Annotated in this window: 192 protein-coding genes, 1 tRNA gene, 5 pseudogenes and 1 riboswitch (2 of these 199 cut by a window edge); of the genes and pseudogenes, 108 read left to right on the top strand and 90 right to left on the bottom strand. The window is 70.4% G+C overall.

Annotated elements, in window-relative coordinates; genetic code table 11:
• The 3 genes in view from JHW41_RS21540 to JHW41_RS21530 are tightly spaced (at most 20 nt apart) and all read left to right on the top strand, a layout consistent with a single transcriptional unit that may run on beyond the window.
• A protein-coding gene (locus tag JHW41_RS21540; RefSeq protein ID WP_250446786.1) for an isopeptide-forming domain-containing fimbrial protein crosses the window boundary here: on the top strand, positions 1-10039 show its 3' portion. It extends 1967 nt beyond the left edge of the window; only the last 10039 of its 12006 coding nucleotides appear in the window; its start codon lies beyond the left edge, outside the window; the stop codon is at positions 10037-10039.
• Entirely contained in the window at positions 10036-13827 is a 3792-nt protein-coding gene (locus JHW41_RS21535; protein ID WP_250446769.1) for a hypothetical protein, read from the top strand. Before JHW41_RS21540 ends, JHW41_RS21535 begins: the two co-directional genes overlap by 4 nt.
• Positions 13828-13847: 20 nt before the next feature.
• Positions 13848-14345: a hypothetical protein gene (locus tag JHW41_RS21530; protein ID WP_250446766.1), complete on the top strand. Its 498-nt coding sequence runs from the start codon at positions 13848-13850 to the stop codon at positions 14343-14345.
• Here JHW41_RS21530 and JHW41_RS21525 read toward each other — a convergent pair.
• Entirely contained in the window at positions 14300-17461 is a 3162-nt protein-coding gene (locus JHW41_RS21525) for a M16 family metallopeptidase (protein ID WP_250446763.1), read from the bottom strand. The two genes, JHW41_RS21530 and JHW41_RS21525, sit on opposite strands and share 46 nt — an antisense overlap.
• A gap of 217 nt (positions 17462-17678) precedes the next feature.
• Between JHW41_RS21525 and JHW41_RS21520 the strand changes: the two genes are divergently transcribed.
• From JHW41_RS21520 to JHW41_RS21500, 5 genes are all read left to right on the top strand, one after another.
• Positions 17679-18866, top strand: coding sequence for a cystathionine beta-lyase (locus JHW41_RS21520; protein WP_250446760.1), 1188 nt, complete (start codon positions 17679-17681; stop codon positions 18864-18866).
• 172 nt (positions 18867-19038) lie between these two features.
• Positions 19039-19257: a hypothetical protein gene (locus JHW41_RS21515; RefSeq protein WP_057946173.1), complete on the top strand. Its 219-nt coding sequence runs from the start codon at positions 19039-19041 to the stop codon at positions 19255-19257.
• 510 nt (positions 19258-19767) lie between these two features.
• Positions 19768-19980, top strand: coding sequence for a ribbon-helix-helix protein, CopG family (locus JHW41_RS21510; RefSeq protein ID WP_057946174.1), 213 nt, complete (start codon positions 19768-19770; stop codon positions 19978-19980).
• Positions 19981-20259: 279 nt separating this feature from the next.
• Positions 20260-20991 (top strand): response regulator, encoded by a 732-nt coding sequence (locus tag JHW41_RS21505; RefSeq protein WP_250446742.1) that lies wholly within the window; start codon positions 20260-20262, stop codon positions 20989-20991.
• Complete coding sequence (locus JHW41_RS21500) at positions 20988-23000, top strand: PAS domain S-box protein (protein ID WP_250446739.1); 2013 nt, start codon at positions 20988-20990, stop codon at positions 22998-23000. Before JHW41_RS21505 ends, JHW41_RS21500 begins: the two co-directional genes overlap by 4 nt.
• A gap of 149 nt (positions 23001-23149) precedes the next feature.
• On the opposite strand, the gene JHW41_RS21495 is transcribed toward JHW41_RS21500, so the two are convergent.
• The gene (locus JHW41_RS21495; RefSeq protein ID WP_250446736.1) at positions 23150-23911 is read right to left on the bottom strand and encodes a helix-turn-helix domain-containing protein; all 762 of its coding nucleotides are present in this window, start codon (positions 23909-23911) and stop codon (positions 23150-23152) included.
• 202 nt (positions 23912-24113) lie between these two features.
• On the opposite strand from JHW41_RS21495, the gene JHW41_RS21490 reads away from it, so the two are divergent.
• Positions 24114-24956, top strand: coding sequence for a hypothetical protein (locus JHW41_RS21490; RefSeq protein ID WP_250446717.1), 843 nt, complete (start codon positions 24114-24116; stop codon positions 24954-24956).
• A 456-nt stretch (positions 24957-25412) separates the two neighbouring features.
• On the opposite strand, the gene JHW41_RS21485 is transcribed toward JHW41_RS21490, so the two are convergent.
• Entirely contained in the window at positions 25413-26249 is an 837-nt protein-coding gene (locus tag JHW41_RS21485) for a universal stress protein (RefSeq protein WP_250446698.1), read from the bottom strand.
• 350 nt (positions 26250-26599) lie between these two features.
• Here JHW41_RS21485 and cydP point away from each other — a divergent pair, with 350 nt between their 5' ends.
• Genes cydP through JHW41_RS21460 form a run of 5 tightly spaced genes read left to right on the top strand, consistent with a single transcriptional unit; the run spans position 26600 to position 29945 of the window.
• Positions 26600-26806: a cytochrome oxidase putative small subunit CydP gene (gene cydP, locus JHW41_RS21480; RefSeq protein ID WP_078996585.1), complete on the top strand. Its 207-nt coding sequence runs from the start codon at positions 26600-26602 to the stop codon at positions 26804-26806.
• 5 nt (positions 26807-26811) lie between these two features.
• Entirely contained in the window at positions 26812-28374 is a 1563-nt protein-coding gene (locus JHW41_RS21475) for a cytochrome ubiquinol oxidase subunit I (protein WP_078996586.1), read from the top strand.
• A gap of 10 nt (positions 28375-28384) precedes the next feature.
• A complete protein-coding gene (cydB, locus tag JHW41_RS21470) occupies positions 28385-29518 on the top strand; it encodes a cytochrome d ubiquinol oxidase subunit II (RefSeq protein ID WP_250446695.1) in 1134 nt (377 codons plus the stop codon).
• The gene (gene cydX / locus JHW41_RS21465; protein WP_078996588.1) at positions 29518-29643 is read left to right on the top strand and encodes a cytochrome bd-I oxidase subunit CydX; all 126 of its coding nucleotides are present in this window, start codon (positions 29518-29520) and stop codon (positions 29641-29643) included. The genes cydB and cydX overlap by 1 nt, the downstream gene beginning before the upstream one ends.
• Complete coding sequence (locus JHW41_RS21460; RefSeq protein ID WP_250446678.1) at positions 29643-29945, top strand: cyd operon YbgE family protein; 303 nt, start codon at positions 29643-29645, stop codon at positions 29943-29945. Before cydX ends, JHW41_RS21460 begins: the two co-directional genes overlap by 1 nt.
• 4 nt (positions 29946-29949) lie before the next feature.
• Here the strand turns inward: JHW41_RS21460 and JHW41_RS21455 are convergent, their stop codons facing one another.
• Positions 29950-30573, bottom strand: coding sequence for a LysE family translocator (locus tag JHW41_RS21455; RefSeq protein WP_250446676.1), 624 nt, complete (start codon positions 30571-30573; stop codon positions 29950-29952).
• 344 nt (positions 30574-30917) lie between these two features.
• On the opposite strand from JHW41_RS21455, the gene JHW41_RS21450 reads away from it, so the two are divergent.
• The 4 genes from JHW41_RS21450 to JHW41_RS21435 all read left to right on the top strand — a co-directional run bounded on the left by JHW41_RS21450 (position 30918) and on the right by JHW41_RS21435 (position 35056).
• Positions 30918-32666: a serine hydrolase gene (locus tag JHW41_RS21450; RefSeq protein WP_250446659.1), complete on the top strand. Its 1749-nt coding sequence runs from the start codon at positions 30918-30920 to the stop codon at positions 32664-32666.
• Complete coding sequence (locus JHW41_RS21445; RefSeq protein ID WP_250446656.1) at positions 32650-33894, top strand: sensor histidine kinase; 1245 nt, start codon at positions 32650-32652, stop codon at positions 33892-33894. The genes JHW41_RS21450 and JHW41_RS21445 overlap by 17 nt, the downstream gene beginning before the upstream one ends.
• Complete coding sequence (locus tag JHW41_RS21440; RefSeq protein WP_250446653.1) at positions 33891-34652, top strand: LytR/AlgR family response regulator transcription factor; 762 nt, start codon at positions 33891-33893, stop codon at positions 34650-34652. The genes JHW41_RS21445 and JHW41_RS21440 overlap by 4 nt, the downstream gene beginning before the upstream one ends.
• Before the next feature lie 239 nt (positions 34653-34891).
• A complete protein-coding gene (locus JHW41_RS21435; RefSeq protein ID WP_078996594.1) occupies positions 34892-35056 on the top strand; it encodes a DUF1328 domain-containing protein in 165 nt (54 codons plus the stop codon).
• A 125-nt stretch (positions 35057-35181) separates the two neighbouring features.
• On the opposite strand, the gene JHW41_RS21430 is transcribed toward JHW41_RS21435, so the two are convergent.
• Positions 35182-36132, bottom strand: coding sequence for a LysR family transcriptional regulator (locus JHW41_RS21430; protein ID WP_250446649.1), 951 nt, complete (start codon positions 36130-36132; stop codon positions 35182-35184).
• Positions 36133-36276: 144 nt separating this feature from the next.
• Between JHW41_RS21430 and pcaD the strand changes: the two genes are divergently transcribed.
• The 5 genes from pcaD to JHW41_RS21405 all read left to right on the top strand — a co-directional run bounded on the left by pcaD (position 36277) and on the right by JHW41_RS21405 (position 39395).
• Positions 36277-37119: a 3-oxoadipate enol-lactonase gene (gene pcaD / locus JHW41_RS21425; RefSeq protein WP_250446646.1), complete on the top strand. Its 843-nt coding sequence runs from the start codon at positions 36277-36279 to the stop codon at positions 37117-37119.
• 91 nt (positions 37120-37210) lie between these two features.
• Positions 37211-37462, top strand: a complete 252-nt coding sequence (locus tag JHW41_RS21420) for a hypothetical protein (RefSeq protein ID WP_057946189.1) — start codon at positions 37211-37213, stop codon at positions 37460-37462.
• A 212-nt stretch (positions 37463-37674) separates the two neighbouring features.
• Positions 37675-38931 (top strand): D-amino acid dehydrogenase, encoded by a 1257-nt coding sequence (locus JHW41_RS21415; protein ID WP_250451167.1) that lies wholly within the window; start codon positions 37675-37677, stop codon positions 38929-38931.
• Between the two features lie 36 nt (positions 38932-38967).
• Positions 38968-39183 carry a hypothetical protein gene (locus tag JHW41_RS21410; RefSeq protein ID WP_250446630.1) on the top strand — a complete coding sequence of 72 codons (216 nt, stop codon included), beginning with the start codon at positions 38968-38970 and terminating at the stop codon, positions 39181-39183.
• Positions 39180-39395, top strand: a complete 216-nt coding sequence (locus JHW41_RS21405; protein WP_250446627.1) for a hypothetical protein — start codon at positions 39180-39182, stop codon at positions 39393-39395. Before JHW41_RS21410 ends, JHW41_RS21405 begins: the two co-directional genes overlap by 4 nt.
• On the opposite strand, the gene JHW41_RS21400 is transcribed toward JHW41_RS21405, so the two are convergent.
• A complete protein-coding gene (locus JHW41_RS21400) occupies positions 39359-40042 on the bottom strand; it encodes an arylesterase (protein WP_250446624.1) in 684 nt (227 codons plus the stop codon). The two genes, JHW41_RS21405 and JHW41_RS21400, sit on opposite strands and share 37 nt — an antisense overlap.
• Before the next feature lie 140 nt (positions 40043-40182).
• Here JHW41_RS21400 and JHW41_RS21395 point away from each other — a divergent pair, with 140 nt between their 5' ends.
• Both JHW41_RS21395 and JHW41_RS21390 read left to right on the top strand, forming a co-directional pair.
• The gene (locus JHW41_RS21395; protein WP_231783943.1) at positions 40183-40947 is read left to right on the top strand and encodes an ABC transporter ATP-binding protein; all 765 of its coding nucleotides are present in this window, start codon (positions 40183-40185) and stop codon (positions 40945-40947) included.
• Position 40948: 1 nt separating this feature from the next.
• On the top strand, positions 40949-43453 hold the full coding sequence (locus tag JHW41_RS21390; protein ID WP_250446620.1) for an ABC transporter permease: 2505 nt from the start codon (positions 40949-40951) through the stop codon (positions 43451-43453).
• A 154-nt stretch (positions 43454-43607) separates the two neighbouring features.
• On the opposite strand, the gene JHW41_RS21385 is transcribed toward JHW41_RS21390, so the two are convergent.
• Positions 43608-43865 carry a hypothetical protein gene (locus JHW41_RS21385; RefSeq protein ID WP_078996601.1) on the bottom strand — a complete coding sequence of 86 codons (258 nt, stop codon included), beginning with the start codon at positions 43863-43865 and terminating at the stop codon, positions 43608-43610.
• Between JHW41_RS21385 and JHW41_RS27615 the strand changes: the two are divergent.
• Positions 43804-43995 (top strand): annotated as a pseudogene (locus JHW41_RS27615) (DUF6053 domain-containing protein); the annotation flags it as partial. The gene JHW41_RS21385 and the pseudogene JHW41_RS27615 sit on opposite strands and share 62 nt — an antisense overlap.
• Before the next feature lie 56 nt (positions 43996-44051).
• On the opposite strand, the gene JHW41_RS21380 reads toward JHW41_RS27615, so the two are convergent.
• Positions 44052-44828: a hypothetical protein gene (locus tag JHW41_RS21380; protein ID WP_250446599.1), complete on the bottom strand. Its 777-nt coding sequence runs from the start codon at positions 44826-44828 to the stop codon at positions 44052-44054.
• Between the two features lie 91 nt (positions 44829-44919).
• On the opposite strand from JHW41_RS21380, the gene JHW41_RS21375 reads away from it, so the two are divergent.
• From JHW41_RS21375 to JHW41_RS21365, 3 genes are all read left to right on the top strand, one after another.
• A complete protein-coding gene (locus JHW41_RS21375) occupies positions 44920-45972 on the top strand; it encodes a class I SAM-dependent methyltransferase (RefSeq protein ID WP_250446596.1) in 1053 nt (350 codons plus the stop codon).
• Positions 45969-46670 (top strand): pseudouridine synthase, encoded by a 702-nt coding sequence (locus JHW41_RS21370; RefSeq protein WP_250446580.1) that lies wholly within the window; start codon positions 45969-45971, stop codon positions 46668-46670. The genes JHW41_RS21375 and JHW41_RS21370 overlap by 4 nt, the downstream gene beginning before the upstream one ends.
• A 61-nt stretch (positions 46671-46731) precedes the next feature.
• Positions 46732-47379, top strand: a complete 648-nt coding sequence (locus JHW41_RS21365; RefSeq protein WP_250451166.1) for an HAD family hydrolase — start codon at positions 46732-46734, stop codon at positions 47377-47379.
• A 95-nt stretch (positions 47380-47474) separates the two neighbouring features.
• Here the strand turns inward: JHW41_RS21365 and JHW41_RS21360 are convergent, their stop codons facing one another.
• The 4 genes from JHW41_RS21360 to JHW41_RS21345 form a co-directional block, all read right to left on the bottom strand.
• Positions 47475-48905 carry a hypothetical protein gene (locus tag JHW41_RS21360; protein ID WP_250446577.1) on the bottom strand — a complete coding sequence of 477 codons (1431 nt, stop codon included), beginning with the start codon at positions 48903-48905 and terminating at the stop codon, positions 47475-47477.
• Positions 48898-49575 carry a hypothetical protein gene (locus JHW41_RS21355; RefSeq protein ID WP_250446557.1) on the bottom strand — a complete coding sequence of 226 codons (678 nt, stop codon included), beginning with the start codon at positions 49573-49575 and terminating at the stop codon, positions 48898-48900. Before JHW41_RS21355 ends, JHW41_RS21360 begins: the two co-directional genes overlap by 8 nt.
• Positions 49576-50185: 610 nt before the next feature.
• Positions 50186-50743 (bottom strand): DUF1415 domain-containing protein, encoded by a 558-nt coding sequence (locus JHW41_RS21350; protein WP_078996607.1) that lies wholly within the window; start codon positions 50741-50743, stop codon positions 50186-50188.
• 9 nt (positions 50744-50752) lie between these two features.
• The gene (locus tag JHW41_RS21345) at positions 50753-51235 is read right to left on the bottom strand and encodes a YajQ family cyclic di-GMP-binding protein (protein WP_057946199.1); all 483 of its coding nucleotides are present in this window, start codon (positions 51233-51235) and stop codon (positions 50753-50755) included.
• 220 nt (positions 51236-51455) lie between these two features.
• Between JHW41_RS21345 and JHW41_RS21340 the strand changes: the two genes are divergently transcribed.
• From JHW41_RS21340 to JHW41_RS21325, 4 genes are all read left to right on the top strand, one after another.
• Positions 51456-52511: an NAD(P)-dependent alcohol dehydrogenase gene (locus tag JHW41_RS21340; RefSeq protein ID WP_078996608.1), complete on the top strand. Its 1056-nt coding sequence runs from the start codon at positions 51456-51458 to the stop codon at positions 52509-52511.
• 60 nt (positions 52512-52571) lie between these two features.
• The gene (locus JHW41_RS21335; protein WP_250446554.1) at positions 52572-53117 is read left to right on the top strand and encodes a DUF1453 domain-containing protein; all 546 of its coding nucleotides are present in this window, start codon (positions 52572-52574) and stop codon (positions 53115-53117) included.
• Between the two features lie 138 nt (positions 53118-53255).
• Positions 53256-54140, top strand: a complete 885-nt coding sequence (locus JHW41_RS21330; RefSeq protein WP_250446551.1) for a DMT family transporter — start codon at positions 53256-53258, stop codon at positions 54138-54140.
• A gap of 98 nt (positions 54141-54238) precedes the next feature.
• On the top strand, positions 54239-55039 hold the full coding sequence (locus tag JHW41_RS21325) for a VOC family protein (protein WP_138884648.1): 801 nt from the start codon (positions 54239-54241) through the stop codon (positions 55037-55039).
• Between the two features lie 245 nt (positions 55040-55284).
• On the opposite strand, the gene JHW41_RS21320 is transcribed toward JHW41_RS21325, so the two are convergent.
• Positions 55285-55917, bottom strand: coding sequence for an OmpW/AlkL family protein (locus JHW41_RS21320; RefSeq protein WP_250446548.1), 633 nt, complete (start codon positions 55915-55917; stop codon positions 55285-55287).
• 258 nt (positions 55918-56175) lie between these two features.
• Positions 56176-56397: a hypothetical protein gene (locus tag JHW41_RS21315; protein ID WP_250446545.1), complete on the bottom strand. Its 222-nt coding sequence runs from the start codon at positions 56395-56397 to the stop codon at positions 56176-56178.
• 181 nt (positions 56398-56578) lie between these two features.
• Here JHW41_RS21315 and JHW41_RS21310 point away from each other — a divergent pair, with 181 nt between their 5' ends.
• The 5 genes from JHW41_RS21310 (at position 56579) to JHW41_RS21290 (ending at position 62665) form a co-directional block, all read left to right on the top strand.
• On the top strand, positions 56579-57361 hold the full coding sequence (locus tag JHW41_RS21310; protein ID WP_250446527.1) for a DUF2884 family protein: 783 nt from the start codon (positions 56579-56581) through the stop codon (positions 57359-57361).
• Between the two features lie 218 nt (positions 57362-57579).
• A complete protein-coding gene (locus tag JHW41_RS21305; protein WP_250446510.1) occupies positions 57580-58992 on the top strand; it encodes a dihydrolipoyllysine-residue acetyltransferase in 1413 nt (470 codons plus the stop codon).
• 128 nt (positions 58993-59120) lie between these two features.
• Entirely contained in the window at positions 59121-59804 is a 684-nt protein-coding gene (locus JHW41_RS21300) for a hypothetical protein (protein ID WP_250446507.1), read from the top strand.
• Between the two features lie 151 nt (positions 59805-59955).
• Entirely contained in the window at positions 59956-61776 is a 1821-nt protein-coding gene (lpdA, locus tag JHW41_RS21295) for a dihydrolipoyl dehydrogenase (protein WP_250446504.1), read from the top strand.
• Positions 61733-62665, top strand: a complete 933-nt coding sequence (locus JHW41_RS21290; protein WP_250446501.1) for a hypothetical protein — start codon at positions 61733-61735, stop codon at positions 62663-62665. Before lpdA ends, JHW41_RS21290 begins: the two co-directional genes overlap by 44 nt.
• Positions 62666-62755: 90 nt before the next feature.
• On the opposite strand, the gene JHW41_RS21285 is transcribed toward JHW41_RS21290, so the two are convergent.
• Positions 62756-63562: a hypothetical protein gene (locus JHW41_RS21285; RefSeq protein WP_057946210.1), complete on the bottom strand. Its 807-nt coding sequence runs from the start codon at positions 63560-63562 to the stop codon at positions 62756-62758.
• 309 nt (positions 63563-63871) lie between these two features.
• A complete protein-coding gene (locus JHW41_RS21280) occupies positions 63872-64090 on the bottom strand; it encodes a DUF2061 domain-containing protein (RefSeq protein WP_057946211.1) in 219 nt (72 codons plus the stop codon).
• A gap of 321 nt (positions 64091-64411) precedes the next feature.
• On the opposite strand from JHW41_RS21280, the gene JHW41_RS21275 reads away from it, so the two are divergent.
• From JHW41_RS21275 to JHW41_RS21235, 9 genes are all read left to right on the top strand, one after another.
• Positions 64412-64780 (top strand): hypothetical protein, encoded by a 369-nt coding sequence (locus JHW41_RS21275; protein ID WP_231783944.1) that lies wholly within the window; start codon positions 64412-64414, stop codon positions 64778-64780.
• Positions 64781-64789: 9 nt separating this feature from the next.
• A complete protein-coding gene (atpB, locus tag JHW41_RS21270; RefSeq protein ID WP_057949941.1) occupies positions 64790-65620 on the top strand; it encodes a F0F1 ATP synthase subunit A in 831 nt (276 codons plus the stop codon).
• A gap of 77 nt (positions 65621-65697) precedes the next feature.
• On the top strand, positions 65698-65979 hold the full coding sequence (atpE, locus tag JHW41_RS21265) for a F0F1 ATP synthase subunit C (RefSeq protein WP_057946213.1): 282 nt from the start codon (positions 65698-65700) through the stop codon (positions 65977-65979).
• 87 nt (positions 65980-66066) lie between these two features.
• Entirely contained in the window at positions 66067-66537 is a 471-nt protein-coding gene (locus tag JHW41_RS21260) for a F0F1 ATP synthase subunit B (protein WP_057946214.1), read from the top strand.
• A gap of 17 nt (positions 66538-66554) precedes the next feature.
• Positions 66555-67082 (top strand): F0F1 ATP synthase subunit delta, encoded by a 528-nt coding sequence (locus JHW41_RS21255; protein ID WP_057946215.1) that lies wholly within the window; start codon positions 66555-66557, stop codon positions 67080-67082.
• 123 nt (positions 67083-67205) lie between these two features.
• Positions 67206-68756: a F0F1 ATP synthase subunit alpha gene (gene atpA / locus JHW41_RS21250; protein ID WP_057946216.1), complete on the top strand. Its 1551-nt coding sequence runs from the start codon at positions 67206-67208 to the stop codon at positions 68754-68756.
• Positions 68757-68841: 85 nt separating this feature from the next.
• Entirely contained in the window at positions 68842-69705 is an 864-nt protein-coding gene (gene atpG, locus JHW41_RS21245) for a F0F1 ATP synthase subunit gamma (protein ID WP_057946217.1), read from the top strand.
• Positions 69706-69774: 69 nt separating this feature from the next.
• Complete coding sequence (gene atpD / locus JHW41_RS21240; RefSeq protein ID WP_057946218.1) at positions 69775-71211, top strand: F0F1 ATP synthase subunit beta; 1437 nt, start codon at positions 69775-69777, stop codon at positions 71209-71211.
• Between the two features lie 138 nt (positions 71212-71349).
• A complete protein-coding gene (locus JHW41_RS21235; protein WP_057946219.1) occupies positions 71350-71775 on the top strand; it encodes a F0F1 ATP synthase subunit epsilon in 426 nt (141 codons plus the stop codon).
• 119 nt (positions 71776-71894) lie between these two features.
• On the opposite strand, the gene JHW41_RS21230 is transcribed toward JHW41_RS21235, so the two are convergent.
• Complete coding sequence (locus JHW41_RS21230; RefSeq protein ID WP_250446499.1) at positions 71895-72278, bottom strand: GtrA family protein; 384 nt, start codon at positions 72276-72278, stop codon at positions 71895-71897.
• Positions 72279-72713: 435 nt separating this feature from the next.
• Between JHW41_RS21230 and glmU the strand changes: the two genes are divergently transcribed.
• Positions 72714-74084 carry a bifunctional UDP-N-acetylglucosamine diphosphorylase/glucosamine-1-phosphate N-acetyltransferase GlmU gene (gene glmU, locus JHW41_RS21225; protein ID WP_057946221.1) on the top strand — a complete coding sequence of 457 codons (1371 nt, stop codon included), beginning with the start codon at positions 72714-72716 and terminating at the stop codon, positions 74082-74084.
• Between the two features lie 258 nt (positions 74085-74342).
• On the opposite strand, the gene JHW41_RS21220 is transcribed toward glmU, so the two are convergent.
• The 8 genes from JHW41_RS21220 to JHW41_RS21185 all read right to left on the bottom strand — a co-directional run bounded on the left by JHW41_RS21220 (position 74343) and on the right by JHW41_RS21185 (position 84370).
• Entirely contained in the window at positions 74343-75647 is a 1305-nt protein-coding gene (locus JHW41_RS21220; protein ID WP_343226567.1) for a sensor histidine kinase, read from the bottom strand.
• 11 nt (positions 75648-75658) lie between these two features.
• Positions 75659-77023, bottom strand: coding sequence for a sigma-54-dependent transcriptional regulator (locus JHW41_RS21215; protein WP_123649751.1), 1365 nt, complete (start codon positions 77021-77023; stop codon positions 75659-75661).
• 259 nt (positions 77024-77282) lie between these two features.
• The gene (locus tag JHW41_RS21210) at positions 77283-79136 is read right to left on the bottom strand and encodes a DUF885 domain-containing protein (RefSeq protein WP_250446496.1); all 1854 of its coding nucleotides are present in this window, start codon (positions 79134-79136) and stop codon (positions 77283-77285) included.
• Between the two features lie 241 nt (positions 79137-79377).
• A complete protein-coding gene (locus JHW41_RS21205; protein WP_057946225.1) occupies positions 79378-80604 on the bottom strand; it encodes an ABC transporter permease in 1227 nt (408 codons plus the stop codon).
• A gap of 7 nt (positions 80605-80611) precedes the next feature.
• The gene (locus tag JHW41_RS21200) at positions 80612-81940 is read right to left on the bottom strand and encodes an ABC transporter permease (RefSeq protein ID WP_057946226.1); all 1329 of its coding nucleotides are present in this window, start codon (positions 81938-81940) and stop codon (positions 80612-80614) included.
• A 10-nt stretch (positions 81941-81950) separates the two neighbouring features.
• Positions 81951-82673, bottom strand: a complete 723-nt coding sequence (locus tag JHW41_RS21195) for an ABC transporter ATP-binding protein (protein ID WP_057946227.1) — start codon at positions 82671-82673, stop codon at positions 81951-81953.
• A gap of 201 nt (positions 82674-82874) precedes the next feature.
• Complete coding sequence (locus JHW41_RS21190; protein WP_057946228.1) at positions 82875-83084, bottom strand: hypothetical protein; 210 nt, start codon at positions 83082-83084, stop codon at positions 82875-82877.
• A gap of 2 nt (positions 83085-83086) precedes the next feature.
• Positions 83087-84370: an efflux RND transporter periplasmic adaptor subunit gene (locus tag JHW41_RS21185; RefSeq protein WP_250446493.1), complete on the bottom strand. Its 1284-nt coding sequence runs from the start codon at positions 84368-84370 to the stop codon at positions 83087-83089.
• Positions 84371-84555: 185 nt separating this feature from the next.
• Here JHW41_RS21185 and glmS point away from each other — a divergent pair, with 185 nt between their 5' ends.
• Together glmS and JHW41_RS21175 are read left to right on the top strand one after the other, a co-directional pair.
• On the top strand, positions 84556-86388 hold the full coding sequence (glmS, locus tag JHW41_RS21180; protein WP_250446490.1) for a glutamine--fructose-6-phosphate transaminase (isomerizing): 1833 nt from the start codon (positions 84556-84558) through the stop codon (positions 86386-86388).
• A gap of 463 nt (positions 86389-86851) precedes the next feature.
• A complete protein-coding gene (locus tag JHW41_RS21175) occupies positions 86852-87706 on the top strand; it encodes an NmrA family NAD(P)-binding protein (protein WP_250446487.1) in 855 nt (284 codons plus the stop codon).
• A 19-nt stretch (positions 87707-87725) separates the two neighbouring features.
• Here the strand turns inward: JHW41_RS21175 and JHW41_RS21170 are convergent, their stop codons facing one another.
• The 3 genes from JHW41_RS21170 to JHW41_RS21160 form a co-directional block, all read right to left on the bottom strand.
• Positions 87726-89174, bottom strand: a complete 1449-nt coding sequence (locus JHW41_RS21170; protein ID WP_250446484.1) for a T6SS phospholipase effector Tle1-like catalytic domain-containing protein — start codon at positions 89172-89174, stop codon at positions 87726-87728.
• An 84-nt stretch (positions 89175-89258) separates the two neighbouring features.
• Positions 89259-89660 (bottom strand): hypothetical protein, encoded by a 402-nt coding sequence (locus JHW41_RS21165; RefSeq protein WP_078999274.1) that lies wholly within the window; start codon positions 89658-89660, stop codon positions 89259-89261.
• Positions 89661-89674: 14 nt separating this feature from the next.
• Positions 89675-90562, bottom strand: coding sequence for a hypothetical protein (locus tag JHW41_RS21160; protein ID WP_057946234.1), 888 nt, complete (start codon positions 90560-90562; stop codon positions 89675-89677).
• 340 nt (positions 90563-90902) lie between these two features.
• Here JHW41_RS21160 and JHW41_RS21155 point away from each other — a divergent pair, with 340 nt between their 5' ends.
• From JHW41_RS21155 to JHW41_RS21120, 8 genes are all read left to right on the top strand, one after another.
• Entirely contained in the window at positions 90903-93389 is a 2487-nt protein-coding gene (locus JHW41_RS21155; RefSeq protein WP_250446482.1) for a hypothetical protein, read from the top strand.
• A gap of 1 nt (position 93390) precedes the next feature.
• Positions 93391-95211, top strand: a complete 1821-nt coding sequence (locus tag JHW41_RS21150; RefSeq protein WP_250446479.1) for a hypothetical protein — start codon at positions 93391-93393, stop codon at positions 95209-95211.
• Positions 95212-95242: 31 nt separating this feature from the next.
• The gene (locus JHW41_RS21145) at positions 95243-95944 is read left to right on the top strand and encodes a hypothetical protein (RefSeq protein WP_250446476.1); all 702 of its coding nucleotides are present in this window, start codon (positions 95243-95245) and stop codon (positions 95942-95944) included.
• Between the two features lie 493 nt (positions 95945-96437).
• Positions 96438-98594 (top strand): hypothetical protein, encoded by a 2157-nt coding sequence (locus JHW41_RS21140; protein ID WP_250446473.1) that lies wholly within the window; start codon positions 96438-96440, stop codon positions 98592-98594.
• 87 nt (positions 98595-98681) lie between these two features.
• On the top strand, positions 98682-100961 hold the full coding sequence (locus tag JHW41_RS21135) for a hypothetical protein (protein WP_250446470.1): 2280 nt from the start codon (positions 98682-98684) through the stop codon (positions 100959-100961).
• A 248-nt stretch (positions 100962-101209) separates the two neighbouring features.
• A complete protein-coding gene (locus tag JHW41_RS21130; protein ID WP_250446467.1) occupies positions 101210-104566 on the top strand; it encodes a hypothetical protein in 3357 nt (1118 codons plus the stop codon).
• Between the two features lie 60 nt (positions 104567-104626).
• The gene (locus JHW41_RS21125) at positions 104627-105547 is read left to right on the top strand and encodes a hypothetical protein (RefSeq protein WP_250446464.1); all 921 of its coding nucleotides are present in this window, start codon (positions 104627-104629) and stop codon (positions 105545-105547) included.
• Positions 105544-106458 (top strand): hypothetical protein, encoded by a 915-nt coding sequence (locus tag JHW41_RS21120; RefSeq protein WP_250446461.1) that lies wholly within the window; start codon positions 105544-105546, stop codon positions 106456-106458. Before JHW41_RS21125 ends, JHW41_RS21120 begins: the two co-directional genes overlap by 4 nt.
• Before the next feature lie 298 nt (positions 106459-106756).
• Here the strand turns inward: JHW41_RS21120 and btuB are convergent, their stop codons facing one another.
• From btuB to JHW41_RS21105, 3 genes are all read right to left on the bottom strand, one after another.
• Positions 106757-108607, bottom strand: a complete 1851-nt coding sequence (gene btuB, locus JHW41_RS21115) for a TonB-dependent vitamin B12 receptor (RefSeq protein WP_078999297.1) — start codon at positions 108605-108607, stop codon at positions 106757-106759.
• A gap of 137 nt (positions 108608-108744) precedes the next feature.
• A riboswitch (cobalamin riboswitch) is annotated at positions 108745-108977 on the bottom strand.
• A 191-nt stretch (positions 108978-109168) separates the two neighbouring features.
• Entirely contained in the window at positions 109169-109636 is a 468-nt protein-coding gene (locus JHW41_RS21110; RefSeq protein WP_250446430.1) for a TfoX/Sxy family protein, read from the bottom strand.
• The gene (locus JHW41_RS21105) at positions 109633-110115 is read right to left on the bottom strand and encodes a GAF domain-containing protein (protein ID WP_250446412.1); all 483 of its coding nucleotides are present in this window, start codon (positions 110113-110115) and stop codon (positions 109633-109635) included. The genes JHW41_RS21110 and JHW41_RS21105 overlap by 4 nt, the downstream gene beginning before the upstream one ends.
• A gap of 163 nt (positions 110116-110278) precedes the next feature.
• Here JHW41_RS21105 and bioD point away from each other — a divergent pair, with 163 nt between their 5' ends.
• On the top strand, positions 110279-110965 hold the full coding sequence (gene bioD, locus JHW41_RS21100) for a dethiobiotin synthase (protein WP_250446409.1): 687 nt from the start codon (positions 110279-110281) through the stop codon (positions 110963-110965).
• Positions 110966-111200: 235 nt separating this feature from the next.
• Here the strand turns inward: bioD and JHW41_RS21095 are convergent, their stop codons facing one another.
• From JHW41_RS21095 to JHW41_RS21085, 3 genes are all read right to left on the bottom strand, one after another.
• Positions 111201-111611, bottom strand: coding sequence for a phasin family protein (locus tag JHW41_RS21095; protein WP_250446407.1), 411 nt, complete (start codon positions 111609-111611; stop codon positions 111201-111203).
• Between the two features lie 313 nt (positions 111612-111924).
• Complete coding sequence (gene queD / locus JHW41_RS21090; RefSeq protein ID WP_057949942.1) at positions 111925-112281, bottom strand: 6-carboxytetrahydropterin synthase QueD; 357 nt, start codon at positions 112279-112281, stop codon at positions 111925-111927.
• Between the two features lie 170 nt (positions 112282-112451).
• A tRNA-Met gene (locus JHW41_RS21085) sits at positions 112452-112528 on the bottom strand.
• 125 nt (positions 112529-112653) lie between these two features.
• Here JHW41_RS21085 and JHW41_RS21080 point away from each other — a divergent pair.
• The 3 genes from JHW41_RS21080 to bfr all read left to right on the top strand — a co-directional run bounded on the left by JHW41_RS21080 (position 112654) and on the right by bfr (position 114345).
• The gene (locus JHW41_RS21080) at positions 112654-113280 is read left to right on the top strand and encodes an RNA pyrophosphohydrolase (RefSeq protein ID WP_057946248.1); all 627 of its coding nucleotides are present in this window, start codon (positions 112654-112656) and stop codon (positions 113278-113280) included.
• Positions 113281-113410: 130 nt separating this feature from the next.
• On the top strand, positions 113411-113614 hold the full coding sequence (locus JHW41_RS21075) for a (2Fe-2S)-binding protein (RefSeq protein ID WP_057949943.1): 204 nt from the start codon (positions 113411-113413) through the stop codon (positions 113612-113614).
• A 254-nt stretch (positions 113615-113868) separates the two neighbouring features.
• Positions 113869-114345, top strand: a complete 477-nt coding sequence (gene bfr, locus JHW41_RS21070; RefSeq protein WP_057946249.1) for a bacterioferritin — start codon at positions 113869-113871, stop codon at positions 114343-114345.
• A gap of 395 nt (positions 114346-114740) precedes the next feature.
• On the opposite strand, the gene JHW41_RS21065 is transcribed toward bfr, so the two are convergent.
• Positions 114741-115334 (bottom strand): DUF4126 domain-containing protein, encoded by a 594-nt coding sequence (locus JHW41_RS21065; RefSeq protein WP_250446404.1) that lies wholly within the window; start codon positions 115332-115334, stop codon positions 114741-114743.
• Positions 115335-115404: 70 nt separating this feature from the next.
• On the opposite strand from JHW41_RS21065, the gene JHW41_RS21060 reads away from it, so the two are divergent.
• From JHW41_RS21060 to JHW41_RS21020, 9 genes are all read left to right on the top strand, one after another.
• A complete protein-coding gene (locus JHW41_RS21060) occupies positions 115405-116142 on the top strand; it encodes a DUF6776 family protein (RefSeq protein ID WP_057946251.1) in 738 nt (245 codons plus the stop codon).
• Positions 116143-116145: 3 nt separating this feature from the next.
• Positions 116146-116589, top strand: a complete 444-nt coding sequence (locus tag JHW41_RS21055; protein ID WP_057946252.1) for a bactofilin family protein — start codon at positions 116146-116148, stop codon at positions 116587-116589.
• A 32-nt stretch (positions 116590-116621) separates the two neighbouring features.
• Complete coding sequence (locus JHW41_RS21050) at positions 116622-117404, top strand: DUF6776 family protein (RefSeq protein ID WP_057946253.1); 783 nt, start codon at positions 116622-116624, stop codon at positions 117402-117404.
• A gap of 338 nt (positions 117405-117742) precedes the next feature.
• Positions 117743-118117, top strand: a complete 375-nt coding sequence (erpA, locus tag JHW41_RS21045) for an iron-sulfur cluster insertion protein ErpA (protein WP_057946254.1) — start codon at positions 117743-117745, stop codon at positions 118115-118117.
• A 31-nt stretch (positions 118118-118148) separates the two neighbouring features.
• Positions 118149-119093: an NAD(+) diphosphatase gene (gene nudC / locus JHW41_RS21040; RefSeq protein ID WP_250451165.1), complete on the top strand. Its 945-nt coding sequence runs from the start codon at positions 118149-118151 to the stop codon at positions 119091-119093.
• Positions 119094-119301: 208 nt separating this feature from the next.
• Positions 119302-120216: a regulatory signaling modulator protein AmpE gene (locus JHW41_RS21035; RefSeq protein ID WP_078999308.1), complete on the top strand. Its 915-nt coding sequence runs from the start codon at positions 119302-119304 to the stop codon at positions 120214-120216.
• A 452-nt stretch (positions 120217-120668) separates the two neighbouring features.
• Positions 120669-121424: an RNA polymerase sigma factor gene (locus JHW41_RS21030; protein ID WP_331456597.1), complete on the top strand. Its 756-nt coding sequence runs from the start codon at positions 120669-120671 to the stop codon at positions 121422-121424.
• Positions 121421-122437: a FecR family protein gene (locus tag JHW41_RS21025; protein WP_078999311.1), complete on the top strand. Its 1017-nt coding sequence runs from the start codon at positions 121421-121423 to the stop codon at positions 122435-122437. Before JHW41_RS21030 ends, JHW41_RS21025 begins: the two co-directional genes overlap by 4 nt.
• Positions 122438-122529: 92 nt before the next feature.
• Positions 122530-125394: a TonB-dependent receptor gene (locus JHW41_RS21020; RefSeq protein WP_250446387.1), complete on the top strand. Its 2865-nt coding sequence runs from the start codon at positions 122530-122532 to the stop codon at positions 125392-125394.
• Between the two features lie 84 nt (positions 125395-125478).
• Here the strand turns inward: JHW41_RS21020 and JHW41_RS21015 are convergent, their stop codons facing one another.
• From JHW41_RS21015 to JHW41_RS21005, 3 genes are all read right to left on the bottom strand, one after another.
• Positions 125479-125898, bottom strand: a complete 420-nt coding sequence (locus tag JHW41_RS21015; RefSeq protein WP_057946258.1) for a DUF2752 domain-containing protein — start codon at positions 125896-125898, stop codon at positions 125479-125481.
• A 30-nt stretch (positions 125899-125928) separates the two neighbouring features.
• On the bottom strand, positions 125929-126261 hold the full coding sequence (locus JHW41_RS21010; RefSeq protein ID WP_057946259.1) for a CD225/dispanin family protein: 333 nt from the start codon (positions 126259-126261) through the stop codon (positions 125929-125931).
• Positions 126262-126359: 98 nt separating this feature from the next.
• Positions 126360-128243: an MFS transporter gene (locus JHW41_RS21005; RefSeq protein ID WP_250446384.1), complete on the bottom strand. Its 1884-nt coding sequence runs from the start codon at positions 128241-128243 to the stop codon at positions 126360-126362.
• A 501-nt stretch (positions 128244-128744) separates the two neighbouring features.
• Here JHW41_RS21005 and JHW41_RS21000 point away from each other — a divergent pair.
• Positions 128745-129800 carry an alpha/beta fold hydrolase gene (locus JHW41_RS21000; protein WP_250446381.1) on the top strand — a complete coding sequence of 352 codons (1056 nt, stop codon included), beginning with the start codon at positions 128745-128747 and terminating at the stop codon, positions 129798-129800.
• A 143-nt stretch (positions 129801-129943) separates the two neighbouring features.
• Here the strand turns inward: JHW41_RS21000 and JHW41_RS20995 are convergent, their stop codons facing one another.
• Positions 129944-130543, bottom strand: coding sequence for a mechanosensitive ion channel family protein (locus JHW41_RS20995; protein ID WP_231784010.1), 600 nt, complete (start codon positions 130541-130543; stop codon positions 129944-129946).
• A 190-nt stretch (positions 130544-130733) separates the two neighbouring features.
• Between JHW41_RS20995 and JHW41_RS20990 the strand changes: the two genes are divergently transcribed.
• Both JHW41_RS20990 and JHW41_RS20985 read left to right on the top strand, forming a co-directional pair.
• Positions 130734-131078: a nucleotide pyrophosphohydrolase gene (locus JHW41_RS20990; protein WP_250446379.1), complete on the top strand. Its 345-nt coding sequence runs from the start codon at positions 130734-130736 to the stop codon at positions 131076-131078.
• A gap of 43 nt (positions 131079-131121) precedes the next feature.
• Positions 131122-133548: a DNA/RNA helicase domain-containing protein gene (locus tag JHW41_RS20985; protein ID WP_250446377.1), complete on the top strand. Its 2427-nt coding sequence runs from the start codon at positions 131122-131124 to the stop codon at positions 133546-133548.
• Between the two features lie 154 nt (positions 133549-133702).
• Here JHW41_RS20985 and JHW41_RS20980 read toward each other — a convergent pair whose 3' ends face one another.
• Together JHW41_RS20980 and JHW41_RS20975 are read right to left on the bottom strand one after the other, a co-directional pair.
• Positions 133703-134329, bottom strand: coding sequence for a DUF1345 domain-containing protein (locus JHW41_RS20980; RefSeq protein ID WP_250446374.1), 627 nt, complete (start codon positions 134327-134329; stop codon positions 133703-133705).
• Between the two features lie 12 nt (positions 134330-134341).
• On the bottom strand, positions 134342-134605 hold the full coding sequence (locus JHW41_RS20975; protein WP_250446372.1) for a hypothetical protein: 264 nt from the start codon (positions 134603-134605) through the stop codon (positions 134342-134344).
• A 38-nt stretch (positions 134606-134643) separates the two neighbouring features.
• Here JHW41_RS20975 and cls point away from each other — a divergent pair, with 38 nt between their 5' ends.
• Complete coding sequence (cls, locus tag JHW41_RS20970) at positions 134644-136137, top strand: cardiolipin synthase (RefSeq protein WP_250446369.1); 1494 nt, start codon at positions 134644-134646, stop codon at positions 136135-136137.
• A gap of 12 nt (positions 136138-136149) precedes the next feature.
• On the opposite strand, the gene JHW41_RS20965 is transcribed toward cls, so the two are convergent.
• Both JHW41_RS20965 and JHW41_RS20960 read right to left on the bottom strand, forming a co-directional pair.
• The gene (locus JHW41_RS20965; RefSeq protein ID WP_250446366.1) at positions 136150-136587 is read right to left on the bottom strand and encodes a hypothetical protein; all 438 of its coding nucleotides are present in this window, start codon (positions 136585-136587) and stop codon (positions 136150-136152) included.
• 103 nt (positions 136588-136690) lie between these two features.
• Positions 136691-137131, bottom strand: a complete 441-nt coding sequence (locus JHW41_RS20960) for a hypothetical protein (protein WP_250446350.1) — start codon at positions 137129-137131, stop codon at positions 136691-136693.
• Between the two features lie 246 nt (positions 137132-137377).
• Between JHW41_RS20960 and JHW41_RS20955 the strand changes: the two genes are divergently transcribed.
• Positions 137378-137653, top strand: coding sequence for a hypothetical protein (locus JHW41_RS20955; protein ID WP_250446346.1), 276 nt, complete (start codon positions 137378-137380; stop codon positions 137651-137653).
• Positions 137654-137799: 146 nt separating this feature from the next.
• On the opposite strand, the gene purD is transcribed toward JHW41_RS20955, so the two are convergent.
• Positions 137800-139095 (bottom strand): phosphoribosylamine--glycine ligase, encoded by a 1296-nt coding sequence (gene purD / locus JHW41_RS20950; protein WP_250446343.1) that lies wholly within the window; start codon positions 139093-139095, stop codon positions 137800-137802.
• Positions 139096-139228: 133 nt separating this feature from the next.
• Between purD and JHW41_RS20945 the strand changes: the two genes are divergently transcribed.
• Positions 139229-140686 carry an alanine/glycine:cation symporter family protein gene (locus JHW41_RS20945; protein WP_250446338.1) on the top strand — a complete coding sequence of 486 codons (1458 nt, stop codon included), beginning with the start codon at positions 139229-139231 and terminating at the stop codon, positions 140684-140686.
• Between the two features lie 296 nt (positions 140687-140982).
• On the opposite strand, the gene JHW41_RS20940 is transcribed toward JHW41_RS20945, so the two are convergent.
• The gene (locus JHW41_RS20940) at positions 140983-141693 is read right to left on the bottom strand and encodes a hypothetical protein (protein ID WP_250446335.1); all 711 of its coding nucleotides are present in this window, start codon (positions 141691-141693) and stop codon (positions 140983-140985) included.
• A 48-nt stretch (positions 141694-141741) separates the two neighbouring features.
• Positions 141742-143346: a bifunctional phosphoribosylaminoimidazolecarboxamide formyltransferase/IMP cyclohydrolase gene (purH, locus tag JHW41_RS20935; RefSeq protein ID WP_250446334.1), complete on the bottom strand. Its 1605-nt coding sequence runs from the start codon at positions 143344-143346 to the stop codon at positions 141742-141744.
• Between the two features lie 275 nt (positions 143347-143621).
• Between purH and JHW41_RS20930 the strand changes: the two genes are divergently transcribed.
• Genes JHW41_RS20930 through JHW41_RS20895 form a run of 8 tightly spaced genes read left to right on the top strand, consistent with a single transcriptional unit; the run spans position 143622 to position 151665 of the window.
• The gene (locus tag JHW41_RS20930) at positions 143622-144269 is read left to right on the top strand and encodes a CDP-alcohol phosphatidyltransferase family protein (RefSeq protein WP_078999769.1); all 648 of its coding nucleotides are present in this window, start codon (positions 143622-143624) and stop codon (positions 144267-144269) included.
• Entirely contained in the window at positions 144266-146053 is a 1788-nt protein-coding gene (locus tag JHW41_RS20925; protein WP_250446329.1) for a bifunctional alpha/beta hydrolase/class I SAM-dependent methyltransferase, read from the top strand. Before JHW41_RS20930 ends, JHW41_RS20925 begins: the two co-directional genes overlap by 4 nt.
• Positions 146050-147414, top strand: a complete 1365-nt coding sequence (locus JHW41_RS20920; protein ID WP_250446327.1) for a phosphatase PAP2/dual specificity phosphatase family protein — start codon at positions 146050-146052, stop codon at positions 147412-147414. Before JHW41_RS20925 ends, JHW41_RS20920 begins: the two co-directional genes overlap by 4 nt.
• Complete coding sequence (locus tag JHW41_RS20915) at positions 147411-147851, top strand: hypothetical protein (RefSeq protein ID WP_250446324.1); 441 nt, start codon at positions 147411-147413, stop codon at positions 147849-147851. The genes JHW41_RS20920 and JHW41_RS20915 overlap by 4 nt, the downstream gene beginning before the upstream one ends.
• Positions 147852-147892: 41 nt before the next feature.
• Entirely contained in the window at positions 147893-149386 is a 1494-nt protein-coding gene (locus JHW41_RS26025) for a TIGR04222 domain-containing membrane protein (RefSeq protein WP_284499506.1), read from the top strand.
• A 13-nt stretch (positions 149387-149399) separates the two neighbouring features.
• On the top strand, positions 149400-150062 hold the full coding sequence (locus JHW41_RS20905; protein ID WP_057946276.1) for a CDP-alcohol phosphatidyltransferase family protein: 663 nt from the start codon (positions 149400-149402) through the stop codon (positions 150060-150062).
• Positions 150059-150691: a lysophospholipid acyltransferase family protein gene (locus JHW41_RS20900; protein WP_250446323.1), complete on the top strand. Its 633-nt coding sequence runs from the start codon at positions 150059-150061 to the stop codon at positions 150689-150691. Before JHW41_RS20905 ends, JHW41_RS20900 begins: the two co-directional genes overlap by 4 nt.
• A gap of 14 nt (positions 150692-150705) precedes the next feature.
• Entirely contained in the window at positions 150706-151665 is a 960-nt protein-coding gene (locus JHW41_RS20895; protein ID WP_231783946.1) for a phosphatidate cytidylyltransferase, read from the top strand.
• Positions 151666-151929: 264 nt separating this feature from the next.
• Here JHW41_RS20895 and JHW41_RS20890 read toward each other — a convergent pair whose 3' ends face one another.
• The 4 genes from JHW41_RS20890 to prmA form a co-directional block, all read right to left on the bottom strand.
• Positions 151930-152688 (bottom strand): hypothetical protein, encoded by a 759-nt coding sequence (locus tag JHW41_RS20890; protein WP_250446320.1) that lies wholly within the window; start codon positions 152686-152688, stop codon positions 151930-151932.
• A 46-nt stretch (positions 152689-152734) separates the two neighbouring features.
• Positions 152735-153007, bottom strand: coding sequence for a DNA-binding transcriptional regulator Fis (fis, locus tag JHW41_RS20885; protein ID WP_057946280.1), 273 nt, complete (start codon positions 153005-153007; stop codon positions 152735-152737).
• A 121-nt stretch (positions 153008-153128) separates the two neighbouring features.
• Entirely contained in the window at positions 153129-154286 is a 1158-nt protein-coding gene (locus JHW41_RS20880) for a DUF3426 domain-containing protein (RefSeq protein WP_250446317.1), read from the bottom strand.
• Between the two features lie 28 nt (positions 154287-154314).
• Positions 154315-155235 carry a 50S ribosomal protein L11 methyltransferase gene (gene prmA / locus JHW41_RS20875; RefSeq protein ID WP_057949946.1) on the bottom strand — a complete coding sequence of 307 codons (921 nt, stop codon included), beginning with the start codon at positions 155233-155235 and terminating at the stop codon, positions 154315-154317.
• A 186-nt stretch (positions 155236-155421) separates the two neighbouring features.
• Here prmA and JHW41_RS20870 point away from each other — a divergent pair, with 186 nt between their 5' ends.
• The 4 genes from JHW41_RS20870 to JHW41_RS20855 all read left to right on the top strand — a co-directional run bounded on the left by JHW41_RS20870 (position 155422) and on the right by JHW41_RS20855 (position 160042).
• Complete coding sequence (locus JHW41_RS20870; RefSeq protein ID WP_250446314.1) at positions 155422-156381, top strand: hypothetical protein; 960 nt, start codon at positions 155422-155424, stop codon at positions 156379-156381.
• Between the two features lie 239 nt (positions 156382-156620).
• Complete coding sequence (locus JHW41_RS20865; protein WP_250446310.1) at positions 156621-157589, top strand: hypothetical protein; 969 nt, start codon at positions 156621-156623, stop codon at positions 157587-157589.
• Positions 157586-158065, top strand: coding sequence for a hypothetical protein (locus JHW41_RS20860; protein ID WP_428995413.1), 480 nt, complete (start codon positions 157586-157588; stop codon positions 158063-158065). The genes JHW41_RS20865 and JHW41_RS20860 overlap by 4 nt, the downstream gene beginning before the upstream one ends.
• 915 nt (positions 158066-158980) lie before the next feature.
• The gene (locus JHW41_RS20855) at positions 158981-160042 is read left to right on the top strand and encodes an IS30 family transposase (RefSeq protein WP_057945874.1); all 1062 of its coding nucleotides are present in this window, start codon (positions 158981-158983) and stop codon (positions 160040-160042) included.
• A gap of 386 nt (positions 160043-160428) precedes the next feature.
• On the opposite strand, the gene accC is transcribed toward JHW41_RS20855, so the two are convergent.
• From accC to aroQ, 3 genes are all read right to left on the bottom strand, one after another.
• Positions 160429-161796, bottom strand: coding sequence for an acetyl-CoA carboxylase biotin carboxylase subunit (gene accC, locus JHW41_RS20850; protein ID WP_057946284.1), 1368 nt, complete (start codon positions 161794-161796; stop codon positions 160429-160431).
• 106 nt (positions 161797-161902) lie between these two features.
• Positions 161903-162388: an acetyl-CoA carboxylase biotin carboxyl carrier protein gene (gene accB, locus JHW41_RS20845; protein WP_057946285.1), complete on the bottom strand. Its 486-nt coding sequence runs from the start codon at positions 162386-162388 to the stop codon at positions 161903-161905.
• Positions 162389-162455: 67 nt separating this feature from the next.
• The gene (gene aroQ / locus JHW41_RS20840; protein ID WP_057946286.1) at positions 162456-162896 is read right to left on the bottom strand and encodes a type II 3-dehydroquinate dehydratase; all 441 of its coding nucleotides are present in this window, start codon (positions 162894-162896) and stop codon (positions 162456-162458) included.
• A gap of 409 nt (positions 162897-163305) precedes the next feature.
• Between aroQ and JHW41_RS27610 the strand changes: the two are divergent.
• A pseudogene (locus JHW41_RS27610) lies at positions 163306-163359 on the top strand (hypothetical protein); the annotation flags it as partial.
• On the opposite strand, the pseudogene JHW41_RS27605 reads toward JHW41_RS27610, so the two are convergent.
• Positions 163341-163388, bottom strand: a pseudogene (locus tag JHW41_RS27605) (DUF6053 domain-containing protein); the annotation flags it as partial. The pseudogenes JHW41_RS27610 and JHW41_RS27605 sit on opposite strands and share 19 nt — an antisense overlap.
• Between JHW41_RS27605 and JHW41_RS27600 the strand changes: the two are divergent.
• A pseudogene (locus tag JHW41_RS27600) lies at positions 163373-163477 on the top strand (DUF6053 domain-containing protein); the annotation flags it as partial. The pseudogenes JHW41_RS27605 and JHW41_RS27600 overlap by 16 nt on opposite strands.
• On the opposite strand, the gene JHW41_RS27595 reads toward JHW41_RS27600, so the two are convergent.
• The 5 genes from JHW41_RS27595 to JHW41_RS20815 all read right to left on the bottom strand — a co-directional run bounded on the left by JHW41_RS27595 (position 163436) and on the right by JHW41_RS20815 (position 167949).
• Positions 163436-163579, bottom strand: coding sequence for a hypothetical protein (locus tag JHW41_RS27595; RefSeq protein ID WP_428995589.1), 144 nt, complete (start codon positions 163577-163579; stop codon positions 163436-163438). The pseudogene JHW41_RS27600 and the gene JHW41_RS27595 sit on opposite strands and share 42 nt — an antisense overlap.
• A 46-nt stretch (positions 163580-163625) precedes the next feature.
• Positions 163626-164225, bottom strand: a complete 600-nt coding sequence (locus JHW41_RS20835) for a TlpA disulfide reductase family protein (protein ID WP_078998478.1) — start codon at positions 164223-164225, stop codon at positions 163626-163628.
• Positions 164226-164228: 3 nt separating this feature from the next.
• On the bottom strand, positions 164229-166871 hold the full coding sequence (gene dsbD, locus JHW41_RS26020) for a protein-disulfide reductase DsbD (RefSeq protein WP_284499505.1): 2643 nt from the start codon (positions 166869-166871) through the stop codon (positions 164229-164231).
• Positions 166868-167200, bottom strand: coding sequence for a divalent-cation tolerance protein CutA (cutA, locus tag JHW41_RS20820; protein WP_250446307.1), 333 nt, complete (start codon positions 167198-167200; stop codon positions 166868-166870). Before cutA ends, dsbD begins: the two co-directional genes overlap by 4 nt.
• 92 nt (positions 167201-167292) lie before the next feature.
• Positions 167293-167949 carry an SH3 domain-containing protein gene (locus JHW41_RS20815; RefSeq protein ID WP_250446290.1) on the bottom strand — a complete coding sequence of 219 codons (657 nt, stop codon included), beginning with the start codon at positions 167947-167949 and terminating at the stop codon, positions 167293-167295.
• 180 nt (positions 167950-168129) lie between these two features.
• Here JHW41_RS20815 and JHW41_RS20810 point away from each other — a divergent pair, with 180 nt between their 5' ends.
• Positions 168130-169584, top strand: coding sequence for a virulence factor family protein (locus tag JHW41_RS20810; protein WP_250446273.1), 1455 nt, complete (start codon positions 168130-168132; stop codon positions 169582-169584).
• 50 nt (positions 169585-169634) lie between these two features.
• Here the strand turns inward: JHW41_RS20810 and mprF are convergent.
• Positions 169635-172214, bottom strand: a pseudogene (mprF, locus tag JHW41_RS20805) (bifunctional lysylphosphatidylglycerol flippase/synthetase MprF); the annotation flags it as partial.
• 120 nt (positions 172215-172334) lie between these two features.
• Entirely contained in the window at positions 172335-173300 is a 966-nt protein-coding gene (locus tag JHW41_RS20800) for a LysR family transcriptional regulator (protein WP_250446255.1), read from the bottom strand.
• A 100-nt stretch (positions 173301-173400) separates the two neighbouring features.
• Between JHW41_RS20800 and JHW41_RS20795 the strand changes: the two genes are divergently transcribed.
• Entirely contained in the window at positions 173401-174411 is a 1011-nt protein-coding gene (locus tag JHW41_RS20795; protein ID WP_250446252.1) for a zinc-dependent alcohol dehydrogenase family protein, read from the top strand.
• 244 nt (positions 174412-174655) lie between these two features.
• On the opposite strand, the gene JHW41_RS20790 is transcribed toward JHW41_RS20795, so the two are convergent.
• The 4 genes from JHW41_RS20790 to JHW41_RS20775 form a co-directional block, all read right to left on the bottom strand.
• Positions 174656-176368 carry an endonuclease gene (locus JHW41_RS20790; RefSeq protein WP_250451157.1) on the bottom strand — a complete coding sequence of 571 codons (1713 nt, stop codon included), beginning with the start codon at positions 176366-176368 and terminating at the stop codon, positions 174656-174658.
• A gap of 327 nt (positions 176369-176695) precedes the next feature.
• Complete coding sequence (locus tag JHW41_RS20785) at positions 176696-177106, bottom strand: helix-turn-helix transcriptional regulator (RefSeq protein ID WP_057946293.1); 411 nt, start codon at positions 177104-177106, stop codon at positions 176696-176698.
• A gap of 503 nt (positions 177107-177609) precedes the next feature.
• Positions 177610-177981: a cupin domain-containing protein gene (locus JHW41_RS20780; protein WP_057946294.1), complete on the bottom strand. Its 372-nt coding sequence runs from the start codon at positions 177979-177981 to the stop codon at positions 177610-177612.
• Positions 177982-178280: 299 nt separating this feature from the next.
• Complete coding sequence (locus JHW41_RS20775; RefSeq protein ID WP_057946295.1) at positions 178281-178559, bottom strand: hypothetical protein; 279 nt, start codon at positions 178557-178559, stop codon at positions 178281-178283.
• A 189-nt stretch (positions 178560-178748) separates the two neighbouring features.
• Here JHW41_RS20775 and JHW41_RS20770 point away from each other — a divergent pair, with 189 nt between their 5' ends.
• The 4 genes from JHW41_RS20770 to groL all read left to right on the top strand — a co-directional run bounded on the left by JHW41_RS20770 (position 178749) and on the right by groL (position 182002).
• A complete protein-coding gene (locus JHW41_RS20770) occupies positions 178749-179564 on the top strand; it encodes an AraC family transcriptional regulator (RefSeq protein ID WP_250446249.1) in 816 nt (271 codons plus the stop codon).
• Positions 179548-179706 carry a DUF6053 domain-containing protein gene (locus JHW41_RS27590; protein ID WP_428995412.1) on the top strand — a complete coding sequence of 53 codons (159 nt, stop codon included), beginning with the start codon at positions 179548-179550 and terminating at the stop codon, positions 179704-179706. Before JHW41_RS20770 ends, JHW41_RS27590 begins: the two co-directional genes overlap by 17 nt.
• A 247-nt stretch (positions 179707-179953) precedes the next feature.
• Entirely contained in the window at positions 179954-180241 is a 288-nt protein-coding gene (locus JHW41_RS20765; RefSeq protein WP_057946296.1) for a co-chaperone GroES, read from the top strand.
• Positions 180242-180361: 120 nt separating this feature from the next.
• On the top strand, positions 180362-182002 hold the full coding sequence (gene groL, locus JHW41_RS20760) for a chaperonin GroEL (RefSeq protein ID WP_078998496.1): 1641 nt from the start codon (positions 180362-180364) through the stop codon (positions 182000-182002).
• A 97-nt stretch (positions 182003-182099) separates the two neighbouring features.
• Here the strand turns inward: groL and JHW41_RS20755 are convergent, their stop codons facing one another.
• Positions 182100-182462 carry a hypothetical protein gene (locus JHW41_RS20755; RefSeq protein ID WP_078998498.1) on the bottom strand — a complete coding sequence of 121 codons (363 nt, stop codon included), beginning with the start codon at positions 182460-182462 and terminating at the stop codon, positions 182100-182102.
• A 215-nt stretch (positions 182463-182677) separates the two neighbouring features.
• On the opposite strand from JHW41_RS20755, the gene JHW41_RS20750 reads away from it, so the two are divergent.
• Complete coding sequence (locus tag JHW41_RS20750) at positions 182678-184786, top strand: esterase/lipase family protein (protein WP_250446235.1); 2109 nt, start codon at positions 182678-182680, stop codon at positions 184784-184786.
• 24 nt (positions 184787-184810) lie between these two features.
• Here the strand turns inward: JHW41_RS20750 and JHW41_RS20745 are convergent, their stop codons facing one another.
• From JHW41_RS20745 to JHW41_RS20735, 3 genes are all read right to left on the bottom strand, one after another.
• Complete coding sequence (locus JHW41_RS20745; RefSeq protein WP_250446232.1) at positions 184811-185176, bottom strand: hypothetical protein; 366 nt, start codon at positions 185174-185176, stop codon at positions 184811-184813.
• A gap of 23 nt (positions 185177-185199) precedes the next feature.
• On the bottom strand, positions 185200-185685 hold the full coding sequence (locus tag JHW41_RS20740) for a hypothetical protein (RefSeq protein ID WP_250446230.1): 486 nt from the start codon (positions 185683-185685) through the stop codon (positions 185200-185202).
• Positions 185686-185961: 276 nt separating this feature from the next.
• Entirely contained in the window at positions 185962-187920 is a 1959-nt protein-coding gene (locus JHW41_RS20735) for a multicopper oxidase family protein (RefSeq protein WP_250446227.1), read from the bottom strand.
• A 1271-nt stretch (positions 187921-189191) separates the two neighbouring features.
• On the opposite strand from JHW41_RS20735, the gene glnE reads away from it, so the two are divergent.
• Positions 189192-192026, top strand: coding sequence for a bifunctional [glutamate--ammonia ligase]-adenylyl-L-tyrosine phosphorylase/[glutamate--ammonia-ligase] adenylyltransferase (gene glnE, locus JHW41_RS20730; protein WP_250446208.1), 2835 nt, complete (start codon positions 189192-189194; stop codon positions 192024-192026).
• Between the two features lie 249 nt (positions 192027-192275).
• On the opposite strand, the gene JHW41_RS20725 is transcribed toward glnE, so the two are convergent.
• Positions 192276-193202: a mitochondrial fission ELM1 family protein gene (locus JHW41_RS20725; RefSeq protein WP_250446176.1), complete on the bottom strand. Its 927-nt coding sequence runs from the start codon at positions 193200-193202 to the stop codon at positions 192276-192278.
• A gap of 162 nt (positions 193203-193364) precedes the next feature.
• On the opposite strand from JHW41_RS20725, the gene JHW41_RS20720 reads away from it, so the two are divergent.
• The 6 genes from JHW41_RS20720 to JHW41_RS20695 all read left to right on the top strand — a co-directional run bounded on the left by JHW41_RS20720 (position 193365) and on the right by JHW41_RS20695 (position 198517).
• Positions 193365-193952, top strand: a complete 588-nt coding sequence (locus JHW41_RS20720; RefSeq protein WP_250446173.1) for a malonic semialdehyde reductase — start codon at positions 193365-193367, stop codon at positions 193950-193952.
• A 134-nt stretch (positions 193953-194086) separates the two neighbouring features.
• A complete protein-coding gene (locus tag JHW41_RS20715) occupies positions 194087-194665 on the top strand; it encodes a YceI family protein (protein WP_123649673.1) in 579 nt (192 codons plus the stop codon).
• A gap of 95 nt (positions 194666-194760) precedes the next feature.
• Positions 194761-195504 (top strand): pirin family protein, encoded by a 744-nt coding sequence (locus JHW41_RS20710; RefSeq protein WP_250446159.1) that lies wholly within the window; start codon positions 194761-194763, stop codon positions 195502-195504.
• 293 nt (positions 195505-195797) lie between these two features.
• Positions 195798-195998 (top strand): zinc-finger domain-containing protein, encoded by a 201-nt coding sequence (locus JHW41_RS20705; protein ID WP_057946305.1) that lies wholly within the window; start codon positions 195798-195800, stop codon positions 195996-195998.
• A 34-nt stretch (positions 195999-196032) separates the two neighbouring features.
• On the top strand, positions 196033-197148 hold the full coding sequence (locus tag JHW41_RS20700; RefSeq protein ID WP_078996768.1) for a glycosyltransferase family 4 protein: 1116 nt from the start codon (positions 196033-196035) through the stop codon (positions 197146-197148).
• A complete protein-coding gene (locus JHW41_RS20695) occupies positions 197141-198517 on the top strand; it encodes an O-antigen ligase family protein (RefSeq protein WP_428995411.1) in 1377 nt (458 codons plus the stop codon). The genes JHW41_RS20700 and JHW41_RS20695 overlap by 8 nt, the downstream gene beginning before the upstream one ends.
• A 71-nt stretch (positions 198518-198588) precedes the next feature.
• Here JHW41_RS20695 and lpxL read toward each other — a convergent pair whose 3' ends face one another.
• Complete coding sequence (lpxL, locus tag JHW41_RS20690; RefSeq protein WP_250446142.1) at positions 198589-199518, bottom strand: LpxL/LpxP family Kdo(2)-lipid IV(A) lauroyl/palmitoleoyl acyltransferase; 930 nt, start codon at positions 199516-199518, stop codon at positions 198589-198591.
• Between the two features lie 596 nt (positions 199519-200114).
• Here lpxL and waaA point away from each other — a divergent pair.
• Positions 200115-201410, top strand: a complete 1296-nt coding sequence (waaA, locus tag JHW41_RS20685; RefSeq protein WP_057946308.1) for a lipid IV(A) 3-deoxy-D-manno-octulosonic acid transferase — start codon at positions 200115-200117, stop codon at positions 201408-201410.
• Between the two features lie 420 nt (positions 201411-201830).
• On the opposite strand, the gene JHW41_RS20680 is transcribed toward waaA, so the two are convergent.
• From JHW41_RS20680 to JHW41_RS20660, 5 genes are all read right to left on the bottom strand, one after another.
• Positions 201831-202163, bottom strand: a complete 333-nt coding sequence (locus JHW41_RS20680) for a hypothetical protein (RefSeq protein WP_250446139.1) — start codon at positions 202161-202163, stop codon at positions 201831-201833.
• A gap of 369 nt (positions 202164-202532) precedes the next feature.
• Entirely contained in the window at positions 202533-202808 is a 276-nt protein-coding gene (locus JHW41_RS20675) for a hypothetical protein (protein WP_250446136.1), read from the bottom strand.
• Between the two features lie 281 nt (positions 202809-203089).
• Positions 203090-204517, bottom strand: a complete 1428-nt coding sequence (locus tag JHW41_RS20670; RefSeq protein WP_057946311.1) for a TolC family outer membrane protein — start codon at positions 204515-204517, stop codon at positions 203090-203092.
• Positions 204518-204605: 88 nt separating this feature from the next.
• Positions 204606-205274 (bottom strand): protein-L-isoaspartate O-methyltransferase family protein, encoded by a 669-nt coding sequence (locus tag JHW41_RS20665; RefSeq protein WP_057946312.1) that lies wholly within the window; start codon positions 205272-205274, stop codon positions 204606-204608.
• 173 nt (positions 205275-205447) lie between these two features.
• Positions 205448-206131, bottom strand: a complete 684-nt coding sequence (locus JHW41_RS20660; RefSeq protein ID WP_078996772.1) for a TetR/AcrR family transcriptional regulator — start codon at positions 206129-206131, stop codon at positions 205448-205450.
• A gap of 77 nt (positions 206132-206208) precedes the next feature.
• Between JHW41_RS20660 and JHW41_RS20655 the strand changes: the two genes are divergently transcribed.
• A complete protein-coding gene (locus JHW41_RS20655; protein ID WP_250446134.1) occupies positions 206209-207378 on the top strand; it encodes an efflux RND transporter periplasmic adaptor subunit in 1170 nt (389 codons plus the stop codon).
• A gap of 116 nt (positions 207379-207494) precedes the next feature.
• A complete protein-coding gene (locus tag JHW41_RS20650) occupies positions 207495-210659 on the top strand; it encodes an efflux RND transporter permease subunit (protein ID WP_250446131.1) in 3165 nt (1054 codons plus the stop codon).
• A gap of 292 nt (positions 210660-210951) precedes the next feature.
• Here JHW41_RS20650 and glpK read toward each other — a convergent pair whose 3' ends face one another.
• The 14 genes from glpK to JHW41_RS20580 form a co-directional block, all read right to left on the bottom strand.
• Positions 210952-212457 carry a glycerol kinase GlpK gene (glpK, locus tag JHW41_RS20645; RefSeq protein WP_250446128.1) on the bottom strand — a complete coding sequence of 502 codons (1506 nt, stop codon included), beginning with the start codon at positions 212455-212457 and terminating at the stop codon, positions 210952-210954.
• A 126-nt stretch (positions 212458-212583) separates the two neighbouring features.
• A complete protein-coding gene (locus JHW41_RS20640) occupies positions 212584-213303 on the bottom strand; it encodes an MIP/aquaporin family protein (RefSeq protein WP_250446111.1) in 720 nt (239 codons plus the stop codon).
• Positions 213304-213497: 194 nt separating this feature from the next.
• Positions 213498-215003, bottom strand: coding sequence for a glycerol-3-phosphate dehydrogenase (glpD, locus tag JHW41_RS20635; protein WP_250446108.1), 1506 nt, complete (start codon positions 215001-215003; stop codon positions 213498-213500).
• Positions 215000-215260: a hypothetical protein gene (locus JHW41_RS20630; protein ID WP_250446105.1), complete on the bottom strand. Its 261-nt coding sequence runs from the start codon at positions 215258-215260 to the stop codon at positions 215000-215002. Before JHW41_RS20630 ends, glpD begins: the two co-directional genes overlap by 4 nt.
• Positions 215261-215329: 69 nt before the next feature.
• The gene (gene leuB / locus JHW41_RS20625) at positions 215330-216418 is read right to left on the bottom strand and encodes a 3-isopropylmalate dehydrogenase (protein WP_250446103.1); all 1089 of its coding nucleotides are present in this window, start codon (positions 216416-216418) and stop codon (positions 215330-215332) included.
• On the bottom strand, positions 216408-217028 hold the full coding sequence (gene leuD, locus JHW41_RS20620; RefSeq protein WP_250446099.1) for a 3-isopropylmalate dehydratase small subunit: 621 nt from the start codon (positions 217026-217028) through the stop codon (positions 216408-216410). The genes leuB and leuD overlap by 11 nt, the downstream gene beginning before the upstream one ends.
• Positions 217028-218458, bottom strand: a complete 1431-nt coding sequence (leuC, locus tag JHW41_RS20615) for a 3-isopropylmalate dehydratase large subunit (protein WP_250446096.1) — start codon at positions 218456-218458, stop codon at positions 217028-217030. The genes leuD and leuC overlap by 1 nt, the downstream gene beginning before the upstream one ends.
• 144 nt (positions 218459-218602) lie before the next feature.
• Positions 218603-220219 carry a 2-isopropylmalate synthase gene (locus JHW41_RS20610; protein ID WP_250446093.1) on the bottom strand — a complete coding sequence of 539 codons (1617 nt, stop codon included), beginning with the start codon at positions 220217-220219 and terminating at the stop codon, positions 218603-218605.
• Positions 220216-221364 (bottom strand): threonine dehydratase, encoded by a 1149-nt coding sequence (locus JHW41_RS20605; RefSeq protein WP_250446090.1) that lies wholly within the window; start codon positions 221362-221364, stop codon positions 220216-220218. The genes JHW41_RS20610 and JHW41_RS20605 overlap by 4 nt, the downstream gene beginning before the upstream one ends.
• 2 nt (positions 221365-221366) lie before the next feature.
• A complete protein-coding gene (locus JHW41_RS20600) occupies positions 221367-222398 on the bottom strand; it encodes an aminotransferase class IV (RefSeq protein WP_250446087.1) in 1032 nt (343 codons plus the stop codon).
• Entirely contained in the window at positions 222389-222625 is a 237-nt protein-coding gene (locus JHW41_RS20595; protein WP_057946323.1) for an ACT domain-containing protein, read from the bottom strand. Before JHW41_RS20595 ends, JHW41_RS20600 begins: the two co-directional genes overlap by 10 nt.
• Complete coding sequence (gene ilvG / locus JHW41_RS20590; protein ID WP_250446084.1) at positions 222609-224357, bottom strand: acetolactate synthase 2 catalytic subunit; 1749 nt, start codon at positions 224355-224357, stop codon at positions 222609-222611. Before ilvG ends, JHW41_RS20595 begins: the two co-directional genes overlap by 17 nt.
• Complete coding sequence (gene ilvC / locus JHW41_RS20585) at positions 224357-225391, bottom strand: ketol-acid reductoisomerase (RefSeq protein ID WP_250446059.1); 1035 nt, start codon at positions 225389-225391, stop codon at positions 224357-224359. The genes ilvG and ilvC overlap by 1 nt, the downstream gene beginning before the upstream one ends.
• 53 nt (positions 225392-225444) lie before the next feature.
• Positions 225445-227004, bottom strand: partial view of a dihydroxy-acid dehydratase gene (locus JHW41_RS20580; protein ID WP_250446057.1) — the 3' portion only. 183 nt of this gene lie beyond the right edge of the window; the window shows 1560 of its 1743 coding nt (coding positions 184-1743); its start codon lies off the right edge, out of view — the gene reads right to left on this strand; its stop codon occupies positions 225445-225447.

The following is a 227004-nucleotide window of genomic DNA, read 5'->3' as shown; positions in this document are numbered from 1 at the left end:
CAACAGCGTCGCAGGCACGGGCGGCGGCGATCCGGACCCGGAGTGCACCAACTGCACGACCACGCACCCGGTGGCCTTGCCGGTCATCACCAGCAGCAAGTCGTCGACGCCGGCGACGGGCACGACGGTGAACTCGGGCGACACGATCACCTACACCCTGTCGACGACGATCACGACCGCGGCGCTGACCCAGGTCTACACCCTGACCGACACCTTGTCGGGCGATCAGACCTTCGGCAGCGTGACCAATGCCGGTGCGTACACCTGTAATGCTGGCGGTCCGCTTTCGTGCACGCTGCCGGCGGGTACGACTCCGGGCACCTACACGCTGACCTACACGACCACGGTCGACGACGACGCGTCGGGCACCGTGGGCAACAGCGTCGCAGGCACGGGCGGCGGCGACCCGGACCCGGAGTGCACGAACTGCACGACGACGCATCCGGTGGCCCTGCCGGTCATCACCAGCAGCAAGTCGTCGACCCCGGCGACGGGCACGACGGTGAATCCGGGCGACACGATCACCTACACCCTGTCGACGACGATCACGACCGCGGCGCTGACCCAGGTCTATACGCTGACCGACACCCTGTCGGGCCAGCAGACGTTCGGCAGCGTCACCAATGCCGGTGCGTACACCTGCACGGGCACCGGCCCGGTGGTGTGCACCCTGCCGGCGGGTACGGTCCCGGGCACGTACACGCTGACCTACACGACGACGGTTGATGCCGATGCGTCGGGCACGGTCGGTAACAGCGTGACCGGTACCGGCGGCGGCGACCCGGATCCGGAGTGCACGAACTGCACGACCACGCATCCGGTGGCCCTGCCGGTCATCACCAGCAGCAAGTCGTCGACGCCGGCGACGGGCACGACGGTGAACCCGGGCGACACGATCACCTATACCCTGTCGACGACGATCGCGACGGCGGCGCTGACTCAGGTCTACACCCTGACCGACACCTTGTCGGGCGATCAGACCTTCGGCAGCGTGACCAATGCCGGTGCGTACACTTGCAATGCCGGTGGTCCGCTTTCGTGCACGCTGCCGGCGGGTACGGCTCCTGGCACCTACACGCTGACCTACACGACCACGGTCGACGACGACGCGTCGGGCACCGTGGGCAACAGCGTCGCGGGCACCGGTGGCGGCGACCCGGACCCGGAGTGCACGAACTGCACGACGACGCATCCGGTGGCCCTGCCGGTCATCACCAGCAGCAAGTCGTCGACGCCGGCGACGGGCACGACGGTGAATCCGGGTGAGACGATCACCTACACCCTGTCGACGACGATCGCGACCGCGGCGCTGACCCAGGTCTACACCCTGACCGACACCTTGTCGGGCGATCAGACGTTCGGTTCGGTGACCAACGCGGGTGCGTACACCTGCACGGGCACCGGCCCGGTGGTGTGCACGCTGCCGGCGGGCACCGCCCCGGGCACCTACACGCTGACCTACACGACCACGGTCGACGCCGATGCGTCGGGCACGGTCGGCAACAGCGTCGCGGGCACGGGCGGCGGCGATCCGGACCCGGAGTGCAGCAACTGCACGACCACGCATCCGGTGGCCCTGCCGGTCATCACCAGCAGCAAGTCGTCGACCCCGGCGACGGGCACGACGGTGAATCCGGGCGATACGATCACCTACACCCTGTCGACGACGATCACGACCGCGGCGCTGACCCAGGTCTACACCCTGACGGATACCCTGTCGGGCGATCAGACCTTTGGTTCGGTGACCAATGCGGGCGCGTACACCTGCACGGGCACCGGCCCGGTGGTGTGCACGCTGCCGGCGGGTACGGTCCCGGGCACGTACACGCTGACCTACACGACGACGGTTGATGCCGATGCGTCGGGCACGGTCGGTAACAGCGTGACCGGTACCGGCGGCGGCGACCCGGATCCGGAGTGCACGAACTGCACGACGACGCACCCGGTGGCCCTGCCGGTCATCACCAGCAGCAAGTCGTCGACCCCGGCGACGGGCACGACGGTGAATCCGGGCGATACGATCACCTACACCCTGTCGACGACGATCACGACCGCGGCGCTGACCCAGGTCTACACCCTGACGGATACCCTGTCGGGCGATCAGACCTTCGGTTCGGTGACCAATGCCGGTGCGTACACCTGCACGGGCACTGGCCTGGTGGTGTGCACGCTGCCGGCGGGTACGGCTCCGGGCACCTACACCCTGACCTATACGACGACGGTCGATGCCGACGCGTCGGGCACCGTGGGCAACAGCGTCGCAGGCACGGGCGGCGGCGATCCAGACCCGGAGTGCACCAACTGCACGACGACTCATCCGGTCGCCCTACCGGTCATCACCAGCAGCAAGTCGTCGACCCCGGCGACGGGCACGACGGTGAATCCGGGCGACACGATCACCTACACCCTGTCGACCACGATCGCGACGGCGGCCCTGACCCAGGTCTACACCCTGACGGATACCCTGTCGGGCGATCAGACCTTTGGTTCGGTCACCAACGCGGGCGCGTACACCTGTACGGGCACCGGCCCGGTGGTGTGCACGCTGCCGGCGGGTACGGTCCCGGGTACGTACACGCTGACCTACACGACGACGGTCGACGCCGACGCGTCGGGCACCGTGGGCAATAGCGTTGCCGGCACCGGTGGCGGCGATCCGGATCCGGAGTGCACGAACTGCACGACGACGCATCCGGTGGCCCTGCCGGTCATCACCAGCAGCAAGTCGTCGACGCCGGCGACGGGCACGACGGTGAACCCCGGCGAGACGATCACCTACACCCTGTCGACGACGATCGCGACGGCGGCGCTGACCCAGGTCTACACCCTGACCGACACCCTGTCGGGCGATCAGACCTTCGGTTCGGTGACCAATGCGGGCGCGTACACCTGCACGGGCACGCTTTCGTGCACCTTGCCGGCGGGCACCGCGCCGGGCACCTACACGTTGACCTACACGACCACGGTCGATGCCGACGCGTCGGGCACGGTCGGCAACAGCGTGACCGGCACCGGTGGCGGCGATCCGGATCCGGAGTGCACGAACTGCACGACCACGCACCCGGTGGCCTTGCCGGTCATCACCAGCAGCAAGTCGTCGACGCCGGCGACGGGCACGACGGTGAACCCGGGCGACACGATCACCTACACCCTGTCGACCACGATCACGACCGCGGCGCTGACCCAGGTCTACACCCTGACCGACACCTTGTCGGGCGATCAGACCTTCGGCAGCGTGACCAATACCGGTGCGTACACTTGCAATGCCGGTGGTCCGCTTTCGTGCACGCTGCCGGCGGGTACGGCTCCTGGCACCTACACGCTGACCTATACGACGACGGTCGACGCCGACGCGTCGGGCACCGTGGGTAACAGCGTCGCGGGCACGGGCGGCGGCGATCCGGACCCGGAGTGCAGCAACTGCACGACCACGCATCCGGTCGCCTTGCCGGTCATCACCAGCAGCAAGTCGTCGACCCCGGCGACGGGCACGACGGTGAATCCGGGCGAGACGATCACCTATACCCTGTCGACGACGATCGCGACGGCGGCGCTGACTCAGGTCTACACCCTGACCGACACCTTGTCGGGCGATCAGACCTTCGGCAGCGTGACCAATGCCGGTGCGTACACTTGCAATGCCGGTGGTCCGCTTTCGTGCACGCTGCCGGCGGGTACGGCTCCTGGCACCTACACGCTGACCTACACGACCACGGTCGACGACGACGCGTCGGGCACCGTGGGCAACAGCGTCGCGGGCACCGGTGGCGGCGACCCGGACCCGGAGTGCACGAACTGCACGACGACGCATCCGGTGGCCCTGCCGGTCATCACCAGCAGCAAGTCGTCGACCCCGGCGACGGGCACGACGGTGAATCCGGGCGACACGATCACCTACACCCTGTCGACGACGATCACGACCGCGGCGCTGACCCAGGTCTATACGCTGACCGACACCCTGTCGGGCCAGCAGACGTTCGGCAGCGTCACCAATGCCGGTGCGTACACCTGCACGGGCACCGGCCCGGTGGTGTGCACCCTGCCGGCGGGTACGGTCCCGGGCACGTACACGCTGACCTACACGACGACGGTTGATGCCGATGCGTCGGGCACGGTCGGTAACAGCGTGACCGGTACCGGCGGCGGCGACCCGGATCCGGAGTGCACGAACTGCACGACCACGCATCCGGTGGCCCTGCCGGTCATCACCAGCAGCAAGTCGTCGACGCCGGCGACGGGCACGACGGTGAACCCGGGCGACACGATCACCTATACCCTGTCGACGACGATCGCGACGGCGGCGCTGACTCAGGTCTACACCCTGACCGACACCTTGTCGGGCGATCAGACCTTCGGCAGCGTGACCAATGCCGGTGCGTACACTTGCAATGCCGGTGGTCCGCTTTCGTGCACGCTGCCGGCGGGTACGGCTCCTGGCACCTACACGCTGACCTACACGACCACGGTCGACGACGACGCGTCGGGCACCGTGGGCAACAGCGTCGCGGGCACCGGTGGCGGCGACCCGGACCCGGAGTGCACGAACTGCACGACGACGCATCCGGTGGCCCTGCCGGTCATCACCAGCAGCAAGTCGTCGACGCCGGCGACGGGCACGACGGTGAATCCGGGTGAGACGATCACCTACACCCTGTCGACGACGATCGCGACCGCGGCGCTGACCCAGGTCTACACCCTGACCGACACCTTGTCGGGCGATCAGACGTTCGGTTCGGTGACCAACGCGGGTGCGTACACCTGCACGGGCACCGGCCCGGTGGTGTGCACGCTGCCGGCGGGCACCGCCCCGGGCACCTACACGCTGACCTACACGACCACGGTCGACGCCGATGCGTCGGGCACGGTCGGCAACAGCGTCGCGGGCACGGGCGGCGGCGATCCGGACCCGGAGTGCAGCAACTGCACGACCACGCATCCGGTGGCCCTGCCGGTCATCACCAGCAGCAAGTCGTCGACCCCGGCGACGGGCACGACGGTGAACCCGGGCGACACGATCACCTATACCCTGTCGACGACGATCGCGACGGCGGCGCTGACTCAGGTCTACACCCTGACCGACACCTTGTCGGGCGATCAGACCTTCGGCAGCGTGACCAATGCCGGTGCGTACACTTGCAATGCCGGTGGTCCGCTTTCGTGCACGCTGCCGGCGGGTACGGCTCCTGGCACCTACACGCTGACCTACACGACCACGGTCGACGACGACGCGTCGGGCACCGTGGGCAACAGCGTCGCGGGCACCGGTGGCGGCGACCCGGACCCGGAGTGCACGAACTGCACGACGACGCATCCGGTGGCCCTGCCGGTCATCACCAGCAGCAAGTCGTCGACGCCGGCGACGGGCACGACGGTGAACCCGGGCGACACGATCACCTACACCCTGTCGACGACGATCGCGACCGCGGCGCTGACCCAGGTCTACACCCTGACCGACACCTTGTCGGGCGATCAGACGTTCGGTTCGGTGACCAACGCGGGTGCGTACACCTGCACGGGCACCGGCCCGGTGGTGTGCACGCTGCCGGCGGGCACCGCCCCGGGCACCTACACGCTGACCTACACGACCACGGTCGACGCCGATGCGTCGGGCACCGTTGGCAACAGCGTGGCCGGCACCGGTGGCGGCGATCCGGATCCGGAGTGCACGAACTGCACGACGACGCATCCGGTGGCCCTGCCGGTCATCACCAGCAGCAAGTCGTCGACCCCGGCGACGGGCACGACGGTGAATCCGGGCGACACGATCACCTATACCCTGTCGACGACGATCGCGACGGCGGCGCTGACTCAGGTCTACACCCTGACCGACACCTTGTCGGGCGATCAGACCTTCGGCAGCGTGACCAATGCCGGTGCGTACACTTGCAATGCCGGTGGTCCGCTTTCGTGCACGCTGCCGGCCGGCACCGCGCCGGGCACCTACACGCTGACCTACACGACCACGGTCAACGCCGATGCGTCGGGCACCGTCGGTAACAGCGTGACCGGCACGGGCGGCGGCGATCCGGATCCGGAGTGCACGAACTGCACGACCACGCACCCGGTGGCCTTGCCGGTCATCACCAGCAGCAAGTCGTCGACCCCGGCGACGGGCACGACGGTGAACCCGGGCGATACGATCACCTACACCCTGTCGACGACGATCACGACCGCGGCGCTGACCCAGGTCTATACCCTGACCGACACCCTGTCGGGCGATCAGACCTTTGGTTCGGTGACCAATGCCGGTGCGTACACCTGCACGGGCACCGGCCCGGTGGTGTGCACGCTGCCGGCGGGTACGGTCCCGGGCACTTACACGCTGACCTACACGACCACGGTCGATGCCGACGCGTCGGGTACCGTCGGCAACAGCGTGACCGGCACCGGCGGCGGCGACCCGGATCCGGAGTGCACGAACTGCACGACCACGCATCCGGTCGCCCTGCCGGTCATCACCAGCAGCAAGTCGTCGACGCCGGCGACGGGCACGACGGTGAATCCGGGCGAGACGATCACCTACACCCTGTCGACGACGATCACGACGGCGGCGTTGACCCAGGTCTATACCCTGACCGACACGCTGTCGGGCGATCAGACGTTCGGCAGCGTGACCAATGCCGGTGCGTACACCTGTAATGTCGGCGGTCCGCTTTCGTGCACGCTGCCGGCGGGTACGGCTCCTGGCACCTACACGCTGACCTACACGACCACGGTCGACGCCGATGCGTCGGGCACGGTCGGTAACAGCGTCGCGGGTACCGGCGGCGGCGATCCAGACCCGGAGTGCACCAACTGCACGACCACGCACAACGTGTCCCTGCCGGAGATCGCAAGCAGCAAGTCGTCGAACCCGGCCACGGGCACGACGGTGAATCCGGGCGACACGGTCACCTACACCCTGTCGACCACGATCGCGACCGCGGTGCTGACCGAGGTCTACACCCTGACCGACACCTTGTCGGGCCAGCAGACGTTCGTCAGCGTGACCAATGCCGGTGCGTACACCTGCACGGGCACGGGTCCGCTGGTGTGCACGCTGCCGGCCGGTACGGCGCCGGGCACGTACACGCTGACCTACACGGCCACGATCAATGCCAATGCCGCGGGCACCACGGTCGGCAACAACGTGACCGGCACCGGCGGCGGCGATCCGACGCCGAGTTGCGCGCCCTGCGCCACGACCCATCCGGTGCAGGCGAATGCCGATCTGCGTTCGGAGAAGGTCCTGGCCGGCAACGCCGATGAAGACGGCAGCGGCACGGTGACCGCGGGCGACACGCTGACCTACACGGTCACGGTCACCAACACCGGCAACGTGGCGCTGACCAACCTCACGGTGACCGACAACAAGATCGCGCCGAACACGACCACCTGCGCCACCGTCGAGCCGGGCCAGACCTGTGTGCTCACCGGTACCTACTCGGTCACCCAGGCCGACGCCAACGCCGGCATCGTGCGCAACGCCGCGATCGTCACGGCCGAAACGCCGCCGGGCGTGCCGTCGCCTTGCACCGCCGGCGCCAGCGATCCGAAGTGCAATCCGAAGCTCGACGTGCCGGTGATCCAGGCCCCGGGCCTGAAGTCGGTGAAGACGATGGACCGCAACGCCGACGAGGACGGCAACGGCCAGGTCAGCGTGGGCGACACCCTGACTTACTCCATCACCGTCACCAACACCGGCAACGTGACCTTGACCGACGTGGTCGTCGCCGACGCCAAGATCGCGCCGAACACGATTACCTGCGCGAGCGTCGATCCGGGCCGCACCTGCGTGCTGACCGGTACCTACACGGTCGTCCAGGCCGACGTGGACGCCGCCGGCGTGGTCAACACCGCGACGGTGAGCACTTCCACGCCGAACGTTTGCCCGGCCGGTTCCACCGAGGCGGTCTGCAAGCCGACCGTCACCGTGCCGATCCAGGCGCAGCCGGCCGTGGCCATCGTCAAGGTCGCGACCCTGAGCGTCGACAACGCGACCAAGGGCGTCGGCAACGCCAACGACGTCATCAGCTACGCGGTGCGCATCACCAACACCGGCAACATCACCCTGCACGACATGGGCACCCGCGACGTTCTGGAGAACTACGCGCCGACCGAACTGCGTTGCGGCACCACCACGCTCGTTCCGGGCGCCAGCACCGACTGCGAGGTCTATACCCACACCATCACCCGCGAGGAAGCCAACGCCGGCGGCACCCTGGACAACGTGGTCACGGTCACCGCGCGCTACGGCAGCGTGGGCGGCGGCGGCCAGACCTCGGGCACCGCCACCGCCACCGGCACCGCGATCATGGCGGTCGAACCTGAGCAGGCCAGCGATCTGGTAGTCAGCAAGGAAGCGCGTCCGCAGCGGGTCAAGATCGGCGACCTGGTGCGCTACACGGTGACCGTCAGGAACGTCGGCGAAACCGACGCGATCGACGCGACCCTGGTCGACACGCCGCCGGCCGGCTTCAGCTTGGTCGAAGGCAGCCTGCAGGTCGCCGACCGCGACGGCCAGGGCCGCCTGATCGGCAACTCCCCGGTCAGCGTCGACGGCCTCGACATCCAGGCCGGCCAGTCGGCGACCGTGGTCTACCTGCTGCGCGTCGGCGCATCGGTGCGGCCGGGCAGCCACGTCAACAGCGCCTACGCCGAGGACGGCGGCAAGCGTTCCAACATCGCTACGGCGACGGTGGAACTGGTGTCCGATCCGCTGCTCGACGAATCGCTGCTGCTCGGCACCGTGTTCGACGACCGCGACGAGGACCGCTGGCAGGATCCGGCCGACCTGAGCGAGCTGCGCGTGCAGGGCGGCTTCGCCCCGGGCGCCTACATCGCCAACTCGACCACGGTCGATCGCGGCGACGGCGCCAGGCCGGAACCGGATGCGAGCTCGCCGATGCTGCACGGGATCGCCCTGGGCAAGATCGCCGGCCGCCAGTCCGACGCCGACCCGGTCGCCGCGCACACCGTGACGATCAGCCAGTTGCTGCGCGAGCCGAGCTTCACCGACGACTTCGTGCTGACCAACGCGCAGGGCGTCACCGTGCGCATGGACGCGGCCGGCAACACCCGGGTCGAGCGTTCCGGCGATGCCGGCAAGGGCCTCACCGGCGCCGATCCCAAGGTCGAACGCCGCGTGGCGCAGGCCGAGGGCGGTTATCGCGTGGACTACATCGTGAGCAACCACGGCGTCGACGAACGCGGCATTCCGGGCGTGCGCCTGGCGTCGGTCGAGGGCCTATTGATCGAGACCGACCAGTTCGGCCGCTATCACCTGGAAGGCGTCGCGGGCGGCCCGTGGGAGCGTGGGCGCAACTTCGTGCTCAAGCTCGATCCGGCGACCCTGCCGCCGGGCAGCAAGCTCACCACCGACAACCCGCTGGTGCGCCGCCTGACCCCGGGCGTGCCGGTGCGCTTCGACTTCGGCGTCAAGCTGCCGCCGGGCGAGATCCCCGGTCCGAAGCAGGACGTGGAACTGCGCATCGGCGAGGTGTTCTTCGATGCCGGCAGCGCGGCGGTCAAGCCCGCCTACCTGCCGGCGGTGGAGAACATGGCCGACAAGGTGCGCCAGTACGGCGGCGGCGAGATCGTCATCACCGCCAACGGCGACAGCGAGGCGCTGGCGATGGATCGCGCCCTAGCCGTGCGCAAGTCGCTGGAGTCGCTGTTGGCGCCGGAGCAGATCAAGGCGCTGCAGATCAGCGTGCGCACCGACGCCCAGGACCCGAAGACGATGGTGGTGGGCTTCGCCGAATGGCCCAAGCTCGGCGAGGTGCTGTTCGATACCGACAAATCCACGGTCAAGCCGAAATACCTGCCGCTGTTGAAGAAGATCGCGGCCGCGCTGGAGGACTTGAAGGGGAACCGTGTGGTCGTCGTCGGCCACACCGACAAGCGCGCTTCCGATGCCTACAACATCGCCTTGGGCATGCGTCGGGCGAAGGCGGTCTACGACGCCATCGCCGCCCACGCCAGTCCCGAGGTGCGCAAGGCCCTGCGCGTGGATGCCAGCAACGATCCGGACGCCCCCGCCGGCAAGAGCGAGAAATGAAGGGCGCCACCATGAAGATGAAACTGCTCGATTACACCCTGATCGGCATCCTGGCCGGTCTGTCCCAGGTCGCCGGCGCGCAGCAGGCCGCGTCGGCCGCGGCCACGCCCGCGTCGTCGCCCGATTCCGCGCAAGCGCCGGCGCCCGCGTCGCAAACGGCCGGCGCGCCGCCGCTGAACTGCGGCGACGCCGGTTGCGACAGCGGCGAAGGCGTGCTGTTCGAACTGCGCACGCGCGGCAAGCGCCAGCCCGAGACGGTCGGCACCAGCGACCGTTCCTCGTCCGATGCGTTGCAGCCCGATCGCCGCGTGACCATCGAGGCGGAAGTGCCGCGTTCGCAATGGAAGGGCGAACTGCAGCCCGGCCAGGCCGTCGTGGTCGGCAAATGGTCGCTGCAACTGCCCGGCGGCGGCGTGGTGTGGGCGACCGAGGACCCCAACCTCGGCCAGCCGCGCATGGCCGTGTCGGCGCCGTCGCTGCTCGGGTTCGAGAACGGCCGCATCGTCAAGCCGGTGCGCTTTTACGCCTACAACAACTATTCGGCCTTCATCCAGCGCTCGGAAGTGCTGCTGTACCGCGCGACCGACACCGATCTGGTCACGCCGATCGCCAAGGTCGAGCTGCCCAACGCGGCCGTCGCCGACACCGAATGGAACGGCGAACTCGACCCGAACCTGCACCTGCGTCCCGGCGACGAACTGGTGTACATCGTGCGTGCCTACGGCGCGGACGGCAGTTTCGACGAAACCTATCCGCGCCGGCTGCAACTGGTCAGCCCGAACGAGGCCGAGAACGGCGCGCGGCTGCTGCGCGATCAGGTGCAGAAGTCGCAAGGCGCGGCGTTCAGCGTCGAGGAAGCCGAGCAGCGCAGCCAGGTCGACCGGGTGTTCGGCCAGGACAGCCTGCGCCAGCAGAACATCGCCATCTACGGCTCGCGCATCCGCATCCAGGGACGCAACATCCCCGAGCGCGAATCGATCAAGATCAACGGCCAATCGCACCCGATCGACCTGGAGCGCAAGTTCGTCGCCGAGTACCTGGTGCCGGTGGGGCAGCATCGCTTCGACGTCGAAGTCGGCGGCGGGCAGGGGGCGAGCACGCACCAGGCGCTCGATGTCGACGTCAGCGGGCGTTACCTGTTCGCCGTCGGCCTGGCCGACGTCACCGCGTACAAGGGCAGCACCAGCGGCTCGATCGAGACGGTGGCCAACGACAAGCGCCTGGCCGACGACAGCTTGGTGGTGGACGGGCGGCTGGCGTTCTATCTGAAGGGCAAGTATCGCGGCAAGTATTTGGTCACCGCCCAGGCCGACACCCAGGAACGCGAGGTCTCCGAACTGTTCAACGGCTTCTGGGACGCCGACCCGCAGGACGTGTTCCGCCGCCTGGATCCGGACCAGTACTACCCGGTCTACGGCGACGATTCGACGACCTACCGCGACGTCGACACCATGGGCCGGCTGTACCTACGCGTGGACTGGGACAAGAACCAGGCGCTGTGGGGCAACTTCAACACCGGCCTCACCGGCACCGAGTACGCCCAGTACAACCGCTCGCTGTACGGCGGCGCGCTGAGTTGGCGCAGCCGGCGCAGCACCGCGCTCGGCGAGCCGGGCAGCGAGTTGCGCGTGTTCGGCTCGCAGGCGCAGACCGCGCCGGGCCACACCGAACTGCTCGGCACCAACGGCAGCCTGTACTACCTCAAGCACGGCGACCTGCTGCCGGGCTCGGACAAGCTCGCGGTGGAAGTGCGCGACCGCACCACCGGGCGGGTGCAGAGCCGGGTCGAGCTGGTGCGCGGCGCCGATTACGAGATCGACGAACTGCAGGGCCGGGTGCTGCTGACCCGGCGCCTGGACCAGATCAGCCGCCAGGACGCGCCCAGCCTGACCCGCGACACGCCGCTCGACGGTTTCGACCAGGTGCTGCTGGCGGATTACGAATATGTGCCGACCGGCTTCGACCCGGACGACACCACGCTCGGCTTCCGCGGCAAGCACTGGTTCGGCGAACACCTGGCCGTGGGCGGCACCTGGATCGACGAGAACCGCTCCGGCGAGGACTACGCGCTGCAAGGCGCCGACGTCACCCTGCAGGCCGGTCGCGGCACCTTCCTCAAGGTCGAGAACAGCCGCACCCAGGCCACCAGCGCGCCGATCTTCTATTCCGACAACGGCGGCCTGAGCTTCTCCGAACTCAACTCCGGCTTGCAGGACCGTCGCGGCCGCGCGCGTTCGGTCGAAGCGCGCGCGAACTTCAAGGAACTGGGCTGGAGCGACGGCGAATGGACCGCCGGCGCGTGGTGGCGCAAGGTCGACAAGGGCTATTCGATCGCCCGCTACGACACCAACGAAGCGGTCGAGGAACGCGGCGCCGAGGTCTACGGCGAGCTCACGCCGGCGGTGCGCCTGTTCGCGCGCTACAGCGTGGCCGAACGCGGCCAGCAGTCGCTGACCCAGGCGCAGGCCTCGGCCGAGTGGCGGCTCAACGACGAGTCCACCCTCAGCGCCGAAGTGCGCCGGGTGCAGGAAGACCGCGCCAACGGCCTGGACGCCGACGGCGTGCTGGCCGCGCTGCAGTACAAGCAGCGCATCGGCACCCAGCTGGAGCTGTTCGCGACCGTGCAGAAGACCGTCGACGACGACGATGGCCGCTACGCCGACAACGACTTGGTCACGGTCGGCGGCAAGTACCTGTTCGGCGAATTGTCCAGCGTCGGCGCCGAGATCAGCAGCGGCGACCGCGGCGATGCGGCCAAGCTCGATGCCGAGTACCGGCTGACCCCGGACCACTCGATCTACGGCGCCTACACCTATTCCACCGACACCAGCGACTACGACCCGCTGTTCGACGACCGCCTCAACACCGGCTGGACCCTGGGCCAGCGCTGGCGCCTGTCGAACCAGGTCAACCTGTTCAACGAGAGCGTGTTCCTCAAGGCGCCGAACCAGTCGGGCCTGGGGCATACCTTCGGCATGGACTTCTACCCGGGCGAGGGCTGGAACCTCGGCTTCGCCCTGACCAAGTCCACGCTCGAGCGCGAGGCCGAGCTCGGCAACGTCCAGCGTCGCGGCGCCAGCCTCACCGGCGGGCGCAGTTCGCTCGACACGCAGTGGCAGAGCAAGCTGGAATGGCGCCGCGACAGCGGCGCCGAGCAGCGCGAACAGTGGACCAGCACCAACCGCTTCCTGCACAAGTTCGACGACAGCTTCCGCATCGCCGGGCGGCTCAACTACTCGCAGACCCGGGACAAGCTCAACGTCCAGGCCGGCGCCAAGTTCGTCGAAGGCAACGTCGGCTTCGCCTGGCGGCCCTACAACAGCACCCGCTGGGCGCTGCTGGGCAAGTACACCTACCTGTACGACGTGTCTTCGCTGCAACAGGTCGGCCCGGACATCGCCACCTACGATCAGCGCACCCAGGTGCTTTCGTTCGAAGGCGTGTACAACCCGAATCAGCGCTGGGAATTCGCCGGCAAGCTGGCGCGGCGCGAGGGCGAGGTGCGCTTCGGCCGGCTGGAGGGCGAGTGGGCGGACTCGGCGACGACCTTCGGCGCGGTGCAGGCGCGCTACCGCGTGCGCGAAGTCTGGCACGGACTGGCCGAATACCGCTGGCTGGACGTGCGCGACGGCGGCACCCGCACCGGCCTGTTGCTCGGGGTGGATCGCGACCTCGGCAAGAACTTCCGCGTCGGCGTGGGCTACAACTTCACCGAGTTCAGCGACGACCTCACCAACTTCGATTACGACCACCGCGGGTGGTTCCTCAACATGGTCGGCAGTTACTGAGGCGGTCCCGATGCGCGGCCTTGGCCGCGCATCGGGACGCGCGGATCGACGCGCGGATCGACGCGCGGATCGACGCGCGGATCGACGCGCGGATCGACGCGCGGATCGACGCGCGGATCGACGCGCGGATCGACGCGCGGATCGACGCGCGGATCGACGCGCAGATCGACGCGCGAATCGACGGGCCGAAGGTGCTGTCTGCGGCGCGGGGACTTCGCGCGGTCGCGGCTTGTTACGGCCCTGCCTGTAAGGTGGAAACAGGACTGCTCGTCGATTGGCGTGCGAGAGGCGCGAGTCCGATCGGGCGCCCGCGGCAAGAGCGCCGCAATCCGGAGCTAACGCAGCAGAAGGCCCGCGAGCGGGCGAGTCCAACGCAGGGCATGGGATGTGAGGCGTCGCCGCGCAGGTGCGGTGGGTCGCGGCAGTACAGAAGCCAGGCCCGCGCTCCTGCTTCGCGCGAAGCCTGGGCGCCTCAGCGCTGCGCGTCCTCGGCCGTCAGCGTTTCGACGTCCGCATAGGCCGCGCGCAACGGCGCGGCGATGATCGCGGCCGGGCCGACCACGGTGACGCTGCTGGACTGCGGCGCGAACCAGCGCTGGGCCGCCTGTTGAACCTGTTCGGCCGCAACGCGTTCGATCGCGTCGGGATAGTCGCGCAACTGCTCGGTCGGAACGCCCTGGGCGACGAAGCCCGCCAGGGTCGCCGCGAGTCCCGCGCGCGTGCCGAGCCGGCGCTCGTAGTCGCCGACGACCAGACGCTTGCGCGCGTCCAGCTCGGCCGGCGCGAGCGGTTCGGCGCCGAGATGGCGCAGTTCGGCCTGGATCAGCGTGGCGACCTGGGCGGCGGATTCGGGCCGGGTCAGGGTGGCGGCATAGAACAGCCCCGGCGTGCGGGTCTGGCTGAGCAGGCTGCCGGCGTCGTAGGTCAGCCCGCGTCGGTAGCGCAATTCGGTGTTGAGCCGCGACGAGCCGCCGGCGCCGAGCGCGGCGTTGGCGACCGCGGCGGCGGGCCAGTCCGGATCGCCGCGCGCCGGGCCGGGGCGTGCGACGATGACCGCCGCTTGCGAGGCGTCGGGGCGGTCGATCAGGCGCGTGTGCGGCGGCGGAAGGGCGTCCGTATTCGCCGGCGATATCCGAACATCGGACAGCGTCGTCGCGCGCGCGTCGACGACGGTCGCGCCGGGAGCGGATGCATTGGCCGCGGGCTGTTTCGCGGCCGTCGCGTCGGCGTCCCGCGCGTTTGCCACACTTGCATCCGCACTGGATGCACGCGCGACGGTCGCATCCGCGACCTGCGCAATCGTGGCGGACGCGCTCGCGGCGGACCGGTTCGAATCGGACGTGCGCGCAACGCAGTCGTCGGTGTCGATAGCGCCCGCGCCGAGCGCATCCGCCACGGCAGCGCCCGCGATGCGTCGGCCCGCGGCAGATGCGTTGGCCGCAAGCGCGGCGGTCGCGCCGGTGCCGCGCCAATCGCCGAAGGCCGCTTCGGCCAACGCCTTGGCCCGCGCCATGTCGATATCGCCGACGACGATCAATGCAGTGCGCTGCGGCCGCCACGCGCATGCGTGCGCCGCGCGTGCGTCCTCGACGGTCGCCGCGCGCAAGCCGGTCGCGTCGCCGCCGGCCGGGCGGCCGTAGCCGCTAGCGCCGAACACGCTGCGCGCGGCGACGCGGCGGGCCAACGCCATCGGTTCCTGCAGCGCGCCGTCGAGGCCGTCGAGGGCGCGCTCGCGCACCGTCTCGAACGCGTCCGGGGCGAACGCGGGGCGGCGCACGAGGTCGGCGAGCAGTTCCGGCGCCGGCGCCAGCGACGCGTGGTCGATGCTGAGTTCGTAGCTGGCCGCGTCCACGCCGACTCCGCCGCCGAGGCTCGCGCCCAGCGCTTCGGCGTCGGCGACGATGCGCTGCGCCGGGCGCGTCGTCGTGCCCTGCAGCGCCCATTGCCGGGCCAGCGCGGCGACGCCGGCGCGGCCGCGCGGATCGGCGGCGCTGCCGGCCGGCGCGATCAGCGCCAGCGCCACCAGCGGCGATCCGCGGCGCTCGGCGAGGATCACGCGCAGGCCGTTGTCCAGGCGCAGTTCGCGCGCGCTCGGTCGCGCCGCGTTCGTCACCGCGGTAGGCGCGGGCAACGGCACGCGCTCGGATTCGGGCGCGGTGGCGACGACCGGGAGCTCGTACGGGATCGCCGGCGCGTTCTCGACCACGCTCGCGGCCACCGCGACCGGATCGGCGCGGCCGTCCGCCGCCGCGGTTTCGGGCAGGCCGCGCAGCCACGCGGCGCGTTCGGGACGCAGGTAAGCGCGGGCGACGCGCTGCACGTCGGCCGCGCTGACCGCGGCCAGCGCGCGCCATTGGCGTTGGTCGGCCGCGGCGTCGCCGGCCACGGCCAGCGCGCGGCCCAGCGCCAGGGCGCGGCCGTCCGGCGTTTCGCGCTCGCGCAGCGCGGCGGCGAGCAGCAGGCGCTTGGCGCGCAGCAGTTCCGCGGTCGCGACCGGACGCGCGCGCAGGTCGGCGATCTGCGCGGCCAACGCGGCTTCGCCCGCGGCGGGATCGGCATCGCCGGCCAGGATCGCGTAGATCGCCAGGTAACCGCCGTAACGGCGGCGTTCGAACAGACTGGACGCGGCCTGCGCGTGGCCGGCCTGGACCAGGCGCGTGTCGAGGCGCGAGCCGGCGCCGCGGGACACGATCGCGTCGAGCGCCATCAGCGCCGGGGTGTCGGGGTGCGCGTCCGGCGGCAACGCGAACGAAGCCACCACCGCCGGCAACGGCGTGCCCGGCGCGTGCACGCTGCGGCGCAGCGGCGCCCGGCGCGCCGGTTCGGCGGTGGCCGCGAGCCTCGGCAGCGGCTGTGCGGGGCGCGCGATCGGGCCGAAGTAGCGATCGACCCAGCGCTGCAGCTGCGCCGGATCGAAGCGCCCGGACACGATCAACGCCGCGTTGTCGGGACGGTAGTAAGCGGCGCGGAACGCGCGCACCTCCGCCAGGGTGATCCGGTCGAGGTCTTCGGGCCGGCCGATCGCCGGGCGCGCGTACGGCAGGCGCGCGTACGAGGCCGCCGGCAGGTCGGCCTGGACCAACCGGCCGAAGTCCTGCGATTGCAGGCGGGTGCGGATTTCCTCCTTGACCACCTCGCGCTCGGACGCGAGCGTGGCGGCGTCGACGACCAGCGCGCCCATGCGCTCGGCCTCGGCGAACAGGATCCGCTCCAGGTACGCGGGCGGCACGGTCTCGTAATAGCGCGTGTAGTCGTCTTCGGTGGACGCGTCGTCGCTGCCGCCGATTTCCTCGGCGAGCGTGGCGAAGCGGCCCGCGGGCAGGTTGCGGGTGGCTTTGAACATCAGGTGTTCGAGCAGGTGGGCGAGGCCGGCGCGATCCTTGGGATCGTCGCGGCCGCCGACGCCGTACCACAGGTTCACCGCGACCTCGTCCGCGTCCGGATCGGGCAGGGCGTAGACGCGCAGACCGTTGCCCAGGGTGCGTTCGGTGTAGGCCAGCGGCGGCACTGCGATGTCCGCGTCGACCACCGGCGCGGCCGACGCGGGCGCGGGCGATGCCGCCGCCGCCGGCGCGAGCGCCAGCACGGCCAGTGCGGCCAGCGCGGCAGGTACGAGCGAACGGCGCAGGCGCATCCGGCACAACCCCGACAGGGACGGAGACTGGAGCTTACTCAAGCTTCGGGTCGGCGCCGGGACTGCCATGAGTCACGGTCCGCAACTTCGCTGCCCGGCCTCGCCAGCGCGCCGTCGTGGCCGTACGGACGCAGTCCGCGCTTGTGTAAGCTCGGACCGACCCCGGCCGCGTCGCGCGCCAGCCGCGCTACGCGTCGCCCTTATCGACGGACCGCCCATGCCCCCCGAATCGCTTCCCGCCCCGCCCCTGGACTGGCGCACCAAACTCGCCCATCCCGACGCCGCCGCGCCGCCGGGCTTCCGCTCGCTCGTCACCCCGGTCTACCGCGGCTCGACCACCGTGTTCGCCAGCGCCGCGCACGTGCACGACCACTGGGACCGGCGCGAAACCCCGTACACCTACGGTCTGTACGGCACCCCGACCACGCTGGAGCTGGCCGCGCGCATCGCCGAGCTGGAAGGCGGCGGCCTGACCTTCATCGCCCCGGGCGGGCAGGCCGCGATCGCCCTGGTCGACCTGGCCGTGCTCAAGGCCGGCGGCCATGTGCTGATTCCCGACTGCATCTACGGCCCGCACCGCGAGTTCTCCGACCGCTGGCTGAGCCGCTGGAACATCCGCGCCGAGTACTACGACCCGATGATCGGCGCCGGCATCGCCGCGCTGCTGCGCCCGCAGACCCAGTTGGTGTGGTGCGAGAGCCCGGGCTCGGTGACGATGGAAGTGCAGGACGTGCCGGCCATCGCCGCCGCCGCCCACGCCGCCGGCGTCCCGGTGGCGCTGGACAACACCTATGCGGCCGGCGTGTTCTTCGACGCCTTCGGCCACGGCGCCGACATCGCGGTGCAGGCGCTGACCAAGTACATCGGCGGCCACAGCGACCTGCTGCTGGGCTCGGTCACCGTGCGCGACGAGGCGTTGTACCGCGCGCTCGGCGACGCCCAGCAACTGCTCGGCATGGGCGTCTCGCCCGACGATTGCAGCCTGGCGCTGCGCGGCCTGCAGACCTTGGGCGTGCGCCTGGACCACCTGCAGCGCAGCACGCTCGAGGTCGCGCAGTGGCTGCAGGCGCAGCCGCGAGTCGCGCGCGTGCGTCATCCGGCGTTGCCGGGCAGCCCCGGGCACGAGATTTGGAAGCGCGACTTCACCGGCTCGGCCAGCGTGTTCTCGGTCGAGTTCGACGCCGCGCTGGCGCAGGACGACCTGATCGCCTTCATCGACCGCCTGCGCCTGTTCAAGATCGGCTACAGCTGGGGCGGCACCACCAGCCTGGTGGTGCCGCAGTTCTCGCTGCACCGCGACCTGCCGCGGGCCGGCCGCAATCTGGTGCGCTTCAACATCGGCCTGGAGCGCAGCGACGACCTGATCGAGGACCTGCGCGCCTCGCTGGCGCGCCTGCCGGGCTGAGCGCTGGCGCGTGGGCGTGGGTGAAACCACGAAGCAGCGCACGTTCGCAATGCGACACCGTCCCGGCCGGCGCAGCTGTGGCGTCGGCCGGCGCGCCTAACATCGCAGGACCGGCGCCGTGCGGCGCCGGCGGGCCCGGGCCCGACCATTGGCGATGCGAAGGAGAGCCACGATGAAGAAGCAAGGGACGATGCAGGCGAGGACGCTGGCGGCGCTCGCCGCGTTCGTGTTCGGCAGCGCGGCGGCGATGAGCGCCGGCGCCAACAGCTACGACTGCCAGCTGTGCTGGGACAATTACCACCGCTGCAAGAACACGCCGGAGTTCTGCGATGGGCAGTTGCAGGAATGCCTGCTGCGCGGCGACGGCAAGTACCCCTGTCCGCCGGCCTGAGCCGGGGCTGAGCCAGCCGGGCCGACGCGGCGATGCGCGGCCCGGCCGGCGCGTCGCGGCAGGAATTCGCGCGTATCGGTTCCGGCGCGGCGCGTGCGGCGCATTGCGAACAACAAGGCCGGCGTGGGCGCGATATCGGGCGGACGACCTGCTGCCGCCGCGCGTGCCCGGCGGCGCAACGTCCGCGGCGGAGGCAGCGCGAACGCGCTTGCGGCGGCGCGCGCCGCCGGAAAGTCGCAACAGTTTGTAACGAGTTTTCCATGATGTGCGTTCGCGCACGCGATTGCGTGCGCGGCGAAGCCGGGCGGGGCCTGCATACGGCGAACGCAACGTGGAAATGCGGATTTTGAGTGTATTTCGCGAGTATTAAGTGCCCAAAAAATCAGCTAATTAGCCTGTAAAAACGTAAAAAACATGATTCCCCGTATCAAAAAATGCAGGTCGCATAGGGAGAACGGCTATCGTGTGCGTTTGTTCAATTCCATACGCCACGTTCTCCCGGAGCGACCGATGAAGCACCAACGCATGACCCTGAGCCTGGAAGCGGGCGAGATGGCCGAACTCGAACAGATGGCCAAGCGCGGCAACTCCAACAAGACCGAGGTGATCCGGCGCGCGGTGCGCATCCACATGCTGCTGGAGCAGATGCGCAGCGAAGGCAAGGAACTGCACGTGCAGGACCAGCCGGATTCGCGCCAACTGGAGCGGCTGGTTTTCATCTGAGTCGCGCGGCCTGCGCAACCCGCGCGTGTTTCGATCGCGGTCGAGCCATGCAAGCGTCGGTAGCGCATAGCGACGCGACGGTTCGCCGCAACGGCCGCCGCCGTATCACGGCCGCGAGCCGCGCGTCTTGATCCGGATCAAGGCGTGCGCATGCCAGACCATGCGTACGCGCTCGCGCTACGCCGCAGCGCAGGCGACCGGCCGCGCTATTGCCGCTGCCTGCGAATCGTTCCATGCTTTCTGTGCCTTTCTTCCATAGCTGCCGTGCCAGTGAGCGCGATGCCTCCCAAATCCAGCGACGCCGTCGCGGCCGCGCAGCCGCGGCTGCTGCTGGTCGACGACGACGCCGACATCCTCGCCCTGCTGGTGCGTTACCTCGGCGCCAACGGTTGCAAGACCGCGACCGCGGCCAGCGCGGCGCAGGCGCGCGCGACCGTGGCCGCGGGCGGGATCGATCTGGTGCTGCTGGACCTGGGCCTGCCCGACGAGGACGGCCTGTCGCTGCTGCGCCACCTGCAGACCCAATGGCGCGGGCCGGTGATCGTGGTCAGCGGGCGCGGCGAAGCGGTCGATCGCGTGGTCGGGCTGGAACTGGGCGCCGACGACTACGTGGCCAAGCCGTTCGACCTGCGCGAACTGCTGGCGCGGGTGCGTTCGGTATTGCGCCGCGCCGCCGCGCCGGCGCCGGCGGCCGAATGCCTGGCGTTCGAAGGCTTCCGCCTGGACCTGTCGGCGCGCCGACTCACCGACGCGACCGGCGCCGAGATCGCGCTGACCACCGGCGAGTTCCAACTGTTGCGCGCGCTGCTGCAGCGGCCGCAGCAGGTGCTCAGCCGCGACGAACTCATGACCGCGCTGCACGGCCGCGAGGCCGGGCCGTACGACCGCACCATCGACGTCGCCATCGGCCGGCTGCGGCGCAAGATCGAGGCCGATCCGGCCGCGCCGGGCCTGATCAAGGCGGTGCGCGGCGCCGGCTACCTGTTCGCCGCCGCGGTCAGCGCGCGATGAGCGCGCGCGCGTCCTTCGCCGACCTGTTCGAGGCGGTGCCCGACGCGCTGCTGCTGGTCGACGGCGAGGGCCGCATCGTCCAGGCCAACGCCCAGGCCGAACGCTTGTTCGGCTACGCGCCCGGCGCGTTGTTGCGGTTGCCGGTCGAGGCGCTGATCCCGGCCGCCGCGCGCGAGCGCCACCGCCGCTATCGCGAGCACTACATGGCCAAGCCGCACGTGCGGCCGATGGGCGTGACCGGGCAAAGCCTGATCGGGCTGCGCCCGGACGGCACCCAGTTCCCGGTCGAGATCGCGCTGAGCCCGATGGGCGGCGAACACGGGCCGCGCTATCTGGCCTCGGTGCGCGACATCTCCGAGACCCAGCGCGCGCGCCAGGCGCTGGTGCGCGCGCGCTACGACGCCTTGGCCGCGCGCATCGGCCAACTGGCGCTGGAAGCGCAGGACGAATCGGGCGTGGTCGACGCGCTGCCGCGATTGCTCGCCGCCGCGCTGGACATCGCCACGGTGGCGGTGCTGTTCGTATCCGGCGACCGCCAGAGCGTGGAAGTGCGCGCCAGCGTCGGCCTCGACGAAGGCGACGCCGTGGCGCCGGGCCTGGACGAGGCTTTGTTGCTGGCGCAGATCGGTGCCGGCGAAACCGTGCTGGCGGAGGACCTCGCCACTGCCGCGGCGGCGCGCTTCGCCCTGCCCGCGAGCGCCGGCAGCGGCGTGCTGGTGCCGCTGCTCGACCGCGGCCGGCCGATGGGCGCGCTGCTGGCGCTGGCGCCGCAGCCGCGCCACTTCGACCACGACGCGCTGCACCTGTTGCGCTCGGTCGCCAACCTCGCCGCCGCGTTCGTGCAGCGCCGCCGCACCGAGGAGCAACTGGCGCATTCGCAGCGGCTGGACGCGATCGGCCAGCTTACCGGCGGCATCGCCCACGATTTCAACAACCTGCTCACGGTGATGTCCGGCAGCCTGCAGTTGCTGGAAATGGAATGCGCGGACAAGCCCGAGGCCGGCGAGCTGATCGCCAGCGCGCTGCGTTCGGTCGGGCGCGGCGCCGAACTGACCGGCAAGCTGCTGGCGTTCGCCCGGCGCCAGCGCCTGAGCCCGCGCGCGGTCGACGTGCCGGCGCTGTTGGGCGATGTCGAGAGCATGCTCAAGCGCACGCTCGGCGACAGCGTGCATCTGCATGTGGAATGCGGCGCCGGGCTGCCGCCGGCGTACGCCGATCCGGGGCAACTGGAGGCGGCGCTGCTGAACTTGGCCTTGAACGCGCGCGATGCGATGCCGCGCGGCGGCGAGATCGCGATCGAGGCCGGCGCCCATCGGGTCGCCGCCGAGCGCCGCGCCGGCGACGGCGAGGCGGAACTGGCGGCCGGCGACTACCTGCGCCTGGCGGTGGCCGACACCGGCCGCGGCATGGCGCCGGAAACCCTGGCACGGGCGATGGAACCGTTCTTCACCACCAAGGAAGCCGGGCGCGGCAGCGGCCTGGGCCTGAGCATGGTCTACGGCTTCGCCAAGCAGAGCGGCGGACACCTGCGCATCGACAGCGCGCTGGGCTATGGCACCCGGGTGGAACTGTTCCTGCCCGTTGCGCGCGCGCGCGCCGAGGCGCCGGCACCGGCCGCCGGCGCGCACGCGAGCGGCCGCGGCGAGACCGTGCTGGTGGTCGAGGACGATGCGGCGGTGCGCGCGATCGCGGTGGCGTTCCTGCGTTCCTGCGGTTATCGCGTGGTCGCGGTCGACAACGCCGCCGAGGCCTTGCGCTATCTCGCCGGCGACGGCGAGGCGGCGGCGATGTTCAGCGACGTGATGCTCGGCGAGGGCATGAACGGCAAGGAGTTGGCGGCGGCGGCGCGGCGGTTGCGCGCGGCCTTGCCGGTGGTGCTGACCTCCGGCTACGAAACCCCGGCGGTCGCCGCGGGCGAAAGCTTCGACCTGCTGCGCAAGCCTTACCGGCGAGAACAGGTGGCCGCCGCGATCGCGCGCGCGATCGCGGCCGGCCGCGACGGCGGCTAGCGCAAAGCGCCGCCTGCCTGTGGGAGCGCCTTCAGGCCCGACGCTTTCGGCTCCGATGCGATACGGTTGGGTTGCGGCCTGATCGAAAAGCGTCGGGGCTGAAGCCCCTCCCACAACATTGCTGCGAAGCTTTCGAGTCCTTCGGTCCTTCAGTGCACGCGGCCGCCCGCGGCGAGCAATCCGCTCAGCGCGGCGCGATCGCGCAGGACGATCTCGCGGCCGGCGACTTCGATCAGCCCGCGCGCCTGCAGCCGCGACAGCGAACGCGCCACCGTTTCCAGGGTCAGCGAGAGGAAATTGCCGAGTTCGGCGCGGGTCATGCGCAGTTGCAGGCATTCGCCGCTGAAGCCCAGCGCCTGCAGGCGCGCGGCCAGGTCGAACAAGAAGGTCACCACGCGCTGGTCGGCGCCGAGCGTGCCCAGCGCCAGCATCCAGTTCCAATCGCGGCGGATCTCCTGCGCCAGCAGCGCGGTGATCCGCTCCTGGAACTGCGGGCGTTCGTTGCGCAGCCGCGCGAACGGGACTTCCCACAGCTCGCCGGTATCCAGCGCGACCGCGTCGCAGGCGTAGGCGTTCATGTCCAGCGCGTCCAGGCCGAGCAGGTCGCCGCGCATGCGGAAGCCAGTGATCTTCTCGCGCCCGTCTTCGCTGACCAGCGCGGTCTTGAAGAAACCCGCGTGAACCAGGTACAGCGCGGTGCGCGGCTGGCCGGCGCGGAACACGTGCTGCTTGGCGCGCACGCGCCGGCGCTGCAGCGGCAGGCCCAGGCGCGGCAGCTCGCGCTGCAGCCACGATTCCAGCGCGGCGTCGTCGGCCTGCGATGCCGCGGCGAAACCGCCGCCGGCGAACTCTGCAGCGGCGAAGTCGGCGGCGAGGCCGGTTTCGGCGGAGACGGTGCGGTCGAGCAGCATAGCGGCGGTTCCGGTTCGGCGTGTGGGCTGCGCACAGGCTAGGCGCGCGGCCGCGCGCGGCGATGCGGAGGCGGTAACCGGCGGTAACGGTTTGTAACGCCGACGCCGGCGCGCGAAGTTGATCCCGATCAACAAGATCTTGCGCACCGCGTGCACAGTGACTGCGAGCGGGCGCGTCCCGCGTCCGCCGGACCCGCGCCCCGTGACCCGCCTGACCCGATTCACCGATCCGCACGCCGTCGACCTGTGGGACACCCGGTTCCGCTGGCGCAGCGGCGAGCGCCTGCGCGACCGCACGGTCGACGCCACCTGGCAGCGGGTGGCGTCGACGTTGGCGGCGGTCGGCGGCGACAGCGGTTACTGGTGCAGCCGCTACGTCGCCGCGTTCGGCGCCTGGCAGGTTCTGCCCGATCCGCGCCTGCTGCGCCGCGCCGGCACCGATCGCGCGATGCCGCCGCTGCGCGCGCCGCGCGCCGCGCTCAACGCCGGCGCGTTCGTGCTCGACGCCGGCAGCGCGCGCGCGCGCTTCGATCACGACCGCTTCGCCATCGCCGCGGCGCTGGCGGTGCGCATGCTCGACGATGCCGCGGTGGCGTTCGGCGCCGACAGCGGCCGCCTGCGTGTGGAAGTGGGCGTGATCGGCCTGGCCGATGCGTTGGCGCGGATGGGCGTGGACTACCTGGGCGACGCGGCGCCGGCGCAAACGCAGGCGATCGCCCGTTCGCTGGCGCTGGGCTGCCTGCAAGGCGCCGGGCGGCTGTCGCGCGAGCGCGGCGCGCGCGCGGGCGACGACGAGTTGGCCGCGGCATGGACCGCCCGCGAAGTGCCGGCAGCCCTGGCCGAAGCGGTCTCCGCCAATCGCCGCCACGCCCGCCTGACCCGGGTGCGGCCGCAGCCGGCGTTGGCGCGGCTGGCCAACGGCGCCAGCGACGGCATCGAGCCGGCGCGCGGCGCGGCCGAACCTGGCCCGCTGCGCGCAGCCAGGACGCGGATAGCCGCGGCGATGCAGCCGTGGATCGACGCGCCGGTGCGGACGCGGTCGTAGGTTTCTGCAGCCCGTGTAGGAGCGGCGCGAGCCGCGACCGCGACACCTCGCTTGCGGCGAAACTTTCGTTTCGTCGTCGTGTGGCCGGCCGGGTGGCGGCGGTCTCGGCGTAGCCGCGGTGGCACGGTCGCGACTTGCGTCGCTCCTACAGGAAGCGGCCGCGGCATCGGCACCGCCCTGTAGGAGCGGCGCGAGCCGCGACCGCGACACCTCGCTTGCGGCGAAACTTTCGTTTCGTCGTCGTGTGGCCGGCCGGGTGGCGGTGGCTTCGGTGTAGCCGCGGTGGCACGGTCGCGACTTGCGTCGCTCCTACAGGGAGCGGCCGCGGCATCGGTACCGTCCTGTAGGTCCTGTAGGAGCGGCGCGAGCCGCGACCGCGACACCGCGCTTGCGGTGGAAGCGTTGTTTCGTCGTCGTGTGGCCGCTCGGATGGAAGCGAAAGCCTCCGACGCGGCCTCAGTGACCGAAGAACACCGGCAGTTGCGCCGACAGCAGCAGTTCCCGGGTCACTCCGCCCAACACCCATTCGCGCAGGCGCGAATGGCCGTAGCCGCCGGCGACCAGCAGTTGCACGCCGCTGCGTTCGGCGTAGTCGAGCAGCACTTCGGCGACGCTGTGCTCGCCCGCGCGCAGGTTGACCAGGTCGGTGGGGATGCTGTGGCGGACCAGGTGGGCGACCATGCGCCGGGCCGAGTCCAGCGCGGGGTCGTCGTCGCCGCGGCCGATCACCACCAGTTCCACCAGGCCGGCGTCGGCCAGCAGCGGCAGCGCGTCGTGCACGGCGCGCGCGGTCGGGCGCGTGGGTTGCCAGGCGACCATCGCCCGCCGCAGCGGCAGGGTCGGGCCGCTGGCGGGCGGCACCACCAGCACCGGGCGGCCGGATTCGAGCAGCAGCGCGGTGAACCAGGCGTGCAGCGCGGCGGCGCCATCGGCGCGGCCGCCGCTGCCGGCGAGCAGGCACAGGTCGGCGTCGAAGGCTTCGCGCGCCACCGTGTGCGGCGCGTCGGCGTACAGCGCCTCGACCGCGCGCGCGTCCCAGCACACGGTTTCGTCGTCCAGGCGCGCCTTGAGTTCGGCCAGGCGCTGTTGGCCGCGTTCGCGCAGCGCGTCGTACACGCCGCCGCCGGTCGGGTCGGGGACCATGTCCCAGGCATGGCTGATCGGCACCGGCAGGTCGACGCTTTCCAGCACCGACAGCCGGGCGCTGTGGCGCGCGGCGAGTTTCACCGCCAGGCGCAGCGCGTCGGCGTCGCCGGCGCTGCCGGTCATCGGGATCATCAGGTCCTTGTACATGTGCGCTCTCCGCGGCCGGATCGGCTCCGGCCCGTTTGCCGCCTGTCCGCGCGCGCCGGCCCGCGCGGCGCTGGCCTGGGTCGTGCCGGTCCCGGCGCGTGGCCGCCGCCGCCCGTTCATTAGCGCCGGCCGGGCGCGCGCGGTGTTGATCCGGATCAAGCCGCGGCGGTGACCGGCGGCGGCGTTCGCCGCGCGCGGGCGCGAACCCGCGCACAACGCGTGGAGAAACAGGACGGGCACCGCGGCCTCGCCGGCGCGGCACCGGCCCGATCGGCGGGCGGCTTGACCTGGATCAACACGCCATCGGCTGCGTTCGCGTCGAATGCTCGCAGATTCCCCGGGAGCCGGCCGTGAAAAGTCCGCAAGCGCAGGTCGATGAACGCGGCGCCGCCGCGTCGCCGCCGCGCTGGCGCGCGGCGCTGTTGCGCCGCATCGCGCTGACCATCGCCGCCAAGCTGGCGCTGCTGACGCTGCTGTACCTGCTGTTCTTCTCGCCCTCGCACCGCCCGCCGGTCGACGCCGGCGCGGTCGACCGGCTCCTCCTGCAAGCAAGGTGAACCCCATGCCGGACCTGTACGTCGTCGATCTGTCGCGCCTGCAATTCGCGCTGACAGCGCTGTATCACTTCCTGTTCGTGCCGCTGACCATCGGCCTGGCGCTGATCATGGCGATCATGGAAAGCGTTTACGTGATGAGCGGGCGCGCGATCTGGAAACAGATGACCCGGTTCTGGGGCGTGCTGTTCGGGATCAACTTCGCCATGGGCGTGGCCACCGGCATCACCATGGAATTCCAGTTCGGCACCAACTGGGCCTATTACTCGCATTACGTCGGCGACATCTTCGGCGCGCCGCTGGCGATCGAAGGGCTGATGGCGTTCTTCCTGGAGAGCACGTTCGTCGGCCTGTTCTTCTTCGGCTGGGATCGGCTCAGCAAGCTGCAGCACCTGACCGTGACCTGGCTGACCGCGCTCGGCGCGAACCTGTCGGCGCTGTGGATCCTGATCGCCAACGGCTGGATGCAGAACCCGGTCGGCGCGGAATTCAACTTCCACACCATGCGCATGGAGATCACCGACTTCGCCGCGGTGGTGTTCAACCCGGTCGCGCAGGCCAAGTTCGTCCACACCGTCAGCGCCGGCTACGTCACCGGCGCGATGTTCGTGCTGTCGATCAGCGCCTGGTACCTGCTGCGCGGGCGCAACGTCGAGATTGCCAAACGCTCGATGGTGGTCGCGGCCAGCTTCGGCCTGGCCTCGGCGCTGTCGGTGGCGGTGCTCGGCGACGAGAGCGGCTACACCGCGTCGGAAAACCAGAAGATGAAGGTCGCCGCGATCGAGGCCGAGTGGCGCACCCATCCGGCACCGGCCGCGTTCACCGCGTTCGGCATCCCCGACATGGAAAAGCGCGAGACCGCGCACGCGATCCGCATTCCGTGGGCGCTGGGCCTGATCGCCACGCGTTCGCTCGACGGCGAGGTGGCCGGCATCCACGACCTGGTCGAGGACAACCGCGAACGCATCCGCCGCGGCATCGGCGCCTACCAAGCGCTGCGCGAACTGCGAGCCGACCGCGACGACGCCGAAAAACAAGCCGCGTTCATGGCCCTGCGCGACGACCTCGGCTTCGGCCTGCTGACCCTGCGCTACACCGCGGACCCGGCCAGCGCCGACGAGGCGATCATCGAACGCGCCGCGTGGAGCACGGTGCCGAACGTGCCGGTGCTGTTCTGGTCGTTCCGGATCATGGTCGCGCTGGGGTTCTACTTCATCGTCCTGTTCGCCGCGGCGTTCTGGCTGGCCACGCGCAACCGCCTGGAAACGCGCTGGTTCCTGCGCATCGCGCTGTACAGCCTGCCGCTGCCGTGGGTCGCGGCGGAGCTGGGCTGGATCGTGGCCGAGGTCGGCCGCCAGCCCTGGGCCATCGACGGCGTGCTGCCGACCTTCCTCGGCGTGTCGGCGACCAACTCCACCCAGGTGATCGCCAGCCTGGTCGGCTTCGTCGTGCTCTACACCGGGTTGGCCGTGGTCGACGCGGTGCTGATGCTGCGCGCGATCCGCTCCGGACCCGACCGGCTGAAGTTCTGGCCCGCCACCCGCACCGCGCCCGCCGCGCACACCGCCTGAGGCCACGACCATGATCGACTACGCACTGTTGCGCGAACTGTGGTGGCTGCTGCTGGGCGTGCTGCTGATCGGCTTCGCCCTCACCGACGGCTACGACCTGGGCTTGGGCGCGATCCTGCGCCTGATCGGTCGCGACGACGTCGAACGGCGCATGGCGCTGGAGGCGATCGAACCGAACTGGGAAGGCAACCAGGTCTGGTTCATCCTCGGTGGCGGCGCGGTGTTCGCGGCGTGGCCGCTGTTGTACGCGGCGTCGTTCTCGGCGTTGTACTTCGCCATGTTCCTGTTGCTGGTGGCGCTGATCCTGCGTCCGGTCGGCTTCGCCTTCCGCAACCGTCTGCCGCACGCGCGCTGGCGCGGCGCCTGGGACTGGGCGCTGACCATCGCCGGCGCGGTGCCGTCGCTGGTGTTCGGCGTCGCGTTCGGCAACCTGTTCCTGGGCGTGCCGTTCCACTTCACCGAGCAGCTGCTGCCGGTGTTCGACGGCAGTTTCCTCGGTCTGTTCCATCCGTTCGCGTTGCTGGCCGGCGTGGTGAGCCTGGCGATGCTGGTGATGCACGGCGCCAGCTATGCGGCGATGCGGGTCGAAGACCCGGTCGGCGCGCGCGCGCGGCGTATCGCCCGCATCGCCGCGGCGGCGACGATCGCCGCGTTCGCCGGCGCCGGCGTGTGGCTGCGTTCGCTGCCGGGCACGGCGATAGTAGGCGCGTGGAACACCGGCGCGCCGTCGGACCCGCTGGCCAAGCAGGCCATCGCCGTCGACGGCGGCTGGCTGGCGAACTACGCGCTGCAGCCGTGGCTGATCGCGCTGCCGGCGCTGGCGTTCGCGGCGTTGCTGGCGGTGGCGCTGCTGCGCTCGCGGCGCTGGAGCTTCATCGCCAGCGGCGTCGCGGTGGCCTGCATCATCCTCACCGCCGGCGCCTCACTGTTCCCGTTCTTGATGCCCTCGGCCACCGATCCCGCGCACGGCCTGACCGTGTGGGACGCGTCCTCCAGCCAGCGCACGCTGGGGATCATGCTGGTGGCCGCGGCGATCTTCCTGCCGCTGATCCTGGCCTACACCGCGTGGGCGTTCCGGGTCATGCGCGGCACCATCACCCGCGCCCATGTACAGGCGCAGGGCGAACACGAAGGAGGTTACTGATGTGGTACTTCGCCTGGATCCTCGGTTTGGCCCTGGCCTGCAGCTTCGGCGTGCTCAACGCGATGTGGTTCGAGATGCGCGAGGACGACGAACAGTCGCGCGCGCAGGCGCGGCGGGGCCGTTGATGGACGTCGCCGACGCCGCCGAGCGCGCCGCGCCCGCCGGCGGCTGGGCGCGCGCGCTGTCGCTGCTGCTGGCCGCGTCGCTGTCGCTGGCGCTGTTGTTCCTGCCGGCCATGCGCGGCGCCGAACTCGGCCCCGGCGCGCACGGCCTGCTGACGCCGCTGGTGGCGGCGATCTGCGCCGGCTTCGTCCACGGCGTCGGTTTCCGCCCGCGGCGAGCCTGGGCGCGCGCGTTGCTGCATCCGGCGCTGCTGTGGCCGCTGATGCTGGGGCTGGCCGCGCTGTGGACGCGCAGCCTGCTGTAGCGCCTCAGCGCTGGGCGGTGGCGAGCTTGGCCGCGAGCCCGGCGAACACCGCCGCGGCGGCGCGGTTCATCCAGCGCTGGGCGCGCTGCGAACGCGCGAAGCGCTGGCCGACCGCGCCCGCGCTCAGCGCCAGCGCGCCGAACACCAGCGCGGTGGCGAGGATGAACGTCGCGCCCAGCGCCAACATCTGCAGGGTCACCGAGCCGGCCTGCTTATCGACGAACTGGGGCAGGAACGCGAGAAAGAAGATCGAGACCTTGGGGTTGCTGACGTTCATGACGATGCCGCGCAGGTACAGCCTGCCGGCGTTGCCGCGCGCGCCTGCGCCGGCGTCGATCGCCATCGCCGGGGCGCGCAGCGACTGCCAGGCCAGGTACAGCAGATAGGCTGCGCCGGCGTACTTGAGCAGATCGAAGGCCAGCCGCGAGCGCTCGAACAGCGCCGCCACGCCGAGCGCGACCGCGGCGGTGTGGACCAGCAGGCCGCTGCACAGTCCCAGCACCACCCACAACCCGGCGCGCTTGCCGCGCAGCGCCGACTGGGTCAGCACGAACACGTTGTCCGGGCCCGGCACCACGGCCAGGAACAGCGCGGTGGCGAAGAAGGCGGCGAGGGTCTGCGGGTCCATGGGCGGCTCCGGGGCGGGGTTTCATTGGAGGCGAGCGCGGGGCGGCGCGCAAGCGGCGCGCATGGCCTCGGTCTCTCCGTGTAGGAGCGGCGCAAGCCGCGACCGCGCGACCGTCCGCGCCGTCGCGGGCCTGTCTCGCGCGTGCGGCTTCGAACCGGGACCGCGGGTCGCGCCGGCGGGCGCTGTGGCGCGGTCGCGGCTTGCGCCGCTCCTACAGGGGCTTCCGGCCGCTTCATCGCGCGTTGGCCGCGTTTCGTCGCCGCGGATCGCGGACCGGTCGCAGACCCGGGCGCGCGGCGGCGCGACGGGCGAGGCTGGCGTCTTCCCGCGAAAGGAGTCCGCCGATGAACCCGTCCCGTCCCCCGCATCCCCTCCTGGCCGGCGCCGCCCTCGCGGCGGCCCTGGCCGCCGCCGCGCCCGCCATCGCCGCGCCGGCCCAGTCCGTCGCCGCCGCTGACGGGTCGTCGTCCGCGCTCGCCGCCGCGCTGCGCGCCCGCCTCGACGGCGACCGCAGCGGCGCCTGCTGGGCCGCGGCGCTGATCGACGGCGAGCGCGTGCAGCGCGCCTTCGCCTGCGTCGATCCGCGACACGCCGCGCGCATCGGCCCGGACGCCGCGTTCGAGATCGGCTCGATCAGCAAGACCATGACCGCCGCGCTGCTGGCCGAACTGATCCGCGCCGGCCGCGCCTCGCTCGACGATCCGCTGGCCGATTACCTGCCGGCCGGCGCGCGCGTGCCGGCGTTCGAAGGCCGGCCGATCCGCCTGCGCGACGTGGTCACCCATCGCTCCGGGTTGCCCGCGTTGCCGCCGGGCGTGGCGCTGGACCCGGCCGATCCCTACGCCCGGCTCGACATCGCCACGCTGGTCGGCGCGCTCGCGAAGGTCGAGCTCAGTGCGCCGCCGGGCCGCGACTTCGCCTATTCCAACTACGCGATGATGCTGCTGTCCTACGCGGTCGCGCACCGCGCCGGAACCGACTACGAAACCCTGCTGCGGCAAGGCCTGCTGCAGCCGTTGGGCATGCGCGGCGCCTACGTGGACCGCGCGCCCGAGGGCGTGCGCGCGGTCGCCGGGCGGCTGCCCAACGGCCAGGCCACGCCGGCCTGGCGCTTCGGCGCCGACCTGGCCGGCGTCGGCGGGGTGCGCGCCACCCTCGACGACATGGTCCGCTACGCCCAGACCGGGCTGGCGCGCGAGGCGGCGCCCGACGAGGACGCCATCGCCGCCGTGCAGCGGACCCTGCAACCGTTGCCGGGCCAGCCGCCGATGGGGATGAACTGGATGCTGCTGGAACACGGCGGCCGCACCCTGGCCGAACACGCCGGCGGCACCGGCGGCTTCTCGTCCTACCTCGCCCTGGACCGTGCGCGCGGCCGCGCCGTGGTGCTGCTGTCGGACACCTCGCTGAGCGCGACCGGCGGGTTGGCCGGATTCGGCCGCCATCTGCTCGACCCGGACTTCCCCGCCGAGCGCGCGCGCAAGGCGGCCACGCCGGATGCGGCCTTGCTCGACGGCTTGGTCGGCGACTACTCGCTGGCCGGCTTGCCGACCACGCTGCGCCGGCGCGGCGGCGCGCTGACCGTGCAGGCGCAGGGGCAGCCCGAGTTCGAGTTGGGTTACGACGACCACGGCGATTTCTACCCGCTGCAGTTCGATGCGCTGCTGCGCCCGCTGCGCGGCGCCGACGGCTGCTACGGCTTCGTGTGGAACCAGGGCGGCGGCAGCGTGGCGGCGCAGCGCAGCGCGCCGGCCGCCACGTCGGCGCCCGCCGAAGCAGCGCCCACCAAAGCCGCACCCTCCAAAGCGGCACCCGCCAAAGCCGCTCCGGCGCCGGCCGCGCAGCGCCTGCGCGATTTCGTCGGCGACTACCCGCTGGCGCCGGGCTTCGTGCTGAGCATCGGCGAACGCGACGGCGCGCTGTACGCGCAGGCCACCGGCCAGGGGGCGCTGCGCCTGCTCGCCGACGGCGCCGACCGCTTCCGCACAGAAGGCGTGGACGCGCGGATCGCGTTCGAACGCGGCAGCGATGGCAAGATCGCCGGACTGACCCTGCACCAGAACGGACAAGCGATTCATGCCCCGCGCCGCTGACGCCGCCCCGCCAAGCCCTGCCGGACCCGCGCTCGACCGCGCGCTGCCCGCCGACGTGCAGATCGGCGGGCACCAGGTGTGGGACCGCTACAAGCGCTATCCGGTGTTCAGCCGGCCGTGGCTGCGCGGGCGCAGCGCGATGTTCGCGCTGGTGGCGACGCTGTTCGCCGCCGCCACCGCGGTCGGCGTGTACGTGATGAGCCGTTCCTGGGCCTCGGCGCTGGTCAGCGCGCCGCTGCAGTTCGCGTTCTGGATGGTGGTCACCTCGGCCGGCCCGGCCCTGGCCGTGGCGGTGCGCCATCGGCGCTGGCCGCTGCGGCGCGAGCGCGCGGCGATCTTCGCGGCGATCGCGCTGGGCGTGGTGCTGGCGTTCCTGGCCGATGCGGCGGCCTCGAAGTGGACGGTCGAACTGATGGGCGAGCGGGCGCGCCAGACCGTCGCCCAGGTCTCGGCGCCGCCGCCGCCGGCCTGGCGTTGGCTGTTGGCCGCGCTGTCGCTGGCGCTGGAAGGCCTGCTGTACGCGCTGCTCGGCGGCGCGCTGGCGCTGTACGCCTACCTGAGCGAGGCCTCGCGCTGGCAGGCCAGCCTCGAGCGCCGCCGCTATCTCGCGCTCGACGAGAGCAACCGCCGCACCGAACTGCAGCTGGGCGTGCTGCAGGCCCAGGTCGAGCCGCATTTCCTGTTCAACACCCTGGCCTCGGTGCGCGCGCTGGTGCGGCCCGATCCGCAGCGCGCGGAGGCGACGCTGGACGCCTTGGTCGGCTATCTGCGCGCCACCATCCCCAAGTTGCGCGAAGGCGAGGCGCGGCTGGACGCGGAGCTGGGCCAGCAACTCGACATCTGCGCCAGCTATCTCGAAGTGATGCGGCTGCGCACCGACGGCCGGCTCAGCCACGCGGTGCAGGCGCCGGCGGCGGTGCGGTTGCTGCCGTGCCCGCCGCTGCTGCTGATCCCGCTGGTGGAGAACGCGGTCAAGCACGGCATCGAACCGCGCAGCGGCCCGGGCCGGATCGAACTGCGCGCGCGCCGCGACGGCGACTGGCTGGAACTGGAAGTCGCCGACGACGGCGTCGGCCTGCGCACCGGCGTCGGCGGCGGCGTGGGCTTGGCCAACGTGCGCGCGCAACTCGCCGCGCGCTTCGGCGAGCGCGCCACGCTGCAGCTGTGCTCGCGCCGCGAGGGCGGCACGCTGGCGCGGGTGCGCCTGCCGCTGGAGCGCCCGGCATGAGCGAGCGCATCCTCGCCGTGCTCGCCGAAGACGAAGCGCCGCAGCGGCAGGCGTTGCTGGAGGCGCTGGCGCAGGCGTGGCCCGAACTCGACGTCGCCGCCTGCGAGGACGGCGATGAAGCCCTGGAGGCGGTGCGCGCGCTGCGTCCGCAGGTCGCGTTCCTGGACATCCGCATGCCCGCGGTCGGCGGCCTGGACGTCGCGCGCGAAGCCATCGCCGGCGGCGCGCTGGTGGTGTTCACCACCGCCTACGACGAATACGCGGTGCGCGCGTTCGAAGCCGGCGCCGCCGACTACCTGCTCAAGCCGGTGAGCCGCGAGCGCCTCGACCAAGCGGTGGCGCGCGTGCGCGAGCGCCTGCGCCAGGCCCGCCCGGACGACTGGCGCGCGCGCCTGGATGCGCTGGAGGCGCAGTTGCGGCCGCAGGGCGACCGGTTGATCCGCTGGATCGGCGCCAGCGTCGGCGACAGCGTGCGCATGATCGGCATCGACGAAGTCGTGTACTTCCAGGCCCAGGAGAAATACGTGCGGGTGGTGACCGGCGACGGCGAAGCGCTGGTGCGCACGCCGGTCAAGGAACTGCTGGCCGGGCTCGACCCGGCACTGTTCTGGCAGGTGCACCGCGGCCTGGTGGTGCGGGTGGCGGCGATCGACCGCGTGCGCCGCAACGAACTGGGCCGGCACGAGCTGAGCTTGAAAGCGCGCGCGGAAATATTGCCGGTGAGCGCGGCGTTCGCGAGCCGCTTTCGCGGGATGTAGCGCGCGCGCCGCGACTTCGCGCACAGCTTCGGGCTGAACCGTACAGCCGCGGCGTGAAATCGCGCCAACGCCGCGTTAACGAAACGATGAGGGCGCTGAAGCCGCGCTGCACGGCGATGCGCGTCGGCGCGCGCAGGCGCGCTTCGTCACCGTGCGCCAACCTGCGCTGGGCGAGGATCGATCCACAAGCTTCGGGCCGCATCGGCACCGCAGCGCACACACGCAGCCAGGAGGATCCCATGCTTCATTACGCCGTCGTGTTCTTCGTCATCGCCCTGATCGCCGCCGTGCTGGGCTTCACCGGCATCGCCGGCGCGGCCAGCAACATCGCCTGGATCCTGTTCGTGGTGTTCGTGGTGCTGGCGATCATCTCGCTGCTGCGCGGCCGTCGTCCGGCGGCATGACCCAAGCGCGAGTCCTCGCAACCCGATGCGGCGCGCGGCGCCGCCCAGCCGGACCGGTTCGCCGGTCCGGCTTCGTTTTGGGCGCAGGGCCGGTGTGCGCGGTCGTGCTGTTCTGATCGCGTGTTTTATCGCGCGCGCTTGCGTGGCGCGGCGGCTTCGCCGGCCGGCGAAGCCAGCGCGGCGCGTATTTGCGGCGCCTGCGCCCGCAGGTGATCCCACAGCCGCGTGGCCACCGGCCCGTGCGCGCGGTCGCGGCGGCGCGCGGCGACCAGGCGCTCGCTGCGGCCCGGCAGGTGGCGCCCGGCGATCGACAGCAAGCGGCCGTCGGCGAGTTCGGCGGCGACCAGAAAATGCGGCATATGCCCCCAGGCCAGGCCGTGCGCGATCAGGTCCTTCTTCATCGACTGATCGGCCACCGTGCACTGCGGCGCGCCGTCGATGGTGAAGTAGTCCACCGGCGGCGAATGTCGCGCGCTGTCGCGCATCACGCATTGGGTGAGCCCGCGCAGTTGCGCGGGCCGGATCGCGCGGTCGATCGGGAACGGCAGGAAGCCCGGCGCGACCACCGGCACCATCCGCACCTCGCCGAGCGCGATCGTCTCCAACTGCGCGTCGCCGGCCTCGGCGCGGTGCACGATCAAGTCGGCGCTGTCGTCGAACAGGCGCTCGCGCGGACCGCTGACCGATTCGAAATGCAGGTGCAGGCGGGTGTGGGCGCAATCGGCGAAGAAGCGGCCGAGCAGGGCCAGCGCCTGCGGCCGCGGACACAGGTCGCCGAGCACGATGTGCAGCTCGCTTTCCTCGCCCATCGCCAGTTGCTCGGCATGGCTGCGCAGCGCCTGCATTTCGGCGAGCAGGCCTTGCGCGCGGCGGTGGAACGAGCGTCCGGCCGCGGTCGCCGCGACCCGGTAGCCGCTGCGGTCGAGCAGGGGCAGCCCGGTCTGCCGCTCCAGCCGCGCCACCGCGGCGAACACCGCCGGATGCGAGCGGTGCAGGCGCGCGGCCGCGGCCTGGAAGCCGCCGGCCTGGATCACCGCGTCGAAGCATTGCAGGTCGTGCAGGGTGAATCCGGACATGGCGGCCTATGTTCCGCAATATCTACAGAGAGTGTGCGTTCTTTGTAATATCAATCCGGGCGCCCGGCAATCAGGATGCGCGGCATGCGGCGGCATCGAAGGCGATGCCCGAGCCGCGATACCGATCCTGTCCCGGAGCCCGCCATGAGCATCGTCGCCGCCGTTCCCAACCCCGTTTCAAACCTCGTTCCCAACACTGTTTCCGGCCATGTCGTCGCCGGCGACGGCACCCGCATCGCCTACCGCTTCGACGGCGACCCCGAGCGCCCCGTGCTGGTGCTGTCCAATTCCATCGCCACCGACCTGCACATGTGGGACGCGCAGATCCCGGCGCTGAGCGCGCGTTTTCGCGTGCTGCGCTACGACGCGCGCGGCCACGGCGGCTCCGACGCGCCGGCCAGCGCCTATTCGCTGGACCGGCTCGGCCGCGACGTGCTCGAACTGCTCGACGCGTTGGGCCTGGAGCGCGTGCATTTCCTCGGCCTGTCGCTGGGCGGCTTCGTCGGCCAGTGGCTGGCGATCCACGCGCCGCAGCGCATCGACCGGCTGGTGTTGAGCAACACCTCCGCGCACCTGGGCCCGGCCGCGGCGTTCGACGAGCGCATCCGCGAGGCCCTGGCCGCGCCGGACATGAGCGCGATCGCGGCGCGGTTCCTGCGCGACTGGTTCCCGCCGGCGATGCTCGACGCCGCCGATCCGCGCATCGAACCGTTCCGCGACGCTTTGCTGGCGATGCGCGCGACCGGCCTCGCCGGCAGCTTCGCCGCGGTGCGCGACGCCGACCTGCGCCGCACCGCGGCGTCGATCGCCGCGCCGACGCTGGTGATCGCCGGGCGATCCGATCCGGTGACGCTGGCCGAGCACGGCCGCGTCCTGGCGGAAACCGTGCCGGGCGCGCGCTTCTTGCTGTTGCCCGCGGTGCACATGGCCAACATCGAATGCGCCGATGCGTTCGAACGCGCCGTCATCGAATTCCTGACGGCTTGAACGACCGCATCGCCCGATCGCGACCGCCGGCGCGGTCGCGCGCGCGCCGTTGGAGTATCTTCGGCCGGTCTCCGCAAAACGCGCCGCCGTCATGACCGAACGCGAACGCCGCAAGGCCGATGCCGAACTGGTGAGCCCGGTGGGCCTGCGCGCCGGGCTCAACCGCGCCCAGCTCGATGCGTTGGCGACGCTGGAACAGTTCGGCTGGCGCCTGCGTTTCGTGCGCCGGCCGATGTTCCTCGACCCGATCCCGGTGGTGTTCGACAAGGGCGGCACGGTGTTCGTGGTGATCGAGTCCGACGGCTCCTTGAACGACAAGCCCGGCTTCGCGATCCGCAACTGATCGGCGCGGTTCGCGGCGCCGGGCTGCGCGCGGCGCAGCGGCGTTGCCTCGGCGCGGGACGCGACCGCGCGCACGAACCCCGATGCCGTCCGCGCGCGCACGTCGGCGCCCCGTTCCGCCTGCGCCAGCGCGGTGCTAGCCTGCCGCGTCGGCGCCGCGGGCGCCTGTCTGGCGCACGCGCGGCCTCGCCGGCGCGGGCGGGGGAGTGGCGCATCAAAGTCCTGATCCTCGGCAGCGGCGTGATCGGCACCGCCGCGGCCTATTACCTGGCGAAGGCCGGCCACGAGGTCGAAGTGGTCGATCGGCGGCGCGCGCCGGCGATGGAGACCAGCTACGCCAACGCCGGCGAGGTCTCGCCGGGCTATTCGGCGCCGTGGGCGGGGCCGGGCGTGCCGCTGAAGGCGATCAAGTGGCTGGCGATGCGCCATCGCCCGCTGGTGATCCGGCCGGCGCTGGACCCGGCGCTGTGGCGTTGGTGCCTGGCGATGCTGCGCAACTGCACCCACGCGCGCTATCGGATCAACAAGGGCCGGATGGTGCGCCTGGCCGAATACAGCCGCGATTGCCTGCGCGAACTGCGCGCCGACACCGGCATCGAATACGACGCGCGCCAACTCGGCACGCTGCAGTTGTTCCGCAGCCAGCGCCAGCTCGACGACGCCGGCAAGGACATCGCGATCCTGCGCGAGTCCGGCGTGGCCTACGAACTGCTCGACCGCGACGGCTGCGCCGCGCACGAGCCGGCGCTGGCGCGGGTGCGCGACAAGTTCGCCGGCGGACTGCGCCTGCCCGGCGACGAGACCGGCGACTGCTTCAAGTTCAGCCAGAACCTCGCCGCGATGGCGCAGGCGGCGGGCGCGCGTTTCCGTTTCGACACCGAGCTGCTCGGCGTGGAAGCCGAAGGCGGGCGCTGGCGCCGCGCGCACACCGATGCCGGCACGCTGGAAGCCGACGCCTGCGTGCTCGCGCTCGGCAGCCATTCGCCGCGTTGGCTGGCGCCGCTGGGGCTGCGCATCCCGGTCTATCCGGTGAAAGGCTATTCGCTGACCCTGCCCATCGTCGACGCCGCCCGCGCGCCGGAGTCGACAGTGATGGACGAGACCCACAAGGTCGCGGTGACCCGCCTGGGCGACCGCATCCGCGTCGGCGGCACCGCCGAGCTGGCCGGCTACGACCTGCGCCTGCACGAGGCGCGGCGCCGCACCCTGGCGCACGTGGTCGGCGATCTGTTCCCGGGTGGCGGCGACGACGCGCGCGCCGAATTCTGGTGCGGGCTGCGGCCGATGACGCCCGACGGCACGCCGCTGCTCGGCGCCACCGCGGTGCGCGGGCTGTACCTGGCGACCGGCCACGGCACCCTGGGCTGGACCATGGCGGCCGGCACCGGACGGGTGCTGGCCGACCTGATCTCGGGCCGCGCGCCGCAGATCGATCTGGACGGGTTGGGGATCGAACGCTACGCGCGCTGAGGCGCGGCTGGGCGAAGCGGCGGAAACCGCGTCGCGATGCAGCCCTGGATGCCCGTTTTCGCGGGCATGACGGTGGGGGGCTTCGCGGGCATGACGGCAGGTGGCTTCGCGGGCATGGCAGTGGCTGGCTTCGCGGTAGACGGTGTCGCTGCAATGGCCGCACACACCGTCATTCCGGCGAAAGCCGGAACCCATTTTGCTTTTCCTGCAGCCGCGAAGGGGAAAGCCGAAGATGCAGCCGCATCGCGATGAACCCCTGGATGCCCATGTTCGCGGGCATGACGGTGGGTGGTTTCGTGGGCATGACGGCAGGTGGCTTCGCGGGCATGGCAGTGGCTGGCTTCGCGGTGGGCGGTGCCGCTGCAATGGCCGCACACACCGTCATTCCGGCGAAAGCCGGAACCCATTTCGCCGTGGCTCTACGCCCTCACTTCAACATCGGCCCCAGCTTGGTCCACACGTGATCGCGCAGCGCCGGCTGCGCCGCCGCGGTCGGATGCAGGTTGTCGTTCTGGAAGTTGTTGCGGTCGGCCGCAACCGGTTCGAGCAGGAACGGCAGCAGCGGCGCCGAGTGCTTCTGCGCCAGTTCGCGGTAATTGCGTTCGAAGCCCTCGGTGTACTCGCGGCCCAGGTTCGGCGGCATGCGCATGCCGATCAGCAGTACCTGCGCCTTGGCCGCCTGCGCGGCCTGGATCATGCGTTCCAGGTTGGCCCGGCTCTGCGCCAGCGGCAGGCCGCGCAGGCCGTCGTTGGAGCCCAGCTCGATCACCACCACCGCGGGCCGGTTGCGCTGCAGTTCACCGGCGATGCGCGCGGCGCCGCCGGCGGTGGTTTCGCCGCTGATGCTGGCGTTGACCACGCGCCAGCCCGGCTTGGCCTGGGCGATGCGCTGCGCGGTCAGCGCCACCCAGCCCTGCGGCGCGGCCAGGCCGTAGCCGGCGGACAGCGAGTCGCCCATGAACAGCACCGTGCGCTGGGCCTTGGCCGCGGGCGCCGCGGGCGCGGGCTTGGCGGCCGAGGCGGGCTGCGCGGCCGCCGGCGCGGCGGCGAGCAGGGCGGCGGCGAGCAAGGCGGCCGCGAACAGGGCCGCCGCCGGCAGGGCAGGACTCATGGCCCATTGAAGCCGGCGCCGTAGCCCCGCATATCCTTGTTTCGCACAGCGCGCATCGCGTTCGCGCCGCGCGCCGAAACTCTTAAAGATCATTTAATAACGTCTCCCGAAGATGCGGCGAGGCAAGCAGAAGGACGATCATGGCAGTTTCCGACCTAGCCGCACCGATCATGGCCGATGAGCTCGCGCAAAACGATGAACGAGCGCAGACCGGGCGCTCGCCCGATCCCGCGCGCCCGATCACCCTGGACGTGCGCGGGCTCGGCAAGCGCGTGAGCCTGCCGTCGGGCGAGCTCACCATCCTCGATGGGGTCGGTTTTTCCATCGCCAAGGGCGACACGGTCGCCATCGTCGGCGCGTCCGGCTCGGGCAAGAGCACCTTGCTGTCGCTGCTCGCCGGCCTGGATTCGCCCAGCGCCGGCAGCGTCGAACTCGACGGCGAGACCATTTCCGCGCTCGACGAGGACGGCCGCGCGCGCGTGCGCGGCGAGAAGGTCGGCTTCGTGTTCCAGAGCTTCCAGCTGCTGCCGTCGCTGACCGCGCTGGAGAACGTGATGCTGCCGCTGGAGCTGCGCGGCGACCGCGACGCGCAGGCGCCGGCGCGCGCGATCCTGGACAAGGTCGGCCTCGGCCAGCGCCTGGACCACTATCCGCGCCAGCTCTCCGGCGGCGAACAGCAGCGCGTGGCGCTGGCGCGCGCGTTCGTGACCCGGCCGTCGTTGTTGTTCGCCGACGAGCCCACCGGCAACCTCGACACCCACACCGGGCAGGCGATCGTCGAATTGTTGTTCCAGCTCAACGCCGATGCCGGCACCACCCTGATCCTGGTGACCCACGACGATCATCTGGCCGCGCGCTGCCATCGCTGCATCCGCCTGGACAGCGGCCGCTTGGTGCAGGCCTGACATGGGCCGCACGATCGCGATGGCGTGGCGCCAGCTGCGCCGCGACCTCAAGGCCGGCGATGTGCGCATCCTGCTCGCCGCGCTGGTGCTGGCGGTGCTGGCGGTGACCGCGGTCGGCTTCGTCACCGACCGCGCCGAGCGCGCGCTGGCGATCGAGGCCAACCGCCTGCTCGGCGGCGACGCAGTGGTGCGCGCCGACCAACCCATCGCCGGCAAGTTGCGCGAGGCGGCCAACGCGCCGGAACTGCGCCGCGCCGAAGCCACCGAACTGCAGACCATGATCCGCGTCGGCGAGCGCTTGCAGCTCGGCGACCTGCGCGCGCTCGGTGGCGGCTTCCCGCTGCGCGGCGCGTTCCGCATCGCCGACCGCGCCGGCGGCGCCGAGCGCGACGCGCCCGGCGTGCCCGCACCGGGCACGGTGTGGATGAGCCAGGCCGGCGCCGACACCCTCGGCGCGCGGGTCGGCCAGGAGATCGCCATCGGCGACGCGCGCCTGCGCCTGGCCGCGCTGGTGACCCAGGAGCCGGACGCGTCGCTGGACTACTTCAACATCGCGCCGAAGGTGTTCCTCAATCTTTCCGATCTGCCGGGCACGGGTTTGATCCAGCCCGGCAGCCGCATCCGCTATCGCCTGGTCGTGGCCGGCCCGGCGGCGGCGGTGGAGCGCTTCGTCGCCACGGCCAAGCCCGCGCTCGGCCGCGGCCAGCGCCTGGAGACCATCGCCGACGCGCGTCCGGAAGTGCGTTCCGCGCTCGACCGCGCCGGCCGCTTCCTCGGCCTGGCCGCGCTGGTGTCGGTGGTGCTGGCGGCGGTCGCGGTAGCGATGGCCGCGCGCCGCCACAGCGAGCGCCACCTGTCCGGCACCGCGGTGATGCGTTGCCTCGGCGCCAGCCAGCGCACCCTGGTCGGCATCCACGTCGGCGAGATGGTGTTGCTGGGCCTGCTCGCCAGCGCGATCGGCGTGAGCTTGGCGTTCGTCCTGCAATGGGCGATCGGCGGCTGGCTGGAGCAATCGCTGAAGATGTCGATCCCGCCGGCCGGGCTGTTGCCCGCGCTGCAGGGCTTCGCCGTCGGTCTGGTGGTGCTGCTGGCGTTCGGCGCGCCGCCGGTATTGGCGTTGCGGCGGGTGCCGGCGTTGCGGGTGTTGCGCCGCGATCTCGACGCGACCGAGCCCAGCGCATGGCTGGTCGCGCTGGCCGGCTTAGGCGGCCTGGCCGCGCTGCTGTGGTGGAAGGCCGGCTCGCTGCTGCTCGGCGCGTACATGCTCGGCGGGATCGTCGTCACCTTCGCGGTGCTGGCGTTGTTGGCGCTGGGCTTGATCGTCGCGGTGCGGCGCCTGCGCTCGCGCCTGCGCGGCGCGCTGCGTTACGGGCTGGCCAACGTCAGCCGCCGCGCCGGCGCCAGCATCGCCCAGGTCTCGGCGCTGGGCCTGGGCCTGATGGCGCTGCTGCTGCTGACTTTCGTGCGCACCGATCTGCTCGACCGCTGGCAGCTGGCGCTGTCGGCCGACGCGCCGAACCGTTTCATCATCAACGTGCAGCAGGACCAGATGGCGGACGTGCGCCGCTTCATCGGCGAACAGGGCATCGGCGAACCGATCCTGTTCCCGATGATCCGCGCGCGCCTGGTCAGCCACAACGGCAAGCCGGTGACCGGCGACAGCTACGCCGCGCGCGGCGACCGCGCCAAGCAACTGGCCGAGCGCGAGTTCAACCTGTCGGTGGCCGATACGCTGCGCGACGACAACAAGGTCACCGACGGCCAGTTCTGGGCCCCGCGCAAACTGGCCCAGCCGGAGGTGTCGGTCGAGGAAGGTTTCGCCGAAACCCTGGGCTGGAAGGTCGGCGACCGCATCGGCTTCGACATCGCCGGGCAGCCGTACGAGGCCAGGATCGGCAGCCTGCGCAAGGTCGATTGGGAAAGCTTCCGGCCGAACTTCTTCGTGATCGGTTCGCCCGGCTCGATGGACGGCTACGCCGCCAGCTACATCACCGCGATCAGCGTGCCGGCGGCCAATACGCGGTTCACATCGCAATTGGTCGAGCGCTTTCCGAACCTGTCGGTGATCGACGTCGAGCAGGTGCTCAAGCAGGTGCGCAGCACCGCCGACCAGGTTTCGACCGTGGTCGAGGTGGTGTTCTACTTCTCGCTGTTCGCCGGCGTGCTGGTGCTGATGGCGGCGGTCAGCGCGAGCCAGGACGAGCGCCTGCTCGAAGGCGGGGTGATGCGCGTGCTCGGCGGCAGCCGCGGGCAGCTGCGGCTGGCGCAGGCCTCGGAGTTCGCGGCGATCGGGCTGTTGTCGGGACTGGTCGCGGCGATCGCGGCCTCGGCGCTGGCCGGCGTGGTCGCGGTGAAGGTGTTCGACCTGCCGTGGGAATTCGACTGGCGCATGGCCGCGGCCGGCGGCGCGGCGGGCATGCTGGCGGCGTTGGCGGCGGGGATGTTCGCGACGCGGCGGGTGTTGGATGCGCCGCCTTCGGTGACGTTGCGCGAGTTGCAGAACTGAGGCGAACTGCAGAACTGAGGCGTTGCCCTCATCCGCCCTTCGGGCACCTACTCCCGCAAGCGGGAGCAGGAACCGCCAGCGACGATCACGAACGACGCTTTTGCCCTGAGCCCCTCTCCCGCTTGCGGGAGAGGGGTTGGGGTGAGGGCCGCGCTCAAACGCTCAACTGCGGCTCGGCCTCGAACCTGCGCGCATAGCCGCGCTCGTCGGCCACGCGTTCGATCTCGCCGTCGGCCAGTTCCGGCGCCGCATACACCGCGTAGACGATGTCGCCTTCGCGCAATCCCACGTGGTGCAATCGATAGCGCGCCTTGCCGCTGCCGGTGTCCGGCGGGTAGTGGCGCGGCGCGGTGCCGCCTTCCAGGTCGAGTTCGCTGTTGTCGACGGTGCCGCCGACGAAGAGGGCTCGCATTGCGCAACGCTCCTGTGGTGAACGAGGTTTCATCCTCGCGGCGGCGGCGTTGGGGAAAGATGAAGCGGATGTTTGCATTGTGGGAGGGTCTTCAGGCCCGACGCTTTTGTTTCAGGTCGCGGCGATCCGAGACACAAGCATCGGGACTGAAGTCCCTCCCACGACAGCCAGGCCCAGAGTGGGAGCTCACTCGCCTGGCGACAGGTGCCCCGAAAACACCCGGTGCTTCGGATGCAGCCGCAACCACGCGGTCTGCGCGAGCAGCACGACGCCGATACCCACGGCGACCCACGCCGCCGTCGCCGCGCCCGGTAGGGCCGACTCCGACTGCTTCGCATACACCCCGGCCAAGCCCCACAGCGCCGCCAGCACATAGCCCGCGCTGCCGCGCATGCGCGCGTTCGCGGCCAGCAACACCAGCGCCGCGGCCGCGAACAGGACCAGGCTCCACGGCAGCATCGCGTCCACCGGCGCCAGCCGATACGCCACGATCACCTGCGCGGTGTTCAGGAACGCCGCCAGCGACAGCCAGCCGGCGTGCAGGCTGATCGCGAAGCCGGCCCACAACGCCTGTCTCGGCAGCGGGGTAGGGTCGCGCGCCAGCACGACGGCGGCCCAGGCCAGGCAGACCAGGGCCAGCCAGATCGTCGCCAGCGCCAGCCAGAACCATTGCTGCGAGAACAGCGGCATCCACAGCGCGGTCAGCATGAAACCGGCCGCCGCGGCCGGGCGCACCCGCTGCAGGGTGTCGTCCTCGCGCCAGCGCGCGCGCAGCTGGCAGACGGCGAAGATCAGGTCGAGCAGGAAGATCGGGCCCCAGATCGCGAACGCATAGCCGGCGGCCACCAGCAAAGTGGGGTAGCGGTCGGAAATCTCGCCGTTGTCGGGGCCGAAATAGCCCTGTTGCGAAAACCAGGCCACCGCCGGCATCAGCGCGGCCGCGATCAGCACGGGCAGGCGCACGGTGGGCGCTCCTTGGATCGATTGCGATGCCCACACCCTAACCCCGGGCCGCGTAAAATCGGCGCGATGAACCTCTCTGCCGCTGCCCGCCATGCGCGTTGACCGCTCCGACGACGCGCTCGACACCCTGTTCCAACCCTTCGCCGACGGCGTGCTGGCCTGGCCCGGCGAGGCCTTGTTCCTGCGCGCGCGCGACGGTGTCGGCCTGCGCCAGGCGCCGCGCCCCGGGCTGCTGTGCGAGCAGGATTTCAAGCCCGCCGCCGACGCGCTGGAGCGCGGCGGCCTGGACGCGATCGAGCTTGAGTCGCTTGACCCGCAGCGCCGTTTCCCGCTGGTGCTGGTGCTGCCGCCGCGCCAGCGCGAGGAAGCGCGCGCGCTGTTCGCCCAGGCCGTGGCGCGCTGCGCGCCGGGCGGGCGGGTGCTGGCGTGCATGCGCAACGACGAGGGCGCGCGCTCGGGCGAGGACGATCTGGCCAAGCTCGCCGGCAAGGTCGGCAGCCTGTCCAAGCGCAAATGCCGCGCGTTCTGGAGCGCGCCGCTGCAAGGCCCGGCCGATCCGGCGCTGGTGCGCGCATGGTCGGCGCTGGATGCGCCGCGCGACATCCTCGGCGGCCGTTTCCGCAGCCGCCCCGGGGTGTTCGCCTGGGACCGCATCGACCCGGCCTCGGCCCTGCTCGCCGCGCACCTGCCGGCCGACCTGGCCGGCCGCGCCGCCGATCTCGGCGCCGGCTACGGCTATCTGGCGGCCGAGCTGCTGGCGCGCTGCCCGCGCATCGCCTCGCTCGATCTGTACGAAGCCCAGGCGCGCGCGGTCGCGCTGGCCCGCCACAACCTCGACGGCGCGCGGGTGCCGGTGGAAAGCTTCTGGCACGACGTCACCGCCGGCCTGCCGCGCCGCTACGACGTCATCGTCAGCAATCCGCCGTTCCACGCCCAGGGCCGCGAGGAACGCCCGGACATCGGCCGCCGCTTCATCCAGGTGGCCGCGCAGTCGCTGGAGCGCGGCGGCCGTTTCTGGATGGTCGCCAACCGCCACCTGCCTTACGAACAGGCGCTGGACGAGCACTTCGGCGAAGTCCGCACCGTCGCCCAGGACGGCGGTTTCAAGGTCGTGGAAGCGCGCGGCGCGCGGGGCCGGGCATGAAGCTGGTCAAGCTGATCGCCAATCTCGGCTACGGCAGCCGCAAGGACGTGGCCGCGATGTTCCGCCAGGGCCGCATCGCCGATGCCGACGGCGAGGTGTTGTACGCCGACGACCAGGTCGAACACGCCGCGATCCGCATCGATGGCGAGCCGCTCGACCCGCCGGCCGGGCTGGCGCTGATGCTGCACAAGCCGGTCGGCTACACCTGCTCGACCAAGGACCCCGGCCGGGTCGTCTACGACCTGCTGCCGCCGCGCTTCCGCCTGCGCTCGCCGTTGCTGTCGCCGGTCGGCCGGCTCGACCGCGACACCAGCGGCCTGCTGCTGCTGACCGACGACGGCGCGCTGCTGCACCGGATCGTGTCGCCGAAGGCCAAGCTCGGCAAGGTCTATGAGGCTACCCTGGCCGGGGACCTGCGCGGCGACGAAGCGGCGACGTTCGCCAGCGGCGAGCTGATGCTGGAATCGGAAAAGACCCCGCTGGCGCCGGCGCTGCTGGAAACGCTGGAACCGCGGCGGGCGCGGCTGACGTTGACCGAGGGCCGCTATCACCAGGTGCGGCGGATGTTCGCCGCGGTCGGCAACCACGTCGAAGCGCTGCACCGCGCGCGCATCGGCGGCTTGTCGTTGCAGGATTTGCCGAGCGGGCAATGGCGCGCGCTCGACTCCACCGATCTCGAGACCCTGTTCCGTGGCTGAAACCCCCGTGGCTGAGACTTCCGTGGCGTTGGAGTTCGTTCCCGACGCCGTGCTGTTCGACATGGACGGCCTGATGCTCGACAGCGAGCAGGCGATGCTGGAAACCTGGCGCGAAGCCGCCGTGGCCGAAAACCTCGCCGCCGGGGACGAGGTGTGGTTGGCGATGGTCGGCATGCACGACCGCGCCAGCCTCGCCCACCTCAGCGGGCATTTCGGCGCGCAGGCTGCGGCCCGCCTGCGCGACGCCAGCTATCGGCTCTACGACGAACGCGTCGCCGCCGGCCTGCCGCGCAAACGCGGCCTGCTGGAACTGCTCGACTTGCTCGACGCGCACCGCGTGCCCAAGGCGGTCGCGACCTCGACCCAGCGCCCGCGCGCGCTGGCCAAGCTCGCCGCGAGCGGCTTGATCGACCGCTTCGACGCGATCGTCGCCGGCAGCGACGTCGAGCATCCCAAGCCGGCGCCGGACATCTACCTGCTGGCCGCGCGCGAACTCGGCGTCGACGTGCGCCGCTGCGTGGTGCTGGAGGATTCCGAGCCCGGCGTGCGCGCCGCGCTCGCGGCCGGGGCGACGCCGATCCAGGTGCCCGACCTGGTCGCGCCGGGCGAGGAACTGCGCGCGTTCGGCCATCGCATCGTGGCCTCGCTGGAGCAGGCGCGGGATTTGCTGGAACGTGCGCTGTCGAAGAGCGCGACCCGGGCCGGCTGAGCGATCGCACGAGCCAGCTGCGCTCCGATTCCGTCGTTCCGACGGAAGCCGGAACCCATTTCGATTCGATCCGCGGCCGCGCCTCCGACGGCGTCCTAGTGCGTCATCCTGGGGCCGGTCGGGCCATCCGGGCCTTGCGTTGGGGCCTGAGCCTGCTGCCGGGCCTGTTGCTGGTTGAGTTGCTCAACCCGTTCCAGGCTCGTCTGCGCGGGCGCTCGGGCGGCGCTGTCGGCGTCGATCGCCAGATGATGGTGCGGACCGGCCGGACCATGCGGGGAGGCATATCCGATGAGGTTCGTGCTTCCGTCCGCTGCCCTGCCGATCAGGACCGCGGTGAGGCTGATCCCAACGATCGGGTCTGCCTTCGCGGCCGCCAAGCCGGCTGCGGCGAGGTTGCGGGCCTCGGTCTGGCTCCAGCGGCCGTCGGCCTGGGCCGCGCGATGGAACATCTCGAAGGCCGCGTGATCGGGGTGGCCGGGATGGTCCGCCCGCATCGGCGCCGCCCTTCCGGCCACGGTGTCTTTGGGGGCCTTGTCCATTCCCGAACTCGTGTCCCGAACCATCTTGAGTTCGAGCTTGCCGTGGCTGGTGTCCGTGAACCCGAAGCGGTTGCTGGGGGTGTCCAGGTCGACCCCGTTGCGTTCGATCTGCCCCAGGTCGAGCTTGAGGCGATGCAGATCCAGCCGGACTTCCGGCACCGCCCGCGTGGTTCCTACCGCGGCGTCGGCGTGGGCGGAAGCGATGGTGGCCAGCACTTGAGGGCCGTAGTAGTTGCGGTAGTTCGAGTCTCCGTGCCGGCCCAGCGTGGCGCTCTGGTCGTAGTGGCAGGCCGCCACGGCCTCCACGGCCGCGCTCTTGAAGCGGTTGCCGGTCAACTGCATGCCGTCGTCGCGCAGGCTGATGCCTGGGGCCAAGGTCGCTTTGTTGGTGCCCTCTGCTACCTTCACGCAGCTTGTGGTGGCCGCGGCGCGCACCAAGAACTCGCTCTTGTCGAACCGGTCGGCCTGTCCGCCTGAAACGCGGCTGGCGAGGGCGTTCAAGCCCACCAGTTCGGCCAAGGCCTCGTCCCTGCGGGTGAAATCGAGGTAGCGCTGGCTCTCGCGGGTCAAGTCGACATAGGACGCGTTGCCGACGCCGTCGTTCAACGCCGCGCCGACATCGTGAGAAAACCTCTGGAGTTCGAGGCTGCGTGCGTTGGCGGTGAGCGCGTGGCCGGTTTCGTGCCCGAGCGTGCTGGTGATGATGTCCAGGCGGGTCTGTTCTTTGAACGTTTTGTTGGTGAAGCTGTCCGCGCTGAGGAATACCGTGCCGCTTTCCTTGTCGTAGTGGCCGCCTTCGTGTTTCTCGATGCTCACGTCGATGCGTTTGAGAGCTCGCTGGTTCGCCGCGTCGACCATTACGGCAGCAAGGTACGGCGAACTCGCGATTGCCGCTTCGACGTCGCGCGCCGCACCCGGAGGAATGCCCGGCTGGCTGGCGAACGCGCCGACTATCGTGCGCAGTTGCGAAGGCAGTGGCTTAGCCATGATCGACCTCGGCATCATCGGCGGTGATCTCGATGTAGAGCACACAAGGACGTCCCTTGGGCTGATCGCCGCCAGTGGCTCGGTAGAGGTTCACGACCAGGTAGAAGGTGATGTTGTTGGCTGGCCAGTCCTTGCGGTAAGACCAGAACTCCCTGAGATAGAGCGGGCTTTCGGCGCCCCAGTACCCCAGTTTGACGATGTCCTCGTGGAGGGGGGCAAAGTCGAGGCCGCAGGTGGACAAGGCGTTTTCCGCGTCTCGCGGATCCCCTCTCCAGCCCTCGGGAATGAAGCGGATTTCGATTCGCTTGCCCGGCATGTCGCGACCGGCCGACCCCACCGTGATGTAGTAGCGTCCTGCGCTTCCCAGGCGGCCTCGCACCACTTGGAGATCCGGCTCCTCTGGGTCCGGGCCGAACGGAACGTTCAAAACCTTCGCCACGGCCGAGGTTTCGGTGTCCCGGACGGTCCTCAGCCCCGCGATCAGCTTGAGAACCCGCGTGCGCAACTCCTCGGTCTCCAGCGCAGGGCCCTGCGGCAGCGGGAGCGCGGTGGCGGCCGGAATGCGCGGCGCCGACCCGGAGGCTGGGCCGGCGGCCCGGTCGGATGCCGCGGCGGCGGCGTCGGCGGCCTGTTCTGGCGTGATGGACACGGCGGAATCGGGGGCCGTCATGGCGGGCTGCTCCTGGCGGGACGCTGCGACGGGGTCGGTCGCTGGCTGGGCGCACGCCGCCACGCCAGCCAAGGCAAGCGCCAAGAAGCACCAGCGGCCGTGCGGGCGGGATTTGGGGCGGCGAGGGCGATCCGCGGGGCGAATGGCGGCAGTGCGTGTCATCGGATCCATCCTTCGCCGCGTCCATCGCCTGGGTGCCCGGCGAGGCCAACGATGCGCAGCTTTTGGTTGTGCATCAAGGCCCATTTTGAGGAGGCGATCAAGCGGGCAACGCGATGCGGGCCCCAGATCGAAAGGCCCATTCGAGAGGTGTGTCCGCTTGGCACGCGGAGTGTACCTGGCACCTGTCTGGCCAACGCCAAGGGTCAAGAGCGAGTCCGGGTCGCCCGAAGGTTCCGGCGATGTAGCCGGTCGACGTCGCGCCTGGCAACAGCGAAGTTGCGGTCGCGAAAATTCTCGAAGAACACCTTCGGTGCCGAACTCCGGCTTCGCTGGTGGCTGGAGTCGATGGCCGCGCATCCGCAGCGGCGCGACGCGTTCGTGGGCAACGCGGATCGGGAATGAAGCGTTTTGGTTTTACCTCGGCGATCTCAACGCAACCGCATCGAACTCAGCCGCCGAAATTCCACGCCGACAGCTTGCGCCACCCCTCGGCGCCGAGCTTTTCCAGCGTCGCCAGATTGCGCTCGACGATCGCGTCGGGATCGGGAAACGCCGCCACCGCGCGCTCCACGCTGCTCTCGCGCAACAGGTGCAAGGTGGGATAGGGCGAGCGGTTGGTGCAGTTGCCGATGTCGTCGAAGGCGGTGCCGGCGAACTGGTAGTCCGGGTGGAAGCTGGCGATCTGGATCTCGCCTTCCAGGTCCAGCAGCGCCACCGCTTCGTCGGCGAGATCGAGAAAGTCGTTGAACTCGAGGAAGTCGGTCAGCGCCTGCGGATGGATCAACAGCGTGGTGTCGATCCGCTCGGCCGGGGTCTGTTCCAGCAGCACCAGTTCCGACGACAGTTCTTCCAGCAACTGTTCCGGCGTGCGCGCATGGCTCAGCACGAAGCGGATCTGGCGCTTGGCCAGCACCGCCTTGGCGAACGGGCACAGGTTCAGCCCGATCACCGCGCGCTCCAGCCAGCGCACGGTCTCGGCGACGGGATCGGGACCGCGCTCGTCCACGCCGCGGGCTCAGTCGCGGAAGTTGTCGTACTGCAGCGGGCGCTCGAAGTCGCCGGCGCGCAGCAGGGCGATGGCGGCTTGCAGGTCGTCGCGCTTCTTGCCGGTCACGCGCAGCTTGTCGCCGTTGATCTGGGTCTCGACCTTGAGCTTGGCGTCCTTGATCGCCGCGGCGATCTTCTTCGCCAGCTTCTGCTCGATGCCCTGCTGCACGGCGATCTTCTGCCGCGCGCCGGCCAGGTTGGTCTCGATGTCGCCGAACTCCAGGCAGCGCGCGTCGATCTGCCGCGCCGACAGGCGCTGACGCAGGATCTGGGTCATCTGCTCGAGCTGGAACTCGCTCGGCGCCGACTGGGTGATCTGCTTGTCGTCGAGGACGAACTTGGCGTCCACGCCCTTGAAGTCGAAGCGGGTGGACAGCTCGCGGTTGGCCTGGTCGACCGCGTTGGTGAGCTCGTGGGTATCGACTTCGGAAACCACGTCGAAAGAAGGCATGGCGCACTCGCACGATGGGGGAAACGCCGCACAGGGTAGCGCAAGCGCGGCGGCGATACGCAGCGTTGCAGCGGCGCAGCGCTCGCGGGCGCGTCGGATTGACGCCGGCGCGACGCCGCGCGCCTAGAATGAACGGCCCAGCGCCCGTCCGCCCCGGTCACGACCCGGGGCCGATCCGCGGCGGCCGCTGCGTCCCGTCCACGCCACCTGGAATCCCCCCATGCCCAAGACCGCTGCCTACGCCGCGCAGAACGCGCATTCGCCCCTGGCCCCGTTCTCGATCGACCGCCGCGATCCCGGCCCGGACGAGGTGCTGATCGACATCCTCTACTGCGGCGTCTGCCATTCCGACATCCACCAGGCCCGCGACGAGTGGGGCGGTTCGATCTTCCCGATGGTGCCGGGCCACGAGATCGTCGGCCGGGTCGCCCGGGCCGGCGCCAACGTCAAGACTTTCAACGTCGGCGACGCCGTCGGCGTCGGTTGCTTCGTCGACTCCTGCCGCGAATGCGCGCAGTGCAAGGCCGGCGAAGAGCAGTACTGCGACCAGGGCATGACCGGCACCTACAACTCGACCGAGCGCGGCAGCGGCGCGCCGACCTACGGCGGCTACTCGACCCGCATCACCGTCGACCAGGCCTACGTGCTGCGCATCCCCGAATCGATCCCGCTCGACCGCGCCGCGCCGCTGCTGTGCGCCGGCATCACCACGTACTCGCCGCTGCGCCACTACGGCGTCAAGGCCGGCGACGAACTGGCCGTGGTCGGCCTCGGCGGCCTGGGCCACATGGCGGTCAAGCTGGCGGTGGCGATGGGCGCGCGGGTGACCGTGCTGAGCACCTCCGAGTCCAAGCGCGAGGCCGCGCTGGAACTCGGCGCGCACGCCTTCGCCGCGACCCGCGACAAGGACACCTTCAAGCGCCTGGGGCGCAGCTTCGACTTCGTCATCGACACGGTCTCCGGCGAGCACGACTACAACGCCTACCTGAGCCTGCTCAAGGTCGACGGCACCATGGTCCTGCTCGGCGTGCCGGAAAAGCCCGCGCCGGTCGCGGCCGGCGCGCTGATCATGCAGCGGCGCAAGCTCGGCGGCTCGCTGATCGGCGGCATCCGCGAGACCCAGGAGATGCTCGACTTCTGCGCCGAGCACGGCGTGGCCTCGGACATCGAACTGATCGGCATCGAGTCGATCAACGAGGCCTACGAGCGGATGATCAAGGGCGATGTGCGCTACCGCTTCGTGATCGACATCGCCAGCCTCGAAAACGCGGCCTGATCGGGGCCGGCGGGAGGGCCCGAAACCCTCCCGCGTCCCGCGGGGACTTAGACTGCCCCCATGCCGCTGCTGCTCATCCCGCTCGCCCTGCTGGCCCTGGCCCTGTTGTGGGCGCTGCTGATCCCGGTCGGCCTGATCCAGCGCTATCGCTACGGCAAGGCCCGCCGGCGCGCGCTCGGTTGGGCGGTGAGCCTGGGCGCGGGGTTCTCGCTGCTGTCGTTGCTGCTGTTCTTCGCCAGCGCCTGGGTGTCGGGCCACTGGGTCGCCGACGCGCCGCTGTTCGCCGCCGGCGGACTCGCGGCCGGGCTGTTGCTCGGCGCGCTCGGCCTGGCCCTGACCCGGTTCGAGGACGAACCGCGCGGCCTCTACTACACCCCCAGCCGCTGGATCGCGCTCGGCCTGACCTTGCTGATCGCCGCGCGCCTGGGCTACGGCCTGTGGCAGGGCGTGCACGCGTGGAGCGCCGACGCGCCGCACGCCTGGCTGCCGCGCCAGGGCGGCCTGTTCGCGATCGGCGGGCTGCTGCTGGGCTATTACCTGGTCTACACCCTCGGCCTGCGCCGCCGCTTGCGCCGGCATCGCCTGGCCCGCGCGCCGTCGCCCTGACACCCTGCTGCCAGGCGCTGACAGCAGGCGGATGACGGCCCGCCGCGGCCGGGTCATGATGCCGGACCCCGACGCCGCTTCCGCCATGACTCCGCCGTTCTCCCGCCGCTTCGCCGCCGCCTCCGCGGCGTCCGCGCCATGACCGCCGCCAACCCGCAAGCGCGCCGCGCCATCGCCACCATGCTGGCGGCGGTGTTGATGTTCTCGATGATGGACGCGCTGCTGAAGCTGCTGTCCGAACATTACCCGCCGTTCCAGGTGGCGACCCTGCGCGGGGCCTCGTCGCTGCCGTTCGTGCTCGCATGGGCCTTCGCCAGCGGCGGCGGCCGCAGCCTGCTGCGGGTGCGCTGGCCGCTGCACCTGCTGCGCGGCGCGCTCGGCATCGGGATGATGGCGTCGTTCGTCTACGGCGTGAACCGGTTGCCGCTGTCGACCGCGTACTCGATCTTCTTCATCGCCCCGCTGTTGATCACGGCCCTGTCCGGCCCGGTGCTGGGCGAGCGGGTCGGGCCGCGGCGCTGGGTCGCCATCGGCATCGGCCTGCTCGGCGTGCTGGTGCTGCTGCGGCCGACCGGGGCGGGCATGTTCAGCGTGGCCGCGCTGGCGATCCTCGGCGCGGCGCTGGGCTATGCGGTCACCGCGATCACCGTGCGCGTGCTCGCGCGCACCGACAGCACCCAGGCGATGATGGTCTGGCTGATGACGCTGATGACCCTCGGCGCCGGCGCGCTGGCCTGGCAGGACTGGGTGCCGCTGCGCGCCGAGCACGCCTGGCTGATCGCCGGCCTGGGCGTGGCCGGCTCGCTCGGCCAGTACGCGGTCACCGAGGCCTTCCGCCTCGGCGAGGCCTCGCTGATCGCGCCGCTGGAATACACCGCGCTGATCTGGGGGGTGATCCTGGACCTGACCCTGTGGGGCGTGCTGCCCGACGCGGTCACCTGGATCGGCGCCGCGATCATCGTCGCCAGCGGGTTGTACCTGCTGCGGCGCGAGCGCGTTCACCTCGAAGCTGAACATCCTTAAAGACCGCGGCGTTTTCTCGCCGCAGCGCGCCATGACGGCCGCCGCCGCCGGAGTTACTGTCGAGACGCAGTCGGCAGTAGCACGGGGGAAACATCGCGATGACCGCACTCGTCCACGCTCCGGGGGCTCCGTGCTGGTTCGAGTTGGCCACCGACGACCAGCCGGCGATCGAGGCCTTCTACCGCGCGCTGTTCGGCTGGACGGTCGAGCGCACGCCGATGCCCGACGGCAGCCTCTACACCATCTTCAAGCTCGACGGCCGCGACGTCGCCGGCACCTACACCCTGGTGCCCGGCGCGGTGACCGGCATCGACGGCATCGGCGGCCCGCACTGGGGCGTGTATTTCCGCACCGCCGACTGCGACAAGGCGGTCGCGCGCGCGGTCGCGCTAGGCGGGCGCATGGTCGCCGCGCCGTTCGAACTGATGGAGCACGTGCGCATGGCGGTATGCGCCGACCCCGAAGGCGTGGTGTTCTCGCTGGCGCAGCAGCGCGCCCATCCCGGGGTGGATGCGTTGGGGGTCGACAACGCGGTGTGCTGGGCCGAACTGGCCACCGGCGACATCGACCGCGCCGAACGCTATTACCAGCAACTGTTCGGCTGGCGCATGCGCAGCCATCCGAGCGGACCGGACGGCTACCGGGTGTTCGCCGACGGCCAGCGCATGCTCGGCGGCTTGCTGCAGATGCGGCCGGAGTGGCAGGGCCTGGCCCCGCACTGGTCGATCTACCTGCAGGTCGCGGACGTGGAGGCCTGCGTGCAGCGCGCGCTGGCGCTGGGCGGACGGCTGGAGGCGGCGCCGTTCGAGGCCACCGGCGTGGTCCGCATCGCCCGCCTGAGCGATCCGCGCGGCGCTGGGTTCTACCTGATCCAGTTCCTCGACGACGGCTCCGGCTGAGCGGCGCGCGCGGCGGGCGCGCGGGACGAACCCGTCGATAAGACGCGCGCGACGAACGCGCGGAAACCGTCGCGCAAAAACGAACGGGCTCCCGAAGGAGCCCGTCCGCTACTGCTTGCTAAGTACTGCTGTGCTGCTTGTTGCGTACTGCGGTGTCGCGACTGCGTACTGCGTTCAAGCCACTGCCACTACGGTACTGCTACTGCTACTGCTTGCTGCGGTGCCGGCGCATGCCTGCGATCCGATCAGAAGCGCGCGCCGATGCCGACGCCGACGGTGACCGGGTTCAGCTCGGCCTCGCCGACCTTGACGCCGTCCAGCTTCACGTCCGACTTGCTGCCCTGCATGTAGCGCACGTCGGCACGGGCGAACCAGGTCGGATTGATGTTGAGATCGACGCCGGCGGTGGCGATGCCGCCCTTGGCGTCGTCCACGCCCAGGCGCTGGCCGCTGCGCAGGGTTTCGCCGCTGTAGTTGGCCTGGTAGTAGCCCAGGCCCACGAACGGACGCACGATGCTGTCGGTGCCGCGGAAGTGGTACTGGCCGCTGAGCGCGACCGGCTGCGAATCGACGCTGCCGATCTTGCCGCCGTTCGAGTTCAGGCGCTGGCCGAACTTGTCGGCCGAACCCCACGCCTCGATGGCGAAGTTGTCGTTGAAGAAGTAGCTGGCGCTGAGGGTCGGAGCGCCGTCGCCGTCGACGTCGGTGCGCACGCCGCCGATCTGCGGGTTCTTGGTCGGCTGGCTCAGGGCGTAGCCGCCGACGATGGCGAAGCGCTTGCCGCTGGCGCTGTCGGTGGAAGCATCCTGAGCGAAGGCGGCCGGGGCGAAGGCCAGGGCGCCGAGCATGGCAAGGGTCAAATGACGGAAGCGGATCATGGAGTGGACTCCTGTGTTGTTGTGTGTACTGCTGTGTTGCCTTGGGGGAGGCGGGGCGCAAGTTAGCAACGCATGCATGAACCGAACTTGCCGCGCGGACGCGCGTGAAGGAACTTTTCACGCGAGTATCGTGTTAGAGGCCTGTTTTCAAGGCAAAAATGAATGAAATGAACGAACGAAGAGCGGCGCGAAAAACCGCCGACGATGCATGCGCGCGGATGCGGTTCGGTGCGCGGAGCGCCTCGACGCGATCGCGTTTTAGCGAGGAAACGCCTGAAAAACGGCCTTGTCCGATGCGCATGGCCGCAACATGAACGATGCGCGCGCGTGCTTCGGTGCGCGCCGCGCGAGGGCGCGCAAGCGCTTGGATGCGATGGCGCGGATGCGCGCGCGCCGCTTGAACGGAACGGAAACGAAGCGTTTTGTCTTCGCAGGAAGTTCGCCGCGCACGCGTTCGCGCGGCGCCGAGAACCGATGCACGCGCAACCCGCCGCGCGCGCGTTCGGCGCCGCCGGCTGCGCGACCGCATCCCGCGCCGCGCGCGAGCCGCCACGATCGGCACGGCCAACCGCCATGACGAAGGTCATGCCATCGAAAGGCACGTGCCGCGCCGGCGGCGTCGGCGGCAAGCTGCGCCCATCCCACCGTCTAGGACGCGACGATGCCCGCCCGCCCGCTGTTCCGCTTCGCCGCCGCCGCCACGATGCTGGTTTGCGGCGCCGCCTCCGCCAGCGTCGAGATCGACAGCCGCTGCGAGATCGACAGCCCGTACCAGCTCACCCTCAATGAGCGCAGCCTGATCCTGACCCGCCAGGACGGCGCGCCCAAGGCGATCGTGATGCGCCAGGGCCGGCTGTTCGTCGACGACCGCTGGGTCGAGCTCAACGCGCCGGACGCGCGCCGGCTGGCCGAGTTCGAGCGCGGCGCGCGCGCGACCATGCCCGAGACCCAGGCCATCGCCCGCGAAGCCGCCGACATCGCCCTGGCCGCGCTCGGCGAGGTCGCGGTCAAGCTCGGCAACCACCCCGACCGCACCCAGGCCAAGGTCGCGCAAGCGCGCAAGCAGCTCGACGCCGGCCTGCGCGACGCCATCGGCCCGACCCGCTTCAGCGGCAAGCTGCTCGGCGACAGCATCGGCAAGGCGGTCGGCGAGGCGGTGCCGCTGGTGATCGGCGACCTCGTCGGCGGCGCGGTCAGCGCCGCGCTCAGCGGCGACGTCAAGCGTTTCGAGCAGTTGGACAATCTCGACGCCCAGATCGAAGCCGCGGTGAAGCCGCGCGCCGAGTCCCTGGAGCGCCGCAGCGACCGCCTGTGCCAGAGCGTGCGCGCGCTGGACGAGCTGGAGAACGCGCTGGCCTACCGCTTCGACGGCCGCCCGCTGGACCTGCTCAAGGTCGACTACACCCCCGCGCCGCCGCGTACGGACGAGGCCGGCAAGCGCTGAGCGACCGCTGCGGCGCGGCCTGAGGCGGACCTGTCCGCCCCGGCGCGCGCCGCTTCGCCGACGGGCCGCCGACGGCAATACTGGGGCGTACGCACACGCCGCCGGCGCACCGGCTGTGCCGCTTAGGCCTTTAGTACTGCACCGGCCCCGGTGCGGTTGGCGCAACCGCCCGCACACGCCACAATAGGGTTTTCGCGCATTTGCGGAGCCCCACGAACATGGCTGATCTGAAGGAAGCACGCGTCCCCGACATCGGCGACTACGACGGCGTGCCCGTCATCGAACTGTTGGTCGCGGTCGGCGACACGGTGACCCAGGACCAGGGCCTGGTCACGCTGGAGTCGGACAAGGCCACGATGGAAGTGCCGGCGCCGTTCGCGGGCATCGTGCGCGAGCTCAAGGTCAAGCTCGGCGATCAGCTGGCGGAAGGCAGCGTGGTGGCCTTGATCGAACCCACCGAAGGGGACGCAAAGCAGGCGCCGGCGCCGGCGCAGGAAGCGGCCAAACCCGCCGCCCCGGCCCCCGCCAAGGCCGAAGCTCCCGCGCCGGCCAAGAGCGAACCCGCGCCGGCGCCGAAGGCCGAAGCGCCCCAGCCCGCGGCCCCGGCCCCGCTGCCCGGCGCCGCCGCCGGCACCGATCCCGAAGCGCTGCCGCCGCGCACCCCGCCGGTGGCCTTCACCGCCGAAGAACTGATGCCCGACAAGGTGCCCTACGCCAGCCCGGCGGTGCGCCTGTTCGCGCGCGAGCTCGGCGTCGACCTGACGCGCGTCAGCGGCAGCGCGCGCGGCGGCCGGATCAGCAAGGAAGACGTGCAGTCCTTCGTCAAGGGCGTCATGCAGGGCGGTGGCGGCGCGCCGGCCGCGGCCGGCGCCGCGCCGGCGCTCGGCGGCGGCCTCAACCTGCTGCCGTGGCCGAAGGTCGACTTCAGCAAGTTCGGCGAGGTCGAGACCAAGCCGCTGACCCGCATCCAGAAGCTCTCCGGCGCCAACCTGGCGCGCAACTGGGCGATGATCCCGCACGTCACCCAGCACGACGACGCCGACATCACCGACCTGGAGGCGCTGCGCGTGGCGCTCAACAAGGAAAACGAGAAGGCCGGCATCAAGCTGACCATGCTCGCGTTCCTGATGAAGGCCTCGGTCAACGCGCTGCAGAAGTTCCCGACCTTCAACGCCTCGCTCGACGCCAGCGGCGAGAACCTCACGCTGAAGAAGTACTTCCACATCGGCTTCGCCGCCGACACCCCGAACGGCCTGGTCGTGCCGGTGGTGCGCGACGTCGACAAGAAGGGCGTGCTGCAGATCGCGCGCGAAACCGGCGAACTGGCGGCCAAGGCGCGCGACGGCAAGCTCGGCCCGGCCGACATGAGCGGCGGCTGCTTCTCGATCAGCTCGCTCGGCGGCATCGGCGGCACCGCGTTCACCCCGATCGTCAACGCGCCGGAAGTCGCGATCCTGGGCGTGTCGAAGTCGGCGACCAAGCCGGTGTGGGACGGCAAGCAGTTCGCGCCGCGGCTGATCCTGCCGCTGTCGCTGTCTTACGACCACCGCGTCATCGACGGCGCCGCGGCGGCGCGCTTCACCGCCTACCTGGCGCAGCTGCTCGCCGACATGCGCCGCTCGCTGCTGTAAACGTCACGTCGTCGTCCGCGTCGGCGGCCGCGGTGCGCGGCCGTTCGCCGCGCCCGGTCGTCGCCGCCGGTCCGTTCCGCGCCGGTCCGTCCGCCCGTACCGCCCGCCACCAGGAATCCCCTCCGCCGATGAGCCGTCACCCGCGTTCCGCTTCCGTCTCCCGCCGCCTGGCCTGGCTCGGCCTGGCCGCCGTCCTCGCCGCGCCGCTGGCGCAGGCCGCCGACGGCTGCCGCCTGCCGCTCGGCCGCGGCTGGCCGCCGGCGACGGAAAACCACGGTTCGGCCGTGGAGCAGTTGCTCGCGGCCAAGGCCGAGCCGCGGCTGAGCCTGACCCTGCTGCCGACCCGCGGCACCGAGAGCGGGCTGATGCTGATCGCGGCCGCCGCCGACGGCGCCGACTGGACCCTGCGCCACGCCAGGCCGGACGGGCGCGTCCAGGTCTGGAACGGCTCGCGCGGCGGCGGCGCGCTGGAACTGCGCGTGGACCAGGACGTGGACAGCGAGGAAGCGCCGATCCCGGCCGCGCTGGCCCAGCGCCTGGTCGCGACCTGGAAGCGTGCGCTGGAACAGGCGGTGCCGGCCGACAGGCCGGCCGAGTACCGCGATTCCGAACAACTGCTGTTCGTCGTCGACGGCCTGCGCGTCAGCGGCGCGCGTCCCGACTGCGGCTACGGCGAAACCCTGATGGAGCAGGCCACGCTGCTGACCGAGGCGGCCAACGAGAGCGCCGGCAAGCGCGAGCGCCGCTGGCGCGCGCTGGGCGAATCGCTGGACGAACTCGAACGCCAGCTGCAGGCCGCGCCCGCATCGTGACCGCACCGGCGCGCGCGGCGGCGACGCCCGCGCGCACCGGCGCTTTTCCGGCCCCCGCCGCGGCGGGCGCCACGCATGGCCTGGCCGTGCTCCCCCACCGCGCGCGCCCCGTGCGCGCGCCAGCGAAGATTTCCAAGAGGATTGCCGCGTCATGGCCAACAGCATCGAAGTGAAGGTTCCCGACATCGGCGACTACGACGACGTACCGGTCATCGAGTTGCTGGTCGCGGTCGGCGACACGGTCAAGAAGGACCAGGGCCTGGTCACGCTCGAATCGGACAAGGCGACGATGGAAGTGCCGTCCTCGGCCGACGGCGTGGTCAAGTCGATCAGCGTCAAGGTCGGCGACAAGGTCTCGCAGGGCGCGGTGATCGCGATCCTGGAAGCCGAGGGCGCGGGCGAGGCCGCGCCGGCCGAAGCGCCCAAGGCCGCCGCGAGCGCGCCCGCCGCCGCCGAACCGGCCAAGCCGGCCGCGACCGAAGCGCCGAAGCCGGCCGCGAGCGCGCCGGCCCCGACCGCCGCCGCCGCGAGCGGCCGCAAGGCCGACATCGAATGCCGCATGCTCGTGCTCGGCTCCGGCCCCGGCGGCTACACCGCCGCGTTCCGCGCCGCCGACCTCGGCCTCGACACGGTGCTGGTCGAACGCTACGCCAGCCTCGGCGGCGTCTGCCTCAACGTCGGCTGCATCCCGTCCAAGGCGCTGCTGCACGCGGCCGCGGTCATCGACGAGGCCGAGCACGCCAGCGACTACGGCGTCAGCTTCGGCAAGCCGACCATCGACCTCGACGCGCTGCGCAAGTACAAGGAAAAAGTGGTCGGCCAGCTGACCAAGGGCCTGGCCGGCATGGCCAAGCAGCGCAAGGTGCGCACCGTGGTCGGCGTCGGCGCGTTCGTGTCGCCGAACGAACTGGAAGTGAAGGGCGAGGGCGGCACCCAGCTGATCCGCTTCGAGCAATGCATCATCGCCGCCGGTTCGCAGGCGGTGAAGCTCGGCAACTTCCCGTGGGACGACAAGCGGGTCATGGATTCCACCGACGCGCTGGAACTGGCCGACGTGCCGGCCAAGTTGCTGGTCGTCGGCGGCGGCATCATCGGCCTGGAAATGGCCACCGTGTACCGCGCGCTCGGCAGCGAAGTCACCGTGGTCGAGTTCCTGGACCAGCTGATGCCGGGCGCCGACCCGGATCTGGTCAAGCCGCTCGCCGACCGCCTCAAGAAGCAGGGCGTGGCCGTGCACCTGAAGACCAAGGCCGCGGCCACCGAGGCCTTGAAGGAAGGCATCAAGGTGAGCTTCGAAAGCGCCGAGGCCGGCAAGACGCCGGCGCTGGAATCGGGCGTCTACGACCGCGTGCTGGTCGCCGTCGGCCGCGCGCCCAACGGCGCCAAGATCGGCGCCGACCGGGCCGGCGTGCAGGTCGGCGAGCGCGGCTTCATCCCGGTCGACCGGCAGATGCGCACCAACGTGCCGCACATCTTCGCCATCGGCGATCTGGTCGGCAATCCGATGCTCGCGCACAAGGCCACCCACGAAGGCAAGCTCGCCGCCGAAGTGGCCGCGGGCGAGAAGAAGGAATGGGTGGCGCGGGTGATCCCGTCGGTGGCCTACACCGACCCGGAAATCGCCTGGGTCGGCGTCACCGAGACCGAAGCCAAGGCCAAGGGCCTGAAGGTCGGCGTCGGCAAGTTCCCGTGGGCCGCCAGCGGCCGCGCCATCGGCATCGGCCGCACCGAGGGCTTCACCAAGCTGGTCTTCGACGAAGCCACCCACCGCATCGTCGGCGGCGGCATCGTCGGGGTGCACGCGGGCGACCTGATTTCCGAAGTGGCGCTGGCGATCGAGATGGGTTGCGAGGTCGCCGACATCGGCCATACGATCCATCCGCATCCCACCCTGAGCGAATCGGTCGGCATGGCCGCGGAGGTGTTCGATGGAACGATCACCGATCTCTACATCCCCAAGAAGAAGGGCTAAGGCCGGCGTCCCGGCGCTGGCCGCGGCGCTGGCGCTGATCGCCGGCCTGTACGCGACCCAGGCGGCCGGGTTGTCGCTGGCGCCGGCGGTGCGGCCCAGCGACGCAGACTACCGGGCCTGTCCGCACGGCCAGGCCTGGAGGGACGGCGAAGCCGCGCGCCAGCAGCGCGAGCGGCTGCGCGTGCCGACCGCCGCGCCGCGCGATCCCGCGCTGCGCGAGAAGGTGCTGCGCTGGGGGCATCAGTCCTTGTTCGGCGGCTACGACCGCTCCTACGCAGGCAATGCCGCGAACGCCGCCGCGATCGCGGCCGCCGATGCGGCGGCGGTGGCAGCGGCCGATGCGGCTGCGGTCGCGGCCGACGCCGCGGCGAGTGCGGCCGATGCCGCGGCCAATGCCGCGATCCCTCCCGGCGCGAAGCCGGCACCGCGCAAGCCGGCCGCGCCGCGCGTGTCGCCGGCCCAGGCGCGGGCCGCGGCGCAGCAACTGCGCGAGATCCTGCAGCGCCGGCCGATGCCCGGCGTCGACCAGATCGGCGCGGACGGCGTCGACGCCCTGTGGCAGGCGATCTACCGCGACCGCGAAGACCGCGCGAGCCAACTGCGCTGGGCCGAGGCGTTCCTGGAAACCCAGCGACGGGCGCCCGGCGCCAGCGGATACCTGATCCGCGAGGCGATGGAGAAGGTCGATCGACTGCGCCTGGACGAAGGCCGGCCGCAGCGCTACGGCACCCAGTTCGAACTCGTCGACGGCAAGATCGCGTTGCGGCCGATCGAGAGCGCGCAAGCGGCCGAATCGTACCGCAGCGAATCCGAGCGCATGCCGCTGGCGCTGGAGACCTGCCTGCGCAAGCGCGCGAACAGCATGCGGGTGTCCCTGCCGGGCCTGTGACGGCCCGGCGATCTCAGCCGAAAGGGGCCGCGGAAACGGCGCCGGGCCGCGGTTGCGGCAGCCAGCGCCGGCTCCGGCGCCTTGCGTGGATCAGAACGAGAACGTCACGCCCGCCATCGGCCCCTTGAAGCGCTGGTCCAGGCCGATATCGACGTTGTCGCGGCTGCGCTTGGCGTTGATCTTGAACCAGTCGTAGCCGACGAACACGCCGACGTTCTCGGTGAAGCGGTACTCGGCCAGCGCGTTGGCGCGGCTGATGTCGCCCTTGTAGTCGCCGAAGTCGCCCCAGCCGGCGTCGAGGTACTGGCCTTGCACGACGAAGCGCCAGTGCTCGTTCGGCGACAGGGTCAGGCGGCTGCCGACCACCGGCGCGTAGCCGTCCTCGCTGCGGCCGTCGCTGTAGTTCGCGGTGCCTGCCTGGGCGCGCAGCTTGCCTTCGATCTTGGCGTACTCCACGCCGATCTGCAGGCCCCAGCTGACCGTGTCGGTTTCCACCACCGCGTAGTCGTACATCGCGCTGGCCAGTTCGAACTTGGTCTTGGCGCGGGCGAAGCTGCCGGCGGGAATGGTGGTGTCGTCGAACGACACGTCCTGGGTCAGGCGCGCGGTCTTGCTCTTGTCGTAGCCCCAGTAATTGAACAGCAGGCGATGGCGGTCGCCGAACTTGAACAGGCCTTCCAGGCGCGGCACGGTTTCCTTGCTGCCGAAATCGAAGTCCTGGCTGAACTCGTAGGGGTTGCCGCGGAACGTGGTGCCGGCGGTGAATTCGCCGCTGGTATCCACCGACATCGCGCCCAGGCGGATGGTGAATCGGTCGTCCTCGGCGTGCGCGGGCAGGGCGTAGGCGGCGCTCGCGCCCAGCAGCGCCAGCGTCAACGGAAGGAATCGGTTGGTCACAGGATCACTCCGGATATACAGGGGGAAGGCAGCACATTCGTGTACTGGTGCGTACATGGATGCCGTCGTTCAGGTGGAGTAACCGTGAAAAAACCCTCGATGACCGATCGCGCAAAGCCGCAAGCGATGAACTGTGACGCGAGTCGTCGAAATCTGTACGCCGAAAAAGGCGAAGCCCCGGCGGGTCGTGCCGGGGCTTCGGGGTGCCCGCCGCTGCTTTGCCATTGACGAGGAGAGAGTGGCGGCGGGCGTTCCTGGATACTGACCGGTGCGGCGCGGAAAGGTTCCGCAGTCCGTCAAAGATTTCGATCAGGTCGCCAGCGCGTCGCCGCCGACTGTCGCCGCGGCCGCGGCGCGGCGGCGTTCGATCCGCTTCCACACCTTCTCGTGCAGGTGGAAGGCGACGGTGTTGCAGGCCGGCTCGACCAGGGCCAGGGCGCCGCCGACCCAGACGCTGCCGGTCATCAGGTAGCCGACCAGGAAGGCGACGGTGAAGTGGACGCCGGCGAAGCTGAGGGTCTTCTCCATGGGATTGGGCTCGGATGAGAATGATTCTCAAGTTACGCCTCCGCGGCCAGAACGCAAATCGAATGATGCGACCGTTTCAATAGTCATAATCTATCGATTGGGCGCCCGCGCTTGCTGGCTTACCTCCCAGGTAATTCAACGCTCTAGCCCTTGCCGGCATAGTCGCGGCCATGAACGCGCAGGCCGCCGCCGCCATCGCCGCCCCCCATGACGCCTATGGCAGGGCTGTGACTGCCGCCGGTTGCCGCAAAGTCGCCCTCGTTCTATACTTTTGCGGCTCTACCGGGCGCTTTGCGCCAACCCCAGACCGACGAGACCCGCGTGCACGATCCATTGTCCGCAGGCCGCCGGCTGGCGTCGCGCGCGATTGCTTGGCAAGCCGGCGCGACGGCGCTGGTCGCGCTGGCCTTCCTCTCCCTCGGTGCGTCGTCCGCGCTGGCGGCAGCGGTGGGCGGTGGCGCGGCGGTGGCCGGCAATCTCGCGGCCGCCAGGATGGCGTTGGGGGGCGGCGTGCAACCGGCCGGGTCGGCGATCGGGCGGTTGTTGCTCGGAGTCATATTCAAATGGGTGGCGGTATTGACGGTGCTCGGCCTGGGAATGGCCGTGTGGCGTCTGCCTCCCCTGCCAATGCTGGTGAGTCTGTCGGCGGCGACGCTGGCGTTCGCACTGGCCAATCTTTTGAAACGATAGGTGTCTTTCGTGAGTGAACAGACCGGTTCGGGCGGCCTGAACGAATACATCCAGCACCATCTTCAGCAGAACACGATCTCGCTGGGTGGTGGTGCCTTCCATATCGACACCTGGGTCGTTTCGCTGATCCTGGGCCTGGTCTTCATCACCTGGTTCGGTTTCTTCGCGCGCAAGGCCAGCTCGGGCGTGCCGTCCAAGGGGCAGGCCTTCGTCGAGCTGATCCTGGAGTTCATCGACGGCCAGGTGAAGGACAGCTTCCACGGCGACCGCAGCTCGCTGACGCCGCTGGCGCTGACGATCTTCGTCTGGGTCGTGCTGATGAACGGCATGGACCTGCTGCCGCTCGACCTGCCGGGCTGGGTGGTCAAGACCACCGCCGGCGCCGAAGTGGCGCACCACACCTACTTCCGCTGGGTCCCGACCGCGGACCTGAACACGACGCTGGCGCTGTCGACCACCGTGTTCTTCCTGATCCTCTATCACTCGGTCAAGGCCAAGGGCGGCCTGGGCTTCGGCAAGGAGCTGCTCACCGCTCCGTTCCACGCTCACAGCACCGGCGCCAAGATCGCGCTCGCTCCGGCCAACCTGGGACTCAACGTCATCGAGTACCTGGTCAAGCCGGTCAGCCTGGCGATGCGACTGTTCGGCAACATGTACGGCGGCGAGCTGGTGTTCATGCTCATCGCCGGCCTGCTCGGCGGCGGTCTGCTGATGTTCGTGCCGGGCGTGATCTTCAACGCCGCCTGGGCGCTGTTCCACATCCTGATCGTGCTGCTGCAGGCCTTCATCTTCATGATCCTCACCGTCGTCTACATCGCCGGCGCGTACGAGAGTCATTGACCCGCGTTCCACCTTTTAGTTCTTTGCGCGTTTCACCCTTTCCTTTAGCCAAACCAACGTTTCAGTAGGAGAAAACCATGGAATTCATCGCCAATGTGCAGGGCCTGACCGCTATCGCGATCGGCATCATGGTCGGCCTCGGCGCGATCGGCGCTTGCCTCGGCATCGCGCTGATGGGCTCGAAGTTCCTTGAGTCGGCCGCCCGTCAGCCGGAACTGGTGCCGATGCTGCAGGGCCGCATGTTCCTGCTGGCCGGCCTGATCGACGCGGCGTTCATCATCGCGCTGGCCGTCGGCTTGCTGTTCGCCTTCGGCAACCCGCTGCTGGGCGCCCTGCAGGCTGCCGGCGCCGCCGGCTGATCCTCGCTCAGCGAGCAGTCTGAGCCGTCCGCGCGAGCGGGCGGCTCTCCCGGGCCTTAGCGCCCGCAGCGTCCCATCGGAGCTGTCATGAATATCAACATGACCTTCTTCGGCCAGATGATCACGTTCGCGATCTTGATCTGGTTCACGATGAAGTTCATTTGGCCGCCCCTGAACAAGGCGATCGAAGAACGGCAACAAAAGATTGCCCAGGGTCTGGCGAATGCCGAAGGCGCTGAGGTGCTCATCCAGCAGGCGCGCGCGCAGGCGGATGAAATCGTGCGCGAAGCGCGCGTCAAGGCCAACGAAGTCGTCGAGCAGGCGCATTCGCGCGCCAACCAGATCGTCGACCAGGCCAAGACCGACGCGATGGTCGAAGGCACGCGCCTGAAGGCGCTGGCCGACGCCGAAATCGCCGCCGCCGCCGACCGCGCCCGCGAGGACCTGCGCAAGCAGGTGTCCGCGCTGGCCGTCACCGGCGCCGAGAAGCTGCTCAAGCGCGAAATCGACGCCAACGCCCACAAGGCGCTGCTCGACGAGCTGGCCGCGGAAATCTGACCGGGTAGCCCAACGCGATGAGCCAGAACCTCACCCTCGCCCGACCGTATGCCCGCGCCGCGTTCGCGCTGGCGCGCGACGCCGGCCGCACCGCCGATTGGTCGCAAGCGCTCGCCTTCTCGGCGCGCGTCGCCGCCGATCCGCAGGTGCAGTCGGTGCTCGGCCATCCGCGCCTGAGCGTCAGCGACGCGGTCGCCCTGGTCGCGATCGACCACGCGGACGAACCCGTGCAGCGGTTCCTGACCCTGCTCGCGGACAACCGCCGCCTCGCCCTGCTGCCGGAAATCGCCGGCCTGTTCGAGGAACTGCGCGCCGACGCCGACCGCGTGGTCAAGGCCAAGGTCACCTCCGCCAGCGACCTGCCGGCGGCCGAGCTCGATTCGATCAAGGCCGCGCTGGTCAAGCGCTTCGGCCGCCAGGTCGAGATCGAGACGGCCATCGACGCTTCGCTGATCGGCGGCGCGGTGATCGACGCCGGCGAAGTGGTGATCGACGGCTCGCTCAAGGGCAAGCTGGCGCGCCTGCAGACGGCGCTGGCCGGTTAAAGCCGGGAACGGGGAACCGGGAATCGTCGAAGCGCAGCGCTTCCGGTTCCCGACTCCCGCCCCCCGTAAAAAAGAAAGCACCCGCGCGTCGCTTCGTCGCGATGCAGGACCAAGGAAACGACAATGGCAAGCACCCAGCTCAACCCGTCCGAAATCAGCGAACTGATCAAGACCCGCATCGAGAAGGTCAAGCTGGCCGCCGAAGCGCGCAACGAAGGCACCGTGACCTCGGTGTCCGACGGCATCGTGCGCATCCACGGCCTGGCCGACGTGATGCAGGGCGAAATGATCGAACTGCCGAACAACACCTTCGCCCTGGCGCTGAACCTGGAGCGCGACTCGGTCGGCGCCGTGGTCCTGGGCGATTACGAGCACCTGCGCGAAGGCGACGTGGCCAAGACCACCGCCCGCATCCTGGAAGTGCCGATCGGCCGCGAGCTGCTCGGCCGCGTGGTCAACGCGCTCGGCGAGCCGATCGACGGCAAGGGTCCGATCGGCGCCAGCCTGACCGCGCCGGTGGAGCGCGTCGCCCCGGGCGTGCTGTGGCGCAAGTCGGTCGACCAGCCGGTGCAGACCGGCTACAAGTCGGTCGACTCGATGATCCCGATCGGCCGCGGCCAGCGCGAGCTGATCATCGGCGACCGCCAGACCGGCAAGACCGCGATGGCCATCGACGCGATCATCAACCAGAAGGGCACCGGCATTAAGTGCATCTACGTCGCGATCGGCCAGAAGGCCTCCTCGATCGCCAACGTGGTGCGCAAGCTGGAAGAGAACGGCGCGCTGGCCCACACCATCGTCGTCGCCGCCACCGCCTCCGAATCGGCCGCGATGCAGTACATCAGCGCCTACTCGGGCTGCACCATGGGCGAGTTCTTCCTCGACCGCGGCGAAGACGCGCTGATCGTGTACGACGACCTGTCCAAGCAGGCCGTGGCCTACCGCCAGATCTCGCTGCTGCTGCGCCGTCCGCCGGGCCGCGAAGCCTACCCGGGCGACGTGTTCTACCTGCACAGCCGCCTGCTCGAGCGCGCCGCGCGCGTGAACGCCGACTACGTCGAGAAGTTCACCAACGGCGAAGTGAAGGGCAAGACCGGTTCGCTGACCGCGCTGCCGATCATCGAAACCCAGGCCGGCGACGTCTCGGCGTTCGTGCCGACCAACGTGATCTCGATCACCGACGGCCAGATCTTCCTGGAAACCGACCTGTTCAACGCCGGCATCCGCCCGGCGGTCAACGCCGGCATCTCGGTGTCGCGCGTCGGCGGCTCGGCCCAGACCAAGATCATCAAGAAGCTGTCCGGCGGCATCCGCATCGCCCTGGCGCAGTACCGCGAGCTCGCGGCGTTCGCCCAGTTCGCGTCCGACCTCGACGAAGCCACCCGCAAGCAGCTCGAGCGCGGCCAGCGCGTGACCGAACTGATGAAGCAGAAGCAGTACGCGCCGATGTCGATCGCGCTGCAGGCGCTGTCGATCTACGCGGTCGACAAGGGCTACATGGACGACGTGCCGGTGGCCAAGATCGGCGCCTTCGAAGACGCGCTGCACGGACATTTCCTCAACACCCAGGGCGCCCTGGTCGAGAAGATCAATTCGACCGGCGGCTGGGACGACGAAATCGAAGGCGCCTTCAAGAAGGGCATCGAAGAGTTCAAGCAGACCGGGACCTGGTAAGGCGGGTCGCATAGCGCAAGCCGGCCGCGCCGGTTTGCGCGCCACCCAGAACCCCACGCCCTAAAGCGAACAAAGCGAGCGAGAGATGGCAGGCGGACGCGAAATCAAAACCAAGATCAAGAGCGTGCAGAACACCCGCAAGGTGACCCGCGCGCTGGAAATGGTCTCGGCTTCCAAGATCCGCAAGGCGCAGGATCGGATGAAGACCTCGCGCCCGTACGCGCGCGTGATCAAGCAGGTGATCGGACACCTGGCCCAGGCCAATTCCGATTACCGGCATCCGTACATGGTCGAGCGCAAGGACGTGAAGCGCGTCGGCTACGTGATCGTGTCGTCCGACCGCGGCCTGGCCGGCGGCCTCAACAACAACCTGTTCCGCAAGCTGCTCGGCGAGTTCCGCAAGTGGCAGGAGCAGGGCGTCGAGGTCGACGTGGTCACCATCGGCCAGAAGGCCTCGGTGTTCTTCCGCCGGATCAAGGTCAACATGCTCGCCTCGGTCACCCACCTGGGCGACCAGCCGCACGTGGAGCAGCTGATCGGCGTGATCAAGGTCGTGCTCGACGCCTACAGCGCCGGCACCGTCGATCGCGTGTTCGTCTGCTACAACGACTTCGTCAACACCATGACCCAGCGCGCGGCGTTCGACCAGCTGCTGCCGCTGCCGGCGCCGGAAACCCAGGTCGCCAAGCACGACTGGGACTACATCTACGAACCCGATGCGCAGACCGTGCTCGACCACGTGCTGACCCGCTACATCGAGTCGCTGGTGTACCAGGCGGTGCTGGAGAACGTGGCGTCCGAGCATGCCGCGCGCATGGTCGCGATGAAGGCGGCGAGCGACAACGCCACCAAGCTGATCGGCACCTTGAACCTGGTCTACAACAAGGCGCGCCAGGCGGCGATCACCCAGGAAATCTCCGAAATCGTCGGCGGCGCCGCCGCGGTCTAACCCATCCGGTGGGCGCGGCCGACGGCCTGCGACCACCAGCAGCATTTGAAAGTTACTGAGGAATCCAAGATGAGCAGCCAGGGCAACCAGGGCAAGATCGTTCAGATCATCGGCGCGGTCGTCGACATCGAGTTTCCGCGCGAGTCGGTGCCGAAGGTGTACGACGCGTTGAAGGTCGAGAACACCGCCATCACGCTCGAAGTTCAGCAGCAGCTCGGCGACGGCATCGTCCGCGCGATCGCGCTGGGCTCCACCGACGGCCTCAAGCGCAACCTGATCGCGACCAACACCGGCCGCGCCGTGGCCGTGCCGGTCGGCACCGCGACCCTGGGCCGCATCATGAACGTGCTCGGCGAGCCGATCGACGAGCGCGGCCCGGTCGAAAGCGACGTGCATTGGGAAATCCACCGCTCCGCTCCGGCCTACGACGAGCAGTCCTCGGGCAACGAGCTGCTGGAAACCGGCATCAAGGTCATCGACCTGATGTGCCCGTTCGCGAAGGGCGGCAAGGTCGGCCTGTTCGGCGGCGCCGGCGTCGGCAAGACCGTGAACATGCTCGAGCTGATCAACAATATCGCGACCGAGCACGCCGGCCTGTCGGTGTTCGCCGGCGTGGGCGAGCGTACCCGCGAGGGCAACGACTTCTACCACGAGATGTCCGACGCCAACGTCATCGTGCAGGAAGACCTGTCGAAGTCGAAGGTGGCGATGGTGTACGGCCAGATGAACGAGCCGCCGGGCAACCGCCTGCGCGTCGCGCTGACCGGCCTGACCATGGCCGAGTACTTCCGCGACGAGAAGGACGCCAGCGGCAAGGGCCGCGACGTGCTGTTCTTCGTCGACAACATCTACCGCTACACCCTGGCCGGCACCGAAGTGTCGGCGCTGCTGGGCCGCATGCCGTCGGCGGTGGGCTACCAGCCCACTCTGGCCGAGGAAATGGGCGTGCTGCAGGAGCGCATCACCTCGACCAAGACCGGTTCGATCACCTCGATCCAGGCCGTGTACGTGCCCGCGGACGACCTGACCGACCCGTCGCCGGCGACCACCTTCGCCCACCTCGACGCCACCGTCGTGTTGAGCCGAAACATCGCCGCGCTGGGCATCTACCCGGCGGTCGATCCGCTCGACTCGACCTCGCGCCAGCTCGACCCGAACGTGGTCGGCGCCGAGCACTACGACACCGCGCGCCGCGTCCAGGCCACCTTGCAGAAGTACAAGGAGCTCAAGGACATCATCGCGATCCTGGGCATGGACGAGCTGTCGGAAGAAGACAAGACCGCCGTGGCCCGCGCGCGCAAGATCGAGCGCTTCTTCTCGCAGCCGTTCCACGTCGCCGAAGTGTTCACCGGCGCGCCGGGCAAGTACGTGTCGCTGAAGGACACCATCCGCGGCTTCAAGGGCATCTGCGACGGCGACTACGACCACCTGCCGGAGCAGGCGTTCTACATGGTCGGCGGCATCGAAGAAGCGGTCGAGAAAGCCAAGAAGATGGGCGTGGGCTGAGACGCCTGACGGCGTCCCGGGAACCGGGAACGGGCGGCAGGCAACCGTAGCGGCGCACAGCGCCCGCGCGGATCGCCGGTTCGCCGAAGCCCGGTTCCCCATTCCCAGTTCCCGTCGAACGAGCAAAGCGAGACAGACATGGCATCCACCTTCCGTTGCGACATCGTCAGCGCCGAAGACGAGATCTTCCACGGCGAAGCGACGCTGCTGGTCGCCACCGGCGAGATCGGCGAACTCGGCATCGCGCCGCGCCATGCGCCGCTGATCACCCGGCTCAAGCCGGGCAAGGTCGTGGTGACCCTGCCCAGCGGCGAGCAGCTCGACTTCGCGGTCTCCGGCGGCATCCTCGAGGTGCAGCCGCAGGTCGTGACCGTGCTGGCCGACACCGCGATCCGCGCCCAGGACATCGACGAAGCCGCCGTGCGCGCGGCCAAGGAAGAAGCCGAGCGCGCGCTGGCCAACCGCGGCCCGCAGATGGACATCGCCGAGGCGCAGGCCAAGCTGGCCGAGGCGATGGCGCAGCTGCAGGCGCTCGAGCGCCTGCGCAAGAACATGAAGCACTGAGCCGCGGTCCGTCCGCAGCTACGAAAACGCCGGCCTCGCGCCGGCGTTTTCATTTTCGATTTCGCGGCCGCGGACGGATCTCGTCCGGCCGGGATCGCGGCGTGGCGCGCGGCGCCGCCTCAGCGCCGATAGACCCAGTACCGCGACAGCGTGAACCCGACCACGGCCAGGGCCAGCTCGATCACCGGCTTCGCCAGCCACGTCCACTTCAGGCCGGCATAGGTGTCGACCAGGCTGATCGCCACGGTGCTGAGCACCGTGCTGCCGATCCACAGGGCGACGAAGCGTCCGAACTGGCGGCGGCCGAGCGCGCTGTCCTCGCCGTTGAAGGTGAAGCGGCCGTTGAGCCAGAACCCCAGCAGCGCGCCGCTGACGCGGCCGGCCAGGTTGGCCGCTTCCACCGGCATGCCCATGTGGCTCAGGCCGACCATCATTCCCCAGTCCACGCAGTATTGGATCGCGCCGAAGATCAGGTAGTTGCGACCTTGTCGGGTCAGGCTCATGGGCGGGGGAGTGCCTGGCGTCAGCGGGGGATGCGGCAGTTTAGTGAAAGCTGGCGCGTTGGACGAATGCGCAGGCGGCGGACCGGTCAGCTGGGGCTGTGGATGGCGGGCCGGCGCGGGCTTCGAGCTGCGCGCCGGCGCCCGCGGACGGTCGCGCGCGGGCGCGGTCTCTGAAAGGCTCTGGTGCGCGATCGGGCCGCCATCGCAGCCGGAACCCCGTTCAGCGCGAACCGCCCCTTGCCGCTATCGCGTCGTCGCGACGCATACGCCCGCGGCCGGACTGCCTCGGCCATCGCAGATCGCGCCCCGGCGCCGCGCGCGCTCAGCGCGCGTGCAGGGTCGTGCGGGCGGCGCTGCTAAGATTCGGCTCCGACGGGGGGCCCACGTCAAGCAACCGAACAGCTCAGGAAGATTTCGTACATGGCTCATGAGTCGATGAACCAGTTGCACATCGTCATTCTCGCCGCCGGCGAGGGCAAGCGGATGAAGTCGGCGACCGCCAAGGTGCTGCAGAAGATCGCCGGGCGGCCGATGCTGGCCCACGTGATCGACACCGCGCGCGCGCTGCGTCCGGCCGGCATCCACCTGGTCTACGGCCACGGCGGCGAGCAGGTCCGCGCCGCGTTCGCCGGCCAGGACGACCTGCATTGGAGCGAGCAGGAGCAGCGCCTGGGCACCGGCCACGCCGTGCAGCAGGCGATGCCGGGCGTGCCGCAGGACGCGCGCGTGCTGGTGCTGTACGGCGACGTGCCGCTGATCGCCGCGCCGACCCTGCAGCGCCTGCTCGACGCGCCCGGACGGCTGGCGGTGTTGGTCGCCGACCTCGACGACCCGACCGGCTACGGCCGCATCGTGCGCGATCCGGAAGGCCGGGTCGGCCGCATCGTCGAGCACAAGGACGCCGACGAGGACGAGCGCGCGATCCGCACCGTCAACACCGGGATCCTGGTCGCCGACGGCGAACCGCTGCGGCGCTGGCTCGACCGCCTGGGCAACGACAACGCCCAGGGCGAGTACTACCTCACCGACGTGTTCGCCTCCGCCGCGGCCGAGTACAGCCCGGCCGAGATGGTCCACGTGGACGACCCGATCGAAGTCGAGGGCGCCAACGATCCGTGGCAGCTGGCCCAGCTCGAACGCGCGTTCCAGCGCCGCGCCGCGCGCGCGCTGTGCGTGCAGGGCGCGCGCCTGGCCGACCCGGCGCGCTACGACCAGCGCGGCACGGTGACGGTGGGCCGCGACGTCGAGATCGACGTCGACGCGATCCTGGAAGGCACGGTCGAACTCGGCGACGGCGTGCGCATCGGCCCGTTCTGCCGGCTCAAGGACGTGCGCCTGGGCGCCGGCACCGAAGTGCGCGCGCATTGCGACCTCGACGGCGTGACGGTCGAGGGCGCCGCGCAGATCGGCCCCTACGCGCGCCTGCGCCCGGGCACGGTGCTGGCCGACGGCGCGCACGTGGGCAATTTCGTCGAGACCAAGAACGCGCGCGTCGGCGTGGGCAGCAAGGCCAACCACCTGACCTACCTCGGCGATGCGGTCATCGGCGCGGGCGTCAACGTCGGCGCGGGCACCATCACCTGCAACTACGACGGGGTCAACAAGTGGGTCACCACGATCGAGGACGGCGCCTTCATCGGCTCCAACTCCTCGCTGGTGGCGCCGGTGACCATCGGCAAGGACGCGACCATCGCCGCCGGCTCGACGATCACCCGGCCGGCGCCGGCCGGCGAGTTGAGCATCGGCCGCGCGCGCCAGGCGACGGTGGAAGGGTGGAAGCGGCCGGTGAAGAAGCCGAAGGATTGAGGCGCTGCGCGAGGCGCTGTGCGCGGACGCGGGCCGATGTTCCTTCGCGATGGAGGGGCATCGGTTGTCGCATGGATTCCGCCGTCGCGGCGGAAACGACGTGGGGGCGATGGTTGTGCCGGCGTGCGGATCTTCGTGGTCGCGGCTCGCGCCGCTGCTACAACGGCTTCCTGTAGGAGCGGCGCGAGCCGCGACCGCGGACTTGCATGTGCCGCCGCCGAATCCTGCGCTATCGACGCGCCATGACCGCCGCCGCGGTCAGTCCGGCAACACCATCGATACGCACAACCCGCCGCCTTCGCGGTTGAGCAGGGCGATGCGGCCGCCGTGCGCTTCGGCGATCTCGCGCGCCAGCGCCAGGCCCAGGCCGGTGCCGTTGCGCTTGGTCGAGTAGAACGGCAGCAGCGCGTTGGCCAGCACCGCTTCGTTCATGCCGGTGCCGCGGTCGAGCACGTCGATGCGCCAGGCGTCGGGCGCGCGCCGCAGCTGCAGGCGCACTTCCTCCGGCGCCGAACCCGATTCGTGCGCGTTCTTGAGCAGGTTGATCAGGCTCTGCTCCAGCTGCGCCGCGTCGACCCGCGCGATCGCCTCGCCCTGCACGCCGTCGTAGCCGAACTCGACCTGGCTGCGCAGCTGCTGGATGAAGCGCGACCACTCGATCGGTTCCAGCCGCGGCGACGGCAGCTTGGCGAAGCGGGCGTAGTCGCGGATGAAGCCTTCCAGATGGCGCGCGCGCTCCTCGATGGTGTTCAGCGCGGTCGGCAGCCGCTCGTACTGGCCGCGGCGCAGCAACTCGGCGCCGGAGTGGGCCAGCGAGGCGATCGGCGCCAGCGAGTTGTTGAGCTCGTGGCTGATCACCCGGATCACCTTCTTCCAGGTCTGCACTTCCTGCCGGCGCAGTTCGGCGGTGAGCTGGCGCAGCAGCACCAGTTCGTGGACGCGGCCGTTGAGGCGGAACATGCGCCGCGACAAGTGGTAGATGTCCTCGTTCTCGACGTCGCCGACGCTGAACATGCCGTCGCCGCCGCGTTCGAAGGCTTCCTGCATCGGCGCCGGCGCCTCGCGCATGAGTTCGCCGAAGTCCTGGCCTTCCAGGCGCCGGCCCTCGCCGAGCATCTTGCGCGCGGCCAGGTTGCCCAGCACCACGCGCCGCGAGGGATCCACCAGCAGCATCGCCACCGGCGTGTTCTGCACCATGGTGTCGAGCAGCAGTTCGCGCTGGACCAGGTTCAGGCGCTGCTCGCGCAGGGTGTCGCCCAGGCGGTTGTGGCTGGCCACCAGCTCGCCCAGGTCGCCGTGGCCGCTCCAGTTGAAGCTGAAGGAATAGTCGCCGTCGCGGTAGCTCGCGACCGAGCCGGCCAGCGCGCGGAACAGCGAGTTCATCGGCGCGAACAAACGGCCCACGTGATAGAACAGCAGCGGCGCCAGCGCGGCGATCACGATCGGCAGCGCCAGCCACGGCGGCGTGAGCTGTCGCGACAGCCACAACGCCGCCGCCGCGCCCACGGCCAGATAGGCCAATGCGACCGCGCCGAACAACAAACTCAAGGGCAGGCGGCGCATGCTCGCTCTCCTCAGTCGCGCTTGATGCCGAGCCGGTCCAGGCGCCGGTACAGCGCCTGGCGCGACAGGCCCAGTTCGCCGGCGGCCTGCGCGAGCACGCCGCCGGCGCGTTCGATCGCCGCTTCGATCGCGGCGCGGTCGGGTTCCTCGGCGCCGGCCGCTTGCGCCGCGGCCGCCGTCGCGGGCGCCGCCGGCAGGCCGAGATCGGCCGCGGCGATGCTGTCGCCGCGCGCCAGCAGGGCCGCGCGCTGCAGGGTGTTGCGCAGCTCGCGCACGTTGCCGGGCCACGGGTGCGCGAGCAGCGCGCGTTCGGCGTCCTCGCCCAGGCGCTTGCCGGCGGCGAGCGGATTGTCGGCGAGGAAATGCCGCGCCAGCGGCAGCACGTCGTCGCGGCGCTCGCCCAGCGGCGCGATCGCGATCTGGATGGTGTTGAGGCGGTAGTAGAGATCTTCGCGGAAGCGGCCGTCGCGGATCATCGCCGGCAAGTCGGCGTTGGTCGCGCTGATCACCCGCACCCGCACCTGGCGCTCGCGGTTGGAACCCAGCCGCTCGAAGCGGCCGGTTTCGAGCACGCGCAGCAGCTTCATCTGCCCGGCCGGCGGCAGGTTGCCGATCTCGTCGAGGAACAAGGTGCCGCCGTCGGCGGCCTCGAACTTGCCCTCGCGCATCTTGTTGGCGCCGGTGTAGGCGCCCGCGTCGGCGCCGAACAGTTCGGCCTCGATCAGTTCGGTCGGCAGCGCGCCGCAGTTCAAGGTCACGAACGGGCCGCTCTTGACCGCCGAATTGGCCTGCACGATCTCGGCGATCTTTTCCTTGCCCGCGCCGTTGGGGCCGACGATCAGCACCGGCACGTCGGCGCGGGCGACGTGGCAGGCGAGTTCGACCACCCGGGTCATCGGTTCGGAGGCGAACACCAGTCCGCGCAGGTCGTAGCGCGCTTCCAGCTCGCGCACGGCGCGGCGGCGCTGCTCGTGCAGGCGGCTGACCTCGCGCGTGCTGGCGCCGAGTTCGAGCAGGTTTTCGACGCTGGCCAGCAGCTTCTGGTCGTCCCAGGGCTTGGCCAGGTAATCGGCGGCGCCGGCCTTGGCCAGGTCGACCGCGATGTCCAGGTGGGTCCAGGCGGTCAGCAGGATGATCGGCAAGTCCGGATGGCGCGCGCGGATCGCGCGGAACAGCGCCACGCCTTCCTGGCCGGAGGTGGTGTCGGCGGTGAAGTTCATGTCCTGCAGCACCAGGCCGATGTCCTCGCGCGCGAGCAGGTCCAGGCCCTGCTGCGGCGATTGCGCGGTCAGCACGCGGATATCGCGCAGCCCGAACAGCAGGTCCAGGGCGGTGCCGACCGCGGGGTTGTCGTCGATGACCAGGACGGTGCGCATGCGGGGCCGTGTGCGGAGGGAGATGCGGAAAGCGCGGCAGGGCGCGCGGTTTCCAGGTGCCGAGTATGCCAGCGCGGGTCGGCGCTGGCGTAGGCCGGAAGGCGCAGGCGCGCGGCGAGAGGTGGCGCGGCGCGCTGCGGCGCGCATCAGCGGCGAAGGTCCGGCGGATGCCGGTCTTCGCCGCAACGACGCCGTGCGCGCGCGTCGGCCGGCCGGACGCGCAGCGATGGCGCGCGCGACGCCACCGCGGCGCGCCGGTTCACTTCGCCGCCGCCGCGCCGGCGCCGCCGGCCTTGACCGCGGCGATCCATGCGTCGATCTGCGATTCCAGTTCGCGCAACGGCAGCGCGCCGCCGCCGAGCACGCGGTCGTGGAACGCGCGCAGGTCGAAGCGCGGGCCCAGTTCGCGCTGCGCCCGCGCGCGCAGTTCGCGGATCTTGAGCTGGCCCATCTTGTAGGCCAGCGCCTGGCCCGGCCAGGCGATGTAGCGGTCGGTCTCGGCCTGGATATCGGGCTCCTCCATGTCGGAGTGTTCGCGCATCCACTGCACCATCTGCTCGCGGCTCCAGCGCTTGTAGTGCACGCCGGTGTCCAGCACCAGGCGGTTGGCGCGGATCAGTTCTTCGGAGAGCCGGCCGAAGTCGCTGTACGGGTCCTGGTAGAGGCCGACGTCCTTGCCCAGTTCCTCCGAGTACAGGCCCCAGCCTTCGATGAAGGCGAGTTGGCCGAGCAGGGTGCGGAACTTCGGCAGCGCCGGCAGTTCGCGGGCGATGCTCATCTGCAGGTGATGGCCGGGCACGCCCTCGTGGTAGGCCACCGCTTCGATCCGGGTCAGCAGGCGTTTTTCCGGCTCGCCGGTGTTGACCGTGATCAGGCCCGGGCGCTTGCCGTCGGGCGTGCCGGCCATGTACTGCGCGGCCGAGGCTTCCTTCTCGCGCCAGGTCTCCACCGCCTGCACCTGCACCTTGGCCTTGGGCAGGGTGCCGAACAGCTGCGGCAGCTTGGTTTCCATCTGCGCGAGGTACTTGCGGTACTCGTCGACGATCTGTTCGCGCGAGCTGGCGTGATGCGCGGGATCGGCGGCGACCGCCTTGCGCATCGCTTTCAGGTCGGCGTAGCCCAGGCGCCGGGCGATCTCGCTCTGCGCTTTCTCGATGCGCTCCACTTCGCTCAGGCCGAGGCGGTGGATCTGCTCGGGCGTCGCCCGGGTGGTGGTGTATTCCTCGATCGCGTCGCGGTAGATCGCCTCGCCGTTCGGCAGCGACCACACGCCGTATTGCTCGCGGCCGTGCGGCGCGTAGTCCTCGCGCACGAACCGGGCGAGTTCGCGGAAGGCCGGGCGCACCTGCTGGTCGATCGCCGCGACGATCTCGCCGCGCAGGCGCTCGCGTTCGGCGGCCGGCACGCTGTCGGGGAATTTCTTCAGCGACGCGGCGAACACGTTGTCGGCGCCGGCCGGCGCGGCCAGGTCGTCGCACTGCTTGGCGACCTTTTCCAGCAGGTAGCGCGGCGGCATCAGCCCGTCCTTGAACCCTTGCCGGGCCACGTCGGTGACCTGTTCGAGCAGCTTGGGCAGGCCGCGCAGGCGCGCGACGTAGTCCTGGTACTGGCGCGCGTTGTCGAACGGGAACGCGCTGGCCAGCGCGGTCAGGTTGAGGTGCACGCCGACGAACTGGTCCAGCGGCATTTCGTAGGTCTTCAGTTCGTAGCTGCGCAGCGAGCTGCTGAGCCAATCCACCATCAGCCGGTGGTTGAGCCGGTCGGCCTCGGCGAAGCCGCGGGTGTCGACCGCCTCGAACTTCGCCAGCATGGCGCGGTTGCTGCGGTTCATGCGTGCGGCGCCGGCCAGCGAGTAATCCGCCCACGCGTCGTTGCGGCGATAGTCGCCGAAGAAGCTGGCCTGCTCGGGCAGTTGTTGCATCAGGTCTTCCCATTGCTCGTCGAGCAGGGCGTTGAAGGCCTTGAGCCGCGCGGCGACGTCGGCGGCTTGCGCGTCGGCCGCGGCCGCGGGCGCCGCGAATGCAGGCAGGGCCGGCGCAGCGGCGAGCGCGGCGGACAGCAGGGCGATGCGCAGCGCAGGACGCAGTACACGGTGGGAAAAGCTTCGGCTCATGGAAGGCTCCGTGACGGGAGAAGGGGCGTGCGCGAGGCGCGACGTCCCGGATCGCCCGGCGCGTACGCCGGACGGGGCGGATGCAACGCAAGACGAGAGGCAAGATGCAGCGGCCGTCGTGCGCCGCGGCCAGTACCACCGACGACACCGGGACGCGCGATGCGGCTTCAGCCGATCCCGGCCGCCGCTGCCGGCGACCGGGACGCGGTCGCGGCAGCGGCGCTTCGGTCGCGCGCGACGATTACGCCGCGCGCGTGGCCAAGGCCGGCGGCACCATCGCCGCGCGCCGGGCCGGGCCGTACACCGCCAACTGGCCCAGCAGCCACAGGCTCAGCGCGCCCAGCGGCAGGTACAGCACCGGCAGCCGCGGCAGTTCGTAGTACTTCATCAGCAGCAGGTTGATCGCGAACGCGATGACCATGCCCAGCACGATGCCGATGCCGGTCAGCAGGAAGTTCTCGGTCTGGAAGTAGCGCAGGATCTGCCCGCGGGTGGCGCCGAGCGCGCGGCGCACGCCGATCTGCTTGGTCCGCTGCTGCACCCAGAAGCTGGCCAGGCCGACGATGCCGAGCGCGGTGACGATCAGCAGCGCCACGCACACCGCGCCGAGCAGCCACACCATCGAGCGGTCGGTGCGGTGGAACTTGTCGGCCATCTCCTCCAGCACGCCGTAGTCCTTGTCGAGGATGCGCTGCGACCCGTTCTTGCTCAGGGTGCGACCGACGGCCTCCAGCACCTGCTTGCGCTGGGCGGGATCGTTCACCCGGATCAGGTAGAAGCCGTTGTTGTAGTCCACCCGGCTGGGAAAGATCACCGAGTAATCCGCCGCCGCCGGCCCGGTGAGTTCGTTCGGGCGCAGCAGGTGCTCGATCACGCCGATGATGCGGATGCCGTCGGTGCCGCCGTTGTAGAACGGGCGCCCGAGCGGGTCCTGGCCGGGAAACAGCTTGTCGGCCAGCGCCTTGGTGACGATCGCGACCGGGATCGGCGGCGCGTCGGGCTTGATCCGCTGGTTGAAATCGACGATTTCGTCTTCGCTGAAGTTGCGCCCGGCGACCAGCTTGGCGCCCAGCGTGTCGAGCAACTGGGCGTCGCCGAAGAACGTGGTGACGCTGGCGGTTTCCACCTGTTGGCTCGGCTTGGGGCCGATGCCGGAGTTCCAGGCCGAATCGCCGTAGCGCACCTGGTTGCTGATGGTGGCCGAGCGCACGCCGGGGATCGCGCGCAGCGCGGCCAGGTCGGAGCGGGTCAGCGCGTCGGTTTCGTTGCCGTTGCTGATGTCGCTGATGCGCAGCGCCAGCAGTTCCTTCTCGGCCATGCCGCTGGGGCGGTCGAGGCGGGCGATGCGGGTCTGGATCAGGAACAGCGCGTTGCAGATGATCGCGCAGGTCAGCGCGACTTCGAACACGATCAGCGCGGCGGCGGTCTTGTGCCGGCGCAGGGTGGTCAGGATCGGACGGATGTCCATGCGGGCCTCACTGGCTCTTGAGCTGGATGGCGGGCGTCACCTGGCAAGCGCGCCAGGCGGGCAGCAGCCCGGCCAGCACGCTGGCGGCGACGGCCAGGACGAAGGTGAAAGCGAGCATGGTCGGGTCCAGGTGGGCCAGTCCCGCATAACTGGTCTGCTGCTGGCGCACCGCCCACAGGCCGAGCTGGGCCAGCAGCAGGCCGAGCAGGCCGCCGGCGAGGCCGACGCTGCCGGCTTCGGTCAGGCACTGGGCGAAGATCTGGCGGCGGGTGGCGCCGAGCGCGCGGCGCACGCCGATCTCGCCGGAGCGGCGCAGGAACTTGGCCAGCAGCAGGCCGACCGTGTTGAGCAGGCACACCGCGAGAAAGCCGAACGCCAGCCACATCTGCAGGCGCACGTCGGCCGGCACCACGCGCTTGTAGTCGAGCCAGCCCATCAGCGTGTCGAGCTCGGGCGCGGTCGGGCGCACGAAGCGGCCGGCGGCGCGTTGCTGCGCGCTGTAGTTGACCAGGTACTGGCGGTAGGCGTCGGCCTTCTGCGCGCTGCCCAGTTCCACCCAGTACTGGACCCAGGCGCATTCGGCGTTGAGCGAGCGGTTGCCTTCCGGCAAGGCGCTGCTGTCGCCCCAGCAATCGATGTTGCCTTGCGGATTCATGCGCAGGTCGCGCGAGGTGCTGAACGGCACGAACAAGTCTTCGGGCTCGCCGAAGCCGCGCTGCAGGGTCAGGTCGTAGAAGTTGGGCTGCGGATGCCAGGACTCGATCACCCCGACCACGCGCAGTTCGTGGTTGTCCACCCACACCGACTTGCCGACGCTGTCGACGCCGCCGAACAGGCGGTCGTTGAGGGTCTTGCCGAGCACCGCCACGCGCGCGCGGTCGGCGTCTTCCTTGCCGGTCCACGCGGCGCCGTACTTGAACGGCACCTTGAACATGGGGAAGAAGTCGGCCGAGGTGAAGCGCGAGTTCTGGCGGAACGCCGGCAGGTTGTCGCGGCGCGGTTCGATCGCCACGTTGCCGGCGGTCATCAGCGCCTGGCGGTCGGCGCGCGCTTCGCGCAGCAGCGTTTCGGCGTCGAAACGGGTCATGCTGTCGGAAGGCTCGTGGTTGGGCACGTAGCCGGTCATCGAGCGCGGCTCCAGGCGCGGGTGGAACAGGTTCTGGCTCTGGCCCGGCAGCGGATCGCCGGAGAGCACGTAGAACACGGTCAGGGTGGTCATCGCCGCGCCGATGCCGAGCGCGATGGCGACCACCATCAGCGCGGTCAGCACCCGGTTGCGCTTGAAGCTGCGCGCGGCGAGTTGCAGGTAATAGACGAACTGGCTGTTGCCGGACATGGGCGCGGCCTCAGGCGGTGGCGTCGGCGGTGGCGCCCGCCGCGGCGCGGATCAGGCTCGGCTCGGCGCGCAGGTCGGTGGCCATGCCGTCGACGATGTGCACGTTGCGCTGTGCGCGCGCGGCCAGTTCCGGATCGTGGGTGACCATGACGATGGTGGTGCCCTGGGCGTTGATGTCCTCCAACAGTTCCATCACCCCGCGCGCCATCTGCGAATCCAGGTTGCCGGTGGGTTCGTCGGCCAGCAGCAGCCGCGGCGAGCCGGCCAGCGCGCGCGCGATCGCCGCGCGCTGCTGCTGGCCGCCGGACAGTTCGGTCGGGTAGTGGCGCATGCGCGAGCCCAGGCCGACCTGGGTCAGCGCCTGCTCGATGCGCTCGCGGCGCTCGGCCGCGGGCATGCGCCGGTAGCGCAGCGGGACGTCGCAGTTGTCGAACAGGTTGAGGTCGGGAATCAGGTTGAAGCTCTGGAAGATGAAGCCGATCTTCTGGTTGCGCAGGCGCGAACGCGCGTCGTCGGACAGGCCGCTGACGTTCTCGCCGTCGAGCGTGTACTCGCCGCCGGTGAAGGTCTCCAGCAGGCCGGCGATGTTGAGGAAGGTGGTCTTGCCCGAACCCGACGGCCCGGTCACGGCGACGAATTCGCCGTCGCGCACGTGCAGGTCCAGCGAGCGCAGCGCGTGGGTTTCGACGAGTTCGGTGCGGTAGACCTTGGTGACCTGGCGCATCTGCAGCATGGCGGTGTCCTTGCAGCGGGGATTGGAGATTGGGGATTCGGGATGGGAGATGGATCGGGGCGGTGCGGCCTTCGGACCGTCATCCCCGCGCAGGCGGGAATCCAGAGACTTCAGCGTCATGCATCGATGAAGCCCTGGATTTCCATCTGCGCGGGGATGACGGCCCGGCGGACGCGCGGCACCTGCAACACGCAGCGCGCCTCAACGCACCGAGAACAGCGGCAGCGCGATCGCGGCGGCGAAGCGCAGGCGGTTGCGCTTGGGCGCCGGAGCGGCGGCGTTGGCGCTGTCGGCGCGCTCGCCGTCGTGGTTGAAGTCGATCAACTGGTGCAGGCGCAGCGGCACCGCATCGGTCAGTTCCTGGGCGTTCCACAGCGGGGCGAAGTCGTAGGCGTTGTTGGCGGCGTTCATGATCATTCTCCGGAGATGCGGACGGTTTCGGCGTTGGCGAACTGGTCTGCGCCGGAGACGACGATGCGTTCTCCCGGCTGCAGGCCCTCGAGGATTTCCACTTGGCTCAGGCTGCTCGCGCCGGTGCGGATGGCGCGACGGGTGGCGACGCCGCCGGCGACCACGTAGGCGGTGGTGCCGCCGTCCTGTTCCAGGAACGGCCCGCGCTCGACGGTGAGCGCGTTGCGGCGGGTGTCGAGCACGATGCGCGCGCTCAGGCGCTGGTTCTGGCGCAGCGCCGGCGGCTGCGCGCCGGCGAAGCGCAGGCGGCTGACCACTTCGCCGGCGACCACTTCCGGCGACACCGCCGAGATCCTGGCCGCGTAGGACTTGCCGTCGTTGCCGGCGATCTGCGCCGGCATGCCGATGGCGAGGTCGCGGGCGAAGCTTTCCGGCACCTTGATCTCGACCTCGAACACGCTCAGGTCGACCACGCTCAGCACCGGATCGTTGATGGCGACGTTGGCGCGCTGCGCCACCTGCACCTGGCCGACCTGGCCATCGAACGGCGCGCGCAGGGTCAGCGCATCGACCTGGCGCTGGGCCTCGGCGACGATGGCGGCCTGGCGCTGCGCCAGCAGGCGCTTGTTGCGCGCGTCCAGCGCGGCGCTGCGGTCCTGGCGGCCCAGGCCTTCGCGCGCGTGGCTCAGGCCGATCTCGGCCTTCTTCAGTTCGTCCTGGGCCTTGGCCACGTCGACCTTGGCCACCGCGCCGCCTTCGAAGGCGCGGTTGTAGCGCTCCAGATCGCGCTCGGCGGCGACGCGGTCGATGCCGGCCTGGTCGAATTCCTTGCGCGCGGTCGAGCGCGCCAGTTCGCCGTCGAGTTCGGCGCGGCTGGCCTCGGCTTCCAGGCCGGCCAGGGTGGACTGCTCCTGGGCGAGCTTGCTGCGCAGTTCCGGGCTGTCGATCTCGGCCAGCACCTGGCCCTTGCGCACCACGTCGCCAGCGACGACCTTGAGGTCGACCGAACCGCCGGCGATGGCGTAGAGGATCGGGTTGTTGGCCGCGATCACCCGGCCGTCGGCGGCGATGTCGCGGACCAGGTCGCCGCGCTTGACCTCGGCGATGCGCAGGCGCTCGGCCGAGACCGAGGCGCCGCCAGCGGCCCAACCGGCGGCGACCCAGGCGCCGGCGCCGAGCACCAGCGCGCCGACCGCGGCGCCCAGCGCCCATTGCAGGCGGCGACGGCTCCGGCCGGCGGCGGGGGCGACGCGGTGGTCTTGGGCGGAGGTGTCGCGGATGCTCATCGAAGGCGCTCGGCAGGGTCTTTGCCCTAATGCCAAGCACATCCCGTGCCAACTTTAAGTTATTGATTTTTATGGCGTGTGGCGGCTGTCCGGGCGTCCGTCCGTCCGGACAGGGCGTCCGCGCGGACACCGTCCGGGCCCGTCCGCAGCTAGAATGCGGTCACATTTCTTGGAGCGACTCCAGCATGTGCGGAATCGTTGGCGCGATCGCCGATCGCGATGTGGTACCGGTCCTGATCGACGGCCTGAAGCGGTTGGAATACCGCGGTTACGACTCGGCGGGCATCGCCGTGTTCGACGGCGCGCAACTGCGCCGGGTGCGCCGGACCGGGCGCGTGTCGGAGATGGAGAACGCGGCCCAGGCCGAGGGTTTCAGCGCGCAGGTCGGCATCGGCCATACGCGCTGGGCGACCCACGGCGGCGTCACCGAGGCCAATGCGCATCCGCACATCAGCTTCGGCGAACTGGCGGTGGTGCACAACGGCATCATCGAGAACCACGACGAGCAGCGCGAGCGTTTGCGCGCGGCCGGTTATGCGTTCGAATCGCAGACCGACACCGAGGTGATCGCGCATTTGGTGCATTTCCATCTGCGGCAAGGGCTCGATCTGCTCGCCGCGGTGCAATCGGCGGCGCGCGAGCTGGTCGGCGCATACGCGATCGCGGTGGTGAGCTTGAACGAGCCGGGTCGCTTGATCGCCGCGCGCATGGGCTGCCCGCTGCTGGTCGGCCTCGGCGAGGGCGAGAACTTCGTCGCCAGCGACGTCTCGGCGATCGTGCAGGCCACGCGCCGGGTGATCTTCCTGGAAGAAGGCGACACCGCCGAGATCACCCGCGCCGCGGTGCGGGTGTTCGATGCGGGCGGCGCGGCGATCGAGCGCGAAGTGCACCTGTCGGACGTGTCGCTGGCCTCGCTGGAACTGGGGCCGTACCGGCACTTCATGCAGAAGGAGATCCACGAGCAGCCGCGCGCGATCGCCGACACGATCGAGGCGGTGATCGACAACAACGGGTTCAGCGCGTCGTTGTTCGGGGCCAAGGCCGAAGAGGTGTTCGCCGGCGTCGAGGGCGTGCAGATCCTGGCCTGCGGCACCAGCTATTACGCCGGCCTGACCGCGCGCTACTGGATCGAAGCCATCGCCGGCCTGCCGTGCCAGGTCGAGATCGCCAGCGAATACCGCTACCGCGCGGCGGTGGCGAACCCGAAGCAGTTGATCGTGACGATTTCGCAGTCGGGCGAAACGCTGGACACGATGGAGGCGTTGAAATACGCCAAGTCGCTCGGGCATGAGAAGACGCTGTCGATCTGCAACGTGCCCGAGAGCGCGATCCCGCGCGCGAGCAAGCTGGTGTACTACACCCGCGCCGGCGCCGAGATCGGCGTGGCCTCGACCAAGGCCTTCACCACGCAGCTGGTGGCGCTGTTCACCCTGACCGCGACCCTGGCCAAGCTGCGCGGCGCGCTGAGCGAGGAACGCGAAGCCGAATACCTCGACGCGCTGCGCCACCTGCCCGGCAGCGTGCAGCACGCGCTGAACCTGGAGCCGCAGGTGGCCGGCTGGGCCGAGCGTTTCGCGCCCAAGCACCACGCGCTGTTCCTGGGGCGCGGGGTGCATTACCCGATCGCGCTGGAAGGCGCGCTCAAGCTTAAGGAAATCTCGTACATCCACGCCGAAGCGTATCCGGCGGGCGAGCTCAAGCACGGCCCGCTGGCGCTGGTGGACGCGGCGATGCCGGTGGTGGTGATCGCGCCGAACGACAAGCTGCTGGAGAAGGTGAAGTCGAACATCCAGGAAGTGCGCGCGCGCGGCGGCGAGATGTTCGTGTTCGCCGACCTGGACAGCCACTTCGGCGAATCCGAGCAGGTGCACGTGATCCGCACGCCGCGCCATGTGGGCGTGCTGTCGCCGGTGGTGCATGCGATCCCGGTGCAGCTGCTGGCGTATCACGCGGCGCTGGCGCGGGGGACGGATGTGGACAAGCCGCGGAATCTGGCGAAGGCGGTTACGGTGGAGTAAGCGGTCGTGGCGGCGCCGCGGGCTTGGGCTCGCGGCGCTGGTTGCCGCAGTAGCAGCGACAACTGCAGCAATAGCAACGGCAAGATCAAAATGGGTTCCGGCTTTCGCCGGAATGACGGTGTGAGGGGAATGACGGTGTGAGGGGAATGACGGGGTGAGGGGAATGACGGGGTGAGGGGGCCGCGGCGATCATGCGCCGGCGTCCCCACAATACCGTCATTCCGGCGAACGCCGGAATCCATTTTGCTTTTTGCTTTGTCAGTGCTTGGCGAGAACCGAATCGTTCCCATCCTGCCCGGAACTACGGTGGCGAGCGCTGTTCTGGCTGAGGATCGCGCCGACGCCGACACGGACCACGCGCTAAGCGCCGCAGCCGCGCTACGTTCTCTTCACCTCCCCATGCCGCCGGCCTTACCGCGACGCGCCTAATCTGGCGCGCATCGTTCCCGACGCAGGCATCGGCATGCATATCGTGTTAGGCGGAACCGGACATGTAGGCTCGGCGCTGGCGTGCGAGTTGATCGCGCGCGGCGAGCCGGTGACCGTGGTGAGCCACGACCCGCGGCAGCGCGAGCCCTGGCTGGCGCGCGGCGCGCAGGTGGCGCTGGCGGACGTGCACGACACCGCCGGCCTGCGGCGGTTGTTCCGCCAGGGGCGCCGGCTGTTCCTGCTCAATCCGCCCGGCGACGTCGGCGGCGACAGCGATGCGGCGGAGAAGGCCAGCCTGTATTCGATCCTGGCCGCGCTGGAGGATTCGGGCCTGGAAAAGATCGTCGCCGAGTCGACCTACGGCGCCCAGCCGGTCGAGCGCGCTGGCGACCTCGGCGTGCTGTACGCGATGGAGCGCGCGCTGGCCGCGCAACCGATTCCGTTCAGCACGATCCGCGCCGCGTACTACATGAGCAATTGGGATGCGTCGCTAGCGGGCGCGCGCGACGACGGCACCGTGCGCAGTTTCCTGCCGGCCGACTTCCGTCTGCCGATGGTGGCGCCGCGCGATCTGGGCCTGGCAGCGGCCGAATTGATGACCGCCCCGGTCGACGAGCGCGTGCTGCGCTACGTCGAGGGGCCGAGGCGCTATTCGCCGCGCGACGTGGCGGCCTGCTTCGCCAGCGCGCTGCGGCGCGAAGTCGCGGTCGAGGAAGTGCCGCGCGACCGATGGGTCGAGGGATTTCGCGAGCAGGGCTTTTCGCAGGCGGCGGCCGAATCGTATGCGGCGATGACCGCGCTGACCGTCGACAAACTGGAGCTGGCGGACGATCCGGTGTGCGGGGCGACCGGCTTGCGCGAGTACATCGACGCGCTGGTCGGGGTGTAGCAACGCGTTGGCCTCCGGGCTAGGGCGCCGAGGTCTGCGAGGTTGCGGCAGCGGGCGAGTCGGCCGAGGCTGGCGGGTAATACATTTCGAGCCCGCGATGGCGCTTCAGCGCATCCGGGCGATAGGCGCCGTCGAGGTCGCAGATCGTCACCCGTTCCGCCCGTAGCCGTTCCAGCACGCTGGGATCCAGGTCCGGCCCGGGCGCGCGCGCCGCGCGCGGCCAGGCGGCGATCCGCGACAGCCACGGATGCCGTTGCCGTTGCGCGAATATCTCGCAGTGCTGCAGGCCGCAGGCGTCGGGGTACAGCTGCAGTTTGCTGCGGTCCAGTTGGATCGGCTGCGGCAACTTCTGGAGCTCGTCCACCATCCAGGCCAGGGCGATGTCCGACAATCGCGATTCGTCTTCCGGATAACTGCCGCCGATGTCGGAGTGGTTGCCGGCGAACCAGCGCTGCTTGAAGCGGCCTTCGTCGATCTGCTGACGGTTGCCGCTGCCGCCCCAGGTGACCCGGCCGAACTGGCGGCGGTTTTCGTCGATCGCCAGGGCGTGGCGGACCTGGGCGATGCGCGGGTCCAGCAGCCGGTCGTAATGTTCCGAATTCCACAGCGCCAGATGAAAGCGCGGGCCGCCGCCGCGGACATCGGCCGAGGCGTAGCGCAGCGTCGCCTTGAGGTACGCGGCCGCGACGCCGAGGCCCAGCGCGGCCAGCGTCGCCGCGAACGCGATCCACCCGCCGCCGCCCAGCCACGACTCGCTCGCCGCGCCGACCGCGATGGCGGCCATGAGCGCAACCAGCAGGCCGGCCAGGATCAGCAGCATGCGCGTCGGCAAGGGCAGGCCCAACGCGGCCACGGCGTCGAACACGCCGACGAACTCGGGATGCACGTCGCCGCGGTGGGGATCGTCGCCGGCGGCGTACTTGCGGCGGAAGCGGCGGGCGATGGCTTCGCGCTGGGACTCGAAGCGCTCGCGCGGATGGCCGGCGCCGTGTTCGTAGACCCGGGTCACGGCTTCTTCGGCGATCGCCCGCAACGCGCGGCCCGCGCGCGGCAGCGGTCCGCCGCGGCCGTCGCCGGTCGGCACGCCGCACAGGTTCAACACGTTGGCCACGCAGCGCACCGTGTAGCCGCCGCGGCTGAAGCCGAACAGGAAGATCCGGTCGCCCGGTTCGTAGCGCTTTAGGATCGCCTCGTAGCAATCGACCACATTGCGGCTGAAGCCCAATCCGCATGCCAGCCCGGCCAGGGACTTCAGCCGCTGCCAGGCATTCAGGCGCACGCGCCCGGCGGCGGTGGCGGTGCCCAGGCCCGGGTCGTAGAACGCGACTTGCCGCTTGGGATCGATCGCGCTGTCCGGGCCCACGCGGGTGGCGCGGAACAGCTTGTAGATGTTGCTGAGCTGCTGGTCCGGGCGCACGCCGCCGGCCTGTCCGGTGCCGTCGGCGAAGATGAGGATGGTCTTGGGCATGCGGCGCGGTCGCTCCGGCGGATTGGGCCCGGCCCGCGCGCGAGGAGACGCGCGGGCCGGGGCGCTTGGGTTCGCGCGGACGGCCTAGACCAGATCCGCGACGCCCTTGCCCGCCTTGACCACGGCCTTGGCGTTGCCCGACGCCAGCGCGCCGGCGAGGACCACCAGCGCGGCGACGATCTCCAGGCCCTTGCGGAACGTCTTGACCGTCTCGATGCGGGCCTTGGCGTCGGCGATGGCCTGTTCGATGTTCTGCCCGGCCTGCGCCGCGGCGTCGAGCGCCGCGCCGAGATTGACCGCGGCCACCACCGAGGCCTCCGCGCGCAGTTCCATTTCCTTGATCCGCGCGTCGGTGTACTCGTCCAGGCTCATCTTGCCGGCGGCATAGGCTTGGCGGCTGCGGTCGCGAATGGCGTCGGCGGCGTCGTCGAGCTGGTTGGCGATGTCGAAAGCGGATTTCTTGGCTTGCGCCAGCGGGGTCGGCATGGGAGCGCTCCGGGTTAGAGGGTGGCGAAGCTCTGGCGGATCGACTTGAGGTCGGCGGCGGCCTTGCGCAGGGTAGCCTGCAGCTGCTTGTCGTCGAGGCGGTCCACGTTCCGCACCAGCGCGCTGTGCGCCGCGCGCACCTGCGCGAGGCCGTCGGCCGCGGCCTGTTGCGCTTTCAAGGCATCGGCCTGCGCGGCCTTGTCGATGCGCGCGGTGCGCCGCAGCAGCGTCACCACCGCGTCGCGCCGCGCGGGAGTCAGTTCGCTGTCGCCTTTCAGCTCGGCCGTCCACGCGGCTTCGCGCAGCTCGGACCTCGCGTCGTAGCTCGCGGCTTCGTCGCGCAGCACGATGCCGTAGGCCTGCGTCGCCAGTTCCATCGCTTCCAGCAGCTTGTCCATGTCCTCGCCGTTGCGCTCGACCATGCGCTTGACGTCCTTGGCCTGCTGCACGGCCAATGCCCAGTCCACCACGCGCTGGGCGATGTTGCTGTAGGCCTGCACGTGGCCGGCGTCGATGTGCAAATCTTCTGACGCGGCGATCGCATCGGAGACCTTGCCCAACTCGCCCGCCACCGAGTACGCGTCCTCGCCCGCCAGCAGCGCCAGCGCGGCCATGTAGCCGGTGGTGGTCGCATGCAGCTTGAGCAGGGTGTCCTTGTCGCGCGCGCTGACCGTGCGCAGGTTCTGCAGCTTCGCGCGCAGCGGGTCGTAGCGCTTGTCCGGCGGCAGGTCGGCGAGCTGCCGGTCGGCGCTGGTGACATAGCGTTCGGTCACGCCCTGGTAGCCGGTCAGCCGCGCCGAACTGCCGGCGAACTCGCGCACCGGGCCGAGGTTGACGCAGCCGCACAACAGCGCGGCCAGGACCAGGCCGCCGGCGCGGCCGATATGCCTCAAGGCAAGCATGAGTGGTTCCCCTGTGTGATGTCGCGGACGGTCGATCCATCAACCGCCGGACGGCGTGGCCGCCTGCCGGCGCGGTTGCGAAAGTCGTGGTGCTGCGTAGGGTCATACGGATTGGCGCGGGCGTACCGGCCGCGGTGGATGCCCGGGCCCGCGGCGCCCTGCGGCGCCGCGATGTTTCATTCCTGAAATGTCCTGCCCGACGCGGCAGCGGCGTTTGTTCGTGGGTGACCGGCGCGTCCGCACCTGCATCGGGCGGCTCGGTCGAACAGCACATGGAATGGAGCGCGGCGCCGCGGGCGTCGCGATGGCGGCGCTTTGCGCCGGGCACAGGGAGAGGCATATGCCGCTGGGACGCTTGCTCAATCTCAATCAGATCGTCGCCGGCGTGCGTCCGGCGCCCGCGGCGGTGTCGGTCGCCGCGCCGATCCGGATTCCCGGCGTCGTGGTCGCGCCGCCGGTGCATGCCGCCACGCCGGTGGTGGCGCCGCCGCCGGCGCGGCCGGCGCCCGCACAGCCCGCACCTGCACAGCCCGCACCCGCGCAGCCGGCGCCGACGGTGCGGGTCGCGCCGCCGTTCATGCCGGGCGCCGCGCTGCGGGTGAACCCGGCGATCGTGCGCGCGCAGCCGGCGATCGTCGCGCAACTGGAAGGCCGCACGCTGCGGCCGCGCCTGGACGTGCTGCGTCCGGGCCTGCTGCCGAACGCCGGCGGCGGCATCGCCCGCGCCGATTCGGCCTTTCCGATCAGCCCGAACGCGACGCCGGACGACCGCAGCGCGTTCGAGGATGCGAAGAATCCGCAGCAACGCTATTGGTTGCCGCGCTTCCGCTTGCGCAGCGCCGGCGGCCAGTACGAGATCAAGATCGCCCAGGGCCAGGACGGTCTGTGGGCGGTGAGTTTCGCGCTGGAGGCGTTTCCCGCGCCGGAGATCGCCGAAGCCGCGCGCACGATGGTGATGATGGGGATCAACCGCAGCGCGGTGATCGCGTATCGCGTGCCGGGCACCTCGATCGAGCAGCGTTTGCCGGTGGCCGAGCTGATCGACGATCCGCGCGGCGGTTGCGTGGCGATGCTGCACTTGAGCCTGGCCGAGCGCGACGGTTTGCTGCGCGCGTTCATGGCCGCCGATGCGCAATGCCGGCTAATCGTCTCGCGCGGCTACACCGTGGCCGTGCCGCGACCGGCCGAAACCGCGCCGGACGCGCCCAAGCGCCAGCTGATGATGGTCAAGGGCCAGATGCAGCTGCTGCGCGCGCCCGCGGCGATGCTGCGCGCCGAGGCGCTGGTCGCGGACGTGGCGCCGCCGCCGCCGGGCGTGGCCGCCGCCCGGCTCGCGCCGGGCGCGTTGAAGGCCGCGGCGATCCGGCCGATCGGCGGCGAATCGATCATCGCCGGCGACGAAGTGTTCCCGCGCAAGCCGTTCCCGCGTCCGCGGCCGATGCCGTTCCCGCGCCCGCAGCCGCAACCCGAGCCGCAGCCGCAGCCGCAACCCGCGCCGGAACTGCGCTACGACATTTCCAACCAACTGCAGGACTGCGCCATCGCCCTGCTGTTCGAACCGCAGCTGCATCCGTACCTGTATCCGGCCGGCAGCAACACCGGCGCGCAGGCGGCGCGCTGGGTCGTGCACGCGCTGCGCTATCCGGCCGACACCGGCCGCGTCCACGCCTATTTCCAGGACATGAACGATCCGGCGCGGATCTACTACCTGCCCGATTCGTTCAAGCTCGCCCGCCGCGGCGACGCGCCGCACGCGCCGGCGCTGGTGTTCCAGGTCGACCAGGGCGAGAACGCCGAGCAGGCGATGGTCGATCTGACCTGCGAAGTGCGCCCGGTCACCGACGGCGAACGCCTGCTGGCCGCGCGCCGCGCCCTGGCCGACAAGGTGCCGGCCAGCGCCGACAACCCCAACCGCGAATTCGAACTGCGCCTGCTGCGCGCCAGCTCGACCCTGCAGATGTCGCTGCTGCGCAACGGCGCGGTGCGTTCGCAGGCGGTGCCGGCGACGATCGACTGGGACAACGGCTTCACCCTCAACGAGCGCTTCGAGTTCAAGGATTTCCAGGACGTGTTCGGCGTGCTGATGACCGCCGGCGGCGCGTCCAACCTGCTGCAGGGCAGCGTGGTGGTGGCCAGCGGCGTCAACGAGAACGTGATGGTGCCGGTCAAGCTCAACTTCGCCGACATGGAAGGCGAGCTGTTCCGCTCGATCGAGACGCCCGACGCGCAGACCGGCGCGGTCGCGGTCAAGTTGATCAACGTCACCGAGAGCACGTTGCGCATCACCCGGCTGCCGGTGTGGATCACCCGCGGCGAAGGCTTGGTCGAAGGGCGCATCGAGGGCATGGACCTGAGCCAGCCGGTGGAGATCGCGCCCGAGCAGGGCCGCGATTTCACCGTGCAGCCGGTGTCCGCGCCGGCCGGCCCGCTGCCGGCCGACGCGATCTTCAACACCGCCTCGGTGCGCACGATCCCCGACGGCGAGGCGATCCTCAAGTACACCCTGGACGACCGCATCGACCAGGAAACCGTGCGCGCGGTGACGGTGATGACCGCGCCGGAAGTGCTGGCCAACGCCGGCGGCGAGGGCGGCGAGATCCTCAACATCGTGGTCGAGTTCCGCGGCAACCGCCGGGTGGTGCTCGGCGCGGCCAACACCAGCGCCGACATCGAGGTGCCGGTGCCGCTGATGGACATCCTGCTGCGCAAGGACAGCGAGGGCTTCTACGAATACCGCCAGACCGTGGTGTACAAGTCCGGGCAGAAGGCGCCGGCCACGCCGTGGCGCCGCGACGACGCCGGCGTGCTGTTCGTGACGGCGCTCTGACATGTCGTTCGCCGCCCGCCCCGACTGGCGCTCGCCGCTGCCGATCGCGCAGCGCATCGCCTACGCCGCCTACGACCAGCCCGGCCGTTTCCTGCTGCCGCCGCAGGCGCTCGCGGCCGGCCGCGTCGAAGGCGGTTCGCCGCTGCGCCTGGACATCGTCCAACAGAACCGCCCCGATCAAGCGGGCGGCGGCACGCTGGCGCGTTACTCGATCCTGTCGCTGGCGTTCGCCGCCGACTTCGGCCTCGACGCCGCGCGCCAGGCCGCGTTCGAACTCGGCCAGCGCGTGCAGCTGGCGCCGCTGCCGGTGGAAGGCGGCTGGCTGCGGCTCAACGCGGTGCAGGCGCTGGACCTGCCGCCGGCGCTGGACGAACTGTTGCCGCTGGACGCGGCCAGCCTCAGCGCGTTGAACCTGGCGGTGCGCCTGGACAGCGCCGCCACCGACCTGTTCGTGGCGGCGCTCCAGCGCGGCTTGCTCGCGGTCGGCGCCAGCGCCTGGCTGCGCGTGCGCGGCGTGGCCGAGCGGGTGCCGCTGAACCTGACGTTCGATCCGGCGGCGTTGCTCGCCGCGGTGCGCGGCCTCAGCGGCGGCGCCGACGAGATCGACGCCGCGCTGCTGCGCCAGCGCCTGACCGACGCGCCGCAGCTGCTCGGACTCGGCTTGCCCGAACGTTCCGGCGATATTCCCGCGAGCGTGCTCGCCGACGCCGTGCTCGACCGCATCGCCGCGCGTCTGGCCGCGCCGAAACCTTCGCCGGCCGACGTCGCCCCGGGCGTGCGTCTGGTCTTCGACCCGGCGGCGATGGCGCCGGGCCGGGTGCAGTGGAACCTCGCCGACGCGTTGCTGGCGCCGCGCCTGCTGATCCTGGAGGCCGATCCGCTCGGCCCGCTGCGCACGCTGCCGGCCGGCGAACTGCACGACAAGGTGGTGCGCCGCTTCGATGCGCGCGCCCTGGCCAGCGGCTGGCGCAGCCTCAGCGTGCGCGCCAACCTGCCCGAGCGGCGCATCGGCGTGATGACTTCGCAAGTGGACATCCAAGTGCCGGCGCGGCCGCCGGCGCGCATGACCACGCTCAAGGCCAGCGCGTCGCTGGCGGCGTCCGACAAGCCGGTCGCGCTGGAGCTGCGGCTGTCGCCGAGCGAGTCGCTGGCGTATCAGTGGCAGACCAGCGCGGTGGTGCTCAGCGACGGGCGCGCGGAAACCCTCAAGGGCCCGCTGCGCAGCGGCGAGCGCGAACACCTGCTGGTCGGTCCCGACGACTTCGGCCTGCGCCTGCTGCCGGTGGAGGCCGAGCCGGCGTTCCTGCAACAGGCCGACATCGAGGTCGAATGCTTCGGCACCCGCAAGGGCAAGCCGTGGAGCGCGCGCGGGCCGCTCGACGCCGCGCGGCCGGCGCTGACCTTCGCCGTGCCGTTCGACGTCGACGATGCGCAGATCCGCGCCGTGGCGCGCGCCCGCGACGGCGGCGCGCAGCGGCCGATGCCGCCGCAGCCGGCCGACGGCTTGCGCCTGGACGCTTTCAGCTTCGACGGCAGCGGCTCGCGCGAGCTGGCGCTGCAGTGCGAGTTCGACGACGACGCGCGCCAATGCGCGATCGAGATCGCGCCGGAAGACGGCATCGACGATCCGCTGCGGCGCAAGCGCCTGAGCTTCACCCGCGCGCGACCGCGGCAGGACTGGGGCTGGCTGGCGCTGTCGCCGTTCCGCGGCGGCTATCGCTGGCGATGGAACGCGCAGGCGCCGTGGTCGCCGGTGCTGCAACCCGACGCGCCGCTGCGGCTGCGCAGCAGCGAGGCCGCGCCGGCGGCGACCACCGGTTGAATCCACGCATCTCCAGGAAGGGACGGAACGAATGAACGCGGACAAGGAAGCAGCGGATGCCGGCGATCTGGCCGGCGGATACGAAGAAGTACAGGGCGTGCTGGTCGCGCAGGACGCCGACGGCGGCTGGCGCTACCGCGCGCGCGCGCCGGGGCTGGCGCGCGGTCCCGACGGCCGCGCCCAGTTCACCCTGGTCGGCGCGGGCGCGATCACGATGCTGGCCCTGACCGCCAGCTGGGGCGTGCCGGCCGCGACCCTGGATGCGGTGCGCGCCGAACTGGCCGCGCGCGCGCAAGTGCCGGCGGCGCAGCTGGGGCTGGCGCCGGCGCCGGTCGAGGTCGGCACGGTGAGGCTGTTGCTCGGCGACGGCGCCGGCGGTTTCGAGGAACTGGCCAAGGCCCAGTCCTCGGGCGTGCCGCCGTACCACGCGGCGTTCAACGTGATGCTCGACGCCGAGCGCGCGGCCAAGGTGCGCAAGGCGCTCGGCGGCGAGCGCGGCTGGCTGCAGTTGCGTTACGAGGTGCGCGACGGGTTCGAGCCGCGGCGCAGCAGCGATGCGCGCAGCGAGGAGTCGCTGGCGGTGGACGCGTCGGTGCGCGATGCGCAAGGCGAGGCCGGCGTGAGCGCGCGCGTCGGCTACAGCGAGCGGATCCAGGCCGATAGCGGGGGCGGCGAACCGCGCGAGCGATCGTATTCGGCCGACGCCGTGGATTGGGGGCTGCCGAAGCAGTGAAACGATCCGCCGCGCGGCGCGGCGGACGAGGCGATTGGAGCGGGACGCGACTGCGGATCGGCTGAGCGAGCGCCGACGCAGCCGCGGCCCGGTCCCAACGGCGCGAACGTGCGCCGGCGGCATGGGCCGCGACACAGGCGAACGACATCCGCGCGCGGCGCCGGCCTGCTCCGGTCCGCGACGGTAGCGCTCGTACCGGATTCGCGTGCGCGCCTGTCGGGCGCGCGCCGACAGGCGGTTTCGCGCCCGCGAAGGCGAAGAAAAACACCTGCAAATCGCGTGTTTTTCTGTGTCCGGAGCGAACTGTGATCGGCGTTGGATGATTCGAGCCGGCAACGAGTCCGGCGACGAATCGCACTCGCAGCCCGCCGCGCGGCGGGCGGGCGAAGGAATACGGCGCGCCTGCAACGCGCCCGGCAACGAACCGTCTCCGGGACCGCCCGGGACGTCCCAGGACAACGCGTTTTTCAGGACACGGATAAGGAGCAAGTCCATGCTTAAGATCGACAAGGTCGACACCCTCTTCGACCACGTGGTGTACGGCGACGACGCCAACGATTTCACCTACTACATCATGCCCAACGCGCCGACCTTCGCGAAGATGGCCAGCGGCGGCCTGGCCATGCGCTTCGTCGAGTACGGGCAGATCCGCGAGGACGGCGGCAAGAAGTTCGGCGGCTTCATCGCCTTCGACACCGAGCTGTCGGTGCCGGCGGACGTGCAGAAGAAGATCGCCGACGACCTGCAGAAGAAGCTGGCCGAGAAGTACAAGGGCAAGACCGTGCCCAAGGTCGCGATCGCGCCGGTGCTGTGGACCGACGGCACCGTCGAACTGCTGCTGACCGAGGGCGGCGCGCTGGTGGAGAAGATCCGCGGCGCCGGCAAGCCCTCGATCTACGGCAAGAACATCGCCTCGTTCATGGTCGAGCTGTCCGAGCTGGGCACGGCGATCTTCAAGGAGACCCTGAGCACCGGCTCGGCCTCGGCGGTGCAGGTGGTCTACAAGATGAACTGCTACATGCGCCTGCCGGAGATGAAGGCCTGGGGCACCTGGAACGCCTCGGAGTTCTACAGCTTCTTCCAGGACATCAACACCGAGGACAACTTCTGGAGCGAGGACAGCTACACCGAAGTCGTCAACTCCAGCCGCTACAAGAACGACGTCACCAAGACCCACTTCGACTTCGTCCAGGCGCCCAACCTCAGCGCCGAGGACAACGCCAAGCTCGAGTCCGACATCCGCGCGATCATCAACAAGCAGCTCGAGGCCGCGGTCCAGCGCAACATGCTCAAGGAGATCGCCGAAGTCGATCCCAACACCAAGGAGCTGCGCGAAGGCCAGGACATCGAGGACATCCGCCGCACCGTCAACAAGTCGCAGATCGCCAACGTGCGGGTGGAGTGGAGCGAGGCCAAGGCGGTCATCGTCAACCGCAACCCGCAGGGCATGCTGCCGACCATCACCTCGTTGATGGACGACAAGAAGAAGCCGCTGAAGTGGGAGGACTACTACTCCAAGATCAACCTGGACGAGTTCCTCAAGACCGTGCAGGTGGTGATGCGGGTCAACGCCGACTTCGCCAACCTGCCGATCCACAGCGTCGAGGTCAAGATCCGCTATCCGTACGGGCCGAACAAGAAGGTCCAGGAGTTCGTGTTCACCAAGCCCGACGACGTCGCCAAGTTCGAGGCCTTCGTCCACGAGGGCAAGCGCGACTTCACCTACCAGGTGACGGTGAACTACAAGGGCGCGACGTTCAAGCAGGTGTCGGAAGAGATCAAGACCGACGACACCAACCTGACCATCAACGTCGACGATCTCGGCGTGCTGGCGCTGGACATCGGCCCGGGCGACCTCGACTTCGCCCAGGTGCCGCGCACCCAGGTGACGGTGCGCTACAAGCACGGCAAGCAGCCGGTCGAAGCCAAGTTCAACATGACCAAGGACACGCCGACCTTCCAACTGCGCAAGATCATCGGCAAGCCGCGCACCGAAGACATCGACCTGGAGTTCCTGTACACCCTCGCCGACGGCCGCCAGATCAGGAAGACCGACAAGCAGCAGGCCAAGGAGCTGTTCGTCGACGATCCGTTCTCCTCGACCAAGACCGTGAGCTTCCGCGCCGCCGGCAACCTGAGCGAGGAGATCGCCTCGATCACCGTCGACGCCAGCTACACCGACGCGGCCAACAAGTACAACCAGAAGACCATCGTCACCCTGTCGAGCGAGATGACCTCCTTCGACTGGACCTTCCCGGTGGTGGACGAGACCCTGGGCGAGGTCAAGTACTCGGTGACCACGCTGTTCGCCGACGGCACCAGCAAGGAAGAAGGCGAGAAGGTGGCCGCGCGCTCGACCATCCTGGTCGGCAAGAAACTCGACCAGCTCGAAGTGTCGGTGGTGCCGGACCTGCTCAATTGGGACGAGCTCAAGCTGGTCAGCGTCTCGCTGGCGCACGGCACCAAGCGCATCGACCTGCGCTTCAAGCCCGGCGACGAGGAGAAGAGCTGGAAGCTGCCGCTGACCGACGGCGAGGCGCCGGACTACAAGGCCACCGTGACCTACTTCCTGACCGACGGCAGCCGCAAGGTGGTCGGTCCGGAGGTCAAGGACGACATGACCTTGTTCCTGGAACTGCCCGCCGCCTGAGTCGGGCACCGCTCGCGCGCGGCGGCTGGGGCCGCCGCGCGCCAGCCCCCTTCATCGCACCACGCCTGATTCGGAAGGAGTCCGATCATGCTTCTCCTCGACAGCCGCAGCCGCGAGATCAACGGCATCTCGGTCTTCCCCGACCACGCCGATCCCGAGCAGTGGTACTACATGCCGCTCAACCCGCACCTGACCACCGTGCGCGACAACGCGCTCGGCATGGACGTGCCGCAGTTCCTGCTGATCGGCTTCCGCGGCGACGCCGGCACCGGCGGTTTCCTCAACTTCGACTGCAACCTCGGCGCCAGCCAGAAGCAGATCGACGACCTCGCGCGCGAGATCGCCAACGCCGAGAACCTGCGCAACAAGCCGCGCATCGCGCCGGTGCCGCTGGAAGACGGCGGGGTCAAGCTGATGATGCTCGGAAAGGCCAGCGGCGACACCGCGGCCACGCCCGGCGGCGGGCCGCAGTTCGTGCTGAAGATCGACCACAACGCCAAGCCGGCGCTGTACGGCGCCAACCAGGCCGCGTTCTCGGTGCGCCTGGACCAGGACGGCTACACCGTGATGGAACAGTGCCTGGAAGGCGAGATCCTGCCGGTGGCGGTGATCTATTCGCTGGACTTCCTCGGCCTGCGCCCGGCCTACAACATCCGCCTGTCGATCGACTGGGACCGGGTGCAGAAGCACATGGACGAGAGCTTCTCCGGCGGCAACATCTTCTTCAGCACCGAGATCGGCAAGGCCGTGGACGAGTTGGTGGAGACCCGCGCGATCGTGCTGGAGTCCGACACCTTCGTCGCCGAGGGCGAGGACACCAAGGGCATCATCGACCGCCGCGACGCCGCCCTGGCGCAGGTGCGCAACATGGTCACCGACGCGTTCTTCCAGCCGAGCCTGCCGCCGTGGTCGCCGGAGAAGAAGAACGACTTCGAGCGCGGCCTGGACGCGATCGGCAAGTTCGCAGCCGAGTCGTCGGCGCGCGCCGCCGGCGGGCCGATCGGCGCGCTGTTGCCGAGCTTCAGCTACAAGCGCATGGACTACAAGCGCGTCGACAAGAAGAAGCTCAACGTCAATTTCTCCGAGCGCGTGGCGATCAAGCGCTCGATCTATCCGCAAGGGCACCTGGCGGCGCTGTTCAAGACCATCCGCGAAGGCAACGTGCCGCGCGACCGGCTGGTCAAGCAGATCAGCCTGGACAACGATTTCTTCAAGAAGCGCCGGGTCAAGGTGATCTCGCGCGCGGACCTGGCCGCCGACGACATCGGCAGCGTCAACGTGCGGGTGCGCTACGGCGACAAGGCGCAGAACGCGCTGCTCGGGGCGAACCAGGGCGAGGCCAGCTTCGAGTGGCTGAGCCAGCTCGACAAGGGCCAGATGAAGCGCGACGTGCAGGTCGAGTACGAGGTCAGCTTCAAGGGCGTGGACGCGGCCGAGCGGCCGACCAAGCTCAAGTCCAAGCCGCAGACCTTCGACGTGGAGAACGTCGAGATCATCCCGCGCGACCTGTACGCGATCAACACCGTGCCGGTGCTGGCCGAGAACTTCCCGTGGGACCGCTACAGCTCGGTCGACGTGTTCCTGCGCTATCGCGACCCGGCCAACAAGATCAACCAGAACGATCTGGTGCGGCTGACCAAGGATGCGCCGTCGGGCAGCTGGAAGATGTTCATGCTCGATCCGGCCAAGACCGCCTACGAGGTGCGCATCGTCCATCACGGCCTCAGCGGCGGCGACAGCGTGCGCGACTGGGCGCCGCTGGACGAGCCGCAGGTGATGGTGCGCAACCCGTTCCCGACCCGGCGCGTCGTGCAGGTGGTGCCGAACTTCAACTGGAACGAGGTGCAGGAAGTGTTCGTCGACCTGCGCTACGCGGACAAGGCCAACAACATCCAGGAGGACATGCAGATGTCGTTCCAGGAAGGCTCGGCCTCGCAGACGTTCGCGGTGGACCTGCGCAATCCCGAGATCAAGGGCGTGTTCTACAGCGTCAGCATCCTCTACAAGGACGGCCGCGACATCGAGGAGATCCCCGAGTCGGTCACCAACGGCAACCGGATCATGCTCAAGTCGGGCATGAAGGGCCGGCGCATCGTCACGGTCAAACCGCCCGCGGACTTCGCCAAGCGCAAGATGCGCAAGGTCAAGGTGTCGCTGCGTTTCGAGGACTTCACCGGCGGGCTGTCGTTCGCCGAGGACTTCGAATTCGCCGACGCGAAGGCCAGCGGCGAGTTCGAGTACGACTACCTCGACGCGGCGCGCATGCGCTACGAGTACAAGGCCAGCTACCTGCTCGAGAACGGCACCAACAAGAACGTCAACTGGGCGGCGGCGGAGACCACCGACCTGGTGTTGAAGATGCCCTGACCGGGACGCGTCCAACGCAACGGCCGGCCGGACGCCCCGCCCCTCGCACGTACGTCATCCCCGCGAACGCGGGGATCCAGGGACTTCAGCGCCATGCATCGGCGAAGCCCTGGATGTTCGGCTCCGCCGAAATGAAGCGGAGCCCGCGTTCGCGTGAACGACGAGCGCTTGGGAGCGCACGCCCGGCCACCGCAAGAACAAGGAACGGCCGCGCCCCGCGCGCCACCGCAGAGCCCACGGAGTTCGTCATGCTCAGCCTGGAAAAACCCATCACCGTCGACGGCATCACCGTCTTCCGCGACCACGCCGACAAGAGCCAGTTCTGGTACTTGCCGGGCCCGGTCGACCTGGCCAAGCGCCAGGCCGACGGGCGCAAGGAATTCAACTTCCTCAAGTACCGCGTCGCCGACGCCTCGGCCGCGGACAAGGGCGGCGGCTTCGTCACCTTCGTCACCACCTTGCAGCTGCCCTCGTCGATGGAATCGAAGATCGTCGGCCGGCTCAACGCCGAGCCCGGCGCGGTGCCGCCGGTGCGGCTGACCTGTGCGACATTCGAAGAGGGCACGGTGCAGTGCATCGCCCTCAACGTGCAGGGCGGCGGCGGCACGTCGGCGCAGCCGGCGGCGCCGGGCACGTTCAACGCGGTCGAGCACATCCTCGGCGCGACCGTGCCGTCGATGGACGCGGCCAACCGCGCCGCCTTCAGCCTGAGCCTGTCGGCCGAAGGCGCGACGATCCTGGAGCAGGCGCTCAGCGACGGCATGACCCCGATCGGCGTGGTCTACGACTTCAAGTACCTGGCCATGCGCCCGGCGCTGCGGGTCACCATCACCGCCGACTTCGAGCGCATCTACAACCACTTCAGCGCCAGCCTGGAAGGGCAGTACGCCTGGTTCAAGGCCGGCATCGACGCGGCGTTCGAATCGTTGGTGCAGAACGGCGTCATCGACATCCAGGTCGAGGCCTTCACCGATGCCGAAGACAAGCGCGACCAGGAGAAGTGGGCGCTGGATTTCTTCAAGAACGACCTGCTGAGCAAATGGTTCGAGCCGACCCTGGTGCCGGGCAAGCTGGCGACCGACGCGGCCAACGCGGGCGGCGGCCAGAGCGGCGGCACCGGTGGCGGGCAGGGCGGCGGCACCGGCGGCAGCGGCGGATCGAGCGGCGGCAGTTCGGGCGGCAGCAGTGGTGGTTCCAGCGGCGGCAGTTCGGGCGGCAGCAGCGGCGGATCGAGCGGCGGCAGTTCGGGCGGCAGCAGTGGTGGTTCCAGCGGTGGCAGTTCGGGCGGCAGCAGTGGTGGTTCCAGCGGAGGTAGTTCGGGCGGCAGCAGCGGTGGTTCGAGCGGCGGCAGTTCGGGCGGTAGCAGCGGCGGCTCGAGCGGCGGCGGTTCGGGCGGCAGCAGCGGCGGCTCGAGCGGCGGCAGCTCGGGTGGCAGCAGCGGCGGAGGTTTCGCCGGCGGCACGTCGGGCGCGAGCGGTGGCACGCGCAGTGGCGGCGGCGCCAGCGCGGGCGGCGCGACCGGCGCGACCAGCGGCGGCACGGGCGGCACGGGAAGCACGGGAAGCACGGGCGGCACCGGCGGCACCGGCGGCACCACGCCGCCGGCGCCGCAGATCCAGCCGGCCGCGCTCACGGTCGATTCGACCGAGCCTTCGCCCTTGCCCGCGGGCTTGGGCGTTACCCATGCGCCGGCGGCCAGCGGGCTGGCCGAGACGATCACCGTGACCGGCGCCGGCGCGGTGGTGAAGGTCGACGACCAAGTCGTCGCCGCCGACGCGCAGGGGCGCGTCAGCATCACCGTCAACCCGGACTCGGCCAAGCGCATCGACGTCGAATGGCCGGCGAGCACGCGCGAACAGACCTTCGGCCTGTTCTTCGATTTCGACAAACCCGCCGAATCGGGCTGGAAGACCAATCCGCCGTCGCCGCAGTTCCGCGCCTACGTGGACAACACCACCACCGACCCGCGCTATCGCGATGCCTCCGGCACGCTGCGCATCGAAGGCGACGGCGACTGGAGCGGCAGCGAACGCGGCGCCGACCGGCTGATGGCGTGGATCCGCAATCTGCCGACGCCGCGCAACCTCAACTTCCAGGCCTACGCCAGCCACGAGCACGTCAGCGGCGCCAGCGAAAGCCAGCGCGAGCAGTACAACCGGCGGTTGTCGCAGCGCCGGCTCGATGTCGCATTGGCGGTGGCCAAGCGCGCCGGCGTGCCGATCACGGTGACCACCCAGGCCGCCAACGGCGATGTGGTGCCGGCCGCGCGGCCCGGCTCGCACTCGCCGATGGGCGGCGATCCGGACAACCGCGTGGTCCACGTCACCGGCCGCGCCGCTGGCGCCACGCCGAACCGCTGGCACGGGCGCCTGCGCCGGCCTGCGTCGGTGACGCCGCCGAATCCCAATCCGAATCCGAACCCCAATCCGAATCCAAACCCCAATCCCAACCCGAATCCGAATCCGAATCCGAATCCGAATCCAAACCCCAATCCGAACCCCAACCCGACGCCGACTGTGCCGACGCCGCCGACCGCGGTCAGCCTTTCGCTAAAGCTCAAGTTCGTGCACCAGGAAGAGCGCAAGAAGCTGACCCTGCGCTACAACCGCGCCGAGGCGGTGCGCCGCACCTACGCGCCGCAGGGCTTCTTCGGGCTGATGCTCGGCGACCTGCGCGACAAGTCCAAATACTTCAAGGAAATCGATCTCGACGATCCGTTCTTCCGCCAGTTCGCGGTCGAGGCCAGCCTGCCGATCGCGTTCGAGCCGATCGATCTCAAGTCGGTGCAGCTGGCGCTGGACTACGGCGACAAGAGCAAGCCGCGCGACCACAAGCACGCCGACTTCGTGTTCGGCCCCGGCGACAGCGCGGCCAAGCGTTTCGAAGTGTTCATGAACCAGACCCGCGACATCGGCTACGAAGCCTCGTACCAGTACCACTTCGATCCGCAGTCCGACTGGGCCGCCGACCGCACCTCCTACACCGTGCCGGCCGAGCGCACCGAGGACCGCACGCTGTTCGTCAATCCGTACGAACACGTCGAGTTCCGCCAGATCACCGCGACCGCCGGCGATGTCGACTGGGACGTGGTCGAGGCCATCGACGTCAAGCTGCAGGCGCGCGGCTACGCCTCGCCCGAGCCGAAGACGACGCTGACCCTGACCGCCAACTCCGGCCCCAAGACCTGGCGCCTGCGCGGGGCCAAGCCGGCGCCGGCGAACCGCGGCGTGACGTACCAGATCGTGCAGCGGCGCAAGGGCGTGTCGCAGCCCGATCCGGCCACCCCGGCGGTCGAGGTCGACGTGCCCGAGCTGCTGGTCCACGACAGCTTCGAGGACGCGCTGCAGCTGGAATTCATTCCGGTGTTCGACCCGGCCATGGTCAAGCGCGTCTACATCGACGTGAAGTACGAGGACGGCGCCTACAAGCGCAGCGAGCGCATCGAAATGGCCGGTTCGCAGGCCGACCCGATCAAGCTGCGGATTGCGTTGAACAACAAGGACAAGCGCAAGTACCGCCGGCGCTTTACCTTCGTCGGCATGCAGGGTCAGTTCGACCAGCGCGCCTGGGTCGAGGACAGCGAAGAGCTGGTCGCGGTGCAATAAGGGGAGGAGCGCATGGACGCAGGCAATGCCAGGGACGGCTTCACGACAGGGAGAGCGAGCGTGAGCGAAGCGATGCCGCGGTCCGCCGGCGACGGCCCATTGGCCGCACCGGTGATGGCGACGTTGCAACGGTTGCGCGCGGTGTTGCCGCGCCAGGCCGACGCGGCACAGGCGCGGCTGGCGCGCACGCTGGCGCCGCTGGCGGCCTCGCGCTGGCCCGAGGTGGCGTGGAGCTTCAGCTCGCTGACCAACACCGGCCTGCCGGTGGAATTCGCCTGGACCTCGCGCGAAGCGGCGGTGCGCTGGACCGCCGAGGTCGCCGAGCCCGAGGCCGACGACGCGACCCGCTTGCAACGCGCCGCGCAGGCGCTGGATTGGAGCGGCGACCTGCGGCCGTGGCTCGATCACCAGCGCGGCGCGCGGCTGAAGTTCGGCGCCTGGGCCTCGGCGCGGCACGGCGAGGATTTCGCCGCCAAGCTCTACGCCGACCTGCCCGAAGGCCGGTTGCCGCCGCCGTGGCGCGGCCGCCATCGCCTGTTCGATTCGGCCTTGCTGTTCTGGCGCATGTGCGGGATCAATCCCGACGGCAGCGTCGAATGCTATGCGCGCGCGGACGAACTCGATCTGGCCGCGCTGCGCGCGCTGGCGCGGGTCGCGCTCGGCGACGACGCGGCCTTGCTGCAGCGTCTGCTGCGGGTGCTGCCGGCCGACGATTTGCCGCGCCCGTCCGGCATCAGCCTGGCCCTGTCGGCGCAGGGCGAGGTGCGCGCGCTGACCTGGTTCACCTTCGCCAAGGCGATCTTCCGCGACGACGCCCAGGTCGAAGCGTGCCTGCGCACGCAGGGCGAGGGCGCGTCGGCGCAGGTCTACGCCGCGCTCGCCGCCGGCCCGGCCGACGGCCGTTGGCGCCACGGCATGATCGGCGTCGGCGCCGACATCGCCGGCAACGCCTGGGTGCAATGCGGCGTGCGGCCGACATGAGCGCCGCCGCACCGGTGTGCCCGCCGCGGATCGCGCCCGCGCGCGTCGCCGCGGCCGACAGGCGGCCTTACTTCATCGCCAGCGACGTGGTCCTGGACGGCCAACGCCTGCGCGACCGCAACGGCTTCGTCACCGCGCTGGGCGTGCGCGCGCTGCGCCGGGCCGGCCTGCCGGTGCCGGCGGCGATGCTCGACGCGCTGCAACAGTGCCGTTCCGCGCGCGGCGGTTTCCGTTTCTGGCCCGAACGCGCGCATCCCGATTGGGCGCCGCGCCTGCCCGACGATGCCGACGACACCGCGATCATGCTGCTGGAACTGCTGCGCGCGGGCCGGATCAGCCACGCCGACGCGCACCGCACCGCCTGCTTGGCGATCGCCCGCCGCCGCATCGCCCAGTTGCCGCTGCTGCGCCCGCCGTGGCTGCGCATCGGCGTGTTCGCGACCTGGAGCCGCGACGGCATCCGCCGCGATCTCGTCGACTGCACCGCGACCGCCAACGTGCTGGCCTTGTTCGCGCACTTGCGGCTCGCCCACCTGCCCGGCGTGCGCGAGGCCGCCGACATGCTCGCCGCCGCGCTGCGCTGGGCCGGCGACGACGAACTGCGCGCGGCCAGCCTATCGCCGTTCTATCCCGACCCGGCCGAATTCGTCCTCGCGCTGGAGCACGCGGCCGAATGCGGCGCGCCCACGGCGGACGAACTGCATCGTCTCGCCGCGGCGACCGCATGGGGGCGCGATGCGCCGGCGCGCAGCGAGCGCTTCGACCACGCGGTCTGCGGCAGCCCCTACGGCATGGCGGCGTGGCGTTCGCCCGAACTGGCGCGGTTGCGCGCATGGGCGCGACGCAGCGGCGCGATGCGCCATCGCGATCTGCAGTCCGAACTGGACGAGCAGATCACGGCGATGGCCTGAGCCTCGCCCGCGCTTTTCGCTTGGGTCGGGTTTCGCAGCGACCGGCCGTCTCGCGGTCGCGGCTTGCGCCGCTCCTACAGTCGCTTGCGCCGTAGCGTCGAAGGCCTCCTGTAGGAGCGGCGCAAGCCGCGACCGCACCACCTCGCCCACAACGAACCGCCCATCGCAGCCGCGATCCCCCGACCTGCGTTCTCCAGGCGCGCGCGCGCGCGCTCCTCGCCGCAAAAAAGAAGCCCGGCCTAAGCCGGGCTCCGTTTTCATCGATCAAGGCCGAACCGGCCCCGGCCGCGCCCCGTGATCAGGGCTTGGGCGCGTAGCGCAGGGTCACGAACCACTCGCGGCCCGGCTGGTTGTAGTACGACACGGTCTCGTACTCGCGGTCGAACACGTTGGCCACCCGCGCCTGCAGGCTCAGCGCATCGGTGAACGCGTACTCCGCGCGCAGGTCGAACGTGCCGTAGCCGCCCAGGCGGTTGCTGTTGGCGACGTCGTCGTAGCGCGAGCCGTAGCCGACCGCGGTGGCGCCGACGCGGAACTTGCCGAAGGCGCGGTCCAGGTCGATGCGCGCGCTGTGCTTGGCGCGGCGCGGCAGGTCGTTGCCGCGGTAGAAGCCGACCCGGTTCTCGGTGTCGAGCCAGCTCGCGCTCGCCGCCAGCGTCCACTCGGCGAACGTGGTGTCGATGCCGATCTCGGCGCCGCGCATGCGCGCGCGTTCGATGTTGTTGGGCAGGTTGATCGCCGAGTCGAAGGTGATCAGCTCGTCCACGCGGGTGTCGAAACCGTCGATGCGCGCGTTGAAGTTCTCGCCGCGGTAGGCCAGGCCCAGTTCCCAGGTCTTGGACTCTTCCGGCTTGAGGTTGTGGTTGCCGAAGAACGGGTAGTACAGCTCGTTGAAGGTCGGCGCCTTGAACGCGGTGCCGTAGCCGACGGTGACGCGCCAGTGGTCGGCGAAGTTCAGGCCCCACGCGGCGCCGCCGGTGGTGTGGCCGCCGAACTGCTCGTTGTCGTCGCGGCGCACGCTGGCCTCGAACGACTGGTTGCCGAAGCGGCCCTGGTACTGGACGAAACCGGCCTTGTTGTCGCGCGAACGCTCGTCGTAGGTGGTGTCGCTGCGCACTTCGTCGCGCAGCCAATCGAAGCCCGCGCTCAACACGTGGCCTTCGAACAGGTTGAAATCGGCCTGCAAGGTCGCGGTGTCGCGATTGGTGCTGAAATACCCCATCGGCACCGCGCCGAGGAAGTTGTCCGAGCTGTCGACATTGCGCCCGCCGGTCAGCTGCACATGCACGCGCTCGCTCGGCCGCCAGTCGATCTTGCCGCCGATCACCTGCTGCACGGTCTCGGAATAGTTGACGAAGCTGCCGTCGTAATCGTTCTGGCCTTCGGCGCGCAGCGCCTGGCCTTCCACGCTCCACTGCTCGTTGATCTCGACGCCGCCGCGCAGCGACAGCGCGTGGCTTTCGTAACCGTCGCGGTCGGGCTCGTCGGTGAAGCAGCCGGCGAACACCGGGAAGCCGGCGCCGCGGCAGGCGTCGATGCCCTGGGTCTTGCGGAAGCTGTAGTCGGCGCCGAACCAGCCGCGGCCGCCGCGGCCGCCGAAGCCGGTGCCGAATTCGACGGTGCCGTTGCTGCCGCCGCCGGCGTGCACGCGCGGGGCGAAACCCTGGCGCTCGCGGCGGGTGAACACCTGGATCACGCCGCCGATGGCGTCGGCGCCGTACAGGCTCGAACGCGGGCCGCGCACGATCTCGATCCGGTCGATCAGTTCCAGCGGCAGGTCCTGCAGCGAGGCCAGGCCCGAGGTCGGCGAACCGATGCGGATGCCGTCGACCAGCACCAGCACGTGGTCGGATTCGCTGCCGCGCAGGAACAGCGTGGTCAGCTTGCCGGCGCCGCCCTGGTTGGCGATGGTGATGCCGGCGCGGCCGCGCAGCAGGTCGTTGAGGTCGCGCGCCTGGCTGCGCTCGATGTCGGCGCGGTCGAGCACGTCGACCGGGGTCAGCAGGTCGTTGACGCTGACCGCGGTGCGGTTGGCGGTGACCACGACCTGATCCAGGTCGGTGGGCGCACCGGCGGGCGCGGCGACGGCGGCCGCCGGCAACGCGAGAGCGCCGGCGATGGCGAGGGACAGCAACTGGTAACGACGCATTGAAGCACTCCTGCGCGCGCGATCCTGCGCGCACGACGAACGGCGAAGGGCGGAGGCGGGGGAGGGCGAACGCAGGCGAGCCGGCGCGAAGGCGCGGCGACCGCCGCGATGCCCTCCGCATCGCAACCTGTGGGGGCTTCGGGGCCGGTCTCCGGACTTGCGGGCCGAACCGGCGGACCGGTTCCGGCGCGGCGCCTTCCCATGCCGGTGGCGCGAGGCCGGTGGCACAGTGGCGGTTGCCGCGCTGTGGACGCGCTTACCGTTGCGGGGGCAGTGCCGGACTGGCCGCGGCCGGATCGCAGATCCGCGCCGCCGGACGTCACCGGCTTCCCGTTTCAACCCGGCGGCCTGGCCGCGGGGTCACCTCGAAGCGGGGCGCAGTGTACGCGAAGCCGGCGCCGCCTGCCTGACCGGTCGGAGCCGTCCTAGGCCTCTGCAGGAGCGGCGCGGGGTGCGAACGCGCGGCGATCGCTCGCGTTGATGCTTTCGACGTGGCCGGGGTGCCGCGGTCGCGGCTTGCGCCGCTCCTGCAGGAAGCGGGCGCAGCCGCGCAGCGTCGGCTCAGTCGTGCCGACCGTTGTCCTCGTCGCGACCGTTGTCGCCGGCCGCGCCGTCGTCGTCGCGTTCGTCGCCGGCGCCATCGCCATCCCCGCCGTGGCCGCCTTCATCGCGGCCCGCGCCGAAGCCGCCGAAGCCGCCGTCCTCATGGCGATCTTCGTTATGCACCGTCGTGCGCACCGGCGCGGCGGCCGGCTTGTTGCGCGGCGCCGGCAGCAGCGCGGTGGCCGCCTCGGCGGCCAGGATCAGCTCCTGGCGGCGCTCGTCGGGAATCTCCTGCCAATGGCAGTCCAGCAGCGCGCCTTCGATCGCGTAGAGCAGGTTCAAGGTCGGCTTGAAGCCGGCGCGCTTGACCCGCATGAACGCCTCGACCGTGCCGATCGCGGCGACGTCCTCGTGCGTGCGCAGCCCCACCTGGCGCAGCCAGGCCGCGCTCTTGGGGCCGATGTTGCGCATCTTGATTCCGCTCATGCCAGCGACTCCACATACACCTGGGCCAAAGCTTCCAGGCCGGCCTGATCGTCGGCGTCGAAGCGGTCCGGGATCGGGCTGTCCAGGTCGAACACGCCGATCAGTTCGGCGCCGCGGGTCAGCGGCACCACCACTTCCGAGCGCGAGGCCGCGTCGCAGGCGATGTGGCCGGGGAACGCGTGCACGTCGGCCACGCGCTGGGTCTGGCGGCGGGTGGCGGCTGCGCCGCACACGCCCTTGTCGAGCGGAATGCGCACGCAGGCCGGCAGCCCTTGGAACGGGCCGACCACCAGTTCGGTGCCGTCGAAGAAATAGAAACCGACCCAATTGAGCTGCGGCAGGGCCTGGTTGACCAGCGCCGACAGATTGGCGGCGTTGGCGATGCGGTCGCGCTCGCCGTCGAGCAGGGCGCGGGCCTGGTCGACCAATTGGGCGTATTGCTCGGACTTTTGGCCCGAAAGTGTGGAGGCAGTAAACATCTTCGGAGTGTAACAGCGGCGTCCGCTGCGACTACCATGCCCACCGGGCGGCGCCGGGAAAGCGCGAGATCAGTCACAGGCGCCGCCGCCCCTTCCGACAAGCGCGCCGTCGGCCGCGCGGTCCCGTCCGCGCGCCGGGCGGCCCCAGCCGCGAGACTCCCGCATGACTTCTGCCCGCCGGCTCCCCGGCCTGTTCGTCACCGGCACCGATACCGGCATCGGCAAGTCGGTCGCCAGCGCCGCCCTGTTGCACGCCCTGCGCGCCGGCGGCGCGCGCGCGGTCGGCATGAAGCCGGTCGCCAGCGGCTGCGAGCCCGGCCCGGACGGCTGGCGCAACGAGGACGCGTTGCTGCTGCAGGCCGCCAGCGATCCGCGGCCGCGCTACGAAGACGTCAACCCGTACGCCCTGCCGCAGCCGCTGGCGCCGGAGATCGCCGCGGCCGAAGCCGGCGTCGAGATCGCGCTGGGTCCGATCCTGGCCGCGCACGCGCGGCTGGCCGCCCAGGCCGACACCGTGGTGGTCGAGGGCGTCGGCGGCTGGGCCGCGCCGGTCAGCGCTCAGCTCGACCAGATCGACCTGGTGCGCGCGCTGAAACTGCCGGTGGTGCTGGTCGTCGGCCTGCGCCTGGGCGCGATCAACCATGCCCGGCTGAGCGCGCGCGCGATCCAGGCCGACGGCGCCGAGCTGATCGGCTGGATCGCCAACGGCATCGACCCGCACATGGCGCGCGCCGACGAGAACTTCGAGATCCTGCGCCGGCGCCTGCCGGTGCCGTGCTGGGGCCGGCTGCCGCATGCGGCGCAGCCCGACCCGGCGACCCTGGCCGGTGCATTGCGCCCGGCCTTCTGAATCCCGCACTTCCCCTGTAGGAGCTGGCGCAAGCCGCGACCGCGGAGTTTCCGCTCGCGTCGCAGATACCGCCGCAGTCGCGTTGCCGCAGTCGCGGCTTGCGCCGCTGCTACCGGGCGCTTCCGATCCTCCGGCCGGGGCCTGCGCACCGCGCAAACGAAAAAACCCGACAGCTCGCGCTGCCGGGTTTCTTCATCGCATCGGGCCGCCGGGAGAGAGGCGGCGGCCGCGAGGCTTACTTGGCGGCCGGAGCGGCGGCCTTGGCCACGGCCTTGGTGGCCTTCTCGACGTTGGCCTGGGTCGCCTTGGCGGCGGTCTCGACCTGCGACTTGGCCAGCTCGGCGATGGCTTCGTTGGTCTTCAGGGTGCGGCCGAAGGCTTCCTGGCCGGTGCTGACGGCGCGCTCGACGTTCTCGCGGGCCACCTGCACGCCCTTCGGGAACAGGGTCTTGAGGGCGTCGAAGTCGCGGGCCTCGGCGGCTTCGCCGAAGAAGGCGAAGGTGGCGTTGACGCGGTCTTCGATCGCGGCGATCTGCAGGCCGAACACGGCCTCGGCGTTGTCGAGGGCCAGGCGGTTGACCTGAGCGGCCGTGTCCGCGAACTGGCGCGTGGCGGCGGCGAACTGTTCGTTGAACTGCTGGTACATGGCTTAGCTCCTGAGAAGGTGGCCCAGACGGAGGGCGACTGGATTGTGCGATGCAGCATAGACCGGCTTTTGTTGCGCCGCAACATGGCGCCGACCAGCGGTCCTGAATCGTTCAGAAAACCTGCCGGTTCAGTCAGTTACGGGGTTGCTACCTGAATAGGCAAAGCGGCTTCGCTGCGCGGACCTGCGCCGATCCGCCCGGCCACGCTGGCGGGCACGGATGTCGATACGGTGGCGCGCGCATGACCCGACCCGGAACCGGGCGCGGCATCGGTTTGCGTCGCAGATGCCGGCGCGAAGCGCCGGCGCCGGGTCACTCGCCGCGGTAGCGGCTGCCGGCGGTGCAGGTCTCGTGGACCACGATTTCGCTCAGCAGCGGCAGCGCCGGCTTGAGCTGTTCCCAGATCCACACCGCCAGCCGTTCGCTGGTCGGGTTGTCCAGGCCTTCGATGTCGTTGAGGTAGTGGTGATCGAGCCGGTCATGGATCGGCTGGAACGCCTTCTTGACGTCGGCGTAGTCCATCAGCCAGCCGCTGTGCTCGCCGATATCGCCGCGCAGGTGCACTTCGACCCGGAACGAATGCCCGTGCAGGCGCGCGCACTTGTGGCCTTCCGGCACGTTCGGCAGCCGGTGCGCGGCTTCCAGGGTGAAGACCTTGAAGATGTCGATGGCGGGCATGGCGGCGAACGGGTGCGGAGCCGGCGGCGCCGGCGCGTGGAAGACCGATGATCGCGCAGCGCCGGAGCCGGCGCGAACGCGGCGGCGGGATGCAGCGGTGCGGATACGAAAAAGCCCGCTGCGCTGGCGGGCCCTGACTGGTGTTGCGGCGCGTTGTTCGATGGTGGCTATGGGTGGACTCGAACCACCGACCCCAGCATTATGAGTGCTGTGCTCTAACCGGCTGAGCTACATAGCCACGGTGAGCCGCGCATTCTTCATGCCGGGGCCGGTCTTGTCAATCCTTTCGCGGCGTTTTGCCCGGCTTGTCCTCTGGCCGACCCCGTGGCAGAGTCGGAGACAGTGAAATTAGGAGTCCGCATCGTGATCGATCCGGACGGCTACAGACCCAATGTAGGCATCGTCCTGATGCATCCCGATGGCCGCCTGTTCTGGGCGCGCAGGGTGCATCGCGACGGCTGGCAGTTCCCGCAGGGCGGGATGAACAGCGACGAGACGCCGCTGGAGGCCATGTATCGCGAATTGCGCGAGGAAACCGGCCTGCAACCCCATCATGTCGAAGTGCTCGGCGCCACCCCGGGCTGGCTGCGCTATCGGCTGCCGCGCAGGGCGGTGCGGCGCAACGACCGGCTGGTCTGCATCGGCCAGAAGCAGGTGTGGTTCCTGCTGCGGCTGACCGGGCAGGAATCGGATCTGTGCCTGGACGTGACCGACAAGCCGGAGTTCGATCACTGGCGCTGGGTCGACTTCTGGTACCCGATCGAGCACGTGGTGATGTTCAAGCGCGGCGTCTATACCAGCGCCCTGCGCCATCTGGCGCCGTTCGCCCGCCATGTCGCCGGCGACCAGGCGGTGCCGATGCCGTGCCCGGTCGCCGATGCGCGGCCCGACCCGCGCCGCGATGCCGGCCTCGGCGGCCGCCAGCACCAGCGGCCGCGCGCGCGGCCCGGCGGGCAGTCGGCCTGCGGCGGCTCCGAACCGGGCGCCTGAGCCGCGGCCCGGCCGGTCCGGGCCGCCCGCCGGCGTCTTTGCCGAATTGGGCTTTCATTAATTGACAATCATTCTCATCCGTGGCGGAATGGTCCCGCAGCCAGCCGGCTGCCAACCGAAGACCAGCGCCGTGTACGTCTGCATCTGCAACGGAGTCACCGACCGCGATATCCGCCAGGCCGCCGAAGCCGGTTGCCGCAGCGTGTCCGAGCTGACCATGCGCACCGGCGCCGGCGCCAATTGCGGCAGCTGCCTGGACTTGGCCGGCTCGCTGCTGGAGCAGGCGCGCAACGTGCGCGAACTGCCGCTGTCGGTGTTGCAACAAGCCGCCTAACGCGAGCGCGACACGCCGGCGCCGCGGCTGCGGCGGCAGGCGCTCCCGGTCCGCAAACCGGGTTTCAGCCAGCGCAACGTTCCGCCCTACGAATCCCCGAAACGGCCGCCTCGCGCGGCCGTTTTCGTGTCCGCCGCCACAATCCGCGCGGCTGCGTGCGAGCGATTCGCGATTACCGTTGCGCACGATTCGCGTTTCGTCATGGCCCGCGCGAAAGGGCTACAGTGCCGCCCATCGCAACGCAGGAGCCGGCCATGAAGGGCGACGCCAAAGTCATCGAATACCTCAACAAAGCGCTCTACAACGAGCTGACCGCGATCAACCAGTACTTCCTGCACGCCAAGATGCTGAAGAACTGGGGCCTCAAGGAACTCGCCGAGCACGAGTACCACGAGTCCATCGACGAGATGAAGCACGCCGACAAGCTGTCGGACCGCATCCTGTTCCTCGACGGCCTGCCGAACTTCCAGGCGCTGGGCAAGCTGCGCATCGGCGAGAACCCGCGCGAACTGCTCGAGTGCGACCTCGCGCTGGAGCTGGAAGCGATCCCGCTGCTGCGCGAGGCGATCAAGTACTGCGAGACCGTCAGCGACTACGTCAGCCGCAAGCTGTTCGCCGACATCCTGGATTCGGAAGAAGAGCACGTCGACTGGATCGAGACCCAACTGGCGCTGATCGAGCGCATCGGCGAGCAGAACTACCTGCTGACCAAGATCGAAGACGCCTCGTAAGCGCCGCCGCAATCGCGCAGGAAGCTCGCGTTCCTGCCGCGGCCCGATCCACCCGCCAGCGCACGCCAGCCAGACGGATCGACCGCAAGCCGCGCAAGCGGCGACCTTTCTCCAGCCAGCCGCGGCGACACGCTTCGTCGAGCCAGCCAGACGAAACCCAAGCCGCCGGCCCCGCGCCGGCGGCTTTTTTTGTCGTTCGCGAACCCGATCGCTCCCTGTAGGAGCGACGCAAGCCGCGACCGCGACAGCGCAGCGGCGGCGAAAGCGACGGTGCGAGCGGCTACCCCGCGGTCGCGGCTCGCGCCGCTCCGACAGTGGCTTCGGCCATGTCTCTCGCGCACGCAAAAACCGCCGGCTCGGGCCGGCGGTTTTCGGGGACGGGAACGATCGCGGCCTCAGCCGGCTTCCAGCGCCTTGGGCTCGCGCTTGTGCCGCCGGAACAGCAGTCGCCACAGCCACCACAGCGCCAGGACCAGCACGAGGGTGATCGTCGCCACGATGCCCAGGCTCAGCCAGGGGTGGGCGAAGGCCAGCGCCAGCACCCCGATCACGGCGGCGTCCTCGGTCAGCGAGGCGGTCCAGTTGCTGATCGGTTCGGGCGAGGTGTTGAGCAGGGCGCGCGAGCCGGACTTGAGCAAGTGGCTGGTCAGGGCCACGCCGGCGCCGGCGGCGAGGGCGCCGGCGCCGAGCTCGCCGTCCGGCGAGATCGTCGCGGCGGCCAGGAACGCGCCCACCGGCACCCGCAGCAGGGTATGCAGCAGGTCCCAGCCCGAGTCCACGCCGGGGATCTTGTCGGCGAAGAACTCGCCGACCGTCAGCGCGCCGCACACGCCCAGCACCCACGGCGACTGGGTCGCCTGCAGCGCCGGCGGCAGGTCCAGCCAGCCGAGCATGCCGGCCAGGCCGACCCCGAACACGGTCAGGTAGACCCGGACGCCCGACAGCCAGGCCAGAACTACGCCAACTGCGAACAGGTGCGCATCGGACATCGCGGCATTCCCGTTAAGATTGAAGGTTGAGTATAGGTAAACCGGCGGCTGCGGGCCGTCGACGTCCCGTATGAGCAAAACGCCGCCGCCCCGCTTCGTCATCGTCCAGCAGCAGCCGGACAAGCGACCTTATATCTGGTCGGCGGTGGGCGTGGCGTGGGCGGTATCGCTGGCCCTGGCCTGGTGGTGGTCGCAGTCGCTGGCCGCGCCGCAGCTGCCCAAGCTCAAGGTCGAGCTCGACCAGACCCGGCGCGAGCTGCGCCAGCGCCAGTCCGAGCTGGACAAGCTGGCCCAGCGCGAGGCCAACCTGCAGCGCTCCGACCAGATCAGCCGGGCCGCCAACAAGCAGGTCCAGAGCTCGTTGGCCCAGCGCGAGGAGGAAATCTCCGACTTGCGCGCCGACGTGGCCTTCTACGAACGCCTGGTCGGCGCGACCGCGCCGGCCAAGGGGCTGAACGTGCATTCGGTGGAGTTCCACGCCGAGGCAGGCGGCACCTGGCGGTACCAGATCGTCCTGACCCAAAACCTGAACCGCGGCGCGGTGAGCAGCGGGGGGCTGCAATTCCAGGTCGAGGGGGTGCGTGGCGGCAAGCTCGCCAGCGTGGGTTGGGACGAGTTGCACCAGAAGTCCAAGGCGCCCGCCCAGGACTACTCCTTCCGCTACTTCCAGACCCTCGACGGCAGCGTGATGCTGCCGGCCGGGTTCACTCCGCAACGCATCCGCGTTTCGTTGCGCGGAGAAAACGCCGCGATCGAGCAGCGTTTCGCCTGGAAGAGCGGCGTCACCGTAACGACTGGGGAAACCTGACAGATGTTCAAGACCAACAGCAGCAAACCGGCCCCCCTGCGCGAAGGCCAGGTCGACACCATGATCGGCTCGCACGTGGTGATCCGCGGCGACCTGCAATTCAGCGGCGGCCTGTATATCGAGGGCCGCATCATCGGCAAGCTGATCGCCGTCGACGGCCAGCCGGCCAGCCTGACCCTGGCCGAGAACGGCAGCATCGAGGGCGAAGTGCGCGCGCCGGTGGTGGTCATCAACGGCACCCTGCATGGCGATGTCTACGCCAGCGAGCGGATCGAACTGGCGGCCAAGGCCCGGGTCGAGGGCAACGTCCACTACAAGGTGGTCGAGATGACCGCCGGCTCGCAGCTGACCGGGCGCCTGATTCATGCCGACGCCCAGCACGCCGACGCCGCGGCTGCGCTGCCGCCGCCTGAAGCCGCGATTACCGCCGGCGCTCTGGTGGATTGAGCCGGCCCGCCGCCGCCCTCACGCTGGGGCGGATGAGCGAGGACACCAGCCCGACCCGACCCGCGCCCGCCGCCCCGGCGGCCGGCGCCGCGCACCCGTCCCACCGCTGGCGCCTGCCGGCGATGGCGCTGCTGGCCGCGGCCCTGGCCTTCGGCGCCTGGGGCCTGTGGCGCTCGTTCAGCGGCCAGGACGCCCCCGCGCCGGCCCCGGCCGGCGCCGCCGCCGCGACCCCGCGCCAGATGCAGGCCGAACTGGAGCAACTGCGCCAGCGCGTGGCCACCCTGGGCCGTTCGGACGCGATCAGCCGCCAGGCCAACCGCGACCTGCAAAGCGCCCTGGCCGAGCGCGACGAAGAGATTTCCGGCTTGCGCGCCGACGTGGCCTTCTACGAGCGCCTGGTCGGCGCCACCGGCCAGCGCCGCGGCCTGACCGTGCATGCGCTGAAGATGCAGGCGCAGGACGGCGCGCCCTCGGCCTGGCACTTCACCACCACCCTGACCCAGAACCTCAACCGCGGCGCGGTCAGCGCCGGCCGGCTGACCCTGTTCCTGGAAGGCACCCGCAACGGCAAGCTGGAGAAGCTGGCCTGGACCGACCTGCGCCAGCAGGCCGACGCGCCGGGCGTGGGCTATTCGTTCAAGTACTTCGAGCAGGTCGAGGGCGATGTGTTCGTCCCCGCCGGCCTGACTCCGGTGCGGGTGACGGTGCGGCTGGTGCCGCAATCCGGCGCGGCGGTCGAGCAGTCCTTCACCTGGGCCGACGCCACCCGCGAGGCCGCCGCGACGACCGCCGAGGCCGGCCGCTCCGGGACCTGATCAGGCCCGACGGCGCCGGGCCGCCCATCGCGCAGGCGCCCGCGAGGCGGATCGCGCCTTGGCGAGAATGGCCGCCCACCGCCCACCGCCCACCGCCCACCGCGCACCGCGCACCGCGCACCGCGCACCGCGCGCCGTGCGCCGTGCCGTGTCGCGCCGTCGTTGGAGGCCGCCCGCAGCCAGGCGCCCGTTCCGGCAAATCCGTCCGTCGGCTGCCATTCCGCTGCGGTTTTCGCGCCGCGCCGGCGTGCACGCCACCCGGATTCAGGTCCGGCCGCGACCCGCAGTGTTCGCCTGGCGCGCTTGAATGCGCGGCGTGCGGCCTTATCCTTTAGCGCATGGAAATCGCCACGCTCAACTCCGCGCCGGACTACCAGTCGCTGGAGCGCCCGCTGCAGTTCACCTCCTCGGCCGCGCACAAGGTGCGCGAGCTGATCGCCGAGGAGGGCAACGACGCGCTCAAGCTGCGCGTCTATATCCAGGGCGGCGGTTGCTCGGGCTTCCAGTACGGTTTCGAATTCGACGAACAGCAGGGCGAGGACGACCTGGCGGTGCAGACCGACGGCGTGACCCTGCTGGTCGACCCGCTGAGCCTGCAATACCTGATGGGCGCGGAAGTCGACTACACCGAGAGCCTGCACGGTTCGCAGTTCGTGATCCGCAATCCGAACGCGAAGACCACCTGCGGCTGCGGCTCCTCGTTCGGCGTTTGACCGCGCCCGAGTGAACACCGCCGAGGCCGCCCTGAGCCAAGCCGCGCGTCCGTTCGCCTTCGTCGAGGCCGACGCGGCCTGGCGCGCGGCGCTGGACCGCGCCGATCACCTGCGCACCCAGCCCGAGGCCTTGTCCGGATTGTGGCCGCAGGCGCGGATCGTCGTGCTCGACGCGTCCGGCAACGCCCTGGCCGACGACGACGGCGCGCTGCGCGCGCCGCTCGGCCGCGAACTCAGCGACGGCCCCGGCGGTCCGGGCGCGGCGATCTTCCTCGGCCTGGACGGCGAGGGCGGCGCCTGGTTCGCCATCGACGCCGAATTGGTCGCCTTCGACGCGCCGCGCCGGGTCGATCTGCGCGCCGCCGCCGCGCACTGGCCGCTGCTGCACGCCAGTGTGTTCGCCCAGGCCCGCGCGCTGCAGTTCTGGCGCAACCGCAACCGGTTTTGCGGCGTGTGCGGCGGCGCGGTCGGATTCGAGCGCGCCGGCTGGCTGGGGCGCTGCGGCCAGTGCGGCACCGAACACTACCCGCGCACCGATCCGGCGGTGATCGTCGCGGTCAGCGACGGCGAGCGTTTGTTGCTCGGCCGCCAGGCGGCGTGGCCGCCGCGGCGGTTCTCGGTGATCGCCGGCTTCGTCGAGCCCGGCGAATCGTTGGAGCAGACCGTGGCGCGCGAGGTGCTGGAGGAAACCGGCGTGCGCGTGCGCGACTGCCGCTATCTGGGCTCGCAGCCGTGGCCGTTTCCGGGCGCGCTGATGCTCGGCTTCGAAGCGCGCGCCGAAGCCGGCGAACCGCACAGCAGCGAAGAACTCGAGGAAGTGCGCTGGTTCACCCTGGAGGAGATCCGTGCGGCGATCGCGCGCGGCGAACGCGGCGCGGACGATGGCGAGGGGTATCTGCTGTCGCCGAGCATCTCGATTTCGCGCTGGCTGATCGAACACTGGCGCCTGGCCGCCGAGGAACGCTTGCGGCGTTGAGCGGGTTGAGGGACGCGCGGCTGCGGAACGAAAGGCATCGGGCCTGAAGGCCCTCGCACAGGAGCGGGCCGCGACCCGCTGCTTTGTGGGAGGGCCTTCAGGCCCGATGCTTTCGTCTCCGCCGCGATGCCCCCGCAACGCGACCGCGCCTGCACGCGGCCGCGCTAGAATCCGGGGGCCAGATTCGCCACGCCAGGAGCGTCGCCCGATGTCCGTCACGCTGATCGCCGCCGTCGTCGCTCTGGTGCTCGGCCATCTCGCCCAATCGCTGGCCGCGTCCTTGCGTCACTTCGGCTGGTACGACGACTGGCTGCGCTGGATCGACAGCCGCTTCCCCGAAGGCAGCTTCTGGCGCGGGCGCTGGGGCATCGTCATCGCGCTGTTGCCGCCGTTGCTGGCGGTGGGCCTGTTCCAGCTGGCGCTGGTCGAGCCGCTGATCGGCCTGGGCGGGCTGGTGTTCGCGATCTTCATCCTGTTCTACGCCTGGGGCCCGCGCGATCTCGACCTGGACGTCGAGGCGCTGGCCTCCGCGCGCGACGGCGCCAGCCGGCGCGAAGCCGCGGCGCGCTTGTGGCCGGACGGCGCGACGCCGGCGCTCGACGGCGGTTCGCTGGTCGAGGCGGTGTTCCGCAGCGCGCTGCGGCGCTGGTTCGGCGTGTTGTTCTGGTTCCTGGTGCTCGGCCCGATCGGCGCGCTGGGCTATCGGCTGGCGGCGCTGGCGGCCGAAGGCGAAGCCTCGCGCCGGCTGCCCGGCGAAACCCTGGCCGGCGCGCGCACCCTGCTGGCGCTGCTGGATTGGCCGGTGGCGCAACTGTTGACCCTGGCCATGGCCCTGGTCGGCAACTTCGACACCGTGCTCGGCGCCTGGCGCGAAGCCGGCGGCGCGAGCTTCAGCCTGGACAACCGCTTCCTCGGCGCGGTCGCGCGCGCCAGCGTCAAGTGCGAGCTGGCCGAAGAGGCCGCCGACTACGTCAACGAATCCGGCGTGCCGGGCCAGGCCGTGGCGGTCGCCGCCGGCGGCGAGGTGCCCGAGCTGCGCGACGCGATGAGCCTGGTCTGGCGCAGCCTGCTGGTGTGGCTGGCGGTGCTGGCGCTGTTCGTGATCGCCGGCTTCGTCGCCTGAGCCACCGCGGCGCGGGGCCGGCGCCGCCGGCCTCGCCGCGGCCCCGCCCGTATCCGGGCCATCCGCCCGCTGCCCGTTACGCACGATTTCGCGGAGCTTCGCGCAATTTCCGCACGCCGCCGCACGGCGAGGTAGGGGGGCGTCCGCCGCCCTGCGTTTGACAGTTCAGGTTGCGCGTAAATCGCCAGCCGCGCGAGCCTTCCTTCGTCGGCCACCCCGGCGTCGGAACGCGGTCCTGCCGAGGGGGCTGGACCATTCGCGCGCAGCGATCGGGCGCGACCGGGCCGACGCCTTCGGGCGGCGGCCGCGACGGCAGCCAGACAGCGGCGACAGCGACGAAGGAACGCGCTTTACGCGTACGCGGGAGCCCGGCGCGAAGACCGGGCCCCGTGGCCGCCTAGCGTGCGATCCGCGATCTTGCGCCGGTCATCACGCTTGCGGAGGAGTCGGATTTGGCGAATCGCTACACCTCGGTGTTCCAGCTCGGCTTGAATGAAGCCGGCATGGGCCAGATCGCAATGGCGCCGGTCACCGGCGCGCAGGACCGATCGGGCTTCGAGATGGGCTTCGTTCGCCCGGCCGCGGAGGCTGGGCTAGTATCGAAGCAGATAACCGGGGCGTGGGCGAAGGTGGACGTGGGCGAGGAGTCATCGGCGGCGAACCAACCCGCGACCGCGCAGCAGGACGGCGACCATTTCGTCGGCTTCCTGCGCGACAACCGCGAAGCGTTGATCGCGTTCCTGCGCAAGTCGGCGGCCTCGCACGAGGACGCGCAGGACATCGCCCAGGAAACGATGATGCGCATGCTGCGTTATCGCGACCAGCCCGCCGACGCGTTGAAGATCCTGATGTACCGCATCGCGATCAATGCGTTGAACGATCGCGGACGCCGGCAGAAGACCCGGCACGCGCCGGAGCACGTGAGCCTGGACGAGGACTATCACGCGCTGCCGTCGCCCGAACCCAGCCACGACCAGCGCGTGGCGACCGAGCAGGAACTGGCGCTGGTGCGCACGGCGATCATGCAGTTGCCGGTGCGCAGCCGTCAGATCTACCTGCTCAACCGCATCAACGGAATGAGTTACACGCAGATCGCGAAACACTGCGGCATTTCTGTAAAGGCGGTGGAGAAGAATATCGGCCGGGCGCTCGCGCTGTTGCGCGCGCGCATGAAGGAAAGCGGCTACGAGACCTTGCAAGAGCCATGAATACGACACAGCCCACATCGACGAACGCCACCGACCACGCCCTCGCCGGCGCGGACGAAGGCAGCGCGGAAGCCTGGGTGGCGCGGCTGGATTCGCCCGAATGCACGGCGCGCGATCGCGCCGAGTTCGAGCGCTGGCTCGACGCCCGCCCGGACAACGTGACCGCGTACGTCGAGGCCGAGCGCGCGCACCAGGCCGCCGCGCAACTGGCCGGGGACGAGATGCTGCAGGCCGCCGCGCGCATCGCCTGGCGCCAGAGCGGGCGCGAAAGCGCGCGCTCGCGCTGGTGGGTGCCGACGACGATGGTCGCGTCCTTGCTGGTCGCCACCGTGGTCGGCGTGGGCTGGCTGCGTTCGCCGGCGCCGGTCGACAGCGTCCGTTACGTCACCCAGGTCGGCGAGCAGCGTTCGCTGCGGCTGGCCGACGGCACCCAGGTCATGCTCGACACCGATTCGGTCATCCTCGCGCGCTTCGGCGACGAGCGCCGCGAGGTCGAGGTCGACCGCGGCCGGGTCCAGTTCCAGGTCGCCGCCGACCCGGCGCGGCCGTTCTCGGTCAAGGCCGGCACCGGCACCATCCGCGACATCGGCACCACGTTCCAGGTCAGCAAGAACGGCAGCGAGGTCAACGTCGGCCTGATCGAAGGCGCGGTGGTGATCTCCAACGGCCTGGCCCAGGCCGGCAGCGCGCTGCGTCCGGGCCAGCAGCTCAGCTACGACCACAGCGGCCGCATGACCCCGCCCGAGCCGCTCGACCTCAGCGTCGCCCAGTCCTGGCCCGGCGGCGACCTGGTGTTCAAGAACCGGCGCCTGGACGTCCTGCTCGCCGAGATGAACCGCTACTCGGCGACCAAGCTGCGTCTGGCCGATCCGAACCTGGGCAAGATCACGGTCAGCGGCGTGTTCCACATCGGCGACCAGGCCGCCCTGCTGGAAGCGCTGGAACAGGGCTGGTCGTTGAAGGCGGAACGTGCGGCGGACGACGAAATCGTCCTGCATCGCAATCCGGGTTGAGCCCCCTGGCCGCCACGGCGGTGATATGGTTGGACAGCGCCAACGACAGGGGGCGCACGGTTCAGCTGTAGCCCGATCGATGCGGTTGGTGGATGGCCAAGATTTCCCATGCGTTCATCGTTTCCGTCGCGCTGACGTTTTCGCCCGTTGCCGGGGCTTTGCCGGCCGTCCAGGGCGATAGTCCAGCCGATGGCTACACCATTTCTCCCGGCGCGTTGGACGACGCGCTGAACGCGTTCGCCACCGGTAATCGTTTGCAGCTGATCTATTCGCCGGCCCTGGTGGCGCGCCGGCGCACCGCCGGCCTGCGCGGCCGGCCGCCGGTACGCGAAGGTTTGGCGCAGTTGCTGGAAGGCACCGGCCTCACCGCGGTGGCCGTAAAAGCCAATGTCTACTTGCTGCAGCCGGCGCCGCGGGCGCGGCCGCGGCCGGCCCCGGCGGTGCAGACCGGGACCCCGCCGGCCCCGGCGCCGCACGGGCCGACCACGACCGAGCTGGACACCGTCCACGTCACCGGCTCGCGCATCGGCCGGGCCGTGTTCGAAAGCTCGCTGCCGCTGACCCTGATCACCAACGAGCAGATCCGCAGCAGCGGCCACCAGACCCTGTTCGACGTGCTGCGGCTGTTGCCGGGCATGAGCGGCCACCACCCGCGCAACGTCGCCACCGAGAACGGCGCCAGCCAGGTGCCGTCGGCCGCCGCCGCCTCGGCCAGCCTGTATTCGCTGGGCCCGCGCGCGACCTTGTTCCTGGTCGATGGCCGGCGCATGGCCAACTACGGCCTGATCTCGACCGACTACGGCGCGCTGACCGACCTCAACGGCATTCCGTTGAGCATGGTCGACCACATCGAGATCGCCCACGGCGGCGCTTCCGCGATCTACGGGGCCGACGCCATGGCCGGCGTGGTCAACATCATCCTCAAGAAGGACTACCGCGGCGCCGAGGTCGGCGCGAGCTTCGGCGTGTCGCAGCGCGGCGACGCCGAGCAGCAGCGCCAGTACGCCAGCTTCGGCGAGCAGACGCCCGGCGGCGGCAACGTGTTCGTCAGCGTCGACCACTTCACCCGCAATCCGCTGATCGGCAGCCAGCGCAAGTGGGCGACGATGGACCAGCGCCTGAGCGGGCAGGCCGACGGCCGCTACCTCGCCGGTTACTTCGACGGCTACCAGATCAGTCCGATCGAGGGCTGCGAGAACACCACCGCGCCGGGCGTGGTCGACGAGTCGGCCCGCTGTTCGCTGGACCAGGCGCGCTACGTGAGCCTGCAGCCGGGCATCACCAGCAGCGCGCTGTACGCCTATTTCCACCAGCCTTTCGGCCAGAACAAGGAGTTCTACGCCGACCTGCGCGCGACCCGGGTCGGGCTGGAAGTGCAGAATCCGCCGTTCAGCGCATCCTTGCGCCTGCCCGATTCGCACCCCGACGCCGGCGGCGGTCGCTGGCTGAACTATTGGTTCTCCGACGTCGGCCCGATCCGCAGCCGCAGCGTCACCACGACCCGCGACTTCACCGTCGGCGTCAAGGGATTCCGCGACAAATGGGAGTGGGACGTCAGCCTGGCGCAGCGGCGCAACAAGGTGGCCAACCGCATCACCGGGTTGATCAACGAGCCGGCGGTGACGCAGGAAGTGCAGACCATGTCGCTGCGTTTCGACAAGGCCGCGACCAACGAACCCAAGGTGCTGGCCGAAATCGCGCCGCAGACCACGATGGGCGGCGAGATCGTGCTGGACATGTTCTCCGCCAGCGTCGAGGGCCCGCTGTTCGAGCTGCCGGCCGGCGAGGCGCGCCTGGCCGCCGGCGTCGAGGCCCGGCGCGAGGTGCTGCGCGCGCGGCCCGACGAGGACTTCGTCCAGGGGCACGTGGCCTTGGCCCAGGAGTTCGACGCGCGCCGCGCCAGCCGCAACACCTCGGCGCTGTACGGCGAGGCCAACGTGCCGCTGCTGCAGAAGCTGTGGTTGAACGCGGCCTGGCGGCTGGACCGCAGTTCCGGCTACGGCAACCAGATCTCGCCGATGTACGGCCTGCGCTGGCAGCCGCTGCGTTCGCTGGTGCTGCGCGCGACGATGGGCGAGGGCTATCGCGCGCCGACCCTGGCCGAACTGCGGCGGCCGCTGATGATCGGCCAGGACACGGTCGGTCGGCTGGCCGAGGATTTCCCCGTGCCGTGCGCGGTGTCGCTGCACGACGCGGAAGGCACCGAGTACTGCCAGGTCGACGTGCGCGCGGGGGTCAACCCCAAGCTGCGTCCGGAGATCTCCACCAGCCGCAACTTCAGCGTGGTGTGGACGCCGACCGAGGACCTCACGGTCAGCCTGGACCGCTACCGCATCCATCGCCGCAACGAGATCGTCGCCACCGCTTCGCTCGAGTACCCGAAGCTGTTTCCGAAACAGCTGGTGCTGGACGAGTTCGGCCAGGTCACCGAGGTGATCCGGCAGCTCGACAATTACGGCAGCACCGACGTGCGCGGCTGGGAGCTCAGCGCCGAGTACCGCATGCCGACCCGGCGCTGGGGCAACTTCGCCGTGCGTCTCAACGGCCACTACCTCGACACCTTGCGGCGCGGCGTGCACTCGCAGGTGCCGGAGCTGGATTACGCGGGCTTCGGCACGCCCAACCGCACCGTGCTCGGCAGCGTGCGCTGGAGTTACGGCGATTGGAGCGCGACGCTCAACGCGCGCTACATGGGGCCGGCGACGGTGCTCAAGAGGACGCCGGATCAGCCGTGCCCGAAGATGGCGTTCCGCACCATCTGCAGCACGCCGAGCGCGACCCTGCTCGGCTTGGACCTGACCTACGAAGGCTTCGACAAGTGGCTGTTCGGCCTGAACATCAGCAACCTCAACGATCGCCGGCCGGTCAACTACGACTACAGCGCCGGCGGCTACAGCCTGGTCGACGACGATCCGGTCGGGCGCTATTACCTGGTCAGCGCGATGTATCGGTTCTGAGCCGCGCGCCGGTTCGGGTGCGGCGATCGGGATGACGGTGGGCGGCGGCGGTGCGGCATCTACGGCGCGCCGCCGCGACGCGTTTCAGCCCGGCGCGAGCCAGGAGAACGGCGGCCACGGCAGGTTGCGCAGCACCCAGAAGCCGCCGAGCAGCGGCAGCCAGAACTTCGCGCTGGTCAGCGCGGCGATCGCGCGCTGCGGCACGGGCAGGCGATAACCGAGGCTGTGCAGGGCCAGCAGCGGCAAGGTCAACAGCAGCAAGGGCAGCAACGGGTTCATCGCCACCGCTTGGGCGAGGTCGCCGTGCACCAGCGCGTGCGCGGCGCGGGTCATGCCGCAGCCCGGGCAGTACAGCCCGGTGAAGTGATAGAACATGCAGCCCGGCAGCGGGCTGCCGGCGGCATTGGGGTCGACCCGCCGCAGCACCCACGCGCCGGCCGCCGCGACCGCGCCGGCGGCGGCGACGGTCGCGGCGAGCGCGTAATGGCGGGCGGGCGCTTGCATGGCGGCGATGCGGACGCGAACGGCGCGGGCTCAGCGGCCCTGCGCTTGCCGCACCTGCTCCAGGAATTCCTGCGACATGAACGACGCGCCTTCGATGAAGAACGACAGGATCGTCCACAACACGCCGACCGCGACCAACGCGGTGCCGATCCAGCACCACAGCTTGGCCTGCTCGGACGCGCGGCGCGCGCCGGCTTCGTCGCCGGCGGCAAGCTTGCTGCCGACCTGGCTGCCGAACACGATCGCCACCACGCCCGGCGCGGCGCCGATCAGGCAGCAGAAGCAGGCGCCCAGGACGGTGACGATGATCGACCAGACCAGGTAGTTCGGATACGGCGACCCGGCGACGACGGGCTGATTCATGGCGGACTCTCCCCTGAGCCTTCGACCCGCGCCGGAACGGCGGCGGCTGCGGGCATCCTAGCAGCGCCGGCGCCGTCGCGGCACGCCGGGTGCGTGCTTCAGGCGCGATCCCCGCGCAGCGCCCGCACCTGCGCTTCCAGCATTTGCGCGGTCAGCCCTTGCGGATCGCGCGGCGGATCGGCGACCACCTCGACCTGCGCGCGGAACCGGCGCGGGACCCGCATCCGACGCAGGCGCGAATCGCGCTTGCTCCACATGCTGCTCCACATGCCGCGCAGCGCCATCGGCACCACCGGGACCGGGTTCTTCTCCAAAATCCGTTCTACCCCCGACTTGAACGCCGCGATGTCGCCGTCCTTGGTCAGCGCGCCCTCGGGGAAGATGCCGACCAGCTGGCCGTCGGCCAGCGCCGCCTCGATTTCCTCCATCGCCCGGCGCAGCACCTCCGGGTCTTCCTTGGCGCCGGCGATCGGAATGGTCTTGGCGGTGCGGAAGATCCAGTTCATCACCGGAATGTTGAAGATCTTGTAGTACATGACGAAACGCATCGGCCGCGACACGCTGGCGCTGAGGATCAGCGGGTCCATGTAGCTGACGTGGTTGCACACCACCAGCGCCGCGCCTTCGTCGGGAATGCGCTCGGTCCCGGACACGCGCAGCCGGTACAGCCCGCGCACCAGCACCCAGCTGAGGAAGCGCATCAGGAACTCGGGCACGATGGTGAAGATGTAGATCGCCACCAGCGCGTTGAGGATGCCCAGCGCCAGGAACACCTGCGGAATGGTCCAGTGGAAGAAGCGCTGCACGATCACGCCGAGCGCCGCCGCCAGCACGATGAAGGCAGCGTTCTGGATGTTCATGCCTGCGATCACGCGCGACAGCTCGTTCTTCGGCGAACGGTTCTGGATCAGCGCGAACAGCGGCACCACGAAGAAGCCGGCGAACACGCCGATGCCGACCAGGTCCATGACGATCCGCCACGCCCCCGCGCTGCGCACGAAGCCTTCCACGTCCAGGCCCTTGGCCGTGGCCATGCCGGGATGGGCGAAATACAGGTCGACCATGAACGCGGTCATGCCGAACGCACCCAGCGGCACCAGGCCGATTTCGACCGTGCGCGCCGACAGCTTTTCGCACAGCATCGAGCCCACGCCGGTGCCGATCGAGAACAGCGCGAGCGCGAAGATGTACAGCGTCGGCCCGCCGCCGAGGTTGTCCTCGGCATAGCCCGGCAGCTGCGAGGTCAGCACCGTGCCGACGAACCAGAACCACGACACGCCGAGGATCGAGTTGCGCACCGCCGGCTGGCGCCGGGTCATGCGCAGGATCTTCACCGACTCGGGAATCGGGTTCCAGTTGATCTTGAGGTCCGGCTCGCCGGCGTCGGCGCGCGGGATCATGCGGCTGACGATGTTGCCGGTGACCGCCAGGACGACGATCGCCGCCGCCGCGACGATCGGGCCGTGCGCGCCGGCCAGGGTGAAGATCAGGCCGCCGAAGATCATGCCGGCGAGGATCGAGATCGAAGTGCCCATCTCGACCAGGCCGTTGCCGCCGGTGAGTTCCTCGGGCTTGAGCACCGACGGCAGGATCGAATACTTGACCGGCCCGAACAGCGTGGACTGCAGCCCGGTGCAGAACAGCGCGACCAGCAGGACCGACATGTTCTGCGTGAGGAAGCCGACCGCCGCCAGCGACATGATGGCGATTTCCATCGTCGTGGTGATGCGGATGAGCTTGTGCTTCTCCAGCTTCTCGGCGATCTGCCCGGCGGTGGCCGAGAACAGGAAATACGGCAGGATGAACAAGGCCGGCGCGAGGTTGGTGTAGAGCGTGCGCTGCTCGTCGCTGACGCCGAGGTAGAACAGCAGGCCGATGATCGCCTGCCGGTACACGTTGTCGTTGAAGGCGCCGAACGCCTGGGTGAGGAAGAACGGCAGGAAGCGCCGTTGGTTGAGCAACGCGAACTGGTTGTGCGCCATGCCGTCCTGCTGTCCGGTCGGGTCCGCACCCGGATGTGCGGCTCATGCGAAGGATTCGCGCTGGGAGCCTAGCAAAAGGGGCTTGCGGGCGTGTAGCCGGGCGCGGCGGGATCGGATGGGGATCGAGCGGGTAGCGGAAAAGTAGCCTGGGTGGGCCGTCGGCTTACACCGTTGCCGGGGGCGCGGTCGGTGTCTGCCTGGTCCTGTGGTTCGCAGGCTCGATAGGGCCGCGAGAGATGATGCGGCCGCGCGACAGGGCTGCGCAGATGGCGTCCTGGGGACGGCGTTTGCAGAAGCGGCGCGGGAGTTCGGCCGCGAGCGACTGCGGCGGATGGCGCGGGCGCCGCGCGCGCGGCCTGCCACGCGATTGTCCATGTGTATCCCAGTGTATCCAGGCGCCCGCTGCGCGGCGCTCGCATACAAATCCCCGCCTGGCCGGACACGCCGCAGATACCCGGCCCCGGTCCAATGCCCTGGCACGCCCACTGCCCAGGAGCCGTCATGACCGCCACCACGACCGACCGCCCTCTCGATGCCCAGCGCCGCAGCCTGCTCGGCGGCGCCGCCCTGGCCCTGCTCGCCGGGCCGCTCGGCGCGGTCGGCGGCATCGCCCCGGCCTTCGCCGCCGCGCCGCGCAAGACCGCCGCCGCTGGCCCGGCGGCCTGGGGCGCGCTCAAGCAGATCGACGCCGGCGTGCTGCGGGTCAGCTACGCCGAACTCGGCCCGCGCGACGGCATCCCGGTGCTGCTGCTGCACGGCTGGCCCTACGACATCCACACCTACGCTGAGGTCGCGCCGATCCTCGCCGGGCAGGGCTATCGCGTGATCGTCCCTTACCTGCGTGGTTACGGCGCGACCGCGTTCTTGTCCGCCGACACCCCGCGCAACGGCCAGCAAGCCGCGCTCGCCGTCGACGCCATCGCCTTGCTCGACGCGCTCGGCATCGAATCGGCGATCTTCGGCGGCTGCGACTGGGGCGCGCGCACCGCCGGCATCCTGGCGGCGCTGTGGCCGCAGCGCTGCAGGGGGCTGGTGTCGGTCAGCGGCTATCTGATCGGCAACCAGCACGCCGGCCAGGCGCCGCTGTCGCCGAAGGCCGAGCTGCAGTGGTGGTACCAGTTCTACTTCGCCACCGAGCGCGGCGAACGCGGCTATGCCCAGAATCGCGGCGAATTCGCCCGGCTGATCTGGGAACTGGCCTCGCCGCAATGGCGCTTCGACGACGCCACCTTCGCCGGCAGCGCCGCCGCGTTCGACAACCCCGATCATGTCGCCATCGTCATCCACAACTACCGCTGGCGGCTGGGACTGGCGCAAGGCGAAGCGCGTTTCGACGCCCTGGAGGCGCAACTGGCGAAAGCGCCGAGCATCGTCGTCCCCACGATCACCCTGGAGGGCGACGCCAATGGCGCCCCGCACCCGCCGGCCGAAGCCTATGCGCGCAAGTTCGCCGGCAAATACCAGCACCGCGAGGTCACGGGCGGCATCGGCCATAACCTGCCGCAGGAAGCGCCGCAGGCGTTCGCGCAGGCCATCGTCGACGTGACCAGGCTCTGACGAATGCCTGGCGAACTACCTGTAGGAGCGGCGCAAGCCGCGACCGCGGATCTTCACGCTCGCGGCGCAACTTTCGTCGTAGCCGAGGATTCGCGGTCGCGACTCGCGTCGCTCCTACAGGGAGCTCCCGCGGCTTGCGCTGCTCAGCGCCCGCCCGCGTCCTGCCATTCCGCGCTTTCGGCGGTCTTCTGCTCGCGCACGACCCGGCTCCACTCCGGCTCGTGCCGCCAGCGCCGCGTGGTGCGCTGGAAGAACTGGCTGTTGGGCACCTGCAACACCGTGTCGTCGCCGTTGGCGTGGGTTTCCTGCAGCGTGGTGTAGACGAAATTGATGTCGACCACGCGGCCCTTGAGCCCCGGCTTGTCGCCGTTCTCCAGCACCTCGATGTAGTCGTACAGGCGGAACGGCCGGGTGGTGAGGATCAGGAACGCGCAGAAGATGTTCGACAACACGCTCCACGCGGCGAAGAACGCCACCGCGCCGACCGCCACGAACCCGGTCAGCGTGGTCCACACCACTGAACCCGAGATCCCGACCCGGTTGAGGAACATCAGCAAGGCGGTGATGTAGATCACCGTGCTGAGCCCGCGCCGCAGCCCCAGCGCGAAGGCCGGAGCGAGGTCGTAGCGGGTGGACATGCGCCGCAACAACTGGCGCAGCAGCGTGGTCAGCAGCCAGGCGATGGCCAGGATCGCGAAGGCCTCGCCGATTTTCGTGGCGATGTAGGTGGCCTGGGCGAGCATGGGGGACATTGCCGGTTTTGCCTTTTCGGAGAATGGCCAGGAGAGGCAGTGTAAGGGGAAGCGGGTAGTCGCGCCGTCCCCGGATGTGGTTGGCGACCATGGAACCGCCCGAACCGGGACATCACGCAGTGAGTGCGGCGCTCTGCGCCAGCCCGTACCCTAGGACCGAAGTGACTCGTTGGTGACTGCCATGCTCAGCCCCGAACTGACCGCCCGAATCATCGCCTTTCGCGATGCCCGCGACTGGAAGCAATTCCACAGCTTGCGCACACTCTCTACATCCATTGTTCTGGAAGCCGCCGAACTGGCCGAACATACCCAATGGGCGCGCGACACCGAGCTCGACGAAGTTGTACGAGCCCGCCGGCCGCAAATCGAGCAGGAAGTGGCCGATTTGGCCATTCTCATGACGTACTTGATTACGGATCTGGGTATCGACCTGGAACAGGCCGTGGCCGACAAGCTGAACAACAATGCCGAGCGCTATCCTGTCGACAAGGCGCGGGGATCGGCCAAAAAATACGACGAACTGTGATCCGGCACCGCGCACCGCGCGGCCGAGCGAGGGAAACGCAACAATGTTTCTGTATTCCGGCACCACACCGGATTTTTTGCGGGCGACGACCCAGAACGCCATTGCTCAGCGTTTGGAAGAGGCCTTTCTGGCGCACTACCGCCGTGACCCCGGCGAAGGCGAACGTCAGTCATGGCAGAACTCGCTGCGCTCCTTCGCCGACGTGCTGCGCGAAGGCGATCTGACCGACCAGGGCATTTTTCTCGAATTCCGCCTGCCATTGTCGTCCAAGCGCATCGACGTCTTGCTGACGGGGCGGGACGCTCAGCGCGATCGCGCCGTGGTGGTCGAACTCAAGCAGTGGCAGATCGCTGAAGCCGGCGGCGGCGACGACCTGCTCAAGACATGGGTCGGCGGCCAGCATCGCGACGTGCTGCACCCCTCGGTGCAGGCCAACCAGTACCGTCGTTATCTGGAAGACATGCATGCCGTGTTCCAGCCCGGCGACGAACGCGTCGCCCTGGATGCCTGCGCTTACCTGCACAACTACCGTCCCAAACTCGATGACGCGCTGTTCGAGCCGTGCTCGGAGGCAGTGCGCCGGCTTGTGCCCATATTCACTTCCGGCGATGTTCCGCGACTGGCGCAGCACCTCGTTCAACGGTTAGGACAGGGCGATGGCGAGCGGGTCATGGAACGGGTTGCCAAGAGTCGCTACCGTCCCGCCAAGAAATTGCTCGAACACGTCGGAAAGGTAGTGAAAGAAGAGCCCGCATTCGTTCTTCTGGACGAGCAGCAAGTGGTCTTCAGCCAAGTAATGACGGCGGTGGAGGCCGCGATGTCCGACAACCGCAAGCATGTTTTCCTGGTCCACGGCGGTCCCGGTACCGGTAAATCCGTGCTTGCGTTGAACCTGCTCGGCGCACTGTCGGCGAAGGGCTACAACGCCCAGCACGCCACCGGCTCCAAGGCTTTCACCAGTACTATGCAAAAGATCGTCGGTCGTCGGGCAGGCCAACAGTTCCGCTACTTCAATCAGTATGGCGGAGCGGCTCCCAACGACGTAGATGTGCTGTTGTGCGATGAGGCTCACCGCATCCGCGCCACCAGCAATCACCAGTACACCAAGAAGGACAAGCGTTCCGATCGCCCGCAGATCGTCGAGATCGTCGAGGCCGCCCGGGTGTCGGTGTTCTTCGTCGACGACCGGCAAGTGGTCCGGCCCAACGAAATCGGCTCGTCCATACTGATCCGCGAAACCGCCGCCGCGCGCCAGTGCGTGTTGCACGAGAACCGGCTGGAAACTCAGTTCCGGTGCGCTGGCTCGGATGGATTCGTCAATTGGATCGACAATACGCTCGATATCCGAAAGACCGCTAATATCCTATTCGACCAAGCGCAAGAATCCTTTGAGTTCGGCATCGTCGACAGCCCCGATGCTTTGGATGCGCTTATTCGGGCTAAGGTTGGCGAAGGGCATAGCGCCCGTTTGGTGGCGGGCTACTGCTGGCCGTGGGCGAAAACCCTCGATGGAGACGGACAGCTGATCAAAGACGTCCGGATCGGCAGCTTCGAGCGGCCCTGGAACGCTCGGGCGGACATGAGTCGCCTGCCCAGCGGCGTACCGACCGCGGATTACTGGGCCTATAACGAAGGCGGCCTGGAGCAAGTGGGTTGTGTCTATACCGCGCAAGGATTCGAATTCGACTATGTTGGGGTGATCTGGGGCAAAGACCTGCGTTACCAGCCCGATGAAGGCTGGATCGGCGATCGTGCCGCCTCCTTCGACACCACCGTCAAGCGGTCGCGTGATCGTTTCGCCGAACTGGTCAAGAACACCTACCGTGTGCTTCTGTCGCGCGGCATGAGGGGGTGTTACGTCTATTTCGAAGACAAAGAGACCGAAAATTTCGTGCGAAGCCGTACCGAAAATCTCGGCCGAACCCCCAAGCCTCTGCCGCGTCCCAAGCCCGCGGCGCCCAAGTCAGTGCTCATCGACACCCGCCCGTTCCAGATCGTACGCAATGCCGATGTGCGGCCCTGGGAAAACGCTGTACCACTGCTCGACCTGAAGATCGCCGCTGGCGACTTCAGCGATGTGCAGACATTGGAGTGTGAGGCCGTCGAGTGGGTGGCGCTGCCGGACCACATCCGTATCAAGCCCGGTTACTTCGTGGCTCAGGTACAGGGCGAGTCGATGAATCGGCGAGTGCCCGATGGGTCATGGGTGTTGTTCTCGACAGAAATGAGCGGATCGAAACAGGGGCGGATGGTATTGGCGGAGCGCGTCGAAACCGGCGATCCGGAGGAGAGCGGGCGATACACGCTCAAGATTTATGACGCAACAAAGCACGAGGAAGACGAGGGAATCGTTTACCAGCAAGTCATGCTGCGGCCCGACAGTCTCAATCCGGATTTCAAGGCCATTGAATTGGATCTGGGAGACAGCGACGCGCTGATCCGGGCATGGCTCGTGGCCATCTTGGTTTAAGCGGGGTGGCATCTAATTGCTATAGCCCAGGCGGTTTCGTTGCAGCGTTGAGGACTATCGTGTCGGTGCGACCTGGCAACGAGCCCACATGGGTACATGGGGACCGCCTCTGGATTCCATCCATGCATGATTACGCTGGATCGAGCCGGGGTATTCAATTCGCCGCCACCGCCACATTCACCGCCGCCGCCACCAGCACCGCGTTGAAGAAATACGCCACGATCGAGTGCATCAGGGTGAAGCGCCGCAGCGCGCGGCCGGAGATCGCCACGTCCGAGGTCTGCGCGGCCATACCGATCACGAAGGCGAAGTAGACGAAGTCGATCGCGGCGGGCTGCTCGTCGCCGGGGAATTCCAGGCCGCGGCGCGGTTGCTTGTCGGCGCCGGGACGCCAGTACAGGTGCGCGTAGTGCGAGGCGGCGAGCATGTGGATCGTCGCCCAGCCCAGCGGGATCGAGAGCAGGGCGACGATCAGCCAGCCCAGGCAGGGACGGTCGTCGGCGTTGATGGTCATGAACAACGCGGCCAGGGCGGTGGTCACGGTGGAGACGACGATCAGGAACAGGACGTAGACCGGGACGTCGCTCTTGACCGCGGCCTGGCGCAGGCGCTGGCCGCTGAGCCGGCGCAGGCTGGGCACGGCCAGCGCGAGGTAGCTCACGAAGAAAGCGTTGGCGGCGAGGATGATGGCGCGTTGCCAGCCCAGCCAGTCGGCGAGGACGAAGCCGAGGGCGTAGGCGGCGGCGATCAGCGCGAACAGGAACTTGCGGGAATCGAGCATGAGCAGCCCCAACTAGGCGCGCCGGCGGAGGCACCACGGCGGATTCAGGATAGCGCCGCGGGCGGCGGCGTCGCCAGCGCGCGGGCCGTCGGCGCGCGTGCGTCGGCCGTCGTCGTGGCGGCCGTCGTTGTGCCGGGTGCCGTCGCGTCGGGGCCGAGCCTCGCGCATCGCCGCGATCGCCGCGAGCGCGGCGCGCGGCGGGACGCTGGCCGCCATGCGCGGACGATTTTGCGGCGCCGTGACGCGCCCGCCGGCATGCTCGCCCGTTGCGGCCATCGGCCGCGGCCGGCTCGGCTGGAGCACTTGGAGACCGCATGTCGTTCGAACTGAGCGGGTTGCCCGCGTCGCTGAACATCGGCCTGACCGTATTCGTGTTCGTGGCCCACCTGCTCGCCGCCGCGCGCGCGCTGACCCGGCCCAACCGCACGCCGGCCTCGCGCGCGGCCTGGGTCGCGGTGATCATGCTGGCGCCGGTGGCGGGCATGGTCGCGTACCTGCTGCTGGGCGAAACCAACATCGGCCGCGCGCGGGTCGACCGGATCGAGCATGCGGGCAAGCGCATGCCGTCGCCGGACGATGCCGCCAACGCACCGGGCGCGGTCCCCGACCACGCGGCGCCGTTGTTCGAGCTGGCCCGTTCGATCAACGGCTTCCATGCCGTCGGCGGCAACCGGATCGCGCTGCTCGGCGACGAGGACAGCGCCGCGGACGATCCCAAGCGCGATTGCAGGCTGGCGATCGATGCGCTGGTCGCCGATATCGAGCAGGCGCGCGAGTCGGTGCACATCGCCTTCTATATCTGGCTCGACGATGGCGCCGGCGGCCGCGTCGCCGATGCCGTGGCCGATGCGGCGCGGCGCGGGGTGGCCTGCCGGGTGATGGTCGATGCGTTCGGTTCGCGCGCCTTCATCGCCGGAGAGCGCTGGAAACAGCTCGGCGGGGCCGGAGTGAAACTGCTGCGCACGCTGGACGACCTGAATCGATTGCAGCACATCGCGTTCAGCCGCATGGACCTGCGCGATCACCGCAAGATCGTGGTGATCGACAACAAGATCGCCTATTGCGGCAGCCAGAACTGCGCCGATGCGGAGTTCCGGATCAAGCCCGCGTACGCGCCGTGGATCGACCTGCTGCTGCGTTGCGAAGGCCCGGTGGTGCGGCAGGCGCAGTTCCTGTTCCTCAGCGGCTGGATTCCGGAGACCGGCGAAACCGGATTGGACGATTATCCCGACGCCGCCACGCCGCAGCGCTTCGACGAGGATTGCATCGCCCAGGCGTTCGAGACCGGCCCGGTCGTGCGCCACAACGCGATGAGCGACATGTTCGCCGCCTGCATCTACGCGGCGCGGCGCGAGCTGACCATCGTCACCCCGTATTTCGTGCCCGACGAATCGATCCTGCGCGCGATCTGCGCCGCGCCGCGCCGCGGCGCCGCGACCCGGTTGGTGTTCCCGCAGCGCAACGATTCGTGGTTCGTCGGCCAGACCTGCCGCAGCACCTACGCCGACCTGCTGCGCGCGGGCGTGGAGGTGTACGAGTATCCGCTCGGCATCCTGCACACCAAGGCGATGTGCATCGATGACGAGATCGCCCTGGTCGGTTCGGCGAACATGGACCGCCGCAGCCTGGACCTGAACTTCGAGAACAACCTGATGATCGCCGACCGCGCGCTCGTCGCGGCGATCCGGCGGCGGCAGGACAAGTACCTGTCGGTATCGCACCGGGTCGCGCTGGACGAGGTCGAGGCGTGGCCGCTGCGGGTGCGGCTGGTGCAGAACGCGGTGGCGATGATGTCGCCGGTGCTTTAGGCGGGTGGGCGGCTACGTGCCGCCCCAGCGATAGTCGATCTCGCGGAAGAGTCCGTCGCCCGCCGCGTTGTCCATGCCGGCGCGGTGCGCGAATCCGGCCAGACGCAGGGCCCGGGACAGCGATTCGACCATCCGCCAGGCCTGCGATTCTTCGCGAAAGATCGAACCGGAGGCATGCAGCAGGCCGGTCGTCGACGGGTCCATGGCGAACTCGAATTCATCGATGTCGCCGCCGTGGCGCAGGATCACCTGATCGTTGAATCCCGATCGGTACGGCTGCAACGGCATCGCGCAATCCGCGAGATGGGCCTCGATGCCGCTCAAGCCCGATGGCGCGAGGATCTCGATATGGAAGTGGCATCCGTCCATGCGGCGAGGCCTGTGGTTGCGGGGCGCGCGCGACGAGGCGCGTCGCCGGACGGCTGCAGGATAAAGCGGGGTCCGGATCACGACAATCCGCGTGCGTGCCGGGCGCTGGTCTGAGAGGCCGGGCTGTCCAGGCGCGATGCAAGCCGCTCCTACTACGGGGGACGACCGATGTTGCGCAGGAGCGTCAGCGCCAGAACACCCACCACGGCTTGGTTTCCTGCGGGGGCTCGTAGGCCGGCACCGGGCACAGCACCGCCCAGCCGTCTTCGGCGTGCGACATGAAGGTGCGCTGGGGAAAGGTGCGGCCGTCGGCGTTGCGGATGTTCTGGGTCACGGCGAAGAAGCGGCCGGCGAAGTGTTCGACCGCGACGACCTGGGTGACGACGCCGAGGAAGTCCGGCGGTTGCGCCTGCCGCCATTGCCGTTGCAGCGCGTCGGCCAGTTCGCCGCGCGGGCCCGCGGGCGGCGCGGCGCCGGCCGGGCGCAGATGCTGCTGGATGAGTTCGGCCTCGTGCTCGAAGTTGCGGCAGCGCAACGCGAGTTCGAAGTCGCCGTTGCGATAAGCCTCTTCGAGCGCGTGCAGGGTTTTCTCGGGCGTGGACCGATCGAGTTCCGGGTTGCTCAACGCGATGCCCCTGTGAATGGACGGTCGTGCGGAACGTGCTGCGCATCGGCGCGACGGCGACAGCGCCGGGATGCGTCTTTCCCGATCCTAGCCGATCGCGGCGCGACGGATACGACCTGGGTCGCATATGGCAATGTCGTTGCGGGGTGAAGACACGATGTCAACGCGACGGCTGGCGTCGGCGTTTCGCGGGCAGCCAGCTTGCGGCGGTTAGGCTCGGGCCGTTCCCCGCACGAGGAGGCCGGTATGTCCGCCGACACCAAGACGCCGTTGGATCATGTCAACACCACGTTGAACCAGCTCAAGGAAATGCGCCACTACGCCAAGAACTACGTCGAGCAGTTGACCGGGCAGTGGCTGCTGTTCGACGGCGAGTTGAAGAAGCTCAAGCAGGCGCAGCGCATTGAGGAACTGATGGTGCGGCAGGGCGAGCTGTACGAGGCCCTGGACAAGGAGATCGCGGAGCTGGAGGAGTTGGCGACGAGCTTGCAGCCGGCGCCGGAGGACGCGGCGGCGCGTTGATGCGGATCGTTCACGGGCGCAGCCGCGACATCGCATTTGCGATGCAAGCGCGATAGCGGTTCGCGCGGTTGTTGCATTGAGCGGGCCTGAAACGAACAACGGCCGGGAGCGGGCGCTTCCGGCCGTTGCGTTTTCGCGATACCGCGTCAGGCCTGCGCGGCGCGCTCGCGCTCGATCGCGCGCCAGCCGATGTCGTGGCGGTGGAACTCGCCCTGCCAGGAAATCCCGGCGACGACTTCGTAGGCGCGGCGTTGCGCATCGGCCACGCTGTCGCCGAGCGCGCAGGCGCACAGCACACGGCCGCCGGCGGTGACCGCCTGGCCGTCGACGAGTCGGGTGCCGGCATGGAAGACGTGGCTGTCGACCGGCAGCGGCACGTCCCATTCGCTGATCGGATCGCCGGTGCGCGGGGCGTCGGGGTAGTGCTGCGCGGCCATCACCACGCCCAGCGAGGGGCGCGGGTCCCAGTCGGCTTCGACGGCGTCCAGGCGCGCATCGATCGCGGCCTCGACCAGATCGAGCAGGTCCGAGCGCAGGCGCAGCATCACCGGCTGGGTTTCCGGATCGCCGAAGCGGACGTTGAATTCGATGACCTTCGGCGCGCCGTCGGCGTCGATCATCAGGCCGGCGTAGAGAAAGCCGGTGAACGGTACGCCGTCGGCGATCATGCCGCGCACGGTCGGCATCACCACCTCGCGCATGACCCGGTCGTGGACCGTCGGGGTGACCACCGGCGCGGGCGAATAAGCGCCCATGCCGCCGGTGTTGGGGCCGGTGTCGCCGTCGCCGACGCGCTTGTGGTCCTGCGAGGTCGCCATCGGCAGCGCGTGTTCGCCGTCGACCATGGAGATGAAGCTAGCTTCTTCGCCGTCGAGGAACTCCTCGATCACCACGCGCGCGCCAGCGGCGCCGAAGGCGTTGCCGGAGAGCATGTCGCGCACCGCGTCTTCGGCCTCAGGCAGCGTCATCGCCACGATCACGCCCTTGCCGGCGGCGAGGCCGTCGGCCTTGACCACGATCGGCGCGCCTTTCTCGCGCACGTAGGCCAGGGCCGCGTCGACGTCGGTATGCACCGCGTAGTAAGCGGTCGGAATGCCGTGGCGGGCGAGGAAATCCTTGGCGAAGGCCTTGCTGCCTTCGAGCTGGGCGGCGGCGGCGGTGGGGCCGAAGATGCGTCGGCCGGCGGCGCGGAAGCGGTCGACCACGCCGGCCACCAGCGGCGCCTCGGGGCCGACCACGGTCACCGCGACGGCTTCATCGGCGGCCAGCTTCAGCAGGCCGTCGAGGTCGGTGGCGGCGACCGCGACGTTGCGGCATTTGCCTTCGCGCGCGGTGCCGGCGTTGCCGGGGGCGACCAGGACCTCGTCGACGCGCGGGGATTGGGCGAGCTTCCAGGCCAGCGCGTGTTCGCGCCCGCCGGAGCCGATTACGAGGACCTTCATGCCTGCTCCTGGCCGGGGCCGGCCGGAAAACGCGCGAAAACGCGGGAATAGGCGATTTTACGCGAGCCGCAGGCAGGCCGCGACCCGGCTGTTACCATCGCAGGCCGATTCTGGCGTTTGTGGGGACTGGCGGATGCAAGCTTTGCTGGACGCGATCGAAACCGCGCTGGCGCCGGTCATCGGCGCGATCAACCATGTGCTGTGGGACTACTTCCTGACCTATGGCCTGCTGCTGGTCGGCCTGTACTTCACCGTGCGCCTGCGCTTCCTGCAGGTGCGGCGGTTCCCGCACATGCTGCAGGTGATCGGGCGCGGCACCGACGGCGACGCCTCCGGCATCTCGCCGTTCCAGGCGCTGTGCACTTCGCTGGCCTCGCGCGTGGGCACCGGCAACCTCGCCGGCGTCGCCATCGCCTTGAGCCTGGGCGGGCCGGGCGCGTTGTTCTGGATGTGGTGCACCGCGATGCTGGGCATGGCCACGGCCTACGCCGAGAGCGCGCTGGCGCAGCTGTACAAGGTGCGCGACGAGAACGGCCAGTACCGCGGCGGGCCTTCCTACTACATGAGCCGCGGCCTGAAGAAGCCGTGGATGGGCGTGGCGTTCGCGCTGTGCTTGCTGCTGACCTACGGCCTGGTGTTCAGCAGCGTGCACGCGAACGCGATGGCGCAGTCGCTGCATTCCGCCTTCGGCCTGAGCCAGCTGCAGATCGCCAGCGGGCTGGTGCTGTTGACGGCGGTCATCATCTTCGGCGGCTTGCGCGCGATCGCGCGGTTCGCCGAATGGGTGGTGCCGTTCATGTCGCTGGGCTATCTGTTGCTGGCGGGCTGGGTGGTGTTGACCCACCTGCCGCAGGTGCCCGCGGTGCTGACCTTGATCGTACGCAGCGCGTTCGGCCTGGACGCGGCCGCCGGCGGCGTGCTCGGCGGTCTCGCCGTGGCGATGTTGCAAGGGGTCAAGCGCGGGCTGTATTCGAACGAAGCCGGCATGGGTAGCGCGCCGAACGTGGCCGCGGCGGCGACGCCGGTGCCGCACCATCCGTCCAGCCAGGGCCTGGTGCAGTCGCTGGGCGTGTTCATCGACACCCTGATGATCTGCAGCGCGACCGGTTTCGTGATCCTGCTGTCCGGGGTGCTGGGGCAGGGCGGCGACGGCGTGCAGATCACCCAGGCGGCGATGACGACCTTCTTCGGCGGTTGGGGCACCTACTTCGTCGCCATCGCGCTGTTCTTCTTCGCCTTCACCACGATCATCGGCAATTACTCCTACGCCGAGAGCAACCTGCTGTACTTGGGTGGCGGCGCCAAGTCGCTGTTCGTACTGCGGGTGGCGGCGCTGGCGGTGATCGTGTGGGGCGTGTATTCGAAGGTGGAGCTGGTGTGGAACGCGGCCGATGCGGCGATGGCGCTGATGGCGTCGATCAACCTGGTCGCGATCGTGATGTTGTCGGGCGTGGTGGTGAAGCTGACCCGCGACTACGACCGGCAGCTGCGCGAAGGCAAGTCGCCGGAATTCCATATCGCCCAGTACGCGGAGCTCGGCGACGGGGTGGATCACGAGATCTGGCGCGAGCGCGGCAAGCCCGGCGCGTAAGCCGGGGCTTTGGGTAGGAGCGGCGCGAGCCGCGACCGCGACAACGCGGCTACGACGAGGCTTGCGCCGCAGCTGCGTTGTCGCGGTCTCGGCTCGCGCCGCTCCTACAGGGGCTGTTGCGGCATTCGCCCGAACCCGTCATTCCGGCGAAAGCCGGAACCCATTTTGATTTTGCTGTCGCCTCGCGCAGGGCTGCAGCGCAAGAGCAACGGCAAAATGGGTTCCGGCTTTCGCCGGAATGACGGGGACAGAGGAGCGCCGGCCCCGAATCCGGCGTCCAGACGCCGCGCCGCGCGCTAGTGGATCGCCGAAGCCGGCAGCTTCCCGTCCTCGCGCAAGCGCTCCAGCGCCAGTTCCGCCAGGCTGTCCCACAGCGGCGGCGGCAGGCGGTTTTGGCGCAGGTGCCAGAGCAAGGCGATGGATTGCGAACGGCCTTCGCGCCAGGTCAGCACCGCTTGCCATGAGGGTTCCAGGCTACGCGGGTCGAGCAGTTCGACCTTGTAGCGGTGCTGGCTGACGCTGCGGCCGTCGTAGTCCAGGCCGTCCAGCGAGACCCGCAGCACCGGCGCGGCGGTTTCGCGCAAGGACTGCAGGGTCTGGGTTTGATGCTCGACGGCGGCGCGCCGGTCGCGCGGCTGCGAGGTTTCGCCGAAACGCTCCTGCTCGCTGCGCGCGGACAGCGGCCGCACCCGATAGCCCAGCTGCTCCAGCCGCTGTCCCAGCGCGCGCGCCAGTTGCGCGGTGTAGTCGCGGCGCAGGCCGGCTTCGATGTCGAGCGAGACGTCCGGCTCGACCAGCAACACGGCGACGGCGTCGCCGCCGATGCCGTAGTCGCCGAGCGTCTTGCTGTCGGCCGACTGCCGTTGCGAGTACTGCCAGCCCGCCCACAGCACCAGCACCGCGGCCAGCGCCGCCAGGATCATGAGCTTGCGCGCGAGCGAGCGCAGCAGGCCGCGGCCGGAAGGCGGCGGCCCCGGCGGCGGGCGCGGTTTGAATTCGAGCGGCATGATGCGGTCGGGTGCGGCGCGGGCGCCGGGGCGCCCGCGCGCGCAGGCTCAGTGGCGGAAGTGGCGCACGCCGGTGAACACCATCGCCAGCCCGTGTTCGTCGGCCGCGGCGATGACTTCGTTGTCGCGCATCGAACCGCCCGGCTGGATCACTGCCTTGATGCCGGCGGCCGCGGCCGCGTCGATGCCGTCGCGGAACGGGAAGAACGCGTCGGAGGCCATCACCGAGCCCGGCACGACCAGCCCGGCTTCGTCGGCCTTGAGCGCGGCGATCTTGGCGCTGACCACGCGGCTCATCTGCCCGGCGCCGATGCCGATGCTGCGATGGTCGCGGGCGTAGACGATGGCGTTGGACTTGACGAACTTGGCGATGCGCCAGGCGAACAGCAGGTCGGCCAGCTGCGCGTCGGTCGGCGCCAGCTTGCTGACGACCTTGAGTTCGTCGCGGCCGACTTCGCGCAGGTCCGCGCTCTGCACCAGCAGGCCCGAGCCGATGCGCTTGAAATCCAGGACGTTGCGGCCGTCGCCGCCGGGAATGCGCAGCACCCGCACGTTGGCCTTCTTCTTCGCGTATTCGACCGCGCCGTCTTCATAGTCGGGCGCGATCAGCACCTCGACGAACTGACGGTCGAGGATGACCTTGGCGGTGGCCGCGTCGAGCTTGCCGTTGAAGGCGATGATGCCGCCGAAGGCCGAGGTCGGATCGGTGGCGTAGGCCAGTTCGTAGGCGTCGCCGCAGGCCACGCCCTCGGCCACGCCGCAGGGGTTGGCGTGCTTGACGATCACGCAGGCCGGGCGCTCGAACTGGCGCACGCATTCCCAGGCCGCGTCGGCGTCGGCGAGGTTGTTGTAGCTCAGCTCCTTGCCCTGCAACTGGACGAAGCTGGCCAGCGTGCCCGGCAGCGGCTGCACTTCGCGGTAGAACGCGCCGCTCTGGTGCGGGTTCTCGCCGTAGCGCAGGTCCATGACCTTGACGAAGCTGGCGTTGTGCTGGGCCGGAAACTCGAGCTTGCCGCCGTCTTCGCCGATCGCCGAGAGGTGGTTGCTGATCGCCGCGTCGTACTGGGCGACGCGGTTGAACGCGGCCACCGACAGGGCGAAGCGGGTCTTGGCCGAGAGCGCGCCGGCGTTGGCGTCGAGTTCGGCCAGCAGCGAGGAGTACTGGGCCGGGTCGGTGGCGACGGCGACGCGGGCGAAGTTCTTCGCCGCCGAACGCAGCATCGCCGGACCGCCGATGTCGATGTTCTCGATCACGTCCTCGAACGAGCTCGCCGGGTCGGCCGAGACCTTTTCGAACGGATACAGGTTCAGCACCAGCAGGTCGATCGCGCCGATACCGTGCTGCGCCATCACCGCGTCGTCGATGCCGGCGCGGCCGAGCAGGCCGCCGTGCACCAGCGGGTGCAGGGTCTTGACCCGGCCGTCCATCATTTCCGGGAAGCCGGTGACCTCGGCCACGTCGCGCACCGGCAGGCCGGCCTCGCGGATCGCCTTGGCGGTGCCGCCGGTGGACAGCAGTTCGACGCCGTGCGCGGCCAGGGCGCGGGCGAGTTCGATCAGGCCGGTCTTGTCGGACACGGACAGCAGGGCACGGCGGATGCGTACCGGCGGGGACGCCGGGACCGGTCGGCCGGTCGGGAGCTCGGAGGTCATTCGGGGAGGAAGGCAGCGGAAGGGCGCGGGAATTATAGCCGCGCGCGCCCGTCGGGCCGCCCGTTCAGGGCGATGCGGGGCGGCCGGCGCCGGGTTTTGCGGCCGGCGCGGCAAAGTCGCGCCGCGGCGGTGTAGCCCGGCGCGCCGGCCGGGCCACTGTGGCGATACCCGCGCGTCGGCGGCGCGGCCGGGCGCCCGCCGGCTCGCATCCGCGCGCGCAGCCGCTAAGCTGTGGCGGCGCCCGGTCGCGGGCGCGCGGCGAGCGCAAGGAACCGATGGCTTCGATCTACGCTTTGAAAGGACGCTTCCAGGACCTGCTGCGCCCGCTGGTGCGGCGGCTGCACGCGGCGGGCGCCACCGCCAACCAGGTGACCGTGGCCGCCGCGCTGGTGTCGCTGGCGGTCGCCGCGCTGGTGTACTGGGGCGCGCCGGCGCGGCCGTGGCTGTTCGCGCTGCTGCCGCTGTGGATGTTCGCGCGGATGGCGCTCAACGCCATCGACGGCATGCTGGCGCGCGAGTTCGGCCAACAGTCGCGGCTGGGCGCCTACCTCAACGAATTGTGCGATGTGGTGTCCGACAGCGCGCTGTATCTGTCGCTGCTGGCGTTGGCCGGGCTGCATGCGGCGCCGCTGCTGGCGTTCGTGCTGCTGGCGGCGCTGACCGAATACGCCGGCGTGCTCGGCCTGATGGTCGGCGCGCCGCGGCGCTACGACGGGCCGATGGGCAAGAGCGACCGCGCCTTCGTGATCGGCGCGCTGGGGCTGTTGCTGGCGCTGGGCTGGATCTCGGCGTGGCCGGTCGAGATCGTGCTGGTGCTGGCCTCGATGCTGTGCGCGTGGACGGTGGTGCGCCGCGTGCGCGCCGGTTTGCGGCATGATGCCGCGCCGGGAGCGGTAAGCGTTCGACAAGGAGAGCGGGAATGAATGAAGTCGTGGTCAAGTCCGGCGGCGCGCGCGCGGCCGAGGAACGCTGGTTCGCCAGTTTCGACGGCGCCGAGTTGTTCTACCGCCACTGGCCGGCGAGCCAGCCCGGCGACGGGCCGCGCAAGGCGGTGGTGCTGCTGCACCGCGGCCACGAGCATTCGGGCCGGGTCGAGCACCTGGTGCCCGAGCTCGGTCTGGAGGATTGCGATTTTTTCGCCTGGGACGCGCGCGGCAACGGCCGCTCGCCCGGCGAGCGCGGCGATGCGCCCGGGTTCGAGGCGCTGGTGCGCGACCTCGACCGCTTCGTCGCCCACATCCGCGACAAGCACGGCATCGACGTCGAGAACCTCGCCCTGGTCGCGCAGAGCGTCGGCGCCGTGGTCGCCTCGACCTGGGTCCACGACTACGCGCCGCGCTTGCGCGCGCTGGTGCTGGCCTCGCCGGCGTTCAAGGTCAAGCTGTACGTGCCGCTGGCGCGGCCGGGCCTGGCGCTGATGCAGAAGCTGCGCGGCAACTTCTTCGTCAACAGCTACGTCAAGCCGCAGTGGCTGACCCACGACACGGAGCGGGTGGAGAGCTACCGCACCGACAAGCTCATCGCCCGGCCGATCTCGGTGCGGGTGTTGCTGGGGTTGTACGAGGCGGCCGACCGAATCGTGGCGGACGCTCAAGCGATCACGGTGCCGACGCAACTGTTGGTCTCCGGCGCCGACTTCGTCGTCCACCGCGGCCCGCAGGACCGTTTCTACGAACGCCTGGGCAGCGCGATCAAGGAACGCCACCTGCTGCCGGACTTCTTCCACGACACTCTCGGCGAGAAAGGCCGTGCCGCCGCGATCAACCGCATCCGCGCGTTCGTCCAGGCGCGCTTCGCCCAGCCGCTGAGCCGCGCCGACCTGAGCGAGGCGCACCGGCGCGGGCCGAGCTTCGAGGAATCGGAAAAGCTGTCGTGGCCGCCCGAGCGCTGGTCGCTGGCCGACCTGCGCTGGCGCTTCGTCCGCGCCGGGCTGCGCTTCGGCGGCAAGCTGTCGGAAGGCATCCGCCTGGGCCTGGACACCGGCTTCGATTCGGGCAGCAGCCTGGACTACGTGTACCGCAACGAGGCCCGCGGCGGCGGACCGCTCGGGCGCATGGTCGACCGCAATTACCTGGAAGCCATCGGCTGGCGCGGCATCCGCGTGCGCCGCACCCATCTGCACGAACTGCTGCGCGACGCGATGCGCCGGCTGCGCGAGGCCGGACAGCCGGTGCACGCGGTCGACATCGCCGCCGGCCACGGCCGCTATGCGCTGGAAGCGCTGGTGGGCGAGGGCGCGCACGCCGACAGCGTGCGCCTGCGCGACTACAGCCCGCTCAACGTCGACAAGGGCCGCGCGCTGATCGAGGAACTCGGCGCCGGCGCGATCGCCCGTTTCGACCAGGGCGACGCGTTCGACCGCAACGCCCTGGCCGCGCTGGAGCCGAAGCCGACCCTGGCGGTGGTGTCGGGCCTGTACGAACTGTTCCCCGACAACGATCAGGTGCGGCGCTCGCTCGAGGGCCTGGCCGCGGCGGTGCCGCCGGGCGGGTTCCTGGTCTACACCGGCCAGCCCTGGCACCCGCAGCTGGAATTCATCGCGCGCGCGCTGACCAGCCACCGCGGCGGCGCGGCCTGGGTGATGCGCCGGCGCAGCCAGCAGGAGATGGACGAGCTCGTGCGCGCGGCCGGTTTCGTCAAGGTCGACCAGCGCATCGACCGCTGGGGCATCTTCACCGTGTCGATGGCGCAGCGGGTCGCGCAATGACCGACGCCGTCGCCGCGACCCGGCGCCCGTGGGGGCGCGCGGCGCTGTGGCTGCTGGTGCTGGGGCCGCTGTTCTTCGCCACCTACGGCTACGCCAATGCGCTCGCGGCCGCGCGCGCGGACGTGCCCAGCCTGGCGTTCGGCTGGGAGCGGGCGATCCCGTTCTGGGCCTGGACCATCGTGCCGTATTGGTCGATCGACCTGTTCTACGGCATCTCGCTGTTCGTCTGCCGCGACCGCCGCGAACTGGACACGCAGGGCTTGCGCCTGCTGACCGCACAGGCCGTGGCGGTGGGCTGCTTCCTGCTGTGGCCGCTGCGCTACAGCTTCGTGCGGCCGCACACCGACGGCGTGTTCGGCTGGCTGTTCGACGTGCTGCTGGGCTTCGACAAGCCCTACAACCAGGCGCCGTCGCTGCATATCGTGCTGCTGATCGTGCTGTGGGTGCGCTTCGCCCATCACCTGCGCGGCGGCTGGCGCTGGCTGCTGCACGGCTGGTTCGCGCTGATCGGCGTGTCGGTGCTGACCACCTTCCAGCACCACTTCGTCGACATCCCGACCGGCCTGCTCGCCGGTTGGCTGTGCGTGTGGCTGTGGCCCGAGCGCATCCGCGCGCCGTGGCGCGAGGCGGCGCCGGCGCGCGATCCCAAGCGCTGGACGCTGGCGGCGCTGTACGCGGCGGCCGCGGCCCTGTGCGCGTGGGCGGCGGGCACTTTGAGCGCGGGCGCGCTCGGCGGCTGGGCGCTGTGGCTGTGGTGGCCAGCGGCGTCGCTGGCGGTGGTCGCGCTGAATTACGCGCTGCTGGGGCCGCTGGGATTCCAGAAGCGCGACGACGGCCGCCTGAGCGTGGCGGCGCGTTGGCTGTTGGCGCCGTATCTGCTCGGCGCCTGGATCAATTCACGGCTGTGGACGCGGCGCGCGCCGCAGCCGGTGCCGGTGATCGACGGCGTCTGGCTCGGCCGGATTCCTGGGCGCGGCCAGCGCGCGCGGTTCGCCGCGGTGGTGGATGTGTGCGCGGAACTATCGCTGATGGATGCGCGCGAAGGCGATGCGGTGAGGCCGATGCTGGACCTGGTCGCGCCGACGCCGGTGCAGCTGATCGCCGCGGCCGACGCCATCGCCGCGCGGCAAGCGCGCGGCGAGGTGCTGGTCTGCTGCGCGCTGGGCTATTCGCGCAGCGCCGCCGCGGTGGCGGCGTGGTTGCTGCGCAGCGGCCGCGCCGCGGGCGTGGACGAGGCGGTGGCGATCCTGCGCCGCGCGCGTCCGGCGATCGTGCTGCGCGCGCCGCACCTGCGCGCGCTGCAGGCGCTGGTCGCGGCGCCCGCGCTGGCGGCGGCCGGGTTGGGGACGCAGAACGCATGAGCGGCCCGGTCCCGCCGCCGTCCGCGTTCGGCGCATTCGAACTGCGTGCGATGGCCGCGCTGCTGGCGCAGGGGCGGACCCTGTGCGCGGCCTCGCTGCTGTTGACCGCGGTGGCGCTGGTGGGTCTGTTCGTAAGCGACTGGCGCGCGCCGCTGTGGCTCGCGGCGGCGGCCGGCGCGCTGCAGCTCTATTACGCCGTGCGTGTGGATTTCGATGCGCGGCTGCTGCAGGCGCTGGCCGCGCGCGCCGAGACCGATGCCGACGGCGGCGTCGCCCGGCTCGATGCGGCGCTGGCCGCGCTGGGCCTGCGCAAGCCCGGCGCCGTCGCCCGCGACTGGCCCGCGCGCTGGCGCGGCGCGCGCGCGTTGTTGCGCAAACAGGCCGGTTTGGTGATCCTGCAAAGCGCGGCGCTGCTGGCCGCCCTGGGGAACGCGTAGTTGTTGCGCGTGTTTTCGCCGAACGCCCGATGGATCTGGCCATGAACGAAAGCGAACAAGCGCGGCGCGACGCCGACTGGACCGCGGAACGGCGCGAGCTGTGGCAGCGCCTGCGCGACTACCGCTTCGGCGGCGACCGGGCCGAGGCCTTCCTCGACCGGGTCGGCCATGCGCTGGGCTGCGACCGCGCCGGCGCCGAGGCGGCGCTGGAGGAATACCGGCGCTTCTGCTTCCTGGCGGTGGCGGCCGGCCATGCGGTCACGCCGAGCGTGCGCATCGACAAGGTCTGGCACGCCCACCTCACCGACACCCGCGACTACTGGGGCCGCTTCTGCCCGCAGGCGCTGCAGCGCGAACTGCACCACACGCCCTCGCTGGGCGGACAGGCCGAAGACGCGCGCCATCAAGAACAGTACCGGCAGACGCTCGTCAGCTACGCGGACTTCTTCGACGAACCGCCGCCGCTGTGGTGGCCGCCGCCGCCTTCGCCCGCGCCGGCGCAGGCGCGGCCGCGCGCGGAGCCGGCTGGCGCGCGCGAGCGCTTGCTGTCGCCGTGGCAGTCGCCGCCGCGCGGCGGTTACCTGGCGCTGTCGCTGGCCAGCGGCGCGCTGGGTTTGATCTACCTGACCTGCGTGCGCGCGCAGGAAACCTTCAATCCGCTGGATTTCGGCGGCGGCGGCTTCCTCGCGCTGTACTTGGCCATGCTGCCGTGGGCTTACCTGGCCGGCACCGCGATCAAGCGCGCGCTGCGCGGTCCGAACCGGCGCAACCAGGCCCAGGTCGAGGACGAGGTCGAACTCGCGTACCTGGCCGGCGGTCCCGAGCGCGCCGTCGACGTGGCCCTGGTCGAGCTGATGCGCCGCGACCTGCTGGCGCTGGACTACAACGGCGCGCCGTTGCGCGCGGCCGAGCGCCTCGACCGGGTCTGGCTGCGCGTCGACGCGGCGCGCCTGCGCGCGCAGGCGGCGCAGTTGCCGGCGCCGGTGCTCGCCGCCGCCGAAACCGCGCAGCGCGAGCAGAGCCTGTCGCTCACCGTCATCGCGCTGGCGCGCGCGTACGAGCCGATGGCCGAACGATTGCGGCGCAAGGGCTGGTGGCTCAGCGAATCGGCCGACCTGCGCCTGCGCCAGTTGGGCAGCGCGCCGTTGCTGGCGCTGGCGGCGCTGGGCGGGCTGAAGATCTGGATCGGACTGGGCCGGGACCGGCCGGTCGGCTTCCTGGTGGTGCTGGTGGGGCTGACCCTGATCGTCGCCATGGCGCGCCTGTTGCGCCAACAACAGCGCACCCGCGCCGGCGAATGGGCGCTGCACGACGCCAGCGGACGGATCGCGCCCGGCGATCTCGCCGCGCAGGTCGCGCTGTCGGGCACGGTCGGCCTGTACGGCAGCGGTTTCGCCGACTATCACATCCTGCGCACGCCGCCGTCGGGTTCCAGCGGCGGCGACAGCGGTTCCGGCAGCAGCGGCGGCGACAGCGGCGGCGGCGGTTGTGGCGGCGGCGGAGGCGGCGGCTGCGGCGGTTGCGGCGGCGGTTGAACGGAGTGCCACGATGAGCGATCCCCAAGCTTCTTCCCGCCGCGCGGCGCGCTACGAGCGACGGCTCGCGCTGGCGGCGTGGCTGCGCGCGCGCGGCGCGACTCCCAACGGCCTGTCGCTGTTCGCGGTCGGCCTGTCGGCGCTGGCCGGCGCGGCGTTCTTCTTCGCCTTGCGCGATCCGCCGCACTACGGCGCGGCGCTGTTGCTGTTCGCGGCGCTGTGCCTGGGCGGACGCATCGCCTGCAACCGCCTGGACGGCGTGCTGGCGCGCCGCGGCGGCATGGTCGGCAAGGCCGGCGAGGTCTACAGCGACGCGCCCGACCGGCTCGCCGATGCGCTGGTGTTCCTCGGCGCCGGCTACGGCCTGACCCCGTGGCTGCCGTGGGCCAGCGACCTGGGCTGGGCGGTGTCGCTGCTGGCGGTGGGCACGGCCTATGTGCGCGTGCTCGGCCTAGCCTGCGGCCTGCGCGAACACGGCGAGGGGCCGATGCCGCGGCGCACGCGCATGATCGCGATGGCCGTGGCGGCGCTGCTGGCGGCGGCGGGATTGGCGTTGGGCCAACCGGCCGCGGTGGCGTGGCTGTTGCTGGCGGCGCTGGCGGTGGTCGCGCTCGGCGCGGCGCTGACCATCGCCTTGCGTCTGCGCGCGATCGTGCGCGAACTGGAGTCGCGATGATTTCCCACCTGCTCGCGGCCGGCTTCAGCTCGGCGATCCGCCTGCTGACCGGCGCGCGCGCGCTGTGGCGCTGCTCGCCGTCGGCCGACCACCGGGTCTACTACGGCAACCACGTCAGCCACGGCGACTTCGTCATGATCTGGTCGGCGCTGCCGCCATCGCTGCGGCGCGAGGTGCGGCCGGTGGCCGGGGCCGATTACTGGCAGCGCGACGCGCTGCGCCGCTACCTGATCCGCGAAGTGTTCAACGGCGTGCTGATCGAGCGCGACGCGGCCGCGCGCAAATACGATCCGATCGATGTGTTGAGCGAGGCGGTGGACGGCGGTCAGTCGCTGATCCTGTTCCCCGAGGGCACCCGCAACCAGAGCGACGAACCGCTGCTGCCGTTCAAGAGCGGCCTGTACCACCTGGCGCGGCGCCGGCCGGAACTGGAGTTCGTGCCGGTGTGGATCGACAACCTCGCCCGGGTCATGCCCAAAGGCAAGATCCTGCCGTTGCCGCTGCTGTGCACGGCGACCTTCGGCGACACCCTGCGCCTGGGCGCGGACGAGGACAAGGACGCGTTCCTGCAACGCGCGCGCGACGCGCTGCTGGCGCTGTCGGAGCAAGGCAACGGAGGCCGGGATTGATGGAGCGGGCAGGTTTGGATCAGGTCGTGGAGTTCGTGCGCGCGCAGTCGCATCCGGTGTTGTTGTTCAGCGGCGTGGCCGCGGTGCTGCTGCTGGCGACGCTGGTGTCCGAATGGCTGCGCTGGAAGACCCGCGACAAGCCCAGCGCGGTGATCGCCAACCTGGTCGCGCGCATCCGCGCCTGGTGGGTGATGGCGCTGGTGGTCGGCGCCGCGTTCGCGATCGGCCGGGTCGGCATGATCGTGCTGTTCGCGCTGGTCTCGCTGTTCGCGCTGCGCGAGTTCATCACCCTCACCCCGACCCGGCGCAGCGACTATTACGCGCTGCTGGCCGCGTTCTACGTCGCCTTGCCGCTGCAGTACTGGCTGGTCTACACCGACTGGTACGGGCTCTACACCCTGCTGATCCCGGTCTACGCCTTCCTGCTGCTGCCGATCCTGTCCACCGTCGGCGAAGACACCACGCGCTACCTGGAGCGCACGGCCAAGGTGCAGTGGGGCCTGATGATCTGCGTGTTCTGCATCTCGCACGTGCCGGCGCTGATCAACCTCAAGATTCCCGGCTACGAAGGCCGCAACCTGCTGCTGGTGGCGTTCCTGGTGATCGTGGTGCAGTCCTCGGACGTGCTGCAGTACATCTGGGGCAAGCTGTGCGGCAAGCGCCTGATCGCGCCGCGGCTGTCGCCGTCGAAGACGGTGGAAGGTTTCGTCGGCGGCGTGGCCTCGGCCACCGCGCTGGGCGCGGCGCTGTGGTGGATCACCCCGTTCACGCCGTGGCAGGCCGCGGCGCTGGCGCTGGTGATCAACCTGATGGGGTTCTACGGCGGCCTGGTGATGTCGGCGATCAAGCGCGACCGCGGGATCAAGGATTGGGGGCACATGATCGAGGGCCACGGCGGCGTGCTCGACCGCCTGGATTCGGTGTGTTTCGCCGCGCCGGTGTTCTTCCACCTGATCCGGTATTGGTGGGTGTGAGCGCGGGCGGGCAGCCAGGCGCTTAAGTTGGTTGAGTCCGCGGCGGCGTCGACGCTGCCCCCAAAGCCGTCATTCCGGCGAAAGCCGGAACCCATTTTGATCTTGCTCTTGCTCTTGCTGTAACGCATTCGCGCTGCGAAGCAAAATCAAAATGGGTTCCGGCTTTCGCCGGAACGACGGGGCTGGGTTACGGGGTTTAGGTTCCGGGCTTCGGGCCCAGGATTGCCGCCAGCGACGTTGCCGCCAGCGACGGCCGCGCCGCGCTCAGCTCCAATCGAAACTCAGCAACGCCAAGCGTTCGACCGGTTCGTAGAACAGCAGGATCGAATCGGCGCCGCTGGTGCGGTAGTTCCAGCCCGGCACCGAGGCGACGTGGCGGAAGCGGCGGCCGGCGGGGCTCAGCGGCCACACCACCTCGTCCGCGTCGCCCGCGTCCGCGCCGCCGGGGCGGCCGTATTCCAGCGGGAACTCGACCGTCTCTTCCCAGTTGCCGCCGGCCTCGACTTCGCCGCCGACGGATTCGACCAGTTCGACCGCGTCTTCGCTGCCGTAACTGGGCCGGCCCTTGCGGTCCAGGCGCACCAGCTTGCCGTGGCGGCGGTAGTAGTCGCGCGAGGCGGCGTAGGCGGCCTCTTGTTCGGCGTAGTGCGTTTCCAGCTCGCGGCGCGACAGCGCCAGCGCCGCGGGCGTCTGTTGCGCGCTGGATTCGAGCAGGAAGTAGCGCGCGTCGCCGAGCAGGCGATAGCGGCCGTCGGCCTCGACCTGGAAGCCGATCCAGTTCGGCTTGAGCAGTTCGCCGTCCTCGACCTGGCTGTACTGGCCGACCAGACCGTCGCAGGGTTCCAGTGGGCTCAGCAGGTGCAGCCAGCCGGACCACTGCGGGTCGACGGAGGCCAGGTCGATGGAGAACAGCGGATGCAGGTGCCGGGCCAGGTGTCTCTGGTCGGCGGCGAAGACGTCGGCGGCGTCGGGGAACGGGCGCAGCCAGTCGCCGGCCTGGGTGAGGTCGCGTTCGGCGTCCATGTCGGCGGATTCCGGGTAAGGGCGCGCGTCGCGCGCGGCCGCGGGCTTACTCGAGCCCGTACTCGCGCAGTTTCTTGCGCAGGGTGGCGCGATGGATGCCCAGCATCGCCGCGGCGCGGCTCTGGTTGCCGTCGCAGTGCTGCAGCACTTCGGCGAACAGCGGGATTTCGAGCTCGCGCAGGGCGATCTCGTAGAGGTTTTCGGTGCCGCTGCCGTTCAGGTCGCCGAGGTAACGACGGATCGAAGTCGCGACGTGGTCGCGCAGCGGGACGCGGGGTCCGGAGCGTGCGCCATCGTTGCGGTCGTTGAGTGCGTTCAAGTGCTTCCCCGTAGCAGTCGTTCGTCCGTCGGAACGTGCAGGGACGCACAGGGCGTGGCACCGACGGGAGGGCGAGTCTAGCGCGCCTGAGTCGCTATAGACAACGCGACTCGGTCGAATTTCAACGGAAGTCGAAGGTGAACGCGACCACGCGCGGGGCCGGTTCGAGCACCTCGAACTGGACCGCCGCGCTCTGCCCCGGGGCGATCAGCTCGCCCGGGCGGTGATCGCGGCGGTACTCCCCGGGAGCGAACGCGCGCTGGCCGACCCGGCGGCCATCGACGTCTTCCAGGCTCAGCACCAGGGTCGGCCACGGCTGCGGCCAGCGCGCGTCGTTGCGGAACCCGGCCGAGGCGCGCAGCGCGCCGGCGCGTTCCGGCACCGGCAGCACGTTGCGGTTGAGCATGGTCAGCGCGGACGGTTCGCGCCACGGCGGAATCGTGCAGCCCAGCGCGCCGCACAGCCCGCTCACCAGCGGGCGCCAGCGCGCATCGGCGGCCAGCTCGGCGCGTTGCGCGAGCAGCAACTGCAAGGCCAGCGCGAGCGTCAGCGCGACGATCGCGGCCGGGCCGCTCCAGTGCGCGCGCGGCTTGGGCGCCTGCGCGCGCGCTTGCTGGCGGGCGAAGCTCGGCGCGCGCCGCGCCGAGGTCACCGTGGTTTCGGATTTGTGTTGGCGGCGCGAACGCGCCGGCGCGGCGGCGACGGGCGTCGCGGTCAGCGGCGGCAGTGCGCGGGCGGTCGCGTCGGCGGGCGCGTCGGTGGGGTTGGCGGCGTCGTTCTCGCTCGCGTCCGTCGCCGGCTGCGGCGGCGCGGCGGGCGGCGTCGGATCGGACGCGTCGTCGCCCGCGCCGGCATCGTCGCGATCCTCGCCCGATGCGGGCATGATCGATCCGGTTTGCGCGGGGTTCGTGGTTTCGTTGCGCACCGGCGCGGCCGAGGGCGCGCGGCGCAGGCTCAGGCTGATCTCGTCGCGCACCGGCGCAGGCGCAGGCGCGGGCGTGGCCGCAGGCTGCGGCGCGGCCGGCGCCGCGTCCGCCGCGTCGTGCAGCGCTGGCTCCGCGATGGACGCATCCGGCGTCGATGCGTCAGGCACCAACGTATCCGACACCAACGCATCCGGCACCGGCGCCGCGACGGCTACGACCGCCGATGCGGCCTCCTGCGCCGACGGCGCTTCGCTCTGCAGCGAGCCGCCGCAACGCGGGCAGGCGCGCGCCGGACCGTCCTTGGCGACGATCAGCGCGACCAGGTATCCGCAATGGGGGCAGGCGAGGAACATCGGCGCTTATTCAACCATGCCGCCGCGCTCAGCGACGACGCACGCCTGTGACCCGGATCCAGTCTTCGAGCCGCTCGACCTGCAACTGCTCGAAGCCCTCGGCGTAACGCGCGACCACTTCGTCTTCCTGCCCGGCGAGGATGCCGGACAAGGCGATGCGCCCGCCCGGCGCGACCCGCGCGGCCAGGGTGTCGGCCAGCGCGATCAACGCCGAGGCGAGGATGTTGGCGACCACCACCGGATACGCTTCGACCGGCTCGTCCGGCGGCAGGTGCACCTGCAACTGCGCGGCGACGCCGTTGCGCTCGGCGTTGTCGGCGGTGGCGATCAGCGCCTGCGGGTCGTTGTCGACGCCGACCGCGTGCGCGGCGCCGAGCTTGAGCGCGGCCAGGGCGAGGATGCCCGAGCCGCAGCCGAAATCGAGCACTCGCCGGCCGGCGAGTTCGCCCGCGTCGGCGAGCGTATCGAGCCATGCCAGGCACAGCGCGGTGGTCGGATGGGTGCCCGAGCCGAACGCCAAGCCCGGGTCCAGGCGCACCACCGCGGCATCGGCCACGTCGGCGCCGTCCGGCAGTTCCTGGTTCCACGGCACGATCCAGGTGCGGCGGCCGAACTGCAGCGGCGCGTACTGGTCCATCCACGCGCGTTCCCAGTCCTGGTCTTCGACGTTGGCGAAGCCGACCCGGCTCCAGTCCAGCTCCGGATCGAACGATTCCAGCGCGGCCAGGATCACCAGCGCGTCGGCGTCGTGCGGGAACAGCGCGCTGAGCACGATCGACTGCCACAGCGGGGTCTCGCCGACGCCGGGTTCGAGGATCGCGCGCTCGTTGCTGCTGTCGGCATCGGCGTCGAGCATGGTCACGGCGAGCGCGCCGACGTCGTCCAGCGCGGCCTCGAAGCGCGGCTGCTCGGCCTCGCTGCAGCGCAGGGTCAGTTCCAGGAAGGGCATGGGCGGGCGCGGGGAAGCGAAAACGGCGGCCATTATTGACCCGTTTCGGCGCGATCAGATAGCGTTCGGGCCATTCCGGAACCACGGACCTGGAGCCGCGACGGCCTGATGGATGCGATTGTTCGCCGATTTGCTTCTGATCTTCCGAGTGCGGGCCCGGCCACGGCCGGCCGCTCGCCGGCGGCCTTGCCCGCCGCGCGCTTGCTCGCGCTCGGCGTCGCGCTGAGCCTGGCGGCGGCCTGCTCGCGCGATCCGGCGCCCGCGCCCGCGGCGACGCCGGCCGCGCCGACTGCGGCGGCGCCCGCGACGCCTGCGGCCGCGCCACCCGCTGCCGCGCCCACCGCCGAGGCCGCGTCCGCGCAAGTCCTGGGCGAGGTCGGCGGCCTGCGCCTGGAGGCGTTGAGCGAAGTGCCCGCGCCGCCGGCCGAGGGCGAGGCCGACGTCGGCGGCGACTGCTCGGTCGCCGCCGAGTCCGCCGAGGCCCGCGCCGCCGAAGCCAAGGGCTGGAAGGTGTTCGCCCAGCGCGAATGGCAGGGCCATCGCGTGGTCGGCGTGGCGGTCGCGCCTGGCGTGGCCGCCGGCATGGGCTGCACTTCCGGCGGCGGGCGGCTGCTGTTCTTCCGCGACGGCCGGCCGCTGGCGCAATTGCTGGAACCCGGCGCGGGCGCGTCGCAGATCGACAGCGGCGTGCAGGGTTTCGACGACGGCGAAGACGCGCGCCGCCGCGGCGACGCCGCCCTGGGCGTGTTCGACTGGGCGGTGCAGCGCGCGCGGGTCCGGGTCCAGAACGGCGCCTTGGCCCTGGCCGCGTTGCCGCAGGCCGACCTCTACTGCGGCGGCCGCGCCGCGGTGCCGCGGGTGGAGGGCGTCGAGTTGAAGCAGGCGCGCGAACGCCTACTCGCGCGCGGCTGGCGCGCGGCGCCGCCCGAGCGCGAAGAGCCCGGCTTCGTCAGCGGCATGGTCGAAGCCGGTTATCCCGAGGTCGAGGACTGCTCGGGCACCGGCCAAGGCTTTTGCAGCTTCGCCTACCGCAACGAGGCCGGCGACCGCCTGACCCTGGTCACCGCCGGCGAGACGCCGACCGCGCGCCATGCCGCGGTGCAGTGCGCCGGCGAGGGCGAGCCGCGCGGAGCGGACGCCGGGTAACACGCCGATCTGGGTCGTGGGCACTTTAAAAGTGTGAATTTGTGCACTTTTAAGGATCGCGCAGGCATCCGTCGGACACTTGACATATCATCGGCGTCTCGCAGCGCCGCCCCTGCCGGGGGTGGCGCGCCTGTCCGTCCCGCCTGCTGCCCGGCCGCGAGTCGCGCCCCTTGATGTCCGATGCCTGCCCTTCCGCCTGCCCGCAAGACCCGCGCCTGCCCTCGCGCGCGGGTGCGCGCATGAGCGCGCGCGGGCTGGCGATGGCGGCGGCCGCGGCGTTGCTCGGCGGCGCCCTGGTCTACGCCTACGCCCACCGCGGCGCGGCGGGATCGGCGCCGGCCGCGTTGAGCGACATCGTCGCCGCGCCGATGGCCGGCGACCTGCCGCGCGGCAATCCGCAGGCCGACCCGGCGCGCGAGCCGCCGATCCGCACCGCGCCGCGCAGCAACGCGCGCGCGCCGCTGCGCGCGCCCACCGCGCTGCGCCAGCAGTTCGAACAGACCCCGGACCTGTATTCGTTCGCGCAATCGCTGCGCCTGCGCGCCGAGTCCGGCGAGGCCGAGGCGATCTGGCTGCTGACCCGCGTCTACGACTACTGCGCCAACTATTCCAGCGCGCCGGTCGACTACCGCAACGACACCCGCGCGATGGAAGCGATGAAACTGCGCGGCGCGGCGGCGATGGCGAGCGCGCGCAACCGGGTCAGCGAGCGCTGCGCGCGCTTCGCCCCGGAAGACGGGTTGGACTACCCGATGATCCTGGTCAAGCGGATCGAGGCGGCGCAAGCCGGCAGCCTGGCGGCGGAGGCTTCGCTGATGAGCGCGGGCAAGCCGTTGGAGAAGACCGAGGACTATCGCCTCAACCTGATCGACCGGGTGGTGCGTTCCAAGGACCCGGAAGCGTTCTCGGCGCTGGCCGCCGGCATGGGCATCGCCGCCAACGGCCGCAGCGCCGGTTTCGACTACCAGCGCGTGTCCGGGACCCAGTTCGCCGAACTGGCCTGGCAGCTGGCGGCGTGCCGGCTCGGACAGGACTGCAGCGCGGGCGGCTCGTTGATGACGAGCTACTGCGCCAACGGCGGCATCTGTTCGCAAGACCCGCAGCAGGATTTCGCAGACTTCGTCTACGACGCCGCGATCCCGCGGCAAGGGGCGGAGGTGGTGCAAGAGATGGTCCATTCGCTGACTGGCGAAGAGAGGATGAAATGAAACGCGAGCACTTCAAGCGCACGGCCAAGATCGGGTTCTGGGCGTTGCTGTTGAGCGCCTACTCGGTCGGCGCCGCCGGCGTGATGATCGACGTGTTCGGCGCGGACTACCGCGAGCTGGGACAGGTCGCGGTGACCTCGGTGGACTCCAAGCCGACGCGGCGCTCGTTGAGCGCGGCGCAGATCGCGGCGGTCTACCGTGCCCAGAGCGGCGCGCCGTTCTCGACCTTGCCGCCGGGCAGCACCTTCAAGGTGGTCTGGCCCGACGGCTCCAGCGAGTACGTCATGGTGGTCAGCCCTTCGTCGACGGGCGGCGTGCAGCCGATCCCGGGCACGCAGGTGCCGGCGAAGGGCAAGAAGAAGCGCGGCCCGGTCGAGGAAGACGACGCGTCGCCGCGCAACGTGCCCGGCGCGACCGAGCTGAGCGAAACCGACGTCAAGGAAATGGCCGCGTGGATGGACGCGGCGGTGCGTTGATCGCTACGGCGGCCAAGGCATGCGGCGCGTGCGCGCGAAGCGCGCGCGACGCGACGCGACGGTGGGCGCGCTGCCGGCATAGCGGCGCGGATGGACCGCCGGCGACGCGCCGGCGTGGGTCGCGGGTTCCCGCGGCCGGTTGGGAATCCGGATGTTTCCTGCGGCGAGGCGGCTTGGTTCGCCCGATGGGTCGTGCGCGGCTTTTGCCGGCGGCGCGGTTGTCGTGAGGTTGCGGATGGCGGGAGGTTGGCGCGATTGCATCGCTTGCCTTGCCTGCCCTTGCATCGCCATCGTTGCCACTTCTGCTGTTGCTGTTGCTTGGTCGCTACCTTGCGCGAGGCCCTTGTTCCGCAGACCCGGAGGGCGCGCGCATGGATGCGCGCGTGCGCCGTAGGGGCATGGATGCCCCTTACGGCGCATCCCCGCGCCCGGTGCTGGACCTAGTGGCTCGTGACCTTAAACAAGCGTTTTTCTTTGGCTACTTTCTTTTGTCGCGCTGACAAAAGAAAGTAGCTCGGCCGCTTGCGGACGAAAGCTTTTGATGTTCGCTTGTCGTCGCGCGACACATCGGTAACGGCGAAAGTAGCAGCAACGTCAACATGGGTTCCGGCTTTCGCCGGAATGACGGGCGAGGGGTTGCGTACCCGACTGTAGGAGCGGCGCGAGCCGCGACCGCGACAACGCAACTACGCCGAAACTTTCACTGTGTTTGCGATGGCGCGGTCGCGGCTTGCGCCGCTCCTACAGGGGGCGTGCCGCGGTGGGGTTCGTCTTTGGGTGTGCGTACGGGTGACGACAAGCGACCATCAAGAGCTTCCGTCCGCAAGCGGCCGGGTCACTTTCTTTGTCTTAAGCCACAAAGAAAGTAACGCTGGTCTCTAACTTCAAGTGCATCACCTCAGTGAGGCACTGTGAATGGGCCAGCAGTATTCACATCTGAGCGCGGAAGAGCGCGGGGCCATCATGGTCTTGATCGCCCAAGGGGCGAGCGGACGGCAAATCGCCCAGACGTTGGGTCGGGCGCAAAGCACTATTGCTCGCGAGTTGCGCCGTAATGGGTTTCGGTCCCATTCGGGGCCGCCGCTGCGCGGACGCCCCCGTTTCGACCCTGGCTACGATGCGACCCGGGCGGGCCGGCGGGCCCAACGGCTGCGGCGACGGGCGCGGGTGCGCCGCAAGCTGCGACGCGACACCGTGCTGTGGCGACGCGTGCGCTATTGGCTGGAACGGTGCTGGTCGCCGCAACAGATTGCCGACAAACTGCGCGATCTATACCCGGACCGGCCCTGGCTGCGCGTGTCGCACGAAACGATCTATACCGCGATTTATGCGATGCCGCGCGGCGAATTGCGCCGCCAGGTGACCCGTCTGCTGCGGCAGGGGCGCAAGTCCGGCCGCCGCACGCGCCAGGGAAGCGACGCCCGCGGCCATCTGCCGGATCTACCCAACATCCGCCTGCGGCCGCCGGCCGCGCATGAGCGCCTGATGCCGGGGCATTGGGAGGGCGACCTGATCGTGGGCGCGCACAACCGCTCGGCGATTGGGGTATTGGTCTGCCGCCGCACCTTGTACGTCAAGCTGGTCAAGCTCGCCGACGCGACCGCGCACACGGTGCTGGAGGCCTTCAGCTCGGCGTTCGAAGGCGTGCCGGAAAGTTTGAAGAAGACCTTGACCTACGACCAGGGCAAGGAAATGGCATCGCATCGGCAGTTGAGCGAACGCACTGGTTTAGCGATCTACTTCGCCGACCCCCATAGCCCGTGGCAACGCGGAACCTGCGAAAACACCAACGGCTTGTTGCGGCAATACTTTCCCAAGGGCACCGATCTGTCGGTGCATTCTGCGCAGCGCCTCAAAGAGGTGGCGTGGGAAATGAACAACCGCCCCCGTCGTAGCCTGGGCAGGCGCTCGCCCGTCGAGGTGCTCTATGAGGAACTCAAAAACCCGCGGGCGCAGGGTGATGCACTTGGACATTGACTCCGCCAACCAAAGAAAAGGCCTTGTTTTTTCGGGTCAAGAGCCACCAGGTCCAGCACCGGGCGCGGGGCCACGCCATAAGGGGCATCCTGCCCCATGGCGCGCGTGCGCATCCATGCGCACGCCCTCCGGGGCTGCAAGACGACTGCATCGTGCTCGGGGGCGAGCACACGCAACAGCAACAGCAAGAACAGAATCGGTGGTGGCGGCAGTGTCGGCGACGGTGTGCACGTTGCCGCAGTCGATAAGCGCGGCGCAGACGTATCTTCGCGTGATCCGCATCCAGTCCCCAATCGCAGGCCTGCTTGCCCATCGCCCCACGCAAACGAAAAACCCCTCCGGCGAAGGAGGGGTCTTTCAAGATGCAGGAACCTGGCGGAGAAAAATCAGACGATCGCGATCGTCTTTTCCTTCTGTTCCTTCAGCCGCTTCTCGAGATAGTGGATGTTCATCCCGCCCTGCTGGAAGCCCGCATCGGACAGGATGCGCTGCTGCAGCGGGATGTTGGTCTTGATCCCGTCCACCACCATCTCGCTCAGCGCCACGCGCATGCGCGCGATCGCGGTCTCGCGGTCGGGGCCGTGCACGATCAGCTTGCCGATCATCGAGTCGTAGTTCGGCGGCACGCGGTAGCCTTCGTAGATGTGGCTGTCCACGCGCACGCCGGGGCCTCCCGGGGCATGGAAGTGGTTGATCGGGCCCGGGCAGGGCATGAAGGTCTCCGGGTCCTCGGCGTTGATGCGGCACTCGATCGCGTGGCCTTCCAGCACCACGTCCTCCTGCTTGATCGAAAGCTTGCGGCCGGCGGCGATCATCAGCTGTTCGCGCACCAGGTCGATGCCGGTCACCAGTTCGGTCACCGGGTGCTCGACCTGGATGCGGGTGTTCATTTCGATGAAGTAGAAGCGGCCGTTCTCGTACAGGAACTCGAAGGTGCCGGCGCCGCGGTAGCCGATGCGGATGCAGGCTTCCACGCAGACCTTGCCGATTTCCGCGCGCTGTTCGGGGGTGATGCCCGGCGCCGGCGCTTCCTCGACCACCTTCTGGTGGCGGCGCTGCATCGAACAGTCGCGCTCGCCGAGGTGGATGGCGTTGCCCTGGCCGTCGGCGAGCACCTGGATCTCCACGTGGCGCGGGTTCTCCAGGAACTTCTCCATGTACACCATGTCGTTGCCGAACGCGGCCTTGGCTTCGGACTTGGTGGTCTGGATCGCGGCGTTGAGATGCGCTTCGGTGTGGACCACGCGCATGCCGCGGCCGCCGCCGCCGCCGGCGGCCTTGACGATGATCGGGTAGCCGATCTCGCGCGCGATCTTGATGTTGGCGGCGTTGTCGTCGCCGAGCGGACCGCCGCTGCCGGGCACGCAGGGCACGCCGGCGTCCTTCATCGCGCGGATCGCTTCGACCTTGTCGCCCATCAGGCGGATGGTCTCGGCGCGCGGGCCGATGAAGACGAAGCCGGACTGCTCGACGCGCTCGGCGAAGTCGGCGTTCTCGCTGAGGAAGCCGTAGCCGGGATGGATCGCCTGGGCGTCGGTGACCTCGGCCGCGGCGATGATCGAGGCCATGTTGAGGTAGCTCTCCGACGACGGCGCCGGGCCGATGCAGACCGATTCGTCGGCCATGGCGACGTGCTTGAGGTTGCGGTCGACGGTGGAGTGCACCGCGACCGTGCGGATGCCCAGGGCGTGGCACGCGCGCAGGATGCGCAGCGCGATTTCGCCGCGGTTGGCGATGACGACTTTATCGAGCATTGGGGCTCTCACACGAAGCGGGGAGTGGGCGACGAAGGGAACCGGGGGAACGGGCGGGGCGACGGACTCGCCGTCGCCGCGTCGCGTGTTCCCCTGGGCCCCGGCGTCACCCGATGACGAACAGCGGCTGGTCGAACTCGATCGGCTGGCCGCTCTCGGCCAGGATCTTGAGCACGGTGCCGGAGACGTCGGCTTCGATCGGGTTGAACATCTTCATCGCTTCGATGATCGCCAGGGTGTCGCCGGCCTTGACCGTCTGGCCGACGCTGACGAAGGACGGCTTGTCCGGCGCCGGCGAGGTGTAGAAGGTGCCGACCATCGGCGCGCGCACGACGTGGCCGTCGGGCAAATCGTTGCCGAGCGCCTTGGCGCTGCCGCCGGTGGCCGCTTCGGTCGGCGACTGCATCGGCATCGGCTGCGCGGCGCGCGGTTCCGGCGCGGCGTAGACCGGCGCCATCGGCGCGGCGACGGCGTAGCTGCCCTTGGGCGCGCGGGCCAGGCGGACCGACTCTTCGCCTTCCTTGATCTCGATCTCGGCGAGGTTGGATTCCTCGAGCAGGTCGATCAGTTTCTTGATTTTGCGCAGGTCCATGAAGCGGGCCTCTGGGTTTTGGATCTTGGGTGCGGGCCGCGCGGGCGCGGTCCGGGCGAAAGGGGGCTCAGGATGCCAGCCGTTTGATTGCGGCTTCGAGCGCGTAGCGGTAGCTGTCGGCGCCGAAGCCGCAGACCACGCCCACGGCGAGGTCGCTGAAGTAGCTGTGGCGGCGGAACGGCTCGCGCGTGTGCGGGTTGGACAGATGGATCTCGATGAAGGGGATCGCGACCGCGGCCAGGGCGTCGCGGATCGCCACGCTGGTGTGGGTGAACGCCGCCGGGTTGATCAGGATCAGGGCGGTGCCGTCCGCGCGCGCGGCCTGGACGCGGTCGACCAGGACGTGTTCGGCGTTGGACTGCAGGCTCTCCAGCGCGTGCCCGGCCTGCGCCGCGCCCGCGGCCAGGCCGGCGTCGATCTCGGCCAGGGTGGTGCGGCCGTAGACCTCCGGCTCGCGCGTGCCGAGCAGATTGAGGTTGGGGCCGTGCAGGACCAGGAGCTTGGCCATGGGGACCAGGACGGTTGCCTTCAAAGGGCGGCAGTTTGCGTGAAGGCCGGCGGGTTGTCCAGAAGTTGCCCACCAAATCGGCGAAGTTATCGCGCTTTAAGCAGTTGTTTGAGTGGCGGCTCTAAATGCCGGCACGTTCGCGGCGCAAGTGGAGCGTTCGCGGCCGGATCGGCGGCGTTGGCCGCAAGCGCCGCGGGCTCGGCAGGGTTCGCGCAGGCACGTCGCCCATTCGAGCACAGCGCCCGCCGGACGGCGCGGGCGGCGGGCACGGGGATTGCGCGGTGGTCGTCGCAGCCTGGCGATCCGGACGGGGGCGGCGCCGGCCCGCTGAGTTCCGGTCTGCGACGATCCGGGACCACAGGGTCGGGCCTGAAAGGCGCTCCCGCAACTGTCCTCAAGGCCAGTTCGCGTGGGAGAGGCTTCAGCCCCGGTGCTTTCCGGTCGGATCGCGGCGAGCTGGCACAAGAGCGTCGGGCCTGAAGGCCCTCCCACAACAGCCCGGGCTGTGCGGAGAGCGCGCGGCTTTTGTGGGAGGGGCTTCAGCCCCGACGCTTTTCGGTCGGGTCGCGGCGAGTTGGCACAAGAGCATCGGGCCTGAAGGCCCTCCCACAACAACCCGGGCTGTGCGGAAGGGCTGCGGCTTTTGTGGGAGGGGCTTCAGCCCCGACGCTTTCCGGTCGGATCGCGGCGAGCTGGCACAAGAGCATCGGGCCTGAAGGCCCTCCCACGCTACTGGGCCCAGCCGTCGATCTCGCCGTCCTCGAACGGGCCGATCCGCTGTTTGAGCAGGCGCCCGTCGGCGCCGACCAGCACGCTGTAGGGCAGCACGCCCTTGGGGTTGCCGAGCTGGACGCCGGCGTCGCGCGGGCCGGCGGCGTCGAGCAGGATCGGGTAGTGCACCGGCACGCGCTGGAGGAAGGCGGCGACGTCGTCGCGGTTGTCCAGGGCGATGCCGATCACCTGCACGCCTTGCTCGCCCTGGCTGCGCGCGTAGCGGTCCAGTTCCGGCATTTCCTTGATGCACGGGCCGCACCAGCTGGCCCATAGGTTGATCAGCAAGGGCCGGCCGGCATAAGCCTGCGGCAGTTCGACCGGCCGGCCCTGCAGGTCCGGCAGGCGCAAGCGCGGGATCGGCTGGCCGCGCTCGGCCACGGCCAGGTCGGCCGGCGGCTTGGGCGCCTGCATCTTCATCTCGGCCTGGAGCATGCGCTGGCCCAGTTCGGTGCGCGAGAACCAGCCGCCGCCGCCGACCACCTGCCCGGCCAGCAGGCCGAGCGCGCCGGCGGCCACCGCCACCGCGATCACCTTCACCGCCGAGGGAATCGCCATGGCTCAGCGCTCCCCGGCCGCGGCGCGCGCGCGCTCGGCGCGGCGGGCGAAGGGCTCGGCCTTCTCGAACCCGACCAGGCGCAGTTCGCGGCGTTCGGCGCCATGGGCGTAATAGATCGTCATCGGCGGGCCGATCACGCCGAGCCGCTTCATCAGCGCCTGATCGACCTCGTCGTTGGCGGTGACGTCGGCCTTGAGCAGGACGAAGCCGTCCAGCGCCCGGTGCACGGCCGGTTCGGGGAAGGTGTACTTCTCCATTTCCTTGCAGGCCACGCACCAGTCGGCATAGAAGTCGAGCATCAGCGGCTTGCCGGCGGCCTGGGCCGCGGCGATCTCGCGGTCCAGGTCTTCATTCGACTTGATCTTGCGGAACGGCAGCTCGGCCGCGTGCGCCGCCGCGCCGCCGCGCAGGCCGGCCAGCGGCTGCAGCGGATCGTGGCCGCCGGCGAGCGCGCCGAACAACTGCGCCGCGCCGGCCACGCCGAGCAGCAGCGCCGCGACCCAGGCCAGCGCGCGCAGGCCGAAGCCGCGGTCCGCGCCGCCGCCGCCGAGCGCGATCAGCACCGCCGCGCCGAGCAGCACCGCGGCGTACAGCGCCAACGCCACCGGGCCGGGCAGGATGCGCGAGAGCATCCACACCGCCATGCCCAGGAACACCAGGCCGAACACGCGCTGCACGCCGACCATCCACGGTCCGCTGGTCGGCAGGCCCTTGCCGGCGGCGACGCCGAACGCCAGCAGCGGCGCGCCCATGCCCATCGCCAGCGCGAACAGCGCCGCGCCGCCGAACAGCGGGTCGCGAGTCTGGCCGATGTAGAGCACCGCCGCGGCCAGCGGCGGCGCCACGCACGGGCCGACGATCAGCGCCGACAGCGCGCCCATCACCGCCACGCCGGTCCACGAGCCGCTGCGCTGGCGGTCGCTGACTTCGCCGACCAGGCTGCGCAGCTTGTGCGGCAGCTGCAGTTCGAACAGGCCGAAGCTCGACAGCGCCAGGGCCACGAACAGCAGCGCGAACAGCACGATCACCCACGGCGTCTGGAACGCGATCTGCAGGTTGGCGCCGACCAGGCCGGCGACGACGCCGGCGATGGTGAACACCACCGCGCTGGCGAGCACGTACACCAGCGACAGCAAGAACGCGCGGCGCGCGCCCAGGCCGGGGCCGCGGCCGACGATCAGGCCCGACAGGATCGGGATCATCGGCAGCACGCACGGCGTGAACGCCAACAGCAGGCCGAAGCCGAAGAAGGTCAGCAGGGCGAAGTAGCGGTTGGGGCCGGCCAGCGAGGCGGCGAGCAGGCTGTCTTCGGCCTGGGCGACGGCGGGGGCGGCCTGCGGCGCGGTTGCGGCGGCCGGGTTTGCGCCGGCGGCGATCGCGCCGGTAGTGCCGTCTTCGGCGGAGTCGGCGGCGGCCGCACCGGTGGCGTTGGTGTCGGCGGCCGTGCCAGCATCGGTGCCGGCGACGGAAGCGGCGCCCGCATCTGCGGTAACCGGCGCGCTCGCAGTGGCGGTCGTCGACGCATTCGCCGGCGTCGCGCTGGTCGCCGCAGCCGCGGCAGTCGTCGCGCTCGCCGCGGCGGGCGCCGCGGATGCGGGCGTCGCGGCGGTCGCGGCAGTGGCCGCGGAGACTGTGCCGCGCGGCAGCTCGACCTCGATCTTGCGCGTCATCGGCGGATAGCAGATGCCGTCGGTCTGGCAGCCCTGGAAGCCCGCGGTCAGCACGATCTTGCCGGCGTCCGCGGTCTTGCGCAGCAGCGGCAGCGGCACGTCGATCTGATCGAAGAACACCGTCACGTCGCCGAAATGCTCGTCGCGGTGCGCGGTGCCGCGCGGCCACTGCGGCTTGCCGGCGGCGATGTCGGCGCGGTCGGTCTTCAGCGACGTCTTGTCGCGGTACAGGTAATAGCCGCGCGCCGGAGTGAAGCGCAGCAGCAGGGTGTCGCCGTTCTTGGCGATGGCCTCGAAGCCGAACGCGCGCTCCGGCGGCAGCGGCAGCGCGTCGGTGCCCGCGCCGGCGCCGGCGGCCGGCGCGCTCAGCGCTGAGCCGCCGCCGAGCAGCGGATTGGAAGCGCTGCCGCGCGCGCCGAAGTTCGCCAGCGGCGCGGCCGCGGGCGCCGGGTCCACTGCCGGCGCGGCGCCGTTGCCGAGGCCGGTGCCGAGGCCGGCGGCGGCGGCGGGCGGCGCCGCCAGCGCGACCTCGACGGTGCGGGTCTGCGGCGGATAGCACACGCCGGCGTCGGCGCAGCCCTGGTACTTGATCGTCAGCTTGGCCGTGGCGGCCTTGGCCTGGCCGGGCAGGGTCGCGGCCACGTCCTGGTGGTAGGTCTCCACGTCGCCGAAGAACTGGTCGCGGTAGGCCTTGCCCTTGGGCAGCTGCAGCGCCTGCGCGGCGAAGCCGGCATCGCTCTTGACCGAGATGCGGTGGCGATAGAGGTAATAGCCCTTGGCCACCTTCCACGAGATCGCGATGCGGTCCGGCGCCGCCGATCGCGCGCTCAGCGCGAAGGCCTCGTCGACCGGCAGCAGGTCCTTCTCGTCCACCGCCAGGACCGGCGCGGACAGGGACAGGCCGAGCACGGCCAAGGCGAGGGCGGCGCCGGCGCGCAACCGGCGCCGGCCGCGGAAAGCGGAAAGAAGGGTCATCGGTCGGGAGTCTGTTCGTTTACCCATCGCATGTACGGCTCGGAGACGTCGCGCGGTTCGACCACGATCATCTCCGGCAGTTCATACGGATGCAGTTGCGCCAATCGTTGCAGGGTCGCGGCGCAAACCGTGACGCGGGTCTTGATCAGCAGCTGAATCTCGCTGGCGCGCTCGACCCGGCCCTGCCAGCGGTACACCGAGGTCGCGCCGGGAAGCTGGGTGACGCAGGCGGCCAGGCCTTCCTCGACCAGGGCCTGGGCGATGGCGTCGGCGCTGGCCGGGTCGGGGCAGGTGGTCAGCACCAGCAGGGGCAGGGTGTCGGAGCGCATGGTCCCAGTGTAAGCGGGCGGCGTCCCCGCGATGGCGGCTGCGGCCGGCGGTCGCACCCGCGCAGGTCGCGGCCGGCCGCCGCGTGCGCCGCTCAGGCGCCGTCGCAGCTGGTTTCCTGCAAGGAGCAGAGGCGATCGACCCAGGCGCGGAAGCGGCCGCCGGCGAGGCCGGCCTTGGCCGCGGGCTTGATCTCCAGCTCGGTGTCGCCCTCGAAATCCAGCGGGCCGTATTCGACCAGGGCCCAGCGCCCGGAGCAGCCCGCCAACTGGCCCGAGGCGACGAAGGCGTCGCTGTCGAACGCGATGCCGTCGTGGCCGACCAGCACCGCCGGCGCGTTCGCCTCTGGCCGCGCGCGGCCGACGCCGGCCTGCGACTTGACCGTGAGCTTGCGTCCGCTGACCCAGCCCTCGCCCTTGAACATCGGCCGCTGCGGGCCCGCGAACAGCGCGTCGTTGTCGCGCGCGCCGCGGACCTTGAACCAGCCGCTGCGGCCGGCGACGACCTCGACTTCGACCCGCACCAGCAACGATTCGATCTCGCTGCTGGGCCGCATCGGCGGCAAGGTGCCCAACACCTTGTGCTCGGTGCCGGGGCCGGCGCGGACGTTGAGCCCGGCCGGATCGGTCTCGCGGACGAAGGCGCCGAACGCGCACGCGGTTTCGCCGGCGGGCGGCGCGGCGACGGTCTGCGCGCGCAACGGCGCGGCGGCGGAAGCGACGATGAGGACAGCGGACGTGACGGCGGCCATGCGTGGCATCTGCGGCATTCCTTGCGGGGACGGGTTCGCTTCGGAGGGACGTGGGATCGCGCCGCGTGGCTCGCGGCGCGCCGGTGCGGCCTGGCGATCATAGGCCGTCGCGGTCCGCCGCGTCCGCCGCATTCTCTCGACACCGGTGCCGGTATAAGGTGGCGCACCCAGGAGAACCCTATGCGCGCGCCGTTCCGTTGTCCGACCGTTCTCGTCGCGGCGTTGTGCACGGCGTTCAGCGCCGCCGCGCTCGCCGCGCCCGCGTCCGCCGCTGCGAAACCGCCCGCGGCGCCGGCGGCGAGCGCGACGCCGGCCGCGGGCGAGATCAGCCACGGGCGTTTCGTCCGCACGCCGGTGCGTTTGCCGCAGGGCGAGGTCGAGCGTTTCGTGCTGTGGTTCGCCGACGGCGCCGATGCCGGCGCGCGCAAGGCGCGGGTCGATGCGCTGGTCGCGGACGGGGCGATGGTGGCCACGGCCGACGTGGCCGCGCTGGAAGCGCTGCTGCGCAAGGACGGCGGCACGTGCAATTTCTCTTCCGGCGACGTCGAGAATTTCTCGCGCTACGTGCAGGCCTATTACCGCCTGCCGACCTATCACCTGCCGCTGTTGGTCGGCGACGGCGAAGGCGCCGCGCTCGCCTATGCGATCGCCGCGCAGGGCGATGCCGGGCTGGTCGCCGGCGCGGTCTCGCAGGGCTTCTGCCCGACGTTGCGCCTGCCGCGGATGCTGTGCCCCAACGGCGCGCTCAAGCTCAACGTCGAGGACGGCCGCGCGCTGCTGCTGCCGCAGCCGCTGAAGGTGCCGTGGTTGCTGGCCGCGCGCGGGCAAGGCGCGCATCGCTGCCAGCAGGCCGAGATCGACGGCTTCGTCCAGGCCGTGCCGCAGGCGCGCACGTTCCAGCGCGACGCGCGCGGCGACGCGCTGCCGGGCCTGCGCGCGGCGCTGGTCTCGCTCGGCGCGCAGCGCCACGCCCGCCTGCCGCCGCCGCCGGCCGATCTGAGCGGCCTGCCGGTCACCGAGATGCCGGCGCAGCCGGGCGGCAACGCCGACACCTTCGCGATCTTCGTCTCCGGCGACGGCGGCTGGGCCGACTTCGACAAGAGCGTCAGCGCGCGCCTGGTCCGCGCCGGCGTGCCGGTGGTGGGCGTGGATTCGCTGCGCTACTTCTGGACGCCGCGCACGCCGCAGAGCTTCGGCGCCGACCTCGACCGGATCGTGCGCTACTACCGCGCGCAGTGGAAACGCGACAACGTGCTGCTGGTGGGGTTCTCGCAGGGCGCCGACGTGCTGCCCGGCGCGTACAACCGACTGCCCGCGGCGACCCGCGCGACGGTGCGGCTGACCGCGCTGATCTCGCCCGGACAGAACGCCGAGTACGAATTCCACCTCAGCAACTGGATCGGCAGCAGCGGCAAGGGCCTGCCGATCGCGCCGCAGGTGGCGAAGATGCCGGCCGCGCGGGTGCTGTGCATCTACGGCAGCGAAGACGCCGACGCGCTATGCCCGCGCCTGCCCGCGGGCGGCGCGCGGATCGAGAAGATGCGCGGCGACCATCACGTCGACGGCGACTACGACGGCGTCGCCGCGCGGGCGCTGTCCGCGGCCGGGATCGCCGCGGCGCCCGCCTCGCCCTGAGCCGGCGGCGCGCTGCGCGGAAAGCGCGCGACGTGGCGCTCGCCTTCGTCGTGGCGGCGCGGGTCCAGCGAGATCAGCCGGGTGACGTCGAGCAGCGCCGCCGGCAGGTGCATGCCGCCGGGCGCGGCGAGGTAGCGGGTGCGCCAGACCGGATCGAACTTGGCCTTGAACCGGCGCAGGCCGACGAAGCCGTAGAAGCGCTCGCCGTGGCGCGCGATCAGGTTGGCGAAGCGGTTCCAGCGTCCGGCCAGGCGATGCTGGGCCAGCCCCGACAGCGGCGCCATGCCCAGCGAGAAACGCTCGAAGCCCTGCTCGCGGCCCCACAGCAGCAATTCGGCGAACATGAAATCCATGCTGCCCTTGGGCGCGTCGGCCGCGTGCCGCATCAGGTCGATCGACAGTTCGCGGCCGTTGGTCGCGTTCCACACGTTGGCGAAAGCGACGATGCGGCCCTCGTGCTCGACCAGCGCCACCGGCAGGCGCTCCAGGTAGGCGTTGTCGAAACTGCCGAGCGAGAAGCCTTTTTCCTCGCCTGACTTGAACTCGAGCCAGTCGTCGGAGATCTCCTCCAGCGTCGCCAGCAGCGGCGCCACCTGCTCGGCCGGGACGATGCGGAAGCTCAGGCCCGAGCGCTTGCCGCGGTTCCAGGCCTGGCGCAGGTCGGCGCGGTTGGCGCCTTGCAGGCTGAAGTCGGCCAGCGGCACCAGCGCTTCCTCGCCGAGCTTGACCAGGGTCAGGCCGAGGTCGAGATAGGTCTGCCAGTGCTGCTCGCCGACCTGGTAGAACACCGGCCGCACGCCCATCCGGTCGGCCTCTTCGCGAAAGCGCCAGATCAGTTCGCGCGCGACTTCCGGCGGGCCGACCGGGTCGCCCATCGAGATCAGCGAACCGCCGTAGCGCTGCATCATCGCCAGCCCGCGTTGTTGCGGGTCCAGCAGCAGCGCCTTGTCGCCGGTCAGCGCCAGATGCGCCTGGCTGTCCTCGGCCTGGGCCAGGATCGGCCGGATCAGCGCGAGCTGGGCTTCGTCGGCCGCCGGCAGCGCGGTGCGCGCGGCGTGCAGCAGGCGCGCCAGGCCGAACGCGATCACCGCCACGCTGACCAGCAGCATCGCCCGCAGCGCGCGCGGGGCGTTGCCGGAGACCAGGAACTCCCACCACAACTCGTTGCGGTATTCGACGTGGCTGTAGGCGAAGAACAGCAGCCAGATCGCCGCGATCAGCACCAGCCCGAGGTTGCGCAGCCAGCGCCACGACCAGGCCTCGTCGAGCAGCGCGCCCTGGCGGTAGAACTCGCGCCGCGCCGCCCACAGCGCCAGCGCCACCAGCGGCGGCGCCAGCGCCAGCAGCCAGTGGCCGCCGCGCAGCCACGACGGCAGCGGCAGCAGGATGCACACGCCCAGCGCCAGCGCCCAGGCGGCGTGGCTGCGCCGCTGCAGGCCCTGGCCGATCAGCAGCAGGCCGACGCCGCCGAGGCTGGCGAGCAGTTGCGAGGTCTCGATCAACGGCAGCGGCGCGTGGTTCAAGCGGTGCTGCGGCTTGGGCAGGGTGCCGTCGAGGATCAGCGCGGCGCCGAGCACGAACGCGGCCAGCGCGATCACGTGCGGCAGCCACGGCCGCACCGCCAGCCACGCGGTGCGCAGCGCGCCGGCGCTCTGCGCGACCGGCCCGCGCGCGGAGGCGACCAGGCCGAGGATCGTCGCCAGCACCAGCGGCGCGGCGTAGTAGGTGATGCGGTAGGCCAGCGCCGCGGCCAGCAGGCTGGCCGGCGCCACGCTCGGCAGCAGCTTGAGCAGGCTCCATTCGAACACGCCGATACCGGCCGGCACGCTCGACACCAAACCCGCCAGCACCGCCACCAGATACAGGCCGACGAAACCGACGAAGCCGGTGCCCGATTCGGGCGGGATCGACGGCGCCAGCAGCACGTACAGCGCGCCGCCGGCCAGGGCCAGTTCGACCACGCTCAACGCGGTGACGCTGAGCACGGTGCGGCGGTCGGGCAGCCACAGCGCGTGTTCGCGAAAACGCAGGGTGCGGCCGTCGCGGCCGACCGCGAGCAGCAGGCCGAGGAAGGCCAGCGCGATCGCGGCGCCGGCGACGCGGATCGCGTTCGCGCTCAGCGGCAGCAGCAGCGCCGCCGGCGCGGGTTCGAGCATCAGCGCGCAGGCCAGCAGCACCCAGGCGCCGAACACGAAGCCGAGCGTGCTCATCAGCACCACCTGGCCGATGTCGGCCAGCGACAAGCCGGCCGCGCCGTAACCGCGCAGGCGCACCGCGCCGCCGGTCAGCGCGGCGAAGCCGAGGGTGTGGCCGACCGCGTTGGCGAGGAACGCGGTGAGGATCAGCCGCACCGGTTTCACCTTGGCCGCGTTGCGGCGCAGGCCGATGGCGTCGAATCCCACCAGGCAGGCGTAGCTGGCGAGGCCGAGCAGAAACGCCGAGGCGATGCGGACAGAATCGAGCTGCCGGAACGCGTCCTTGATCGCCCGCACCCCATGCCCGCTGAACTCCCCCGCCAGCGCATGCAGCGCCAGGGCCAGGATCGCCAGGCTGGCGAGCATCGGCAGGGCGCGGCGCCAGTGGGAGGGCGCGGTGGCGGCAGCGGGCGTGGCGGCGGTCTGGGAACTCATGCGGCGGGGCGGGCGGGGGGCGGTAAAGCTTTCAGCAAACCGCGCTAAAACGGAATGAGGAGGCGGGGCGGGTTCGTATCGACAGGTAACGGCCGGCAGGCCGTGGGCGCGGGGCCGCGCTCAAACCGCGGGCGCCGGGCCGGCGGCGCCGGCGTCGGCGCGGGCCGCGCCGTCCAGCAGCCGGTCCCACACCGCCGGCGCGCCGACGATCTGTTCGAGAAAGGCCACGAAGGCCTCGACCTTGCGCGGCCGGTACTCGCGCCCCGGATACACCGCGTGGATGCCGATCGGCAACAGGCTCCAGTCCGGCAGCACTTCCACCAGCCGGCCCGCGGCCAGCTCCTGCGCCACCGCGAACATCGCGGTCTGCAGGATGCCTTCGCCGCGCAGCGCCGCATCCACCAGCGGCGCGCCGTAGTTCGCGCGCAGCCGGCCGCGCACCGGGATCCGCAGCGGCTCGCCGCGGCCGTGGAACTCCCAGCTGGCGTTGCCGCGGAACAGGGTGTAGTGCAGGCAGTCGTGCTCGCTCAGCTGGGCCGGCGCGGTCGGCGCGCCACGCCGGGCCAGGTATTGCGGCGCGGCGACCAGGATGCGCCGGGTCTGGGCGATGCGCCGCGCGATCAGGCGCGAATCGGCCAGCGCGCCGATCCGGATCGCGCAGTCGAAGCCTTCGCCGATCAGATCGACGAAGCGGTCGTCGAACTGCACGTCCAGCTCGATGCCCGGATGGCGGGCGAGGAATTCGCCCAGGTGCGGCATCACGTACAAGCGGCCGAAGTTCATCGGCAGCGATACCCGCAGTTCGCCGCGCGGCTGCGCGGCGCGGTCGCGGGCGCGCTCGCCGGCGGCGAGGATCTGCGCCAGCGCCGGCGCCACTTCGGCGTGATAGTCGCGGCCGGCTTCGGTCAGGCTCAGCCGGCGGGTCGAGCGGTTGAGCAGCTTGACCCCGAGCCGCGCCTCCAGCGCATTGAGCCGGCGGGTGATCGCGCCCGGGGTCAGTTCGAGCTGGCGTGCGGCGGCGGTGAAGCTGCCGTGGCGCAGGACCGCGTCGAAGGCTTCGAGCTCGGAGTACAGGCCGGCGGACATTATTGAGATCGGCTCAATGATCAGTTGTCGCGCCGATCCTATATCGGCGGGGACGGCAACAATAGCCTGTGCGTCCCGACCTATCCCCGCGGAGCCCGTCATGGACGCCTTCCAACTGCACGGCACCACCCTCGATTCCCTGCGCCGGGTCGACCGGCCCGAACCGCGGCCCGGCCCGGGCCAGGTGCGTGTCCGCGTCGCCGCCGCCTCGGTCAACTACCGCGACTACGCCCTCGCCACCGGCCGCTACCAGGCCGACCTGCCGCGCCCGTTCGTGCCGCTGTCCGACGGCGTCGGCCGGATCGACGCGCTCGGCGCCGGCGTCGCCGGCTGGGCGGTCGGCGAGCGGGTCCTCGGCCACTACACCACCGCCTGGCTGGACGGACCGTTCCGCTCGGCCAACCACCTCAGCAAGCTCGGCGGCCCGCTCGACGGCTGGCTGGCGCACTGGATCGTGCTGCCGGCCGACGCGATCGCGCGGGTGCCGGCCGCGCTCGACGACGCGTCCGCCGCGACCCTGCCGGTGTCGGGCCTGACCGCGTGGAGCGCGCTGCGCACGCTCGAACTCGCGCCCGGCGCGAGCGTGCTGGTGCAGGGCAGCGGCAGCGTCTCGCTGATGGCGCTGCAACTGGCCGCGGCGCGCGGGCTGGACGTGATCGCCACCAGCGGCGACGCGGCCAAGGCGCAGCGGCTGCGCGAACTCGGCGCGCGCGCGGTGATCGATTACCGCAACACGCCCGATCTCGCCGCGGCGGTGCGCGGACTCACCGGCGGCCGCGGCGTCGACGGCATCGTCGACGTGGTCGGCGGGCCGCGGTTCCTGAACCTGTTGAACGCCGCGGCCGACAACGCGCACATCGCGGTGATCGGCTTCCTCGACAGCATGAACGTGGACGGCAACCTGATCGGTCCGATCATGGCGCGCCAACTCAACATCCACGGCGTCAGCGTCGGCAGCCTGCGCGACCTGCGCGCGTTCCTCGACGAAGTGGACGCGCGCGGCATCGCGCCGGTGGTCGGCGAGCGCTTCGCCTTCGAGCGCGGCGTCGACGCGATCGCCTCGATCGCCGACCGGCGCGGCTTCGGCAAGCCGGTGGTGCTGTTCGATTGAGCGGCGGCGCGGCCGCGGCTTCGGCTGTTGCAGGAGGGCCTTCAGGCCCGATGCCGTCCGCTTTTGTGGGAGGGCCTTCAGGCCCGATGCTCTTCGCTCAGGTCGCCGCGACCTGAAACAAAAGCATCGGGCCTGAAGGCCCTCCCACAGAAAGCGGGCCCGCATCGAAGCCAAGATTTCCGCAGCCCCGAAAAAGCGAAGGCCCGCATCGCGCGGGCCTTCGCATGCAGCGGTTACGACGCGATCACGGAATCAGCTGGCAGCTCGCCGGCTTGGTCGAGGTGAACAACGCCGAGGTCGCCCACTCGGGATGATCGACGAACGGGTTGCGGTTGCCCTGGAAGCTGAAGATCACTTCGTTGCGCGCCTTCTCCGCCGCATCCGGCGGATCGGCCTGGTGCCACTGCAGCAGGGTGCTGAGCAGGCCCATGTAGGCCGGCGAGGACGAGGTGACGACGATCTTGCTGCGATCGTCGGTCAGCTCCAGGTCCGGTTCGCCCTGTCCGGTGTTGGGATCGTTGCCGCCTTCGTAGCGGATCGCCATGTACAGCACCGCGCGGGCGATGTCGCCCTTGCGCGGGCCCCACACCTCGAACGAACCGCCGTTGCCGTCGGGCGTCTTGAACCAGTTGGAGTTGCCCGGATACACGCCGCTGCCGCCGCCGGTGCCGTTGTTGACCTCGGTGACGCGCTCGCCGCAGCCGCTGGTCTTGGAGCAGTTCGCCAGCGGCTTGTTGCCGCGGTCGGCGTTGTAGGCCGAGTCGGTCAGGTACAGCATGTGAGTGTCGGTGTACGGCGCGTTCGGCAGGCCCTTGTTGCCGGTGGTCGAGCCGAAGCCCAGCGAGTTCGGCCAGGTGTGCTCGCGGTTGTAGCGCAGGCCGCTGCCGCTGCCGGCGCGCTCGGTGACCTTGACGTAGCTGCGGTTGCGGTACGCGTCGAGGATGCGGCCGGAGTTGTTCGGGTCCTCGTCGGCGATCTCGAGGATGGTCCAGGTGTTGGTGGTGCCGCCGCTGTACGGATAGACCGTGTGGCCCTTGATCGTGGCGTGCAGCGAGCAGCGCAACTGGCTCGGGCTGGAGGTGTTGACGTGCTGGTAATAGCCGGTCGGGGTGCCGCCGCCGCTGGCGACGGTGAAGTTCACCACCGTGTTCGCGGCCGGGTTGGCGCCGCCGCCGTCGGTCACCTTGCTCGCCACCACGGTGAAGGTGCAGGCCTCGCCCGCGTGCAGCGCGGTGCCGGTGGAGGCGGTCACGGCGGTGCCGCTGGACGGATAGGCCAGCGTCACCACGCCGGTGGTCGCGCACTGCAGGGTCAGCGCGCCGGCGGCCAGGCTCACCGCTTCGCTGAAGTTGACCGACAGGTCGCCCGCGGCCGGGAAGTTGGTCGCGCCGGCGGTCGGCACGGTCGAGGTCACGCTCGGCGGGGTGTTGGGCTGGGTGCCGGCGAAGGTCTGGCCGCTGTTGCAGGCGCCGAAGGTCTGGGTCGCCGAGGCGCGCCAGCTGAAGTTGGCGTAGGCGCTGCCGTTGCCGCCGAGCTGCAGCGAGGTGCCGGCGGCGGTGGAGCCGGATTCGGACACCGGCAGGTTGACGCTGGTCTTGCCCTTGGCCGGGCCGTCGGCGGCGGTGATCTGGCCTTCGTAGCTCAGGAACTGGACTACGTTGCCGGCGCCGTCGACCAGCGCCATGCCGTCGTTGGGACCGTTCTGCAGGCCGTTGGTCGGGTAGGTCAGGGTGGCGATGCGCGCGCTGCCGCCGCAGGTCACCGCGCTGCCGGCCGGCACCAGGTCGTTGTCGTACATCGTCGCCGCGCCCGGAGTGGCGCCGTTGTAGAGCACGATGCGGTAGTCGCTGAGGGTCTCGCCGGCGGTGGCCACGACCTCGATGCGCTCGCCGACGTCGCCGGCGGCGGTGGCGTCGTCGTAGTGGAATTCGTTGATGAACACCGCCGCCGGCGCCATCGTCGGCAGCAGCGAGGCGATCGCGACGGACAGCAACCCGGCGCGGCGCGCAACGCGCGCGCGCGAGGAAGCGAGAGGACGACCAGCAACGGACTTGCGCATCGAACGGCTCCTTGTGATTGGCGTCGCGCGCGCGGCCGCGGGCAGGTGCGGCCGGGCGGATCGGGGAAGTTCGGCGCCCTCCCCAGGGCGCGCGCCTGCGAGTCTAGTCGGGGTTTGTGACAGCGCCCGAGGAGGGCGGTCACATCCGCACGAAAAAATCGCGACCGGGTTCGCGCAATCGCGCATCCGGCTGCGAACTGCGGCACATCCCGCGGCCGCCGGCGGTCACGTCCCGCCGCGCGCCTTGCCCAGCGCGCGGCTGCGGCCGGTGCGCGACTGCGCCAGTTGCTCGGCGATCTCCACCAGCGGCACCCGCGCCCGCGCCGGCGCTTCGCGGAACGCCGCGAGCAGGCGCAGTTCCAGCGCGTCCTCGACCAGCAGCGCGTCGGCGGCGGCGACCGAGTCCATCGCGGTGTCCTGCGACAGGTTCATGCGGCCGCGGCCGGTGGCCAGCCATTCGAACTGCACGCCGGTGGCCAGCGCGACCTCGCGCAGGTGGGTGACGCTGGGAAACTTGCCCTGGGCCGACTCCCAGTGCCCGACCGCGCTGCGTTGCACCCCGACCGCGGTGCCCAGGGCGGCCTGGGACAGGCCGGCGTGGCGGCGGGCCAGGCGGATGCGCTGCTGTGGCGTCATGTGACCTCCTGCGCAAAATTTCAGGGGTTTTTCCGCACTTGCTACCACCGTTCACCGGGTGAGCGATAGACGCCGCAGCCTGTGCGCTTTCGTTGTCGTCGTGCGTAAGGCCGTTCAATCTTTACAAGCACTTGGCGGATAGAACAAGTGTTCGAGCTACCGAAAGTAGCGCGTTCCCCGGGGCCGACGGGTGGCAAGCGCAAAAAGGAGCCCGGAAGATGGCCCCACGCTGATACGGACGTCGGCTTACGACACGACGTCGGTTCGGGGGAAAGGGCGCAGGATCGCCATGCTCAGGACAGCCATCTCCGCACCAAAGAGCGCGTTCCACGGGACGCGCTCTTTCTTTTTGGGCGGTGGTTGGATGCATGGCGGCGGAGCGGAAAGCGTCGGGCCTGAAGGCCCTCCCACAAACGCTATCCCACAAGCGCGGCAGTAGCGATGCACTAGCTGCTGTGGGAGGGCCTTCAGGCCCGACGCTTTCCGCTCCGCCGCGACGCGCCTCACTCCACCGGCCGCAACTGCTCGGCCAGCGAACGCGTCTTGTCGGTGACCTCTTCGCCGGTGTGCTGGGTGCTCTTGCGCTCGATCAACAGCAGGTGGCATTCCTCGTCGGCCACCGGGTTGTGGCGCACGCCCTTGGGCACCACGAACAGCTCGCCTTCGCCGAGCTCGACCGTGCGCGACTCCATCTCGATCCGCAGCCGGCCTTTGAGCACGTAGAACAACTCGTCCTCGTCGGCGTGGCTGTGCCAGGCCAAGGTGCCGTGCACGCGCGCGACCTTGACGTAGGCGTCGTCGACTTCGGCCACCACCCGCGGCGACCACAGTTCGGCGAGCGAGGCGGCGATGCGGGCGGGCGAGGCGATCGACATGGCGGGACCTGGCGGGCGGCGGGGTCTCGACAGTGTAGGCGCTTGCGCGACGGCAGCGCGGGATTTGCGCACTGGCCGCAATGACGCGGATGCAGGCGCTGCGCAGGCTGCTACCTCGGGGCGGCGGGTTGCGTCGTATGTGCGGTGTCGCGGTCGCGGCTCGCGCCGCTGCTACAAGGGGGACGCCGGGTTTTCGCGCGGGCTGCAACGCAGCGACTGTTAGGAGCTGCGCAAGCTGCGACCGCGGAGTGGCGGCTTGCGTCGCAGGCGCGGTCTTGCGGTCGCGGCTCGCGCCGCTCCTACAGGGGCTTCGGCGGCAGCGCGGCCAGGTGCGCGCGGACCCAGTCGCGTACGCCGGCGTCGCGGATTTCCAGCACGTCGAACAGGCCCAGCGCGCGCAGCGCCGGCAGCAGTTCGCGGGTGTCGCGCTCGGCCTGCGCGCGCGCTTCGGCGTCGGCGGCCGGGTCGGCGAGCACGCGCGCGTTGGCGAGGAACGCGGCGACCGAGCCCTTGCGGGCGAGGACGTCGCCGAGGCGGACTTCGTTCTGCTGGTCGGGAAGGACATCTTCGGCGCGCATAAGGACTCCTTGGGATGGAAAGGTCTGAAAGAAAGGCCTGAAAGAAAAGCCGAACAAAACTGCGGTAATCCGACGTCCGAAGGCCGCCGCCGAGAAGTCGGGCGGGTCGGCCGGATCGGTGCGTCCATGCTGGGCCGCGCGCGCCGGCTCTGCTACGTTGCCCCGGCCATCCGCTATCGCGTTCCGGCCATGTCCGATCCCCTGCTCGCGCGCGAACGCCTGGACGCCGCCGATGCGCCGTTCCTGCTCGCCGCGCGCTTGCGCGCGCCGGGCGTGCGCGAGACGCCCGAACACCGGCACGCGCGCGGCCAGTTGCTCGGCGCCGACCGCGGCCTGCTCAGCGTCGGCACCGGCCGCGGCCGCTGGCTGGTGCCGGCCAGCGACGCGGTGTGGGTGCCGCCGCACCAGCCGCATTCGTTGCGCTCGCATGGCGCGGCCTTCAGCGGCTGGAGCGTGTACGTGGCCGAAGCCGAATGCGCGGCGCTACCGGCGCAGCCGTGCGCGCTGGCGGTGTCGCCGCTGCTGCGCGAGGCGGTGGCGCGCGCGGCCGGCTGGCCGGCCGGCGCGTCGCTGGACCCGGCGCAGGCGCGGCTGGCGCGGGTGCTGATCGACGAGATCGCCCTGGCCGCCGGCGGCGGCGACGACGGCGGCCGGCTCGGCCTGCCGATGCCGCAGGACCCGCGCCTGCTGCGGGTCGCCCACGCCCTGGCCGACGCGCCGGACGATCCGCGCGGCCTGGCCGCCTGGGCCGGTCTCGCGTACCTGTCCGAGCGCAGCCTGACCCGGCTTTTCGCCGCGCAGACCGGCTACAGCCTGCTGCAGTGGCGGCAGCGCGCCCGGCTGTTGCGGGCGCTGGAGCGTCTGGCCGCCGGCGAGGCGGTCACCGCGGTGGCGCTGGCCTGCGGCTACGACAGCGTCAGCGCGTTCACCGCGATGTTTCGCCGCCACCTGGGCGCGGCGCCGACCCAGTACCTGCGCGGGCTGGAGGGTGGGGCGGGGGATTGAGCCCGGCGGTTGTGGGAGGGCCTTCAGGCCCGACGCTTTCCGGTCCGGTCGGGCGATCTGGCACAAAAGCGTCGGGCCTGAAGGCCCTCCCACAACAGCCCCGGGGTCTCAAGAGCCTTCCTGCAACCGCTCCGGGGCCTGAAGGCCTTCCTCAGCCGCTTCCGGCCCGAAGGCCCTCCCAGCGCCGCCGGCCGGCCCCGCGGACCGACCGCTGTCACCTTCCGATGCAGGATTCGTCGCCGCCCCCCTTGAAAGCCGTCCGGGGCGCCCTATCTCCGAACCAGTCCCGGCTTGCCGGGCGCTTTCGTCCCCGGCATTGGCACTCGCCGGGTGCGACTGCTAAAATTCCCGTTCTTTATCCACCAATTCAATTACTTACAGAGGTCGCCATGAATCTCAAGCCGCTCCACGACCGCGTTGTCGTCAAGCCGATCGAAGCCGATGAAGTCTCGGCCGGCGGGATCATCATCCCCGACGCCGCCAAGGAAAAGTCGACCAAGGGCGAAGTCGTCGCCGTCGGCCCGGGCAAGGCGCTCGACAACGGCAGCGTGCGCGCGCCGCAGCTGAAGGTCGGCGACAAGGTCATCTACGGCCAGTACGCCGGCAGCAGCTACAAGCAGGACGGCATCGAGTACAAGGTCCTGCGCGAAGACGACGTCCTGGCGATCGTGGGCTGAGAGCCGGCGACGGGGCATCGGGAAGCGTAGAGCGCTTGCGCCGACGTCCGATCCGCCCCTCCCGCCCGCCGCTCTCGCCATCCCCTAGTTCCTCATTCCCTATTCCCGGAGTTCGCAACAATGGCTGCCAAAGAAATTCGTTTCGGTGAAGACGCCCGCGCCAAGATGGTGCGCGGCGTCAACGTGCTCGCCAACGCCGTCAAGGCCACCCTCGGTCCGAAGGGCCGCAACGTCGTGCTCGAGAAGAGCTTCGGCGCGCCGACGATCACCAAGGACGGCGTGTCCGTCGCCAAGGAGATCGAGCTGGCCGACAAGTTCGAGAACATGGGCGCGCAGATGGTCAAGGAAGTCGCTTCCAAGACCTCCGACAACGCCGGCGACGGCACCACCACCGCGACCGTGCTGGCCCAGGCGCTGATCCGCGAAGGCATGAAGGCGGTCGCCGCCGGCATGAACCCGATGGACCTCAAGCGCGGCATCGACAAGGCCGTGACCGAGGCCGTGGTCGAGCTGAAGAAGCTGTCCAAGCCGTCCTCGACCTCGAAGGAAATCGCCCAGGTCGGCGCGATCTCGGCCAACTCCGACACCAACATCGGCGACCTCATCGCGCAGGCGATGGACAAGGTCGGCAAGGAAGGCGTCATCACCGTCGAAGACGGCTCGGGCCTGGAGAACGAACTCGACGTGGTCGAGGGCATGCAGTTCGACCGCGGCTACCTGTCGCCGTACTTCATCAACAACCAGCAGTCGATGCAGGCCGAACTGGACGATCCGTTCATCCTGCTGCACGACAAGAAGATCTCCAACGTGCGCGACCTGCTGCCGGTGCTGGAAGGCGTCGCCAAGGCCGGCAAGCCGCTGCTGATCGTCGCCGAGGAAGTCGAAGGCGAAGCGCTGGCGACCCTGGTCGTCAACACCATCCGCGGCATCGTCAAGGTCTGCGCGGTCAAGGCTCCGGGCTTCGGCGACCGCCGCAAGGCGATGCTGGAAGACATGGCCGTGCTGACCGGCGGCACCGTGATCTCCGAGGAAGTCGGCCTGCAGCTCGAGAAGGCGACCATCAAGGATCTGGGCCGCGCCAAGAAGATCCAGGTCTCGAAGGAAAACACCACCATCATCGACGGTGCGGGCGAGAGCTCGGGCATCGAGGCGCGCATCAAGCAGATCAAGGCGCAGATCGAAGAGACCTCTTCGGACTACGACCGCGAGAAGCTGCAGGAGCGCGTGGCCAAGCTCGCCGGCGGCGTCGCGGTGATCAAGGTCGGCGCCGCCACCGAAGTCGAGATGAAGGAAAAGAAGGCCCGCGTCGAAGACGCGCTGCACGCCACCCGCGCTGCCGTGGAAGAAGGCATCGTCCCGGGCGGCGGCGTCGCGCTGATCCGCGCCAAGGCCGCGATCGGCGGTCTGAAGGGCATCAACGAAGACCAGAACCACGGCATCGCCATCGCCCTGCGCGCGATGGAAGCGCCGCTGCGCGAGATCGTGACCAACGCCGGCGAAGAGCCGTCGGTCATCCTCAACAAGGTCATCGAAGGCAAGGGCGCCTACGGCTACAACGCCGCCACCGGCGAGTACGTCGACATGATCGAGGCCGGCATCCTGGATCCGACCAAGGTCACCCGCACCGCGCTGCAGAACGCCGCGTCGATCGCCGGTCTGATGATCACGACCGAAGCGATGGTCGCCGAGCTGCCGAAGAAGGAAGAGCCGGCGATGCCGGGCGGCGGCGGCATGGGCGGCATGGGCGGCATGGACTTCTGATCCGGCCGTTCGCCGTAGCGAACCGAAAAAACCCCGCCGCGAGGCGGGGTTTTTTTATGCCTCGGGCCCGCGCCGCCGCGGCCGCGCCGCGCGCCGCTCAGGCTTGGCCGATCGAAAACGCCAGCGTGGTGCCGCGAACGCTGAAGACGGCGGTCTCGCCGTTGGGCGCGTAAGCCACGTCGGGACCGTTGCGGCGCACGCCGCCGACCGCGCCGACCCGCAGCCGCACCCGGTCGCCGACCTCGAGCGGCTGGCCGTGGAAGCGCAGTGCGCTCAGGTCGACGCGGCGGGTCTGGCCGGAGTGGAACGGGCCGACGCGATGGCTCTGGCTGATCGCGCGGCCGCCGTCGAGGCGCTGGACGACGAAGCGCAGGACGAAGGCGGCGTCGTTGCTGCAGTCGATGTGCTGCACGTGCGGGTCGGGCGCGCCGGATTCGGCGGAAAATTCGGATGGATGCATGCGGGCGCCTCGTGCGCGCGGGATCGAGGGATCTAGGAATCGAGAGATCTGGGAATCAAGGGATCTGGGAGTCGAGGGATCTGGGAGTCGAGGGATCGGGGAGTCGCGGCGGGCAGCGTCCCGGCCGACCCGCGCGGAGGCGCGCGGCGGGCCGGTATTTACGCCGGCTCGGCCGCGCTCGACAATGCCAACGGTATTCCCCCTGCGGATCGGACATGCGCGTTCTAGTCGGCTTGTTGGCGGGCCTGTTGCTGCTGGGCGGCAGCGGTTGCGCCGTGGTCAAGGTCAAGGAGCGCGCGTTCGGCGACATCGCCGCCGAGCGCAACGTCGATGCGCTCAGCGGCGGACGGCTCAGCATCGCCTCGTCCACCGCGCTCAATTCCGCCGGGCTCGATCCGGCCGCCTGCGCGCGCGATCCCGATCCGTGCATCGCGCAACTGCGTCCGCTGAGCTCGGCCGAGGAGTGGCTGGCGACGTCGGCCGAACTGCAGTTGCTACGCATGAACGCATTGCCGGCGACGGTGGAGCGCAGCGCCGAAGCCGGCGCGTTCAAGCGTTCGCGCCAGGCCGCGGCCGAGATCGCGCAGGTGCCGGCCGATGTCGCCGCCGCCGACCCGCGCACCCGCGCCGCGGTCGCCACCGCGCGCTACGCCTACGCTTATCTGTTCGCGACCGCGCGCACGCCGGAGCAGCGCGTGTTCGAGGCGCGCCAGCAGCAGGTGCTGCAGTACTACAACCGCGCGGTCGAGGCCATCGCCCAGGCCGCGTTCGCGGCCAGCGCCGGCAAGGCCGAGGCGGCGACGCTGGACGTCGGCGGGCTGGAACTGGGCGCGGTGCTGCACGGTTACGATCCGGCCGACATCCGCCAGGACCCGCAGGCGCTGCTGGCGTCGGACACGCTCGGCTTCGCCAACCTGCGCGCGGTCTACCGACGCGACGGCTTCGGCACCGCGCTGGTCGCGGTGTTTCCGCCGCGCCACGGCGCCGGTGCCGCGTCCGCAGGCGCCGAGTCGGCCGCGGCCGATTCCGAAGGCGCGGCGTCCGCGAACGCCGCCGCCGCGAACGCCGCTCCGCCGGCCGCGTCGTACACGTTCGCGAACGCGCCGCGCCGGCGCCCGACCGCTGGCGTCCGCAACGACGCGCCCTACCGCGACACCCGCTACCTGCCGGTGACGGTGACCCTGCGCTTCGACGGCGAGGGCCTGGACGGCGTGCTCGCCAGCCGCCGCGCGCAACTGGACGTGTACAACCCCTACCGCATCGACAGCGAGACCATCGCCGGGCGCAAGGTGCCGCTGGCGGCGAACTACTCGGCCGCGTACGGCATCTGGCTGGCGCGTTCGGAACTGGCGCGGCTGAGCCTGTCGAGCCTGCTGCGGCCCAAGCAGGCGCGCGCGTTCAAGCCGCGCGTCTACCTCAATCAGCCCTACGATCCCGACAAGCGCGTGATCGTGCTGATCCACGGCCTGGCCAGCAGTCCGGAGGCCTGGGTCAACCTCGCCAACGAACTGCTCGGCGACGAATCCCTGCGCCGCCGCTACCAGCTGTGGCAAGTGTTCTATCCGACCAACATCGACATGCTGTCCAACCGCGCGGCGATCGCATCGGCGCTGCAGCAGACCTTCCGCCACTACGACCCGCAGGGCGACGACGTCGCCAGCCACGACGCGGTGCTGGTCGGCCACAGCATGGGCGGGGTGATCGGGCGGCTGCTGCTCAGCGACAGCGGCGGCCACGTCGCCGACGCGATGCTCGAAGGCTTGGACCCGGCGCTGATCGCGCGCGTGCGCAAGGACCCGCTGCTGCGCCAGTTGACCGTGTTCCAGCCGATGCCGCAGTTCGGCCGCGCGGTGTTCATGGCGTCGCCGCAGCGCGGCGCGGTGGTCACCGACGGCTGGCCGCTGCGGATGGTGCGTAAGCTGATCCGATTGCCGCTGGACGTGCTGCGCGAGACCGCCGAACTGATCCAGCGCTACGACGTCAGCGAATCCGACCTGGAGCGCATCGGCCTGCGCAAGGGCAAGCCGCCGACCGGGCCGGACGATCTCAGCCCGAACTCGCGCTTCATGCACGCGACCCGCGACCTGTCCATCGAACCGGGCCTGCCGTACCACGTCATCGTCGCCCAGCGCGACCCGAAACTGCCGCTGGCGCAGTCCGACGACGGCGTGGTGCCGTACCCGAGTGCGCACATGGACGGCGCGGTGTCGGAGAAGGCGATCGCGTCCGGCCACAGCGTGCAGGAGACGCCGCAGGCGATCGCCGAACTGCGGCGGATCCTGCACGAGGACGTCGCCACCTTCGAGAGCCGCGGCAAGCGTTGAGCGCCGCCGCCGCGGCGGCACCGCTCAGCGGTGCGCGGGCTGCGGCTGCGATGGGGTCTGGGTTTCGCTGTGCACCGGCGCGGGCGTCGGCGTTTCGCGCGGCAGCGCCGACGACTGCCGGCTCGATTCCGCCACCGGCGTGCGCAGCGCGTCCTGCATCGCGACGCCGGCGCGGCGGTGCGCGGCGCTGCCGCCGGCATGGGCGTCGCTCTTGAGTTCGAAATGCCGCAGCTCGCGGCTGTCGGCCGCCGCGTTCAATTGCCGGGTCAGCGCCGGCGAACGGACGATCGCCGCCTCCAGGTTGCGCGCGGCTTCCGCGGTGACGCCCGGTTGGCGCGCGAACTCGTCCAGGCGTGCGCGCAACTCCGTTCCGATGGGTTCGGCGCTCATGCTGCCTCCTTGCGTCGCTGGCGTTATTCGACCGTGATCAGGCTGACGCACTCGTGCTCGTAGGCGTCGTCGGATTCGGCGCGGGTGTAAATGCGGATCCACAACTGCGGACGCTGGAAGCTCCAGCCCAGCGGCCGGTCGTGCTCGGCCGTCATCGGGCTGCGCTGGTAGCCCAGGCCTTCCAAGGTCTTCGCGTAGCGCTCGAAATCGGGGCGGCAGACCGTGCTGGCCTCGGCGTCCTCGCGCTTGCGCCGGTATTCGAAGCGCAATTGCGGGCGCTGCGAGCCGGCCGGCACCAGCAGTTCGAGCGAGTAACCCCAATCCGGCCCGAGCGAGGCGCCGGTGCGGGCGCTGTTTTCGGAGCGTCGCAGGCTCCAGCCGGTGTCGCGCTCGATCCGTTCCGCGCTGAGCTGCTCGCGCGCGCTCAGGCCGGCGAGCAGCTTCAACACGGTTTCGCCGACGGCTTCGGCGTCGGCCTCGCGGCCGGGAGATTCGTCGGAAGGATTCATCCTGGACTCCTTGACGGATACCTTGGCCGGACCGGCCGCGGCGCAGGCGCTCAACAACACGATGCTCAATGCGCAGGCGAGCGCCGGGGCGGTTCGGCCGGAAGCGGTACAGGCTGGGCGAAGGCGGAAAGGCATCCGGGGCGTCCTGCGTGCGTCGGCTCGGTATAGATCAAACCGCGGGCGCGGGCAAGCGGCGGCGCGAATCGCTGGAAAAGTCGTGGATTTTTTCGCCGCGGCCGGGCCCCGCGCGCGGCGGAGCCTGGCCGCACACCGCGGTCAATGGTGCGCGTTGGCCGGAATCCCGCCGCCCTTGCCGTCGGGCACCAGCATGCGCACGTTCTGCATCATGCCGCGGTCCTCGTGGTCGAGGATGTGGCAGTGCAGGACGTATTCGCCGATGTAGCGCTCGTAGCGGGTGCGGATCACCACGTTGTAGCCCTGCTTGACGAACAAGGTGTCCTTCCAGGTGCCGCGCAGGTTGGCGTACTGCGGGTCGGAGGCCTCGCCGCTCTGGCTGACGTCGTTGCCCTTGGGGTCGTAGATCGCCACCACCTGGAACGGATTGACGTGGATGTGGAAGGGATGGCCGCCGCGCTTGGAGGTCAGCGTCCATTCCTCGGTGCGGCCGAGCACCAGGTCGCGCGCCTGGCTGGGCGCGTAGGAATTGCCGTCGACCTGGTACTGGTCGTTGTCGGTGATGTTGAAGAACAGCGACTGCTGGCCGTTCACTTCGTCCTTGGGAATGTTGCGATGCGGCACGAACGCGCTCAGGCGCAGGCCGTTGTCCAGATCGGCGAGCACCCGTTGCTGCACGTCGGCGGGCATGTTGCGCTGGGCCGAGGCGCCGAGCTGGCGCGCGATCAGGGCGCGCGTGCCGATCTGCTCGGCGAAGCCGCTGACTTCGGCGATGCCGAGCAACTGGCGGTCCTCGGCGGCCTGGGTGACGCTGGCGCTGGCCGGCGCGGCCGCGTCGATCACGCAGTAGCGGCCGGGCCGGGGGAACGCCACCAGCACGTCGCTGCGGTAGCCCGGCTGCAGCACGTTCTCGCGCTTCTCGATGATCTGCCCATGGGTGAGGCCGTCGGCGGCGACTTCGAACTGGCTCAGCACCTCGCCGGTGCAGTTCTTGCCGACCCAGGTCTCCAGCGCGTCGCCGGCCAGCCCCACCGGCGAGGACGCGCGGCTGCGCAGTTCGCGCAGTTGCAGGTTGACGGTGTCGCGCACGCCGGCGTGCAGCAGCCGCCAGCGCTCCAGCCGCCCGGCCTGCAAGCCGGAGAAGGTCGGCAGGACCACGCCGTTGACGCTGGTGTAGCGCCCGGACTTCTGCCAGGTGCCGAAGCCGAACTGGTCTTCGTAGTTGTCGATCCGGCCGACGTCGCCCGGATCGCAGATCCAGCGGCCGTCGGCGGCGGTCTTGATCTTGCCCTCGCCGTTGCGGCAGGCGTAGGCGACCTGCTGGAACATCAGCAGGCGCTCGGGCATCGGCTGCTCCGCCGAGGCGTCGCGCAGCAGGGTGTCGAGATCGCCGTTGCGGGTCGGCGAGGGCAGGCGCTGGCCGCGCACGAGCAGCGCGCCGGCCATGCCGCTGGAGACCTGCAGCGCGGTCGAGCCGTGCAGGTGCGGGTGGTACCAGAACGTCCCGGCGGGATGGTCGGCCGGCAGGTTGTACTCGTACTCGAACGCCACGCCCGGGCGCAGGGTCAGCAGCACGTTGTCGCTGTTGCCGGTCGGGCTCACCCACAGGCCGTGCGAATGCAGGTTGGTGGAGTTGAAGCAGTGCGGCGTGTTGAGGCTGGGCTGGGCGCAGTCGGGTTCGGGCTCGAGGTCGTTCTTGAGCGCGACGCGCACGGTTTCGCCGGGCGCGGTGACCACGGTCGGCGCGACGAAGGGAATCGCCGGGTCGGTGCCGGGGCTCTTGTAGGAACGCAGTTCGACGGTGTCGTAGCGCGAGGTGCCCGGGTTCCAGATCTGCGAGGTGGTCGTGTCGACGACCAGTTCGAGCCGCGCCTCGCGCGTGTCCAGCGGCCGCGCGCCCTCGGCGGTGAGCAGCTTCTGCGCGGTTTGCGGCGCGTCGGTGGAGCGCTGCATGAGCGCCAGCACCGGCGCGGCGGCGGCGCGCTCGGCGCCGGCGTCCTGGGCCAGCGCCGCGCCGGGCGCGGCCAGGGCCAGGCACAGCGCCAGCGCGTTGCGCGGACGCGCGATGGCGGGCGCGGATTTGGGAGCGGAAATGTCCATGCGGAACCCCTGTGGCATGAAGCGTGCCGTCGCGGCACGGTGGTGCCGGCGCGCGCGGCGCGAACGGGCGCGCCGCGCCGCGGCGGCGGCTCGGTGAATCGGATTGCGTGTCGTCCCCTGCGGCGCCGCGCGCCGCGGCGATCGCGGCGCGTGCGCAGCGCGGACCCTCGCGCGCGGGCGAGGGCCGCCCGATGCCGCGCGCCGCGTCGCGCGCGATTCGCCGGCCCAGCGCGAACCTGTTCGCGATGCGCGCGTTGCCGCGGCATCGAGTGCGGGCCGTCGCGTCGCGGCGGCCGTTCGCGCTCGCTTGATGAACGGTGAAAGCCGGTGCGGCAGGACAGCGCGGTGGGTCGCTGCGCAGTCGGGTGCGAGGTCCGGGGTGGGCGTCGTTCGCGGCATGCGGCGGCATCGCGCGCGGGAGGGATGTGAGCGCTGTCACCGATCGCGACGACATCGCGCAGCGCTGTGTGGCGTTGCGCCAAGCGACGAACGCGCGCTGCTGTGCGCGAACTCACGTGGCTATGGGTGTTCGCCGCCCGTACGTTCGCGGCGAGGTCACGGTGTGTTCGCCATCCGCGCGATCGCGGCGCGATGCGGCGCCCATGCGCGGCATTTCGATGCGGCATCCCGATGCAGCGGATCGCCGGCGCAACGCCTCGGCCGGCTCGGCGAAGGCTCGAACGCCCGCTCGCCGCGGGCGCGACCGACCCGGGCAAGCCGAGCCGGGCAAGCGTTGAGCGACACCCGAGCCACGCGGCTGCGGCCTGGGGCACGAATCGCCTGCGACGAGCGCCACGGGCGGAATGCGGTTTGGCGCAAATCGCGCGGCCCCTCCCTATTCAGGTTTCGGCGAACAGCGCGCGGCGGTTCGCCCGAGGTCTGATCGGGGTTCCGCCTGTCATCGGTAACAAACCTTGCGCCGCAAGGTTTTCGCGTTGGCGGGCGGTTTTGCGCGAGAGCGTTTCAAATGAACCGGCAAGTTCTGTTTTGCAGTGCAGCGTGCAAAGCCCCTAACGGTTCCTTCACGATCAGCCCGCATCCCGACGTGGGGGAGGGAGCAAGCCCGCAACCGGTTCATCCGGAAGCGGGCTTTTTTATTGCCCGGCGTTTTTATCCGCAGCTTCGCGCGATCGGGCGCGCAGCGTCCACACGGGCGGGCCGGCGCGGTCGCCTCGCGTGCGTGCCGGACGAACGCGCGGCGGCTTCGGCGCACGCCCTGCGAAGCGGCTTCGAACCAGAGTCGCTTGCGGCGCCATGCGATCATCCGGCGCATGCATGCTTCCGCCCCCGCCGCTCCCGTCGCCGACTTCTCCGCCCTGACCGAACGCGCGCTCGCCCGCCTGCGCAACGCCTCCGACGATGCGCGCGCCGCGCTGCAAGACCCGGCGCTGGCCGCGCGCGTGGCGCGCGTGGCGGTGGTCAGCGACTTCGCCATCGACACCCTTGCGCGCCAGCCCGCGCTGCTGCTCGCGCTGGCCGCCGACGACGGCGCCGAGCCGCTGCCGCCGCCGCGGCTGGATGCCGAAGGCCGCGCCGATTGGGCCACCCGCCTGCGCCGCTACCGCGCCGCCGGCTCGACCCGGCTGATCTGGCGCGACGCGCTCGGCCTGGATGCGGTCGGCGAGACCTTGCGCGGCAGCACCGACCTGGCCGAAACCTGCCTGCGCCTGGCCCACGACGCGCTCGAAGACGAGTTCGAACGCCGCTACGGCGCGCTGCGCACGCCCGCCGGCGAACGCGTGCGGCTGGTGGTGTTCGGCCTGGGCAAGCTCGGCGGCGGCGAACTCAATTTCAGTTCCGACGTCGATCTGGTCTACGCCTACGAGCACGACGGCAGCACCGAATTCGACGGCCGCGACCCGGCGCGCGCGCTCGATGCGGAGAGCTACTTCGCCAAGCTCGGCCAGCAGTTGGCGCGGCTGCTCGACGAACTCACCGCCGAAGGCTTCAGCCATCGCGTCGACCTGCGCCTGCGCCCGTACGGCAACGCCGGCCGGGTGGCGTGGTCGTTCGCGGCGATGGAGCAGTATTTCCAGCGCGAAGGCCGCGACTGGGAACGCTACGCCTGGCAGAAGGCGCGGCCGGTGGCCGGCGATCTCGACGCCGGCGAGCGCTTCGTCGACGCGCTGCGGCCGTTCGTGTATCGGCGCTATCTCGATTTCGGCGCGCTCGACGGCCTGCGCGCGATGAAGGCGGCGATCAGCGCCGAGGTCGCGCGCAAGGAGCTGGCCGACGACATCAAGCGCGGGCCCGGCGGCATCCGCGAGATCGAGTTCCTGGTCCAGGCGCTGCAGCTGATCCGCGGCGGCCGCGAGGCCGAACTGCGCGGCCGCCGCCTGCTGCCGGCGCTGGACGCGCTGGTCGCGCAGCGCCAGATCGGCGAGGACGCGGGCGACGCGCTGGCCGACGATTACCGCTTCCTGCGCCGGCTGGAGAACCGCCTGCAGATGCTGCGCGACGCGCAGACCCACGCGCTGCCCGGCGGCGAGGCCGAGCGCGCGCGCATCGCGGCCGGTCTGGGCTACGCCGACTGGGACGCGTTGCGCGCCGAACTGGAACGCCGCCGCGAACGCATCACCGCCGAATTCGACGCGCTGCTGGCGCCGCGCCGCCGCCGCGCCGCGCCCGACGCGCTGACCGCGTACTGGCGCGCGCTGCCGGAGGCCGGCGAAGCGCAGGCGCTGTTGGACGCCGGCTTCGACGCCGCCGGCGACGCCGACGCGGCGCTGCGCGATTTCGCCCGCAGCCCCGGCGTGCGCGGCCTGTCCGACGCAGCGCGCGCGCGCCTGGACCGGGTGCTGCCGGCGCTGCTGCAGGCCGCGGTGGCGTCGAGCCAGCCGATGCTCGCGCTCAAGCGCCTGCTCGCGTTGCTGCACAACGTCCTGCGCCGCAGCGCCTATCTGGCCTTGCTCGACGAACAGCCGGCGGCGCTGTCGCGCTTGGTCGAAGTGGTCTCGCGCAGCGCGTTGCTGGCCGAGCGGCTGGCCTCGCATCCGTTGTTGCTGGACGAATTGCTCGATGCGCGCGTCGCCGGGCCGTTGCCGGACCGCGAGGAACTGCTCGCCGCCTGCGCCGGCTTCGACGCCAGCGGCGATGTCGAGGAAGCCTTGCAGGCGATCAACGAAACCCGCCAGGCGCTGAGCTTCCGCATCGCCATGGCCCTGCGCGACGGCCGCCAGTCGGCCGAGGACAGCGCGCGGCAACTGGCGTGGCTGGCCGACGCGGTGGTGGCGCAGGTGCTGGCGATGGCGCAGGCCGAAGTCGCCGCCGCGCACGGCCGGGTGCCCGGCGCGCGCTTCGCCGTGCTCGGTTACGGCAGCCTCGGCGGCGAGGAACTGGGCTTCGGTTCGGACCTGGATCTGGTGTTTTTGTACGAGGCGCCCGCGGTCGAGGGCGGCGCCGCGTCCGACGGCGCGCGCGCGCTCGACGCGCCGCGCTGGTTCGCGCGGCTGGCGCAGAAGATCGTCGCCCTGCTCGGCGCGGTGACCGCCGCCGGGCGTCTGTTCGACGTCGACGTGCGGCTGCGCCCGGACGGCGCCAAGGGCCTGCTGGTGTCGTCGCTGGCGAGCTTCAGCGAGTACCAGGACGAGCGCGCCTGGACCTGGGAACACCAGGCGCTGGTGCGCGCGCGCTTCATCGCCGGCGATGCCGGCCTGGGCGAGCGTTTCGAGCAAGTCCGCGCGCGCACCCTGACCCGCGCGCGCGACGGCGGCAAGCTGCGCGGCGACGTCGCCGCGATGCGCGCGCGCATGCGCGCCGAACTCGACCGCAGCGACGCGGCGTTCTTCGACCTCAAGCAGGGCGAGGGCGGGCTGGTGGATCTGGAATTCCTGCTGCAGTACCTGGTGCTGCGCGACAGCGCGCACGTGTCGGCGTTGCTGGCGCCGCGCGATACGCCGGGCTTGATCGAGGCGGCCGAACGCGCCGGTGCGCTGGAGGCGGACACCGCGGCGGGTCTGCGCGGCGCGCATCTGGCGCTGTTGGCGGCGGGGCTGGAATGCACGCTGGACCGGCGCCCGCGGCGGGTGGCGGAGACGGCCGGGATCGCGCAGGCGCGCGCGGCGATCGGCGCGGCGATGGTGCGGTTCGGGTTGCGCGAGGGGTGATCGGGCGGGCCGGGCGCGGCGATCGGAGCGGAAAGCATCGGGACTGGAGTCCCTCCCACAAGCGCCGTCGCCGCCCTGCGCCGGCGCTTGTGGGAGGGACCCCAGCTCTTGTGGGAGGGACTTCAGCTCTTGTGGGAGGGACTTCAGCTCTTGTGGGAGGGACTTCAGCTCTTGTGGGAGGGACTTCAGCTCTTGTGGGAGGGACTTCAGTCCCGACGCTCTTGTCTCAGGCCACCGCGCCGCTCGCGATCACACGCCCAGCCGCGCCGCCACCATCGCCGCCACCCGCGCCGTCTCGCGCAGCGGCTCCACCGGAAACGGCCGCAAGTGCGGATCGAACGCATGCGCGCGGCGCAGGCCGATCAGGCTGTCGACGAAGCGCCGCGGCCGCCCTTCGACCCGGTCGATGCCGAACACGAACAACGGCACGCGCGTGGCCGCGGCCTCGGACAGCATGTTGACCGAGTCGGCGGTGCAGACGATGCGGTCGGCCCAGCCGAGCAGGCCGGGGTAGGGGTTGGCGCCTTCGCCGGGTTCGTACCACGACACCTGCGGCAGCGACGCCAGCCGTTCGCGCAGGCGCGCGCGGATCTCCGCCGGGGTGCGCCGCGAGGTCGTCGCCAGCAGGCTGCCGCCCTCGCGTTCGAGCTGGGCCTGCAGGCGCGAGGCCAGCGCGTCGAAGGCGGCGCGGTCGAAGCGGGCGTGGGCGCTGGAGCCGCCCAGCAGCAGCGCGGTGCGCGGGCCGGGCAGTTGGCCGAAGGCGGGGAAGGTCTTGCGCGCGCCGGCCAGCCACAGGTCGTCGACCGGATTGAGGCTGCCGAGTAGGGTGATCACGTTGGGGCCGCGCAGGCCGTCGTGCTCGGGCGCGATCACCAGGTCCCAGTGATTGGGCGGGATGCGCGGGTCGAGGATCTGCACCGCGCGCGCGCCGGTGTCGCGCATCAGCCGGGTCGCCAGCGCGGCCTGGCGGCCGCAGCCGATGACGAGTTCCGGGCGCTCGCCCCGCAAGGCCTGGGCGAAGTCTTCGCCGAAGGCGCGATCGGCGCCCGGCAGCCGCCGCGGCGAGGCCCAGCGCCACGGCGCCCGCGGTTGCAGCACCCAGGGCCGGGCCGGGCGCCCCAGGGCCAGGGCCAGGGCGGAGGCCTGGCGTTGGTTGCCGGCGAGGCCGTCGGTCAACAGCCAGGTTGCAGTAGTGGCGTCATTCTTCGCCGAAATGCCGTTTCGTTGCACAGATGCGGGTAATCCGTTCCGGGAGTGTCGATTTAGCGGCCGGGTCGAGACTCTACACTTCCGTCTCCCGATCACTTGCCCCAGCTTGGCAGCCCCATGGAGAAGACGATGTCCAAGGCCCTTCCCGACGACGCCCTCGATCAGCTGTTCCGCAGCGCCCGCACCCACAACGTGCTCGGCGGCGAGATCAGCGACGAGACGCTGCGCCAGCTCTACGATCTGACCAAGTGGGGCCCGACCAGCGCCAACGGCTCGCCGGCGCGGTTCGTGTTCGTGAAGTCCCCGCAGGCCAAGGAAAAGCTGCGCCCGGCCCTGTCGGAAGGCAACCTGGCCAAGACCATGGCCGCGCCGGTCACCGTGATCGTCGCCCACGACCTGGAGTTCTACGAAAAGCTGCCGTACCTGTTCCCGCACGACGACGCGCGCAGCTGGTTCGCCGGCAACGACGCGGCGATCAACGTCACTGCGTTCCGCAACGGCAGCCTGCAGGGCGCCTACCTGATCCTGGCCGCGCGCTCGCTGGGCCTGGACACCGGCGCGATGTCGGGCTTCGACAACGCCAAGGTCGACGAGGCCTTCTTCGCCGGCACCAAGATCAAGTCCAACTTCCTGATCAACCTCGGCCACGGCGACCACGACAAGCTGTTCCCGCGCTCGCCGCGGCTGCCGTTCGACGAGGCCGCGCGCATCGAGTGATGCGTGCGCGCCGGCACGGTTCCGCGTCGCCGCCGCCCTGGCGCGGCGCGGGCCGGGCGATAGTGGTTCCCCCGCAACACCGCGACACCTACAACGACCAGCGTCCACCCGACGACATTCCGAGGAGTTCTCCAATGAAGCGCATCCTGCTCGCCGCCGCCCTGGGCCTGGCTTTCGCCGGCGCCGCCACCGCCGCCCCGGTGACCTACAAGATCGACCCCAACCACACCGACGTGATCGCCAGCTGGAGCCACTTCGGCTTCTCCAACCCGATCGCCCACTTCGGCAAGGTCGACGGCACCATCACCTACGACCAGGCCAAGCCCGCGGCGTCCTCGGTGCAGGTGACCATCCCGCTCGACGGCCTGGCCTCGCACGTCGGCGATTTCGACGAACACCTCAAGAGCGCCGATTTCTTCGACGCCGCCAAGTACCCGAACATCACCTTCAAGAGCACCAAGGTCGAAGCCGCCGGCGCCAACAAGCTCAAGGTCACCGGCGACCTGACCGTGCACGGCGTGACCAAGCCGGCGGTGCTGGACGTGAACATCAACAAGATCGGCGAGCAGCCGATGGCCAAGCGCGCGGCGGCCGGCTTCGACGCCACCACCACGCTCAAGCGCAGCGAGTTCGGCATCGGCAAGTACGTGCCCAACGTCAGCGACGAGGTCAAGATCCGCATCACCACCGAAGCGATCGTGCCGAAGAAGTAAGCGGCCGTCGCGCCAGCGAACGGCGTCGCCCGCGGGCGGCGCCGTTCGCGTTTTTACGGCCCGAAGCACGCCGCGTTGCGCGCTAAAATGCCGCGATGATCATCCAACGCCTTTCCCGCGAGCGCGGCCGCGTCCCGGCCGACGGCAGCGACAGCCTGCACACGTTCTCCTCGGGCGCTTACTACGACCCGGCGTGGATGGGGTTCGGCGCGTTGCGCGTGCTGCGCGAAGTCCGCGCCGAGCCCGGCGCGGGCCTGGCCGTGCATCGCCACGCCAACATGGACGTCTTCAGCTACGTGCTGGAAGGCGCGATGGGCTTCGAAGGCGCGGCCGGTTCTGAGTTCGGCGAGGCCGCCGAGGGCGACATCGTCACAGGCGTGGTGCGCGCCGGCGAGCTGCAGTGGCTCGGCGCCGGCCACGGCATGCGCCATCGCGCGTTCAACGCCGCGGCCGACGCGCCGCTGCGGTTCCTGCAGATCTGGATCCAGCCCGACCGGCTCAACGCCCGGCCCGCGTACGCGCTGTCGACGGCGCCGGCCGCGGACGCGCGCGGCTGGGCCCTGCGCGCGTCGCGCGACGGCGGCGAAGGCGGAGTGCCGGTGCGGCAGGACCTGCGGCTGTTCACCGCCGCGCTCGCGGCCGGCGCGGACCTGCGCCGCGCGCTCGACGCCGGTCGCGCGTACTGGCTGCAGATCGTGGCCGGCGAGGTCCGCGCCGACGGCCGCGCGCTGGCCGCCGGCGATGCGCTCGGCCTGGTCGCCGAAACCGGCGAACTGGCGCTGACCGCCGGCGAGCGCGGCGCGCAGGCGCTGCTGCTGGAGCTGCCGCCGTCGGGCTGATCGCGAGCCTCGCCGGGGTTGCCGTCGCAGCGTCCGGCGCGCAACGGCGCGCAACGGCCCGAGATGGCCCGAGACGGCTCGATGCAGTCCGAAACGGTTCGATGCGGCCCGAGATGGCGCCGCGCGGCGGTCAACCTCCGGTCCAGCGCGGCCCGACGCGACCGCAGCGCTTGTCCGCGTCTGGCGCCAACCCCGCGCCGCCGCGGCCTCGCCGCCGCTGGCGCGGCCGCGTACACGCGCCGCCGCGCCCACGCTGCTAAAATGCCTGCCCGCGTCGCCACCCGTCGTGCCCCATGACCACCGCAGCCAACGCCCACCCCACCCAGGCCAACGCCGATCAGCGCTACACCGTGACCCGCGCCGACCTGCCGCTGAGCTGCCCGCTGCCGTCGATGGCGCTGTGGAACTCGCATCCGCGCGTGTACCTGCCGATCGAGGCCGAGCGCGAGTGCCAGTGCCCGTACTGCGGCGCGCACTACACCCTGGTCGACTGACCTCGCCGCCATGACTTCGCCGCAGCCGACTCCCATGCGCCGGCTGACGGCGATGCAGTTGCTGCCGGCGCTGGAATCCGGCGGCGTCGAACGTTCCACCCTGGAAATCGCCGACGCGCTGGTGCGCGCCGGCCATCGCGCGATCGTGGTCTCCGCCGGCGGCCGGCTGGTGCCGCGGTTGCTGCAACTCGGCGCCGAGCACATCGAGCTGCCGATCGGACGCAAGTCGCCGTCGACCTTGCTGCATGCCTTCAAGCTGCGCCGGCTGATGACCGAGCTGGGCGTGGACCTGCTGCACCTGCGCTCGCGGCTGCCGGCCTGGGTCGGCCTGCTGGCCTGGCGCGGCCTGCCCGACGGCGCGCGGCCGGCGCTGGTGACCACGGTGCACGGGCTCAACTCGCCGTCGCGCTACAGCCAGGTGATGACCCGCGGCGAACGCGTGATCTGCGTGTCCGACACCGTCCGCGACTACGTGCTCCAACACTATCCCGACACCGATCCGGCCACGCTGCGGGTGGTGCCGCGCGGGATCGACCCGGCCGCGTTCCCGCGCGCGCCGTGGCCCGACCGCGACGCGCGCGCCTGGGCCGCGGCGCAGCATCCGCAGCTTGCCGGCGACGGCCCGCTGCTGTTGCTGCCGGGCCGCGGCACCCGTTTGAAAGGCCATGCCGACGGCCTGCAACTGTTGGCCGACGTGCGCGCCGACGGCATCGATGCGCGGCTGTGGCTGCCGGGCGCGCGCGAGCCCGGGCGCGAGGACTACATCGAGGAAATGCAGCGGTTCGCGCAAGGCCTGGGCATCGCCGACGCGGTCGCCTTCACCGCGCCGACCGACGCGATCGCGCGCGCCTACGCCGCCAGCGACCTGGTGCTGCAACTCTCGCGCAAGCCCGAGGCGTTCGGCCGCACCGTGGTCGAGGCGCTGGCCTGCGGCCGGCCGGTGCTGGGCTGGAACCACGGCGGCGTCGGCGAACTGCTGGCGCGCCTGCAGCCGCGCGGCGCGGTCGCGGCGTTCGATCCGCTCGCGCTCAAGCGCGGCGCTTGCGAATTGCTAACGCATGCGCCCGCGCCAGTGGATACGATGGCGTTTTCCCTGCGCGCCATGCAGGAGGCCACGCTTGCCGTCTATGCCGAACTCGTCGATGCCTGAGCCGGCCGCGCCGTCGCCGGGCGCGCCCGCGTCGTTCGCCGCGGACGCGGCCGGCGCGATGCGCGCGCCGCCGCCGCAGGAGATCGTCGGCTGGCGTTGGGCGCCGGCCTGGGTGCTGGCCTATGTCGCCTTGCTGTTCGCGCCGGGCTTCGCCGAGACGGTGCTGAGCCTGGGCGCGGTGACCATGCTGGTGAAGCTGACGCTGGGCCGCATGCGCACCGGCCCGCGCCTGCTCAGCGACGCCGCCTGGGCGCTGACCAGCGCCTTGTTCGCGGCGTACTGGCTGCCCGAACTGGTGTCGGCGATCGACGCGGTCGACCCGGCGCGCGCGCTGCGCGAGGCCGCGGTGGACCTGCGCTATCTGCCGTTCCTGTGGCTGGTCGCCGCGGCGGTGGCGTCGCGGCGCGGGCGCAACATCACCTTCGGCGGATTGGCCGCGATCCTCGCGCTGTGGATCGCCGATGCGCTGTTGCAGGCGCTGTCCGGCGGGATCGAAAGCCCTCTGTTCCGCGCCATCGACGCGGCCAAGCAGGCGATCAGCGGGCACGGCATGTGCACCGCGAGCGAACTGGCCGTGGTCGACCGCCTCGGCGGCGTGCTCGGCCCGTGCAACCTCAAGCTCGGCCAGGTCATCGCCAGCTTCTCGCCGTTCCTGCTTTACGCCGCCGGCCGCCGCTTCGGCCTCGCCGGCTGGCTGACCGCGACCGCGCTGACCGGCATCGTGGTGGTGCTGGCCGGCTCGCGCGCCTCGTGGATCACCTTCGCCCTGGTGCTGCTGCTCAGCGGCTGGCGCCTGCTGGGCTGGAAGAAGCTGCTGGCGTTGTTCGCCTGCGGCCTGCTCGCGCTGGTGGTGCTGGACCGCAGCTCCAGCCAGGTGCACGAGCGGCTGGTGCGCACCGCGCACATCGTCAGCGCCGACGTGGCCGGCCTCGACGACGCGCTGTCGGGGCGCGCGCGGATCTGGCGCGCGGCCGGCTGCATGATCGCCGCGCATCCGCTCAACGGCGTCGGCGCGCGCGGTTTCCGCGAAGCCTTCCCGGGCTGCGACCCGATGCCCGGCGTGACCACGTCCTGGGGCGACGGCCCGGCCCTGCACGCGCACCAACTGCTGCTGGAAGTGCTCAGCGAAACCGGCGCGTTCGGCCTGCTGCTGTGGCTGGCCGGCGCCGCGCTGGCCTGGCGCGCCTGGGCCTTCGCCGACGCGCAGGCGCGCGAACGCGCGCGCCCGGCGATGGTGGCTCTGGCGGTGACGGTGTTCCCGCTCAACACCCACCTGGCGTTCTATTCGACCTTCTGGGGCGGACTGACGCTGCTGCTGGCGGCGTTGTATGCGGGCAGCCTGCTGGCCCAGCCCAGGAGCGAGGGGTGAGCGCGGAGGAGTGAGGAGTGAGCGAGAGCCGCTTGCGTCGCCGCTCTCGCTCACTCCTCACTCCTCCACGCTCACTCCTCAGTTTTCTTATACGGCGAAACCATCCCCGCCGGCCGCCGCTTGAAACGCCTGTGGATCCACAGGTACTGGCTCGGCGCTTGCCGCACCATCGCTTCGATCTGCGCGTTGACCCGCGCGCTGTCGGAGGTGGCGTCGCTGGACGGGAAGTCCGGCAGCGGCGCGCCGACGCGCAGGATGTAGTCGGCGCCTTCGCGGCGATGGAAGAACGGCACCACCGCGCAGCCGGCCAGGCGCGCGAACTGGTGGGTGGCGGTGATCGTCGCCGCCGGCACGCCGAAGAACGGCGCGAACACGGTGTCCTTGCCGCGCATGTCCTGGTCCGGCGCGTACCACAGGAAGCCGCCCTGCTTGAGGTGGCGCATCGCCGGGCGGATCTCTTCGTTGGTGAACATGGCCGCGGCGTAGCGCAGGCGGCCGCGCTTGACCGCCCATTCCATCACCGGATTGCGGTGCTTGCGGTACATGCCGGCCAGCGGCAGGCGGTCGCACATCAGTCGGCCGCACATCTCCAGGGTCATGAAGTGGCCGGACACCATCAGCACGCCGCGGCCGGCGGCGCGGACCTCGTCGAGCAGTTCCAGGCCTTCGATCCGCACCGTGCGCCGCATCGGTTCGACTCCGCCCCACCAGGCGCGGGCGAATTCGAAGAAGCCGATGCCCAGGTCGCGGAAACTCTCGCGCAGCAGGACCTCGCGCTCGGCTTCGCTCTTCTCGGGGAAGCACAGCTTCAGGTTGACCTGCGCCGCGCGCCGGCGGGTGCCGGCCGCGCGCAGCGCGAACGCGCCGATCAGCGCGCCGAGCCGGCGCTGCAGGCCCCACGGCAGGCGCGCGCCGGCGCACATCGCGGCCAGCGCCAGCCACATCGGCCACAGCCGTGGTGAGAGCAGGGAAGGACGGGGGGGCAGGGCGGGTTCGGCCATGGCGGTAGTTTATTCGCTGCGGGCGGCGATGCCGTGAGCGCAACGCATCGTCCGGCGCCGAGGCGTGGCCCGTGGCGCGGCAGGCGATGAAGGGGCGACGTGGGATCGGGCGAAATCGTGGCATGGGCACCGCGACCATGGTCTGGCGTCGCCGTATCGCCACGCCGCCCGCTCCCACGTCCATGTCCATGTCCATGTCCAGACCTGCACCGTGCCGTCGGGCCGCTCCGACCCCGTCGTTCCGGCGAAAGCCGGAATCCATTTTGACGTTGCCGTTGATGCAGCTCCTGAGCCGCAGCGCACCGCGAACGCAAAACTAGGGCGGACTCGCGACGGGAATCGCGAACCGCCGCTCTCGTGGGAGGACCTTCAGGCCCGACGCTTTTGTGTCCGAAGCGACGCGGCGATCCGAGCGGAGATCATCGGGGCTGAAGCCCCTCCCACAAAAGCGGCCGGGTCGCGGTTTTCGCCGGAGCGACGAAGCCGGAACGACGGAGCCCGAACAGCGCCGACGGCAGACGGCCGCAAACGCCGGACCGGCTTCATGAACACCGCGTCCACCCCGAACCGCCGCCGCAGCCTTTATCCTTGGCGCCATGCGGAAGGATTTGATCGAGCGCCTGTTGCGCGGCCTGTATTCGGTCGCCCTGTACCTGTTGGCCCCGGTCACGGTCTATCACCTGATCTGGCGCGGCTTTCGCCAGCCGGCGTATTTCCGCGGCTGGCTGGAGCGCTACGCGGTCTACCGCGGGCCGGCCCAGACCCGCACCCTGTGGCTGCACGCGGTTTCGGTCGGCGAGGTCAACGCCGCGATCCCGCTGGTCAACGCGCTGCGCCGCGGCCGCCCGGACCTGCGCCTGCTGGTGACCACGATCACACCGACCGGCGCCGACCGCGCGCGCGCGGCCTGGAGCGATTCGGTCGAGCACGTCTACCTGCCCTACGACCTGCCCGGCGCGGTCGGCCGCTTCCTCAAGCATCACCAGCCGTGCGCGGCGCTGATCATGGAAACCGAGCTGTGGCCGAACCTGCTGTTCGGCTGCCGCGACCGCGGCATTCCCGCCTACATCCTCAACGCGCGCCTGTCGGAGCGTTCGCTGCGCGGCTACCGGGTGCTGGCGCCGCTGGTCAGCCGCGCGCTGCGCACGGTGCGCACGGTCGCGGCGCAATCGCACGCCGACGGCCAGCGCTTCGTCGAACTCGGCGCCGATCCGCGCCAGGTGGTGGAGACCGGCAACCTCAAGTTCGACGTCAGCGTGCCCGATGCGCTGGAAGACTTCGCCCAGGAATGCCATCGCCACACCGGCGAGCGCCCGGTGTGGATCGCCGCCAGCACCCACGAGGACGAAGAGGCGGTGACGGTGGCGATGCACCGGCACCTGCGCGAGCGTTTCCCGGGCCTGCTGCTGCTGTGGGCGCCGCGCCATCCCGAGCGTTTCCGGGTGGTGGCCGAGAACGCGCGCAGCGCCGGCTGGCAGGTGTCCACGCGCTCGCGCGCGCGCTGGCCGCAGCCGGGCGACGACGTGTTCGTGATCGACACCCTCGGTGAACTGATGAGCTTCTACGCCTGCGCCGACGTGGCCTTCGTCGGCGGCAGCCTGCAGCCGATCGGCGGCCACAACCTGCTCGAACCGGCCGCGACCGGCACCGCCATCGTCACCGGCCCGCACCTGCACAACTTCGTCGAGATCGCCCAGCGCCTGGACGACGCCGGCGCGCTGCGCATCGGCCAGGACGCCGAGCAGGTCGAAGCGGCGGTCGAGCGCCTGCTGGCCGATCCGGCCGAGCGCGCGCAGATGGTCGCCGCCGGCCGCGCGCTGGTGGAAACCGGCCGCGGCGCGCTGGCGCGGACGATGGCGCTGCTGCAGCCGGCGTTGCCGCCGCGGCAGTGAGGCCGTGGCGGTGAAGCCGCGTTGCTGAAGCCGCGCGGCTGACGGCGGGCGATAGACGACGGGCCATAGACGATCAGCGACAGACTGCGCGCGGTGGATGGCGACCGATCGACGCCGCGCCATCGCCATTGCGCGATCGATGGCGAACGACCGATGCGCGGGCGACGCCGCAAGCTCGGATAGACCGGGCAGTCGGCGTGGCGGCTGCCGATGCACCGTGTCGCTGCGTACGCCGGTGGCCGTACGTGCCGTGTTGCGGCGGACGAACTTTGCGACGCTCGAGGCGTCTGCAGTCTGTTGTCGCCGGCGACCGCGCCGCGCCCGACCGGCGATGGCTTGCTGCGCGCTGCCGAAGCGCCCGAAGCGATTGCGCCGGCACGCGCCGGCGCAATCGAGGCGATGCCTGCCTTGGCTTACGACTCAGAAGTTGCCGGTCTGATTGTTGTCGCCGTCCGGGACTTCCTTGGTGCAGGCGACCGAACCGGTGGCCTCGTAGCTGGTGACGATGAAATCGCCGCCGCCCTGATCGGTGCCCAGGACGCGGAAGATCTTCGCGCTGGGCTGGCCGGCGACGCTGCCGCCCTGCGCGGTGCAGGCGTTTACCGCGGCCTGTTTGGCGTTGGCGAGCGCGGCGGCTTCGGTGTTGCCGCGGACGAGGCTGGTGGCGTCGAAGCGGACGGTGCGGGCGTGGGCGGCGCTGGTGAACAGCGCGGCGGACACGGCGGCGGTTGCGACGAGAGTGCGCAGGGTCATGAGGTCGTTCCTGAGTTGGGAGGATTGCGGCCGCGTCCGAGGGATGCGGCCGGGAGCGCCGCGCGATCGGCGACGACGCGTCCGCTCACGAAGCTAATCGCGCAGCGCGGCCGTCGCTGTCGCTGCGCGTCGGGCTTTTCCCAGGCGCCTGTGACGCTGTGCGCGGAAGCGGGTGCAATCAGACGAATCAGAACGTTTTTTTCGCTCTGCCGCCGGACGCGCGGCGGCGACGACGTAGCCTGTGCGGCGAACGAAAAGCCGCCGTGCAGGCGGCTGGTGTATGCATCGCGAAGGCAGGCATCGCGAACGCGCGCGGCGCCGTTTCCGGCGCCATCGCGCGCGCCGCGAACGGCGCGCGCGGGCGAAGCCTTATTGCCGATGGCAGACGATGCTGGCTTCGGCGAAGAGCACATAGTTGTAAGGGTCGGGATGGATGCCGATGACGGTCACCGCCCCGGCGCGGTCGCCGTTGCCTTGGCAGTACGCGACGAGTTCGCGACTGACGTTGGCGACGGCTTCTTGTTCGGTGAGGCCGCTGGAGGACGCAGTCGCGGTGTAGCTGCCGGCGGCGACGGCGGCGGACGAGGCGACGAGCAGCGCGGCGAACGCCAGGCGCGAAAGCGGTTTGCGGACGGACAGGTTCATGATCGGCTCCATGCTGGGAAGGAAGCGCTTCGTGGCGAAGCGGCGGCGCCGCGCGGGTGGGGGCCGCGATTACGATTCTTGTGCGCCGTCGCGCTGCACGGACAGCGGCGGATCGGGCGAGGGCGGCCGCGCGCGTGACGACGCTAGCGATAGCGGCGCTTTCGGACGCGTCTGAAGACGCTCCCGTGCGGCGTCTCCCAGCGATTCCCGCGCAATCGCGCGCAACGAAAAACCGCCGGAAGACCGGCGGTTTTTCGTCGTTCCCGCTGCGCAGGCGCGCGTCAGCGCATCGTCGGCGGCGGCGCCAGGTTGGTGGCGGCTTCGGCGGTCAGCAGGCGGTTGACGTCCTGCACGTCGGCGATGTCGAGCGAGCCGGCGGCCTGTTCCAGCAGCAGGCGGTTGAGCAGGAAGTTGTACTTGGACTGGGCGTAGGACTGCTGCGCCTGCAGCAGCGTGCGCTGGTTGTTGAGCACGTCCAGCACGGTGCGGGTGCCCACTTCCAGGCCGACCTGCGAGGCGTCGTACGCGGCCTGCGCCGAGACCACGGCGAGGCGGCGCGCTTCGACTTCGCTGATGCCGGCGACCAGGGTCTGGTAGGCGTTGCGGGTGTTGCGCACCAACTGGCGGCGTTCGAGTTCGTACTGGTCCTGGGCGGCGTCGCGGCGCGCCAGCGCCTGGCGCACGCCCGACTGCACCGCGCCGCCGGCGTACAGCGGCACCGAGAAGGTCAGGCCGATGCTGGGGCCGTGGCTGGCGCTGCCGGGCTGGCCGAAGGTCTGGCCGAGCGCGTGGGTGTCGCCCCAGGTCGCGTTGTCGCCGTAGCCGCCGGTCAGGCTGAGCGTCGGCCAGTGGCCGGAACGCGCGGTTTCCACCCCGATGTCGGCCGATTCCACCGCCAGCTTGCGCGCGCGCAGCGCCGGGTTGGTGGCGACCGCGTTGTCGACCCAGGCGTCGACCTGGCGGGTTTCCGGCAGGTTCGGCTTGAAGTCGGCCGGCAGCGCCTTGAGCGTGGTCACCGGCTGGCCGGTGATCTGGCTCAGGCCCTGGTAGCTGTCCTCGACCGTGTTGCGCGCGGTGATCGTCAGCGCGCGCGCGTTGTCGTACTGGGCGCGCGCTTCGTGCACGTCGGTGATCGGCGCCAGGCCGACTTCCAGGCGCTTGGTGGTGTAGTCGAACTGCTTCTGCAGCGCGGTCTCGGCGGCTTCGGCGGCGGCCAGGTTCTCCAGCGCCACCAGCACGTTGAAGTAGGCCTGCGCGGTGCGCACGATCAGGTCCTGGCTGGCCGATTCCAGGGTGAAGTCGGCCGCTTCGCTGAGCTTGTTCTCGCTCTGCAGGTTCTTGATCAGCGAACGGTCGAACAGCACCTGGCTGGCGTTGATGCCGTAGCTGCGGTTGGTGCTGTCGGAACGCACGTCGGTGCCGTTGGGGATGTCGACGTCGTCCGGATCGGTCGAGGAGCCGTTGCGGGTGGCGCGGTACACGCTCTCGCTGCGGCTCTTGGTCAGCTTGGCGTCGGCCGACAGCGAGGGCAGCAGACGCGCGCGCGCCTGGATGCGGCCTTCCTTGGTCGCCAGCCGGTTGGATTCGGCCTGGGACAGGCTCGGATCGCTCTGCCGCGCCTGTTCGTAGGTCTGCAGCAGGTCTTCGGCCGACGCGGCCGCGGGCAGCAGGCCGACGACGAGGGCAAGAACGAGCGGACGGCGAATCATGCGGCTTCCTTGAACTTGCGTGTTTTGATGGGTCCGCATGCTGGCACGCGGGCTCTTACGGGGTGCTGACGTACAACTGACAGGACGGTCAGAACTCGAAGGCGGGCGCGGGCGCGGCGCCTTGCAAGTAAGCCAGGTCGGTTTCGAACAACGACTGGATGCGCGAAGCGTTGACTTCGTTGCGCTCGCCGCCGCCGACCAGCACCGCTTCCATGGCCGGCGAACGGCCGCGGACCACGAACAGGCGGCCGCCGGGCTGCAGCCACTGCAGCCACTGCGCCGGGATCTGCGACACCGCGCCGGTGACGCAGATCGCGTTGAAACGGCGGTCGGTGCTGTAGTTCAGCGCGTCGGCGTCGACCACCTGGGCGTTGAGGATGGTCTGCGCGGCCAGGCGCTGGCGCGCGGTCGCGGCGAGGTCGGGGTGGATCTCCAGGCTCACCACTTCGCGCGCCAGGCGGCCCAGGCAGGCGGTCAGGTAGCCGCTGCCGGTGCCGATCTCGAGCACGTCGTCGGTCGGGTCCACCGCCAGCGACTGCAGGGTGCGGCCTTCCATCACCGGCTTCATCATGAACTCGCCGTGGGCCAGCGGCAGGGCCAGGTCGGCGTAGGCGAGGTTCTTGTGCGCGTCGGCGACGAACGCCTCGCGCGGCAGCTCCGCCAGCACGTCGAGCACGCGCGGGTCGAGCACGTCCCAGGGCCGAACCTGTTGTTCGACCATCAGTTCTCGGGCCTTGGCGTAATCGATCGTAGTCATTGGGGGTTCTTCGGAATTCGTGCGCGGGAACCGCGAATTCTACCGGGACCGCGCGCGCCCGGCGGAAAAAGAATTAACCACCCGGGCAACCGGGCTCAGTGCCGAAAGTCACCGGAACTCCTGGCACGCCGGGGACTTAGCGTTGCGCGCGGGCGCCGCCAAGCTCGGCACGGTCAGCCCCCGCGCCGCGCATAGGCGCGCAGGAACATGTCCACCGAGGCCTCCAGGTGGGCGCGGGTTTCGGCCTTGCCGGGCAGGGGATAGCCCAGCATCAGCAAGGCGTACGGCTCGCCCTTGAGCACGGCGAAGAACTGGCGCGCGGCGGTGTCGGCGTCGGCCAGGTCCAGTTCGCCGGCCTCGGCCCGGCTGCGCAGCAGACCGGCGAATTCCTCGTGCAGGCGCTGCGGACCCACGTCCCAGAACAGCCGGGTCAGCGGCGACTGGGCCAGTTGCGGGGTGCACAGCAGGCGGTGGATGCGGATCGCCTCGGGCGCGCTGGCCATCTCGAAGAAGGCCTGGGCGATCGCCAGCAGGCGCTCGCGCAGCGGCGTGCCGGGCTCGGGCGCGAACAGCAGGGCCGGCAGGTGCTGCTCGCAATGGGCGCGCACGGCGGCCGCGAACAGCGTCTCCTTGTCGCCGAAATGGCTGTAGACGGTGAGTTTGGAGACGCCGGCCTCGGCGGCGATCTGATCCATGCTGACGCCGTCGTAGCCCTCGATCAGGAACAGCCGCTTGGCCGCCTCGAGGATGGCGTTGCGCTTGCTCAGGTCCTTCGGGCGGCCGGGGCCGGCCGGCTTCGCGGCGGAAGCCTTCTGACCGGCGGCATCGGTTTGGCTGGAGGGTCGGGGCGAGACCATGCTTAAATACTGGACTGTTGGGTTTGATATTTATACAGTACTGACAAGTACATTAATTCTCAAAGAGGCCGTCCGCAATGCGCAGCCGGATTTTTTCTGCCTCCGTCGCAGATCATGCCTGCTTCGGTCATGTCCGTCCCGCAGGCCGCTTTCCCGTCGCTGGCGGTTCCGCCCGGCTGTGGCCGGCGGTCGCGCTGGTCCTGGCCCTGAGCGCTTGCGGCGGCGGCAAGCCCGCCGCCGAGGGCGCGCGGCCGGTGCTGGTGGCCAAGCCCGGCGGCGCGGTCGCCGCGATTTCGGCCTACGCCGGCGAAGTCCGCGCGCGCGAGGAAAGCCCGCTGTCGTTCCGGGTCGGCGGCAAGCTGGTCGAGCGCAAGGTCGACGTCGGCGCGCACGTGGCCGCCGGGCAGGTGCTGGCGGTGCTCGATCCCGGCGACCTGGACGCGCAGACCCGCGCCGCCCAGGCCCAGCTGGCCGCGGCCGAGGCCGAGTACGCCCGCGCCCGCGCCGACCAGGTCCGCTACGAGCAACTGGCCAAGGACCAGTTGGTCAGCCGCTCGACCAAGGACGCCCAGGACGCCCAGGCCAAGGCCGCGCAAGGCCAGCTCAATTCGGCCCGGGCCAACTGGGAAGTGGCGCGCAACCAGTCCGGCTACACCCAGTTGCGCGCGCCGGCCGCCGGGGTGATCGCCTCGCGCGCGGCCGAGGCCGGGCAGGTGGTCGCCGCCGGCCAGCAGGTGTTCGCGCTGGCCGCCGACGGCGCGCGCGAAGTCGCCTTCGCCGTGCCCGAAGGCGTCATCGCCGCGTTCAAGCCGGGCCAGCAGGTGCAGGTGGAGCTGTGGTCGATCCCGGGCAAGCGCTGGTCCGGGCGGGTGCGCGAAGTCGCCCCGGCCGCCGATCCGGCCTCGCGCACCTACGCCGCGCGGGTCGCCGTCGACGCGCCCGCCGGGACCCTGGAACTGGGCCAGAGCGCGCGCATCTACCAGGCCAACCCCACCGCCTCGGGCCTGAGCGTGCCGCTGGCCGCGGTCCAGCAGACCGGCCAGGGCCGCGCGGTGTTCGTCGCCGATCCGCGCACCGGCACGGTCAAGCTCAAGCCGGTCGCGACCGGGCCCTACGGCCCCGAGCGGGTGCCGGTGCGCTCGGGCCTGGGCCCGGACGACTGGGTGGTGGTGGCCGGCGGCCATCTGCTGCGCGACGGCCAGAAGGTGGCGCCGGTGGATCGCGAGAACCATCCGGTGGAGCGGTGAACGCCGCCGCCGCGCCCGCGCGCGCCGAGGCTTCGCCGCGCCCGCACCTTCCGGCCCGCCGGACCCCGCGCCCGCTTGTGCGCGCGCGTTAAAGAACGCAAGAGCGAACCGACCCCATGCGCTTCAATCTTTCCGAATGGGCGCTGCGCCACCGCAGCCTGATCGTCTACGCGATGCTGGTGCTGGCCCTGGCCGGCGCGATGTCCTACCTGCGCCTGGGCCGCAGCGAGGACCCGGCCTTCACCTTCAAGGTGATGGTGGTGCGCACGCTGTGGCCCGGCGCCACCGCCGAGCAGGTCTCGCGCCAGGTCACCGAGCGGATCGAGAAGAAGCTCATGGAGACCGGCCAGTACGAGTTCATCCGCTCGTACTCGCGCGCCGGCGAGTCGCAGGTGATCTTCGCCGCCAGGGACTCGATGCGCTCCAAGGACATCCAGCCGCTGTGGTACCAGGTGCGCAAGAAGATCGGCGACATCCGGCCGACCATGCCCGACGACATCGTCGGCCCGTTCTTCAACGACGAATTCGGCGACACCTTCGGCAACATCTACGCGCTGACCGGGCCGGGCTTCGACTACGCCGTGCTCAAGGACTACGCCGACCGCGTGCAGCTGGCGCTGCAGAGCCAGCCCGACGTCGGCAAGATCGAGCTGTTCGGCGTGCAGGACGAGAAGATCTGGGTCGAGCTGTCGAACGTGAAGCTGTCCACCCTCGGCGTTCCGGCGCAGGCGGTGCAGGACGCGCTGAACCAGCAGAACGCGCTGGTGCCGGCCGGCTTCTTCGAAACCCCGTCCAGCCGCGTGCCGATCCGCGTGGACGGCCAGTTCAAGACGGTCGAGCAGATCCGCGAGTTCCCGATCCGGGTCGGCGACCGCACCTTCCGCCTCGGCGACGTCGCCGACGTGCGCCGCGGCTTCGCCGACCCGCCGCAGCCGCGCATGCGCTTCATGGGCGAGGACGCGATCGGCATCGGCGTGTCGATGAAGGAAGGCGGCGACATCCTCAAGCTCGGCAAGACCCTGGAAACCGAATTCGCGCGCCTGCAGCAGACCCTGCCGGCCGGCATGCAGCTGCGCAAGGTCGCCGACCAGCCCGCGGCGGTGGAGGAATCGGTCGGCGAATTCGTGCGGGTGCTGGCCGAGGCCGTGGCCATCGTGCTGCTGGTGAGTTTCTTCTCGCTGGGCCTGCGCACCGGCCTGGTGGTGGCGCTGTCGATCCCGCTGGTGCTGGCGATGACCTTCGCGGTCATGGACTTCTTCGGCGTCGGTCTGCACAAGATCTCGCTCGGCGCGCTGGTGCTGGCGCTGGGCCTGCTGGTCGACGACGCGATCATCGCGGTCGAGATGATGGCGATCAAGATGGAGCAGGGCTACAGCCGCCTGCGCGCGGCCGCGTTCGCCTGGGAAAGCACCGCCTTCCCGATGCTGACCGGCACCTTGATCACCGCCGCCGGCTTCCTGCCGATCGCCACCGCCGCGTCGAGCACCGGCGAATACACCCGCTCGCTGTTCGAAGTGGTGACCATCGCGCTGTGCGTGTCGTGGATCGCCGCGGTCGCGTTCATTCCGTTCCTCGGCGACAAGCTGCTGCCGGACTACGGCCATGCGGCCGCGCCGCCGAAGCCCGGTTCGCTGGCCGCGCGCTGGAACGGCGCGCGCGAAGGCCTGGCCCGACGCGTGCCGGCGCTGCGCGAGGTGATCGCGCCCAAGCCGGCGATCGACGGCCACGCCCACGATCCGTACGAGTCGAAGTTCTACGTGCGCTTCCGCGGCTGGGTGCTGTGGTGCGTGCGCCGGCGCTGGCTGGTGATCGCGGTGACCGTGGCCGCCTTCGTCGGCTCGATCTTCCTGTTCCGCTTCGTGCCGCAGCAGTTCTTCCCCGACTCGGTGCGGCCGGAGCTGATGGTCGACATGGAACTGGCCGAAGGCAGCTCGCTGCGCCAGACCGCCGAGCAGGCCGCGCGCCTGGAAGCGCTGCTCAAGCAACGCAAGGACCTGGCCAACTACGTGGCCTATGTCGGCACCGGTTCGCCGCGCTTCTATCTGCCGCTGGACCAGCAACTGCCGGCGGCCAACTTCGCCCAGTTCGTCTTGATGCCCAAGGACCTCGAGGCGCGCGAAGCGTTGCGCGAATGGGTCATCCGCGACGTGGTGCCGCGCTTCCCCGAGCTGCAGTTGCGCGTCACCCGGCTGGAGAACGGCCCGCCGGTCGGTTACCCGGTGCAGTTCCGCGTCTCCGGCGAGCACATCGACCAGGTCCGCAAGCTCGCCTACCAGGTGCGCGAGAAGATCCGCGAGAACCCGCACGTGGCCAACGTGAACCTCGACTGGGACGAGCCGAGCAAGGTGGTGCGCCTGCAGGTCGACCAGGAACGCGCGCGCGCGCTCGGCATCAGCTCGGCGCAGCTGTCGCAGTTCCTGTCCAGCTCGCTGTCGGGCTCGCACATCAGCACTTACCGCGAGAGCAACCGTTTGATCGAGATGCTGCTACGCGGCCCGGACCAGGAGCGCATCCAGCTCGACATGCTCGGCAATCTGATGGTGCCGACCAGCAGCGGCCGCAGCGTGCCGCTGACCCAGATCGCGACCCTGGAGTACGGTTTCGAGGAAGGCATCATCTGGCATCGCGACCGCCAGCCGACCATGACCGTGCGCGCCGACATCTACGACGGCACCCAGCCGGCGAGCGTGACCGCGCAGATCTCGCCGACACTGGACGCGTTGCGCGCGCAGCTGCCGTACGGCTATTCGATCAAGGTCGGCGGCAGCGTCGAGGATTCCTCGCGCGGGCAGAAGTCGATCAACGCCGGCATGCCGCTGTTCCTGTTCGTGGTGTTCACCCTGCTGATGCTGCAGCTGCGCAGCTTCTCGCGAGCGTTCATGGTGCTGCTGACCGCGCCGCTGGGCCTGATCGGGGTGACCTTGTTCCTGCTGGTGTTCCGGGTGCCGTTCGGGTTCGTGGCGATGCTGGGCACGATCGCGCTGGCCGGCATGATCATGCGCAACTCGGTGATCCTGGTCGATCAGATCGAACAGGACCGCGCCGAGGGCCACGAGCCGTGGAAGGCGATCGTCGATGCGACCGTGCGCCGCTTCCGCCCGATCGTGCTGACCGCGCTGGCGGCGATCCTGGCGATGATCCCGCTGTCGCGCAGCGCCTTCTTCGGGCCGATGGCGGTGGCGATCATGGGCGGGTTGCTGGTGGCGACGGCGCTGACCTTGCTGTTCCTGCCGGCGTTGTACGCGGCGTGGTTCAAGGTGAAGGTGCCGGAGCAAGATTGAGTCGGGGTTGTGGCTCCGGCTGCGGTCGCGATTGCAGCCGCGGCTGCGGCCGCAGCCTCGCCCGCCCAACCCATTACTCGCCCGCCCAACCCATTACTCGTTGCAAAAAACCGTCATTCCGGCGAAAGCCGGAACCCACTTTGATCTTGCCTTTCGTTGTTGATCTTGCCTTTCGTTGCCCGCGAGCAGCGATAGCAACAGCAACAGCAAAGTCAAAATGGGTTCCGGCGTTCGCCGGAATGACGGGGTTGTGCGTGGCGCAGCGGAACGGGTCGGGTTATGGGGTTGCTGCCTACGCATGCTCGACGCTGAAAGCGAGCGTCGCCTCGATCGCCCGCTTCCATCCCGCATAGAGCTTCTCGCGCTCGGCTTCCAGCATCTTCGGCGCGAAGCTGCGCTCGATCTGCCACTGCTGCGCGATCTGTTCGCGGCTGTCCCAGAAGCCCACCGCCAATCCCGCCAGATACGCCGCGCCGAGCGCGGTGGTCTCGTTGATCCGCGGCCGCTCCAGGGCGACATCGAGGATGTCGGCCTGGAACTGCGCGGTGAAGTCGTTGGCGATGGCGCCGCCGTCGGCGCGCAGCGAGGTCAGTTCGATGCCGGCGTCGGCCTGCATCGCGCTGAGCACGTCGCGGGTCTGGTAAGCCAGCGATTCGAGCACGGCGCGGACGAAGTGTTCCTTGCTGGTGCCGCGGGTCAGGCCGAACGCCGCGCCGCGCACGTCGCTGCGCCAGTACGGCGCGCCCAGGCCGACGAAGGCCGGAACGAAGTACACGCCCTCGGTCGAGCGCGCGCGCTCGGCGTAGGCCTGCGAGTCGCTGGCCTTGCCGAGCATGCGCAGGCCGTCGCGCAGCCATTGCACCGCCGAGCCGGCGACGAAGATGCTGCCCTCCAGCGCGTACTCGACCTTGCCGTCGATGCCCCAGGCGATGGTGGTCAGCAGGCCGTTGTCCGAACGCACGGCCTTTTCGCCGGTGTTCATCAGCAGGAAGCAACCGGTGCCGTAGGTGTTCTTGGCCATGCCGGCCTCGAAGCAGGCCTGGCCGAACAGCGCCGCCTGCTGGTCGCCGGCGACGCCGCAGATCGGCACCGAGTTGTTGAAGAAATGGCGCGCGCCGGTGTGGGCGTAGACCTCGCTGCTGGAGCGGACTTCCGGCAGCATCGAGGCCGGCACGCCTAGCATCTCCAGCAGTTCCGGGCACCACTGGCGCTTGTGGATGTCGTACATCAACGTGCGCGAGGCGTTGGAGTAGTCGGTGACGTGGGCCTTGTTCTCCGACAGGTTCCAGATCAGCCAGGTGTCGATGGTGCCGAACAGCAGGTCGCCGCGCTCGGCCTTGGCCCGCGCGCCCTCGACGTTGTCGAGGATCCACTTGACCTTGGTGCCGGAGAAATACGCGTCGATCAGCAGGCCGGTGCGTTCGCGCACCATCGCCTCGTAGCCGTCGGCCTTGAGCTGCTCGCAGATCTGCGCGGTCTGCCGCGACTGCCAGACGATGGCGTTGTGCACCGCTTGCCCGGTGTGGCGGTCCCACACCACGGTGGTCTCGCGCTGGTTGGTGATGCCGATTCCGGCGATCTGCGACGCGCTCACCCGCGCCTTGGTCATCACCTCGATGGCGGTGGTCTGCACGCTGGCGAGGATCTCGCTGGGATCGTGCTCGACCCAGCCCGGCCGCGGGAAGATCTGCTCGAACTCGCGTTGCGCCACACCGACGATGCTGCCGTCGCGGTCGAACAGCATGGCGCGCGAGCTGGTGGTGCCTTGGTCGATGGCTAGGATGTAGCGCTGGGTCATGGCGGTCAGGGCGAGGAGTGAGCGGAGAGGAGTGAGGAGCGAGAAAAAGCTTCAGGCCGCGGGCGGAGGATAGCGTGGAGGCGAAGGGAGCGCTTTTGCTCACTCCTCACTCCTCTGCGCTCGCTCCTAGCCGTAAACGGCTTGGAACGCGAACGCGCCCAGCACCGCGCCGACGATCGGCGCCACCACCGGGACCCAGGCGTAGCCCCAGTCCGAGCCGCCCTTGCCGGCGATCAGCAGCAGCGCGTGGGCCAGGCGCGGGCCGAGGTCGCGCGCGGGATTGATGGCGTAGCCGGTCGGGCCGCCGAGCGACATGCCGATCACCACCACCAGCAGGCCGACGCCGAGCGGGCCCAGGCCCGGAGCGAAGCTGTTGGCGCCGATGGCGAGCGCGCCGAAGGTCAGGGCGAAGGTGCCGATGACTTCGGTCAGCACGTTGGCCTTGGTGTCGCGGATCGCCGGCGAGGTGCAGAAGATCGCGCGCTTGAGTTCGGGATCGTCGCTGACCCGCCAGTGGGCGAGATACGTCAGCCACACCAGGGTCGCGCCGACGAAGGCGCCGGCGATCTGGGCGATCACGAAGCCGGGCACCAGCGCCCACGCCAGCTTGCCGATCGCGGCCAGGGCGATGGTCAGCGCGGGATTCATGATCGCGCCGCTGGTCGGACCGGCGATGCAGATGCCGATCAGCACCGCCAGGCCCCAGGCCGCGGTGATCACGCCCCAGCCGGCGCCTTGTGCCTTGGACTTGTTGAGCAGCGCGCCGGCGACCACGCCGTTGCCGAGCAGGATCAGCATCGCGGTGGCGATGAATTCGCTGAGGTATTGCGCCATCGGTGTCGCCATTGCGGTGGATCTCCTTGAGTCGCGTTACGTCAGCGTTGTGGGTATCTGCCTGTAGGAGCGGCGCGAGCCGCGACCGCGAATCCGCAACTACGACGCCTCCTTCCGCATCTGCGTCTTTCGCCCGGCGGGGACTTTCGCCGTGGTTGCGGATTCGTTGTCGCGGCTCGCGCCGCTCCTACAGGGGGCCTCGGCGGTCATGCGCGTTGGGCGATGTAGCGCTGCAAGGCCTCGCGGCCCGCGGCGTCGAAACGCAGGCCGAGCTTGGACCGCCGCCACAAGATGTCCTCGGCCGTGCGCGCCCATTCGAAGTCGATCAGGTAATCGACCTCGGCCCGGTACAGATCGGCGCCGAAGCGCTCGCCGAGGTCCTCCAGGCGCACGCAGCTCTCGACGATGCGCAGCGCGCGGCTGCCGTAGTTGCGGCACAGGCGGTAGGCCAGCGGGTCCGGCAGCCACGGCCGGCGCAGGCTGAAGTCCTCGAAAAATGCCTCGAAATCGGCGTCCGGCAGATCGCCGCCGGGCAGCTTGGAGGCTCCGGTCCAGGCGCCGCGGCGGTTGTCCAGCAGCGGCGCCAGGGTGTCGCATGCTTCCTCGGCGAGCTTGCGCGCGGTGGTGATCTTGCCGCCGAACACGCTCAGCAGCGGCGCGCCTTCGCGGTCGAGGTCGAGCACGTAGTCGCGGGTGACCTGCGAGGCCTTGTCGCTGTCGTCGTCGAGCAGCGGGCGCACGCCGCTGTAGGTCCAGACCACGTCCTCGGCCAGCACCGGGCGCTGGAAATAGCGCGAGGCGGCGGCGCACAGGTAGTCGATTTCCTGGGTGGAAATGCGCGGCGCCGACGGGTCTTCGCGGTAGTCCACGTCGGTGGTGCCGATCAGGGTGTAGTCGTGTTCGTAGGGAATCGCGAACACGATGCGCCGGTCGGGCTGCTGGAAGATGTAGGCGTGGTCGTGGTCGAACAGGCGCGGCACCACGATGTGGCTGCCCTTGATCAGGCGCAGGTTGCGTTGGTGGGCGACGTGCGCGACCTGGTCGAGGAAGCTCGCCGCCCACGGCCCGGTGGCGTTGACCAGGGCGCGCGCGCGGACTTGGCGCAGCGCGCCGTCGGGGCCGCGCAGTTGCGCCTGCCAGTGCCGCGCGCCGCGTTCGGCGCCGATGCAGGCGGTGCGCACCCACACCTGCGCGCCGCGTTCGGCCGCGTCCATGGCGTTGAGCACGCACAGCCGCGCGTCCTGCACCCAGGCGTCGGAATAGACGAAGCCGCGGCTGAATTCCTCGCGCAGCGGCCGCCCGGCGATGTGCTTGCGCAGGTTGACCGAGCGCGAGCCCGGCAGCTCGCGGCTGCGGCGCCCGCCGAGGCGGTCGTAGAGGAACAGGCCGATGCGGATCATCCACGCCGGACGCAGGTGCGGCTGGTGCGGCAGCACGAAGCGCAGCGGCCAGATGATGTGCGGGGCCATGCGCAGCAGGCGCTTGCGTTCGGCCAGGGCCTTGCCGACCAGGGCGAACTCGAACTGTTCGAGATAGCGCAGCCCGCCGTGGATCAGCTTGGTGCTGGCGCTGGAGGTGTGCGAGGCGATGTCGCCGCGCTCGCACAGCACCACGGACAATCCGCGTCCGGCCGCGTCGCGCGCGATCGCCGCGCCGTTGATGCCGCCGCCGACGATCAGCAGGTCGGCCGTGGGTGCTTCTGCTTCGGTCATGCGGTTTCGGGGGCGCGTTCGCTTCGGACTGCGGGCTGCGTGGCGCCTGCCCAGGGTGCGTCGGGATGATCGCACAGCGTGTTGCCGCGATTGTTGCCTGGGTTCACATCAATGGCGGGTGAGGGATCGATGTCGGTCGCGCGCCGGCGCGCGGACGAAAAAAAGCCCGATGCGGGGGAGCATCGGGCGAGGGGAATGGTGTTGCCGGAGAGAGCGGTGGGTCCGCTTTGTTGTCGGGGAATGCGGTCGCGATGCATGGGGCCTGTGCCGTTGGGAAGGAGTCCGCGCCGTCGCTCTCCCGCCGGGAGAGCGACGGCCGCCGCGTTTCAGTCGCGCAGTTCGGCGACGTGGCAGGGCAGGTCGAGCTGGGCCAGCACCGCGGCGGTGAACTGGGCGGTGGTCGCGGCCTCGCCGGCCGGGGCCAGGTCGGCGGTCAGCACGCCGGCGTCGAGCACCGCGGCCACCGCTTGTTCCAGGCAGGCCGCTTCCGCGTCGAGGCCCAGCGAGTGGCGCAGCAGCAGGGCGGCGCTGAGGATCGTGCCGCAGGGGTTGGCGATGCCGCGGCCGGCGATGTCGGGCGCCGAGCCGTGGATCGGCTCGTACAGGCCGACCTTGCCCTCGCCCAGCGAGGCCGAGGGCAGCAGGCCGAGCGAGCCGGCCAGCATCGAGGCTTCGTCGGTGAGGATGTCGCCGAACATGTTCTCGGTGACGATCACGTCGAACGCGCGCGGCTTGGCGATCAGGTGCATGGCCATCGAATCGACCAGTTGGTGCTCCAGGGTCACGTCGGGGAATTCCTCGCGCGCCACCCGCGTCGCCACCTCGCGCCACAGCCGCGAGGTTTCCAGCACGTTGGCCTTGTCCACGCTGACCACGTGCCCGCGGCGGCCGCGCGCCAGCTGGCAGGCGCGGCGGACCACGCGTTCGATCTCGGCCACGCTGTATTCGCACAGGTCGCTGGCGGACGACGCGCTGCGCTGCTTGTCGCCGAAATAGATGCCGCCGGTGAGCTCGCGCACCACGATCATGTCCACGCCGGCGAGCAGGTGCGGCTTGATCGGCGAGGCGCCGAGCGTGGCCGCGTGCGGCTGCACCGGGCGCAGGTTGGCGTACAAGCCCAAGCCCTTGCGCAGCGCCAGCAGGCCCTGCTCGGGACGCACCTTGGCCTTGGGATCGGACCACTTGGGCCCGCCGACCGCGCCGAGCAGCACCGCATCGCTGCGCTGGCAGGCCTGCAGCGTCGCCGCCGGCAGCGGCTCGCCGCTGGCGTCGATGGCGGCGCCGCCGATCAGGTGGCGCTGCAGCTCGAACTGGTGGCCGTAGCGGGCGGCGAGCGCCTGCAGCACCTGGACCGTGGCGGCGGTGACTTCCGGACCGATGCCGTCGCCTTCGAGAACGACGATGTCAGCGCGCATGGACTTGCTCCTGTGGGGATTCTTGGTGGGCCGCGGCGCGGCGTTGTTCGTAGACGTGGATGGCGTCGAGCTGGCGCAGCAGGTAGCCGAGCTGGTCGACGCCCTCGATCAGGCAGGTCTGGGCGAAGGCGTCGAGTGGGAACCGGACGCTGCGCCCGTCGGGCATGTGCAGGCGGCGGTCGCGCACGTCGATGCGCAACTCGATGCCGGGCCGGTCCAGCAATTCGTCCAGCAGTTCCTGCTCGACCACGATCGGCAGCAGGCCGTTCTTGAGCGAGTTGCTGCGGAAGATGTCGGCGATCTCGCTGCTGATCACCGCGCGCAGGCCCAGGTCGGTCAGCGCCCACGGCGCGTGTTCGCGCGAGGAGCCGCAGCCGAAGTTGCGTCCGGCGACCAGGATCGCGGCGCCGGCGTTGGCCGGCTTGTTGAACTCGAACTCCGGGTTCGGCGCGCCGTCGGCGAGATAGCGCCAGTCGTTGAAGGCGAACTTGCCCAGGCCCTTGCGCTCGGTGGTGGTGAGGAAGCGCGCGGGGATGATCTGGTCGGTGTCGATGTTGCGTTCGCGCAGCACCACGGTGCGCGAGACGACTTCGGAGATGCCGTTGGACATTACGCGACCTCCTTGACGTCGGTCAGATACTCGCGCGGATCGACCACGTGCCCGGCCACGGCGCAGGCCGCGGCGGTCAGCGGCGAGGCCAGCAGGGTGCGCGCGCCCTTGCCCTGGCGGCCTTCGAAATTGCGGTTGCTGGTGGATACGGCCAGCTGGCCGGCGCCGACCAGATCGCCGTTCATGGCGATGCACATCGAACAGCCCGGCTCGCGCCATTCGGCGCCCGCCGCGCGCACCACCGCGTCGATGCCCTCGGCCTCGGCGTCGCGCTTGACCTGTTCGGAGCCGGGCACCACCAGCATGCGCACGCGCGGATGCACGCGGCGCCCGCGCAGCACCTGCGCGGCCTGGCGCAGGTCGGACAGGCGCGAGTTGGTGCAACTGCCGACGAACACCACGTCCACCGGCCGTCCCGCCATCGGCGCGCCGCCGTCGAAGCCCATGTAGGCCAGCGCCTTGGCTTCGTCGGCGTCGTCGGCCTGCGGCAGGCGCGCGTCGATCGCCGCGACCTGGCCCGGATGCGTGCCCCAGGTCAGGGTCGGCTTGATCGCGCCGGCGTCGATATGCACTTCGCGGTCGAACGCGGCGCCGTCGTCGGTCTTGAATGCGCTCCAGCGCGCGACCGCGCGGTCCCAGTCGGCGCCGCGCGGCGCGCGCGGGGTGCCGGCGAGATAGTCGAAGGTGATCCGGTCCGGCGCGATCAGTCCGGCGCGCGCGCCGGCCTCGATCGACATGTTGCATACGGTCATGCGCTCGTCCATCGACAGCGCGCGGATGGTCGAGCCGCGGTATTCGATGACATGGCCGGTGCCGCCGTTGACGCCGATCGCGCCGATGATGTGCAGGATCAGGTCCTTGGCGCCGACGCCGGGCGCGAGTTCGCCTTCGACGTTGATCGCCAGGGTCTTGGGCTTGCGCTGCAGCAGGCACTGGGTGGCCAGCACGTGGCCGACTTCGCTGGTGCCGATGCCGAAGGCCAGCGCGCCGAACGCGCCGTGGGTGGCGGTGTGGCTGTCGCCGCAGACGATGGTCTGGCCGGGCTGGGTCAGGCCCAGTTCCGGGCCGATCACGTGGACGATGCCGCGGTGCGCGCTGTCGTAGTCGAACAGTTCGACGCCGTGGCGCGCGCAGTTGCGGCGCAGGGTGTCGACCTGGTGCTCGGCTTCGGCGGTGTAGTAGGGCGGGCGGCCGTCGGCGCCGGCGGGCAGGGTCGGGGTGGAGTGGTCGAGCGTGCCCTTGGTCAGGTCGGGCCGGCGCGGGCCCAGGCCGCGCGCTTCTAGCTCGGCGAAGGCCTGCGGCGAGGTCACTTCGTGGATCAGGTGCAGGTCGATGTAGAGCACCGCCGGCGCTGCCTCGGATTCGGGCGCGACCAGGTGGGCGTTCCACAGTTTGTCGAACAAGGTGGTGGGTTGAGTGGCTGCAGTCATGGTGGAGTCGACTATGGCTTTGTGCTTTGAGTTATTGGTTTTCCTTCTCCCGCGTGCGGGAGAAGGTGGCCCGAAGGGCCGGATGAGGGCGCGCGGCCCTCACCCCAACCCCTCTCCCGCAAGCGGGAGAGGGGCTTTGGTGCTTTATGCGGTCGCGGCGACCTTGCGCGGCGCCGCCGCCGGCTGCGGTTGCCGCTGCGTGCGCACCACACGGTTCGCCAGTTCCAGCCACGCCAGCGCGCTGGCCTCGAGGATGTCGGTGCTGGTGCCCGAGCCGGTCAGCTCGACCCCGTCCACGCGCGCGGTCACGCTGGCCTGGCCCTGGGCGTCGTCGCCGGTGGTCACGCTGGAGACGTGGTAGTTGTCGATGGTCAGGTCCACGCCGGTGGCGCGCGCCAGCGCGGCGAACATCGCGTGCACCGGGCCGTCGCCGACCGCGGCTTCGCTGACGGTGGCGCCGTCGGGATCGACCAGCTGCACGCTCGCGGTCGGCAGGCTGCCGTCGCTGACGCCGGTGCTGACGTGGGCGCGCACCAGCCGGTAGCCACGCGCGGCCTTGGCGTCGGCGCCGAGCACCAGCGCTTCCAGGTCGGCGTCGAACACTTCGCGCTTCTTCTCGGCCAGGGTCTTGAACGCGGCGAACACCGAGTTCAAACGCGCCTCGTCGACGCTGAAGCCCAGCGCCTGCAGGCGGTCGCTGAGCGCGGCGCGGCCGCTGTGGCGGCCCATCACCATCTGCGACTGGGCCCAGCCGACGTCTTCCGGCGCCATGATCTCGTAGGTGCCGCGGTGCTTGAGCATGCCGTGCTGGTGGATGCCCGACTCGTGCGCGAACGCATTCTGGCCCACCACCGCCTTGTTGCGCTGGACCACCATGCCGGTGATGCGCGAGAGCAGGCGCGAGGTCGGCACCAGCCGGCGGGTGTCGATGCGGGTGGTCGCGTTGTAATAGGCGTTGCGCACGCGCAGCGCCATCACCAGTTCTTCCAGCGCGCAGTTGCCGGCGCGCTCGCCGATGCCGTTGATGGTGCACTCGACCTGGCGCGCGCCGCCTTCGATCGCGGCCAGGCTGTTGGCCACGGCCAGGCCCAGGTCGTTGTGGCAGTGGGCGCTGAACACCGCCTTGTGGGCGTCGCGGACGTTGTCGCGCAGGTATTCGAACAGCGCGCGGATCTCGCTCGGCGTGGTGTAGCCGACGGTGTCGGGAATGTTCAGCGTGCGCGCGCCGGCGGCGATGGCGGCGCCGCAGATTTCGACCAGGTAGTCGTGCTCGGTGCGCAGCGCGTCCTCGCAGGAGAACTCGACGTCGTCGACGTACTTGCGCGCCTGCTCGACCGCGGCCACCGCGCGCTCCAGCACCTGCTGCTTGTCCAGGTTGAGCTTGTGCTGGCGGTGCAGCGGGCTGGTGGAGATGAACACGTGGATGCGCGGCTTGGCCGCGCCTTCCAGCGCGCGCGCGCAGGCTTCGATGTCGCCGGGATGGCAGCGCGCCAAGGTCGCCAGCGACGAACCGCGCACTTCGCGCACGATCGACCGCACGCCCTCGAGGTCGGCCTCGGAACTCGCGGGGAAGCCGGCCTCGATGACGTCCACGCCGAGCTCGCTGAGCGCATGGGCGAAGCGCAGCTTCTGGCTGGCGCTCATGCTGCAGCCGGGCGACTGTTCGCCGTCGCGCAGGCTGGTGTCGAAGATCGTGACGTGCTGGGGCGTTTCGGCGGTTCCCGTAATCGGGGGAACTACCGGACCGGGCGAGTCGTTCATGGGGTGACGTCCTCTGTAACGGTGCGATGCGGGGAGGGGGAAGGTCGAGCGGAGGCCGCGGCCGCGCGCGGCGGCGGCAGATTGGCGAGTTGGTAAATGTCCACCTCGATGCTGGCGCCGGCGCGCGACAGCGAGGTGTCGCGATTGCGACGGCGCGGGCGCCGCGGTGCGCGCGGTCGCACTTCCGACAACAACTGCGCCAGCACGCCGGCGTCCACGTTGCCGCCGGAGACCACCGCGCACTTGCGCTTGGCGGCGATGCGGCGGCCGGCGGCCAGCGCCAGCGCGCCGGCGCCTTCGGCGATGATGTGTTCTTCCAACGCCAGCCGGACCAGGGTTTCGCGCAGTTCGGCTTCGCGCACGATCACCACGTCGTCGAGCAGGTCCGCCAGCAGGCGTTCGGTCAGGCGGCCGGGGTCCTTGACCCGCACGCCGTCGGCCAGGGTCGCGGCCGGTTCGATCAGGCGGCGGTCGCCGCGCAGCGCGCGCGCCATCGAGTCGACGCCTTCGACCTGCGCGCCGATGATGCGCACGCCCTGCGATTTCAGCGCCAATGCGACGCCGGACGCGAGCCCACCGCCGCCGATCGGCACCAGCACCACGTCGGGCGCGAACGCGGCCAGCTCCAGGCCGACCGTGCCCTGGCCGGCGATCACGTCGGGATCGTCGAACGCCGACAGCAGGCGGTAATCGTGCTGCTGCGCCAGTTCGATGGCGAAGGCCTTGGCTTCGTCGTAGGTATCGCCGTGCAGGCGCACGGTCGCGCCCCAGTGGGCGACGCCGGCGATCTTGGTCTGCGGCGCGCAGCGCGGCATCACCGTGATCGCGTTGACGCCGAGGCGATACGCGGCCCAGGCCAGGCCCTGGGCGTGGTTGCCGGCCGAGGCGGCGATCACCGGGCGGTGATCGCCGCGTTCGCGCGCGGCCAGCAGCGCGTTGAGCGCGCCGCGCACCTTGTACGAACCGGTGCGCTGCAGGTTCTCGAGTTTCAGCCAGCAGCCGAAGCGCTCGGCGTGGTGCAGCGGGGTGACGCTGAGGTAGCGGCGCAACCGCGCCTGCGCCGCCAGCAGATCGGCGGCGCCGACGTCGGGCCCGCGCGCGGCGGCGCCGGCGCGGACAGGGTTGCGTACTACGTCGCCGTCCATGCTCAGACCGCCGTCAGCCAGTGCGCGTAGCGGCTGTCTTGCCCGCGCACGACTTTCGCGTACAGCGCCGACAGCTCGCGGGTGACCGGGTTGTCGCCGAACACGCGGCGGTCCAGCACGTCGATGGCGCAGGCCTCGGCCGCGGTGCCGCAGACGAACACTTCGTCGGCGTCCAGCAGCTCGTGCAGGGTGACTTCGCGCGAAGCCGCGCCGGACAGCGCGATCATGGTGTCGCGGGTGATGCCCGGCAACGCATCGCGGTGCTCGACCGAGGTCACTTCGCCGTTCTTGACCATGAACACGTTGGCGCCGGTGCACTCGACCACATAACCCTTGTCGTCGGTGAACAGCGCTTCGTCGAAGCCGCGTTGCTTGGCCTCGCGCTTGGCCAGGATCGAATTGACGTAGGCGCCGGACAGCTTCAGCGGCGGCAGCGAGGTCGCCGGGTTGCGCTTCCACGGCGACACCGTCAGCCGGGTGCGCGCGCCGCCCAGGTGCACGACCTTGGCGATGGTGGCGACCATCAGGTGCTGGCTCAGCGGGTCCACGTCGAGCCCGATCGTGCCGGTGCCCATCCAGGTCAGCGGACGGATGTAGGCGTCGCGGTGGCCGTTGGCGCGCAGCGTGTCCAGCACCGCGCGGCCGGCGCGTTCGATGTCGAAGTCGATGCCGAACATGTCCGCGCCCTTGCGCATGCGCTCCAGGTGCTCGGACAGGCGGAACACCGCCGCGCCGCCGTCGCCGGTGGCGTAGCTGCGGATGCCTTCGAACACCGCGGTGCCGTAGTGCATGGCGTGGGTGGTCAGCGGCGCTTCGGGGGCGTCGCCGGCGATGAACTGGCCGTCGAACCAAATGACGGGCTGACGCTGGGAAACCGGGACTTCGCCGCGAGCGCGGGACTCGTAGCCCTCAGCCGCATCGAAAGCCTCGCCACTGCGGCTCGGCGCCGGCGCCCGCTCGCGCACCGTCGCGGCCGCATGCGCCGGCGCCTGCGCTTGTTCGGGACGTTCGAGAACTTCGGTAGTCAGGTGCATGGCGAAACCTCAACGGCAAGACAGTCGTAGAGCTTGGCGAGCTGGCTCTGCAAAGCGGTGTCGGCGCGGTCGCCTTCCACGGTCATGCGCAGGTGCCAGCGGTCGCCGTCGGGTTGCGCTTCGCCGTCCACCGACAGCGGACGGAAGCCGCGGCGTTCGGCGGCGCCCAGTACCCGGGCCAGGGCGCCTTCGGCCTGGCGCAGGGTCAGATCAAGCTGGTATCGCATGGGCGCTCTCCTTTTCGGCGGGGGGCGTCAGGCTGGCGATCGCGTCGGCGTCGCTCGCTTCGGGATCCAGCATCTGCGCGTTGTTGTGGTTCGGCGGGACCAGCGGCCAGACGTTGGCGGCCTGGTCGATGGCCACGTGCAGCAGCACGGGGCCGGGGGTGTCGAGCATGTAAGTCAGCGCTTCGTCGACCGAATCGGCGCGGTCGACGTACATCGCCTTGATCCCGAACGCGGCGGCGATCGCGCAGAAGTCCGGGTTGTCGGACAGGTCGATCTCGGAATAGCGGCGCTCGAAGAACAGCTCCTGCCACTGCCGCACCATGCCCAGGGCCTGGTTGTCGAGCAGCACGATCTTCACCGGCAGGCGGTAGCGGGCGATGGTCGCCAGTTCCTGCACGTTCATCAGGAACGAGCCGTCGCCGCTGACGCAGATCACGGTCGCTTGCGGGTTCTCCAACTGCGCGCCCAACGCCGCCGGCACGCCGAAGCCCATCGCGCCGAGGCCGCCGCTGGTCAGGTGCTTGCGCGGATCGTCGAAGCGCCAATGCTGGGCGACCCACATCTGGTGCTGGCCGACGTCGCAGGCGACCACCGCCTGCGGCGCGCGTTCGGACAGCGCGCGCAGCAAGGCCGGCGCGTACACCGTCTCGCCCGGCGCGTCGTAGCGCGGCGCGCATTCGCGCTCGCGCTGCAGGCAGGTATCGCGCCAGGCGCGGCGCGCGCCGCCGTTGCGGCCCTGCAGTTGCGCGGTGATCGCCGGAGTCAGCGCGTCCAGCGAGCGGCGCAGGCAACCGCGCACGCCGGCGTCGGCGTGGCGCAGCTTGCCGATCTCGCAGGCGTCCAGGTCCATGTGGACCACGCGCGCGTTCGGCGCGAACTCGGCCAGCTTGCCGGTGGCGCGGTCGTCGAAGCGCGCGCCCACGACGATCAGTAGATCGCACTCCTGCACCGACAGATTGGCCGCGCGGTTGCCGTGCATGCCGAGCATGCCCAGGTTCAGCGCATGATCGGCCGGCAGCGCGCCGAGTCCCTTCAGCGTCAGCACCGCCGGGATCTGGCTGCCTTCGACGAAGGCGCGGAACGACTCGACCGCATCGCCCAGCGAGATGCCGCCGCCGCCGTAGACCAAGGGCTTGCGCGCATGCGCGATCAGCGCGGCGGCCTCGTGGTACGACGCATCCGGCGCGGCCGGGACCGGATCGCTCGGCAGCGGCATGTGCGCCGGCAGGTGCGAGGCGTCGGCGTTCTGCACGTCCTTGGGCAGGTCGATCAGCACCGGCCCCGGCCGGCCCGAACGCGCCAGCCGGAACGCTTCGCCGAGCATGCGCGGCAGGTCGTCGACGCTGCGCGCCAGGAAGCTGTGCTTGACGATCGGCAGGGTCATGCCGAACACGTCCAGTTCCTGGAACGCGTCGGTGCCCATCAGGGACGTCGCCACTTGCCCGGTGATGCAGACCATCGGCACCGAGTCCAGCATCGCGTCGGCGATGCCGGTGACCAGGTTCGACGCGCCGGGGCCGGAGGTGGCTACGCAAACACCGACTCGCCCGCTGGCACGGGCGTAGCCGTTGGCCGCGAAAGCCGCGCCTTGCTCGTGGCGGACCAGGATGTGCTTGAGGTCCGATCCGTGCAAAGCGTCGTAGAAAGGCATGATCGTGCCGCCCGGATAACCGAACAGCGTGTCCACGCCTTCTGCGGCCAGCGCTTGCGCCAGCCAGCGGGCACCGTTCATCAGGCGGCCTCTTCCTGTCGTTCGCCGCGGTCCGCGGCCGGCGCGGGCGCCGGAGCGGCCGCGGTCTTGGGAGCGTTGTCGAGCCACTTCATGTTCGCGCGCAGCTTCTTGCCGACCGCTTCGATCGGGTGCTCCAGGTCGCCGCGCTTGAGCGCCTTGTAGTTGGCGTTGCCCGAGGCGTATTCGGCGATCCACTGCTGGGCGAAGGTGCCGTCCTGGATCTCGGTCAGCACCTTGCGCATCTGCGCGCGGGTGTTGTCGTCGACGACATAGGTGCCGCGGGTCAGCGCACCGTACTGGGCGGTCTCGCTGATGAACTCGTGCATGCGGGTGATGCCGCCTTCGTAGAACAGGTCGACGATCAGCTTCAGCTCGTGCAGGCACTCGTAGTAGGCGACTTCCGGCTGGTAGCCGGCCTCGACCAGGGTTTCCCAGCCGGCCTGGACCAGCTTGGTCGCTCCGCCGCACAGCACCGCCTGCTCGCCGAACAGATCGGTCTCGGTCTCTTCCTTGAACGTGGTCTTGATCGCGTTCTGGCGCGCGCCGCCGATGCCGGCGCAGTAGGTCAGGGCGAACTCCTCGGCGCGGCCGCTGGTGTCCTGGTGCACGGCGTAGACGCTGGGCACGCCGCGGCCGATTTCGTACTCGCGGCGCACCAGCGCGCCCGGACCCTTCGGCGCGACCAGCACCACGTCGAGGTCGGCGCGCGGCGCGATCTGGCCGTAATGCACGTTGAAGCCGTGCGCGAACAGCAGGCAGGCGCCCTGGCGGATGTTCGGTTCGATGACGTCGCGGTAGAGCTGCGGCTGGACCATGTCCGGGGTCAGCACGGCGACGAGGTCGGCGCCGGCGACCGCTTCGGCGGGCGTCTTGACGGTGAAGCCGTCGGCCTTGGCCTTGATCTCGGTCGGACCGCCGGGGCGCAGGCCTACGGTGACGTCGAAACCGGAATCGCGCAGGTTGAGGGCGTGGGCGCGGCCCTGGCTGCCGTAGCCGACGACGGCGATCTTGGGACGGGAGGCGGTGCTGGTCATGGCGGGTCTCGTAGGGAGGAGTGAGCGGAGAGGAGTGAGGAGCGAGAGAGAGGTCAGGCGGGTTCGGAGGTTTCGGGTTCTAACGCTGCGGTTTCGATCAGGGTCGCTTCGATCTTTTTCGGCGCCTGCAGCGGGCCGGGCGCGGTGACCGCGCCGCGCGAGGCCGAACCGACGCTGCGCGCGTACTTGGCCAGCACGCCGGTGGTCACGCGCGGGGCGATGCGCGCGGGTTCGCGCGACGCCAGGTCGGCGGCGACGCTGAGGGTGCGGGTCTTGACGTCGATGACGACGCGGTCGCCTTCGCGCAGCCGCGCGATCGGGCCGCCGTGCGCGGCCTCCGGCGAGATGTGGCCGACCATGAAGCCATGGGTCGCGCCGCTGAAGCGGCCGTCGGTGATCAGCGCGACGTCGTTGCTCAGGCCCTGGCCGACCAGCGCCGCGGTCACCGCCAGCATCTCGCGCATGCCGGGGCCGCCGGTGGGGCCTTCGAACCGGATCACCACCACGTCGCCGGCGTTTATCTGCCGCGCTTGCACCGCCGCGAACGCCGCTTCTTCCGAATCGAACACCCGCGCCGGGCCTTCGAAGTGCTCGCGGCCATGGCCGGCCAGTTTCAGGATGCAGCCTTCCGGCGCGAGGTTGCCGTAGATGATCGAGTAGCCGCCGCGCGGCTTGATCGGATCGCTGACCGGGCGCACCACGTCCTGCCGCGCGGCCATCGTCGCCTCGCGCAGCTCCTGGAAAAAGGAACGGCCGGTGACCGTCGGAATATCCTCGATCAGACCGGCCGTCTCCAGCTCGCGCGCCACCAGCGCCGCGCCGCCGAACTCGAACATTTCCGCGGCGGTGTAGCGTCCGCCGGGTTTCAGGTCGGCGATCACCGGCGTGTGCGCGGCGGCTTCGAATTCTTCCAGGTCGAAGGCGACGCCGGCTTCGTGGGCGATCGCCAGCAGGTGCAGCGCGGCGTTGGTCGAACCGGCGGTGGCCGAGACCGCGCGCGCGGCGTTGCGCAAGGACGCGGCGGTGATCAGTTGGCGCGGCGTCGGCGAACCGTCGCGCAGCCGCTGCATCACCAATTCGCCGCACAGGCGCGCGGTTTCCGGCTTGTCGTCGTGGATCGCGGGAACGTCGTTGTAGCCCAGCGGCGACAAACCCAGGAAGGTCAGCACCATCGCCATGGTGTTGGCGGTGAACTGGCCGCCGCAGGCGCCGGCGCCGGGGCAGGCATGCGATTCGATCCGGTGCAGTTCGGCGTCGTCGATGCGTCCGGCCGAATGCGCGCCGACCGCTTCGAACACGTCCTGCACGGTCAGCGGCTTGTCCTGCGCGCTGCCTTTCTTCGACGGGCAATGGCCCGGCATGATCGTGCCGCCGTAGAGGATCACGGTCGGGATGTCCAAACGCGCGGCGGCCATCGCCGCGGCGGGGATGGTCTTGTCGCAGCCGACCAGCAGCACCATCGCGTCCAGGCAGTGGCCCGAGACCGCCAGTTCGATCGAATCGGCGATGGTCTCGCGCGAGGCCAGCGAGGCGCGCATGCCGTCGCTGCCCATGGCGATGCCGTCGGTGACGGCGATGGTGTTGAACTCGATCGGCGTGCCGCCGCCGTCGTG

Source organism: Lysobacter enzymogenes, assembly GCF_023617245.1.
GTDB classification, from domain to species: Bacteria; Pseudomonadota; Gammaproteobacteria; order Xanthomonadales; family Xanthomonadaceae; genus Lysobacter; species Lysobacter yananisis.
The sequence above is the reverse complement of the archived record's forward strand: the minus strand, read 5'-3'. Positions and strand labels throughout refer to the sequence as shown.

Bases quoted from the DNA above. Each gene is read 5' to 3' on its own strand.
- ilvG (WP_250446084.1), bottom strand. From the start codon at position 224,357: ATGAACGGTGCCCGCTGGCTGGCGCAAGCGCTGGCCGCAGAAGGCGTG.
- JHW41_RS20975 (WP_250446372.1), bottom strand. From the start codon at position 134,605: ATGGCCGCAACGGGCGAGCATGCCGGCGGGCGCGTCACGGCGCCGCAA.
- JHW41_RS21515 (WP_057946173.1), top strand. From the start codon at position 19,039: ATGAAGAAGCAAGGGACGATGCAGGCGAGGACGCTGGCGGCGCTCGCC.
- JHW41_RS20815 (WP_250446290.1), bottom strand. From the start codon at position 167,949: ATGGCCGCCGTCACGTCCGCTGTCCTCATCGTCGCTTCCGCCGCCGCG.
- JHW41_RS21390 (WP_250446620.1), top strand. From the start codon at position 40,949: ATGGGCCGCACGATCGCGATGGCGTGGCGCCAGCTGCGCCGCGACCTC.
- JHW41_RS21510 (WP_057946174.1), top strand. From the start codon at position 19,768: ATGAAGCACCAACGCATGACCCTGAGCCTGGAAGCGGGCGAGATGGCC.
- JHW41_RS21235 (WP_057946219.1), top strand. From the start codon at position 71,350: ATGGCATCCACCTTCCGTTGCGACATCGTCAGCGCCGAAGACGAGATC.
- JHW41_RS21395 (WP_231783943.1), top strand. From the start codon at position 40,183: ATGGCAGTTTCCGACCTAGCCGCACCGATCATGGCCGATGAGCTCGCG.
- JHW41_RS20665 (WP_057946312.1), bottom strand. From the start codon at position 205,274: ATGACTACGATCGATTACGCCAAGGCCCGAGAACTGATGGTCGAACAA.
- JHW41_RS21280 (WP_057946211.1), bottom strand. From the start codon at position 64,090: ATGGAGAAGACCCTCAGCTTCGCCGGCGTCCACTTCACCGTCGCCTTC.
- JHW41_RS21215 (WP_123649751.1), bottom strand. From the start codon at position 77,023: ATGCGCACCGTCCTGGTCATCGACGACAACCCCGCGGTCGGCACCGCC.
- JHW41_RS21305 (WP_250446510.1), top strand. From the start codon at position 57,580: ATGGCTGATCTGAAGGAAGCACGCGTCCCCGACATCGGCGACTACGAC.
- JHW41_RS21140 (WP_250446473.1), top strand. From the start codon at position 96,438: ATGCTTAAGATCGACAAGGTCGACACCCTCTTCGACCACGTGGTGTAC.
- JHW41_RS21175 (WP_250446487.1), top strand. From the start codon at position 86,852: ATGCATATCGTGTTAGGCGGAACCGGACATGTAGGCTCGGCGCTGGCG.
- JHW41_RS20610 (WP_250446093.1), bottom strand. From the start codon at position 220,219: ATGAACGACTCGCCCGGTCCGGTAGTTCCCCCGATTACGGGAACCGCC.
- leuB (WP_250446103.1), bottom strand. From the start codon at position 216,418: ATGCGCGCTGACATCGTCGTTCTCGAAGGCGACGGCATCGGTCCGGAA.
- accC (WP_057946284.1), bottom strand. From the start codon at position 161,796: ATGCTCGATAAAGTCGTCATCGCCAACCGCGGCGAAATCGCGCTGCGC.
- purH (WP_250446334.1), bottom strand. From the start codon at position 143,346: ATGACCTCCGAGCTCCCGACCGGCCGACCGGTCCCGGCGTCCCCGCCG.
- JHW41_RS20785 (WP_057946293.1), bottom strand. From the start codon at position 177,106: ATGACGCCACAGCAGCGCATCCGCCTGGCCCGCCGCCACGCCGGCCTG.
- JHW41_RS20715 (WP_123649673.1), top strand. From the start codon at position 194,087: ATGAAGCGCATCCTGCTCGCCGCCGCCCTGGGCCTGGCTTTCGCCGGC.
- JHW41_RS21485 (WP_250446698.1), bottom strand. From the start codon at position 26,249: ATGTACAAGGACCTGATGATCCCGATGACCGGCAGCGCCGGCGACGCC.
- atpD (WP_057946218.1), top strand. From the start codon at position 69,775: ATGAGCAGCCAGGGCAACCAGGGCAAGATCGTTCAGATCATCGGCGCG.
- JHW41_RS20705 (WP_057946305.1), top strand. From the start codon at position 195,798: ATGACCACCGCAGCCAACGCCCACCCCACCCAGGCCAACGCCGATCAG.
- JHW41_RS20675 (WP_250446136.1), bottom strand. From the start codon at position 202,808: ATGAACCTGTCCGTCCGCAAACCGCTTTCGCGCCTGGCGTTCGCCGCG.
- JHW41_RS20880 (WP_250446317.1), bottom strand. From the start codon at position 154,286: ATGTTCCTCGCCTGCCCCCATTGCGGATACCTGGTCGCGCTGATCGTC.
- accB (WP_057946285.1), bottom strand. From the start codon at position 162,388: ATGGACCTGCGCAAAATCAAGAAACTGATCGACCTGCTCGAGGAATCC.
- JHW41_RS21340 (WP_078996608.1), top strand. From the start codon at position 51,456: ATGCCCAAGACCGCTGCCTACGCCGCGCAGAACGCGCATTCGCCCCTG.
- JHW41_RS21150 (WP_250446479.1), top strand. From the start codon at position 93,391: ATGTCGTTCGCCGCCCGCCCCGACTGGCGCTCGCCGCTGCCGATCGCG.
- JHW41_RS20905 (WP_057946276.1), top strand. From the start codon at position 149,400: ATGAGCGATCCCCAAGCTTCTTCCCGCCGCGCGGCGCGCTACGAGCGA.
- btuB (WP_078999297.1), bottom strand. From the start codon at position 108,607: ATGCGTCGTTACCAGTTGCTGTCCCTCGCCATCGCCGGCGCTCTCGCG.
- JHW41_RS20835 (WP_078998478.1), bottom strand. From the start codon at position 164,225: ATGGCGATTCCCTCGGCGGTGAAGGTGATCGCGGTGGCGGTGGCCGCC.
- JHW41_RS20640 (WP_250446111.1), bottom strand. From the start codon at position 213,303: ATGGCGACACCGATGGCGCAATACCTCAGCGAATTCATCGCCACCGCG.
- glpD (WP_250446108.1), bottom strand. From the start codon at position 215,003: ATGACCGAAGCAGAAGCACCCACGGCCGACCTGCTGATCGTCGGCGGC.
- JHW41_RS21370 (WP_250446580.1), top strand. From the start codon at position 45,969: ATGAAGCTGGTCAAGCTGATCGCCAATCTCGGCTACGGCAGCCGCAAG.
- JHW41_RS20655 (WP_250446134.1), top strand. From the start codon at position 206,209: ATGCGCAGCCGGATTTTTTCTGCCTCCGTCGCAGATCATGCCTGCTTC.
- JHW41_RS20700 (WP_078996768.1), top strand. From the start codon at position 196,033: ATGCGCCGGCTGACGGCGATGCAGTTGCTGCCGGCGCTGGAATCCGGC.
- JHW41_RS21325 (WP_138884648.1), top strand. From the start codon at position 54,239: ATGACCGCACTCGTCCACGCTCCGGGGGCTCCGTGCTGGTTCGAGTTG.
- JHW41_RS20925 (WP_250446329.1), top strand. From the start codon at position 144,266: ATGAATGAAGTCGTGGTCAAGTCCGGCGGCGCGCGCGCGGCCGAGGAA.
- JHW41_RS21220 (WP_343226567.1), bottom strand. From the start codon at position 75,647: ATGCGCCGCCTGCCCTTGAGTTTGTTGTTCGGCGCGGTCGCATTGGCC.
- JHW41_RS21420 (WP_057946189.1), top strand. From the start codon at position 37,211: ATGACCGAACGCGAACGCCGCAAGGCCGATGCCGAACTGGTGAGCCCG.
- JHW41_RS21200 (WP_057946226.1), bottom strand. From the start codon at position 81,940: ATGTCCGGCAACAGCCAGTTCGTCTATTACCTGCAACTCGCCGCGCGC.
- JHW41_RS20940 (WP_250446335.1), bottom strand. From the start codon at position 141,693: ATGCCGCTCGAATTCAAACCGCGCCCGCCGCCGGGGCCGCCGCCTTCC.
- JHW41_RS21320 (WP_250446548.1), bottom strand. From the start codon at position 55,917: ATGATCCGCTTCCGTCATTTGACCCTTGCCATGCTCGGCGCCCTGGCC.
- JHW41_RS21455 (WP_250446676.1), bottom strand. From the start codon at position 30,573: ATGGACCCGCAGACCCTCGCCGCCTTCTTCGCCACCGCGCTGTTCCTG.
- JHW41_RS21195 (WP_057946227.1), bottom strand. From the start codon at position 82,673: ATGCTGCAGATGCGCCAGGTCACCAAGGTCTACCGCACCGAACTCGTC.
- atpE (WP_057946213.1), top strand. From the start codon at position 65,698: ATGGAATTCATCGCCAATGTGCAGGGCCTGACCGCTATCGCGATCGGC.
- glnE (WP_250446208.1), top strand. From the start codon at position 189,192: ATGCATGCTTCCGCCCCCGCCGCTCCCGTCGCCGACTTCTCCGCCCTG.
- JHW41_RS21065 (WP_250446404.1), bottom strand. From the start codon at position 115,334: ATGTCCGATGCGCACCTGTTCGCAGTTGGCGTAGTTCTGGCCTGGCTG.
- JHW41_RS21460 (WP_250446678.1), top strand. From the start codon at position 29,643: ATGGACGTCGCCGACGCCGCCGAGCGCGCCGCGCCCGCCGGCGGCTGG.
- JHW41_RS21450 (WP_250446659.1), top strand. From the start codon at position 30,918: ATGAACCCGTCCCGTCCCCCGCATCCCCTCCTGGCCGGCGCCGCCCTC.
- JHW41_RS26025 (WP_284499506.1), top strand. From the start codon at position 147,893: ATGAACGAAAGCGAACAAGCGCGGCGCGACGCCGACTGGACCGCGGAA.
- JHW41_RS21120 (WP_250446461.1), top strand. From the start codon at position 105,544: ATGAGCGCCGCCGCACCGGTGTGCCCGCCGCGGATCGCGCCCGCGCGC.
- JHW41_RS21290 (WP_250446501.1), top strand. From the start codon at position 61,733: ATGGAACGATCACCGATCTCTACATCCCCAAGAAGAAGGGCTAAGGCC.
- JHW41_RS21050 (WP_057946253.1), top strand. From the start codon at position 116,622: ATGAGCGAGGACACCAGCCCGACCCGACCCGCGCCCGCCGCCCCGGCG.
- JHW41_RS21170 (WP_250446484.1), bottom strand. From the start codon at position 89,174: ATGCCCAAGACCATCCTCATCTTCGCCGACGGCACCGGACAGGCCGGC.
- JHW41_RS20790 (WP_250451157.1), bottom strand. From the start codon at position 176,368: ATGGCGCCGGCGGCGGTGTTCATCAACGAATTCCACTACGACGACGCC.
- JHW41_RS20855 (WP_057945874.1), top strand. From the start codon at position 158,981: ATGGGCCAGCAGTATTCACATCTGAGCGCGGAAGAGCGCGGGGCCATC.
- JHW41_RS20765 (WP_057946296.1), top strand. From the start codon at position 179,954: ATGAATCTCAAGCCGCTCCACGACCGCGTTGTCGTCAAGCCGATCGAA.
- JHW41_RS20660 (WP_078996772.1), bottom strand. From the start codon at position 206,131: ATGGTCTCGCCCCGACCCTCCAGCCAAACCGATGCCGCCGGTCAGAAG.
- JHW41_RS21095 (WP_250446407.1), bottom strand. From the start codon at position 111,611: ATGTACCAGCAGTTCAACGAACAGTTCGCCGCCGCCACGCGCCAGTTC.
- JHW41_RS21310 (WP_250446527.1), top strand. From the start codon at position 56,579: ATGCCCGCCCGCCCGCTGTTCCGCTTCGCCGCCGCCGCCACGATGCTG.
- glpK (WP_250446128.1), bottom strand. From the start codon at position 212,457: ATGACCCAGCGCTACATCCTAGCCATCGACCAAGGCACCACCAGCTCG.
- JHW41_RS21260 (WP_057946214.1), top strand. From the start codon at position 66,067: ATGAATATCAACATGACCTTCTTCGGCCAGATGATCACGTTCGCGATC.
- JHW41_RS21400 (WP_250446624.1), bottom strand. From the start codon at position 40,042: ATGAGTCCTGCCCTGCCGGCGGCGGCCCTGTTCGCGGCCGCCTTGCTC.
- JHW41_RS20920 (WP_250446327.1), top strand. From the start codon at position 146,050: ATGACCGACGCCGTCGCCGCGACCCGGCGCCCGTGGGGGCGCGCGGCG.
- bfr (WP_057946249.1), top strand. From the start codon at position 113,869: ATGAAGGGCGACGCCAAAGTCATCGAATACCTCAACAAAGCGCTCTAC.
- groL (WP_078998496.1), top strand. From the start codon at position 180,362: ATGGCTGCCAAAGAAATTCGTTTCGGTGAAGACGCCCGCGCCAAGATG.
- JHW41_RS21520 (WP_250446760.1), top strand. From the start codon at position 17,679: ATGCCCCCCGAATCGCTTCCCGCCCCGCCCCTGGACTGGCGCACCAAA.
- JHW41_RS21355 (WP_250446557.1), bottom strand. From the start codon at position 49,575: ATGACGGCCCCCGATTCCGCCGTGTCCATCACGCCAGAACAGGCCGCC.
- JHW41_RS21105 (WP_250446412.1), bottom strand. From the start codon at position 110,115: ATGTTTACTGCCTCCACACTTTCGGGCCAAAAGTCCGAGCAATACGCC.
- dsbD (WP_284499505.1), bottom strand. From the start codon at position 166,871: ATGACCCTTCTTTCCGCTTTCCGCGGCCGGCGCCGGTTGCGCGCCGGC.
- JHW41_RS21525 (WP_250446763.1), bottom strand. From the start codon at position 17,461: ATGCGCCTGCGCCGTTCGCTCGTACCTGCCGCGCTGGCCGCACTGGCC.
- JHW41_RS20695 (WP_428995411.1), top strand. From the start codon at position 197,141: ATGCCTGAGCCGGCCGCGCCGTCGCCGGGCGCGCCCGCGTCGTTCGCC.
- JHW41_RS20770 (WP_250446249.1), top strand. From the start codon at position 178,749: ATGTCCGATCCCCTGCTCGCGCGCGAACGCCTGGACGCCGCCGATGCG.
- JHW41_RS20650 (WP_250446131.1), top strand. From the start codon at position 207,495: ATGCGCTTCAATCTTTCCGAATGGGCGCTGCGCCACCGCAGCCTGATC.
- JHW41_RS21185 (WP_250446493.1), bottom strand. From the start codon at position 84,370: ATGAGCATCCGCGACACCTCCGCCCAAGACCACCGCGTCGCCCCCGCC.
- JHW41_RS21190 (WP_057946228.1), bottom strand. From the start codon at position 83,084: ATGAACGCCGCCAACAACGCCTACGACTTCGCCCCGCTGTGGAACGCC.
- JHW41_RS20890 (WP_250446320.1), bottom strand. From the start codon at position 152,688: ATGGACGCCGAACGCGACCTCACCCAGGCCGGCGACTGGCTGCGCCCG.
- JHW41_RS20670 (WP_057946311.1), bottom strand. From the start codon at position 204,517: ATGATTCGCCGTCCGCTCGTTCTTGCCCTCGTCGTCGGCCTGCTGCCC.
- JHW41_RS21015 (WP_057946258.1), bottom strand. From the start codon at position 125,898: ATGCAAGCGCCCGCCCGCCATTACGCGCTCGCCGCGACCGTCGCCGCC.
- leuD (WP_250446099.1), bottom strand. From the start codon at position 217,028: ATGTCCAACGGCATCTCCGAAGTCGTCTCGCGCACCGTGGTGCTGCGC.
- JHW41_RS21335 (WP_250446554.1), top strand. From the start codon at position 52,572: ATGCCGCTGCTGCTCATCCCGCTCGCCCTGCTGGCCCTGGCCCTGTTG.
- JHW41_RS21385 (WP_078996601.1), bottom strand. From the start codon at position 43,865: ATGCGAGCCCTCTTCGTCGGCGGCACCGTCGACAACAGCGAACTCGAC.
- atpG (WP_057946217.1), top strand. From the start codon at position 68,842: ATGGCAGGCGGACGCGAAATCAAAACCAAGATCAAGAGCGTGCAGAAC.
- JHW41_RS20900 (WP_250446323.1), top strand. From the start codon at position 150,059: ATGATTTCCCACCTGCTCGCGGCCGGCTTCAGCTCGGCGATCCGCCTG.
- JHW41_RS20780 (WP_057946294.1), bottom strand. From the start codon at position 177,981: ATGTCGATCGCCTCGCCCGCCCGCATCGCCGCCTCGCTCGCCGAACTG.
- waaA (WP_057946308.1), top strand. From the start codon at position 200,115: ATGCGGAAGGATTTGATCGAGCGCCTGTTGCGCGGCCTGTATTCGGTC.
- JHW41_RS21375 (WP_250446596.1), top strand. From the start codon at position 44,920: ATGCGCGTTGACCGCTCCGACGACGCGCTCGACACCCTGTTCCAACCC.
- JHW41_RS21440 (WP_250446653.1), top strand. From the start codon at position 33,891: ATGAGCGAGCGCATCCTCGCCGTGCTCGCCGAAGACGAAGCGCCGCAG.
- JHW41_RS20955 (WP_250446346.1), top strand. From the start codon at position 137,378: ATGTCCGCCGACACCAAGACGCCGTTGGATCATGTCAACACCACGTTG.
- JHW41_RS21160 (WP_057946234.1), bottom strand. From the start codon at position 90,562: ATGCTTGCCTTGAGGCATATCGGCCGCGCCGGCGGCCTGGTCCTGGCC.
- JHW41_RS20800 (WP_250446255.1), bottom strand. From the start codon at position 173,300: ATGTCCGCCGGCCTGTACTCCGAGCTCGAAGCCTTCGACGCGGTCCTG.
- JHW41_RS21000 (WP_250446381.1), top strand. From the start codon at position 128,745: ATGACCGCCACCACGACCGACCGCCCTCTCGATGCCCAGCGCCGCAGC.
- JHW41_RS21210 (WP_250446496.1), bottom strand. From the start codon at position 79,136: ATGAGCCGAAGCTTTTCCCACCGTGTACTGCGTCCTGCGCTGCGCATC.
- JHW41_RS21365 (WP_250451166.1), top strand. From the start codon at position 46,732: ATGGACGGCCTGATGCTCGACAGCGAGCAGGCGATGCTGGAAACCTGG.
- JHW41_RS21435 (WP_078996594.1), top strand. From the start codon at position 34,892: ATGCTTCATTACGCCGTCGTGTTCTTCGTCATCGCCCTGATCGCCGCC.
- JHW41_RS20740 (WP_250446230.1), bottom strand. From the start codon at position 185,685: ATGAATCCTTCCGACGAATCTCCCGGCCGCGAGGCCGACGCCGAAGCC.
- JHW41_RS20755 (WP_078998498.1), bottom strand. From the start codon at position 182,462: ATGCATCCATCCGAATTTTCCGCCGAATCCGGCGCGCCCGACCCGCAC.
- cydX (WP_078996588.1), top strand. From the start codon at position 29,518: ATGTGGTACTTCGCCTGGATCCTCGGTTTGGCCCTGGCCTGCAGCTTC.
- aroQ (WP_057946286.1), bottom strand. From the start codon at position 162,896: ATGGCCAAGCTCCTGGTCCTGCACGGCCCCAACCTCAATCTGCTCGGC.
- JHW41_RS21155 (WP_250446482.1), top strand. From the start codon at position 90,903: ATGCCGCTGGGACGCTTGCTCAATCTCAATCAGATCGTCGCCGGCGTG.
- purD (WP_250446343.1), bottom strand. From the start codon at position 139,095: ATGAAGGTCCTCGTAATCGGCTCCGGCGGGCGCGAACACGCGCTGGCC.
- JHW41_RS20795 (WP_250446252.1), top strand. From the start codon at position 173,401: ATGGACGCCTTCCAACTGCACGGCACCACCCTCGATTCCCTGCGCCGG.
- JHW41_RS20945 (WP_250446338.1), top strand. From the start codon at position 139,229: ATGCAAGCTTTGCTGGACGCGATCGAAACCGCGCTGGCGCCGGTCATC.
- JHW41_RS20860 (WP_428995413.1), top strand. From the start codon at position 157,586: ATGAAACGCGAGCACTTCAAGCGCACGGCCAAGATCGGGTTCTGGGCG.
- JHW41_RS20775 (WP_057946295.1), bottom strand. From the start codon at position 178,559: ATGCGCGCCGAAGATGTCCTTCCCGACCAGCAGAACGAAGTCCGCCTC.
- cls (WP_250446369.1), top strand. From the start codon at position 134,644: ATGTCGTTCGAACTGAGCGGGTTGCCCGCGTCGCTGAACATCGGCCTG.
- lpdA (WP_250446504.1), top strand. From the start codon at position 59,956: ATGGCCAACAGCATCGAAGTGAAGGTTCCCGACATCGGCGACTACGAC.
- JHW41_RS21495 (WP_250446736.1), bottom strand. From the start codon at position 23,911: ATGCTGCTCGACCGCACCGTCTCCGCCGAAACCGGCCTCGCCGCCGAC.
- JHW41_RS20810 (WP_250446273.1), top strand. From the start codon at position 168,130: ATGCGCGCGCCGTTCCGTTGTCCGACCGTTCTCGTCGCGGCGTTGTGC.
- ilvC (WP_250446059.1), bottom strand. From the start codon at position 225,391: ATGACCAGCACCGCCTCCCGTCCCAAGATCGCCGTCGTCGGCTACGGC.
- JHW41_RS20930 (WP_078999769.1), top strand. From the start codon at position 143,622: ATGGCTTCGATCTACGCTTTGAAAGGACGCTTCCAGGACCTGCTGCGC.
- leuC (WP_250446096.1), bottom strand. From the start codon at position 218,458: ATGACTGCAGCCACTCAACCCACCACCTTGTTCGACAAACTGTGGAAC.
- JHW41_RS21145 (WP_250446476.1), top strand. From the start codon at position 95,243: ATGAACGCGGACAAGGAAGCAGCGGATGCCGGCGATCTGGCCGGCGGA.
- JHW41_RS20750 (WP_250446235.1), top strand. From the start codon at position 182,678: ATGCGCGTTCTAGTCGGCTTGTTGGCGGGCCTGTTGCTGCTGGGCGGC.
- JHW41_RS21475 (WP_078996586.1), top strand. From the start codon at position 26,812: ATGCCGGACCTGTACGTCGTCGATCTGTCGCGCCTGCAATTCGCGCTG.
- JHW41_RS21110 (WP_250446430.1), bottom strand. From the start codon at position 109,636: ATGAGCGGAATCAAGATGCGCAACATCGGCCCCAAGAGCGCGGCCTGG.
- JHW41_RS20985 (WP_250446377.1), top strand. From the start codon at position 131,122: ATGTTTCTGTATTCCGGCACCACACCGGATTTTTTGCGGGCGACGACC.
- JHW41_RS21060 (WP_057946251.1), top strand. From the start codon at position 115,405: ATGAGCAAAACGCCGCCGCCCCGCTTCGTCATCGTCCAGCAGCAGCCG.
- pcaD (WP_250446646.1), top strand. From the start codon at position 36,277: ATGAGCATCGTCGCCGCCGTTCCCAACCCCGTTTCAAACCTCGTTCCC.
- JHW41_RS21205 (WP_057946225.1), bottom strand. From the start codon at position 80,604: ATGGACATCCGTCCGATCCTGACCACCCTGCGCCGGCACAAGACCGCC.
- JHW41_RS21230 (WP_250446499.1), bottom strand. From the start codon at position 72,278: ATGAGCCTGACCCGACAAGGTCGCAACTACCTGATCTTCGGCGCGATC.
- JHW41_RS21130 (WP_250446467.1), top strand. From the start codon at position 101,210: ATGCTCAGCCTGGAAAAACCCATCACCGTCGACGGCATCACCGTCTTC.
- JHW41_RS21445 (WP_250446656.1), top strand. From the start codon at position 32,650: ATGCCCCGCGCCGCTGACGCCGCCCCGCCAAGCCCTGCCGGACCCGCG.
- JHW41_RS21010 (WP_057946259.1), bottom strand. From the start codon at position 126,261: ATGAATCAGCCCGTCGTCGCCGGGTCGCCGTATCCGAACTACCTGGTC.
- JHW41_RS21345 (WP_057946199.1), bottom strand. From the start codon at position 51,235: ATGCCTTCTTTCGACGTGGTTTCCGAAGTCGATACCCACGAGCTCACC.
- JHW41_RS20680 (WP_250446139.1), bottom strand. From the start codon at position 202,163: ATGACCCTGCGCACTCTCGTCGCAACCGCCGCCGTGTCCGCCGCGCTG.
- JHW41_RS21535 (WP_250446769.1), top strand. From the start codon at position 10,036: ATGAAGGGCGCCACCATGAAGATGAAACTGCTCGATTACACCCTGATC.
- JHW41_RS21005 (WP_250446384.1), bottom strand. From the start codon at position 128,243: ATGGCGCACAACCAGTTCGCGTTGCTCAACCAACGGCGCTTCCTGCCG.
- JHW41_RS21360 (WP_250446577.1), bottom strand. From the start codon at position 48,905: ATGGCTAAGCCACTGCCTTCGCAACTGCGCACGATAGTCGGCGCGTTC.
- JHW41_RS21330 (WP_250446551.1), top strand. From the start codon at position 53,256: ATGACCGCCGCCAACCCGCAAGCGCGCCGCGCCATCGCCACCATGCTG.
- JHW41_RS20605 (WP_250446090.1), bottom strand. From the start codon at position 221,364: ATGGACGGCGACGTAGTACGCAACCCTGTCCGCGCCGGCGCCGCCGCG.
- cydB (WP_250446695.1), top strand. From the start codon at position 28,385: ATGATCGACTACGCACTGTTGCGCGAACTGTGGTGGCTGCTGCTGGGC.
- glmU (WP_057946221.1), top strand. From the start codon at position 72,714: ATGAACCAGTTGCACATCGTCATTCTCGCCGCCGGCGAGGGCAAGCGG.
- JHW41_RS20710 (WP_250446159.1), top strand. From the start codon at position 194,761: ATGATCATCCAACGCCTTTCCCGCGAGCGCGGCCGCGTCCCGGCCGAC.
- JHW41_RS20600 (WP_250446087.1), bottom strand. From the start codon at position 222,398: ATGCACCTGACTACCGAAGTTCTCGAACGTCCCGAACAAGCGCAGGCG.
- JHW41_RS21410 (WP_250446630.1), top strand. From the start codon at position 38,968: ATGCAGCCCTGGATGCCCGTTTTCGCGGGCATGACGGTGGGGGGCTTC.
- JHW41_RS20915 (WP_250446324.1), top strand. From the start codon at position 147,411: ATGAGCGGCCCGGTCCCGCCGCCGTCCGCGTTCGGCGCATTCGAACTG.
- JHW41_RS20980 (WP_250446374.1), bottom strand. From the start codon at position 134,329: ATGCTCGATTCCCGCAAGTTCCTGTTCGCGCTGATCGCCGCCGCCTAC.
- JHW41_RS21135 (WP_250446470.1), top strand. From the start codon at position 98,682: ATGCTTCTCCTCGACAGCCGCAGCCGCGAGATCAACGGCATCTCGGTC.
- JHW41_RS21025 (WP_078999311.1), top strand. From the start codon at position 121,421: ATGAATACGACACAGCCCACATCGACGAACGCCACCGACCACGCCCTC.
- JHW41_RS21505 (WP_250446742.1), top strand. From the start codon at position 20,260: ATGCCTCCCAAATCCAGCGACGCCGTCGCGGCCGCGCAGCCGCGGCTG.
- JHW41_RS21255 (WP_057946215.1), top strand. From the start codon at position 66,555: ATGAGCCAGAACCTCACCCTCGCCCGACCGTATGCCCGCGCCGCGTTC.
- JHW41_RS21035 (WP_078999308.1), top strand. From the start codon at position 119,302: ATGTCCGTCACGCTGATCGCCGCCGTCGTCGCTCTGGTGCTCGGCCAT.
- JHW41_RS20990 (WP_250446379.1), top strand. From the start codon at position 130,734: ATGCTCAGCCCCGAACTGACCGCCCGAATCATCGCCTTTCGCGATGCC.
- JHW41_RS20735 (WP_250446227.1), bottom strand. From the start codon at position 187,920: ATGGACATTTCCGCTCCCAAATCCGCGCCCGCCATCGCGCGTCCGCGC.
- JHW41_RS20630 (WP_250446105.1), bottom strand. From the start codon at position 215,260: ATGCATCGCGACCGCATTCCCCGACAACAAAGCGGACCCACCGCTCTC.
- JHW41_RS21300 (WP_250446507.1), top strand. From the start codon at position 59,121: ATGAGCCGTCACCCGCGTTCCGCTTCCGTCTCCCGCCGCCTGGCCTGG.
- glmS (WP_250446490.1), top strand. From the start codon at position 84,556: ATGTGCGGAATCGTTGGCGCGATCGCCGATCGCGATGTGGTACCGGTC.
- erpA (WP_057946254.1), top strand. From the start codon at position 117,743: ATGGAAATCGCCACGCTCAACTCCGCGCCGGACTACCAGTCGCTGGAG.
- bioD (WP_250446409.1), top strand. From the start codon at position 110,279: ATGACTTCTGCCCGCCGGCTCCCCGGCCTGTTCGTCACCGGCACCGAT.
- JHW41_RS20995 (WP_231784010.1), bottom strand. From the start codon at position 130,543: ATGCTCGCCCAGGCCACCTACATCGCCACGAAAATCGGCGAGGCCTTC.
- lpxL (WP_250446142.1), bottom strand. From the start codon at position 199,518: ATGGCCGAACCCGCCCTGCCCCCCCGTCCTTCCCTGCTCTCACCACGG.
- JHW41_RS21055 (WP_057946252.1), top strand. From the start codon at position 116,146: ATGTTCAAGACCAACAGCAGCAAACCGGCCCCCCTGCGCGAAGGCCAG.
- JHW41_RS21165 (WP_078999274.1), bottom strand. From the start codon at position 89,660: ATGCCGACCCCGCTGGCGCAAGCCAAGAAATCCGCTTTCGACATCGCC.
- prmA (WP_057949946.1), bottom strand. From the start codon at position 155,235: ATGCCCTTCCTGGAACTGACCCTGCGCTGCAGCGAGGCCGAGCAGCCG.
- JHW41_RS21500 (WP_250446739.1), top strand. From the start codon at position 20,988: ATGAGCGCGCGCGCGTCCTTCGCCGACCTGTTCGAGGCGGTGCCCGAC.
- cutA (WP_250446307.1), bottom strand. From the start codon at position 167,200: ATGCGCTCCGACACCCTGCCCCTGCTGGTGCTGACCACCTGCCCCGAC.
- JHW41_RS20865 (WP_250446310.1), top strand. From the start codon at position 156,621: ATGAGCGCGCGCGGGCTGGCGATGGCGGCGGCCGCGGCGTTGCTCGGC.
- JHW41_RS20595 (WP_057946323.1), bottom strand. From the start codon at position 222,625: ATGCGATACCAGCTTGATCTGACCCTGCGCCAGGCCGAAGGCGCCCTG.
- JHW41_RS20745 (WP_250446232.1), bottom strand. From the start codon at position 185,176: ATGAGCGCCGAACCCATCGGAACGGAGTTGCGCGCACGCCTGGACGAG.
- JHW41_RS20720 (WP_250446173.1), top strand. From the start codon at position 193,365: ATGTCCAAGGCCCTTCCCGACGACGCCCTCGATCAGCTGTTCCGCAGC.
- JHW41_RS21430 (WP_250446649.1), bottom strand. From the start codon at position 36,132: ATGTCCGGATTCACCCTGCACGACCTGCAATGCTTCGACGCGGTGATC.
- JHW41_RS21405 (WP_250446627.1), top strand. From the start codon at position 39,180: ATGAACCCCTGGATGCCCATGTTCGCGGGCATGACGGTGGGTGGTTTC.
- atpA (WP_057946216.1), top strand. From the start codon at position 67,206: ATGGCAAGCACCCAGCTCAACCCGTCCGAAATCAGCGAACTGATCAAG.
- JHW41_RS21020 (WP_250446387.1), top strand. From the start codon at position 122,530: ATGGCCAAGATTTCCCATGCGTTCATCGTTTCCGTCGCGCTGACGTTT.